The sequence below is a fragment of the Tamilnaduibacter salinus genome (assembly GCF_003096655.1).
GTDB lineage: Bacteria > Pseudomonadota > Gammaproteobacteria > Pseudomonadales > Oleiphilaceae > Tamilnaduibacter > Tamilnaduibacter salinus.
On the sequence record NZ_QEKQ01000001.1, the window covers coordinates 55,484 to 282,283 of the forward strand.

General features: G+C 62.3%; 210 protein-coding genes, 3 tRNA genes and 4 pseudogenes (1 of these 217 running past the window's edge). 136 read left to right on the forward strand and 81 right to left on the reverse strand.

The features are described from left to right. Both C8D92_RS00285 and C8D92_RS00290 read right to left on the reverse strand, forming a co-directional pair. A protein-coding gene (locus C8D92_RS00285) for a GGDEF domain-containing protein (protein WP_095610903.1) crosses the window boundary here: on the reverse strand, nt 1–718 show its 5' portion. Its footprint begins 281 nt before the window's first position; the window shows 718 of its 999 coding nt (coding positions 1–718); it begins with the start codon at nt 716–718; its stop codon lies off the left edge, out of view. Further along, nucleotides 711–1,718, reverse strand: coding sequence for a GGDEF domain-containing protein (locus C8D92_RS00290; RefSeq protein WP_095610902.1), 1,008 nt, complete (start codon nt 1,716–1,718; stop codon nt 711–713). Before C8D92_RS00290 ends, C8D92_RS00285 begins: the two co-directional genes overlap by 8 nt. A gap of 185 nt (nt 1,719–1,903) precedes the next feature. On the opposite strand from C8D92_RS00290, the gene C8D92_RS00295 reads away from it, so the two are divergent. From C8D92_RS00295 to lipB, 11 genes are all read left to right on the forward strand, one after another. Then, nucleotides 1,904–3,160 (forward strand): glutamate-5-semialdehyde dehydrogenase, encoded by a 1,257-nt coding sequence (locus C8D92_RS00295; protein WP_116918126.1) that lies wholly within the window; start codon nt 1,904–1,906, stop codon nt 3,158–3,160. Nucleotides 3,161–3,166: 6 nt separating this feature from the next. Continuing rightward, a complete protein-coding gene (nadD, locus tag C8D92_RS00300; protein WP_116918127.1) occupies nt 3,167–3,817 on the forward strand; it encodes a nicotinate-nucleotide adenylyltransferase in 651 nt (216 codons plus the stop codon). Between the two features lie 100 nt (nt 3,818–3,917). Then, nucleotides 3,918–4,268: a ribosome silencing factor gene (rsfS, locus tag C8D92_RS00305; protein ID WP_116918128.1), complete on the forward strand. Its 351-nt coding sequence runs from the start codon at nt 3,918–3,920 to the stop codon at nt 4,266–4,268. A gap of 2 nt (nt 4,269–4,270) precedes the next feature. Continuing rightward, entirely contained in the window at nt 4,271–4,741 is a 471-nt protein-coding gene (gene rlmH / locus C8D92_RS00310; RefSeq protein ID WP_095610898.1) for a 23S rRNA (pseudouridine(1915)-N(3))-methyltransferase RlmH, read from the forward strand. 11 nt (nt 4,742–4,752) lie between these two features. Beyond that, nucleotides 4,753–6,657, forward strand: a complete 1,905-nt coding sequence (mrdA, locus tag C8D92_RS00315) for a penicillin-binding protein 2 (protein ID WP_116918129.1) — start codon at nt 4,753–4,755, stop codon at nt 6,655–6,657. Beyond that, entirely contained in the window at nt 6,650–7,792 is a 1,143-nt protein-coding gene (gene rodA / locus C8D92_RS00320) for a rod shape-determining protein RodA (protein WP_116918130.1), read from the forward strand. Before mrdA ends, rodA begins: the two co-directional genes overlap by 8 nt. Nucleotides 7,793–7,890: 98 nt before the next feature. Continuing rightward, a complete protein-coding gene (mltB, locus tag C8D92_RS00325) occupies nt 7,891–8,880 on the forward strand; it encodes a lytic murein transglycosylase B (protein ID WP_116918131.1) in 990 nt (329 codons plus the stop codon). Further along, on the forward strand, nt 8,864–9,718 hold the full coding sequence (locus C8D92_RS00330; protein ID WP_116918132.1) for a septal ring lytic transglycosylase RlpA family protein: 855 nt from the start codon (nt 8,864–8,866) through the stop codon (nt 9,716–9,718). Before mltB ends, C8D92_RS00330 begins: the two co-directional genes overlap by 17 nt. 161 nt (nt 9,719–9,879) lie before the next feature. Next, nucleotides 9,880–11,004: a D-alanyl-D-alanine carboxypeptidase family protein gene (locus C8D92_RS00335; RefSeq protein ID WP_228151159.1), complete on the forward strand. Its 1,125-nt coding sequence runs from the start codon at nt 9,880–9,882 to the stop codon at nt 11,002–11,004. Nucleotides 11,005–11,013: 9 nt separating this feature from the next. Continuing rightward, a complete protein-coding gene (locus tag C8D92_RS00340) occupies nt 11,014–11,283 on the forward strand; it encodes an HP0495 family protein (protein WP_095610892.1) in 270 nt (89 codons plus the stop codon). Beyond that, nucleotides 11,283–11,939, forward strand: a complete 657-nt coding sequence (lipB, locus tag C8D92_RS00345) for a lipoyl(octanoyl) transferase LipB (RefSeq protein ID WP_095610891.1) — start codon at nt 11,283–11,285, stop codon at nt 11,937–11,939. The genes C8D92_RS00340 and lipB overlap by 1 nt, the downstream gene beginning before the upstream one ends. A 19-nt stretch (nt 11,940–11,958) precedes the next feature. Here lipB and C8D92_RS00350 read toward each other — a convergent pair whose 3' ends face one another. Further along, on the reverse strand, nt 11,959–13,056 hold the full coding sequence (locus tag C8D92_RS00350; protein WP_207775088.1) for a GGDEF domain-containing protein: 1,098 nt from the start codon (nt 13,054–13,056) through the stop codon (nt 11,959–11,961). 216 nt (nt 13,057–13,272) lie between these two features. Here C8D92_RS00350 and C8D92_RS00355 point away from each other — a divergent pair, with 216 nt between their 5' ends. Beyond that, a complete protein-coding gene (locus C8D92_RS00355; RefSeq protein WP_095610955.1) occupies nt 13,273–14,667 on the forward strand; it encodes an ABC1 kinase family protein in 1,395 nt (464 codons plus the stop codon). Nucleotides 14,668–14,781: 114 nt separating this feature from the next. Here the strand turns inward: C8D92_RS00355 and C8D92_RS00360 are convergent, their stop codons facing one another. After that, nucleotides 14,782–15,207, reverse strand: coding sequence for a YqaA family protein (locus tag C8D92_RS00360; RefSeq protein WP_116918134.1), 426 nt, complete (start codon nt 15,205–15,207; stop codon nt 14,782–14,784). 159 nt (nt 15,208–15,366) lie between these two features. Between C8D92_RS00360 and C8D92_RS00365 the strand changes: the two genes are divergently transcribed. After that, nucleotides 15,367–15,621 carry a GrxA family glutaredoxin gene (locus tag C8D92_RS00365; protein WP_095609833.1) on the forward strand — a complete coding sequence of 85 codons (255 nt, stop codon included), beginning with the start codon at nt 15,367–15,369 and terminating at the stop codon, nt 15,619–15,621. A 114-nt stretch (nt 15,622–15,735) separates the two neighbouring features. Here C8D92_RS00365 and C8D92_RS00370 read toward each other — a convergent pair whose 3' ends face one another. Continuing rightward, nucleotides 15,736–16,998: a 6-phosphofructokinase gene (locus C8D92_RS00370; protein WP_116918135.1), complete on the reverse strand. Its 1,263-nt coding sequence runs from the start codon at nt 16,996–16,998 to the stop codon at nt 15,736–15,738. Between the two features lie 186 nt (nt 16,999–17,184). Between C8D92_RS00370 and mpl the strand changes: the two genes are divergently transcribed. The 14 genes and pseudogenes from mpl (at nt 17,185) to alr (ending at nt 32,103) form a co-directional block, all read left to right on the forward strand. Further along, on the forward strand, nt 17,185–18,558 hold the full coding sequence (gene mpl, locus C8D92_RS00375; protein ID WP_116918136.1) for a UDP-N-acetylmuramate:L-alanyl-gamma-D-glutamyl-meso-diaminopimelate ligase: 1,374 nt from the start codon (nt 17,185–17,187) through the stop codon (nt 18,556–18,558). 31 nt (nt 18,559–18,589) lie between these two features. After that, on the forward strand, nt 18,590–19,207 hold the full coding sequence (locus tag C8D92_RS00380) for a flavin prenyltransferase UbiX (RefSeq protein WP_095609844.1): 618 nt from the start codon (nt 18,590–18,592) through the stop codon (nt 19,205–19,207). Next, nucleotides 19,204–19,965: an ATP-binding protein gene (locus tag C8D92_RS00385; RefSeq protein ID WP_116918137.1), complete on the forward strand. Its 762-nt coding sequence runs from the start codon at nt 19,204–19,206 to the stop codon at nt 19,963–19,965. The genes C8D92_RS00380 and C8D92_RS00385 overlap by 4 nt, the downstream gene beginning before the upstream one ends. Before the next feature lie 253 nt (nt 19,966–20,218). Then, entirely contained in the window at nt 20,219–21,358 is a 1,140-nt protein-coding gene (locus C8D92_RS00390) for an acyl-CoA dehydrogenase family protein (RefSeq protein WP_095609829.1), read from the forward strand. A 104-nt stretch (nt 21,359–21,462) separates the two neighbouring features. Then, a complete protein-coding gene (locus C8D92_RS00395; RefSeq protein ID WP_116918138.1) occupies nt 21,463–23,334 on the forward strand; it encodes a hypothetical protein in 1,872 nt (623 codons plus the stop codon). A 134-nt stretch (nt 23,335–23,468) separates the two neighbouring features. Beyond that, nucleotides 23,469–23,555: transfer RNA gene (locus tag C8D92_RS00400), tRNA-Leu, on the forward strand. Between the two features lie 167 nt (nt 23,556–23,722). Then, nucleotides 23,723–26,251, forward strand: a complete 2,529-nt coding sequence (rnr, locus tag C8D92_RS00405; protein ID WP_095609827.1) for a ribonuclease R — start codon at nt 23,723–23,725, stop codon at nt 26,249–26,251. A gap of 3 nt (nt 26,252–26,254) precedes the next feature. Beyond that, nucleotides 26,255–26,995 (forward strand): 23S rRNA (guanosine(2251)-2'-O)-methyltransferase RlmB, encoded by a 741-nt coding sequence (gene rlmB / locus C8D92_RS00410; RefSeq protein ID WP_116918139.1) that lies wholly within the window; start codon nt 26,255–26,257, stop codon nt 26,993–26,995. A 175-nt stretch (nt 26,996–27,170) separates the two neighbouring features. After that, nucleotides 27,171–27,506 (forward strand): annotated as a pseudogene (gene rpsF / locus C8D92_RS00415) (30S ribosomal protein S6); the annotation flags it as partial. A 66-nt stretch (nt 27,507–27,572) separates the two neighbouring features. Beyond that, nucleotides 27,573–27,803, forward strand: coding sequence for a 30S ribosomal protein S18 (rpsR, locus tag C8D92_RS00420; RefSeq protein ID WP_095609824.1), 231 nt, complete (start codon nt 27,573–27,575; stop codon nt 27,801–27,803). An 18-nt stretch (nt 27,804–27,821) separates the two neighbouring features. Further along, nucleotides 27,822–28,688, forward strand: coding sequence for a hypothetical protein (locus tag C8D92_RS00425; RefSeq protein WP_116918140.1), 867 nt, complete (start codon nt 27,822–27,824; stop codon nt 28,686–28,688). A gap of 20 nt (nt 28,689–28,708) precedes the next feature. Further along, nucleotides 28,709–29,155, forward strand: a complete 447-nt coding sequence (rplI, locus tag C8D92_RS00430; protein ID WP_095609822.1) for a 50S ribosomal protein L9 — start codon at nt 28,709–28,711, stop codon at nt 29,153–29,155. A gap of 260 nt (nt 29,156–29,415) precedes the next feature. Beyond that, entirely contained in the window at nt 29,416–30,813 is a 1,398-nt protein-coding gene (gene dnaB, locus C8D92_RS00435) for a replicative DNA helicase (RefSeq protein ID WP_095609821.1), read from the forward strand. A gap of 216 nt (nt 30,814–31,029) precedes the next feature. After that, nucleotides 31,030–32,103, forward strand: coding sequence for an alanine racemase (alr, locus tag C8D92_RS00440; RefSeq protein ID WP_116918141.1), 1,074 nt, complete (start codon nt 31,030–31,032; stop codon nt 32,101–32,103). Nucleotides 32,104–32,316: 213 nt separating this feature from the next. Here alr and C8D92_RS15970 read toward each other — a convergent pair whose 3' ends face one another. Continuing rightward, nucleotides 32,317–32,673 (reverse strand): hypothetical protein, encoded by a 357-nt coding sequence (locus C8D92_RS15970; RefSeq protein ID WP_095609819.1) that lies wholly within the window; start codon nt 32,671–32,673, stop codon nt 32,317–32,319. 225 nt (nt 32,674–32,898) lie between these two features. On the opposite strand from C8D92_RS15970, the gene C8D92_RS00450 reads away from it, so the two are divergent. After that, nucleotides 32,899–33,777, forward strand: coding sequence for a sugar nucleotide-binding protein (locus C8D92_RS00450; protein ID WP_116918142.1), 879 nt, complete (start codon nt 32,899–32,901; stop codon nt 33,775–33,777). A 145-nt stretch (nt 33,778–33,922) separates the two neighbouring features. Here C8D92_RS00450 and fabB read toward each other — a convergent pair whose 3' ends face one another. Both fabB and lipA read right to left on the reverse strand, forming a co-directional pair. Continuing rightward, nucleotides 33,923–35,140 (reverse strand): beta-ketoacyl-ACP synthase I, encoded by a 1,218-nt coding sequence (gene fabB, locus C8D92_RS00455; protein ID WP_116918143.1) that lies wholly within the window; start codon nt 35,138–35,140, stop codon nt 33,923–33,925. A gap of 121 nt (nt 35,141–35,261) precedes the next feature. Then, nucleotides 35,262–36,302, reverse strand: a complete 1,041-nt coding sequence (lipA, locus tag C8D92_RS00460; protein ID WP_116918144.1) for a lipoyl synthase — start codon at nt 36,300–36,302, stop codon at nt 35,262–35,264. Between the two features lie 233 nt (nt 36,303–36,535). Between lipA and C8D92_RS00465 the strand changes: the two genes are divergently transcribed. Then, nucleotides 36,536–39,106 (forward strand): GcvT family protein, encoded by a 2,571-nt coding sequence (locus C8D92_RS00465; RefSeq protein ID WP_116918145.1) that lies wholly within the window; start codon nt 36,536–36,538, stop codon nt 39,104–39,106. 213 nt (nt 39,107–39,319) lie between these two features. On the opposite strand, the gene C8D92_RS00470 is transcribed toward C8D92_RS00465, so the two are convergent. After that, a complete protein-coding gene (locus C8D92_RS00470; RefSeq protein ID WP_116918146.1) occupies nt 39,320–40,702 on the reverse strand; it encodes an L-serine ammonia-lyase in 1,383 nt (460 codons plus the stop codon). 444 nt (nt 40,703–41,146) lie between these two features. Here C8D92_RS00470 and gbdR point away from each other — a divergent pair, with 444 nt between their 5' ends. The 6 genes from gbdR to C8D92_RS00500 are packed head-to-tail and all read left to right on the forward strand — an operon-like array spanning nt 41,147 to nt 48,303. Next, on the forward strand, nt 41,147–42,277 hold the full coding sequence (gbdR, locus tag C8D92_RS00475) for a choline metabolism transcriptional regulator GbdR (protein WP_116918147.1): 1,131 nt from the start codon (nt 41,147–41,149) through the stop codon (nt 42,275–42,277). Between the two features lie 12 nt (nt 42,278–42,289). Then, on the forward strand, nt 42,290–42,787 hold the full coding sequence (locus C8D92_RS00480) for a formate dehydrogenase subunit gamma (RefSeq protein ID WP_116918148.1): 498 nt from the start codon (nt 42,290–42,292) through the stop codon (nt 42,785–42,787). Further along, nucleotides 42,784–44,370, forward strand: coding sequence for a formate dehydrogenase beta subunit (locus C8D92_RS00485; protein ID WP_116918149.1), 1,587 nt, complete (start codon nt 42,784–42,786; stop codon nt 44,368–44,370). The genes C8D92_RS00480 and C8D92_RS00485 overlap by 4 nt, the downstream gene beginning before the upstream one ends. 2 nt (nt 44,371–44,372) lie before the next feature. Further along, nucleotides 44,373–47,234, forward strand: a complete 2,862-nt coding sequence (gene fdhF / locus C8D92_RS00490; RefSeq protein ID WP_116918150.1) for a formate dehydrogenase subunit alpha — start codon at nt 44,373–44,375, stop codon at nt 47,232–47,234. Further along, nucleotides 47,234–48,067, forward strand: coding sequence for a formate dehydrogenase accessory sulfurtransferase FdhD (gene fdhD / locus C8D92_RS00495; protein WP_116918151.1), 834 nt, complete (start codon nt 47,234–47,236; stop codon nt 48,065–48,067). The genes fdhF and fdhD overlap by 1 nt, the downstream gene beginning before the upstream one ends. Next, nucleotides 48,064–48,303 carry a formate dehydrogenase subunit delta gene (locus C8D92_RS00500; RefSeq protein ID WP_207775090.1) on the forward strand — a complete coding sequence of 80 codons (240 nt, stop codon included), beginning with the start codon at nt 48,064–48,066 and terminating at the stop codon, nt 48,301–48,303. Before fdhD ends, C8D92_RS00500 begins: the two co-directional genes overlap by 4 nt. Before the next feature lie 20 nt (nt 48,304–48,323). On the opposite strand, the gene C8D92_RS00505 is transcribed toward C8D92_RS00500, so the two are convergent. The 3 genes from C8D92_RS00505 to C8D92_RS00515 are packed head-to-tail and all read right to left on the reverse strand — an operon-like array spanning nt 48,324 to nt 52,385. Next, complete coding sequence (locus C8D92_RS00505) at nt 48,324–50,054, reverse strand: formate--tetrahydrofolate ligase (protein WP_095609803.1); 1,731 nt, start codon at nt 50,052–50,054, stop codon at nt 48,324–48,326. 33 nt (nt 50,055–50,087) lie between these two features. Then, a complete protein-coding gene (locus C8D92_RS00510) occupies nt 50,088–51,002 on the reverse strand; it encodes a methylenetetrahydrofolate reductase (protein WP_116918152.1) in 915 nt (304 codons plus the stop codon). Between the two features lie 21 nt (nt 51,003–51,023). After that, nucleotides 51,024–52,385 (reverse strand): glycine cleavage T C-terminal barrel domain-containing protein, encoded by a 1,362-nt coding sequence (locus C8D92_RS00515; protein WP_095609801.1) that lies wholly within the window; start codon nt 52,383–52,385, stop codon nt 51,024–51,026. A 225-nt stretch (nt 52,386–52,610) separates the two neighbouring features. Between C8D92_RS00515 and C8D92_RS00520 the strand changes: the two genes are divergently transcribed. Genes C8D92_RS00520 through C8D92_RS00530 form a run of 3 tightly spaced genes read left to right on the forward strand, consistent with a single transcriptional unit; the run spans nt 52,611 to nt 57,344 of the window. Then, nucleotides 52,611–53,687 carry an efflux RND transporter periplasmic adaptor subunit gene (locus C8D92_RS00520; protein WP_165819211.1) on the forward strand — a complete coding sequence of 359 codons (1,077 nt, stop codon included), beginning with the start codon at nt 52,611–52,613 and terminating at the stop codon, nt 53,685–53,687. Next, a complete protein-coding gene (locus C8D92_RS00525) occupies nt 53,684–56,833 on the forward strand; it encodes an efflux RND transporter permease subunit (protein ID WP_116918154.1) in 3,150 nt (1,049 codons plus the stop codon). The genes C8D92_RS00520 and C8D92_RS00525 overlap by 4 nt, the downstream gene beginning before the upstream one ends. 52 nt (nt 56,834–56,885) lie before the next feature. Beyond that, complete coding sequence (locus C8D92_RS00530) at nt 56,886–57,344, forward strand: ATPase (protein WP_116918155.1); 459 nt, start codon at nt 56,886–56,888, stop codon at nt 57,342–57,344. A gap of 41 nt (nt 57,345–57,385) precedes the next feature. Here the strand turns inward: C8D92_RS00530 and C8D92_RS00535 are convergent, their stop codons facing one another. The 6 genes from C8D92_RS00535 to C8D92_RS00560 all read right to left on the reverse strand — a co-directional run bounded on the left by C8D92_RS00535 (nt 57,386) and on the right by C8D92_RS00560 (nt 63,448). Then, on the reverse strand, nt 57,386–57,919 hold the full coding sequence (locus C8D92_RS00535; protein WP_116918156.1) for a hypothetical protein: 534 nt from the start codon (nt 57,917–57,919) through the stop codon (nt 57,386–57,388). A gap of 184 nt (nt 57,920–58,103) precedes the next feature. Beyond that, nucleotides 58,104–59,111 carry a zinc-dependent alcohol dehydrogenase family protein gene (locus tag C8D92_RS00540; RefSeq protein ID WP_116918157.1) on the reverse strand — a complete coding sequence of 336 codons (1,008 nt, stop codon included), beginning with the start codon at nt 59,109–59,111 and terminating at the stop codon, nt 58,104–58,106. A gap of 70 nt (nt 59,112–59,181) precedes the next feature. Further along, nucleotides 59,182–60,285, reverse strand: coding sequence for a dihydrolipoamide acetyltransferase family protein (locus C8D92_RS00545; RefSeq protein ID WP_116918336.1), 1,104 nt, complete (start codon nt 60,283–60,285; stop codon nt 59,182–59,184). Between the two features lie 26 nt (nt 60,286–60,311). After that, entirely contained in the window at nt 60,312–61,319 is a 1,008-nt protein-coding gene (locus C8D92_RS00550; RefSeq protein ID WP_165819212.1) for an alpha-ketoacid dehydrogenase subunit beta, read from the reverse strand. After that, the gene (gene pdhA, locus C8D92_RS00555) at nt 61,312–62,391 is read right to left on the reverse strand and encodes a pyruvate dehydrogenase (acetyl-transferring) E1 component subunit alpha (protein WP_116918158.1); all 1,080 of its coding nucleotides are present in this window, start codon (nt 62,389–62,391) and stop codon (nt 61,312–61,314) included. Before pdhA ends, C8D92_RS00550 begins: the two co-directional genes overlap by 8 nt. A gap of 16 nt (nt 62,392–62,407) precedes the next feature. Then, nucleotides 62,408–63,448: a Glu/Leu/Phe/Val dehydrogenase family protein gene (locus C8D92_RS00560; protein ID WP_116918159.1), complete on the reverse strand. Its 1,041-nt coding sequence runs from the start codon at nt 63,446–63,448 to the stop codon at nt 62,408–62,410. A 236-nt stretch (nt 63,449–63,684) separates the two neighbouring features. Between C8D92_RS00560 and C8D92_RS00565 the strand changes: the two genes are divergently transcribed. The 3 genes from C8D92_RS00565 to C8D92_RS00575 are packed head-to-tail and all read left to right on the forward strand — an operon-like array spanning nt 63,685 to nt 66,850. Then, the gene (locus tag C8D92_RS00565) at nt 63,685–63,891 is read left to right on the forward strand and encodes a DUF1656 domain-containing protein (protein WP_116918160.1); all 207 of its coding nucleotides are present in this window, start codon (nt 63,685–63,687) and stop codon (nt 63,889–63,891) included. A 3-nt stretch (nt 63,892–63,894) separates the two neighbouring features. Continuing rightward, nucleotides 63,895–64,755, forward strand: a complete 861-nt coding sequence (locus C8D92_RS00570) for an efflux RND transporter periplasmic adaptor subunit (RefSeq protein ID WP_116918161.1) — start codon at nt 63,895–63,897, stop codon at nt 64,753–64,755. A gap of 7 nt (nt 64,756–64,762) precedes the next feature. After that, nucleotides 64,763–66,850 (forward strand): FUSC family protein, encoded by a 2,088-nt coding sequence (locus tag C8D92_RS00575; protein ID WP_116918162.1) that lies wholly within the window; start codon nt 64,763–64,765, stop codon nt 66,848–66,850. 36 nt (nt 66,851–66,886) lie between these two features. Here C8D92_RS00575 and C8D92_RS00580 read toward each other — a convergent pair whose 3' ends face one another. Together C8D92_RS00580 and C8D92_RS00585 are read right to left on the reverse strand one after the other, a co-directional pair. Then, nucleotides 66,887–67,309, reverse strand: coding sequence for a PACE efflux transporter (locus tag C8D92_RS00580; protein WP_095609791.1), 423 nt, complete (start codon nt 67,307–67,309; stop codon nt 66,887–66,889). A gap of 277 nt (nt 67,310–67,586) precedes the next feature. Further along, nucleotides 67,587–67,663: transfer RNA gene (locus C8D92_RS00585), tRNA-Met, on the reverse strand. A gap of 188 nt (nt 67,664–67,851) precedes the next feature. On the opposite strand from C8D92_RS00585, the gene fhuF reads away from it, so the two are divergent. Continuing rightward, nucleotides 67,852–68,598: a siderophore-iron reductase FhuF gene (fhuF, locus tag C8D92_RS00590; protein WP_243402315.1), complete on the forward strand. Its 747-nt coding sequence runs from the start codon at nt 67,852–67,854 to the stop codon at nt 68,596–68,598. 8 nt (nt 68,599–68,606) lie between these two features. Here fhuF and C8D92_RS00595 read toward each other — a convergent pair whose 3' ends face one another. The 9 genes from C8D92_RS00595 to C8D92_RS00635 all read right to left on the reverse strand — a co-directional run bounded on the left by C8D92_RS00595 (nt 68,607) and on the right by C8D92_RS00635 (nt 76,308). After that, complete coding sequence (locus C8D92_RS00595; RefSeq protein ID WP_116918164.1) at nt 68,607–69,323, reverse strand: 4'-phosphopantetheinyl transferase family protein; 717 nt, start codon at nt 69,321–69,323, stop codon at nt 68,607–68,609. 26 nt (nt 69,324–69,349) lie between these two features. Continuing rightward, on the reverse strand, nt 69,350–70,441 hold the full coding sequence (ychF, locus tag C8D92_RS00600) for a redox-regulated ATPase YchF (protein ID WP_116918165.1): 1,092 nt from the start codon (nt 70,439–70,441) through the stop codon (nt 69,350–69,352). Between the two features lie 75 nt (nt 70,442–70,516). Then, nucleotides 70,517–71,107, reverse strand: a complete 591-nt coding sequence (gene pth, locus C8D92_RS00605) for an aminoacyl-tRNA hydrolase (RefSeq protein ID WP_116918166.1) — start codon at nt 71,105–71,107, stop codon at nt 70,517–70,519. Between the two features lie 23 nt (nt 71,108–71,130). Then, entirely contained in the window at nt 71,131–71,796 is a 666-nt protein-coding gene (locus C8D92_RS00610) for a 50S ribosomal protein L25/general stress protein Ctc (RefSeq protein WP_116918167.1), read from the reverse strand. 156 nt (nt 71,797–71,952) lie between these two features. After that, a complete protein-coding gene (locus C8D92_RS00615) occupies nt 71,953–72,897 on the reverse strand; it encodes a ribose-phosphate pyrophosphokinase (protein ID WP_133243091.1) in 945 nt (314 codons plus the stop codon). A 52-nt stretch (nt 72,898–72,949) separates the two neighbouring features. After that, nucleotides 72,950–73,024, reverse strand: a tRNA-Gln gene (locus C8D92_RS00620). Between the two features lie 19 nt (nt 73,025–73,043). After that, nucleotides 73,044–73,901: a 4-(cytidine 5'-diphospho)-2-C-methyl-D-erythritol kinase gene (gene ispE, locus C8D92_RS00625; protein WP_116918168.1), complete on the reverse strand. Its 858-nt coding sequence runs from the start codon at nt 73,899–73,901 to the stop codon at nt 73,044–73,046. Then, on the reverse strand, nt 73,898–74,533 hold the full coding sequence (gene lolB / locus C8D92_RS00630; protein WP_116918169.1) for a lipoprotein insertase outer membrane protein LolB: 636 nt from the start codon (nt 74,531–74,533) through the stop codon (nt 73,898–73,900). The genes ispE and lolB overlap by 4 nt, the downstream gene beginning before the upstream one ends. A gap of 2 nt (nt 74,534–74,535) precedes the next feature. Beyond that, entirely contained in the window at nt 74,536–76,308 is a 1,773-nt protein-coding gene (locus tag C8D92_RS00635; RefSeq protein ID WP_116918170.1) for a tetratricopeptide repeat protein, read from the reverse strand. A gap of 174 nt (nt 76,309–76,482) precedes the next feature. Here C8D92_RS00635 and hemA point away from each other — a divergent pair, with 174 nt between their 5' ends. The 4 genes from hemA to C8D92_RS00655 are packed head-to-tail and all read left to right on the forward strand — an operon-like array spanning nt 76,483 to nt 80,533. Continuing rightward, nucleotides 76,483–77,847 (forward strand): glutamyl-tRNA reductase, encoded by a 1,365-nt coding sequence (gene hemA / locus C8D92_RS00640; protein ID WP_095609780.1) that lies wholly within the window; start codon nt 76,483–76,485, stop codon nt 77,845–77,847. Continuing rightward, nucleotides 77,844–78,929 (forward strand): peptide chain release factor 1, encoded by a 1,086-nt coding sequence (prfA, locus tag C8D92_RS00645; RefSeq protein WP_095609779.1) that lies wholly within the window; start codon nt 77,844–77,846, stop codon nt 78,927–78,929. The genes hemA and prfA overlap by 4 nt, the downstream gene beginning before the upstream one ends. Then, nucleotides 78,922–79,785 (forward strand): peptide chain release factor N(5)-glutamine methyltransferase, encoded by an 864-nt coding sequence (gene prmC / locus C8D92_RS00650; RefSeq protein ID WP_095609778.1) that lies wholly within the window; start codon nt 78,922–78,924, stop codon nt 79,783–79,785. Before prfA ends, prmC begins: the two co-directional genes overlap by 8 nt. Then, the gene (locus C8D92_RS00655) at nt 79,775–80,533 is read left to right on the forward strand and encodes a HesA/MoeB/ThiF family protein (RefSeq protein ID WP_116918171.1); all 759 of its coding nucleotides are present in this window, start codon (nt 79,775–79,777) and stop codon (nt 80,531–80,533) included. The genes prmC and C8D92_RS00655 overlap by 11 nt, the downstream gene beginning before the upstream one ends. Nucleotides 80,534–80,681: 148 nt before the next feature. On the opposite strand, the gene phrB is transcribed toward C8D92_RS00655, so the two are convergent. Further along, nucleotides 80,682–82,079 (reverse strand): deoxyribodipyrimidine photo-lyase, encoded by a 1,398-nt coding sequence (gene phrB, locus C8D92_RS00660; RefSeq protein WP_116918172.1) that lies wholly within the window; start codon nt 82,077–82,079, stop codon nt 80,682–80,684. 171 nt (nt 82,080–82,250) lie between these two features. Between phrB and C8D92_RS00665 the strand changes: the two genes are divergently transcribed. From C8D92_RS00665 to C8D92_RS00675, 3 genes are read left to right on the forward strand one after another with little or no spacing between them, the layout of a single operon-like run. Continuing rightward, the gene (locus C8D92_RS00665; protein WP_095609842.1) at nt 82,251–82,730 is read left to right on the forward strand and encodes an ATP-dependent zinc protease family protein; all 480 of its coding nucleotides are present in this window, start codon (nt 82,251–82,253) and stop codon (nt 82,728–82,730) included. Then, a complete protein-coding gene (gene rimK / locus C8D92_RS00670) occupies nt 82,727–83,632 on the forward strand; it encodes a 30S ribosomal protein S6--L-glutamate ligase (protein ID WP_095609775.1) in 906 nt (301 codons plus the stop codon). The genes C8D92_RS00665 and rimK overlap by 4 nt, the downstream gene beginning before the upstream one ends. 1 nt (nt 83,633) lies before the next feature. After that, nucleotides 83,634–84,698, forward strand: a complete 1,065-nt coding sequence (locus C8D92_RS00675; protein ID WP_095609774.1) for a succinylglutamate desuccinylase/aspartoacylase family protein — start codon at nt 83,634–83,636, stop codon at nt 84,696–84,698. A gap of 244 nt (nt 84,699–84,942) precedes the next feature. Here C8D92_RS00675 and C8D92_RS00680 read toward each other — a convergent pair whose 3' ends face one another. From C8D92_RS00680 to C8D92_RS00690, 3 genes are all read right to left on the reverse strand, one after another. Beyond that, complete coding sequence (locus C8D92_RS00680) at nt 84,943–86,298, reverse strand: PhoH family protein (protein WP_095609773.1); 1,356 nt, start codon at nt 86,296–86,298, stop codon at nt 84,943–84,945. Nucleotides 86,299–86,389: 91 nt separating this feature from the next. Next, the gene (locus C8D92_RS00685) at nt 86,390–86,878 is read right to left on the reverse strand and encodes a CBS domain-containing protein (RefSeq protein WP_095609772.1); all 489 of its coding nucleotides are present in this window, start codon (nt 86,876–86,878) and stop codon (nt 86,390–86,392) included. Between the two features lie 52 nt (nt 86,879–86,930). Then, a complete protein-coding gene (locus C8D92_RS00690) occupies nt 86,931–87,638 on the reverse strand; it encodes an START domain-containing protein (RefSeq protein ID WP_243402316.1) in 708 nt (235 codons plus the stop codon). Between the two features lie 134 nt (nt 87,639–87,772). On the opposite strand from C8D92_RS00690, the gene C8D92_RS00695 reads away from it, so the two are divergent. Then, entirely contained in the window at nt 87,773–88,768 is a 996-nt protein-coding gene (locus tag C8D92_RS00695; protein WP_116918174.1) for a DUF2804 domain-containing protein, read from the forward strand. 24 nt (nt 88,769–88,792) lie between these two features. On the opposite strand, the gene minE is transcribed toward C8D92_RS00695, so the two are convergent. The 3 genes from minE to minC are packed head-to-tail and all read right to left on the reverse strand — an operon-like array spanning nt 88,793 to nt 90,694. Further along, nucleotides 88,793–89,047 carry a cell division topological specificity factor MinE gene (gene minE, locus C8D92_RS00700; RefSeq protein WP_095609770.1) on the reverse strand — a complete coding sequence of 85 codons (255 nt, stop codon included), beginning with the start codon at nt 89,045–89,047 and terminating at the stop codon, nt 88,793–88,795. Between the two features lie 6 nt (nt 89,048–89,053). After that, entirely contained in the window at nt 89,054–89,863 is an 810-nt protein-coding gene (gene minD, locus C8D92_RS00705) for a septum site-determining protein MinD (RefSeq protein ID WP_116918175.1), read from the reverse strand. 57 nt (nt 89,864–89,920) lie between these two features. Then, on the reverse strand, nt 89,921–90,694 hold the full coding sequence (minC, locus tag C8D92_RS00710) for a septum site-determining protein MinC (RefSeq protein WP_116918176.1): 774 nt from the start codon (nt 90,692–90,694) through the stop codon (nt 89,921–89,923). 179 nt (nt 90,695–90,873) lie between these two features. On the opposite strand from minC, the gene dinB reads away from it, so the two are divergent. Further along, entirely contained in the window at nt 90,874–91,956 is a 1,083-nt protein-coding gene (dinB, locus tag C8D92_RS00715) for a DNA polymerase IV (RefSeq protein WP_116918177.1), read from the forward strand. Nucleotides 91,957–92,113: 157 nt separating this feature from the next. On the opposite strand, the gene C8D92_RS00720 is transcribed toward dinB, so the two are convergent. Next, nucleotides 92,114–92,662 carry a phosphatase PAP2 family protein gene (locus tag C8D92_RS00720; protein ID WP_116918178.1) on the reverse strand — a complete coding sequence of 183 codons (549 nt, stop codon included), beginning with the start codon at nt 92,660–92,662 and terminating at the stop codon, nt 92,114–92,116. Then, nucleotides 92,631–93,827 (reverse strand): glycosyltransferase family 4 protein, encoded by a 1,197-nt coding sequence (locus C8D92_RS00725; RefSeq protein WP_116918179.1) that lies wholly within the window; start codon nt 93,825–93,827, stop codon nt 92,631–92,633. The genes C8D92_RS00720 and C8D92_RS00725 overlap by 32 nt, the downstream gene beginning before the upstream one ends. 136 nt (nt 93,828–93,963) lie before the next feature. Between C8D92_RS00725 and C8D92_RS00730 the strand changes: the two genes are divergently transcribed. The 7 genes from C8D92_RS00730 (at nt 93,964) to glpK (ending at nt 102,642) form a co-directional block, all read left to right on the forward strand. Then, entirely contained in the window at nt 93,964–95,001 is a 1,038-nt protein-coding gene (locus C8D92_RS00730; protein WP_095609764.1) for an NADP(H)-dependent aldo-keto reductase, read from the forward strand. A 144-nt stretch (nt 95,002–95,145) separates the two neighbouring features. Further along, on the forward strand, nt 95,146–95,463 hold the full coding sequence (locus tag C8D92_RS00735; protein WP_116918180.1) for a hypothetical protein: 318 nt from the start codon (nt 95,146–95,148) through the stop codon (nt 95,461–95,463). 90 nt (nt 95,464–95,553) lie between these two features. Next, nucleotides 95,554–97,734: an acetyl-CoA hydrolase/transferase C-terminal domain-containing protein gene (locus tag C8D92_RS00740; protein ID WP_116918181.1), complete on the forward strand. Its 2,181-nt coding sequence runs from the start codon at nt 95,554–95,556 to the stop codon at nt 97,732–97,734. 18 nt (nt 97,735–97,752) lie between these two features. Continuing rightward, nucleotides 97,753–98,217 carry an FKBP-type peptidyl-prolyl cis-trans isomerase gene (locus C8D92_RS00745; protein WP_095609761.1) on the forward strand — a complete coding sequence of 155 codons (465 nt, stop codon included), beginning with the start codon at nt 97,753–97,755 and terminating at the stop codon, nt 98,215–98,217. A gap of 278 nt (nt 98,218–98,495) precedes the next feature. Next, nucleotides 98,496–99,236, forward strand: coding sequence for a response regulator (locus C8D92_RS00750; RefSeq protein ID WP_095609760.1), 741 nt, complete (start codon nt 98,496–98,498; stop codon nt 99,234–99,236). Between the two features lie 39 nt (nt 99,237–99,275). Beyond that, entirely contained in the window at nt 99,276–100,847 is a 1,572-nt protein-coding gene (locus C8D92_RS00755; RefSeq protein ID WP_095609759.1) for an ATP-binding protein, read from the forward strand. A gap of 313 nt (nt 100,848–101,160) precedes the next feature. Further along, entirely contained in the window at nt 101,161–102,642 is a 1,482-nt protein-coding gene (gene glpK, locus C8D92_RS00760) for a glycerol kinase GlpK (RefSeq protein WP_095609758.1), read from the forward strand. A 16-nt stretch (nt 102,643–102,658) separates the two neighbouring features. On the opposite strand, the gene C8D92_RS00765 is transcribed toward glpK, so the two are convergent. From C8D92_RS00765 to C8D92_RS00775, 3 genes are read right to left on the reverse strand one after another with little or no spacing between them, the layout of a single operon-like run. Beyond that, on the reverse strand, nt 102,659–103,744 hold the full coding sequence (locus C8D92_RS00765; RefSeq protein ID WP_095609757.1) for an ABC transporter ATP-binding protein: 1,086 nt from the start codon (nt 103,742–103,744) through the stop codon (nt 102,659–102,661). Continuing rightward, a complete protein-coding gene (argF, locus tag C8D92_RS00770) occupies nt 103,741–104,679 on the reverse strand; it encodes an ornithine carbamoyltransferase (protein ID WP_095609840.1) in 939 nt (312 codons plus the stop codon). The genes C8D92_RS00765 and argF overlap by 4 nt, the downstream gene beginning before the upstream one ends. Nucleotides 104,680–104,720: 41 nt before the next feature. Beyond that, complete coding sequence (locus C8D92_RS00775) at nt 104,721–105,920, reverse strand: aspartate aminotransferase family protein (RefSeq protein WP_095609756.1); 1,200 nt, start codon at nt 105,918–105,920, stop codon at nt 104,721–104,723. A 261-nt stretch (nt 105,921–106,181) separates the two neighbouring features. Here C8D92_RS00775 and grxD point away from each other — a divergent pair, with 261 nt between their 5' ends. After that, nucleotides 106,182–106,517, forward strand: a complete 336-nt coding sequence (gene grxD / locus C8D92_RS00780; RefSeq protein WP_095609755.1) for a Grx4 family monothiol glutaredoxin — start codon at nt 106,182–106,184, stop codon at nt 106,515–106,517. 60 nt (nt 106,518–106,577) lie between these two features. Here the strand turns inward: grxD and C8D92_RS00785 are convergent, their stop codons facing one another. The 4 genes from C8D92_RS00785 to C8D92_RS00800 form a co-directional block, all read right to left on the reverse strand. Next, a complete protein-coding gene (locus C8D92_RS00785) occupies nt 106,578–107,396 on the reverse strand; it encodes an energy transducer TonB (RefSeq protein WP_095609754.1) in 819 nt (272 codons plus the stop codon). 36 nt (nt 107,397–107,432) lie between these two features. Then, nucleotides 107,433–109,658, reverse strand: coding sequence for a DUF1631 domain-containing protein (locus C8D92_RS00790; RefSeq protein ID WP_095609753.1), 2,226 nt, complete (start codon nt 109,656–109,658; stop codon nt 107,433–107,435). A 451-nt stretch (nt 109,659–110,109) separates the two neighbouring features. Then, nucleotides 110,110–111,405, reverse strand: coding sequence for an HlyC/CorC family transporter (locus C8D92_RS00795; RefSeq protein WP_095609752.1), 1,296 nt, complete (start codon nt 111,403–111,405; stop codon nt 110,110–110,112). 70 nt (nt 111,406–111,475) lie between these two features. After that, nucleotides 111,476–112,279: a cytochrome C assembly family protein gene (locus C8D92_RS00800; RefSeq protein WP_095609751.1), complete on the reverse strand. Its 804-nt coding sequence runs from the start codon at nt 112,277–112,279 to the stop codon at nt 111,476–111,478. 153 nt (nt 112,280–112,432) lie between these two features. On the opposite strand from C8D92_RS00800, the gene ffh reads away from it, so the two are divergent. The 13 genes from ffh (at nt 112,433) to ung (ending at nt 125,949) form a co-directional block, all read left to right on the forward strand. Continuing rightward, nucleotides 112,433–113,833 (forward strand): signal recognition particle protein, encoded by a 1,401-nt coding sequence (gene ffh, locus C8D92_RS00805; protein ID WP_095609750.1) that lies wholly within the window; start codon nt 112,433–112,435, stop codon nt 113,831–113,833. Nucleotides 113,834–113,993: 160 nt separating this feature from the next. Next, nucleotides 113,994–114,236 carry a 30S ribosomal protein S16 gene (gene rpsP, locus C8D92_RS00810; protein WP_095609749.1) on the forward strand — a complete coding sequence of 81 codons (243 nt, stop codon included), beginning with the start codon at nt 113,994–113,996 and terminating at the stop codon, nt 114,234–114,236. A 38-nt stretch (nt 114,237–114,274) separates the two neighbouring features. Then, nucleotides 114,275–114,802, forward strand: coding sequence for a ribosome maturation factor RimM (gene rimM / locus C8D92_RS00815; RefSeq protein ID WP_095609748.1), 528 nt, complete (start codon nt 114,275–114,277; stop codon nt 114,800–114,802). A 2-nt stretch (nt 114,803–114,804) separates the two neighbouring features. Then, nucleotides 114,805–115,566 (forward strand): tRNA (guanosine(37)-N1)-methyltransferase TrmD, encoded by a 762-nt coding sequence (gene trmD / locus C8D92_RS00820; protein WP_095609747.1) that lies wholly within the window; start codon nt 114,805–114,807, stop codon nt 115,564–115,566. 25 nt (nt 115,567–115,591) lie between these two features. Beyond that, on the forward strand, nt 115,592–115,948 hold the full coding sequence (gene rplS, locus C8D92_RS00825) for a 50S ribosomal protein L19 (protein WP_095609746.1): 357 nt from the start codon (nt 115,592–115,594) through the stop codon (nt 115,946–115,948). 157 nt (nt 115,949–116,105) lie between these two features. Beyond that, nucleotides 116,106–117,017 (forward strand): site-specific tyrosine recombinase XerD, encoded by a 912-nt coding sequence (gene xerD, locus C8D92_RS00830; RefSeq protein WP_095609745.1) that lies wholly within the window; start codon nt 116,106–116,108, stop codon nt 117,015–117,017. Between the two features lie 97 nt (nt 117,018–117,114). Continuing rightward, the gene (locus tag C8D92_RS00835) at nt 117,115–117,849 is read left to right on the forward strand and encodes a DsbC family protein (RefSeq protein WP_095609839.1); all 735 of its coding nucleotides are present in this window, start codon (nt 117,115–117,117) and stop codon (nt 117,847–117,849) included. A gap of 109 nt (nt 117,850–117,958) precedes the next feature. Next, complete coding sequence (locus C8D92_RS00840) at nt 117,959–119,260, forward strand: homoserine dehydrogenase (RefSeq protein ID WP_095609744.1); 1,302 nt, start codon at nt 117,959–117,961, stop codon at nt 119,258–119,260. Nucleotides 119,261–119,288: 28 nt separating this feature from the next. Further along, on the forward strand, nt 119,289–120,692 hold the full coding sequence (thrC, locus tag C8D92_RS00845; protein WP_095609743.1) for a threonine synthase: 1,404 nt from the start codon (nt 119,289–119,291) through the stop codon (nt 120,690–120,692). Nucleotides 120,693–120,711: 19 nt separating this feature from the next. Then, complete coding sequence (gene recJ / locus C8D92_RS00850; RefSeq protein WP_095609742.1) at nt 120,712–122,448, forward strand: single-stranded-DNA-specific exonuclease RecJ; 1,737 nt, start codon at nt 120,712–120,714, stop codon at nt 122,446–122,448. Nucleotides 122,449–122,557: 109 nt separating this feature from the next. Beyond that, nucleotides 122,558–123,653, forward strand: a protein-coding gene (gene prfB, locus C8D92_RS00855) for a peptide chain release factor 2 (protein ID WP_116918182.1) whose coding sequence is annotated in 2 segments (ribosomal slippage) — nt 122,558–122,629 and nt 122,631–123,653 — 1,095 coding nt in all. Because the reading frame shifts where the segments join, the coding sequence is not laid out codon by codon here. 33 nt (nt 123,654–123,686) lie between these two features. Continuing rightward, the gene (gene lysS, locus C8D92_RS00860) at nt 123,687–125,198 is read left to right on the forward strand and encodes a lysine--tRNA ligase (RefSeq protein WP_095609740.1); all 1,512 of its coding nucleotides are present in this window, start codon (nt 123,687–123,689) and stop codon (nt 125,196–125,198) included. 4 nt (nt 125,199–125,202) lie between these two features. After that, a complete protein-coding gene (ung, locus tag C8D92_RS00865) occupies nt 125,203–125,949 on the forward strand; it encodes a uracil-DNA glycosylase (RefSeq protein ID WP_116918183.1) in 747 nt (248 codons plus the stop codon). Nucleotides 125,950–125,994: 45 nt separating this feature from the next. Here the strand turns inward: ung and C8D92_RS00870 are convergent, their stop codons facing one another. The 5 genes from C8D92_RS00870 to nadB all read right to left on the reverse strand — a co-directional run bounded on the left by C8D92_RS00870 (nt 125,995) and on the right by nadB (nt 130,271). After that, entirely contained in the window at nt 125,995–126,828 is an 834-nt protein-coding gene (locus tag C8D92_RS00870) for an HDOD domain-containing protein (RefSeq protein WP_116918184.1), read from the reverse strand. 113 nt (nt 126,829–126,941) lie between these two features. Beyond that, complete coding sequence (gene ygfZ / locus C8D92_RS00875; RefSeq protein WP_095609738.1) at nt 126,942–127,904, reverse strand: CAF17-like 4Fe-4S cluster assembly/insertion protein YgfZ; 963 nt, start codon at nt 127,902–127,904, stop codon at nt 126,942–126,944. Further along, nucleotides 127,901–128,398 (reverse strand): hypothetical protein, encoded by a 498-nt coding sequence (locus tag C8D92_RS00880; protein ID WP_095609737.1) that lies wholly within the window; start codon nt 128,396–128,398, stop codon nt 127,901–127,903. Before C8D92_RS00880 ends, ygfZ begins: the two co-directional genes overlap by 4 nt. Further along, entirely contained in the window at nt 128,382–128,636 is a 255-nt protein-coding gene (locus C8D92_RS00885; protein ID WP_095609736.1) for an FAD assembly factor SdhE, read from the reverse strand. The genes C8D92_RS00880 and C8D92_RS00885 overlap by 17 nt, the downstream gene beginning before the upstream one ends. Before the next feature lie 27 nt (nt 128,637–128,663). Next, nucleotides 128,664–130,271 carry an L-aspartate oxidase gene (nadB, locus tag C8D92_RS00890; RefSeq protein WP_095609735.1) on the reverse strand — a complete coding sequence of 536 codons (1,608 nt, stop codon included), beginning with the start codon at nt 130,269–130,271 and terminating at the stop codon, nt 128,664–128,666. 166 nt (nt 130,272–130,437) lie between these two features. On the opposite strand from nadB, the gene rpoE reads away from it, so the two are divergent. From rpoE to pdxJ, 12 genes are all read left to right on the forward strand, one after another. Beyond that, nucleotides 130,438–131,103 (forward strand): RNA polymerase sigma factor RpoE, encoded by a 666-nt coding sequence (gene rpoE / locus C8D92_RS00895; RefSeq protein WP_409456157.1) that lies wholly within the window; start codon nt 130,438–130,440, stop codon nt 131,101–131,103. Nucleotides 131,104–131,118: 15 nt separating this feature from the next. Continuing rightward, entirely contained in the window at nt 131,119–131,676 is a 558-nt protein-coding gene (locus tag C8D92_RS00900) for a sigma-E factor negative regulatory protein (protein ID WP_095609733.1), read from the forward strand. A gap of 21 nt (nt 131,677–131,697) precedes the next feature. Continuing rightward, nucleotides 131,698–132,693, forward strand: a complete 996-nt coding sequence (locus C8D92_RS00905) for a MucB/RseB C-terminal domain-containing protein (protein WP_158222323.1) — start codon at nt 131,698–131,700, stop codon at nt 132,691–132,693. Further along, nucleotides 132,690–133,151 (forward strand): SoxR reducing system RseC family protein, encoded by a 462-nt coding sequence (locus tag C8D92_RS00910; RefSeq protein ID WP_095609731.1) that lies wholly within the window; start codon nt 132,690–132,692, stop codon nt 133,149–133,151. Before C8D92_RS00905 ends, C8D92_RS00910 begins: the two co-directional genes overlap by 4 nt. Before the next feature lie 106 nt (nt 133,152–133,257). Continuing rightward, entirely contained in the window at nt 133,258–134,685 is a 1,428-nt protein-coding gene (locus C8D92_RS00915) for a DegQ family serine endoprotease (RefSeq protein WP_095609730.1), read from the forward strand. 208 nt (nt 134,686–134,893) lie between these two features. Next, nucleotides 134,894–136,696, forward strand: a complete 1,803-nt coding sequence (lepA, locus tag C8D92_RS00920) for a translation elongation factor 4 (protein WP_095609729.1) — start codon at nt 134,894–134,896, stop codon at nt 136,694–136,696. An 11-nt stretch (nt 136,697–136,707) separates the two neighbouring features. Beyond that, nucleotides 136,708–137,517, forward strand: coding sequence for a signal peptidase I (lepB, locus tag C8D92_RS00925; protein ID WP_095609728.1), 810 nt, complete (start codon nt 136,708–136,710; stop codon nt 137,515–137,517). A gap of 56 nt (nt 137,518–137,573) precedes the next feature. Continuing rightward, nucleotides 137,574–137,951: a DUF4845 domain-containing protein gene (locus C8D92_RS00930; RefSeq protein ID WP_095609727.1), complete on the forward strand. Its 378-nt coding sequence runs from the start codon at nt 137,574–137,576 to the stop codon at nt 137,949–137,951. Beyond that, nucleotides 137,951–138,640 (forward strand): ribonuclease III, encoded by a 690-nt coding sequence (rnc, locus tag C8D92_RS00935; protein ID WP_095609726.1) that lies wholly within the window; start codon nt 137,951–137,953, stop codon nt 138,638–138,640. Before C8D92_RS00930 ends, rnc begins: the two co-directional genes overlap by 1 nt. Further along, nucleotides 138,640–139,563, forward strand: coding sequence for a GTPase Era (era, locus tag C8D92_RS00940; protein WP_095609725.1), 924 nt, complete (start codon nt 138,640–138,642; stop codon nt 139,561–139,563). Before rnc ends, era begins: the two co-directional genes overlap by 1 nt. Then, complete coding sequence (gene recO / locus C8D92_RS00945) at nt 139,547–140,293, forward strand: DNA repair protein RecO (protein WP_095609724.1); 747 nt, start codon at nt 139,547–139,549, stop codon at nt 140,291–140,293. The genes era and recO overlap by 17 nt, the downstream gene beginning before the upstream one ends. Next, on the forward strand, nt 140,265–141,011 hold the full coding sequence (pdxJ, locus tag C8D92_RS00950) for a pyridoxine 5'-phosphate synthase (RefSeq protein WP_095609723.1): 747 nt from the start codon (nt 140,265–140,267) through the stop codon (nt 141,009–141,011). The genes recO and pdxJ overlap by 29 nt, the downstream gene beginning before the upstream one ends. Nucleotides 141,012–141,013: 2 nt before the next feature. Here pdxJ and C8D92_RS00955 read toward each other — a convergent pair whose 3' ends face one another. Further along, nucleotides 141,014–143,881, reverse strand: a complete 2,868-nt coding sequence (locus tag C8D92_RS00955) for an ATP-binding protein (protein ID WP_095609722.1) — start codon at nt 143,879–143,881, stop codon at nt 141,014–141,016. 264 nt (nt 143,882–144,145) lie between these two features. Between C8D92_RS00955 and cysM the strand changes: the two genes are divergently transcribed. The 5 genes from cysM to C8D92_RS00980 all read left to right on the forward strand — a co-directional run bounded on the left by cysM (nt 144,146) and on the right by C8D92_RS00980 (nt 150,086). Continuing rightward, nucleotides 144,146–145,039 (forward strand): cysteine synthase CysM, encoded by an 894-nt coding sequence (gene cysM / locus C8D92_RS00960; RefSeq protein ID WP_095609721.1) that lies wholly within the window; start codon nt 144,146–144,148, stop codon nt 145,037–145,039. Between the two features lie 44 nt (nt 145,040–145,083). Then, nucleotides 145,084–146,418 carry a 23S rRNA (uracil(1939)-C(5))-methyltransferase RlmD gene (gene rlmD, locus C8D92_RS00965; RefSeq protein ID WP_095609720.1) on the forward strand — a complete coding sequence of 445 codons (1,335 nt, stop codon included), beginning with the start codon at nt 145,084–145,086 and terminating at the stop codon, nt 146,416–146,418. A gap of 27 nt (nt 146,419–146,445) precedes the next feature. Continuing rightward, nucleotides 146,446–148,683 (forward strand): GTP diphosphokinase, encoded by a 2,238-nt coding sequence (relA, locus tag C8D92_RS00970; RefSeq protein ID WP_095609719.1) that lies wholly within the window; start codon nt 146,446–146,448, stop codon nt 148,681–148,683. Between the two features lie 2 nt (nt 148,684–148,685). Further along, nucleotides 148,686–149,549: a nucleoside triphosphate pyrophosphohydrolase gene (mazG, locus tag C8D92_RS00975; protein WP_095609718.1), complete on the forward strand. Its 864-nt coding sequence runs from the start codon at nt 148,686–148,688 to the stop codon at nt 149,547–149,549. 192 nt (nt 149,550–149,741) lie between these two features. Beyond that, on the forward strand, nt 149,742–150,086 hold the full coding sequence (locus tag C8D92_RS00980; protein WP_095609717.1) for a pilin assembly protein: 345 nt from the start codon (nt 149,742–149,744) through the stop codon (nt 150,084–150,086). A gap of 104 nt (nt 150,087–150,190) precedes the next feature. On the opposite strand, the gene C8D92_RS00985 is transcribed toward C8D92_RS00980, so the two are convergent. Further along, nucleotides 150,191–150,427, reverse strand: a complete 237-nt coding sequence (locus C8D92_RS00985; RefSeq protein WP_095609716.1) for a hypothetical protein — start codon at nt 150,425–150,427, stop codon at nt 150,191–150,193. Nucleotides 150,428–150,568: 141 nt separating this feature from the next. On the opposite strand from C8D92_RS00985, the gene ppc reads away from it, so the two are divergent. From ppc to C8D92_RS01015, 6 genes are all read left to right on the forward strand, one after another. Next, nucleotides 150,569–153,211: a phosphoenolpyruvate carboxylase gene (gene ppc, locus C8D92_RS00990; protein ID WP_095609715.1), complete on the forward strand. Its 2,643-nt coding sequence runs from the start codon at nt 150,569–150,571 to the stop codon at nt 153,209–153,211. A 15-nt stretch (nt 153,212–153,226) separates the two neighbouring features. Continuing rightward, nucleotides 153,227–154,603, forward strand: coding sequence for an HDOD domain-containing protein (locus tag C8D92_RS00995; RefSeq protein WP_116918186.1), 1,377 nt, complete (start codon nt 153,227–153,229; stop codon nt 154,601–154,603). Between the two features lie 124 nt (nt 154,604–154,727). After that, entirely contained in the window at nt 154,728–155,384 is a 657-nt protein-coding gene (adk, locus tag C8D92_RS01000; protein ID WP_095609713.1) for an adenylate kinase, read from the forward strand. A gap of 6 nt (nt 155,385–155,390) precedes the next feature. Further along, nucleotides 155,391–156,089 (forward strand): tRNA (adenosine(37)-N6)-threonylcarbamoyltransferase complex dimerization subunit type 1 TsaB, encoded by a 699-nt coding sequence (gene tsaB, locus C8D92_RS01005; protein ID WP_116918187.1) that lies wholly within the window; start codon nt 155,391–155,393, stop codon nt 156,087–156,089. A gap of 46 nt (nt 156,090–156,135) precedes the next feature. Then, nucleotides 156,136–156,576 (forward strand): UDP pyrophosphate phosphatase, encoded by a 441-nt coding sequence (locus C8D92_RS01010; protein WP_243402317.1) that lies wholly within the window; start codon nt 156,136–156,138, stop codon nt 156,574–156,576. After that, complete coding sequence (locus tag C8D92_RS01015) at nt 156,576–157,394, forward strand: class I SAM-dependent methyltransferase (RefSeq protein ID WP_116918188.1); 819 nt, start codon at nt 156,576–156,578, stop codon at nt 157,392–157,394. Before C8D92_RS01010 ends, C8D92_RS01015 begins: the two co-directional genes overlap by 1 nt. Before the next feature lie 9 nt (nt 157,395–157,403). Here C8D92_RS01015 and plsB read toward each other — a convergent pair whose 3' ends face one another. Then, nucleotides 157,404–159,869 carry a glycerol-3-phosphate 1-O-acyltransferase PlsB gene (gene plsB / locus C8D92_RS01020; RefSeq protein ID WP_116918189.1) on the reverse strand — a complete coding sequence of 822 codons (2,466 nt, stop codon included), beginning with the start codon at nt 159,867–159,869 and terminating at the stop codon, nt 157,404–157,406. Between the two features lie 215 nt (nt 159,870–160,084). On the opposite strand from plsB, the gene nudC reads away from it, so the two are divergent. Together nudC and murI are read left to right on the forward strand one after the other, a co-directional pair. Beyond that, nucleotides 160,085–160,876 (forward strand): NAD(+) diphosphatase, encoded by a 792-nt coding sequence (gene nudC / locus C8D92_RS01025; protein WP_116918190.1) that lies wholly within the window; start codon nt 160,085–160,087, stop codon nt 160,874–160,876. Next, complete coding sequence (murI, locus tag C8D92_RS01030; RefSeq protein ID WP_116918191.1) at nt 160,873–161,685, forward strand: glutamate racemase; 813 nt, start codon at nt 160,873–160,875, stop codon at nt 161,683–161,685. The genes nudC and murI overlap by 4 nt, the downstream gene beginning before the upstream one ends. A 5-nt stretch (nt 161,686–161,690) precedes the next feature. Here the strand turns inward: murI and C8D92_RS01035 are convergent, their stop codons facing one another. Further along, nucleotides 161,691–162,425: a class I SAM-dependent methyltransferase gene (locus tag C8D92_RS01035; RefSeq protein WP_095609706.1), complete on the reverse strand. Its 735-nt coding sequence runs from the start codon at nt 162,423–162,425 to the stop codon at nt 161,691–161,693. A 354-nt stretch (nt 162,426–162,779) separates the two neighbouring features. On the opposite strand from C8D92_RS01035, the gene C8D92_RS01040 reads away from it, so the two are divergent. Continuing rightward, nucleotides 162,780–163,604 (forward strand): type 2 periplasmic-binding domain-containing protein, encoded by an 825-nt coding sequence (locus tag C8D92_RS01040; RefSeq protein WP_116918192.1) that lies wholly within the window; start codon nt 162,780–162,782, stop codon nt 163,602–163,604. A gap of 14 nt (nt 163,605–163,618) precedes the next feature. Here the strand turns inward: C8D92_RS01040 and C8D92_RS01045 are convergent, their stop codons facing one another. Both C8D92_RS01045 and C8D92_RS01050 read right to left on the reverse strand, forming a co-directional pair. After that, on the reverse strand, nt 163,619–165,784 hold the full coding sequence (locus C8D92_RS01045; RefSeq protein ID WP_116918338.1) for a putative bifunctional diguanylate cyclase/phosphodiesterase: 2,166 nt from the start codon (nt 165,782–165,784) through the stop codon (nt 163,619–163,621). A gap of 107 nt (nt 165,785–165,891) precedes the next feature. After that, nucleotides 165,892–167,898 (reverse strand): HDOD domain-containing protein, encoded by a 2,007-nt coding sequence (locus C8D92_RS01050; protein WP_116918193.1) that lies wholly within the window; start codon nt 167,896–167,898, stop codon nt 165,892–165,894. Between the two features lie 178 nt (nt 167,899–168,076). Here C8D92_RS01050 and C8D92_RS01055 point away from each other — a divergent pair, with 178 nt between their 5' ends. From C8D92_RS01055 to C8D92_RS01075, 5 genes are all read left to right on the forward strand, one after another. Next, nucleotides 168,077–169,366 (forward strand): AAA family ATPase, encoded by a 1,290-nt coding sequence (locus tag C8D92_RS01055; RefSeq protein ID WP_116918194.1) that lies wholly within the window; start codon nt 168,077–168,079, stop codon nt 169,364–169,366. Between the two features lie 315 nt (nt 169,367–169,681). Then, complete coding sequence (locus C8D92_RS01060; RefSeq protein ID WP_243402318.1) at nt 169,682–171,220, forward strand: fatty acyl-CoA reductase; 1,539 nt, start codon at nt 169,682–169,684, stop codon at nt 171,218–171,220. 268 nt (nt 171,221–171,488) lie between these two features. Continuing rightward, nucleotides 171,489–173,435, forward strand: coding sequence for an acetate--CoA ligase (gene acs, locus C8D92_RS01065; protein ID WP_095609702.1), 1,947 nt, complete (start codon nt 171,489–171,491; stop codon nt 173,433–173,435). Between the two features lie 138 nt (nt 173,436–173,573). Next, nucleotides 173,574–174,239: a response regulator gene (locus tag C8D92_RS01070; protein ID WP_095609701.1), complete on the forward strand. Its 666-nt coding sequence runs from the start codon at nt 173,574–173,576 to the stop codon at nt 174,237–174,239. Nucleotides 174,240–174,868: 629 nt separating this feature from the next. Beyond that, complete coding sequence (locus tag C8D92_RS01075) at nt 174,869–175,960, forward strand: fatty acid desaturase family protein (RefSeq protein ID WP_095609700.1); 1,092 nt, start codon at nt 174,869–174,871, stop codon at nt 175,958–175,960. Between the two features lie 19 nt (nt 175,961–175,979). Here C8D92_RS01075 and C8D92_RS01080 read toward each other — a convergent pair whose 3' ends face one another. The 3 genes from C8D92_RS01080 to C8D92_RS01090 are packed head-to-tail and all read right to left on the reverse strand — an operon-like array spanning nt 175,980 to nt 178,036. Next, complete coding sequence (locus C8D92_RS01080) at nt 175,980–176,555, reverse strand: YceB family lipoprotein (RefSeq protein ID WP_228151082.1); 576 nt, start codon at nt 176,553–176,555, stop codon at nt 175,980–175,982. 14 nt (nt 176,556–176,569) lie between these two features. Next, nucleotides 176,570–176,755 (reverse strand): CPXCG motif-containing cysteine-rich protein, encoded by a 186-nt coding sequence (locus C8D92_RS01085; RefSeq protein ID WP_095609699.1) that lies wholly within the window; start codon nt 176,753–176,755, stop codon nt 176,570–176,572. Nucleotides 176,756–176,806: 51 nt separating this feature from the next. Then, nucleotides 176,807–178,036, reverse strand: coding sequence for a pyridoxal phosphate-dependent aminotransferase (locus C8D92_RS01090; protein WP_095609698.1), 1,230 nt, complete (start codon nt 178,034–178,036; stop codon nt 176,807–176,809). Between the two features lie 248 nt (nt 178,037–178,284). Between C8D92_RS01090 and C8D92_RS01095 the strand changes: the two genes are divergently transcribed. Next, complete coding sequence (locus C8D92_RS01095) at nt 178,285–179,268, forward strand: D-2-hydroxyacid dehydrogenase (RefSeq protein ID WP_116918195.1); 984 nt, start codon at nt 178,285–178,287, stop codon at nt 179,266–179,268. Between the two features lie 257 nt (nt 179,269–179,525). Here C8D92_RS01095 and C8D92_RS01100 read toward each other — a convergent pair whose 3' ends face one another. After that, a complete protein-coding gene (locus tag C8D92_RS01100) occupies nt 179,526–180,677 on the reverse strand; it encodes an isocitrate/isopropylmalate dehydrogenase family protein (protein WP_116918196.1) in 1,152 nt (383 codons plus the stop codon). A gap of 182 nt (nt 180,678–180,859) precedes the next feature. Here C8D92_RS01100 and C8D92_RS01105 point away from each other — a divergent pair, with 182 nt between their 5' ends. Both C8D92_RS01105 and C8D92_RS01110 read left to right on the forward strand, forming a co-directional pair. Beyond that, the gene (locus C8D92_RS01105; RefSeq protein WP_423837059.1) at nt 180,860–181,636 is read left to right on the forward strand and encodes an EAL domain-containing protein; all 777 of its coding nucleotides are present in this window, start codon (nt 180,860–180,862) and stop codon (nt 181,634–181,636) included. A 9-nt stretch (nt 181,637–181,645) separates the two neighbouring features. Next, a complete protein-coding gene (locus C8D92_RS01110; protein WP_095609696.1) occupies nt 181,646–182,002 on the forward strand; it encodes a hypothetical protein in 357 nt (118 codons plus the stop codon). A 214-nt stretch (nt 182,003–182,216) separates the two neighbouring features. On the opposite strand, the gene C8D92_RS01115 is transcribed toward C8D92_RS01110, so the two are convergent. Continuing rightward, nucleotides 182,217–183,116, reverse strand: coding sequence for a LysR family transcriptional regulator (locus C8D92_RS01115; RefSeq protein ID WP_095609834.1), 900 nt, complete (start codon nt 183,114–183,116; stop codon nt 182,217–182,219). A 110-nt stretch (nt 183,117–183,226) separates the two neighbouring features. Here C8D92_RS01115 and C8D92_RS01120 point away from each other — a divergent pair, with 110 nt between their 5' ends. Genes C8D92_RS01120 through C8D92_RS01140 form a run of 5 tightly spaced genes read left to right on the forward strand, consistent with a single transcriptional unit; the run spans nt 183,227 to nt 187,832 of the window. Beyond that, nucleotides 183,227–184,438, forward strand: a complete 1,212-nt coding sequence (locus C8D92_RS01120; RefSeq protein WP_095609695.1) for an acyl-CoA dehydrogenase family protein — start codon at nt 183,227–183,229, stop codon at nt 184,436–184,438. 16 nt (nt 184,439–184,454) lie between these two features. Next, a complete protein-coding gene (locus C8D92_RS01125; protein ID WP_095609694.1) occupies nt 184,455–185,273 on the forward strand; it encodes an SDR family oxidoreductase in 819 nt (272 codons plus the stop codon). Then, complete coding sequence (locus C8D92_RS01130; RefSeq protein ID WP_095609693.1) at nt 185,273–186,337, forward strand: phosphotransferase family protein; 1,065 nt, start codon at nt 185,273–185,275, stop codon at nt 186,335–186,337. The genes C8D92_RS01125 and C8D92_RS01130 overlap by 1 nt, the downstream gene beginning before the upstream one ends. After that, nucleotides 186,337–187,023 (forward strand): histidine phosphatase family protein, encoded by a 687-nt coding sequence (locus C8D92_RS01135; RefSeq protein ID WP_116918197.1) that lies wholly within the window; start codon nt 186,337–186,339, stop codon nt 187,021–187,023. Before C8D92_RS01130 ends, C8D92_RS01135 begins: the two co-directional genes overlap by 1 nt. 38 nt (nt 187,024–187,061) lie before the next feature. Next, nucleotides 187,062–187,832, forward strand: a complete 771-nt coding sequence (locus C8D92_RS01140; RefSeq protein WP_116918198.1) for an SDR family oxidoreductase — start codon at nt 187,062–187,064, stop codon at nt 187,830–187,832. Nucleotides 187,833–187,868: 36 nt separating this feature from the next. On the opposite strand, the gene dacB is transcribed toward C8D92_RS01140, so the two are convergent. Continuing rightward, nucleotides 187,869–189,353 carry a D-alanyl-D-alanine carboxypeptidase/D-alanyl-D-alanine endopeptidase gene (dacB, locus tag C8D92_RS01145; RefSeq protein WP_116918199.1) on the reverse strand — a complete coding sequence of 495 codons (1,485 nt, stop codon included), beginning with the start codon at nt 189,351–189,353 and terminating at the stop codon, nt 187,869–187,871. A gap of 251 nt (nt 189,354–189,604) precedes the next feature. Between dacB and C8D92_RS01150 the strand changes: the two genes are divergently transcribed. Then, nucleotides 189,605–190,375: a glutathione S-transferase N-terminal domain-containing protein gene (locus C8D92_RS01150; protein WP_116918200.1), complete on the forward strand. Its 771-nt coding sequence runs from the start codon at nt 189,605–189,607 to the stop codon at nt 190,373–190,375. 40 nt (nt 190,376–190,415) lie between these two features. Here C8D92_RS01150 and dkgB read toward each other — a convergent pair whose 3' ends face one another. After that, complete coding sequence (gene dkgB, locus C8D92_RS01155; RefSeq protein WP_116918201.1) at nt 190,416–191,225, reverse strand: 2,5-didehydrogluconate reductase DkgB; 810 nt, start codon at nt 191,223–191,225, stop codon at nt 190,416–190,418. Nucleotides 191,226–191,490: 265 nt separating this feature from the next. Between dkgB and C8D92_RS01160 the strand changes: the two genes are divergently transcribed. From C8D92_RS01160 to C8D92_RS01180, 5 genes are read left to right on the forward strand one after another with little or no spacing between them, the layout of a single operon-like run. Continuing rightward, nucleotides 191,491–192,483 carry a zinc-dependent alcohol dehydrogenase family protein gene (locus tag C8D92_RS01160; protein ID WP_116918202.1) on the forward strand — a complete coding sequence of 331 codons (993 nt, stop codon included), beginning with the start codon at nt 191,491–191,493 and terminating at the stop codon, nt 192,481–192,483. Between the two features lie 39 nt (nt 192,484–192,522). Beyond that, nucleotides 192,523–192,936, forward strand: a complete 414-nt coding sequence (locus C8D92_RS01165) for a GFA family protein (RefSeq protein WP_116918203.1) — start codon at nt 192,523–192,525, stop codon at nt 192,934–192,936. After that, nucleotides 192,936–193,610 (forward strand): ABC transporter ATP-binding protein, encoded by a 675-nt coding sequence (locus C8D92_RS01170; protein ID WP_116918204.1) that lies wholly within the window; start codon nt 192,936–192,938, stop codon nt 193,608–193,610. Before C8D92_RS01165 ends, C8D92_RS01170 begins: the two co-directional genes overlap by 1 nt. Further along, nucleotides 193,610–195,799: an ABC transporter permease gene (locus tag C8D92_RS01175; RefSeq protein WP_116918205.1), complete on the forward strand. Its 2,190-nt coding sequence runs from the start codon at nt 193,610–193,612 to the stop codon at nt 195,797–195,799. The genes C8D92_RS01170 and C8D92_RS01175 overlap by 1 nt, the downstream gene beginning before the upstream one ends. Next, the gene (locus C8D92_RS01180; RefSeq protein ID WP_116918206.1) at nt 195,796–196,884 is read left to right on the forward strand and encodes a lipocalin-like domain-containing protein; all 1,089 of its coding nucleotides are present in this window, start codon (nt 195,796–195,798) and stop codon (nt 196,882–196,884) included. The genes C8D92_RS01175 and C8D92_RS01180 overlap by 4 nt, the downstream gene beginning before the upstream one ends. Here C8D92_RS01180 and C8D92_RS01185 read toward each other — a convergent pair. Further along, nucleotides 196,866–197,981, reverse strand: coding sequence for a PQQ-dependent sugar dehydrogenase (locus tag C8D92_RS01185; RefSeq protein ID WP_116918207.1), 1,116 nt, complete (start codon nt 197,979–197,981; stop codon nt 196,866–196,868). The two genes, C8D92_RS01180 and C8D92_RS01185, sit on opposite strands and share 19 nt — an antisense overlap. Nucleotides 197,982–198,097: 116 nt before the next feature. Here C8D92_RS01185 and C8D92_RS01190 point away from each other — a divergent pair, with 116 nt between their 5' ends. After that, nucleotides 198,098–198,313, forward strand: a complete 216-nt coding sequence (locus C8D92_RS01190; RefSeq protein WP_095609681.1) for a dodecin — start codon at nt 198,098–198,100, stop codon at nt 198,311–198,313. Continuing rightward, a complete protein-coding gene (locus C8D92_RS01195) occupies nt 198,313–199,062 on the forward strand; it encodes a ZIP family metal transporter (protein WP_116918208.1) in 750 nt (249 codons plus the stop codon). The genes C8D92_RS01190 and C8D92_RS01195 overlap by 1 nt, the downstream gene beginning before the upstream one ends. A 2-nt stretch (nt 199,063–199,064) precedes the next feature. Here C8D92_RS01195 and C8D92_RS01200 read toward each other — a convergent pair whose 3' ends face one another. Together C8D92_RS01200 and C8D92_RS01205 are read right to left on the reverse strand one after the other, a co-directional pair. Then, nucleotides 199,065–200,858: an ABC transporter ATP-binding protein gene (locus tag C8D92_RS01200; RefSeq protein WP_116918209.1), complete on the reverse strand. Its 1,794-nt coding sequence runs from the start codon at nt 200,856–200,858 to the stop codon at nt 199,065–199,067. A gap of 235 nt (nt 200,859–201,093) precedes the next feature. Then, on the reverse strand, nt 201,094–201,534 hold the full coding sequence (locus C8D92_RS01205; RefSeq protein WP_095609678.1) for a YaiI/YqxD family protein: 441 nt from the start codon (nt 201,532–201,534) through the stop codon (nt 201,094–201,096). 167 nt (nt 201,535–201,701) lie between these two features. Here C8D92_RS01205 and C8D92_RS01210 point away from each other — a divergent pair, with 167 nt between their 5' ends. Beyond that, nucleotides 201,702–202,157 carry a copper chaperone PCu(A)C gene (locus C8D92_RS01210; RefSeq protein WP_158222322.1) on the forward strand — a complete coding sequence of 152 codons (456 nt, stop codon included), beginning with the start codon at nt 201,702–201,704 and terminating at the stop codon, nt 202,155–202,157. Then, a complete protein-coding gene (locus C8D92_RS01215) occupies nt 202,154–202,804 on the forward strand; it encodes a class I SAM-dependent methyltransferase (RefSeq protein ID WP_095609676.1) in 651 nt (216 codons plus the stop codon). Before C8D92_RS01210 ends, C8D92_RS01215 begins: the two co-directional genes overlap by 4 nt. 53 nt (nt 202,805–202,857) lie before the next feature. On the opposite strand, the gene C8D92_RS01220 is transcribed toward C8D92_RS01215, so the two are convergent. After that, on the reverse strand, nt 202,858–203,457 hold the full coding sequence (locus tag C8D92_RS01220; protein WP_095609675.1) for an FMN-dependent NADH-azoreductase: 600 nt from the start codon (nt 203,455–203,457) through the stop codon (nt 202,858–202,860). Nucleotides 203,458–203,599: 142 nt separating this feature from the next. Between C8D92_RS01220 and C8D92_RS01225 the strand changes: the two genes are divergently transcribed. Next, nucleotides 203,600–203,902 (forward strand): hypothetical protein, encoded by a 303-nt coding sequence (locus C8D92_RS01225; RefSeq protein WP_095609674.1) that lies wholly within the window; start codon nt 203,600–203,602, stop codon nt 203,900–203,902. Nucleotides 203,903–203,920: 18 nt separating this feature from the next. Here the strand turns inward: C8D92_RS01225 and C8D92_RS01230 are convergent, their stop codons facing one another. Beyond that, nucleotides 203,921–204,376 (reverse strand): YchJ family protein, encoded by a 456-nt coding sequence (locus C8D92_RS01230; protein ID WP_095609673.1) that lies wholly within the window; start codon nt 204,374–204,376, stop codon nt 203,921–203,923. A 121-nt stretch (nt 204,377–204,497) separates the two neighbouring features. On the opposite strand from C8D92_RS01230, the gene C8D92_RS01235 reads away from it, so the two are divergent. Both C8D92_RS01235 and C8D92_RS01240 read left to right on the forward strand, forming a co-directional pair. Next, a complete protein-coding gene (locus C8D92_RS01235) occupies nt 204,498–205,208 on the forward strand; it encodes a lysophospholipid acyltransferase family protein (protein WP_095609672.1) in 711 nt (236 codons plus the stop codon). Nucleotides 205,209–205,253: 45 nt separating this feature from the next. Next, the gene (locus C8D92_RS01240; RefSeq protein ID WP_116918210.1) at nt 205,254–205,730 is read left to right on the forward strand and encodes a nucleoside deaminase; all 477 of its coding nucleotides are present in this window, start codon (nt 205,254–205,256) and stop codon (nt 205,728–205,730) included. A 170-nt stretch (nt 205,731–205,900) separates the two neighbouring features. Here the strand turns inward: C8D92_RS01240 and C8D92_RS01245 are convergent, their stop codons facing one another. Continuing rightward, nucleotides 205,901–206,758, reverse strand: coding sequence for a metal-dependent hydrolase (locus C8D92_RS01245; RefSeq protein WP_095609668.1), 858 nt, complete (start codon nt 206,756–206,758; stop codon nt 205,901–205,903). 369 nt (nt 206,759–207,127) lie between these two features. On the opposite strand from C8D92_RS01245, the gene C8D92_RS01250 reads away from it, so the two are divergent. Continuing rightward, a complete protein-coding gene (locus C8D92_RS01250) occupies nt 207,128–207,841 on the forward strand; it encodes an SGNH/GDSL hydrolase family protein (RefSeq protein WP_116918211.1) in 714 nt (237 codons plus the stop codon). Nucleotides 207,842–207,941: 100 nt separating this feature from the next. Beyond that, nucleotides 207,942–208,979, forward strand: coding sequence for a sodium:calcium antiporter (locus C8D92_RS01255; RefSeq protein WP_116918212.1), 1,038 nt, complete (start codon nt 207,942–207,944; stop codon nt 208,977–208,979). On the opposite strand, the gene C8D92_RS01260 is transcribed toward C8D92_RS01255, so the two are convergent. After that, on the reverse strand, nt 208,976–209,887 hold the full coding sequence (locus C8D92_RS01260; protein ID WP_116918213.1) for a bile acid:sodium symporter family protein: 912 nt from the start codon (nt 209,885–209,887) through the stop codon (nt 208,976–208,978). The two genes, C8D92_RS01255 and C8D92_RS01260, sit on opposite strands and share 4 nt — an antisense overlap. A gap of 240 nt (nt 209,888–210,127) precedes the next feature. Here C8D92_RS01260 and C8D92_RS01265 point away from each other — a divergent pair, with 240 nt between their 5' ends. Continuing rightward, nucleotides 210,128–210,625, forward strand: a complete 498-nt coding sequence (locus C8D92_RS01265; RefSeq protein ID WP_158222383.1) for a PEP-CTERM sorting domain-containing protein — start codon at nt 210,128–210,130, stop codon at nt 210,623–210,625. A 257-nt stretch (nt 210,626–210,882) separates the two neighbouring features. Then, nucleotides 210,883–212,640: a monovalent cation:proton antiporter-2 (CPA2) family protein gene (locus tag C8D92_RS01270; RefSeq protein ID WP_116918214.1), complete on the forward strand. Its 1,758-nt coding sequence runs from the start codon at nt 210,883–210,885 to the stop codon at nt 212,638–212,640. Nucleotides 212,641–212,659: 19 nt separating this feature from the next. Here the strand turns inward: C8D92_RS01270 and C8D92_RS01275 are convergent, their stop codons facing one another. Together C8D92_RS01275 and C8D92_RS01280 are read right to left on the reverse strand one after the other, a co-directional pair. Further along, entirely contained in the window at nt 212,660–213,454 is a 795-nt protein-coding gene (locus C8D92_RS01275; RefSeq protein ID WP_095611748.1) for a hypothetical protein, read from the reverse strand. A gap of 125 nt (nt 213,455–213,579) precedes the next feature. Continuing rightward, nucleotides 213,580–214,116, reverse strand: coding sequence for a methyltransferase (locus C8D92_RS01280; RefSeq protein WP_095611747.1), 537 nt, complete (start codon nt 214,114–214,116; stop codon nt 213,580–213,582). Between the two features lie 137 nt (nt 214,117–214,253). Here C8D92_RS01280 and asd point away from each other — a divergent pair, with 137 nt between their 5' ends. Together asd and C8D92_RS01290 are read left to right on the forward strand one after the other, a co-directional pair. Further along, on the forward strand, nt 214,254–215,129 hold the full coding sequence (asd, locus tag C8D92_RS01285) for an archaetidylserine decarboxylase (RefSeq protein WP_228151253.1): 876 nt from the start codon (nt 214,254–214,256) through the stop codon (nt 215,127–215,129). Nucleotides 215,130–215,476: 347 nt separating this feature from the next. Next, a complete protein-coding gene (locus C8D92_RS01290) occupies nt 215,477–216,127 on the forward strand; it encodes a hypothetical protein (RefSeq protein ID WP_095611745.1) in 651 nt (216 codons plus the stop codon). A 14-nt stretch (nt 216,128–216,141) separates the two neighbouring features. Here the strand turns inward: C8D92_RS01290 and C8D92_RS01295 are convergent, their stop codons facing one another. Continuing rightward, nucleotides 216,142–217,854: an aminotransferase class III-fold pyridoxal phosphate-dependent enzyme gene (locus C8D92_RS01295; RefSeq protein WP_116918215.1), complete on the reverse strand. Its 1,713-nt coding sequence runs from the start codon at nt 217,852–217,854 to the stop codon at nt 216,142–216,144. Between the two features lie 151 nt (nt 217,855–218,005). Here C8D92_RS01295 and C8D92_RS01300 point away from each other — a divergent pair, with 151 nt between their 5' ends. Together C8D92_RS01300 and C8D92_RS01305 are read left to right on the forward strand one after the other, a co-directional pair. After that, a complete protein-coding gene (locus C8D92_RS01300) occupies nt 218,006–218,494 on the forward strand; it encodes a hypothetical protein (protein WP_095612229.1) in 489 nt (162 codons plus the stop codon). Further along, nucleotides 218,491–218,829, forward strand: coding sequence for a tRNA-binding protein (locus C8D92_RS01305; protein ID WP_095612228.1), 339 nt, complete (start codon nt 218,491–218,493; stop codon nt 218,827–218,829). Before C8D92_RS01300 ends, C8D92_RS01305 begins: the two co-directional genes overlap by 4 nt. A gap of 4 nt (nt 218,830–218,833) precedes the next feature. On the opposite strand, the gene C8D92_RS01310 is transcribed toward C8D92_RS01305, so the two are convergent. After that, entirely contained in the window at nt 218,834–219,274 is a 441-nt protein-coding gene (locus tag C8D92_RS01310; protein ID WP_095612227.1) for a DUF4124 domain-containing protein, read from the reverse strand. A 127-nt stretch (nt 219,275–219,401) separates the two neighbouring features. Here C8D92_RS01310 and C8D92_RS01315 point away from each other — a divergent pair, with 127 nt between their 5' ends. Then, on the forward strand, nt 219,402–219,890 hold the full coding sequence (locus C8D92_RS01315; protein WP_095612226.1) for a GNAT family N-acetyltransferase: 489 nt from the start codon (nt 219,402–219,404) through the stop codon (nt 219,888–219,890). Nucleotides 219,891–219,971: 81 nt separating this feature from the next. On the opposite strand, the gene C8D92_RS01320 is transcribed toward C8D92_RS01315, so the two are convergent. The 6 genes and pseudogenes from C8D92_RS01320 to C8D92_RS01345 all read right to left on the reverse strand — a co-directional run bounded on the left by C8D92_RS01320 (nt 219,972) and on the right by C8D92_RS01345 (nt 223,298). Further along, nucleotides 219,972–220,244 carry an antitoxin gene (locus tag C8D92_RS01320; protein ID WP_116918216.1) on the reverse strand — a complete coding sequence of 91 codons (273 nt, stop codon included), beginning with the start codon at nt 220,242–220,244 and terminating at the stop codon, nt 219,972–219,974. Further along, entirely contained in the window at nt 220,241–220,519 is a 279-nt protein-coding gene (locus tag C8D92_RS01325) for a BrnT family toxin (protein WP_095612050.1), read from the reverse strand. Before C8D92_RS01325 ends, C8D92_RS01320 begins: the two co-directional genes overlap by 4 nt. A gap of 220 nt (nt 220,520–220,739) precedes the next feature. Continuing rightward, the gene (locus tag C8D92_RS01330; protein ID WP_095612049.1) at nt 220,740–221,627 is read right to left on the reverse strand and encodes a chemotaxis protein; all 888 of its coding nucleotides are present in this window, start codon (nt 221,625–221,627) and stop codon (nt 220,740–220,742) included. A gap of 125 nt (nt 221,628–221,752) precedes the next feature. Next, nucleotides 221,753–221,916, reverse strand: a pseudogene (locus tag C8D92_RS01335) (polysaccharide biosynthesis protein); the annotation flags it as partial. Between the two features lie 77 nt (nt 221,917–221,993). Continuing rightward, nucleotides 221,994–222,212, reverse strand: coding sequence for a hypothetical protein (locus C8D92_RS15975; protein WP_095612048.1), 219 nt, complete (start codon nt 222,210–222,212; stop codon nt 221,994–221,996). 111 nt (nt 222,213–222,323) lie between these two features. Next, nucleotides 222,324–223,298 (reverse strand): UDP-glucose 4-epimerase family protein, encoded by a 975-nt coding sequence (locus C8D92_RS01345; RefSeq protein WP_095612047.1) that lies wholly within the window; start codon nt 223,296–223,298, stop codon nt 222,324–222,326. A gap of 127 nt (nt 223,299–223,425) precedes the next feature. Between C8D92_RS01345 and C8D92_RS15805 the strand changes: the two are divergent. After that, nucleotides 223,426–223,596: pseudogene (locus C8D92_RS15805) on the forward strand (helix-turn-helix domain-containing protein); the annotation flags it as partial. 72 nt (nt 223,597–223,668) lie between these two features. Here the strand turns inward: C8D92_RS15805 and C8D92_RS15995 are convergent. Further along, nucleotides 223,669–224,037, reverse strand: a pseudogene (locus C8D92_RS15995) (transposase); the annotation flags it as partial. Nucleotides 224,038–225,800: 1,763 nt separating this feature from the next. On the opposite strand from C8D92_RS15995, the gene C8D92_RS01355 reads away from it, so the two are divergent. Together C8D92_RS01355 and C8D92_RS15625 are read left to right on the forward strand one after the other, a co-directional pair. Beyond that, entirely contained in the window at nt 225,801–226,244 is a 444-nt protein-coding gene (locus tag C8D92_RS01355; protein WP_207775092.1) for a hypothetical protein, read from the forward strand. Nucleotides 226,245–226,288: 44 nt separating this feature from the next. Then, the gene (locus C8D92_RS15625; protein WP_095611930.1) at nt 226,289–226,501 is read left to right on the forward strand and encodes a ribonuclease HII; all 213 of its coding nucleotides are present in this window, start codon (nt 226,289–226,291) and stop codon (nt 226,499–226,501) included. Nucleotides 226,502–226,800 lie beyond the last annotated feature (299 nt).

Below are 226,800 nucleotides of genomic sequence, written 5' to 3' on the forward strand. Positions count from 1 at the left end.
CGCCGGCCCGGATGATGGAGAACAGGGATTCGGCGACATCGCGACGCAGGCGCTGACGCACGGTGGTGCCATGGAGGTTGCCGATCTCCGCCAGATGGTCGATCCGCAGGCGGATGACCGCCATTGGGTGGCCCGTGGCCCGGGACCGGCTCAGTTCTTTCTGGAGGGTTTCATCCAGAAAACGGGCATTGTGGGCACCGGTCAGTGAGTCAGTGATCGCGAGCGTCTCGGCCGACTGCACCATGTGGGTATGACGACCATTGAAGTAGGCCGCCAGAGCCACCAGTCCGGCACCGGCAAGGATCAGCATGACCGCGTCCGGTGTGGGCATGAGGATCAGTGCCCGCAGTGTGAGTGCCAGGAGCAGTGTTGCCGAGAGAATCAGCGCCTGCCAAAGCGGCAGGATCAGAAAATTCAGCAGGATCAGCGGGAACAGCCAGTGGCTGGTCTCCGGGTGGGGGCCGGCGAACTGCGCGATGCCCGTCACGAGAGTGAGGCCGGAAAGAATCGGCAGGTGCAGGCGGGCGGACAGTTGCTGTCGGCGGACCACAATGGTGTAGAGCATTCCGCAGGCAGCCAGTAGCGTGATAGCGGCGCCCAGATAAAACAGGCCGTAAAAGCCGTACCGCAGGTTCTGCAGGGCCAGGGCCGCCATGAACAGTGCGGTGAGCCCGTAGCCGAGCCCGTGTGTGGCGGTGCGGAGCTGGGCTTCAGTCATCGCCGGTCTCCGTCTGGTCGTCGACAGCGCCCGACCAGGCACTGAAGGACTGTGTGCGGTTGCCGCCCTGCTGCTGTGCCCGTCGCAGGGCCTGGTAGGCTGAGGCCTGCAGGCTTTCGGCGTCATCGCCGATGTTGAGCCCGGCGACACCGGCGCTGACCGTCGTGTTCACGCCGTGCGACTCGAGAAGCTCGCCCAGGCCCCGGCGCAGACTTTCGCCCTGGCGGGTTGCGCCGGCGGTGTTCATGCCCGGCAGAATGGCGAGAAATGCCATGTCATCCACCCGGTAGTAGCTGTCGAATGCCCGCAGCCGGGAATGGAGAAATCGTCCGACCCGGGGCAGGGCGGCGCGCAGGCTGGGGGCCGGTCGGCTCTGGGTGACCGGCCGATCCAGCCCGATCAGCAGGACGGCCAATTCGAGTCCTTCCCGGTCGCTGCGCTGGATTTCCTTGTGCAGGTCCGAGGACAGGTACTCCTGGCTGGCGGCCTGGGTCAGCTCGTCGGTGCGCCGCAGTGGCGCCAGTTGCCGGCGTTTGTAGTCGCTCATGAACAGGAAGACCAGAGAAAGCAGGATGGTCAGCAGAATGCCCACCAGCATCTGGTGACGACTGGCCCCCAATGACAGGTCAAAGCTCGCCATCAGGGACGCTGGCAGTAGCGCGGCAATCAGAACGCAGGCCCAGCGCAGTGGCCAGAGCAGGCTGATGACCAGCGGCAGGAGGTAGCTCCATTGCGCGGTGCCGCTCTGGTGAGTGAGAATCGCCGGCAGTATGGCCAGCAGGGCCAGTACGCTGATCAGTCGCAGCGGCCACTGGCGCACTTCCTGTTCCGGTCGTGACAGGCCGGTGAGCATCAGGATGCCCATGATGACGAACAGGAACGCGGTCAGTGCCGCCAGCGCCTGGCCCTGCCAGGCATTGATCGCCGCCGCAGCCAGCAGTGCGGCAACGGGAATCCACAGAACCGGTTCGGGGAGTGGCCGGTCAGCCCGGTTTGGCATGGGGTGTCTCCGTGACAGTCATCTCCGGCCCCGGCCACCCCGCCCGGGAGGGGCAGGCAGCGGTTGGGGCTGCGTTTGCGTCTGGCCCCGGTATAATACCTGCAACGACGGCGTCCTGAAATGCAGGCGCGCCCACCGGAGAGAATCCGTTACAGAACATTCAGTGACAACCACGGGACGCATTGATGGATATCACGCACTACATGGCCGACGTGGGCCGCCAGGCCCGTGAGGCCTCCCGGGCCATTGCCCGCTCTGAGACCGGCCGGCGCAATCGCGCGCTCGAGGCCACAGCCGAGGCCCTCAACCGGTCGCGCGCCGCTCTGGCGGATGCCAACCGGCAGGACCTGGAAGACGGCCGGGCCAACGGGCTGGATGAGGCCATGCTGGACCGGCTGGCCCTGACCGACGCCCGGATCGACGCGATGATTGCCGGTCTGCACCAGGTGGCGGAGCTGCCGGACCCGGTGGGCGGCATCACGGATCTGGCGTACCGTCCGTCCGGTATCCAGGTGGGGCGGATGCGGATGCCGCTGGGCGTGATCGGGATCATCTATGAGTCCCGGCCGAACGTGACCGTCGATGCGGCCAGTCTCTGTCTCAAATCGGGCAATGCCACCATTCTCAGAGGTGGATCGGAGGCGATGCGCTCCAATCAGGCCATCGCCGCCTGTCTGCGCGACGGGCTGGCCGAAGCCGGCCTGCCGGATACCGCCGTTCAGGTGATCGAGACCCGTGACCGCGCCGCCGTCGGCGAGCTGATCACCATGCCGGAGTTCGTCGATGTGATCGTTCCGCGCGGTGGCAAGGGGCTGATCGAGCGGATCAGTCAGAATGCGACCGTGCCGGTCATCAAACATCTGGATGGGGTTTGTCATGTCTACATCGACAGCCACGCCGATCCGGAAAAGGCGCTGGATGTGGCCGTCAACTCCAAAACGCAGCGCTACGGCACGTGTAACACGATGGAAACGCTGCTGGTGGATTCGGAAATCGCCGATGACATGCTGCCGTTGCTGGCGGATCGATTCGCCGCCCATGAGGTGGAACTGCGTGGCTGTGAGCGGACGCGGGCAATCCTGACAGGGATCAGCGCGGCCGAAGCGGGCGACTGGGATGAGGAGTACCTGGCGCCGGTCCTCGCGGTGCGGGTGGTGGACGGCCTGGATGAGGCCATGGCGCACATCGAGCGTCACAGTTCCCGGCACACCGAGTCGATCATCACGGAGAACCTGACCCGGGCCCGCCGTTTCCTGAAAGAGGTGGATTCCAGCTCGGTGATGGTCAATGCCTCAACGCGGTTCGCGGATGGTTCGGAATACGGTCTGGGCGCGGAGATCGGCATTTCCACCGACAAGCTTCACGCCCGTGGGCCCGTGGGGCTGGAGGGCCTGACGTCCCAGAAATACGTGGTGTTTGGCGATGGCCATGTCCGGGGCTGAGCGCTGATGCGCGTTATTGTTGGCGGCACCTTCGATCCGATTCACCACGGCCATTTACGGATGGCCATTGAGTTGCGCGAGCGTCTCGGGCTGGCGGATGTGTCGTTGGTGCCCTGTCATCTGCCACCGCATCGCGGCGAGCCGGGTGCCTCGGCGGACCAGCGCCTTGCCATGCTTAATGCCGCCATCCGGGATGAGCCCGGGCTGACAGTGGACCGGCGTGAGCTGGCACGGCACCGGCCGTCATACACGGTCGATACGCTGGCGTCGATCCGCTCCGAAATCGGCGACGATGAGCCGCTTGCGATGGTTACCGGCACCGATTCGTTCGCCGCCATCGATCGCTGGCACCAATGGCCGCGCCTGCTGGAACTGGCACACATCATCGTGGTGGAACGGCCGGGCCATGACATTCCTGCCGGGTCGGTCGCGGACCGGCTGCTGGCCGATCACCGGTCAGTCGGCGCCGACTTCCTGGAGCGGACTCCGTCGGGAGGCGTCTGGTCCGTCTCCCTGCCGCCCCTGAGTATTTCCGCGACGGATATCCGTCTCGCGCTCCGCGAAGGTCGGTCTGCCCGATACTGGCTGCCGGACGACGTACTGGCCCTGATTCAGGATCAACGACTGTACAGCCCTTCCTCCGATGGGGGGGAGTGATACAATTTGAGCAGGAGGTCGGTCGATGACCTCCGGGAGGGCAATCAGCCGCATTGCCTGACGATCAACGCGCGGTGAGCATCCGCACAACAGGGAATCTATGAACGCCGACACACTCAAAAACACCGTCCTGAACGCACTGGACGACCTGAAAGCCCGTGATGTGACCGTCATGGACGTCAGTGACCGTACCAGTGTCACCGATTACATGGTTCTCGCCTCCGGCACCTCCAACCGCCATGTCCGCTCTCTTGTCGATGAAGTGACCCGCCAGGCCAAGGCGGCCGGCGCCCGCACCGGCGGCGTTGAAGGGGGTGAGGTCAGTGACTGGCTGCTGGTGGACCTGGGCGATGTGGTGGTCCATGTCATGACGCCGACGACCCGGGAGTTCTACGATCTGGAGCGACTCTGGCGCGATGCCCCGACGCTTGGCGCCGCGGGCGGCGACTGAGGATGCGCCTGAAGCTGATCTGTGTGGGGCAGAAGATGCCCGGATGGGTCAATGAGGGCTATCGTGAATACGCCCGGCGTTTTCCGGCTGGCCTGGACCTGGTGCTGACCGAAGTGAACCTGCCGGGCCGGGGAAAGAACCCGGACATTGACCGGCTGGTTCGGCGCGAAGGGGAAGCCCAGTTGGCGGCTTTGTCCCCGTCCGATCATGTGATTGCTCTGGAGGTGGAGGGGCGCGCCTGGTCGACGCAAAAGCTCGCGAGTCGCCTGGAGGACTGGCAGATGGCCGGGCAGGACGTGGCATTCCTCGTCGGAGGGCCGGACGGCCTGGCGCCGGCGTGTCGGGAGCGTGCGGATCAGCTCTGGTCACTGTCGCCGCTGACCTTGCCACACCCGCTGGTCCGCGTGGTGGTCGCTGAGCAGCTCTACCGGGCCTGGGCAATCACCCGGAATCATCCATACCATCGAGCCTAGAGAGTCCAGCCATGGCCTGGGGCGAATTCAAGGACATTCACGCCGAACGCCGCTTGTTCCAGCGTCGCATCGCCATTGCGTTGGTCGTGGTGCTGGTCCTGTTCGGCGTGCTGGCCGCGCGGCTGTACTATCTCCAGGTCTTCCAGCACGATACCTTTACCACCCTGTCTGAGAAGAATCGGGTCCAGGTCCGGCCTGTTGCGCCGCCACGTGGACTGATCCATGACCGTAATGGGGTGCTTCTGGCCGAGAATCGGCCGGTGTTCCGGGTAACCTTGGTGCCCGAGAGAATCGACGACATGACAGAGACGCTGGAACGGCTTCGGGATGTCCTGTCTGTTACCGAAGACGATCTCCAGCGCTTTCGCGACCGGCTGCAGGAGTACCGCCGTCCGTTCTCTCCCGTACCGCTGTTGTACGATCTCAGCAAGGACGAGATGGCCCGCATGGCGGTCAACCGGCATGAATTCCCCGGTGTGGAAGTGGAAGCGGAGCTGGTGCGTTACTACCCCCACAGCCGCATTACCGCCCATGCGCTCGGGTATGTGGGACGGATCAATAAGGAAGAGATGCAGTCGGTGGACGCGGTGGACTATGCGGGGACCAACTACATCGGCAAGTCGGGTGTGGAGCAGTTTTACGAGGATCTGCTGCATGGCTCGGTGGGCTACGAGCACGTGGAGACCAATGCCCGTGGGCGCACACTGCGTGTTCTGGAGGAAGAACCGCCCGAGCCTGGGCGCGACCTGACCCTGAGCCTTGATATCCGTCTCCAGAAGAAGGCTTTTGAGCTGCTTGGTGACAATCGAGGCGCGGTGGTGGCGCTGGATCCGGACACGGGCGGCATTCTGGCGCTGGCCAGCAAGCCGGGGTTTGATGCCAATCAGTTTGTGACCGGGATTGGCGTCAAAGCGTACCGGTCGCTGAGCCAGTCGCCGGACAAGCCTCTGTTCAACCGGGCGCTGCGCGGGCAGTATCCACCGGGGTCGACCATCAAGCCGATGCTGGCCATCGCGGCTCTCGACAGCAACGCCACCACGCGTGAGAAAACCATCTGGGACCCCGGTTACTTCAAGCTCAAGGAAAGTGGGCGCCGTTACCGTGACTGGAAGCGAACCGGTCATGGCTGGACCGACCTCAACAGCGCCATTGCAGAGTCCTGCGATGTGTACTTCTACCAAATGGGCGTTGAGATGGGCGTGGACACGATGCATGACTACCTGGCCCGTTTTGGGCTGGGGGTCAACACGGCCCTTGATATTCCCGGTGCCCGGTCCGGACTGTTGCCATCAGCCGCCTGGAAGCGCGGTGCCCGGGGCGAGCCCTGGTATCCGGGAGACAATGTCAATATGAGCATCGGGCAGGGGTTTATGCTGGCCACGCCGTTGCAGTTGGCGACGGCCACGGCGGTGGTGGCCAATCGTGGGGAGTGGCAGGCGCCGCATATGCTGAGACAGGTTGAGGGCGAGGTCAGTGCGGCTTCGGCGCTGCCGGAGAGCGGGCAGCAGGACATTCAGCTGCGTGAGCGTCGGGACTGGCAGTATGTCGTGAAGGCCATGGAAGATGTGGTTCACGGCGAGAAGGGCACCGCACGCCGGGTCGGCCGGGGAGCGGCCTATCGTTTTGCGGGGAAGACTGGTACCGCCCAGGTGTTCAGCCTCGAAGAGGACGAGGAATACAACGAAGAGGAAATTCGTGAGCGGTTGCGGGATCATGCCCTGTTCGTTGGCTTCGCGCCAGTCGATGACCCCGACATTGCGCTTGCCGTGCTGGTGGAAAATGGCGGCAGTGGTAGTGCTGCGGCGGCTCCCATTGCCCGTTCCCTGTTTGACGCCTGGCTGATGGAACTGCCGCATGGTGATGCTGAGAAGGCGGTCGTCGCCGGCTCCGACACGGAGGTGGCCAGCGATGGCTGACCGGGACTTCATCCGCCAGATGCCGGAGCAGTCGCTGGGAGGGGAGCGGGGCCTACTCGGTGCGATTCATCTCGATCCCTGGTTGTTGCTGCTGCTCTCTGTCCTGCTCTGTGCTGGTCTGGTGGTGCTATACAGTGGTGCGGATCAGAATGTGGCCGTCGTCGAAGCTCAGGGCGTGCGCATCGGCATCGGTTTCCTGATCATGGTGCTGCTGGCGCAGCCCGATCCGGCTTTCTATCGGCGCTGGTCGCCGCTGGTCTATATTGCGGGTGTCATGGCCCTGATGGCGGTGCTCATCATGGGCGTGGGCGCCAAAGGGGCCCAGCGTTGGCTGGATCTACCCGGTCTGCCACGGTTCCAGCCTTCGGAATTCATGAAGCTGGCGGTGCCTGCCATGGCGGCCTGGTACCTGTCGCGCTTCTATCTCCCGCCAAGCCTCTCGCGTCTGATGGTTGCGGTGGTGCTGGTGTTGGTCCCGATGGTGTTGATCATTCGTCAGCCGGACCTGGGGACGGCATTGTTGGTGGGGGCGGCGGGCCTGGTGGTGGTTTTCTTTGCGGGCATCAGCTGGAAGCTTGTCGGGGCGTTCCTGGCACTGATCGGTGTCACCGCGCCGGCCCTCTGGTTCTTCGTGATGCGGGAGTATCAGAAGCAGCGGGTACTGACCCTGCTGAATCCGGAAAGCGACCCGCTGGGCTCGGGCTGGAACATCATTCAGTCCAAGACGGCCATCGGCTCCGGCGGACTGACGGGCAAAGGCTGGCTGTCAGGCACTCAGTCCCATCTTGACTTCCTGCCAGAGAGCCACACGGATTTTATCGTTGCCGTTCTCGCCGAGGAGTTCGGTTTCATCGGGGTTCTGGCTCTGCTGTTCCTGTATCTACTGATCATCGGCCGCTGTTTCTATATCGCCGTCTATGCCCAGGACTCGTTCAGCCGGCTGCTGGCGGGAGCGCTGACCATGACGTTTTTCGTCTACGTGTTCGTCAACATTGGTATGGTGAGCGGTATTCTGCCGATTGTCGGTGTTCCGTTACCGCTGGTGAGCTTTGGCGGCACGTCCATTGTGACCCTGATGGCCGGGTTCGGGGTTCTGATGTCGATTCACACACACCGACGAATGCTCGCCGCCTGAATTACCGTCTGTTCAGGTTCTGTCGCCCGGGTTGTCGGCGTGGTAGCCTTTTGCACCCAGGCCCTGTCGGGCCGTTTTCACCGGAGGAGCCGATCCTGATGCTGCGGTCCTGTTTCCTGTCTGTGATGCTCTTAATCGCGCTTTCCCTGCTGTCGGCTGGCACGACGGCGGACTACCGTCAGGATCCGGAGGCGAGGGCCATGGTGGACCGGCTGGTTGCTGAAGACGGCCTGGACCGCAATCAGCTCATGGATTGGCTGGGGCAGGCCCGACGACAGGAACAGGTTCTGTCGCTGATCCGCCGCCCCGCCGAGAAGACGCTGACCTGGGGCGAGTACCGGTCCATCTTTCTCACCGAGCGCCGGACCCGCCTCGGTCACCGTTTTCTCAATCAACACGAGCAGGCGTTTGCCCGGGCGGAAGACGTCTACGGGGTACCCCGTGCCATTGTGGCCGCCATCATTGGCGTTGAAACACGCTATGGCGACGTGATGGGCTCAATCCGGGTGCTGGATGCGCTCGCGACGCTCGCCTTTGATTATCCGCCCCGGTCGGACTTTTTCCGTGGCCAGCTGGCGGAGTATTTCCGGCTGGTTCACGAGCAGGATTTCGAGGTCACAGAGCCCACCGGCTCCTATGCCGGCGCCATGGGCTATGGGCAATTCATACCCGGCAGCTATCGTCATTACGCGCGGGATTTCGATGGCGATGGCGTCGTGGACCTGATGGGCAGTCCGGTTGACGCCATTGGCAGTGTCGCGCATTACATGGCCCGGCACGACTGGCAGCCCGGGCAGCCGGTGGCCGTGCCAGTCGATGAAGCGACTCCGTCACCCGCGCTTCTGACCGAGGGGCTGAAGCCCCGGCTGACACTGGCGGATTATCGCCGAGCCGGCATTGACGACGGCACCCCTCTGGCATCGGACACGCCAGCGCGGCTATTGGCTCTGACGGTGGGAGACCAGACGCGGTACTGGCTGACGTTCCCCAATTTCTACGCCATAACACGCTATAATCACAGCCATCTTTACGCGATGGCGGTTCTCGCGCTGTCCCGGACGCTTGAGACGGATGAAGGCAAAGGCTGATATGCGGGTTCTGGTGGTGTGGTTGTTGGTGGGGCTGGTGGCCGGATGTGCCTCGACGCCGGATTCCTCGTCCCGATATGATCTGGCTCAGGATCGCGGTCCATCCGGTAATCCGGATGTCAGCGAACTGGAGAACGCGGTGCCCCGCTATGAACCCCGGACGTCGGCCGGCAACAAGTCCCCCTACACGGTCTGGGGCGAGCAGTACACGGTCATGAGTGACGCCAGTGCCCGGAACTATGTCCAGCGTGGACGCGCGAGCTGGTACGGCGAGAAATTTCACGGTCACCGGACGTCCAACGGCGAAATCTTCGACATGTATGCCATGTCGGCGGCGCACAAGCGACTGCCACTGCCAAGCTTTGCCCGAGTGACGAACCTTGAAAACGGCCGTCAGGTGATTGTGCGGGTCAACGACCGAGGCCCTTTCCATGAGGGCCGGATCATCGATCTGTCCTGGGCGGCTGCCAGAAAACTCGGGTTCAGCGATCACGGCACGGCTCGGGTCGAGGTGGCCTCAGTCACGGTATCGCCGGATGGCCAGCGGTATGTTGCCGGATCAGACGGTGTATCGGAAGCTCCGGATGAGGACGGCACGCCGGCCAGCGCGCAAGCGCTGTTCGTTCAGGTGGCCTCCTTTACCCAGCCGGGTTCGGCACAGCGCCTGTCGCAACGCCTGCGTCAGGCCATTGGTGAGGCAGTCCGGGTGCGAACGGCGGGCCCCTGGCACCGGGTGCAGGTCGGGCCGTTTTCCGCCCGATCGGAAGCAGAGAGCCACCGGTGGCGCATCGAGCGTCAGGGCTTTGGACGCCCGATTGTCGTTACCGCGCCGAACTGAACGGCAATGGCACGGTCTGACCCGGGCTAGTGAGCATGTCACGATCTGTGTCCACAGAAAAACCATTGATAAACCACGGAATGAAACCAGCAATGACTCAAGTAATCCCTTATCGAATGGGCCGACACCTGTCGGTGTGCGTTGCACTACTCATTGGCCTGATGGTGAGCGTGGTCGGGGCGGCGAACGCTCAGGGCCAGCAGGCCCTGATTCCGTCGCCGCCGACAGTCTCGGCCAGTTCCTACATTCTCATGGACGCCCGCAGCGGTCGGGTGATCATCGAGGAGAACAGTGATGAGCATCTGCCGCCGGCGAGCTTGACCAAGATGATGACGGCCTACATCGTCGAGCGCGAGCTTGATGAGCAGCGCATTGCCATGTCGGATCAGGTGCCGATCAGCGTCAATGCCTGGAAGACCGGTGGTTCGCGGATGTTCGTCCAGGAAGGCACCGAGGTGTCCGTTGAGAAACTGCTCAAGGGCGTCATCATCCAGTCGGGTAACGATGCCAGTGTGGCATTGGCCGAGTTCATTGCCGGCAGTGAGGATGCTTTCGCCGATATCATGAACCAGCAGGCGCGCCAGTTGGGGATGGAAAACTCGCGTTTCCAGAACGCAACCGGACTGCCGGAGAGCGACCACTATTCGTCCGCCCGCGATCTGGCACTGCTGGCGCAGGCGATTATCGAGGATTACCCGGATAATTACCCCCTCTACGCGGAGAAGTACTTCACCTACAACGACATCCGTCAGCCTAACCGCAACAGCCTGTTGTGGCGTGACCCGTCGGTGGACGGGCTGAAAACCGGGCACACGGAAGCGGCGGGCTACTGTCTGGTGGCTTCGGCGGACCGTAAGGGCATGCGGCTGATTGCCGTGGTGATGGGGACGAGCAGTGAACAAGCCCGGGCGCAGGAGGTCCAGAAACTGCTCAATTATGGCTTCCGCTACTACGAGACCCACAAGGTTCTCAGCGCCGGCCAGTCTCTGGAGGAGAACCGGGTCTGGGGCGGTCAGGCCGATCAGGTCAGTCTTGGTGTCAGTGACGATGCCGTCGTTACCATCCCGCGGGACAGCAAAGAACAGCTCGAGTACATGATGGACATTGACACCGTGATCGAGGCGCCCGTGCAGGCCGGTGACGAACTCGGTGAGGTCCGGGTCACGCTCGATGGCGAGGTGATCGTTCGTGAGCCGGTTGTTGCGCTGCAGAGCGTTCCCGAAGGAGGTTTGTTCAAGCGTCTGTGGGATGCCATCAAACTCTTCTTCATTCAGCTGTTCAGCTAGGGAGCGGTCATGAGTCAGCAACAACCGCCCAAAATTGAGTTCCCGTGTGACTACACGATCAAGGTGGTCGGCGACGCCGCTCCGGACTTTCGCGAACTGGTGATCGCGGTCGTGGAGCGTCACGCACCGGGCATTAATGAGAAGGATGTGCATGAGCGAGACAGTCGCAACGGCCGGTTTGTCTCCGTCCGGTTGCGCATCCGGGCGACCGGCGAAGACCAGCTCAAGGCCCTGACCGAGGACCTCAAGGCCACTGGCCGCGTTCACATGGTGCTTTGATGGTTCGTGTCCGGGAGCTCGGTCAGCAGCCCTACCAGCCGGTCTGGGAGGCGATGAAGGCATTCACCGACCAGCGGGTGTCTGACACGCCTGATGAACTCTGGGCGCTGGAGCACCCGCCGGTATTCACCCAGGGGCAGGCCGGGCGTGCCGAGCACATTCTGGCGCCGGGAGATATCCCCGTTGTCCCGGTGGACCGGGGCGGACAGGTGACCTATCACGGGCCCGGCCAGTTGGTGGTTTACCTGATGGTGGATCTGAAACGCCGTCGGATGGGGGTGCGGGACCTGGTGTCGGGTATCGAATCCGCATTGGTGACGATGCTGGCCGGGTATGGCATCGCAGCGGCCCCCCGGTCGGATGCCCCGGGGGTGTACGTGGACGGCGCGAAGATCGCGTCTCTCGGGTTGCGGGTCCGCCGCGGGTGTTCGTTTCACGGCCTGGCACTGAACGTGGATATGGATCTGGAGCCGTTCAGTCGGATCAACCCCTGTGGCCTGGCCGGGCAGCCCATGTGCCGGATGACCGATTATCAACCGTCTGCAACCGTCGCGACCATCACGCCCGAGTTGCTGGACGCGCTGTCGACGTCGCTGGCACTGGGCGCATTGACCTTTGAAACAACCCTCCCGGCATCGCTCTCACCGACCGGATAGCTGCTACCCAGGTGCGCCCTCAGTCGGCGATGACTTCTACCGGGGTCCCGTGAACGCACACCTGGTTCCGCCCACCACTCTTGGCTTCGTACAGCGCATCGTCGGCCTCCTGCAGGAGCCGATCGATCGAGGCGCTGTTGCAGATTGTTGCGATGCCGGCGCTGACCGTCGTGCTGATGGGGCTACCGCTGTCGGACGGGACGGTCTGGGCTGCGATTGTCGAGCGAAGCCGTTCCGCCGTCTGGTAAGCCTGGGAGGCATCCGTTTCCGGCAGAATCACGAGGAACTCTTCTCCCCCCCAGCGGGAAACGGTATCGACCCGACGGCAGACAGTTTTCAGCTGGCTGGCCACCATGACAATCATCTTGTCGCCCACCTGATGACCGTAGGTATCGTTGATGCCCTTAAAGTGATCGATGTCCAGAAGAATGACGGAGAAAGAGCGGCTGTTACGCTGATAGCGCTCGTACTCATGTTCCAGTGCCCCAAGCCCCTCGCGACGATTCGCCAGATCGGTCATGGCGTCATGCTTGGCGGCGTACTCGTAGTCTCGGGCCAGCGAGAGCAGGCTTGCCTTGCTGCGGCGACGGCTGAGGTCCAGAAGAAAACAGCAGACCATTTCAAATCCCAGCACTGCGGTCATGGTAATGCCGAAGTAATTTCCGTAAGGCGCATTGAAAAGCTGGCTGCCAAGCGGCGAGAAAAGTAGCGTTACCCCCACAAGGCCCAGCAGGCAGGTGCCCACACCGACCTTGATGCTGCTGATATAGAACACAACCGGCGGATAGGCGAACAACCACAGGATTGCCGCCCCTTGCTCCAGGGCACCGAGGGCCAGATAGAAAAAAAGGAACGTGATAAGAGTGATGAACGTCCGGCGTTGCAGGGCCTGATGACGCCGGGCCCAATAGACGAAGCTGTTGGCGACCAGCAGAATCGCCACCACGATCAGCACCGTGACGTGAATGAAATCGCCCCGCTCACCCGCCCGCCAGGCAAAAAAGAACAGCAGGGGCAGGGCGGCAATGCTCAGGCCGTTAATCAGCGTTGGTACGGGAATTTCACCCCGGACGAGCTGCTCGGCCAGCGCGTGATCGTCTTCGTATGTTTCAGGCATTGTTTCTGGGATTGTTATTGTGGTCTTTGATGTCTCGCAATACTTGAGACAACTGACATTAATCTAGCCTGACTTCAGCCGGTTGTCTGTTTTTAATCGTAACTGTCACATCTTACATTGGCTCCATGGTCGGGGCTGTCATGGCAGGTCAGTGACCGGTCTGATCGGCCGGTCCCGTATAATGGACACTGGCATTCAACAATGGTTTCCGGATTCATGAGTACGAGTAAGACACGGAAAGCGGTTTCCCGCATCAAGACGGGGCGTTTCGAGCGCCAGCTCAGCCTGACACGGGCGGGCCTCTTCGCGGGGACGCGGATGGCGACACACATGGCGACCAACTGGTTCGGGGGGCGCGAGACGCGCGAGCAGCGCAGCCGCGACATGATGTCCAGCCAGGCACGCTTTCTGGTCGATGAGCTCGGCAAGCTCAAAGGCAGTGTTGTCAAGATCGGGCAGGTGATGGCGCTCTACGGCGAACACTTTCTCCCGGAAGAGGTGACGGAAGCCCTGCACACGCTTGAGGATCAGACCACCTGGCTGGAATGGTCGTCGATCCGCCGTGTGTTGCTCGAGGAGTTGGGCGCTCAGCGCCTGGCGGAGCTGGAAGTGGATGCCGAACCGATTGGTGCGGCGTCACTGGGGCAGGTGCATCGGGCGCGGCGCCGTTCGGACGGCCTGGAACTGGTGCTCAAGATCCAGTATCCAGGGGTTGCCGAGGCGGTGGACAGTGATCTGAATGCGGTTGCGCAGATCCTCAAGATGGCGCGTTTGGTGTCCATTGGCCCCGAGTTCAATGAGTGGCTCGAGGAAGTCCGTACCATGATGCACCGTGAGGTGGATTATGGGCTGGAAGGGCGGACCACAGAGCACTTCCGCCAGATGCTGCTGGATGATGATCGCTTCATCGTTCCGCGCGTGCTGCCTGAGTTCTCCACCTCTCATGTGATGGCCTCTACCTATGAGTCCGGCATTACGGTCGGATCCGACGAAGTGGCGAATCTTCCTGTGGAGCGCCGCAGCGCCCTGGGCAGGGCGGCCCTGGAGCTGTTCTTTCGGGAGTTGTTTGTCTGGGGTGAAATCCAGACCGATCCGAACTTTGGCAACTACCGTATTCGTGTTTCGCCGGACCCGGCTCGCGAACCGGACCGGATCGTTCTGCTCGACTTCGGCGCGGTTCAGGAATATCCCGACCGGTTCCTGAACCCCGTGCGCAAGATGATCGAAGCGTCCTACGAGCAGGACCGCGAACGCGTGATTGAGGGCGGAATCGCTCTGCATTTCATGAGCCGCGACTGGCCGGAGGATGTGCTCTATCGGTTCGCGGAGGTCTGCATGTCGGTTCTGGAACCGCTGGCGCCGCATAACTCGGACTGGCCCGATTACGCTGTGAACGAACAGGGGCAGTACCGCTGGAAACAGAGCGATCTGCCTTCAAGGGTGGCCCGCCAGGCCGCCCGTTCCGCGATCAGCCGGTATTTCCGCATTCCCCCGAAAGAGTTCGTCTTCCTCAACCGAAAGCTCATTGGCGTCTACACGCTGATCGCTGTGCTCAAGGCGGAGTTTAACGGCGAGGATCTGCTGCGAGCTTACTTGTACCCCGAGAAGTGAATGTCGCCACGGAAAAACACTGAAAACACGGAAAGCGGCCTTTGGCCGCGATGATTGAATGAAGTCTGACGGTTAACGACTTCCGCGTTTTCTGTGTCATTCCGTGGCAAAAAATCACTGAGGAACCGCCTGCACCGCCCACAACACCACCGCATACCGCACCCCCTTGCCGATCGTCACCAGCACGATGAAGTTCAGCCACGGCACGCGCATCAGCCCGCCAATCACCGTCAGTGCGTCGCCGCCAATCGGAAGCCAGCCCAGCAGCAGGGACCACTGACCGTAACGGTTGAAGCGGTCCTGCGCCTTCTGGAGCTGCTTCTCGGAAACCGGAAACCAGCGCCGGTCACGGAACCGTTCAATCTGACGGCCGATCCAGCCGTTCACCACGGAGCCGAGGGAGTTACCGGCGGTGGCGGACAGCCATAACCACCAGGGATTCAGGCCTTGCGCGACCAGGGCGCCCAGCAGAATCTCGGAATAGGCGGGAAGCAGTGTGGCGGCTGCAAAGGCCGTTGCAAAAAGGGTCAGGTAGCTCATGAAATGCCGTGATCCCGCGTGACGAATCGCTTGGTTCTATCAGGATGATTCACTGTATTGAGTTTCAATATGCAGTGGATTCTGGCACCATGCTGCCCGTTTTTTAATCAGTGTACGTGGTGTCGCTGACATACGTTGATCATCTCGAAGGAGGGTGGAATGGATCGCGTGACCATTTTCGGTCGTTCCAATTGCGGCTTTTGCCGTCGGGCGAAAGAGCTGTGTGAAATCAAAGAGCTGAACTTCCTGTACGTGGACATTGTCGAGGAGGGCATCAGCAAAGCCGACATGGCCAAGACCATCGGCCATGAGGTGGAAACCGTACCGCAGATTTTCGTCGGCAAGAAGCACATCGGTGGCTTCGACGAGTTCAACGCGTTCATGGAGGCGCGTGAGGCGGAAACTGCCGAGTAACGCTGGCGTTTTTAGGAAGGAAATGAAAGGCGTCCTTGCTTGGACGCTTTTTTTGTTGGCAAAAAGGTCGAGGCCAAGGCGCACCCGCCTCGGCCTCGTCAGGGACTGACGTCGTCAGACCTCGAAGGGCGTCTTGAGCTTCTTCTCGACCAACTGGTTGCTCAGGTGGGCAACACGTGGCAACCCGTTCTCGAACGGTGGGAAGCTCTCACCGGTGATCAGTGGCGCCATGTAGTCGCGGCAGTCCTGGGTGATGCCATAACCATCGTCACTGATGTAGTGGATCGGCATCTTCTTCTCCTGGTTGGCCACATCGCTCAATGCCGCCTCGCCGATGTGCCACTTGTAGGGATGGTTCTGCTCGCGAACGATGGTCGGCATGATGGCCTGCTCGCCCGCCAGCGCGAACTCGACGGCGCGCTTGCCCACTTCATAGGACTGCTCGACATCCATCGCCGAACCAATATGACGGGCGGCCCGTTGGAGATAATCCGCCACGGCCCAGTGGTTCTTGTGGCCGAGGGACTGGCGCACCATGTTGGCCAGCGTCGGCGCCACGCCACCAAGCTGGGTGTGGCCGAACGCGTCTTTTCCGCCGGCATCGGCGATGAACCGGCCATCCTCGTACTGGGCGCCTTCCGAGGCCACGACGACGCAATAGCCGTATTCCTTCACGCAGTGGTCGACCCGATCCAGGAAGGTTTGCCGCTCAAACGGCACTTCGGGGAAGATAATGATGTGCGGCGGCTCACCGGGTCCATTGCCGGCCATGCCGCTGGACGCGGCGATCCATCCGGCGTGACGTCCCATCACTTCCAGGATGAACACCTTGGTGGAGGAGTCACACATGGAGCGGATGTCCAGACTGGCCTCCAGCGTTGAGGTGGCGACGTATTTGGCCACCGAGCCAAAGCCCGGACAGTTGTCAGTGAAGGGGAGGTCGTTGTCGACCGTCTTCGGGACGCCGATGCAGGTGATGGGGTAACCCATGTGCTCGGCCATCTGTGAGACCTTGAACGCCGTATCCTGGGAGTCGCCGCCGCCGTTGTAGAAGAAGTAGCCGATGTCGTGGGCCTGGAAGACCTCGATCAGCCGTTCGTATTCACGGCGGTTTTCGCTGAAGTTCTTGAGTTTGTAGCGACAGGAACCGAAGGCACCGCCGGGGGTGTGCATCAGGGCGGCGATATCCTCATCGGTTTCCAGGCTGGTGTCGATCAGCTCTTCCCGCAGGGCGCCGGTAATGCCGTTGCGGCCGGCGAAGACCTTACCGATGGATTCGGGATGCTGTCGGGCGGTCTGGATGACCCCGCAGGCGCTGGCGTTGATGGTAGCGGTTACCCCGCCGGATTGGGCGTAGAACGCGTTCTTGACGGCCATTGAGTCGGGCGCCTCCTGGCTGTTGTGTTGCTTTGGCCAAAACTAGTCGTGCGCGGAATGATACGCGAATCCGAGCGCGTTTTCATGAGGCGTGTATCGTGGATGGTACGGTGTCCGCTTGACGGCTGAGGCCGATTGCAGGACGCTTCATCCTGTCCCGCCAACCATCAGGAATGACACGCCATTATGCACATCCACATCCTCGGTATCTGCGGCACGTTCATGGGCAGTCTGGCAGCCCTTGCCCGGGAAGGGGGGCATCACGTCACCGGGTCCGATGAAGGGGTCTATCCGCCGATGAGCACCCAGCTGGAGCAGCAGGGGATCGAGTTGATGGATGGCTTCTCTGAGAGCAACCTGAAGCCGGTGCCGGATCTGGTGCTGATCGGCAACGCCCTGTCCCGGGGGAATCCCGAAGTGGAAGCCGTGCTGAACCGGGGGCTGGACTATATGTCCGGACCGGAATGGCTCAGCCGGGAGGTGCTGCGTCATCGCTGGGTGCTGGCGGTTGCGGGGACCCACGGCAAGACCACCACCACATCCATGCTGCTCTGGATTCTGGATCAGGCGGGCTTTGATCCGGGGTATCTGGTTGGCGGTGTCCCCGGTGATTTTGACGTCTCCGCACGTCTGGGTAGTAGTGATTTCTTTGTAATCGAAGCGGACGAATACGACAGCGCCTTCTTTGATAAACGCTCCAAGTTCGTTCACTACCGTCCCAATACATTGATTCTGAACAATCTGGAGTTCGATCACGCCGATATTTTTGATTCGATCGTCGATATCGAGCGCCAGTGTCATCACCTGGTACGGACGGTGCCGTCCAATGGCCTGATCATCCGACCGGATCGGGATGGGCATCTGGACAGTGTGCTCAACCGCGGCTGCTGGACCAGTGTCCAGACCACATCGATCGGTGGCGAGGCCGCCTGGTCGAACTGGCGGGCCGAGCTGCTCCGTGATGATGGCAGCGTTTTCATGGTGATCCGGCACGACCAGCCAGTCGCCAAAGTCCATTGGCGCCATACCGGTCTGCATAATGTCCGCAATGCACTGGCGGCGATTGCCGCGGCCCGTCATGTGGGGGTGACGCCGGACCATGCGATCGCCGCGCTCAACCGGTTTGGTGGCGTCAAGCGCCGTATGGAGCTGTTGGCAGAGGTGCGGGGTGTCCGCGTCTACGATGACTTTGCCCATCACCCCACCGCCATCGCCACCACATTGGACGGGCTGCGCAAACAGGTGGGGGATGACCCGATCATCGCCGTCATTGAGCCGCGTTCGAACACCATGCAGCAGGGGGTTCATCAGGACGTGCTGTTGGACAGCGCCAGTGCCGCTGATCGGGTGCTCTGGGCCAACCTGTCGGACATGGCATGGTTGAGTGAGCGCATTCCGGAGAACGACTCCCGACATCAGCAGGGCCGGTCGGTGGAGACACTGATCGATGGGGTACTCTCCGCGTTGCCCGTGCCCTGCCACATCGTCATCATGAGTAATGGCGGTTTTCAGGGCATTCACGGCAAACTGATCAAGGAGCTGGAGCGCTATTTTGACTGATTCATCGTCCCGCCCGGTCGTCAACCTGGCGATGACGGGCGCCTCGGGCGCCCAATACGGTCTGCGGTTGCTGGTGTGCCTGGTGGCGGCCGGCTACCGCCTGAACGTCATGGTCAGCAAAGCGGCGCAGGTGGTCATCGCGACAGAGACCGATCTCCGCCTTCCCGGGACACCCGATGGGATGCAGTCCGCGTTGCGAGAATACAGCGGCGCATCAGCGGATCAGGTCGTTGTCTTCGGTCGGGAGGACTGGTTCGCGCCGCCGGCTTCCGGTTCCGGGTCCCGGGCACCACTGGTGATCTGCCCCTGCAGCACGGGGACGCTGTCGGCCCTGGCAAATGGCGCCAGTGACAACCTGATTGAGCGGGCCGGTGACGTGGCGCTCAAAGAGCGCCGTTCGCTGATTCTGGTTCCCCGCGAAGCTCCGTATTCCGAGGTGCATCTCACCAACATGCTGCAGCTCACTCGCATGGGCGCGACGATCATGCCGGCCAGCCCCGGGTTTTATCATCGGCCATCGTCCATCGACGATCTGGTGGATTTTGTGGTCGCCCGCCTGCTGGACCATCTGGGAGTGAATCAGTCGTTGATGCCTCGCTGGGGCGAGCAGCGACTGGCGAACCGGCAGCAACAGGAGGACCCGTCTTGAGTATTGACTGGCAGACCACCCGGGCGGCGATCTGGCGGCGCCACCGACAGGCCCTGCGGGCGGTTCATGAGATTGATCGGGTGCGGCTGTCCGATCTGCTGGAAATTGACCGCCAGAAGGCGGCGATCGTCACCAATACCGAGCATTTCCTGAAGGGCGAACCGGCCAATAACACGCTGCTCTGGGGCTCTCGGGGCACCGGCAAGTCGTCCCTCATCAAGGCATTGCTCAATGAGTACGCCGACCGTGGGTTGCGAGTCATTGAAGTGGACCGGGAGGACCTGCTGTTTCTGCCGGAGATCGTGGATGAGATCCGGGCGTTGCCATACCGGTTTATCATCTTTTCGGACGACCTGTCGTTCGGTCACGATGATGCGTCCTACAAGGCTCTGAAAAGCGTCATGGAAGGGTCGATCGAAAGCCCGCCGGAGAACGTGCGGGTGTATGCCACCTCCAACCGGCGTCACCTGATGCCGGAGTACATGAAAGACAATCAGGCGGCGCAGATGGTCGACGGCGAACTGCATCTGGGGGAGGCGATTGAGGAGCAGATCTCTCTGTCCGACCGGTTCGGACTCTGGCTGTCGTTCTACCCGTTTGATCAGAAGGAATACCTGCATCTGGTGGATGCGCTGTTCCCCGACGTGGAAGACCGGGAGTCCCTGCACCTGGCCGCGATCCGGTTTGCGACGGCAAAGGGCGGCCGCAGTGGCCGGGCGGCGCGTCACTTCTACAACACCTACTACGACCAGTTCTGACGTCTGTGGTCGGGGAGTGGCTGGGGGCTATTGTCTGCGCTGCATTTGATGGTCGTCCGTGACGCCAAATGCGACCGGGACATCCCTGTCCCTTCTCCGACAATAGCCCCCGGCCACTCCCCTCGTGCCATTGGCCGCCGCCCGAGTTAGTTCGTTTTCGCCACCCGGATTGAACGTTTACACCATTGAGCGGTATCGCGGGTCGTTCGACACTGACGTCACATCGTCAGTAACGCCCATAACGAGGTATTGAATGATTCCGCGCACACTCTTTGATTCGGACCTGGACGGCTTCCGCGACGCCGTCCGGAAGTTTCTCGAGAACGAAGCCGTTCCCCATCATCACCAGTGGGAGAAAGACGGTCAGGTCAGTCGTGAAATCTGGGAGAAAGCCGGTGAACTGGGCTTCCTGTGTCCGACCATTCCCGAGGAATACGGCGGTGTCGGCGCCGATTTCCGGTACAGCGCCGTGGTGATGGAAGAGATCGCCCGCGCCGCCACGACCGGTCTGGGCTGGGCGTTGCACTCGGACATTGTCGCGCCCTACATCCTGAACTACGGCACCGAAGAACAGAAAAAGCACTACCTGCCCAAGCTGGTCAGTGGCGAAATGATCGGGGCGATCGCCATGACCGAGCCGGGTGCCGGTTCGGACCTGCAGGGCGTCAAGACGACAGCCATCAAGGATGGCGATCATTACGTCCTGAATGGCTCCAAGACCTTCATCACCAACGGCCAGATGGCCGATCTGGTGATCGTGGTCGCCAAGACCGATCCGAAGGAGGGCGCCAAGGGCACCAGCCTGATGCTGGTCGAAAGTGCCTGGGACGGATTCGAGAAAGGCCAGAATCTGGAGAAGGTGGGTCTCAAGGCGCAGGACACCTCCGAGCTGTTCTTCCAGGACGTGAAAGTCCCTGCCGGCAACCTGCTGGGCAGCGGCGAAGGCCAGGGCTTCATGCAGCTGATGCAGGAATTGCCCGCTGAGCGTCTGCAGGTGGCCCTGACCGCCGTTGCGGCTGCCGAAGCGGCCTGGGAGTGGACCCGGGACTACGTCAAGGAGCGCAAGGCCTTCGGTAAGCCGGTCATGGGCTTCCAGAACACTCGCTTCAAGATGGCCGAGATGCAGTCGGACATTGCCGCCGGGCGTGCGTTCACTGACCGCTGTCTGGAACTGCATCTGGATCGCAAGCTGGACGTGCCGACGGCGGCGATGCTCAAGCAATGGACCACCGACCTGCAGTGTCGGATCATGGACGAGTGCGTGCAGCTCCACGGGGGTTATGGTTATATGTGGGAGTACCCGATTGCACGGGCCTGGGCGGATTCCCGCGTGCAGCGGATCTATGCCGGGACCAACGAGATCATGAAGGAGATCGTGGCCCGGGCCATCTGATCGGTTACGCACTTTTACAAATTGCCAATCGCGTCAAGGTACAGTGACGCGACATTCCCTAGAGTGGGCGCATCCCGAACCCGAGAAGAACAAGAGATGCGCCCATGACCCGCCTTTTCTGCCTTACCCTGATGGCTGCATTCGCTCTGGTCGGCTGCAATGAGCAGAACGGCGAGCGGCCGGTAGACGGTCGTGATACCGATGGCCTATACGAACCCGAGCCGCCCAGCGATTATCAGGGCCGTGTGATGGATGGCTATCTCCAGCAGGCCCGCGTCTGGCTGGACCTGGACGGTGACTCCCAGTATGACAGCGGCTCGGTTCAGGTCGTGATCGGTGGGCGTGCCGGCTGCGAGATCAGCACCCCGGCAGACCAGGCCGCGGAGGAATGCCTGGAAACCCTGTCGATGGGGGAGCCGACGGCGCTCACTGGCGAAGGCGGCCGGTTTACGCTGGACGTGACGGGGCTGGCGCTGCCGGACGATCAGGCCGCCGATCTCGATCCCAACAACTACCCGCTGGTGGCGGTGGCCATTCCCGGCCGCACGCTGGAAGAAACGGAGGCGGGGAATCAGATCATCAACCACGCCTTCCGGTTGACCTCGCCACCGGGTGAGCGCGTGGTGTCACCATTGACCACGCTGGTGGATGCCCGCCGAACGCTGGATCTCGATGCGCTGGATGTGACCGAGGGTGGCCTGGCCGTGGATCTGTCTGGGGTGAATCCGCTTGGGGACTACATCCAGCGGGGCGACGCGCGGGCACGTGCCTACGGCGAAGCGCTGACGCGTCTGCTTCAGATCCAGTTTCCGGATGACCGGGAGCAGGGGATTATCGACAACGGCGGTCGGTTGACCGACATCGACCGTGATGCCGATCGGGTGCTTCGGCTCGGTTACGTGTCTGCGGTGGCCGATGTGGTCGGGGCAGTGGATGCGGCGGCGCAGTCGGATGGCTATGGCAATGTCGACATCAGCGGCCTGGCATTGCCGACGCTCATTCCTGACCTCAATAACCCGCTCCTTTTGAAAGCGGTGGTGGTTGAAACGCCACCGGACAATCCAACGGCCACTGCCTCCGACCTGACAACGAGTTCCCGGGTACGCTTCCAGTATGACGCCGAGGGCGTACTCCAGGCGATTGAGGCGGACGGCTGTCTCAAACCGTCACTCTATGAAGTGGCCCGCCTCGCCCGGGTCAACGGCCGGGTCGCGGAACTGAATGTTCAGGGGTTCGAAGGATTCTTTCTGGCCTCGTCACCGGCGAGCACGTTCTACTCGGACGACGGTGACGTGGACGAACGGCTCACGTTCGACTGGACCAACGGCACCGCGGAGCTTCAGTCCACCACCAGCTGTCATGGCGGGCAGAATGGCTCCGAGCTGGGCGGCGCCGCCGAGCAGGTGCTGACCTGGACGATCAGCGGTGACACCGTGACGGTTCGGGACGGCGATCGGGAACTGGTTCAGACCGTCGGGCAGGGGATTGACCCGATGCTGGGGTATACCGATACCGATGGTACGTCCCAGTCGATTGATGGTGCGGTCAGTGGGTGCGGCATTAACGATGATGCAACTGGTGAGCCGGAGGTGATCAGTGGTACCCAGCCCTATACCTATGAGGCCGATGAAACGGGTGCCGGTGGAGATCTCCCGTCCGACGGCGCGCTCGATAGGCGGGATCTCTTGTGGGATCAGCGTTTTGGCCACCAACAGCTGCTGCGTCGGGTCTTCTTCGACACCAGCCGCTCCAGCGAGGATCTGCTGAAGTGGCAGTACCGTTATCGTACTCCGGCCGGTGACGACGAAGAGGAGGCGGGTGAACAGGCCAACCTGCTGGACGAAGCCCGGCTGAGTCTGACCGCTGGTACCCCGAACTGCGGCGGTACGCCGGGTACGCTGGACAGCGGTGGCATTTTTGCCAATCTGACGTACGAATACCACACGCTGGCCGAATCGCTTCTGAGCAGTCAGTAACCACATGACCCGGAAGGCCCAGTGGATTCAAAAAAGGGTTTGACAGCCCCGGATCGAGACATTAAAGTACGCGCCGTCGGTGAGGGAGAGCCCGCCGGCCACAATGAGTTAACCGGTTTGACCGGTCTGTCACTGCCGAGGTGGCGAAATTGGTAGACGCGCTAGCTTCAGGTGCTAGTGGGGGCAACCCCGTGGGAGTTCAAGTCTCCCCCTCGGCACCACTTCCCTTTCCTTCCGGAAGTGGTCACTATTCCTTCTTTCGATAGTGTAATCCCCGCGTTTTTAGCATCCCGTTAGTCGCGGCGTTATACTGCACCCCTATTCAAGCGCAGTCGCCCGATACGATTGATCCTTCCGGTCGGCTGCCGGCATCAGGACAGTTGTTTGCATGGCATCCAGAAAAACACGGACCAATGATCCCAACGCGGATCGAGAGGCCCAGAAATACGATAATCCCATCCAGAGCCGGGAATACATTCTCGAGCATCTGCGCCAGCGCGGTGCGCCGGCCACCCATCCCACCCTTTGTCAGGAACTTGGCCAGAACAGTGAGGAAGGCATTGAGGCCCTGCGCCGCCGCCTGATCGCCATGTGTCGCGACGGGCAGGCCATCTGCAATCGCCGCGGTGCCTACCTGCCCATCGAGGAAGCCGATCTGGTCACGGGGCGCGTTCAGGGACACCGCGATGGTTTCGGGTTCCTGGTGCCGGATGACAAGAAAGGCGACCTGTTCCTGAGTGCCCGTCAGATGAAGCGTGTGCTGCACGGGGACCGCGTGGCGGCCCGGGTAGACAGTGTGGACAAGCGTGGCCGCCGGGAAGGTGTGATCGTCGAGGTACTGGAGCACGGCACCACTCAGACCGTCGGGCGACTGTTCCGCGAGAGCGGTGTGTCATTCGTGGTCCCCGAGAATCCGCGCATCAATCAGGACATCCTGATCGCCGAAAGCGACTGCGGTAACGGGCGTAACGGTCAGTACGTGGTGGTTGAGCTGCTGCGTCAGCCGGGCCGGCGCTCCCAGCCGACCGGGCGTGTGGTTGAGGTGCTGGGCGAACACATGGCGCCAGGCATGGAAATCGAAGTGGCCATCCGCTCGCACGATATTCCGCACAGCTGGCCGGAGTCGGTAGGCGAGCAGGCCGCTGCCATTCCCGAGGAAGTGGATGAGTCGGACAAGCAGGATCGGGTGGACCTCCGTGACCTGCCGCTGGTCACCATTGATGGCGAAGACGCCCGTGACTTTGACGACGCGATTTACTGCGAACCGCGCAAGAATGGCGGCTTCCGTTTGCTGGTCGCCATTGCCGACGTATCCCATTATGTCCGGCCGGGGACGCCGCTGGATGAGGAAGCGGTCAATCGCGGCAATTCGGTGTACTTTCCCGACCACGTTGTGCCGATGCTGCCGGAGAAGCTCTCGAACGGCCTCTGTTCGCTGAATCCCGAGGTGGATCGGCTCTGCCTCGTCAGCGACATGACCATCAGCGCCAATGGTCGCATCAGTGGCTACCGGTTCTATCAGGCCGTCATGCATTCCCACGCGCGCCTGACCTACACCAAAGTGCACCAGATGCTGGACTATCCGGACAGCCCGGAAGGTCAGTCGCTGCGGGAGCGGTACGCCCACGTCGTGCCGCACGTTGAGCATCTGCATCAGCTGTACAAGGTTCTGCGTCAGGCCCGGACCGAGCGCGGGGCGATTGATTTTGAAACGACCGAAACGCGCATCGTGTTCAATGCCGATCGCAAGATCGACGACATCGTCCCGGTCACCCGAAACGACGCCCACAAGATTGTCGAAGAATGCATGCTGTGCGCGAACGTCGCTACGGCCCGTTTTCTCAAACGTCATGAGATTCCGGCGTTGTATCGCGTCCACGATGGCCCGGCGTCCGAGCGTCTGAGCAACCTCAAGCTGTTTCTCGGCGAACTGGGTCTGGAGCTGGGCGGGGGTGAAAAGCCGCAGTCCTCCGACTTCCAGGCGCTGTTGTCGAAGATCGGCGACCGCTCCGACGCCGGTGTGATCCAGACGGTCATGCTGCGCACGCTCAGTCAGGCGGTGTACAGCCCGGACGAGAGTGGCCACTTTGGCCTCGGTTTCGCGAGCTATGCGCACTTCACCTCACCAATCCGACGGTATCCGGACCTGATTGTCCATCGCGCCATCAAGTCCGTGATCCATGGTGGTCAGGGCGGGCAGGGTATGGTGCAGCGCGCGATCAAATCCGTGCGGCAGGGCAGCCGCGAGGGCAAGACGGTCATTCAGCCCAAGCGGCAGGATCCGGAGTTGGCGGCGTATCCCTATGACCATGGGCGAATGGTTCAACTGGGTGAGCATTGCTCCATGACGGAGCGCCGTGCCGATGAGGCGACCCGGGATGTGGAAGCCTGGCTGAAGTGCGAGTATCTGTCCGAGCATGTGGGCAACGAATACGACGGGGTGATCGCCGCCGTGGTGCCCTTCGGTTTCTTTGTCGAACTCAATGACATCTACATTGAGGGCCTGGTCCATGTGTCCACGCTCAGTGGCGACTTCTTCCAGCATGATTCAGTGCATCATCGGCTGGTGGGCGAGCGTACAGCGATCAGCTTCCGCCTGGGCGACAGCGTCCGGGTTCAGGTGGCGCGTGTCGGGCTGGAGGATCGCAAGATCGATCTGGAGCTGGTCAGTCGTCCGAAACGACGCAAGGCGGACCGGGCCGCTCTCGAGAAGGCGCCGGACCGCAGCGGTCCGGGTGGAAAGGGACAGGCCGGCAAGCCCGGAAAGAAGGGAGGCAAATCGGCCAACAAGGGCAAGGGCGGCGGTAAAGGCCAGGGCATGAGCCGTGGCGAGCTGGCCAAAGAGGCGGCCCGTGAAGCCAGTGCCAGTAAAGGGGGCGGCAGGAAGTCGCGTCGGGGCAAGTCCGGAAAGAGGTGATCGGTGTCGCAATCGTTTGTCTTTGGCTGGCACGCGGTGGACGCAATCACCCGTGAAGAGCCACAGCGACTGAAGAAGGTCTGGATACAGAAAGGGCGCCGCGACCGACGGGTTGGTGATGTGATCCGGCGACTGGACGATCTTGGCGTGTCCTGGGAGCAGGTCCATCGTCGGGAGCTGGATCAGCGGGTCAACGGCGTTCATCAGGGGGTCGTTGCGGCCGTCGCCGAGGCGCGGGCCTGGCAGGAAAACGACCTGATGGACCTGATCGAGCGGACGGAGGCGCCGCTGCTTCTGGTGCTTGATGGCGTCACCGACCCCCACAACCTTGGCGCTTGCCTTCGTACCGCAGAGGCTGCGGGCGTGCTGGCGCTCGTCGCGCCCAAGGACAAGTCAGCGCCGCTTAACGCGACGGCACGCAAGGTGTCCAGCGGGGCGGCTGAAACCCTGCCGCTGGTCAAGGTGACCAATCTGGCCCGTTGCCTGCGTCGGCTTCAGGATGCGGGGCTTTGGGTGATCGGCTCGGCCGGTGAGGCGGGCGCCACGCTCCATCAAGCGGATTTTCGCGGGGGTGTTGCGCTGGTCATGGGGGCCGAGGGCAAGGGGATGCGTCGCCTGACGCGCGAGCACTGCGATCAACTGATCCGTATTCCGATGGTGGGGGCCGTTGAGAGCCTGAACGTGTCGGTTGCCACCGGCGTCTGCCTGTTCGAGGCGGTTCGCCAGCGCGGTGAGGCGCCCTAGTGTCTCGTCGGTTTGCATTTACTCGCCTGGATGCCTAGAATACCGCTCCCCTTTTTGTCGGGGGCGTGCGTCGCTGTGTCCCAGCGTCGCCAAGAAACCGGTTATCAAACCAATCCCTGCTTCTTTCCGGGCGCGATGCCTGAGGGGGAAGCTGCTGAATCCATAGGGAGAGAACATGCGTCATTACGAAATCGTGTTCATGGTGCATCCCGATCAGAGCGAGCAGGTGCCCGCAATGATCGAGCGTTACACCAACACCATCACTGAAGATGGGGGCGCGGTGCACCGGCTCGAAGACTGGGGCCGTCGCCAGCTGGCCTATCCCATCAACAAGATCCATAAAGCGCACTACGTGCTGATGAATATCGAGTGCACGCAGAACGCGCTGGACGAGCTGACTCACAACTTCCGCTTCAACGACGCGATCATCCGTGATCTGGTCGTACGCCGGAACGGTGCGGACACAGAGCCGTCACCCATGAAAGCCACGGAAAACCGCGAAGAGAAGCGCCGCGCCTCCTGATCGGGGTCGCCGCTGTCGGTTTCCATTTGTTAACGGTTGTTGAGGAGTTCGAAAATGGCTCGTTTTTTCAGACGTCGTAAGTTCTGCCGCTTCACGGCAGAAGGTGTGACCGAGATCGATTACAAGGATCTGGACACGCTCAAGAGCTACATCACTGAAACGGGTAAGATCGTGCCCAGCCGGATCACCGGCACACGTGCCCGTTATCAGCGCCAGCTGGCTACCGCGATCAAGCGCGCCCGCTATCTGGCACTGCTGCCCTATACGGACAGCCACGACCACTAAACAGCGAGGCTCTCAGGCATGCTCGCACTGGCCCGCTTCGCCATGCGGGGCCCGTTGCAGGCCTCACTGGTAGCGGCAATCGCGACAGCGCTGCCGCTGCTGTTCTGGATCGGGGCGGCGGTTGTTGCCCTGGTTATACTGAGGCTTGGGGTCACCCAGGGGCTGAACATCGGTCTCTGGGCGCTGTTGCCCGCGCTGGGTTGGGGCTGGGTTGCCCAGGATCCAACCGCGGTGACGGTTCTGTTGCAGTCGGCCATCATGGCGATGGTGCTGCGTGCGAGCCGGACCTGGGAAGCGGCATTGGTGACCGGCAGCGGTCTGGCCATCCTGACTGGCCTGGCGCTGCCCGCGTTGTATCCCGAGCTGATTGGCCAACTGGCCAAGGCCGGCGTCGGATACATCGAACAGTACAACCCGGAGATGGCCACCGAGCTGGGCAATGAGCTCGACAGTCTGGTCCGGGAAGTCATGAACGCCAGTATGGCGGGCACCTATCTACTGGTGTCGGTTGGTGTGCTCATGCTGGCCCGGAGCTGGCAGGCCGGATTGTTCAATCCGGGGGGATTCCAGAAGGAGTTCCACGCCTTTCGGCTGAGTCGTCCGGTGGCCGGTCTGTGCGGTCTGGCGGTGCTGGGAGGCCCTTTTCTGGGGCTGGCGCCGTTGATGGTGAGCTGGGCGGGAGCCCTGCCGTTGATCATGGCCGGTCTTGGCCTGATTCACGGCATCGTCTCGCGCCGCCAGCTGGGCGTTCATTGGCTGGTGCTGTTCTACGTCCTGCTGGTGCTGCTGAGCCCGAGCCTGATGCTGTTGTTGCTGGTCATTGCGTTTGTGGATAGCTGGCTGGATTTCCGGAGGCGGATCAAGCCCCGGGAGCCGGCAGAATAAAGCATAAAGAGGTTAACGAGATGAACGTTATTCTGCTCGAGAAAGTGGCCAACCTGGGCTCGCTGGGCGACCAGGTGAAGGTCAAGGCGGGTTACGGCCGGAACTACCTGCTGCCCTTCGGCAAGGCCGTTCCTGCAACGAAGGAAAACATCAAGCAGTTCGAGGAACGTCGTGCGGAGCTTGAGCGTCGCGCCGCCGAAAAGCTGGCCGAGGCGGAAGCCCGTGCCGAGAAGCTGGCGGATGCGACGGTCACCATCGCCTCCAAGGCGGGTGACGAGGGCAAGCTGTTCGGCTCCATTGGCGTTCGTGACATTGCGGATGCCGTAACGGCTGACGGCAACCCCGTCGAGAAGAGCGAAGTGCAGATGCCGGAAGGTCCGCTGCGCGCCGTGGGTGAGTATGACATCCAGCTGGTGCTGCACACGGACGTTTCCGTGGACATCAAGGTGGCCGTGGTCGCGGCGTAACCACGCCACGTCCAGACAGGCCGGCCCGATGCATCGGGCCGCACGAAAGACATCCGCCGGCGAGAGCACGTATTGCAATGCCGGCATGTCTGAGTGCCCGGAAGGCCCGACGGGTGGTGAGCCCGCCGGGCCTTTTGCGTCATCGGGGACCGTGACTCACCGTCCCCTGCGGGCGCGTTCGATGCTTGTTTCGATACTGGCCCGCCAGTATCTTATGTCTCTCCCCCTGTCGTTATCCCTAATGTCGGAAGCGTATTCAGATGGTCAATCCGGTATCCAGTCAGGCGCAGGCGGACCTGCCCACCTCTCGCCTCAAGGTTCCCCCTCACTCGCTGGAAGCTGAGCAGGCGGTCCTTGGTGGCCTGATGCTTGATAACAGCAAGTGGGATTCGGTCGCCGAGGTGATTTCGGCACAGGATTTCTATCGTCAAGGGCACCGCCTGATTTTTGCGGCCGTCGAACGCTTGGCCGGTGAAGGCGAACCGCTCGATGTGGTTACGCTCAGCGAATTTCTGGACCGCTCCGGTGACCTTGAGGACGCGGGCGGCCTGACTTACCTGGCTGAGTTGGCCGAGAAAACGCCGGGGGCGTCCAATATTCGCGCCTATGCGGACATCGTGCAGGAGCGATCGCTGCTCCGGCAGCTGATTGAGGTGTCCGGCACCATCGCCGACTCGGCGTTTAATCCCGAGGGGCGGTCCAGCTCGGAGTTGCTGGACAAGGCGGAGCAGGACGTGTTCCGCATTGCCGAATCCCGGGCGCGGGAGGGCAGTGGCCCCAAGAAAATCCAGCCGGTGTTGACCGAAACCCTCAAACGGGTGGAAGAGCTGTTCGAGTCCGGTGACGCCATTACCGGGACCACCACAGGCTTTACCGACCTGGACAGCTGGACGTCCGGCCTTCAGCCGTCCGACCTGATCATCGTGGCGGGGCGCCCCTCCATGGGGAAGACCACGTTCGCCATGAACGTCGTCGAAAATGCCTTGCTGGCCTCGAAGAAACCGACGCTGGTCTTCAGCATGGAGATGCCGGCGGACGCTCTGGCCATGCGGATGCTGTCGTCGCTTGGCCGGATTGATCAGAGCCGTATCCGCAGCGGTCGGCTCGAAGAAGAGGACTGGCCGCGGCTTACCTCGGCGGTGGGGCTGCTCAAGGAGCAGCCTCTGTACATTGACGATACGCCAGCCCTGAGTCCCACGGAGATGCGGTCCCGGGCCCGTCGCATCGCACGGGAGAACGACGGGGAAATCGGCATGATCATGGTGGATTACCTCCAGCTCATGCGGGTGCCTGGCAACAGCGAGGGGCGTACGGCGGAGATTTCGGAAATCTCACGGGCGCTTAAGGGGCTGGCCAAAGAACTGAACTGCCCCGTGGTGGCCCTGTCGCAGCTCAACCGGAGTCTGGAGCAGCGCCCCAACAAGCGACCGGTGAACTCAGACCTGCGTGAGTCCGGTGCCATTGAGCAGGATGCGGACGTGATCATCTTCATATACCGGGACGAGGTCTATAACGAGGACAGCCCGGACAAAGGCGTTGCCGAGATCATCATCGGCAAGCAGCGGAACGGTCCTGTGGGGACGGTGCGGCTGGCGTTCCTTGGGCATTACACCAAGTTTGAGGACCTGGCCCACGGCCACTATGACGGTGAATACTGACGACTAGGAGTCTGCGCGGTAGAAATCGTGCCAGGCGAGATCGTCCCAATGCGAGGCCATTTTGACGGTCATTTGAGGCGCATAGTGGTTCTATGTAACGAAAATGAGCGCTCAAAAGGGACCGCAGTGGGGCGGTCGCAGCGGTGCGACTTTCTACCGCGCAGACTCCTAGTATCGATCGAGGGTATTGATGGGTCGCAAAGACGGAGAGTACTGATGGGGCGGCAAACCCGGGCGCGGATTGATCTGGCGGCATTGCGTTCGAACTATCGGCTGGCAGCCCGCCACGCCCAGCCCGCCCGCGCGATGGCCGTGATTAAGGCCGATGGGTATGGCCACGGCCTCGAGCGCGTGGCGCATGCGCTTGCCGGCGAGACGGAGCGCTTTGCCGTGGCCACGCTGGAAGAGGCGGAACGGCTTCGGGCAGCGGGGATCACCCAACCTGTGGTGCTCCTGGAGGGGGTCCACGAATGCGGTGATCTGTCCCGGTGTGCCAGGGCGGAGTTTGAGCCGGTGATTCATGAACACTGGCAACTCGATGGTCTACAGACGACCGGTTCCTGCCGCCTCTGGGTCAAGGTCAACACAGGCATGAATCGCCTGGGCTTCCGCGTGGAGGAGATCGCTGGTGTGCTGGAGCGGCTGGCCGCGCATGGCAGCCATACGGTGTTGGGGCTGATGACGCATTACGCCTGCGCCGATGATCCGGCCGACGGGATGACGGTACGCCAGCAACAGTCCTTGGCGGAGCTGCTGAACCGAGGTGGACTCTGGGGCAGCGCCGCCAATTCCGCGGCACACTTCCACTCCGACTTGCCTCCGTTTGACTGGACTCGTCCCGGGATCATGCTCTATGGCGCCACGCCAATGGTGGCCGGGAGTGCCGCGGATCTGGGGCTGACGCCGGTGATGACGCTTGAGTCACGGCTGATCGCCGTCCGAACCCTGCAGCCGGGGGAGACGGTTGGATACGGCGGTACCTGGACGGCCGAGCGGCCGACCCGCATGGGGGTGGTGAGCATCGGCTACGGCGATGGCTACCCGCGCCATGCGCCCAACGGGACACCGGCGGCCGTTAACGGCGTGCGCGTGCCGACGATCGGGCGCGTGTCGATGGACATGATGGCGCTGGATCTCAGTGCGGTACCGGACGCGGAAGCGGGCGACCCGGTGGAGCTGTGGGGCGCCCACGTGCCTGTCGACGAAGTGGCCGACTGGGCCGGCACCATTGGCTACGAATTGCTGACCGGCGTGACGGCGCGGGTACCGAGGTATTACGTCGATGAATGATGTGGTTTCGCCACTGAAAGACACAGAAAACACGGAAAAATAAAGATCAGCAATAGCAGCAGTGGGCTACGAATGCACTTCGCAGTCAGCATTCCACCTGCGTGCCCATCACCGGAAACGCCAGTTCTTGTCACTTGAGACTTGCCACTCCAGCGCCCGAAGGGCGTTTCCGTGCTTTCCGTGTTCTTCCGTGGCAAAGAAACAGAGCGGTGTTCAGCCTTCCTCCGCCTCGCAGATAATCTCCTCAATAAAGTCCAGGATTGCCGCCAGGCTCTTGTCATCGAGCTTCTTCAGGACCTTGTGGACCACCATCCGGCTGCCTTTCACCATACTGCTGATGCCGACGCGTGCCATGCCCATCATCATGCTGCTGGCGTTGAGGCGGCGTAGCGGCTCGAGGAAGAAGAAATCGAGGCCTTCTTCGGTCATTTCAATGATCAGGTTGTACAGCTTGTCGATTGCCTGCTTGTCGGCCTTGCCCCGGGACCGCAGTTCCTCAACGGTGTAGTAGGCCCGTTCCTTCAGCTCGTCGGGGATCGGTGCCACGATATGGCTTTGTTGTTTGAGCATCAGTATCCCTTTCTGTCCGGTGAGTCCAAAGCGCCGTATTGTAAACGCGATGTGGCGGTCCGCATTGGCTTTTCTTGGCAACGCCCCTGTCACAATGGTGACAAGAACGCTTCGAATTGAGTTGCGCCGGGGTTTGGTGGCATCCTCTTCTGAGAACCGGCGACGCTCTGGAAGGGCGAGGGCGCCGGGAATCGACAGGCCTCTGGAACGGAGCGACAGGCACGCGTGAATCTGCTGGTGGTACATGATTACAGTCCGCTGGGGCGGTTGTTACTGGAGCGCCTGCGCGGAACGCCCCTGCAGGTTCGGCCGCTGCTTGTCAGCCAGCCGGACGCTGTGGATCTTGAGGCGCTTGAAGACTGGATTCCTGACGACACCGACCTGATTGTCAACGCCCTCTGGCACACGGACCCGGAGGCGGCTGAGCAGGATCCGGAGCGGATTCGTCAGGAGGTCTTCAGTATCCCACTGGGCCTGGCCGAGCATGCCCGGACCCATGATATGGCGTTGCTTCAGCTGTCCACCAGCTACGTCTTCGACGGACGCAAGCAGAGCGCCTACATCACCTCCAACCCCGGGCAGCCGTTCTCCCAGCTTGGCAACTGGCAGTGGGAATGCGAGCAGGCGTTGCGCACGCTGCTGCCCCGGCACCTGATTCTGCGAACCGGCTGGAGTCTGACACGATTCCTGCGAATGATCCGGGAGACGGGCAGCGACAAGCTGGCCTTCTCCAGCCGTCATCGCGGGCAGCCACTGCCCGTGCACGATCTCGCCCGGGTACTGCGGGCTCTGGTCATGCAGATCGACTGCGGCGCCGAGGTATGGGGGACCTATCAGTACGCGGGGCAGGAAGAGGTCAGCCAGCACGAGCTGGCATTGACCATCAGCCGCACCATGCCGGAACTCAACCACCTGTCCATCGTTGACAAAGTGCCTGACTGGGCACGGCTCGAACCCGAGAACGCCACGCTGGGTTGCACGAAAATCCGTAACACCTTCGGCATCAAGCAGCGTTCCTGGCAGGACGCGATTCAGGAAGAGGATGCGTTATTGCAGAAGGAAGGACGGGCACGGAGTGCGGTGGAGACGGATTCGTCAGAGTGACATCACCATACGTTGCCGCGGAAACCGCTGAAAGACGCGGAACACAATAATGGCCACGGAATCCGCTGAATAACACGGACAATCGGTTCTAATGTCCGTGTTTTCTGTGTTCTTCCGTGGCCAAAACGGTCTTTTTCAGTGGCAATCAACCAGCGTACCGCTGAAACACCAACGAGGCATTGGTTCCGCCAAATCCGAAGCTGTTGGACATGACCCGCTTCAGGTGGGCCTGGTGGGCACTGGGGCCGACGATGGGCATGTCGTTGATCTCGGCATCGGTGGAATGGAAGTTGGCAGTGCCAGCGATGTACCCGTTCTGCATCATCAGCAGTGTGTAGATGGCTTCATGCACGCCCGCGGCCCCCAATGAGTGGCCCGACAGGGATTTGGTGGCCGAGATGGCAGGCAGGTGCTCGGTGAAGACATCCCGCATGGCACGCGCCTCGGAGACGTCGCCCACGGGTGTGCTGGTCGCGTGCGCGTTCACGTAGTCGAGGTGACCGTCGACCGTGGACAGGGCCTGCTTCATGCAGCGTGCGGCACCTTCACCGGAGGGGGCGACCATGTCGCCGTCGCCATCACTCGTGGCGCCATAACCGACGATTTCCGCGATGATCGGTGCGCCCCGGCGTTTCGCGTGTTCCAGCTCCTCCATGACCAGCATGCCGCCGCCGCCGGCAATGACGAAGCCGTCACGCCCGCTGTCGAACGGTCGGGAGGCGGCTTCCGGCGTCTCATTGCGTTTGGTGGACAGGGCGCCCATGGCGTCGAACAGCATGGTCAGGGTCCAGTCTTCCTCTTCGCCGCCGCCGGCGAAAACAATGTCCTGTCGTCCGGACTGGATGGTTTCCATGGCATGGCCGATACAGTGGGCACTGGTGGCGCAGGCCGACGCCATGGAGTAGTTGACGCCGCGAATACGGAATGGGGTGGCGAGGCAGGCCGACACCGTGCTGGTCATGATGCGAGGCACCATGTAGGGGCCGATGCGTTTGACGCCCCGCTCACGCATGATGTCGATCGCTTCGACCTGACTGGCGCAGGAGGCGCCGCCAGAACCGGCGATCAGCCCGGTACGGTCGCTGGAAACCAGCTCGTCCGGTAGTTGGGCCGACTCAATGGCCTGCTGCATTGAGAGATAGGCGTACATGGCGGACTGCCCCATGAAGCGCCGCGTCTTACGGTCGATGACATCGGTATCGACATCCACCGACCCGGACACCTGGCTGCGGAAGCCTTTTTCTTTGTAGATGTCGTTGAAGCGAATGCCGGAATGGCCGTTGCGGAGGCTGTTATTGACCGTGTCGATATCATTCCCGAGGCAGGAGACGATGCCCATGCCGGTGATGACCACCCGTTTCATAATCTTCTCCCATCATGGTAGCCGTCGACGCCCAGACGCCGATCCAGGCGGGACCGGGCGGGCGTCTTTGTTCATCTTTCCAGCAGTGTAGTTCGGCAGGCGCCGGGACGGGAATCGGACCTTAGTCCACGGCCTTGAGAGGAATCCGGTTGGTTGCGTCCGGCACGGCGGGCATGTCGAGCCCGAGGTTGTTCTGTTCGAACACCCGGTCAGCCCGGTAGCTGGAGCGGACCAGCGGGCCGGACGGTACTTCCATGAAGCCCTTTTCCAGCCCCAGCTCCCGATAGCGGTTGAATTCCTCCGGCGTCACATACCGCTCGACCGGCAGGTGGTTGGCGGTGGGCTGCAGGTATTGACCGAGAGTGACGATGTCCACTCCGATGGCACGCAGATCGTCCATGGTCTCGAGGATTTCGTCTTCGGTCTCTCCAAGGCCCAGCATGAGGCTGGTTTTGGTGATCACGTCCGGCCGGTGCTTTTTCGCGTGTGCCAGCACGGACAGGGTCTTGTCGTAGCCCGCGCGTGGGTCCCGCACCGGGTGAGTCAGCCGGCGGACCGTCTCGACGTTCTGGGCAAACACGTCCAGGCCGGAATCGACGACCCGCTCGACGTACTCGGGAACGGCGTCGAAATCCGGCGTCAGGGCCTCGACGGCCACCTGTGGCGTGCGTTCTTTGATGGCCCGGACACAGTCGGCATAGTGGCCGGCGCCGCCATCCTCCAGATCATCGCGGTCCACGGACGTGAGCACGATATAGCGCAACCCCATGACCTCGACGGAATGCGCCGTGTTAGCGGGCTCATCGGAATCCAGCCAGCCCTTCGGGTTGCCCGTGTCCACGGCGCAGAAACGGCACGCGCGGGTACAGACCGATCCCATCACCATGATGGTCGCGGTGCCGTTGTTCCAGCATTCGCCGATGTTGGGGCAGTGGGATTCCTCGCAGACCGTGCTCAGGCGGTGTTCCTGAACGTTGCGCTTGACGGCGTCATAGCGTTCGCCGCCCGGCATACGCGCCCGCAGCCAGGAGGGTTTGCGGGGCCGGGAGGACGTCGACTCGTCCTGCCGGGAGCGTTTGACGCCGTCCTTGATGGCGGAAAAGCCGAGTTCACTGCGGTACTTGGAGCCGCTGCTGATGCGTGCGCCCGCATCGTCTGTCATGGGTCACCTGCCTTCTCGGTGTGATATGGGTCAAGGTTAAAGAACGGCGGGGGCGCTTACAAGGCGATAAAAGTCGAAGAGGCTTCTTTAAGTAGTGCGTATGGGATGCCGCTTTTGGACGACTCGGTGTCGTATCCAACGAGGCAGTGATCCGCAAACCTCGCCACATTGTGAGGGAGAGGCGGGACACCGGGTCCCCATCGCAGTGAACGTTTCTGGCACAGGTGGCGGTTATGGCAAAACTACCGGACAGCGCGGATGTGGTCATCATCGGACAGGGTGGCATCGTGGGGGCCTCGGCGGCTCACCACCTGATTGAGCGGGGATGGGAGAACATTGTCGGTCTGGAAAAATCGGCGATTCCTTCCGACATCAGCTCCACATCCCACGCGTCGGATTTCGTCTTTAATACCTCCCACGACAAGCTCAACGTATTCACAACCACATACAGCAGGGACTTCTATGCGGCCCGTGGCAACTATGTCCGGAAGGGCGGCATGGAGGTGGCGCGGGTGGACGATGACGAGCGCATGGAGGAACTGATCCGCAAGGTGGGCTCCGGCAAGGCATTTGGCACCAACGCTCGCATCATCTCGCCGAAGGAGGCCAAGGAACTGTTCCCGCTGGTGGATGAGACGCAGATTCAGGGGGCCATGTGGGATCCGGATGCGGGACTGGTCGTGCCCCGGTCCCAGAAGGTGGCAGGCGATCTCGTCGAGGAGGCGGTGGCCACTGGCAAGCTGCAGGCCTTCGCGAACACACCGGCCACGCGGATTGATGTCCAGAACGGAAAGGTCCGCGGCGTCGAGACCGCCAAGGGCTATATCGCCACAGAGTATGTGGTGCTGTCCATGGGCATCTGGGGCCCACTGATGGCCAACACGGCGGGCTCACCGCTGCCGCTGATGCCGGTTGAACACCCGCTGCTGTTCTTCGGACCCTATGGTCCGCTGGAAGGCACCGGTGAACAGATCGTCTACCCGCTGTTCCGCGACCAGGGCAACTCGGCCTATGTGCGGGACACCGGCGACCCAACCACGACGGAAGGTGGCCGCATTGAGTGGGGGTATTACGAGCACGAGGACCCTCGGCTGGTGCCGCCCTGGGACATTGCCGAACCGGGCGAGGCGCGCCTGTCTCCGTCGATGCGGGATCTGAGCCTGGATCAGGTGATGAATGCCTATGAAAAGGCCATCGAAATGACACCGGTACTGGGCGAGCTGGGCTGGGAGGAAAAGCACTCCTTCAACGGTCTGCTGTCCGTGACCCCGGATGGCGGCACGCTGATGGGCGAATCCCCGGACGCGCGCAACCTGTGGTTCTGCGAAGCGGTGTGGGTGAAGGACGGCCCGGGCGCCGGCAAGGTGCTGGCCGACTGGATGACCGATGGCCATCCCGAGATGGACCCCCACAGCATCGACATTGCCCGGCACTATCCGGTGCAGAAAACCTCGAAGTACGTCTACGACCGCTGCTACGAAACGGCCAAGAAAATCTACACACCGGCTGTTCATCCCCGCGAGCCGTATATGACTGGACGTCGCATGCGGGTGAGCCCGTTCTACCTCCGTGAGGTGGAACTGGGTGGCTATTTCATGGAAGCAGCCGGCTGGGAGCGGGCCCACGGCTACCAGGTCAATGAGGAAACGCTACTCGCCCGGTACCGCGACCGCATTCCGGTGCGCGAAAACGAGTGGGACGGCCGGCACTTCTGGGAAGTCTCCAATGCCGAGCAGCTCGCCATGAGCGACGGTGTGGGCATGATCAACCTGTCCCACTTCGCGATCTTCGACATTGAAGGCGAGGATGCCGAAGGGCTGATGGAGTATCTGTCGGTTGCCAAAGTGGGCGGAACCACACCGGTGGGTAAGGGGGTCTACACCCACTTCCTCACTGAGCGGGGTGGTATCCATTCGGACCTGACCATCATCCGGACGGGTGAACAGGCCTGGCGCGCGATCTGCGGTGGCGATACCGGTTACCGGGACTACTGCTTCATCCGCCGGATGGCCGAGGACAAGGGGTTTGAGCGTATCCGAATCGATGATCGCACGGACCACATTGCCACGCTGGGGCTCTGGGGCCCGCAGGCGCGTGAGACGCTTGGCCGGTTAATGGATGACCCGGAAGTACTGTCCCGGGAGAACTTCCCCTTTGCCACGGCCAAGGACATCTGGGTTCAGGGCATTCCCATCTGGGCCTTCCGCATTTCCTATGTCGGCGAACAGGGCTGGGAACTGCACCTGCCATTCAGCTATGGCCTCAAACTCTGGGACCTGCTGTACGACGAGGGAGTGGTCCCAGTCGGCATCGAGACCTATGCCAACAGCCGCCGACTGGAGAACAGCCTGAGGTTGCAGAACGTCGATTTGGAAACCGAGTACAACCTCTACGAAGCCGGCCTGGCGCGACCCAAGGTCAAGGAAGCGGATTTCCACGGCAAGGCGGCCTATGTGGCGCAGCGCGGGCGTGACGAACAGCCCGCCTACCTCTGCACGATGACGCTCCGGGAGAACGTCGACAGCAAAGGCGTCGCCCGCTACCCGGTCGGTCAGTGGCCGATTCTGGACGCGCCAGACGGCGAGGTTCTGGTGGACAGTCTCGGCCGGCGTTCGTACAACACCAGCGTCGCCTACGGCCCCTCGGTTGGCGAAACCATTCTGCTGGGCTACATCCCGAAGGAATACGCGGAAGAGGGCCGCACGCTGACACTGGAGTACTACGGCGAACACTACCCGATCCGCATCGAAGCGGTGGGGTACCGGGCGCTGTTCGATCCCGACAATGAACGGGTGAAATCCTGAGTGAGCCGCGGAAAGACGCGGAAGAAAGAATAGGCCACGGAAACCACTGAAAAACACGGAAGAATAAAGAACAGGGATGTTGAAAGCGGTGTGGCAGTTCGTAGGCGTAGGCCCTCCTCATCACAGGGGGTGTGACTCGGAGTGGTCACATTTCCATTTTCTGTGTCCTTCCGTGGCAATTACTGATCGTTCTGTCCGCGGCGAATCCCATCGTCAGCATTCGATAATGTTCACCGCCAACCCCCCACGCGATGTCTCCTTGTACTTGTCCAGCATGTCCTTGCCGGTGTCGCGCATGGTTTTGAGGGCCTTGTCGAGGGAGACGTAGTGCTTGCCATCGCCGCGCATGGCCATGAGGGCAGCGTCGATGGCCTTGACTGACGCCATGGCGTTGCGCTCGATGCAGGGAATCTGGACCAGGCCGCCAACCGGGTCGCAGGTCATGCCCAGGTGGTGTTCCAGGCCGATTTCGGCGGCATTCTCCGCCTGCCGGGGGCTGCCTCCGGTGGCGGCGACCAGCCCGGCCGCGGCCATGGCGCAGGCCGACCCAACCTCACCCTGGCAGCCCACCTCGGCCCCTGATATGGAAGCGTTCTCCTTGAACAGAATACCGATGGCGCCAGCAGTGAGAAAGAAACGGACGATCCCGTCATCGTCCGCGCCCTGGCAGAAGTGGGCGTAGTAGTGGAGCACGGCGGGGATGATGCCCGCTGCGCCGTTGGTTGGCGCGGTCACGACGCGGCCACCGGCCGCGTTCTCTTCGTTCACCGCCAGGGCATAGAGGTTGACCCAGTCCAGGGCGCTCATTCCCGGGGCAATCAGGGCGACCTGCTGTTTTTCCTGCAGCGAGCGGTAGAGTGAGGCGGCGCGGCGCCGGACTTTCAGGCCTCCCGGAAGCTCCCCGTCATGTTGAATCCCGTTGTCGACGCATTCCTGCATTACCTGCCAGATCCTCAGAATCTCATCCCGAATGGCTGACTCCGGGCGCCAGGTCTGCTCGTTGGCCAGCATGAGTTCGTGGATATTGAGCTGGTGCTCTTCACAGGTGCTGAGCAGGGCATCCGCCGTATGGAACGGGTAAGGCAGGTCGGTATCGTCTTCGACGATCCGGTCCGCGCCGGTGGCGTTGTCGTCCACGACGAAACCGCCGCCGACGGAATAGTAGGTCCGCTCGCACAACAGGTTGCCGTCCTCGTCCCAGGCCGAGCAGGTCATGCCGTTGGGGTGGAACGGGAGGGTCCGGCGACGGTAGTAGGTGAGGTCCCGGCGTTCGTTGAAATGAACCGGGTGCCAGCCCCCCAGCGACAGCCGTCGGGTCTCGCGGACGGTTTCCAGTCGGTGTGCCATCTCCAACGGGTCGATGCCATCCGGACGGAACCCTTCCAGCCCCATGATGACGGCCGGCCCGGTGCCATGCCCCTTGCCGGTGGCACCCAGCGACCCGTATAGAGACACATGAACCCGCGCCGTGCGTTCCAGGTCGTCCTGGGTGTCGAGCCGGTCGGCAAAGCGGCAGGCCGCTTCCATCGGACCCACCGTATGCGAACTGGATGGTCCGATACCGATGCGAAACATGTCGAACAGACTGATGGCCATGAACCCACACTCCTTCCGGTCCGTGCCGGATGTCGGCAGGTATTATTCATACCGTCATTCTGAGCGCCTTTTGCGCGTCACACCCGCTCGCGGACGACATCCGGTGACTGATTTACGACAGGGGTGCCGTGCCGCCGCAAGGGCGGTTGAGGGGATGTCGCGTGTGGACCGTTGTGCTGTTCTGTTGTGTCGCTTCTGGATAACCCGGTTCGACATCAGCGTCATAGACTTGTCCCAAGACGCACGGTATTGAAGGGCCTGGCGAGGGTGTTAGGGCGCGGTTCATGCAGGGCATTACCGTGCCATTCATCGGCGACCTATTGTCACCGAAGGCCAATCGTGGTCAATTAATCACCAAGGGCCCCTTAAAGAAGTGGAGCGTGTGGGGCCCGATCGGGAATCCTTGGCAGATTCCGACACATTGCGTACCGGAGGGCGTGCGCCATGATCGAATCCATTAACGCTCCAACCTATCAGACCGGTGATCGGCCTTATCGGGTTGGCTTTCTGCTCATCGACAATTTCACGCTGGTGGCTCTGGCGACGGCGATCGAGCCGTTGCGGATGGCGAACCAGTTGATGGGGCGGGAACTCTACAACTGGCAGTTGCTGTCAGCAGACGGTCAGACGGCCCGTGCCAGTGACGGCATGACGGTCGTGCCGGACGCAGGCATCGACGACAGCGGGGAGTACGACCTCATCATTGTTGTCGGTGGTGTCAATGTCACCCAGAGCTTCTCCAGCCGTGAAGTCCAGTGGCTTCGGGGCCAGGCCCGTCGGAACGTGGTTCTGGGTGCCCTCTGCACCGGCGCCTACGTGCTGGCCAGTGCGGGTCTGCTGGATGGTTACGCCTGCAGTGCCCACTGGGAAAGTCTTGCGGCGCTGCGCGAGCGTTTCAGTCAGGTACGGTGCAACAATCGTCTGTACACCCTCGACCGCGACCGGCTGACCTGTACCGGCGGCAACGTGCCGATGCACATGATGCTCACCCTGTTGGCCCGTCGTCACGGCCAATCCCTCGCGAATGCCATTTCCGACATGTTCGTCTGCGATCGCCAGCGTGAGGACAGCGAGGAACAGCCGGTCCCGCTGCGCAAGCAGTTGGTTGCCGCCCAACCCAAGCTGGCGGAAGTGGCGCAACTGATGGAAGCGAACATCGAGGAACCGGTGGAGCTGCGCGAGCTGGCCGAACTGGCCGGTATTTCCCGGCGTCAGCTTGAGCGGCTGTTCCTCAAGCATCTGGGCTGTACGCCGTCCCGCTATTACCTGAAGCTGCGCCTGGACAGGGCCCGGCAACTGCTCAAACAGACGTCCTGCTCGATTGTGGATATTGCCTCCATGTGTGGGTTCGTCTCCGCGACCCACTTCAGTCGCTGCTATCGCAAATACATGGGCACGGCCCCCAAAGCGGCCCGGGCGGCGGTGTATACGATCCACCAAACCGACGAGGTCGAGCATCAGCCTCGCTCATCTGCCCGCGAGGCGTTACAGCGGGCTCAGGCGGAGCCCACCTACGGGGTGTTCACGGCACCATCGTCCACACAGGAATCGGTGGGCACTGGCGGACTGGTCTAGACGGAGGCGCTCATGACGGATCTGGAAGCCATTACCCGGCGAGCCATCGACGACTGGGTGGACGAGCCGGGAGCGTTGCTCCCGATCCTCCACGCCATTCAGGACCAACTCGGCTACATTCCACCATCGTCCGTTCCCCGGATTGCCCGGGCGCTCAACATGACCCGTGCCGATGTGCATGGGGTCATGAGTTTCTACCATGAGTTCCGCTCCGAACCCGCCGGTCGTCACGTGCTGCAGATCTGCGGCGCGGAAGCCTGCCAGGCTCGCGGATGCCGCGAACTGGAAGCCCATACGCAGCAGCGCCTGGGTGTCGGCTATCACCAGACCACGTTGGATGGGGACATCACGCTCGAACAGGTCTATTGTCTGGGGAACTGCGCGACCGGGCCGAGTGTCCGGCTTGACGACCGCATCATCGGCCGGGTGACGCCGCAGCGAATGGACCGTCTGCTGGATGGCATCGCCACGGTGCCCCTGACAATCCAGCCCGCCGGAGGTGAGGGATGACGACGGTGTACGTGCCCCGTGATACCACCGCGCTTGCCCTGGAGGCGGATGCGGTTGCTGAACGCCTGCAGACCGGGGCGGCGCACCGGGGGCAGCCGGTCGACCTGGTTCGCAACGGCTCCCGGGGGCTGTTCTGGCTGGAGCCGCTTGTGGAAGTCGACACGCCAGACGGGCGAATGGCCTACGGCCCTGTGACGCCCGATGATGTCCCAGGTCTGCTGGACGCCGGCATGCTTGGCGGGCAGCCGGATCATCCCCTCTGCCAGGGGCTGACCGAGTCCATTCCCTATCTTCGGGACCAGCAACGACTGACCTTCGCGCGAACCGGGGTGATTGATCCGGTTTCGCTGGAGGACTACCGGGCATCCGGCGGTTGGCAGGGCCTTGAAGCCGCTCTTGCGATGGCGCCGGAAGCAATTGTTGACGCCGTGACCGAATCCGGACTTCGGGGGCGGGGTGGGGCCGCGTTTCCCGCCGGCACCAAGTGGCGGACTGTGCTGGAGGCGGACCCTGAGCGGCCCGGCAGCCACTGGTCCGGCCAGAAGTTCATTGCCTGCAACGCCGATGAGGGCGATGCGGGCACCTTTGCCGACCGGATGCTCATGGAGGGGGACCCGTACTGCCTGATCGAGGGCATGGTGATCGCCGGTCTGGCGGTGGGGGCGACCCGCGGATTCATCTACCTGCGTTCCGAGTACCCAAATGCCGCCGGCATCCTGAACGAGGCGCTCCAACGCGCTGAATCGGCAGGGTATCTGGGGGAATCGGTCTGCGGTTCCGGTCGGGCGTTTCACCTGTCCGTGCGACTGGGTGCTGGTGCCTACATCTGCGGCGAAGAAACCTCGATGCTGGACAGCCTGGAAGGCAAACGTGGCATGGTCCGCGTGAAACCGCCGTTGCCGGCGCATCGGGGGCTGTTCGGCCAGCCGACGGTCATCAACAACGTGCTGACGCTGGCTTCCGTTCCCTTCATCCTGCGAGAAGGTGCCCGGTCCTATGCCGACTACGGCATGGGTCGCTCCAGGGGCACTCAGCCTTTCCAGCTCGCCGGCAATATAGCGCGAGGTGGGTTGGTGGAGCTGGCCTTTGGGGTCACGCTCCGGACGCTGCTGGAGGACTTCGGTGGCGGAACGGCGTCCGGTGCCCGGATGCGCGCTGTACAGGTGGGAGGGCCACTGGGCAGCTATCTGCCCGAATCCCACTGGGACGAGCCGATGGATTACGAGGGCTTTTCCGAAGTGGGCGGCATGATCGGGCACGGCGGCATCGTCGTGTTTGACGAGTCGGTCGATATGGCCGCTCAGGCGCGGTTCGCCATGCACTTCTGCGAGGACGAGTCCTGTGGCAAATGCACGCCCTGCCGGATCGGTGCGGTCCGGGGTGTGGAAGTGATCGACCGCATCATCGCCAATCAGGAGCGGGACACCAATCTCACCCTGCTGGACGATCTGTGCGAGACCATGGAGCAGGGGTCGCTCTGCGCTATGGGCGGGATGACCCCGAACCCGGTCCGCAGCGCCCTGCAACACTTTCCCGAGGACTTCCAGCGCCCGGCACCCACCGCGCACGCTGGGGGAGGCTAACCATGTTGGGCTATTTTGATCCCGCGACGGACGCCGGCACGCCGCCGGTTGAATCAACCGAGCAGGTCCGGCTTACGATTGACGGGCAGTCGGTGACGGTGCCCGAAGGCACTTCGGTCATGCGGGCGGCGGCGCTGGCGGGTATTTCTATTCCCAAGCTCTGCGCCACCGAATCGCTGGAGGCGTTTGGCTCCTGTCGGCTGTGCCTGGTGGCGATTGAGGGCAAGCGTGGTACCCCGGCTGCCTGCACAACGCCCGTGGCGGAGGGGATGACGGTCCGTACCGACACGGAACGGGTGCAGCGGCTGCGACGGCAGGTGATGGAACTGTACATGTCCGATCATCCGCCTGAGTACCTCTCCCGCTCCGACCGCAGTGATTGCGAGCTGCAGGACCGCGTGGCGCAGGTAGGGCTGGAAACCGTCCGCTATGGCTTTGAGGGCAGAAACCATCTGGATGCCGAGGTGGACGACTCCAACCCCTATTTCCAGTTCGACCCAGCCAAGTGCATCGTCTGCTCCCGGTGCGTGCGCGCCTGTGATGAAGTGCAGGGCACCTTCGCGCTGACCATCCAGGGGCGTGGTTTTGATTCCACGGTGGCGGCCAGCCAGGATGACGACTTCATCGATTCCGAATGCGTTTCCTGCGGCGCCTGCGTTCAGGCCTGCCCCACCGACGCGCTGCTGGAGAAGAGCATCATCGAGGAGGGGCTGCCGGATCACAGTGTGCGCACCACTTGTGCCTACTGCGGCGTGGGCTGCTCGTTCAAGGCGGAAATGAAGGGCGAGCGACTGATCCGGATGGTGCCGGATCAGGACGGCCACGCAAACCACGGTCACTCCTGCGTGAAAGGGCGTTTCGCGTTCGGGTATGCCACGCACCCGGACCGCCTGACGACGCCGATGATTCGCAACCACATCGACGAACCCTGGCGGGAAGTGGGCTGGGAAGAGGCCATCGACTTCGCCGCCCGGCGACTGAAGGCCATCCAGGCCGAACACGGTCGTGAGAGCATTGGGGGCATCACCTCCTCGCGCTGCACCAACGAGGAAACCTACCTGGTCCAGAAGCTGGTCCGGGCCGGCTTTGGCAACAACAACACGGACACCTGCGCGCGGGTCTGTCATTCGCCGACCGGCTATGGCCTCAAGATGACGCTGGGCGAATCCGCCGGCACCCAGACGTTCGATTCGGTGATGCATTCGGACGTGATTCTGGTGATCGGGGCGAACCCCACGGATGCCCATCCGGTGTTTGCCTCGCAGGTGCGCCGCCGCCTGCGCCAGGGCGCAACACTGATCGTGGCCGATCCGCGGGCGATCGACCTGCTGCACACGCCCCACGCCGATCCGGGGCTGCACCTGCCTCTGAAACCGGGCACCAACGTGGCGCTGATCAACGCCATGGCCCATGTCGTGGTCACCGAAGGGCTGGAAGACCAGGCCTTCATCGACCAGCGTTGCGATCCGGACGCCTTCCAGCGCTGGCGGCGGTTCATCAGCGAAGAACGGCATTCGCCGGAGGCGACGGAATCCGAGACCGGCGTCCCGGCGGATCGCCTGCGCGAAGCAGCACGGCTATTCGGAACCGCCGGTAACGCGTCGATTTACTACGGTCTGGGCGTGTCCGAGCACAGCCAGGGTTCCACCATGGTGATGGGCATCGCCAATCTGGCCATGGCCACCGGTAATATCGGTCGCGAAGGTGTGGGGGTGAACCCGCTGCGGGGCCAGAACAACGTCCAGGGCTCCTGCGACATGGGTTCCTTCCCCCACGAGCTGCCCGGCTATCAGCACGTTGGCCTCGAGGACGTACGCCACTCGTTCGAGCTGGACTGGGGCGTCACCATCGACGACGAGGCGGGGCTGCGCATTCCCAACATGCTGGATGCGGCCATCGACGGCGATTTCCGGGGCCTGTATGTCCAGGGCGAGGACATCGCCCAGTCCGATCCCAATACCCAGCATGTGGAGGCGGCGCTGCGCTCGCTGGATTGCCTGATTGTCCAGGACCTGTTCCTGAACGAAACCGCCAAGTTCGCCCATGTGCTGTTGCCGGGTTCATCCTTCTTGGAGAAGGACGGCACCTTCACCAACGCCGAGCGCCGCATCAACCGCGTGCGTCAGGCGATGACGCCACTGGCGGGCAAGGCGGACTGGGAGATCACCCAGGACCTGTCCAATGCGCTGGGCTATCCGATGCATTACAGCCATCCGTCCGAGATCATGGACGAGATTGCCCGGCTGACACCGACGTTCCGGGGCGTCAGTTTCGAGAAGATCGACCGGCTGGGCAGTATCCAGTGGCCCTGCAACGACGAACACCCCGAGGGCACGCCCATCATGCACGAGACCGACTTCCCGATCGGGCTGGGGCGTTTCGCGGTGACCGAGTACGTGCCCACCACCGAGCGTTCCAACAGCCGCTATCCACTGCTGCTGACCACCGGGCGCATTCTCAGCCAGTACAACGTTGGCGCCCAGACCCGGCGCACCCGCAACGACACCTGGCACGCCGAGGATGTGCTGGACCTGCACCCGCAGGACGCCGAGGACCGGGGCATCCGTGACGGTGATTGGGTGGGCATTACCAGCCGGACCGGCAGCACTGTCCTCCATGCCGTGGTCAGCGAGCGCATGCCGCCGGGCGTGGTCTATACCACCTTCCATCACCCGGTCAGCGGTGCGAACGTCATTACCACCGACAATTCCGACTGGGCGACCAACTGCCCGGAATACAAGGTGACGGCCGTGCAGGTGGAGAAAGTGCATCAGCCCTCCCGCTGGCAACAGCGCCATGAGGCGGATGATCGCCAGCAGAGGGCCTTCCTGACCGGGTCCCTCGCTGTGCCGGAAGATGAGTGATGGTTTGGCATGACCGTCATCAAGACGAATCACACCCGGGCTATCAGTCCGCCCGGGTGACGGTTCGCGAGCGCCACGATGATGGCTGGTCGGAGCGGACGGTGCCGGATTCGGTGTCCGAAGAAACGGCTGTGGCGCTGGTCTTTAACGGCATTTCCCATGCGGTCATGATGGCGACGCCGGCGGATCTGGCCGATTTCGCGCTGGGTTTCAGCCTGACCGAAGGGCTGATCACGGGACCGGAAGATCTGTTCGCGGTGGACGTGGACGATTACGGCGAGACTGGCATTGAGCTGCAGTGCCACATCCATGGTGCCTGCATGGACGCACTGAAACGACAGCGTCGCAGCCTCGCCGGTCGCACCGGCTGTGGACTCTGCGGTCGGGAAACCCTGGAAGCGGCCCTGCCGGCCCTGCCCGTGTCGGCGCCGGTCGCCGTGGCTGAGGCGGCCGTCGTTCAGCGGGCGCTGACCCACCTTGACCAGCACCAGCGCCTGCAACAGATGACCGGCACCATTCACGCCGCCTGCTGGTGCGATTCGCAGGGCGAGGTGCGGATGCTGCGGGAGGATGTCGGCCGACACAACGCACTCGACAAGCTGATCGGCGCGCTTGCGGCCCAGGATGTCGAGACGTCGGGGGGCTTTGCGCTGGTCTCCAGCCGCGGCAGCCACGAGATGGTGGCCAAAGCCGCCCAGGCCCACCTGGGCACACTGGTCACGATTTCCGGCGTCACGGCACTGGCCATCCGGCAAGCGAAGCAGACCGGGCTCAACCTGATCGGCTTTGCCCGGCGTGGCCGGCAGGTGGTCTATGCAGGAGGGGCATCATGAGCACGACCCAGCTCGATCACATGATCACCATGGTCAACCAGATCGTGGACAACTGCCCGGGTCAGGAGGACCGCGAGCAGGTCATCGCCACCGCCGAAACCCACCTTCACAAATTCTGGGCGCGCCCCATGAAGAGCGCGATCATCGCGCATCTCCACGAGGGCGGTGAGGGGCTGAGCGACACGGCTCAGGAAGTGATCCGGCGCCTGGAGGCCCGGCGCCAGAGAGCGGGGTAGGTTGAACTATTTGGGCTGGCTCACACCAGCCCGAACACCTGACCTTTCTCGTTCAGCCCCATGTCCAGCGCTGCTGGGTGCCTTGGCAGGCCGGGCATGGTCATGACGTCGCCGCAGACCACCACCACGAAGCCGGCGCCGGCGGCCAGTCGCACTTCCCGCACGGGCAGGGTATGGCCGGAGGGGGCACCGAGCTGCTTCGGATCGGCGGAGAAGCTGTACTGGGTCTTGGCGATGCACACCGGCAGGTGACCAAAGCCGAGTTGCTCGTACTCCTCGATCTGTCGACGTGCCTCGGTGGAAAACTCGACACCCGCAGCATCGTAGAGCCGGGTGGCAATGGTGTGGATCTTGTCCGACAGAGAATCCTCGTCCCGGTACAGGAACTGACACTCGGGCGTCCCGTCGTTGAGCTGGTCCTGCACCGCCTGGGCGAGATCGGTGGCGCCGGCGGAGCCATCGGCCCAGTGGCTGGAGACGACGGCCCGAGCGCCCCATTCGGCGGAAATGGCCTGAACGGCGGCGAGTTCCTCCTCGCTGTCGGTCGGAAAGCGATTGATGGACACCACCGGTGACAGGCCGAACTGGCGCAGGTTGCGGATGTGGCGTGCGAGGTTCTCCGCGCCGGCGCGTACCGCCTGCACGTCCGGGTTGCCGAGCTGGCTTTTGGCAACACCACCATGCATCTTCAACGCCCGTACGGTGCAGACCAGAACCACCGCATCTGGTTGCAGTCCGGTCTGGCGGCATTTGATATCGATGAACTTCTCGGCGCCCAGGTCCGCACCGAAACCGGCCTCGGTGACCACCACATCGTTCAGGCCCAGTGCGGCACGGGTCGCCATCACCGAGTTGCAGCCGTGGGCGATGTTGGCGAAGGGCCCGCCGTGGATGAACACCGGATTGTGCTCGAGGCTCTGTACCAGGTTGGGCTGCAAGGCGTCCTTGAGGAGGATGGTCATGGCGCCTTCGGCGCCGATGTCACCGACGGTGACGGGCGAACCGTCACGGCGGCGGCCGACGATGATGCGACTGAGACGGTCCCGGAGATCCGCCAGTCCGTCGGCAAGGCACAGGATGGCCATAAGCTCGGAGGCGACGGTGATGTCAAAGCCGGTCTCGCGCGGTGTCCCGTGAGCCGGACCACCCAGGCCGGTGATGGTGTGACGCAGTGACCGGTCGTTCAGGTCCAGAACCCGCCGCCAGGTGACTCGTCGCGGGTCCAGCCCGGATTCGCTGCCCCAGTGGATGTGATTGTCCAGTATCGACGCCAGCAGGTTGTGAGCCGAGGTAATGGCGTGGAAATCGCCGTTGAAGTGAAGGTTGATGTCCTCCATGGGAATCACCTGGGACCGACCGCCGCCAGCGGCACCCCCTTTCATACCGAAACACGGCCCCAGAGAGGGCTCGCGCAGGCAGACGGACGAGCGGATGCCGAGCTGGTTGAGCCCGTCGTTCAACCCGACGCTGGTGGTGGTCTTGCCTTCACCGGCCGGGGTTGGGCTGACGGCCGTCACCAACACCAGCTTGCCGTAGTGGGACGGATCGGGCAGCGTGTAATTGTCCATGTTCAGCTTGGCCTTGTAGTGGCCAAACGGAATCAGACTGTCGGCCGCCAACCCGAAGTGCTGTTGCGCCAATAGCAGAATCGATTGCGGCTGCACCGACCGGGCGATTTCAATATCGGGTGTGCCGGGCGGTGGCCAGCCTTCGGCGGTCGCTTCAACGGCAGAAACGTCGGGAGTTTGCATGCTCACGCGGTTATCTCCTCTGTCCGGGGCGTGTCACACGCCGGCCTGTGATGGTTGCTGGTTCAATTCGTTCGCCTCACTGCACAGTCCGTGAAGCCACTGGGCGGATCGCTCCAGCCCCCCAAACGGAAAGACGTGGATGCCCGCCAGCAACGAGTGCGGTTCGTCAATGACGTGCTGTGCAATCGACTGCATCAGCCCGTCCGGCGTCCAGGATGTGAGCAGCCGGGCGGCCGAGGGCCGGCGCTTCATCATCCGGGCCGAAACGCCCACACCGCAGCGCGCGGCGTAGGCAATCAGGGTGGTGAGTTTGGTCGGGCCGGCCAGACCGAAATAGACCGGCATTGGAGTCATGACCTCGCAGTGCTGCTCCAGCCACTCGAAGAAGGTATCTGAGTCGAACGCGAACTGCGTGACGACCCACATGTGGGTGCCGGTCTCGATGGCATAGTCCCGCTTGCGGGCCATGGCACTGGTGATCAGGTCGCTGCCTGCCACCGGGTGGCCATCCGGGTGTCCGGCGATGCCCACCTGATGGATACGGTGATCGGCGAGCAGGCCGGATTCGAGCACCCCGAGGGTGTCGTCGAAAGGCCCGGCCGGGGCGTCGTTGTCGCCCGCGATCAGCATGATCCGGTGGGTGCCAGTCTCGGTCAGCCCGGCCAGCCAGTCCCGAAGCTGGTCATGACTTTCCACGGCCCGGGCGGGCACGTGGGGTACGGGGTGCATGCCGTCGCCGATCAGTTTGCGACAGGCATCCACCGTGCGCTGGAAGTCCGCGCCGGGCAGGAAGGGCACATACACCGAAGTACCACCGGGCAACAGCCCGGCGACATCGTGGGTGTCCAGGATCTGGGATGGGGTGGCTTCAATGGAGGCCTCCCGGGCCAGATCCTGGAGGATCAGCCCCTGGTCCGTTCCCTGGGCCTGTTCATGAACCAGCTTCATGGTACGCCTCGCTTCCGACGGTCAGTCGGCGAAGTCGATGCCTTTGGCCCGAGCCCGCTCACGGGCGTTCGGGTTCACGGACGGACGGAAGGGCACGTTCACCACATCCGCGCTGACGTCGGTGCTGCCATCGGCGGCGGCGTACTCCGGCGGCAGGTGCACGGTCAGCGGCGTGCCGACCTCGCGGTACTCGAACGGGACATAGCCCAGCGCGATGTTGGTCTCCAGCTCAGGGGAGTACCAGGGTGAGGTCACGTAGCCGATCGGCTCGTCCTGACCCTCAGCGCTGATCAGCCAGAAGTCATTGGCGTAGTCCGTGACGGGGGAACCGCCAAAGCGCAGACCCACCATGATCTGGCGGAAGGGCGGATTGCCGGCATCCAGCTGTTCGCGGACCCGCTCCAGCGCCTGCTTGCCGATGTAGTCGGCCTCTTTGTTGCGCGGCACCTGATAGGCCAGGTTGCACTGGAACGGCAGCGTTTCCTGATCCACGTCCTGGCCCCAGGAGAGGATGCCCGCTGCAATGCGCCGGTGGTGGGCCGGGGCGATCACCCGCAGGTTGTGCTTCTCGCCGGCCTTGAGCACCGTGTACCAGAGATCCTCGGCGTGCAGGGTGGCGTCTTTCAGGTAGATCTCGTAGCCCTTCTCACCGGTGAAGCCGGTCTGGGACACAATCACATCATGCCCGGCCACCTGGCCGGCCATCAGGCCATAGTAGGGGATTTCGGCGGCTTCCTGGCCGAACAGATCCACCATCAGCGCCTCGGATTTCGGGCCCTGAATCTGGACAGGCGCCACATCGATTTCCGCGATGGTGACGTCATACCCCATACCCAGATTCACGCCCCGCATCCACAGCTCGAGATCACTGTCGGACAGGGAGAACCAGAACTCATCCTGTGCCACACGCAGCAGCACCGGGTCGTTGATAATGCCGCCTTCCTCATTGCAGAGGATCACGTACTTGCCGCGCATCGGCTTGATCTTGGTGGCGTCCCGGGTGATCACGTAGTTCACAAAGCGCTCGGCATCCGGCCCTTTCACCTGGATCTGGCGCTCGACGGCCACGTTCCAGAGGGTGACGTCATGGACCAGGGACTCGTACTCGACCATCGCGCCGCCGTCCTCCGGGCGCACGTAGCCGCGCGGGTGATACATGCGGTTGTAGACGGTGGCACGCCAGCAACCGGCTTCCACCGCCAGATGCCAGTAGGGGGACTTGCGCACGCGAGTGGAAATCAGCATCTCCACCGGTGTCGGCCCGGACTGACGCAGGTTGATGGGCACGCGCCGATCAGACTGATCGACACCCTGGGGATAGCGTGCGGCGCCGGCACGCTGTTGGGGATAGTCCATTAACGCCTTCTCAAGTTGAATCGCCATCGTCGTCGCCTCCTGATCGGATCGGATGTCACAGGGGTTTCCCTACTCGCTAATGTGGCGCGCTTTGGGGATGGCGGCTTAGTCCGGTACGACGAGGAACGGTCTAAAAGCGGCAGGGGGGCAAGTGGCGAGGGCCAGCCATGCAGTGGGATGAGTCCATTGCAGGCGGCCGGTCATTGGACGATGATGACGATGCGACGGCAGGCGGGCTCTGTGAGGGAAGAAATGAAGAACTGGATTTTGCGGTACCGAAGCTGGCTCGTGATCGGCGTGGTTCTGGGGTTGCTTCTGACCTGGATGGTAAGTGGGGAGTCAGTCGATCCTCCGGTCGAAGACCGCCCACCGAGTCGTGAGGTGGCTGTCGGGGTACGCATCAGCCAGGCTTCGACAGTAGCGCGTTCAGTGCAGGTGCAGGGGCAGATGATGCCCGAACAGCAGGTGCGTGTGCGCACCAAGACGACCGGTGAGGTGGTTGAAACGCCGGGAGTGGAAGGCCAGCCGGTTAAGGCCGGTGAGGTGATCGCGCGCCTGGATATGAATGACCGTCAGGCGCGCCTGCGCGAGGCCAGGGCCAACCTCCAGCGTGCCGAAAGTGACTATCGTGCAGCACAGCGTCTGGCCCAGCAGGGGTTTCAGGGGGCGTTGCAGGCTGAGCGCGCCCTGGCGGACCGGGAATCCGCCAGGGCGCGGGTTCGGTCCATCGAACTTGATATTGAGCACACCCGTATCGAAGCGCCGATCAGCGGCACACTGAACCGTCGCCTGGCAAGACAGGGAGATTACGTGACAGCCGGAGAGCCGGTTGCCGAGATCGTTCGGAACGATCCGCTCCGCGCGGAAATTGATATTCCCCAGCACCGGATTGGGGAGGTCAGCACTGGCATGGCAGCCAATGTCACCTTTGTTGATGGAACCGAACGGGCCGGTAAGGTGACCTATCTTTCGTCCGTGGCGGATCAGGACACCCGCACATTTCTGGCGCGGGTGGAGGTGCCGAATCAGGACGGCCGGTTACCGGCCGGTACCAGTGCGACAGTTTCGATTCCGGTGGAGACTGTATCCGCTCATGCCCTCTCTCCGGCACTTGTCTCCAGAAATGCCGATGGCCAGCTTGGCGTGAAAATCGCCGTTGATGGTGAGAAGGGAATGCAGGCGCAGTTCATAACGGTCACGCCGGTCAAGGCGACCGCCAATCAGATCTGGGTGGAAGGTCTGCCGGAGAAGGTGCGGTTGATCACTCTCGGACAGGGATTTGTCCGCCACGGTGATCCTGTTCGGATAACGGATGGTGTGACGCCGTGAATCGACTCATCGATGCGCTCTTCGACCGGTCTCGTAGTGTCCTGTTGGTCTTTCTGGGGCTGCTTCTGGCTGGTGGCCTTTCCTACTCCCTCATTCCGAAGGAAGCGGCGCCGGAGGTGGACGTGCCCGTTCTGTTCGTGACGGTCGTTCAACCGGGGATCGCCCCGAAGGATAGTGAGCGGTTGCTGGCTCGGCCGCTGGAAAGGGAGCTTTCCGGTGTGGAGGGCCTGGATAACCTCTCGGGTAGCGCGGGAGAGGGCTTTGCGTTGATTCGCCTGGATTTTCAGGCGGGTTTCGATGCGGATCGTGCCCGGTCGGATGTGCGGGAAAAGGTGGATCTGGCAACGCCGGATCTGCCGGAGGGGGCCCGGGAGCCTGAGGTCACCGAGGTTGATCTGTCCATGTTTCCGGTGCTGACAGCCGCATTGTCGGGCTCTGTACCGGAGCGCCAGCTGATCCGGCTGGCTCGGGATCTGCGGGATCGGATTGAGGCGTTGCCGGGTGTTCTTGAAGTCGAGATCGGCGGGTACCGCGATGAACTTCTGGAAGTGCTGGTTGACCCCCGCACGCTCGAAACCTACCGCCTGCCATACCCCGACCTGGTCCGTGCCATCCAGCGGAACAACCAGCTGGTGGCGGCAGGCAGCATGGACACAGGGGCCGGGAGGATGACCCTGAAAGTGCCCGGGCTGATCGAGTCGGCAGAGGATGTGCTGGCGCTCCCCGTTGTCTCCCGGGAGGGAACGGTGCTGACGTTTGGCGATATTGCCGAAGCACGTCGCACCTTTCAGGACCCGGAAGGATTTGCACGGGTCAATGGTCAGCCCGCTGTGTCACTGGAGATTCGCAAGCGCAGCGGGGCCAATATCATTGATACCGTTGCGGCGGCCCGCGAGGTGATCGAGGAGGCCGGTGGCCAATGGCCGGGCGGTGTGTCCGTGAGCTACCTCCAGGACAGTGCCAGGGATGTCCGCGACCTGCTTGGCGACCTGGAGAACAACGTCATTACAGCCGTGCTGCTGGTGATGCTCAGCGTCGTTGTTGTTCTGGGAGGGCGGTCGTCCTGGCTCGTCGGCCTGGCGATTCCCGGTGCCTTCTTCGGAGGGGTTCTGGTTCTCTACGCGCTGGGTATGACGCTCAATATCGTGGTGCTTTTCTCGTTGATTCTTGTGGTCGGCATGCTAGTGGATGGCGCGGTGGTGGTGATTGAGCAGGGCGACCGGTACCTGGCAGAAGGGGTGTCATCGGCCTATCGCGAAGCGGCTAAGCGTATGGCCTGGCCGATTATTGCCTCGGTTATGACAACGCTGGCGGTGTTCTTCCCGATGCTGTTCTGGCCGGGCATGGTGGGCGAGTTCATGGTGTCGCTGCCGTTGACGGTCATTATCACACTGCTGATGTCGCTGGCGATGGCCCTGGTCTTTATTCCCCTGCTGGCGTCTGTGGTGAGCGGACGGAGCGAGAACTCAAGCCGGCAAAACCAGGTCCGTCAGATTAAAGCGGCTGAATCGGGGCGCTTTGAGGCGCTCACCGGCGGTACCCGGGTCTATGTGAGCTGGTTGCGACGGGCGCTGGAACGACCGGGTCAGTTACTGGCGGCGGTGATGGTTCTGACGTTGGCGTTCTATGTGGCCTATGCGAAGCTCGGCCGTGGCATTGAGTTCTTCCCGCAGGTGGAGCCACGGTTTGCCCAAATACAGGTGCAGGCCCGGGGTGACCTGTCAGTCTGGGAAATCGATGCGCTGGTGCGCGGAGTCGAACAGCGCCTTTACGGCCATCCTCACATCAAAACCGTCTACGGACGGAGTATTGGCACGCAACAGCAGCGCCTGTCCCAGGCCTACGCAGAAGATGTGGTGGGCGTGATTCAGCTGGAGTTTGTGGACTGGGAACAGCGGCCGCCAGCCGAGTCGATTCTGGCGGGTCTGAGCGACCGGCTGAAGGACCTGCCCGGCGTTCGACTCCAGTTCCTGACACAGAGTGGCGGGCCATCCGCGGGTAAACCGGTGGTCTATGAGGTCTACGGTGAGCGTGAGGGGGCGTCGACTGCTGCCCTTGTGCAGGGGGTCGACCACATTCGTCAGGGCATGGCAGTGGTTGGCGGTTTTACCGACCTCGAGGATGACCGGCCGTTACCGGGTGTTGAGATTCAGCTCGAAGTCGATCACCGGGAAGCGGCGCGTTATGGGGCGGACATCAGCCTGCTGGGTAGCGCGGTTCAGATGCTGACCCGGGGGATGAAGCTGGGCGAGTACCGACCTGATGATGCCGAGCAGGAAGTGCCGATCCGTGTCCGATTCCCCTTCGATGAGCGTCACCTTTCCCAACTGGTGAACCTTCGGTTGCCGACCCCGGCCGGTCTGGTGCCGGTCCAGAATTTCGTGGACTTCGAGCCGGCGGACAATACCGGCATTATCCGCCGTGTGGACGGTCGTCGCACACTCACGCTCAAGGCGGACGTCGCCGCCGGCGTGCTGGTGGATCAACAGGTGGATGCTCTGACCCGGTGGCTGGATGAGCATTCGCTGCCGGAGGGATTGCAGCTCCGGTTGACCGGTCAGCAGGAGGATCAGGCGGAGGCAAGCCGTTTTCTGTCGATTGCCTTTGTTGTCGCCATTGTCCTGATGATGTTGATACTGGTCACGCAGTTCAATCGCTTCTTTCAGGCGTCACTGGTGTTGTCGGCCATCGTGTTCTCAACGGGCGGCGTGCTTCTGGCCCTGATTCTGAGGGGCGAAGCCTTTTCCGTCGTGATGAGTGGCATCGGAGTGATTGCGCTTGCCGGGGTCGTCGTCAACAACAACATTGTACTGATCGACACCTATAACCAGTACCGCCGTGATGGACTTTACCCGGCGGATGCGGCGCTCAGAGCAGGAGCGCAGCGGCTTCGGCCGGTGCTGCTGACGGTGGTGACCACCGTACTGGGCCTGACCCCGATGATATTCGCAGTGACGGTGGATTTCTTTGATCGCTCGGTGAGCGTTGGTGCACCGTCCACGCAGTACTGGATACAGCTTGCGACGGCGATTGCCGGTGGGCTCGTCCTCGCGACGGCGCTGACTTTATTCTTTACGCCCGCTATGCTCGCCTGGTGGGACCGACGTTGCGGTGAACGGGGCCGCGGTGCTGAAACCGACTCATGACGAGACACTAGAGAATGGTCCTGAGCCCGCCAATCCAGAAAGGAGAGCCAACATGGAGATCCGAACCTTTGGGGAGCTGATCGAGTGGAGCCGCAGCCTTCACCACTACCTGTCCGAGAGTCTCAGAGCCTCGTCGGAGAAGAACCAGAACGAGCGAGCGCGGGCGCTGTTGGACTACCTGGCCAGGCACGAGTCGCAACTTGACCAGATGGTGGCGGAGTTTGAGAAACAGAGTGATCCGGGGGCTCTGGGGACGCGGGTTTACGACTTTCTCTCGCACCATCCACTGCACAGTCATCGGACCTGCGACACCCATTATTCCGAGCTGGATTTCGAGGAAATCAGCCGGGAGGTTTTCGATTTTCACGATCAGGTAATTGCGATGTACCGGGTCCTGATCGGCCGGGCGGACATTCCCGAGGTCCGGGAGTTGCTGGAGTCGCTGCTTGCCATGGAAGAACACGAGGCAATGCGCCTGGCCAGTCAGATCGGGCGGATGAGGGATCTCTGAGTCGCCCAACCTCACAGGGCGTGAGGTTGGGTTTGTCCCGGTCAGATTATGCCTTCTTCATCCAGCAGGGTGTCGACCGCGCAATCGTGTGTGCCGGGAAAGTCCTCTTTCAGCTGCCGCAGGTAGGTCCTTGCCTGATCAAGGGATCCATTTTCCTTTTCCACCTCCGTCAGCGCGGTGTAATAGAGGGCCTGGGCACGCACAGTCCGGCTGTGCGTCTCATCGTGATAGATGGTTTTCAGGATGTGTTGCGCCTCGGCATAGCCATCCACGGTACCAGGACTGTTCTCAATGAAGCGATAGATGGTGTCGCTGATCTCATACTCGCTTGGATCACATTCCGCTTCGGCAAACTGGCTCTGATAGGTCTGATAGTCCCGGTGCAGCTGATCCCGGAATGCCATCCGCTTTTCATAGAGAATCCCTGCCGCGGTACCGGCTGTGGTATAGGCCGTTGTGGTGATGAGACCGCCAGCGCACCCCGTCAAAAGCAACACAAGCAGCCCGGCCGACAGCGTTGATATGAAAGATGGGATACGGCGACCGGTCGGGTGGGGAGCCAGGGGCTCGGTCATGGGGCAATCTCCTTATCGTTGACTGGGGATCTTGGCGGTGATGTTTGGGGCGGCAGTGCCGCACGACAATGTGACATGATGCGGTTCAATGATCCGTTAGCCGTATCACAGCACAGGTTGTGGTTGTGACGTGGCGGTTTGCTGCCCGGCGCCGCCAGGGTGCTTGAACCGCTCGGCCAGGCGGTCAGAGCGCCAGACAGATCTTCCCGAAGTGCCGGTTGGACTCCTCGTGCCGGAAGGCGTCAGCGATCTCTTCCAGCCCGAATGTGCGGTCGATGACCGGTTTCAGGCCGCTGGCATTGATGGCGCGGATCATCTCGATCTGATGGCGGCGGCTGCCCACCATTAGGCCCTGCAACCGGGCCTGCTTGCGCATGAACTTGGCGGTGGGCACATTGCCGCCGGTACCGGTCAACACGCCGATCAGCGAAATCAGCCCGCCAATGCGGATGGCGTCAATGGACTGGGTGAGCGTGCCCGGTCCGCCCACTTCGATGATCTGGTCCACTCCACGGCCATCGGTGAGCTTTTTCACCGTCCTGCCCCAGTCGGGATCGTCCTTGTAGTTGATGGTGTGCTCGGCGCCCAGGTTACGCAGTCGGGCCAGCTTCTCATCGGATGAGGACGTGGCGATCACGCGGGCGCCCATCAGGCGGGCGAATTGCAGCGCGAAAATGGAGACGCCGCCGGTGCCAAGAATCAGGATCGTGTCGCCGGCCTTGATGTGGTTGTCCACCACCAGCGCGCGCCAGGCGGTCAGACCCGCGGTGGTGAGCGTGGCGGCCTCGGTATGGCTGTATCCCTCGGGGGCGTGGGTGAACCAGTGGGCGGGGCGGACGACCTGTTCCCGGGCATAGCCGTCCACGCCGTCACCGGGCACGGCATCGAATGTGCCTTCTCGCGGCTCGCCTTCCTGCCAGGGTGGAAAGAATGTTGAAACGACGTGATCACCGACGGCGAATTCCTCAACGCCGTCGCCAACCGCATCAACGACGCCAGCGCCATCGGACATGGGAATGCGACCGTCCTCGCTTGGAATTACGCCGGTCACCACACTGTAGTCATGGAAGTTCAGGGAGCTGGCATGCACGCGGACGCGGATCTCGCCGGTGCCGGGCTCGCCCGGATCGGGGTGATCGCTGACCTGGAGAACATCGAGACCGCCGGGGCGGGGGACGGTGATCGCTTTCATCGTCGTGGCTCCTGTCGAGTGAGGCATGGTGACGCCATCATTGGAGGCGGAGCAACGGCGCGTCAAGCGATCATTCGGACAACGAGGCAAGCACCGCCCCCAGGAACCGGGCCGCCTGCCCACCATTCAGCGCCCGGTGATCGAACGTCAGCGAGAGGGGCATCTGCACATCCTCGAATACCTCCCCGTTGCGAAAGCCCGGCTGGGTGAAGCGCTTGCCGGCGCCGACGATGGCCACCTGGGGCGGCACCACCACGGGAGTGGCAAAGCGCCCGGCGAGGGTGCCGAAGTTGCTGAGGCTGAGGGTGGCGCCCTGGAGTTCTTTCGCCGGGATCTTTCGTGCTTCCACGTCCCGGCGCAGTCGATTGAGGCCGTCGCGCAGGTCGGCATCGTCCCGGTTGGCCACATCCCGCAGGACGGGGACAAAAAGACCGTCCGGTGTATCGACGGCGATGCCCAGATCCACCCTGTCCACGATCCGACGGCTCAGCTGCTCGCCGTTGAACCAGGCGTTGACCTGGGGCTCTGCCTGGCAGCCGGAGACGATAGCGCGAATCAATCGCAGCGTGATGTCGGTGCCGTCCGGCCAATGGGCGACGCTGACCTGATCGAACAGGCTCACCGGCACGACCTGTGCCCCGGCGCTGGCCATGGTTTTCGCCATGGTGCGGGCCACGCCCCGGAGTGGGGTACTGTCGCCGTGACTCTGTTTCAGGCTGGCGTGTTGCTGCACATCGTCCAGGGTGATGCTGCCGGCCGGACCACTGCCTTTGATCCGGTCCAGGTTGACCCCCAGGTGTCGGGCCAGGGCGCGGATGGCCGGGGTCGCGGCAACGCCCGGTTGTCCGTCGGTGACCGCGCCGACGACAAAGTCGTCGCGGTTGTCGTCCCCCTCCCGGCTTTCGAGGTTGCCGACCACGGTCTGACTGCCACTGCTCTCGTCCCCCTCGAAGGCCAGTAGTGGCTCGCCCACATGGACAATGTCCCCGGGCTGGACGAACAGCGTGGCGATGGTGCCGTCCTGTGGCGCGGGGATGTCGACGATGGCCTTGGCGGTCTCGACACTGAGCAGTGGGTCATCGACGTTGACGGTGTCGCCCTCCCGGATCTGCCACTCGACCACCTCGGCTTCCTGCAGGCCTTCGCCCAGATCGGGCAGGGTGAAGTACGGCATTGTCGGCTCCCGGTTGTTGTCCGTTTTCAGTACTCGAGCGTGCGCTTCGCCGCCGCCACGATCCGGTCCGTGCCCGGCATGCACTGCTGCTCCAGTGCGAAGTAGGGCATGGGGCAGTCGTAGCCGGTGACCCGTTCCACCGGCGCGCGCAGGTGGAGCAGGGCGTCGCTGGCCAGGGTGGCGGCGATCTCACCGCCGAAGCCGCCATGCCCCGGCGCTTCGTGGACGATCACGGCGCGGCCGGTTTTGGTGATGGTGGCGATGAGCGTTTCCCGGTCCAGCGGATTAAGGGTCGCCACATCGATCACCTCGGCGCTGATGCCGTCGTTCTTCAGTTCGTCGGCGGCCGCCAGTGTTTCGTGGATCATGGCGCCCCAACTGATCAGGCTGACATCGGTGCCGGCGCGCAGCGTGAAACAGCGGTCCAGTGGCAGTGGATCGCCGTGACGCGCCACCGGCAGGCGCTGCAGCCGGTAGATGCGTTTGGGTTCCAGGAACAGCACCGGGTCCGGGCAGTCGATGGCGGCTCGTAACAGGCCGTAGGTGCGGGCTGGCGAGGACGGAATCACCACCCGAAGCCCCGGAATCTGGGCAAACAGTGCTTCGGTACTCTCGCTGTGGTGTTCCGGCGCGTGGATGCCGCCACCAAACGGCGCCCGGATGACCAACGGGCAGCTCAGGCGACCCCGGGTGCGGTTGCGCATGCGTGCCGCGTGGCTGATGAGCTGTTCCAGGGTGGCGTAAATGAACCCCATGAACTGGATCTCGGCCACCGGTCTGAGGCCCTGGGTGGCCATGCCAACACTGAGTCCGGCGATGAGGTTTTCCGCCAGCGGCGTGTCCATGACCCGCCGAATTCCAAACGCCTCCTTCAGTCCCTCGGTCGCCCGGAACACGCCGCCGTTGGTGGCGATGTCCTCGCCCAGTACCACGACGTCCTCATCGGCGGCCATGGCATCGTGCAGGGCCTGATTGACCGCTTCCACCATGTTCATGGGGATGGCGGTGTCGGGCTGTTGATGGGTACTAAGCATGATGGCCTCCCGTGGTGCGTTGTTCGAGTTGGGCGCGTTGGGCCAGCAGGGCCGGTGGCAGATTGGCGTAGAGGTAATCGAGCATGTCCGTCGCGGGCGCGGGGGGTGTGGCCAGGTAGCTGTCGATGGCCTCATCCACCTGCCGCTGACAGTGTTCCAGCCAGGCCTTTTCCTGGTCCCCATCCCAGTGACCGGCCTCCACCAGCGCCTGACGCAGCCGGGCCACCGGCTCCCGCTGCCAGGCAGCATGCAGGTCGCTGGCCTTGCGATAGCGGCTGGCGTCATCCGCGGTGGTGTGGTCGCTGAGCCGATAGCTCATGGCCTCGATCAGGATGGCGCCCTTGCCGTGTCGGGCTCGGTCCAGCGCGTAGTCCAGTGCATCGAGCATGGCCGGCAGGTCGTTGCCGTCCACCTGGAAGCCTTCGATGCCGGCGGCTTCGGCTTTCTGGGCAATGGTCCGGCTTGCGGTCTGCAGACGCCGGGGCACGGAGATGGCCCACTGGTTGTTGTTGACCAGCACAATCAGTGGTAATTGCCAGACGCCGGCCACATTCAGGGTTTCGTGGAAGTCACCCCGTGAGGTCGCCCCATCGCCGCAGGTCACCAGTACGGCTGTGTGCTCGTGGCGCTGTTTGGCCTTCGTCGCGACGCCGGCGGCCTGGGTGAGCTGAGTCCCGATGGGGACGCAGTTGGGCAGGTCCCGCACGGCGGGCGCGTCTGCCGGGAAGTCATTACCGCGCTCGTCGCCGCCCCAGTACTGCAGGATCTGCTCCAGCCGGACGCCTCGCAGGTACTGGGTGGCCTGATCCCGGTAATAGGGAACGAAGTAGTCGTCCGGCTGCAGGGTCTGGCCGGCGGCCGTGGTCAGGGCTTCCGCGCCCAGGCAGGAGGCGTAGGTGCCCAGCTTGCCCGTTCGTTGCAGGTTCACCGCCTTCTTATCGAACTGGCGGATCAGCGCCATGGTGCGGTAGCCCTCGATCAGCCGTGCCCATCGGTCATCGCCGGGGCGGGCGTGCCACTGACCGTCGACGGCTAGGCGGGTATGGCACTCGTAGGGTGTTCTGGTGAACATGATGCCTCCCCCCGCCTCAGGCGGCCTGGTCGCTGGTGTGCTGCAGGCGCTCTTCGGCCAGATGGTCCGCCATCCGGGCCGGCGTCAGGCCGCGCTGCTGCGCCTCACGGAAAATCCGGGACAGCGTCTCCCCGATGCCCTGGACTTTGCGGCGAATCTGGTCCCGCGTCGCGCCATGGTGCCCCATGGCCACCTGGATCAGTCCGCCGGCATTCACGATGTAATCGGGGGCATAGAGAATGCCGTGGTCGTGCAGCAACTGGGCGTCCTGGTCCCGGCCGAGCTGATTGTTGGCCGAGCCCGCCACGATCCGGGTCCGCAGTCGTGGAATGGTGTTGGCGTTGAGCACGTTGCCCAGCGCGCAGGGGATGAAACCGTCGCAGGACGCGTCGTAGATGGCGTCGGCCGAAATCCAGTGCGCCCCCAGCTCGGATGCCAGGGACTGGCTGCGCTGAGTGTCCAGATCGGCCAAAGTGAGCGACGCGCCGGCGTCGGCCAGCCGTCTGGCCACATCAGCGCCCACGTGACCAAGCCCCTGTATCGCAAAGTGCAGTCCCCGGAAATTGGACCGCTTGAGCTGGTGCCGAACAGCGGCCTCCAGCGACGAGAGAACTCCCAGTGTCGTTAAGGGCGATGGGTCGAGGCCATCGCCGTGATGGCCCCAGACGTGGTCGGTGGTCATCGCCACCTGGTCCAGATCGTCCAGCTCGGTCCCGGAATCAATGGCGGTGATGTATCGTCCGCCCAGAGTGTCGACGAAGCGCCCGAATGCCTGATAGAGCGCGACGCGGTCGAATGGTCCGTCCGGCCTGAGGATCACCGATTTCGCGCCACCATGGGGCAGTCCGGACAGGGCAGCCTTGTAGCTCATGCCCCGGGCGAGTCGGGTGACGTCGGTGAGAGCGGCGTCTTCGTCGGGATAGTGCAGGCAGCGGCAACCGCCCACGGCGGGGCCACGGAGCGTGGAATGAATGGCAATGATTGCGCGTAGACCGGTCACCGGGTCCCGGTGAACGTGGAGCTCAGTGGCGCCGGTCTGCTCGAGGGTAGCGAACATGACAGCGACTCCTTACCGTCAGGACGGGGTGAGTCCCTCCGGTTGTTGGGTGGGCCGGATCACGGCCCTGTCTTTCTTACCATAGCGCGGCATGGCGGTATTCGCTTGGATGGATTTGTTCTGAGGCGGGTGCTGGTCATGACGCAATGTGCTGATGCCCCCATCGTCCAATGGTGTCGTGCTGAAAATCCGCTATCCTGCCCGGTATTCCGTTTCTTACGCTGTCCGGACACACCATGCTCCACGAACTGGGATTGGGAGGAATGCTGTTCAGCCCGCTGGTGGCGTTGATACCGCTGGCGTTCGGGTTGATGCTGGCCACCCGGCTGGCGCTGCACCGAATGAACTGGCGCCGCTTCATCTGGAAACCGGCCTGGTTCGATGTGGGGGTGTTCGTGTGCTATCTGGCGCTTGTCGTCCATCTGTTCGGGAATCAGGGCTGAGGCATGGGAAAGCTGTTGCGCATCGGAATCACGCTGTCGGTACTGGCGGTGGCCATCCTCGCCGGCACCTGGGTCTGGCATCACTACCTGTACTCGCCCTGGACCCGGGATGGCCGGATACAGGCCGATGTGGTCACCGTCACGCCGGATGTTTCGGGATGGGTGACCAACCTTGCCGTTACCCATCATGAGTCCGTCGATGAAGGCGACCTGCTGTTCACCGTCGACGACACCCGATACCAGGCAGCCCTGACAGAAGCCAGGGCCCAGTTGGCCCGTCAAAAAAGCGCCCTGGAGCTGGCCCGCCACCAGTACCAGCGTCGCAAGGCGTTGTCCGGTGAACGGGCGATCAGCGAGGAGGATCTGGAGACGTACCGCATCCAGATGCAGTCCGCAAAAGCCGACCATGATCTGGCCAAGGCCCGCCTGAAAGAGGCGCGGATTGATCTGGAGCGGACGCGGATACGGGCGCCGGCGGACGGCACCATCAGCAACCTCTCCTTGCGCGAAGGCAATTACGCAACCCGGGGGCAGCCGGCCCTGTCACTGATTCAGGATGGCTCGCTCTACGTGACCGGGTATTTTGAGGAGACCAAGATCCAGCGCATCCACCCCGGTCAGAAGGCCACCATGACGCTGATGGGCAGCGACCAGACGCTGACCGGCACGGTTACCGGCATCGCCCGGGGTATTGCCGATGCCAACACCCAGGGCAACGACCAGCTGCTGCCCGAGGTGCAGCAGGTGTTCAACTGGGTCCGGTTGGCTCAACGCATTCCGGTGGAGGTTGCCCTTGATCCGGTGCCTGATGAGCTGAACCTCAGTGCCGGGATGACGGTGTCCATCCGCCTGAAGGCGGAGTGAGGGCGTCATGACCCTCCACCCACTGCTGGCCCAGCTCCTGATGCCGGACCGGAGCGCCGTGATCTTCGCCCTGAAAGGGGTCATCGCCATGGCGCTGGCCGTGTGCACCGCGATGTTTCTCCAGTTGGACCGGCCCTATTGGGCGGTGGTGTCGGCCGTATTCCTGCAGATCCGGCCGGAGAGTGGGCTGGTGGTGGAAAAGGCCATCTGCCAGGTGCTGGGGTCGGTGGTGGGCGGTGGTGTCGGCATCCTGATTCTCGCCGTGCTGATGCCGTATCCCGTGCTGGCGCTTGCCTGCCTGGCGCTCTGGGTCGGGCTCAACTCGGCGGCCTCCTCCATGGTCCACAGCGTCAACTTCATCTACGCCTTTGCCATGGCGGGTGTCACGGCGGGGCTGGTCGTCCTGCTGGTTATGGCCGATGCGTCGACGACCAGCAGCGCGGCGGTGTTTGCCATCGCCAAGGCTCGCATCAGCGAGATAGCCATCGGCGCTCTGTGCGCCATGCTGGTCAGCCGGTTGCTGTGGCCGCGTCGCGTCAAGGACGGTCTGCGCCGCCATGCCCGCAGTGCCATCAACCGGACGATGGATTACCTCAGCCTGGAACTGGACCCGGCCAGCTCCCACGATCAGCGTCACGATCAGGCGGATCAGATCCTCGAGGTTCTGGTGGCGCTCAACGACGACTCCAGCGCCGTGGTGTATGAAGGCGCCGAGGGCCCGGGACGTAGTCGGGCGGCCAGCCTGCTGTGCAACAAGATTCTCTCGCTGCTGGCGGTGACGCAGATTATCGGGCGGTTCCATCGCTACCATTCCGAGCTGGTGTCACCGGCATTTGCCGAGCTGCTGGGGGACATGCGCCGCCACTTCCGGGAAATCGCCGAGGCGGACGGATTCGAGAACAGCTACAAGCGTGCGCAGTCACTGCGACGCGCCCTGCGCGAACGCCGGGCGACCATGAGCGACGAGTCGGCCATCGTGAGGCGTCTGACCCAGACATCGCTGGAACTGGTGTCGGATCTGGTGGTGGTGCTGCGGGCCTACAACGCCCTGGAGAACCGGGACCGCACGCTGCTGAAGACGCCACGACTGCGCACCCACCGGGACCCGCTCATTGGCCTCGTCAACGGCTTCCGGACGGTTGCCGTTTTCCTGATCGGCGCGGTCGTCTGGGTTCACACTGCCAGTCCGGCGGCAATCATGATGATGGTGATGCCGGTGGTCTTTTCGATCATGTTCGCCCGCCTGCCGTTCGCCGTGCTGACGGTGGCGCTGCGTCGGTTGCTGTCCGGGTTGTGCTTGGCCATTCCCGTGGCCCTGTTTTTCGGTTTGGGCCTCCTCTCGCGGGGCAGTCACGACATCGAGATGCTGCTTCTCATCCTGGCTGGCCCGTATTTTGTGGGTCTTCTGTTGCTGGCCGACCGGGCGACATTGCCGTACGGACTGGGGCTGTGCATTCCGTTCACGCTCATCGTCCAGCCCAGTAACCCGATGACCATCCAGGCCGATACGGCAGTCAGCACGGCACTGGGTCTGCTGGCCGGCATCAGCGTCCTGTACTGGGTCTTCAAGCTGGTGGGGCCGCCGGACCGGGAGGTGCTGCAACACCGGCTGCTGAAAGCCACCGCGCGGGATCTCGAAGACATCGACCACCATGAGCAGCCCGAGCACTGGTTCAACGGCCGGATGGGGGAACGCCTGCTGCGTCTCGCCAATTATGACCAGAGTTCCGGTGGGCGTGACCGGTCCATGACGGATCTCGGGTTCACCGGCCTGAACCTGGGGCATGTCTCCATTCGGCTGCGGCGGCGCATCCAGGCGCACCGGTCCCCGGCCGTCGATGCATTGCTTGAGCAGTGGCAGACCGTGCTGGCGGAAACCTACGAGATGAGTGCCCGGGGCCAGTACAACCCCGAATTCCGGGCGATCAGCGCCCGTTTGCTTAACGTCATCCAGGCGGCCGGGCTGGCTGAGACCGATGTCTCGACAATCGAAGGCCTGTTCGAGCGCGTGGCGCTCACTCTGGAACGGACGGCCCGAACCGTCGCGCCGGAACCCCCGGAAACGGCACGCCGGGGTGTCGCCGCAACCGGCTGAGACGACCTCGGGTATCGTCCACTCTCGTGCGTTGTGTCAGCGACTCCCCTGGACGTCTGGAAACATCGTGTCATATCCCCAGGTGAAGACAAACGCGTAGACGATATAGAACAGCATGAAGGCCACGTCCATCACGAGCGATTCCACCACACCGATGCCCAGCCAGACCATGACGACGGGAAGGAAAGCGAGGGCCAGTCCCAGCTCAAAACTGATGGCATGAACCACCCTCAGTGGCCAGGTTTTCTCCGTGGTGCCCCGCCAGTGCATCAGCCCGTGATCGAATGCCAGGTTGAAGAGATAGTTCCAGGCCGTCGCCATCAGTGAGCCGACCAAGCTCAGTCCGGCACTGTCGACCACGGTCAGGTCGAAAGTGAACACGGCAAGCGGGACCACCAGAACCAGGCCGATGATCTCAAAACTGATGGCCTGACGAATCCGATCGGACGTTGTACGCATGGGATGTCTCCGAAAAGGGGCGGGCCGTCCCGCAATGTCTTCCCGGTATGGGCGAGGTCGTCCCCGAAGTGATCACGCAAGTCAGATCGGCGTGATCAGAGAGGCGCTGGATGCGTCTCCCGAAACGGTCAATAAGGTACAAGGCGAGGGAAGCGGCGGACAAGTATGTAGTCAGCGAAGTATTTTGGGCGAAGCCTGCAGTAAGGTGTACTTCATGATGTCGCCGATCCGTTGCCCACAAAAAAGCCCGCTCGGGTGAGCGGGCTTTTCGCAATACTGGTAGCAAGGGGCGGAGTCGAACCGCCGACCCCGGCATTATGAGTGCCGTGCTCTAACCAGCTGAGCTACCTTGCCATCGTTTTTCAGGCGCTTTTGACGCCCCAAACGAGGCGCGTATTCTCGGGATTTTCGGGGGAGCTGTCAACCCTTGAGAGGAGGGGGCAACGCATAACGAATACGTCGCTCGGTTCGTGGTTATCCGTTGATCTCATGGCTGATCGAGAGTAACTTTCATTCGCGATTTCCATCCGACTGCGGGACCGATGATGCTGGACGATCTCAACGCCTTTTTCTCCGGGGACTACGCCCTGTTCCGCGACCGGATCGTCGGGCCGGAAGATGATCGTCCGGGGCTGCCCGCGCGGGCGCTTCTGACGGACGATGGCCTTGGCACGGTTCTGGAGCGCTTTGGCGCGACCCATCCCGGGGCGGACCGGCGCGGACTGGTCTCGCTCTGGTCCCGGTACTATTTCCTCTGGCTGACCGTACCGTCGGTGGTGGCCAATCTGGTGCTTCATCGTGAGCTGCCCGTGGCACTGGACGATCTGGATGTGATCCTCGGCGATGATGGACTGCCCTCTGCGTTCAGGGTGCCGGATGAGGGCCGGGTCTGGTCGGAGCCGCCCGAGCCGTTTGAGCGTTTCAGCGGGCTGCTGGCGGAGAACGTCGAGCCGTTGATCGACGGCCTATACCATCAGGTGAAGGTGTCCCGTCGTGTGCTCTGGAGCAATGCTGGCAACTACTTCGAGTGGCTGGTGTCGGCGATGGTCGACTATGGCGCTCCGGAGGCGGTGGTCGCACCGGCCCTCACGATTGTTGAGGCGCCTGAGCGACCGGATGGCACACCGAATCCAATGCACCACCCGGTTCAGTATGTGGAGCGCTCAGAAGGGCCGTCACCGCTGCGTCAGCGCCGCCAGTGCTGTATCCAGTATCGCGTGCCCGGATTCGGTCTGTGCGGGAACTGCCCGCTGATTGATCGGCCGCCGAAAGGCGTGACGGTGGGATAGGGTGTCGGTCAGGCCGGGACGGTGACCAGTGTCAGGCAGCGGTCGTGGCAGTCGGTGAGGTGGCCTTCCAGCGTTGATCCCTCCGGCCAGGACGGGCCGAGCGCGGTGCAGAGTCTCAGTGTGGTCTTATCACGGTTGGGGGTGTCCATTAGTTCCGCATCCTGGAAGTAGAACCGCTGGCCGGTGACCGGGTGGAGCGCCTTGAACAGACTTTCCTTGAAGGAAAAGACGGTCGTGACCAGCGCGCCGGGTGCCTGTTCCAGTCTGTTTCTGAAACGGGCCCGTTCGTCCGGGGTCAGCAGTCTGGGCGCCAGCCGGCGGGCCCGCTCATCGTCGATCATCGGTTCCAGGTCTATCCCCAGCCCCATCCAGTACTCGCTCAGACCGGCAACGGCCGTGGCCAGACCGTCCGTGTGTGAAATGGACCCCGTGAATCCGTCCGGCCAGGCGGGTGCGCCATCGCCCCGTTGATCGGGACAGGCGACCGGCCCGCCCAGGGTCGTCAGGGCCTCTCGGGCACACAGCCGTCCTGCCAGAAAATCGGTGCGTCGTTTGGGCTGCGCGTTCAGGATCGATGGCGGTTCGGGCAGCGCGGCCTGGGCGGGCGCATCAGGGTGGAAATGCTCAGGCGAGGTCTGGGTCTGGACGAAGGACAGGCCGGGGAGCCGCTGGCGGAAGGGCCAGCGGTCCTCGAATGCGCCGCAGCACTCGGGCAGGGTCGGCATGGGCGTCCTCCCGGCCGGTGATGTCCTCAGACGTTGAAGCGGAAGTGGATGACGTCGCCGTCCTGAACGATGTAATCCTTGCCTTCCAGGCGCCACTTGCCGGCTTCCTTGGCACCCTGTTCGCCATTGTGTTCGATGTAGTCGTCGTAGGCGATCACTTCGGCGCGAATGAAGCCTTTCTCGAAGTCCGTGTGGATCACACCGGCGGATTTCGGTGCACTGGCGCCGATGCGGGTGGTCCAGGCGCGGACTTCCTTCGGGCCGGCCGTGAAGTAGGTCTGCAGGCCGAGCAGGCTGTAGCCGGCGCGGATCACCCGATCGAGGCCCGGCTCTTCCATGCCCATCTCTTCGAGGAAGACGCTCTTTTCCTCGTCTTCCAGCTCGGCGATCTCGGCCTCAAGCTTGCTGCAGATCGGGACGACAATGGCGTTTTCCGCCTCGGCAATCTCGCGGGCCGCATCAAGATGTGGGTTGTTCTCAAAGCCGTCCTCGTCGACGTTGGCGATGTACATGGTCGGTTTGACCGTCAGCAGGCACAGCTCGCGGATCAGCGCCATCTGGTCGTCGTCCAGGTTCATGCTGCGCACCGGTTTGCCTTCATTGAGCACCGGCAACAACTGCTCGAACAGCTCGACCTGGGCTTTGGCGGTCTTGTCACCGCTCTTCGCGATGCGCTGGACCCGCTTGATGGCCTTTTCGACGGTGTCGAGATCGGCCAGCGCCAGTTCGGTGTTGATCACCTCAATGTCTGAGGCCGGGTCCACCTGGTTGGCCACGTGGATGACGTTGTCATCCTCGAAGCAGCGCACGACGTGGGCGATGGCGTCCGTCTCGCGGATGTTGGCCAGGAACTGGTTGCCCAGGCCTTCGCCCTTGGAGGCACCGGACACCAGCCCGGCGATGTCGACGAACTCCATGGTGGTGGGAATCGTCTTCTCGGGCTTCACGATGTCCGCCAGTTTATGGAGACGCGGGTCGGGCATGCCGACGACGCCCGCGTTCGGTTCGATGGTGCAGAACGGGAAGTTTTCGGCGCCGATGCCGGACTCGGTCAGAGCGTTGAACAGCGTGGATTTGCCCACGTTGGGCAGGCCGACGATGCCGCAGTTGAAACCCATGGGAGCCTCTGATGAACGGGAAATGGAAAAGGGCGGATTATACCGATCCTGCCTGTTGGGTGCGACCGGCGACCGTTAGGTGGACGGCTGGATCGTGTGCAGGTGGTTCTGTGCTTTGGGCAGATCGCCCTGAATGGCGTCGGGCAGCACCCTGAGAATGTCGCCTGCGATCTCGTCGAGATGCCTGGCGTCGCTCTTGGTCAGGCGGCTGAGCACGTAGCCGGTCACTTTTTTGGCATCGCCGGGATGACCGATGCCGACGCGCAGTCGCTGGAATTCTTTCGTGCCAAGATGGGCGATGATGTCCCGCAGACCGTTGTGGCCACCGTGACCGCCACCCTGTTTCAGACGCGCGGTTCCCGGAGGCAGGTCCAGCTCATCGTGAGCGACCAGAATCTGTTCAGGCGCAATCTTGAAAAAATCCGCGAGGGCTTTGACGGACTGTCCGCTGCGGTTCATGTAGGTGGTGGGGTTGAGCAGGTGCACGTCGCACCCCTGCCAGTGTATGCGGGCGTGATTGCCCAGAAACTTGCGTTCCGGGCGGAGCGGCTGGCCCGCTTCGCGGGCCAGCGCATCGACGATCAGGGCACCGGCGTTGTGACGGGTGTTGGCGTACTCCGGGCCTGGATTGCCGAGGCCCACCACCATCACGATTGACTGTCCCATGCGCCGGTGCTCCCTTGAGGGAATTACTCCTGGTCGCCGCCTTCGCCGCCACCTTGCTCTGCGCCGGCAGCGTCCTCTCCGTCACCGCCTTCGTCAGACTTGGCGCCTTTCGGCAGGTGGACGGAAACGACCGCCTGGTCATGATCTTCACCCTGCTGTAGGGCGGCGATCCGGACGCCTTTCGGCAGCTTCAGGTCGCTCATGTGCAGGACCTGGTCCATTTCCATCTCGGTCATGTCGACTTCGATGAACTCGGGTAGATCCTGCGGGAGGCAGATGACCTCCACCTCGTTCAGTTGATGCTGAACCGCGCCACCCTCGAGCTTCACGACTGGCGCCGTCTCTTCATTGATGAAGTGGATCGGCACGCTGACGTGGATCTCGTGGTCCTTGTCCACACGCAGGAAATCGGCGTGGGTCAGGAGCGGCTTGTAGGGATGGCGCTGCAGATCCTTCAGGATGACGCTTTCCTTTTTGCCATCCAGATCCAGCGTCAGGATGTGGGAGTAGAACGCTTCGTTCTCCAGGCCCTTCTTCAGGTCGTTGTGCCAGAGGGAAATTGAGACCGGCTCCTTGCCACCACCGTATACGATGGCCGGGATTTTACGCTCTTCGCGACGCAGGCGGCGGCTCGCACCTTTCCCCTGATCCTCGCGAAGGAATGCTTCCAATACAAATTCCTGTTCCATGACAGATTACCTCACTCATCACCGGACCGGCTCGCGACCAAGCTCCCTGACCGGTGGGTTCGTTGAATCCCGGTTTTCCGGGTGCTCAAACAAAACATGGAGCCGAACGGGTGGTCCGACTCCATGTCTGTTGTCTCGTTGGCGGATGGCGCCGTGTTATTCGAACATCGCGCTGATCGATTCCTCGTTGCTGACGCGCCGAATCGATTCGGCGAGCAGGCTCGCCATGCCGAGGGGGCGGATTCTATCACACTCACGCGCCTTGTCACCCAGCGGAATAGTGTCGCACACCACAAGTTCGTCAAGCTGGGAGGCGTTGATGTTCTCGACGGCGGGGCCGGAGAGCACGGGGTGGGTGATATAGGCCACCACGCGGGAGGCGCCGTGTTCCTTCAGGGCGTTGGCTGCCTTACAAAGGGTGCCGGCGGTATCGACGATGTCGTCCACCAGTATGCAGTTCTTGCCCTGAACGTCACCGATGATGTGCATCACCTGGGAGACGTTCGCCTTCGGGCGACGCTTGTCGATGATGGCCAGGTCGGCGTCGTCCAGTCGCTTGGCCACGGCCCGGGCACGGACCACGCCGCCAACGTCCGGAGACACCACCACGTGGTTGTCCAGGCGCTGTTTTTCGATGTCTTCGAGCATGACCGGTGTGGCATAGATGTTGTCGACCGGAATATCGAAGAAGCCCTGAATCTGATCCGCGTGCAGGTCGACGGTCAGGACCCGGTCAATGCCGATGCTGGTGATCATATCCGCCACGACCTTGGCGCTGATGGACACGCGGGTAGAGCGGACCCGGCGGTCCTGGCGGGCGTAACCGTAATAGGGCACCACCGCCGTGATCCGTGTGGCGGAAGCCCGGCGCAGGGCATCAGCCATCATGATCAGTTCCATGATGTTGTCGTTGGTTGGGTAGCAGGTCGGCTGCACGATGAACACGTCGTGACCACGAACGTTTTCGTTGATCTCGACCGTTGTCTCGCCATCGCTGAATTTGCCGCAGGTCGCCTCCCCAAGCGGGATCTGCAGTTTCTTGGAAATATCACGGGCGAGTTCCGGATGGGCATTTCCGGCGAAGATCATTAAGTTGGACACGGCGGAGTCCTTCTCGATGTCAGCGTTGATTTCGGAAGAATCGGAAGAAAGGTGGCTGGGGTGGCAGGATTCGAACCTGCGCGTGACGGGATCAAAACCCGTTGCCTTACCACTTGGCGACACCCCAGTATCTTGATCTTTCGGCATCACGTTCGCTCTGTCAGCTCAGTGTGCAGAGGTGAATGATTCACCCCCTTCGCGACGAACCCGTTGATGCCGGAGGGTCTGCATGCCCATATTTCACGGGCTCTGGATTCTGTGGGGAAACGCCCGAAAATGCAAGCCCCTGTTCCGGTTAATCTTGCAGGTCCGAATTGTGACAGCCAGTCCAGGCTATCTCCGACTTCCGGATACAGGTTTCGGACTGTTTCTTCACAGTCGTTCCGGAGCCCGGTGACGTCTCCCTCAAAAGCGGGCGCTATTCTGATCGGCGTACTGTTCCTTGTCAACCCTGGGTCGGTAAAAATCCGGGCCGTGCTGATCTCGCAATCCGGATGCAGCACCACGAACCAGTCCTCCGGCGGTTGAATGGGTTGGAGTCGTTCGCCGACGCCCTCTGCCCAGGCGGCAAAGCCACGGACGAAGACAGGGACATCGGCACCCAGCTGCAATCCCAGTTCTGCCAGTCTGTTCCCGTTCAGGCCCAGTTTCCAGAGGTGATTCAGGGCCACCAGTGTCGTCGCGGCATCGGAACTCCCGCCACCAATGCCTCCGCCCATTGGAAGCCGTTTGTCGAGAACGATGTGAACACCGGGAAGCGGCTGCCGCACCTCGTGACGAAGCAGCCGGGCGGCCCGGAGTATGAGGTTGTCCTCATCCGGGACGCCGGGGAGGCCGGGGCTCATGGTGTCGCTGCCGTGGTGGCTCCACTCAAAATGAAGCCAGTCGCTGTAGTCCAGGAACTGGAAGGCGGTCTGCAGTTCGTGGTAGCCGTCGGGCCGGCGTCCGGTGATATGGAGGCAGAGGTTCAGCTTGGCCGGTGCGGGCAGCGACAGGGTCGTCATGACTCGTTCCGTGACTGCCATCCGGTGATGACCAGTCGCAGGCGCTTCTCGCCCTTGAGTGCGGTGATCCGGGAGGGCAGGTGGGGCTGGCCGTCTACGAAAGGATGCCACGCGTCGTAGCGGATTTCCCAGCCGGCCTGGTTAAGAACTGCGAGTCGCCTGTCTTTATTGAATAGCAGACGGGCGTCCTCGCCGGGAACGGCGAGTCCGCGCACCCACCAGACCAGTGCGTTGACGGGGAACGTCCAGCCGGTTGCAGCCTCAATCAGCTGCTGAGGCTGGCTAGAACGATAGGTTTCTCCATCCGGCATGGTCAGTTCCAGAAAGCCGGGGATACCTTCCAGCTCGGTGCGCCCCATGCCGAGAAATGCTGAAGAGAGAACCAACTGATAATGCTCGCCACGCTGCCGCCACTGGTTGATGACGGCGGTTGCGCTGTCTTCGGGTTGCCTGACGGCCAGTTTGCCCTGGAGTTGCCAGTCGCTGAACCGGGTCAGTTGGCTGACCAGATCAGCGCGCTCGGCCGGAGGCTGATTGGTCAGTCCCGCCGGCAGCGGTTCCGTGGTGATGCTGGCGCAGCCAGGCAGAAGCAGGGTGGCGGCCAGAAACGATGTTAAAAAGCCAACTCGCACAGCTACAGATCCCGTTCCACGCCCAGCCGTTCCATGGTGTCCCGGATCATGGTGTCGTCCGGGTGCTCCTCCAGTGTGCGTCGCCAGATCACCCGGGCCTGTTCCTCTTCGCCGGTGACGTAGAGCGCTTCGCCATAGTGGGCGGCCACTTCCGGATCCGGGAAAGCCTCGTAGGCTTTACGCAGGTATTCGAGCGCTTTCTGGTGATTGCCAAGCCGGTAGTGGACCCAGCCGACGCTGTCGATAATCGCTGGATTTTCAGGATCCAGCGAGAGCGCTTTTTCGAGCAGACGGCGGGCTTCCTTCAGTCGCTCTGTTTCCACGGTCAGCAGATAGCCAAGGGCGTTGAGGGCGACGGCGTTCTCCGGGTTCTTGTCCAGAATCGAGCGCAGATCCCGCTCAGAGGCCTTGAACCGGTCGAGGCGGTCATAAAGCATGGCACGGGCATAGCGGATCTGGACGTTCTCGGGGTGCTTTTCAAGCGCGGCAGTCGCGGCGCCCAATGCCTCAGGGTAACGCTCGAGGTCCAACAGGGTGTTGATCTCGATCAGCCAGAGGCGTTCGTTGTTGTCCGGCATCTGTTGGCGTAGTTTGGCGAGGCGCTGCATGGCCTGATCCAGCTGCCCGGACTGGCCGCGCAGATACGTGGACTGGCTCAGCGCATCGAAGAACTGGCCGCCGCCCTGGACCTGGTCAAAATGGGCAATGGCTTCTTCCGTTTGCCCGGCGCTGCGCGCCAGTCGCCCCAGGTAGTAATGGGCTTCGTTGACGTGGTGCTCGTCATCCAGCAGTTGCTCGAGCTGCCGGCGAGCGACTTGATTGTGGCCGTTCTCTAGTGCCACCAGAGCGTGGGACAGCTTGAGCCCCGGCGTATCCGGGAAGCGCTCCACCAGGCTGGCGAACTGGTCCTCAGCCGCCTGGAGCTGGCCGTCGTCGATCAGGATGCGCCCATAGAGGGTGCCCAGCTTGCGGTTGTCCGGGAAGCGACGGGACTGATAGCGCAGGTGGTCCAGGGCCTCCTGTTGACGTCCCATCTTATAGAGCAGGTCGCCGCGGAGGATGAGGGCCGGCTGAAACGGCTTCTGACCGGATTCGTCCAGAAGCGGTTGAAGTTCTTTCAGCGCGCCTTCGTGATTGCCTTGAGCGCGTAGGACGAGCGCCGTCCCGTAGCGGATGTCACGGTTGTCCGGGTAACGATCCTCAAGCTCGCGATACAGGCCCAGCAGGCGTTCCTGTTCGGCGTCTGACAGGTTGCTGGACAGGGCGGCAAGCGTGTCGAAGTCCGCCTCCTTCCCCTGTTGGAGCAGCGTTTCCATGTGACTGAGGGCGGTTTCGAAGTCCTTTTGACGCACCTTCTGAATGGCGGCGACCCGATGGGCCTCCGCGCTGTCCGGCGCGACATCCAGCCAAAGCGCGATCAATTGATTCTGTGCATTGTCACCATTCAGGGAGCGGGCGATATCCAGGGCACGCTTGATGACGCCGATATCCCGGGATGACTTGGCCGCTTCCACGTAGTTAACCAGTGTGACGTCATAGCGCCCCCGTTGTGCCGCTACCTCTGCGGCCAGCAGGCTGTAGAGCGTTTCTTCGCTGAAATCCGCGTACTCCGGTTCCGGTGGCGGCTCCGACTGTTCCGTCCGGTCTGTCTGGGAAACCTCGGGGCGCGTTGTCGGAGCCTGCTTTTCCGGCTCGGCGGCGGGACCGCTCAGGGTCGAGCAGCCTGACAGGGTCAGCCCGAGCCCGATGGTGACAATGGCGATCAATCTCTGCATGCAGGTGGTTCCGGTCAAAGTGCTGAATCGGCGGAGTCCTATCATGGCACAACGCCATTCCCTTGCCCAACTGGGGCCGTCCGGGTGCGGGGTTTCACGGACCGGTGCGGGTAGCACCGGGGTCCCAGGGCCGCTAAAATGGAGGGCTACGCGTAGGATCTCCGCAGAGTTCGAATGGCACTACTGACGCTTGGTATCAATCACAGAACCGCACCGCTGGCATTGCGCGAGCGCGTTGCCTTCACGCCGGAACAGCTTCCGGTTGCGTTTGAAGGGCTCCGCAGCTTTGCCGAGGTGGATGAAGCGGCCATTCTGTCCACCTGTAACCGGACCGAGTTGTACCTCAGTGCGCCGCCGAGTCAGGCCCCGGCAGTGCTGGACTGGCTGGCAGATTACCACGGCATGGCAACATCGGACCTGGAAGACGCGTTCTACCAGCATCGGGATGAGGACACGGTCCGTCACCTAATGCGTGTGGCCTGTGGTCTGGATTCGATGGTCATGGGCGAGCCCCAGATTTTCGGTCAGCTCAAGGATGCCTATGCGACCGCACAGAAGCATGACGCGACAGGGCCGACCCTGTCCCGGCTTTTTGAGCACAGTTTCTCGGTGGCCAAGCGGGTGCGGACGGATACAAGCATCGGTGAGAACCCGGTCTCGGTTGCCTATGCGGCGGTCAGCATGGCGCGACACATCTTCCCGAACCTGCGCCGGAACCCGGCGTTGCTGATCGGGGCGGGGCGAACGGTGGATCTTCTGGCCCAACACCTGCGCCAGGCGGGAGCTCCGGAGCTGATCGTCGCCAACCGGACTCTGGAGCGAGCCGAGGAAGTGGCGGAGCGCCACGGTGGGCGCGGCATCCTGCTCTCCGACATCCCGGCGTACCTCCCCAGCGTCGACATTGTTATCGCGTCCACGGCCAGTCAGTTGCCGGTGCTGGGTAAGGGGGCCGTGGAGCGGGCCCTGAAAAGCCGTAAGCACCGGCCTTACTTCATGGTCGACCTGGCCGTGCCCCGTGACATTGAACCGGAAGTCTCGCAATTGGATGACGTTTACCTGTACACCGTCGATGACCTGCGTCAGGTCGTGGAAGAGAACGTCCGGTCCCGAAAGGGAGCGGCACAGGAAGCGGAGCGCCTGATTGAGGATGGCGCCGAGGAATTTCTCTACCAGCTTCGGGCGCTGGATGCCGTGGCGACCCTGAAGCAGTTCCGCCAGGAGGCCGAACAGCTCCGGGACCGGGAAGTGGCCAGAGCCATCAAGGCACTGCACAATGGCGGCGATCCGGAGACACTGCTGCGCAGTCTTGCGCGTGGCGTGACCAACAAGCTGCTGCATGAACCCACCGCGCAGGTGCGCCGGGCGACGGCGGACGGGCGTACCGAAGTCACCGATTGGCTGCGGGAACTATTCAGCCTTGAGGACCGGAGCGAAGAGCCGGCCGATCCCCCGGACGTCTCGACCGATCCCTCGCCAGGCAGCGCCGGGCAGGGAGCCAAACGTCCCTCGCATTCCCATGACAACGCAGGATCCGAATGAAAGCATCGATTGAGAACCGACTGGACAAACTGAGAGAGCGCTTCGAGGAAGTGAGTGGCCTGCTCAGCCAGCCGGAGATCATCAATGACCAGGCGCAGTTCCGCGCCCTCTCCAAGGAATTCGCTGAAATAGAACCCATCGTGCAGTGCTACGACCGCTACCGTGCTGTCTGTGCGGATATCGACGAAGCGCAGGAGCTGGTCCGCGACAGTGATGCGGACATGCGCGACATGGCGGAACAGGAACTGGCCGAAGCCGGCGAGCGACAGAGCGCGTTGGACGAAGAACTTCAGCGACTGATGATGCCCCGCGACCCGGACGATGGCAAAAGCGCGTTCCTGGAGATCCGTGCGGGCACCGGCGGTGATGAGGCCGCCCTGTTTGCCGGCGATCTTTTCCGGATGTACAGCCGTTACGGCGAGCAGCGGGGTTGGCGGATTGAGGTGTTGAGCGAAAGTCTTGGGGAGCAGGGTGGTTACAAGGAAATCATCAGCCGGGTCTCCGGTGACAACGTGTACGGTGAGTTGAAATTCGAGTCCGGCGCCCATCGCGTCCAGCGCGTCCCGGCGACCGAGTCCCAGGGCCGGATCCACACCTCCGCCTGTACCGTTGCCGTGCTGCCGGAGGCCGATGAAACGGATGCTATTGAAGTGGACAAGAACGACCTGCGCGTCGACACCTTCCGCGCCTCCGGTGCCGGCGGTCAGCATGTCAACACGACCGACTCGGCGATCCGGATTACCCACCTGCCCACCGGGATGGTCGTCGAGTGCCAGGAAGAGCGGTCCCAGCACAAGAACCGGGCCCGTGCGATGAGCCTGCTCCAGGCCCGGATTCAGGATGCCGAGCGTGAGCGTCAGCAGGCTTCGGAAGCGGCGGAGCGCCGCAGTCAGGTGGGCAGTGGCGACCGCTCCGAGCGCATCCGCACCTACAACTTTCCGCAGGGTCGTATCACCGATCACCGGATCAACCTGACGCTTTACAAACTGGATGAAGTCATCAGTGGTGACCTGTCGCCCGTCATCGGTCCACTGCAACAGGAGCGCCAGGCCGAATTGCTGGCCAGCATGGGCGATGAGTAACCGGCCCCGGACCATTGAGTTGGCGTTGTCCCAGGCGGTGGCCTGTATCGCCAGTGAGTCTCCCCGGGTTGATGCCGAGCGGCTTCTGGAGCACGTGATCGACCGTGGTCCCACCTGGTTCCGGACCTGGCCCGACAAGGTGCTGACCGATGACGAGGATACCCGTTTCCAATCCCTCGTCGAACGTCGCGCCGCTGGCGAACCGGTTGCCCACCTGACGGGAAGTCAGGGGTTCTGGAGTCTGGATCTGGCCGTGTCGACTGACACGCTGATCCCCCGTCCCGACACGGAAACCCTGATCGAAGTGGCTCTGACACTGCCGCTGCCGGCGAACGCTCAGGTCCTGGATCTGGGGACGGGCACCGGGGCGATTGCCCTGGCGCTTGCTTCGGAACGAGGCGACTGGCAGGTCACGGCCTGTGACAGCCACCGGGGGGCCGTTGATCTGGCGCAACGCAACGCTCAGGCCTGCGGACTCGGCGTCTCCGTCCAGTTCAGCGACTGGTTCCATCATCTGCCGGTGCAACCTTTCGACCTGATCGTGAGCAACCCGCCCTACATCCGTTCCGGCGATCCTCATCTGGCGCAGGGCGATGTCCGCTGGGAGCCGGTTTCGGCGCTGGTGAGTGGCGAGGACGGTCTCGATGCCATCCGCCATATTCTCCGGGAAGCGCCCGACTGGCTCGGTCCGAGTGGCTGGTTGGCCCTGGAGCATGGCTACGATCAGGGGCAGGCCGTTCGGGCTCTGTTCCGCGAGCGTGGGTTTGCGGATGTGGCGACACACCGTGATTATGGCGACCAGGAGCGGGTCACACGGGGCTGCTGGAGGGTGATGGAGTCAGGCTATGCTGAGTGACGACGAACTGATGCGCTACAGTCGGCAGCTGCTGCTGCCGGGATTCGAGATTGATGGGCAACAGGCGCTCAGAGCGAGCCGTGTTCTGGTGGTCGGTTGTGGAGGCCTCGGGTGCCCGGCGGCGCTCTATCTGGCCGGCGCCGGTGTTGGAACCTTGGTACTGGCGGACGATGATCAGGTGGAACTGGCCAATCTGCAACGTCAGATCGCCTTTACGGACACCGATCGTGACCGGCCCAAGGCGCAAGCGCTGGCCGAACGCCTGACGGCCCTGAATCCCGGGATCGACGCCCGGCCGCTCACCGGGCGGCTGTCCGGCGAGGTGCTGGATGAGGCGGTGGCCGACAGCACGCTGGTTCTGGACTGCACCGACAACTTTGACACCCGCTTCGCCATCAATCGTGCCTGTGTCCGGGCTGGTGTGCCGCTGGTTTCCGGCGCGGCCGTTCGGGGCGAGGGGCAGGTATCGGTCTTTCAGAGGCACCGGCCAGAGTCGCCCTGTTACCAGTGCCTGTACCCGGACGGTGGCGGGGAAGACCTGCGCTGTTCCGAATCCGGTGTCATCGGCCCCCTCGTTGGGATGATTGGTGCCTGCCAGGCCATGGAAGCCATCAAGGTTTTGGCCGGGCTCGGCCAGAGCCTGACCGGTCGCCTGTTGCTGCTCGATGCCTGGCGGATGGAGTGGCGCGAGATGAAACTGGGGCCCGACCCCGAATGTCCCGTTTGTGGCGCTGTTGAGCAGCAGTGACTATCGCCGACATTTCAGGGCACACATTTATGCCAATGTAGCCGGTCCCAGCTACTTGTTTGAAAACAGGTGTCGGTCGCCCTGCGGGCGACGCCGAAGTCGGAGACATCGGCTACATGGGGGGATCGTTCGCCTTAGTGAGTTCCTCTCAATCCTTCTTCAATGCCTGAAAAGCTTCAATCGCTGCCTTGCGGCTTGTTTTAAGGTCCACTACGGGTGCCGGATAGCGCACCGGGCGGCCGTCGCCGGGCTGATGAATGCGTTTGCTGTCCATATCTCTCAGTTCCGGGACCCAGTAGCGAATGAACGTGCCATCCGGGTCGAACCGCTGGCTCTGGGTGACCGGATTGAACACCCGGAAGTAGGGCGCGGCATCGGTGCCGGTGGAGGCACTCCACTGCCAGCCGCCATTGTTGGAGGGCAGATAGCCGTCCGCCAGGTTCTGCATGAACCAGGCCTCGCCTTCGCGCCAGTCGATGAACAGATTCTTGGTCAGGAACATGGCCGTCACCATCCGCAGCCGATTGTGCATCCAGCCGGTTTCCCGGAGTTGTCGCATGGCCGCGTCAACGATCGGGATGCCCGTCTTGCCGGCCTTCCAGGCCTCGAAGAGCGGGCCCGCTGGATGCCAGGAGAGCGCTTCGGTGTCCGGTTTGAACGCCTGATGCCGGCTGACCCTGGGAAAGTGGTAGAGGATATGGATATAGAAGTCACGCCAGGCGATCTCGTTGATCCAGGTCTGGATGCCTTCCGAACCGGGGCGGTCCATCATGGCAGTCCGTGCGGCCTGCAGACACTGACGCCCCGAGAGAATACCGCTGGCGAGATAGGGCGACAGCAGGCTGGTCGCCGGTTTCGCGGGGAAGTCGCGCTCCTCTTTATAGCGGTCACCGCCATCCTTCAGGAACCCTGTCAACGCACGATGGGCGGCCTCTTCACCGGTATCGACCAGCGGCGGCACGTCGCGGGCGAAGTCCTCCGGCACCGCCGGAATGGCCGCAGGCGACACGGGCTCGCCCACCGGCCCCGGGGCTGGTAGTGGCTGGCAGTCATTCTGCTCGGTCCAGGCGCGCCAGCGTTTCGAAAACGGGGTGAAAACGGTATATGGGTCGCCCTGCTGGGTCTTGACTGACCCCACGGGCGCCACGGTCTGGTCACGGTACTTCAGTACCGTGACGCCGTGCTCAGCCAGTTGGTCCCGGGTTGCCCGGTCCCGTCGGCGCTCGTTCACGGCATATTCTTCATTGAAATGCACTCGTGAAACCCCGTGCTGGCGGCACAGCTCGCCTAGCGCCTCAACGCTGTTACTGAACGTGTGGACGGTGCGGATGTCCATCGGGATGCCCCGCTCCGCCAGGGCCGACGTCAGGGTTGCCAGGTGCCGGTGGATCAACTGGACACGGGCGGGGGACCAGTCATGGGCCTGCCACTGGTCTGGCGTTATAAAGAAGCATGCCCGGACCGGCCCGCCATCGTGGCAGGCGGCCGTGAGCGCCGGATTGTCCGCGACGCGGAGATCGTTTCGAAACCAGACGAGTGACGTCATGAACCCTGCCTTTTGGCTCTCTGATGAGTAGGTGGTGTAACGACGATATGGTACCGGTCACCAGGAGGATTGTTCGCGGAAAACAGGACATTGGATTATATTGGGGCGGACATTCGGGAAAATCCGGTGGTTTCGGCTTTTCCCAAAGGCCGCACAGAACGGGATGACAGCATGACGGTAACAGATTCGGACCAACGGGACGACGATGGTCTGGTACGACTTGGCTGGCGTGAATGGGTCGGGCTGCCGGATCTCGGCATCCGCCGGATCAAGGCAAAAGTGGATACGGGGGCCCGCACCTCCTGCCTCCACACCTTTGAGATGGAGACGTACGACCGGGGCGGCGAGCGCCGGGTCCGATTCCGCGTTCATCCCGAGCAGTACGATCTTGAGACGGTTATCGAATGCGATGCAAAGGTTCTGGATGAGCGGATGGTGACCGACTCCGGCGGGCATCAGGAAGAGCGCCTTGTCATTGAAACCACGGTGTTGGTCAGTGATCATCGGTGGCCTATTGAAATGACCCTGACCAATCGTGATTCCATGCGGTTTCGCATGCTGCTGGGACGAACCGCCCTGAAAGGTCGCGGGTTCGTTCACCCCGAGTATTCATTTCTGGCCGGAGAACCGGTGAGCGGGAGTTCACTATGAAAATTGCTGTGCTGTCACGTAACAAGTCGCTGTACTCCACTCGGCGACTGGTGGAGGAATGTCTGAACCGCGGTCACGAGGCCCGGGTGATTGACTGCCTGCACTGCTATATGAACATCACCTCGGCCAAGCCGGAGATCCACTACCGGGAAGAAGTGCTGGACGGCTACGACGTCGTGATCCCGCGGATCGGCGCCTCGGTCACCTTCTACGGCTCAGCGGTGCTGCGCCAGTTTGAGATGATGGGGGTGTTCCCGGTCAACGAATCGGTGGCCATCAGCCGGTCCCGCGACAAGCTGCGCTCGCTCCAGCTACTGGCCCGCAAGGGTGTGGGCATGCCGGTGACCGGTTTTGCCAACAAGCCGGACGATGTGCCGGAGCTCATCAAGATGGTGGGCGGTTCGCCCGTAGTGATCAAGCTGCTGCAGGGTACCCAGGGTATCGGCGTCGTGCTGGCGGAGACCAGGAAGGCGGCCGAAAGTGTGATTGAGGCGTTCATGGGGCTCAAGGCGGACATCCTCGTTCAGGAGTATGTGAAAGAAGCCGGTGGCGCCGACATCCGCTGTTTTGTCATCGGAGACAAAGTGATCGCGGCGATGAAGCGTCAGGCGGTCGAAGGGGAATTCCGCTCCAATCTGCACCGCGGAGGCAGCGCTTCGCTGGTCCGTATTACCCCGGAGGAGCGCCGTACCGCGGTGCAGGCGGCTAAGGCCATGGGGCTGAACATCGCCGGCGTGGACCTGCTGCGTTCCGGTCGGGGGCCGCTGGTCATGGAAGTGAATTCCTCTCCCGGTCTGCAGGGCATTGAAACCGCCACCGGGAAGAACGTGGCCGGCATGATCATCAACTGGACGGAGAAAAACCAGAAGCCCTGGAAGACCCGCACCAAGGGGAGAGGCTGAGATGGCGCGGGCACCGTTTCGAATTGCGGGAGAGGAGATTCCCGCCGGCACCCGAAAGACGGTGGAGGTCCCGGTCGCCAAGCTCTATACCCACACGCCGCTGCACATTCCCGTGGAGGTGGTACACGGTCGTCGTTCGGGCCCGGTGCTGTTGGTGTGCGCGGCCATTCACGGGGACGAGATCAACGGCGTCGAGGTGATTCGCCGGGTCCTGCGTTACGGCGCCTTGCGTCACCTTCGGGGCACACTGATCGCGGTGCCGATTGTCAATGTGTTCGGGTTTGTTCAGAAAACCCGCTATCTTCCGGACCGGCGCGACCTGAACCGGTGCTTTCCAGGGTCGGAAACCGGCTCTCTGGGTGGGCGTATCGCCTATCTGTTCCGCACCGAAATCATGCAGAAGGTCACGCACGTCATTGATCTGCACACCGGGGCGATCCACCGTTTCAACCTCCCACAGATTCGTGCCGAGCTGGACAACCAGGCCTCACTGGAGCTGGCCGAAGCCTTCGGTGCGCCGGTCATCCTCAACTCGGGTCTGAGGGAAGGATCGTTGCGGGAACTGGGTGACTCACTGGGCGTCCCGGTCATTACGTTCGAAGGGGGCGAGGCACTGAGGTTCGATGATGTCGTGATTTCCTCCGGGGTTCATGGCGTCGTCCGGGTGATGCGCAAGCTCCAGATGCTGCCCCGCAAGGCGTCCCGCATCAAGGTGACCAATCGCTCGGAGACGGCCCGGAACTCCGTCTGGGTTCGCGCCGAAATCGACGGCATCATGCGTCCGTCGGTCAGGCTGGGGCAGCGGGTGCGCAAGGGCCAGAAGCTGGCCATCATCGCTGACCCGTTTGGCGCCACCGAGTCCCCGGTCAAATCCACCGTCACCGGCATCGTGATCGGCATGAACAACCTGCCGCTGGTGAACGAAGGCGATGCCATCTACCACATTGCCCGTTTCGACGAACTGGACGAGGCCGAGAAAACCCTCGACGATTTCCGCTCGTCCATGGACACGGAGAACAACGACCCGGTACAGCCGGACCAGCCGTGGGATGAGAATCGGGATTGAGAGAGTGAGCCACGGAAGAACACGGAAATCACGGAAGGCGCGTCCCTTCGGACGCTAGAAACAGGAAAGTCGCAAGTGACAAGTTACAAGTGCTTTTGTTGTGGGCGATCACCCGGCGGGTGAAATGCGACCTTTGACAGGCGCTTGCCCGACGCATTTTTATGTTTGATTTGCAACGTGTTGCTTTAAGCTTGCCACTCTCTTTGTCCGTGCTTTCTGTGTTCTTCCGTGGCGAACGCCGTCTTTAAAGATTCGCCTCCGCAAACTCCGCCAGCACCGACCTCGGCACACCCTGCAGATGAATATGCCCGCCGTGGCGGAAGCCTCGGAAGCGTTCGGTCATGTAAGTGAGGCCGGAACTGAGGCCGCTCAGGTACGGGGTATCGATCTGGGCGAGGTTGCCCAGGCAGATGACTTTGGAGCCGTTGCCTGCCCGCGTGATGATGGTTTTGAGCTGGTGTGGCGTCAGGTTCTGCGATTCATCAATGATGATCAGACTGTGCTGGAAGCTGCGACCGCGGATGTAGTTCAGGGATTTGAAGTACAGCGGCACTTTGCTGAGGATGTAGTCCACGCTGGCGGACATGTTCTCATCGTCTTCGTGCAATGCTTCCAGGTTGTCGACGATGGCGCCGAGCCAGGGTTCCATCTTCTCCGCCTCAGTGCCGGGCAGGAAGCCGATGTCGGCATCCAGGGCCTGGGTTGAGCGGGTCGCGATGATGCGCTTGTACTGGCGGCTCGCCACGGTCAGCTCAATGCAGGCGGCCAGTGCGAGAATCGTCTTGCCGGAGCCGGCCGAGCCGGTCAGGTTCACCAGATGCACCTCCGGATCCATCAGCAGGTCCAGCGCCATCGCCTGGTAGATATCCCGGGGTTGCAGCCCCCAGACTTCCCGCTCGGTGATACCGGCCTGGGACAGGTCCTCAAGAACGATGCGCTCGCGATCACTCTGGGTGACGCGACCGATAAAGCCCTGCTCGTCCACCACAAACTCGTTGACCGTGAGGTTTTCCAGACCCGCCTCGCGCCTCAGCACGTGTTCGGTCACCCCGTCCCGCTGGGCGGTCTCCACCTTTGGAATACGGTCCCAGAAAGAGCCCTCGAACTCCTGATAGCCCTGCGGGAGCAGATCGATGTCATCAATGAGCTGGTCGTTGTGGTAATCCTGTGCCTCCACGCCAAAGCCCCGCGCCTTGAGGCGCATGTTGATGTCCTTGCTGACCAGAATCAGGTCACGGTCCGGGCTCCGGCTCTGGAGGGCGGCCAGGGTGTTGATGATCTTGTTGTCGTTGAGATGCTCGGGCAGCACGTGAGTGCTGCTGTGCTCTGTGCTCATCAGGATCGAGAGCGTCCCGAGCGGCTCAGCTTTCTCCGCCCGGACGATCGGCACCCCCTTTTCGATGTCGTGGGGGCTCGCGTCCCCCAGCAGACGATCGATGTTCCGGATGGCCTGGCGGCAATCGGCGGCAACGGTCTGTTTTCCGGATTTGAGGCTGTCGAGTTCCTCGAGGACCGTCATCGGGATGATGACATCGTGTTCCTCAAAGTTGAGAAGGGCGTTGGGATCGTGGATCAGGACGTTGGTGTCGAGGACATACATGATTTTCCGCGAGTGCGGTGCTGAGGCCATAGTGCTGGCATCCTCCCGGTGGACAGGAATGGCGGCGTCGCGGCAGTGGCGGGGTGGTCCGCTACTGGGCGCAGCGCCTCGTCAGGTCATTGTCGGAAATCAGCTTGAGCATGTCGTACGTGGTGATAATACCAGTCACCTCGCCATCCCGTGTGACAAAAATACGGTGCAGGTGTTCTTCCATCATCTGCGCGGCAATGTCCCGGACTGGCGTGTCTTCCGTTACCGACAGAACGATGGGCGTCATGATGTCCCGGACTTCGACCGGCAGACGGCTCATCTCCTCGAAAATGAACATCCTCAGCCGGCGCGCTTCCTGCTGTTCCTCCGGAGTCAGGCGGGCTTCGGAGTCGGACGCCTCAGAGGCATTCCAACGGAATTCCGCCACGTCCTTGAGCGTGGCGATACCGACAATGCGACCTTCGTCATCACAGACCGGGCTGCCGGTAATCTCGTTGTCGGTGAGAAAGCGGGTGAAACGGTCCATGGTCCAGGACTGGGGAACGGCCTTGACGCTTGGCGTCATGATCTCGCGTGCGAGAACGGTCATGGGTGTGTTCCTGTGTTTGCTCGCTGGTCTGATTCTCAGGTTAGACGTCCGATCAACTGGCGTCATCCCCCGAGTCATCGGGACGTTTTACCACATTCGTGAGTTTGCCGTTATGAAAAACCAGCCGGTGACCGGCATAGCGCGGTTCGTGGACGACATCCCGCAAAGCCTTGACGGACTGGAAGGGAATGTCCACGAGCAGGCTGTTCACCAGCCAGCTGGGAATCGAGCCGTTGGGCTCGGTGTGCTGTACCCAGGTCATTCGGGTCTGCCCGTTTCCGACCGGCGTAAAGCGGTAGAGTGTGTCCGACTTGGTGACCCGGACCATGCCGTCCTGTTTCGGATGGTGCCCCTTCACGGCGCTCATCCGCACTTCTACCGTGCCGCTGCCCGGCTCGCCCCGGGTCAATACATGCAGCACGTAATCCCGATCGGATACGGGCCAGGGCATATCGTTCACCGAGTACGCAAAGCGATCCCGGAAGGTGCCGCTCAGATTGCGGGCCGCCGTGCAGTTGTGTACCCACTTCATGCAGGATTGGGGGTGAGCCATTACCGCCATGACCCGGGAGACGGGGACATCGAACGTCGTGGAGGCCCGGAAGGCCTGGAAGTCCGATCCCGGCAGATCGGCGGTTTCAACCACGATGCCGTCGCTGTCCTGTTGAACGGCCCAGTCCGCGTCCTTCGGGGGCAGGGCCGGGCCGGCCAGGGCCAGGCCGGGCATGAGCAGGGTGAGAAGACACACGATGAATCTCAAGGCGTCATCCTTTCTTCCTTGGGTGACTGGCGATAGCATGCCCGGAACTGTCACGGGCCGTTTGGCTCCGGAGTCTATCATGTTGATAACGACCGGACTGTTACTCAGCCGGCAATCTCGCGAAAGGGACGCACATGAAGCTGATTGATGAACGGGGCCAGCCCCGACTGGGGCGACTGGTTGCGCCAGTCGATGAGCTGAATTATCGGGACTATGACCTGCGTACGCCAATGGATCGACCCCGCAGTCGACTCGCCCGGCGCTGGCGCTTCAATCAGTTCCAGTTCGTCAGCGCGATGGGGCCGGACTGGTTGTTGGGGCTGGCGATTGTTGATCTGAAGTTGGTCAGCACGGCCTTCTGCTACACCTTCGACTTCCGGTCAGGCGAGTTGAGCGAGCGCAGCTGGATGCGGCCGCTACCCGGAGGCACCCGGTCGGATCCCTTTCCGGAATCGGGGACGACCGCCTTCCGTCGGGGCGACTCAACACTGACCATCCAGGGTCAGGGGACCGCTCGTGAGGTCAGGGTGGACGCGCCGGACCTGGCCCTGGATCTGCGCCTGATGGCGGACGAGGCACCACTGCGTGTCTGCAGCCAGGCGGGCTACACCGGTTGGGTCTATACCCGTAAATCGGCGGGTCTGCCCGTGTCGGGCCGTTTGCGGTGGGGTGGCCGCGAGCGGGTTCTGGATGCCACCATGCGGGGGAGCATCGACTGGAGTGCGGGTTTCATGCGCCGTGAAACCGCCTGGAACTGGGCCTGTCTGGCCGGCGAAACGGCGGATGGCCAGTCGCTGGGGCTGAATCTGGCGGCCGGGGTGAATGAGACGGGCGTTACGGAAAATGCCCTTTGGCTTGGAGGTCGGTGCCTTCCGCTCGGGGCGGCGATCTTTCGCTTCCGCCGGTATGACACCAGTGCGCCCTGGCGGATAACAACGGACGACGGCCGGGTCGACCTGGTTTTCGAGCCGGCGGGTGTTCGCAGGGAGAGGTTGAACCTGGGGCTGCTGGCGTCCAATTTTCGTCAGTTTCCGGGGACGTTCCGGGGGACGGTGCCTGATGAACAGGGGCGGGTCCTGTCCATCATCGATCAGCGCGGGCTCATGGAAGACCATTTCGCCCGCTGGTGACGGAATGGCCGGATGACCCGCCCGTCAGTGTTCCGGCAGAGTCACGTTCAGTTCCAGCACGGAGCACTCATCGTTACGGTCCAGCTCCACCTGCACCTGATCGTCCTCGATTTCCACGTATTTGCGGATAACGGCCACCAGTTCCTGCTGCAGTTTGGGCAGATAGTCCGGTTGCTCGCGCTGGCCGCGTTCGTGGGCGACGATGATCTGCAGTCGCTCCTTGGCGACACTGGCGGACGTGTTCTTCTTACGGCTCTTGAAATAGTCGAAAAAACTCATGCCGCCTTACCCCCCGAAAACGCGTGCCAGGAATCCCTTCTTGTCCGCCTTGAGGAAACGGAATTCGCGCTCCTCACCCTCCAGGCGGGCCACCGCATCGTCGTATGCCTGTCCGGCATCGCTCTCGTCCTCCAGAATGACCGGCAGCCCCTGGTTCGAGGCGTTCAGGACAATCTGGGACTCGGGAATCACGCCGAGCAGCGGAATCGCGAGAATGTCCGACACATCCTCGACGGACAGCATCTCGCCACGCTCGACCCGATCGGGGTTATAGCGGGTCAGCAGCAGGTACTCCTCGACCGGGTCCAGCCCCTTCTCGGCGCGCCGCGACTTGCTCTGCAGAATGCCCAGAATACGGTCGGAATCCCGCACCGAGGAGACTTCCGGGTTGGTGGTCACGACGGCGGCATCCGCAAAGTAGAGTGCCATCAGGGCGCCGTGCTCGATGCCGGCCGGCGAGTCGCAGACGATGTAATCGAACGTCTCGGACAGTTCGTTCAGGACTTTCTCAACGCCTTCAAACGTCAGCGCTTCCTTTTCGCGCGTCTGGGACGCCGGCAGGATGTAGAGGGAGTTGACACGTTTATCCCGAATCAGCGCCTGGTTCAGCGTCGCTTCGCCCTGGATCACGTTGACGAAGTCGTACACGACCCGGCGTTCGCAGTTCATGATCAGGTCGAGATTGCGCAGGCCCACATCAAAGTCGATGACCACGGTCTTGTGGCCGCGGCGGGCCAGCCCGGTACTGATGGAGGCGCTGGTGGTGGTTTTGCCAACGCCGCCTTTGCCTGAGGTTACGGTGATGATCTTAGCCAAGGTTGCAGTCCTGTTTGCTGTGGTTCTGGTTGCGGCCCGGTCTGCGGGCCTTTGCGACTACGCGAGTGGTGATACCGCCAGTACGTTTTCTTTGAGTTGTATCTGTGCTGGCGCCTTCCAGCCTTTCTCCTGAAGATCTTCGGAGATTTTATAGTGCCCGGCGATGGAGACAAGCTCCGCTTCCAGAGACTGGCAGAATACCCGGGCGGTGTGCCGTCCGTGAACCCCTGCCAGCGCCCGGCCGCGAAGGGGGCCGTAGACGTGGATGTTGCCGGCGGCCAGTACCTCGGCACCGGCCTGGACCGGCGCCAGAATGATCAGGTCGCCATCCGGTGCGTAGATCTGCTGGCCGGAACGCACAGGCTGGGTGATCAGCCGGGATTCGGCCGGTACGGTCTGTTCCTGTTCCACCGGACGGGCCGCTTCGGCGGTCGGTTCCGGTGAGGGGGTGTCCTGCGAGGCCGTTTCCTGGTCCGGTCCGGCCGGACTTTCCGGGCGTGAGGATGCAGGCAACAACGCCAGTGAGGCGTTGCGCGCCAGTCGCTGCTGATCCTCGTCGCCTCCACGGACGGCAACCACGTGCATGCTGTGACGGCGGCAGATGCCGATCAGTTGGAAAAAATCCAGCTCACTGGACGGTCCCTTGTACCGTGACAGGTCCACGACGAGCGGGATGTCCCGGAAAAATCCCGGCGCCTGGCGGATTTTGTCGCGGAGGGTTTCCTCGAATGCCTCCACCTCGAAGTAGCGCAGTTCGAGGGCGGTCAGGGGTACATTGGCGCCCTTGAGCTGAAAGCAGGGCATCGTCTGCAGGGCATCCGCGTCCGGCATGTACGGTGGTCTCCAATGATTGGTTCCTGGAACCCGGGGCGACCCGGTTCGCGCGATGGTAGCACGTAACCGGGCCCTGTCGTGGATTACCATGTGTTCGGAATTGGTCGATGAGGCCCTGAGTCATCAACCGCCGCCCTGTGCTAGCATGGTGCTGTATCGATATACAGGTAAGTGGCATGAGGACGAGTGAGGACAGCGGTCGTCCCCGCAAGATTATCCACCTCGACTGCGACTGTTTTTACGCAGCCGTGGAAATGCGTGACGATCCGACCCTGCGCCAGGTGCCGCTGGCCGTCGGCGGTGCGGGCGGTCGGGGCGTGGTCACCACCTGCAATTATCTGGCGCGGGAATATGGCATCCGCTCAGCCATGCCGGGTAGTGAGGCGCGGCGCCGCTGCCCAAATCTGGTGACGGTGCCCACCGACATGCCGCGGTACAAAGCCGTTTCGAAGCAGGTGATGACCCTCTTCCGGGAGCTGACTGACCGGCTGGAACCGCTGTCGCTGGACGAGGCCTTTCTGGATGTCACCGATGTGACGGATCACCACGGCAGCGCGACGCTGATGGCCGAATACCTGCGCGAACGGGTACGCCGGGAGATCGGGATCACGGTGTCGGCCGGCGTGGCGCCCAACAAATTCCTTGCCAAGGTGGCCAGCGACTGGAACAAGCCGGATGGGCTGCATGTGGTCACGCCGGACGATGTGCCGGCTTTTGTGCAGGCGCTGTCCGTGGATCGGCTGTTCGGTGTCGGGCCGGTCACGGCACGCCGACTGAAAGAAATGAACGTGAGTACCTGTGGCGATCTCCAGGCCGTGGCGCCTGATCGCCTCGTGGCCGCCTTTGGTAAACAGGGGATTCGGCTCCATGAGATGGCGTATGGGCGCGATGATCGGCCGGTGGTGGTGACCCGTCAGGCGAAGTCCGTCAGCGTCGAGCGTACCTTTGACCGGGACCTGCCGGATTATCCGGCGTGTGAGTCGATGCTGGCGACACTGGCGGAGGATCTGCGAAACAGACTTGCCCGGCGCCCCCGGGAACGCCCCATCCACAAACTCTTCATCAAGATTCGCTACAGTGATTTTTCCACCCACACGCTGGAACGGGTCCGGCCCGACGTGCAGGCCCCGGAGGGCGATGATTTTCGGCCACTTCTGGACGCCATCTACCCGGACGACGCCCGGCCCGTCAGATTGCTGGGCCTTGGTGTGCGGTTCCGCGAAGACCACGCGCCGCGTCAGCAGTTGAGTCTGTTTTGATGAGCCACGGAAAAACACAGAAAAACACGGAAGAAACACCCGGGGTCATTCACGGACCTCCGGCAGCGGGGTGGCCTGCCGCATCGTGAGCGCCTCCGAGGCGCTCTTTCGTGTCTTTCCGTGTTTTTCTGTGGCGACTTATCCTTTTCGGCTGACGTCACGCCAGACCGGCCAGGGTCACGGCTGATAACCCCAGAATCACCCCCAGCAACGCGCCGGCCAGTACATCGGTCGGATAGTGCAGCCCCAGAATGACCCGCGAAGCGGCGACGCACAGCGCGAAGGGCAGCACGGTCAGACCCACCATTGGTAGCGTCATCAGCAGGATGGTTGTGAAGCCAGTGGCGTGCAGTGTGTGGCCGCTGGGGAAGCTGTAGCGATCGAGTGGCGGTGTGCCGCAGTGAATGACCGGATTGTTGATGAATGGTCTTTCGCGTACCAGATGCTGCTTGAGGAAGCGATAGCCCAGTGTCCCGGTCAATCCGGCGAAGGCCATGACCAGGGCGATCGGGCCCCCGTGCGCGGGGCTGATGATCGGAAGTGCCAGGATCAGCAGGTACCAGGCGATGCCGTCACCAAGGCGGCTGACAACCCGGAAAAACGGCAGCACGAACCGGAAGCGCAGTGTCCGGTTCATCTGCTGGCACAGCGTCTGCTCGAGCTGGTCGGCGCGATCAAACAGGTGGAACACTTTGTCGGCGGGCATGTCCGATCTCCTCCTGGGGTGTCTCCAGTATCAAGCGCTCGAACCGGGCGATGAGGTTCGGCCAGTCGAGCTCCAGTGCGTCCTGACGGGCCCGTTCCCGAACATGCCTGCGGAACGCCGGTTGGTCCGTGAGCCGCAGTGCCGCGTTGACGAAGCCGTCGTCGTCACCAACGGGGACGGTCATGCCATTGGTCTGTGGGTGGATCAGTTCACCGGCGGCGCCGTCCTGAAAGGCCACGACGGCGAGGGAGCTGGCCATTGCCTCGGTAACGACGTTGCCAAACGTTTCGGTCTGGCTCGGGAACAGAAACAGATCGCCGGAGGCGTAATGGCGGGCCAGATCCTCGCCCCGGCGCATGCCACAGAAGATGTAGTCGGGGTGTTTTTCCTCAAGGCTGCGTCGCATGGGGCCGTCGCCCACCAGAATGAACCGCGCTGAGGGGTGGAGCCGTCGAAGCCGTTCAAAGCAACTGGCGGCGAGGTTGATGTTTTTCTCAGCGGCAATCCGCCCGACATACAGCACGGCGATTTCGTGGTCGGCCAGCCCCCACTCGGCCCGGAGGCTGGCGTCTCGGAAGGCCGGCGAGAAACGTTGGCAATCGACACCGCGACTCCAGATCCGGGCGTTGTGAATGCCCATCTGCTCCAGGGCCTGGCGGGTCCGTCTGGTTGGCACCAGCGTGCGCTGGGTGCGGTTGTGGAACCAGCGCATGTAGGCGGTGATTGCCCGCTCCAGAAACGCGACGCCGTAGTGACGGGTGTACTGGTGAAAGTTGGTGTGGAAACCGGAGCAGACCGGAATCGACAGTGCCCGGGCCGCTCGCACGGCAGCGAGTCCGAGAGGCCCTTCCGTTGCGACATAGATAGCGGTGGGGCGTTGGCGGCGCCACAGCCGCCGCAGTCGCCGCCAGGACGTCATGCCAAAGCGCAGCTCCGGATAGCCGGGTAGGGGGAGCCCGGTCACGATCGTCGTTTCGCCTCTGGCCACGACCGTTCCCTGATCGGTATCTTGGGGTTCGCTGCGTTGCCGGGGCCGAACGACCGATACGCGGTGACCCCGGTCGCCGAGCCCCTCACAGAGGCGTCCCAGGGTGTGGGACACCCCGTTGATTTCCGGCGGGAAGGTTTCCGTCACGATGACGATGTGTGTCGACGTTGCTGGCACAGTAGGGTCCCCGTAGAGCTGACCGGTGACTGGTTATTCTGTGGCCAGTCTGTCGCCCGCCTGTGACACTCGGGCGACGAGAGAGTGACATTTTCATGACTGCTCACCCTGTGTGGGCGATCCGTTGGAGGACGATATGCGCAAGCGCGAACTGGGCCGGACGGGACTGGACGTCAGCGCCCTGTGTCTGGGGACCATGACCTGGGGCGAACAGAACACGGAAGCCGACGCCTTTGAGCAACTCGACTGCGCCATGGAGCAGGGCATCAATTTCATTGATGCGGCGGAGATGTATCCGGTTCCGCCGCGTGCCGAGACGCAGGGGGAGACGGAACGGTATCTGGGTAACTGGCTCGCCCGGCGTGGGCGCCGGGACGATCTGGTGATCGCCTCCAAGGTGACGGGGCCGGGGAATGGATTGAAGTACCTTCGGGGTGGTCCGCGCCTGAATCGCCAGCACATCCGGGAGGCTGCCGAGGCCAGCCTGACCCGCCTGCAGACGGATTATCTGGACCTGTACCAGGTTCACTGGCCTGAGCGCCCGGCGAACTATTTCGGGAAGCTGGGTTACCAACCGATCGAGCGCAGTGACATCACGCCCATCGAGGACACCCTGGCGGCGCTCGCCGAGCTGGTTGAGGAAGGCAAGGTGCGCCATATCGGCATCTCCAACGAGACGCCCTGGGGCACCATGGAGTACCTGCGCCTTTCCGAGAAGCATGGCTGGCCACGCATTGCCAGTATCCAGAATCCCTACAATCTGCTGAACCGGTCCTTCGAGGCGGGGCTGGCGGAAATCGCGCATCGCGAGCAGGTCGGGTTGCTGGCGTACTCGCCCCTGGCATTTGGCATGCTGAGCGGCAAGTACGTCGGCGGGCGCAAGCCGGAGGGCGCACGGTTGACGCGGTTTGAGCGTTTCGCCCGATACACCACGGAACAGGGCTACGCCGCGACGGAGGCCTATGCGGAGCTGGCGCAGGAAGCCGGCCTGTCTCTGGCGCAGATGGCTCTGAGCTATATCAACAGCCGCCCGTTCCTGACCAGCAACATCATTGGGGCGACGACCCTCGGGCAGCTCCGGGAGAACATCGGCACCATGGACCTGACACTGCCGGACGATCTGCTGGAGCGTATCGAGGCGGTTCACCGGCAGTACACGTACCCCTGTCCCTGAAAGGCTGTGGATAACGGTTTATTGACGTTTCTTAACATTGGGTAACGTCAAAGAGCCGTCAAATGACGAACGGTTCACGTCCTGTCTGCTCGTGATTGGATAAGATTTCACCATCGTTAACAATCACTCAGACGGGGCGACCCGATGATACTGCGACTGTTCCTCATCATGCTGCTGGTCAACACCGCCGCCTTTGCCGTCAAGGCGAAGGCGGAGGAGCCGATCTCGTTGCAGGAACTCGAGGAGACCAGCGTGGAAAGGCTTCAGAACGCGATGGCCGGAGACTTTTCGCCCACAGGCCGGGACGATGCCCTCACAGAGATCGGTTCCCGGCTGCTCTCCTGGCAGTTCTCGGAGGATGTGACGGAGGGTCGGCGCTACGCGTCAGACTCCATGGAGGCCAAGCACGGTGTCGCGTTGATTGAAGAGGGTGCCTGCCTCAACCTGAAGTGGCAGTTCTGATCGCACGGATGTCTCCCCATTACCCCACAGCCCGTCCCTGTGGCGTACAATCCCTCCCTGACTGTTTTGAACGGAACGGGAGTCCGTCGTATGTCGGAGCGTCCAGAGCGATTGTTGGATACCGAGGCCTGTGTGGATGCCGTCATCGCCCGGGTCGGCCGCCAGATCACGCTGGGGCTGCCATTGGGGCTGGGCAAGCCGGTCCATCTGGTAAATGCCCTCTACCAGCGTGCCTGCCGCGACCCGTCGCTGGAGCTGCATATCGTCACCGCCCTGTCCACTCTCGTTCCGGCCGGCGGTGTCTCGTTGGAGAAGCGCTTTCTGGGCCCGTTCACCGAACGCGTGTATGACGGGGTTCCGGAACTGGCCTACGCTCGCGATGCCCGCGGCAAGCAGTTGCCCCGCAATGTCCGGGTGTCGGAGTTTTTCTTTCAGGCCGGCTCCCAGCTCAATAACCCGGATCAGCAGCAACACTATATCTGTACCAACTACACTCATGCGGTACGGGATCTGCTCGCCATGGGCGTCAATGTGGTCGGTCAGATGGTGGCGCCTCATCCTGACGACGATGACGTCCTCAGCCTTAGCTGCAACCCGGACCTGAGCCTCGATCTGGCGCCGGTGTTGCGTGAACGGGCGGACGCCGGGGCGCCGGTCATGCTGGTCGGCGAGACCAACCGCAATCTGCCCTATCTGGGGAATGATGCCCGGGTGGCGTCTGATCTGTTCGATCTGCTTTACGACCGGCCCTCGGATGATTACCCGCTGTTTCCAGTCCCGGAGCAGCCGATCAGCGCCGCGGATCACCTCATTGGTTTCTATGCCAGTGCTCTGATTCAGGACGGCGGGACGCTGCAGGTGGGTATCGGGTCGCTGGGGTCGGCGCTGGTCTACAGCACCGTTCTTCGTCACACCCAGAATGCCGCCTGGCGGGCGGTGTTCAATAAGCTCGATGTGGCAGGACGTTTTCCGGTGGTGACCGAGTGGGGCGGTACGGAGCCGTTCCGGGAGGGGCTCTACGGCTGTAGTGAGATGCTGGTCGACGGGTTTCTGGAGCTGATAGACGCCGGCATCCTGACGCGGGAGGTGTACCCGCATACCCGGCTGCAGACGCTGCTGAACGAGGGGCGGCTGGATCGAACCGTGTCGCTGGCAACGCTCGATACCCTGCGGGAAGCCGAGCTTATCCACTCGCCATTGCGTGCCCGGGATGTCCAGTGGCTTCAGCAGTACGGCGTACTTCGGGATGATCTGGTCTTTCGGGGCGGCCGACTCAGCGTCGGGGATCATACTCTCAGCCCGGATCTGGATGACGACACGGCTCGCGCCCGGTTCGAGCAGGTGGCGCTGGGCACCCGCCTGAAGGGCGGAACGGTGCTCCACGGCGGGTTCTACATTGGTCCGGAGCGATTCTATGAGCGGCTGCGGTCATTATCCGATGAACAAGCCCGGCGCCTGTGCATGACCAGCATCGGGTTCATCAACCATCTCTATGATCACCGGTTTGGCAACCAGGCATTGAAGACCGCCCAGCGCCGGGAGGGCCGGTTCGTCAATTCCGCCATGATGGCCACCCTTGATGGCGCGGTGGTGTCTGATGGGCTTGAGGACGGCCGGGTCGTCAGCGGCGTGGGCGGTCAGTACAATTTCGTCGCGATGGCGCAGGAGCTCCCCAGGGCCCGTTCGATTCTGGCGCTGCGCAGCACCCGTGTGTCGGGTGGCGACACCGTTTCGAACATTGTGTTCTCTTACGGACACTGCACCATACCGCGCCACCTGCGTGACATCGTCATCACCGAGTATGGCATCGCGGACCTGCGTGGTCGGCCAGACTCCGAAGTGTATCTGGAGATGATCCGCATTGCCGACGCGCGTTTCCAGCCGGAACTGCTCCGGCAGGCCCAGAAGGCGGGCAAGGTTCCGCGCTCGTTCCGCCTGCCGGAGGCGTGGCAGCGGAATACACCGGAACGGGTCCGGGAAGCGGTCGCCATCGCCGGAGCGGACCGGTTCCCGGCGTTCCCGTTCGGGTGTGCCTTCACGGACGAGGAGCGCCAGCTGATGACCGCGCTGAGTCACCTGAAATCCGTCACAGGTACGCGCCGGCAACGCATGAAAACGCTCTGGCGGGCGTTGCGCGAGGCGCCGTTCGAGGACGGCGAACGCCCGCTGCTGGAGCGAATGGGGTTGCATGAGCCGGAACGGTTCCGGGACCGCATCGACCAGCGGCTGCTGGTGCACGCACTGCGACGCGTGACATCAAACCAAGCCTGATTGAGAGGACTGCATATCGTGTCAGAGGATGCTGTTTACACCGTTCACTACCGTCTCAAGAACCGCAATGGGGAGGTCGTGGATACGTCCGAGGGCGCCGACCCGCTGGTGTTCCTGCAGGGGGCCGGCAACGTTGTCCGCGGGCTGGAGGAAGCCGTGAAGGGACGTGGCGTCGGCGATTGCCTGGAGGTCACCATTCCGCCGGAGATGGCGTACGGCGAGCGTGACCCCAAGCTGGTGCGCAAGGTGCCCCGGTCCGCGTTTGGCGGTGTGGACAATCTCAAACCGGGCATGACCTTCCAGACCAACAGTGGCGACGAGGCACAGGTGGTCCAGGTGGTGAGTATTGACGGCAACATCGTATCGGTGGACGCCAATCACCCTCTGGCCGGCTTCACGCTCTATTTTGATCTCGAGATTGTCGGAAAGCGCCCGGCCACGGACGCGGAAAAGGCGGCCGGTGAGCCCGCGCAGTCACAGTGATTCGGTCGGCCTGCTCTGAGTCGTCCGGGCGGGCCGATGTGATCACTTGTTACGTCCATGCCTTTCCATGTATTTTTCTGAACAGCATGTATAATTGCTGTTACAGGGTGTTGCGGCTACGTTTAGGGTGGCGCTTCTGAACAGGTGCCTGATGGGCAGGTGGCTGTTCAGAGGTTCCGAGGTCCCCAGCCCTGTGTGCTGACCGGCGCCTTACGTAGGCGCCTTTTGGTATCCAGACAACGGTCAGTCCGACCAAAGAACCGGAATAAGACACTAAGATGGACGGCGTAGAACAGACAAGTGAGGGATGGCATGTGCTGATCGTCGAAGACGATGAGCGCCTCGCCAATCTGACGCGGGATTATCTGGAAAGCAATGGCCTGCAGGTCGCTGTTGAGGAGAACGGCACTCAGGCGGTGGAACGCATCCGTCAGGAGAAGCCGGATGTTGTGGTTCTGGACCTGATGCTGCCGGGGGAAGACGGCCTGTCCGTCTGTCGTCGGGTCCGCCCGTTCTATAACGGCCCCATTCTCATGCTGACCGCCCGCACAGATGACATGGATCAGGTTGTCGGTCTCGAAATGGGGGCGGACGACTATGTCAGCAAGCCGGTTCGTCCGCGCGTTCTGCTGGCGCGCATTCGCGCGTTGTTGCGCCGAACGGGGGACAGTGTCGGCTCGGAGTCCGCCGACGGCGGTGATGGCGAAGACCCGGTTCGGCTGACTTTCAATGACCTGGTGGTGGATCGCTCGATGCGCGAAGCCTGGCTGAACGATGAAGGCATTGACCTGACCAGTGCCGAGTTCGACCTGCTTTGGCTGCTGGCCTCCCGGGCCGGCCAGGTGTTGAGTCGGGAGGAGATCTTCACGGCGCTCCGGGGTATTGAATATGACGGGCAGGACCGTTCTATTGATGTGCGGGTGTCCCGTATCCGGCCGAAGATCGGTGACGACCCGGTTCATCCCCGCCGGATCAAGACCGTTCGGAGCAAGGGGTATCTGTTCGTCAGGGACGCCTGATATGCCCTTGTGTCTGCCGACGAGCGGCCGGGACCGACTATGCCCCTGAGACCGTTCCTCAATCTGTTCGCCCGCCTGTTGCTCGTGGCGCTGCTGATGCTGGCGCTCTGTGCGGGGCTCTATGCCGGCATCAATGAGATTCGTCGGCTGCAATGGCAGGAGCAGCTTGCTGCGCCGGTTCTGAGCTGGCTGGCGCAAGCCCCCCACCCCCTTCGCTATCATGACGGAATCACCGAGACTTACGACATCCGCCTGCAGTCCATGACGCGACTGCCGGATGCCAGTGTCGTCCGAGAGCGGCTGGCCTATGGTCAGGTTGTGATCGACCATGATGCGCTGGGTGTCCGGGTCCGCAAGGCCGTTTCCGGTGATCGGTTGCTGGTGGCGAGCTTCCGCGATCTCTACGGTGCCGTGTCGGATATGACGGGCCGGCTGGCGGTTCGCGAGCTGAGCCGAGTGCCGCTTCCCGAGCGCCGGGACGCTATGCGTCGTCTCGGCGCGCGGCTGCATGTTCTGATCGACCCCCTCACCCCGGGGGGCGAGTTGCCGGCCGGCAGAGTGCTTGACCGGTTGGAGACGCGGGGCATGGCCATGATTCAGTCCGACGCCAGCGATGCGGCGACCGTGTATGCCCGCCTGTCGGACGGCTCGATCATCCATATGCGCATGCCACCTCCTTTTGACCCCTGGGCCTGGCCTGTCGTGCTGACCCTGCTGCTCGTCGCGACGGCGCTGGGCGCTATCTTCCTGTATTGGTTGTTGCGTCATCTGGACCAGAACCTGCGTTCGGTCGAGTCGGTCGCCGTCCGGATTGCCCGGGGTGAAATGGAGGCGCGCGTTGAGGCGGGGCAGGGCACGCTCATTCGTCGGCTTGCCAACGCCTTCAATGGCATGGCCGAACACATTCAGAGGCTGGTGTCCGTGCAACGGGAGATGATTCATGCGGTCTCTCACGAGTTGCGCACGCCCGTCGCCCGGATCCGTTTCGGTGTCCAGATGCTGGAAGACTGCCCCGATGATGCATCGTTCCGGAAGCAGTTGGGCGGCATCGATCGGGATATCCAGGAGCTGGACGAGTTGATCGACGAGATTCTTACCTACGCCCGGCTCGAGCAGGGCGGACCGGTCATGGCGTTCCAGAAAACGGACATTCCGGCCCTGATTGATCAGGTGATGGAGGAACAGCAACAGCTCTTTGCGGACCATCTGTTTGAGACGGACTGCGATGACGCCTCCCGGGCAAATGCCATGGCCGATGCCGAACCACGCTATATTCACCGTGCCGTCCAGAACCTGGTGGGGAATGCGGCCCGCTACGCCCGCAGCCGAATTCGTGTCCGTTGCCGGATTGACGGGGAAACCTGCCGGATTGACGTGGAGGACGATGGTCCGGGGATTCCCGAGTCTGACTGGGAAAAGGTCTTTACCGCCTTTGCCCGGCTGGACGACAGCCGCACGCGGGAATCCGGGGGCTACGGGCTGGGTCTGTCGATTGTCCGGCGCATCCTGTACTGGCACGGCGGCCAGGCATTTGTCGGCCGCAGCGATGACCTCGGTGGCGCGGCGTTCACGCTGGTGCTGCCCCGGCAGCAGAAAGGGCCTGAGGGGTGACCCATTCCCGCCTGGGAAACCTGTTGTTACATGATGAGACACAGAGCCAACAGACACGATACGCCGTGATCGGCACCATTGAGGGCGTAAGGGATGACTTACTTGAGGTTGTAGTTCTTACGAACTTTCCTTGTTTCATTCGTCATTTGAAGGGCCGGTTTTTCCGGTCCTTTTTTTTGTCCGACTCCTGCCTCCAGCCTCTGTCGGGCGCCCTCCGGTATCGAATTGCCTGACTGATCCGTCACGCCCGGGTCTTCCTGTCAGTGCTAGACTGTGGCTCCGACATTCGCAATAAAAACAGCACGGGTCGCCCATGTCTGATTATCTGCTCGCCATTGATCAGGGAACTACCAGCTCCCGGGCCATTCTCTTCCAACGTGACAGTACGATCGTCGCCATTGCCCAACAGGAGTTCCAGCAGTTCTTTCCGAAAGATGGCTGGGTCGAGCATGATGCGGGTGAAATCTGGCGCAGCACATTGCAGGTATGCCGGGACGTACTGGACAAAGCAGGGCTGGCCGCCTCTGATGTCGTCGGTGTCGGCATTACCAATCAGCGTGAAACCACCATCCTCTGGGATCGTGAAACAGGCGAGCCCATTCACCGGGCGGTGGTCTGGCAGGATCGCCGAACCGCGCCGGTCTGCGCCCAGCTCAAGCGGGACGGCTACGAGAGCCGGGTCGTCGAGAAAACCGGTCTGCTGGTGGACCCGTACTTCTCCGCCACCAAAATTGCCTGGATACTGGATCATGTGCCTGACGCCCGAAAGCGGGCAGAGGCCGGCGAGCTGGCATTCGGAACGGTCGACAGCTGGTTGCTCTGGAACCTCACCGGTGGCCGGGTCCACGCGACCGACGCGACCAACGCATCCCGGACGGCGCTGTTCAACATCCACAGTCAGTCCTGGGATGACGACATGCTGGATCTGTTCCGGGTGCCGTCAGCGGTTCTACCCGACGTGCTGGATTCGGCCGACGATTTCGGCCGTCTCGACCCGGATCTTCTGGGAGCACCATTGCCGGTGGCTGGTGTGGCGGGTGATCAGCAGGCGGCCCTGGTCGGGCAGGCCTGTTTTGCCGATGGCGAGGCGAAGAGCACCTACGGCACCGGTTGTTTCCTGATGGTGAATACCGGGACCACGGCGGTCCGATCGGAAAACCGGCTGTTAACCACTGTCGCCTATCGCCTGAGCGGTGAAACGTATTATGCCATTGAGGGCAGTATTTTTGTGGCCGGTGCGGCGATGCAATGGCTCCGGGATGGACTCGGGCTGATCCGCAACGCCGGGGAGTCACTGGAGCTGGCCCGTCAGGTGGGCGTCGACAATGCCGTCTACCTGGTACCGGCTTTTACCGGACTGGGCGCGCCCCACTGGGACCCCAACGCACGCGGCGCCATTATGGGGCTGACGCGGGACACGGGCATTGCCGAGGTGGTTACGGCGGGGCTGCAGTCCGTGTGCTACCAGACCAAGGACCTGATCCGGGCCATACAGAACGACGGCGCCCGGCTACGGGAGCTGCGCGTGGATGGCGGCATGGTGGTCAACGACTGGTTGATGCAGTTCCTGGCGGACATCCTGAATGTCCGGGTAGACCGGCCCCGCATTACCGAAACCACGGCTCTGGGGGCGGCGTTTCTGGCGGGGCTTCAGCTCGGCGTCTATTCCGGAACGGACGACATCGCCAGGCTTTGGGCCCGGGAGCGGCGTTTTGATCCAGTCATGAAGCCGGCCCTGCGGGAATCTCTGTATGCGGGGTGGCTGGACGCGGTTGAGCGAGTCCGGAACCACTGAGGCGCCCTGACGGGCATCAGACCGGCACATCCGGTCCCGGCGCTCGCCGGAAGGCAATAAGGTGGTCGGCCTCGACGCGTACAGGGACCCGTTCGCCGGGCTGGAAATCCAGATGGGAGCGGAACAGGGCCTCAAACTCCGTGTCCGGTGACAGTCGGAAACGGTAGAGCGTGGAGGTGCCCGCAAAGGTCTTTTCGACCACGCGTGGCATCAGATCCGATTCCGGGTCGTGCACGATGTCATCGGGGCGGATCAGGACGTCCACCAGCGTCCCGGCGGGCCAGTGGTCCGCACGGCTTCCCCGGATGCGGCCAAGCTCCGAGTCGATTCCCTCCGGTCCGGCGACCGTCCCCGGAATGAACCCTCCCTGACCAACAAAGCCGGCGACAAACCGGTTGGCCGGCTCGTGATACAGGTTGTAGGGCACATCCCATTGCTGGATCTGCCCGTCGTAGAGCACCGCCACCTCATCACACATGGCGAATGCCTCCTGCTGGTCATGGGTAACCAGCAACGCGCTCATGCCAAGGGATTTGAGAATATCCCGGACGTCCAGACTGAGACGACGTCGTAGATCGGCATCGAGACTGGAAAACGGCTCGTCGAGCAGGAGTAATGTGGGTTCGGGCGCCAGGGCGCGGGCGAGGGCGACACGTTGCTGCTGACCGCCGGACAGCTCATGGGGGAACTGGTCGGCCAGATCCTGAAGGTGCACGAGGTTCAGCAGCTCCATGACCTTCTCCCGTCGCTCCCGGCGTGAGAGTCCTTTCAGGCCGAAGGCGACGTTATCGGCGACACTCAGGTGCGGGAACAGGGCGTAGTCCTGAAACACCATGCCGATCCGGCGGTGCTCCGGCGGGACCGAGCGCACGGGGTCACTGATGACCTGATTGCGAAGGCGGATCTGGCCGTCCTGGAGCGGCAGGAAGCCGGCCAGGGCCCGTAGGATCGTGCTTTTGCCGCAACCGCTGGGGCCAAGCAGGCAACCAATGTCGCCATCGCCCAACGAAAACCCGGCGCCCCGTACCACCGGCGTGCCGTTGTAGCCGCACCAGAGGTTGTCCACCTCCAGAAGCCAGTCCCGGCGGGCCAGATCCGTCATGCAGCCGGCCCCCAATCATTGAGGATCAGGCATTCCAGGAGCGCCTTCTGGGCATGCAGCCGGTTCTCGGCTTCATCCCAGACCACCGACGCTGGATGATCGAGCATGTCTTCGGAGACCTCTTCCCCGCGGTGTGCCGGCAGGCAGTGCATGAACAGAGCATCCGGGGCGGCCTTCGCCATCAGGTCCGGGTTGATCTGGTAGGGCGCAAATGTCCGGGCCCGTTCCGCCTGCTCTTCCTCCTGACCCATGGAGGCCCAGACGTCGGTGACCAGCAGATGGGCGCCCTGAGCCGCTGAGGCGGGATCCCGGAGGATCGTGACGCGGTCTTGCTGGCCCTTGAGTACGGCCGCAGGCGGTTCATAGCCTTCCGGGCAGGCGATGTTGAGGTGAAAATCGAACTGCCGGGCCGCGTTGACGTAGGAGGCGCACATATTATTTCCGTCGCCGATCCAAGCCACGGTTGCCCCCTGGATGGACCCACGGTGCTCGCGAAACGTCTGCATGTCGGCCAGCAACTGGCAGGGGTGGAAGTCGTCTGTCAGCGCATTAATCACCGGGCGTGCTGAAACGCTGGCAAATCGCTCGGCGGTCTCGTGACCAAAGGTGCGGATCATGACCGCGTCCGCCATGCTGGAGATCACCCTGGCGGAATCCTCCACCGGCTCGCCGCGCCCGAGCTGGGTGTCCCGGGGCGAGAGAAACAGGGCGGAGCCCCCCAGTTGTGCCATGCCGGCCTCGAACGACACCCGGGTGCGGGTGGAGGATTTCTCAAATATCATCGCCAGAACGCGGTTTTTCAGCGTATCCCGGACTTCACCCGAGTGCCAGCTACGCTTGAGAAGCAGGGCACGGTCAAGCAGGTGTGACAGTTCCTCTGGCGAGAGGTCAAACAACGTCAGAAAGTGTCTTGGAGAAACGTCTCGGGGAGACATGGCCATGTCATTCCGTTCTCGAATCAGTGGGTTTCGGGGTGTCAGGGACGGGGCGTCTGCCGGTCGTCGGCGGCATAGAGCTTGATGACGCGAGTCAGTTGGTCGACCAGCAGGTCGGCCTCCTCATCACTCAGGGTCAGTGGCGGTAACAGGCGGATCACCCGTTCGGCCACGACATTCAGTAGCAGTCCCTGGGTCTTCGCCAGGGGAACCAGCTCGGCGCAGGGCGCGCTGAGTTCGATGCCGATCATCAGTCCCATGCCGCGAATTTCGCGGATGTAGTCTACCCCCTGGAAAATGCGCTGGAGCCGATCCCGAATGCGTTCACCGAGCTGCCGGGCCCGTTCCGCCAGATCTTCATCGCGGATCGTCTCAATGACGGCGTTGGCTGCGGCACAGGCGAGTGCTCCGCCACCGAAAGTGGACCCGTGATGACCCGGCTGGAATGTCTGTGCCGCCACGCCCCGGGCCAGGCAGGCCCCGATGGGGACGCCGTTGCCGAGCCCCTTGGCGGTCGTGACCACATCCGGCAGGACACCGTAAGACTGGTAGGCGAAGTAGGCGCCGGTGCGACCGTTGCCGGTCTGGACTTCGTCGAGCATCATCAGCCAGCCGTGGTGGTCGCAGATTTCGCGAATCCCCTGAAGCCAGGCGGGGTCGGCAATGTTGACGCCGCCTTCGCCCTGCACCGGTTCCAGCATCACGGCGACGATGCTGTGGTTGGATCGGGCAATCGCGCTGATGGCGTCCAGATCGTTGAACGGCGCCCGAACGAATCCGCTGACAAGCGGCTCGAATCCGGCCTGTACGCGACGGTTGCCGGTCGCGGTCAATGTCGCCAGTGTCCGGCCATGAAAGGAGCGGTCCATGACCAGAATCGACGGCGAGTGGACGCCTCTCTGGTGGCCGTAGAGACGGGCCAGCTTGATTGCGGCTTCGTTGGCCTCCGAGCCCGAGTTCGCGAAGAATACGCCATCCATCCCGGATACGCCACAGAGCCGGTGGGCCAGCTTCTGCTGTTGGGTGGCGTGAAACAGGTTGGAGCAGTGGACGAGCCGGCCGGCCTGTTCGCTGATTGCTTCAGCGACGGCCGGATGGGCGTGCCCCAGCCCGCAGACGGCAATGCCCGAAAAGGTGTCGAAATACCGGTTGCCATCAACATCGTAGAGCCAGGGTCCGCGACCGTGTTCGAATACGATGGGAAGCCGGCCATACGTGTTGAGAAATGGCTGTTCGGCCATATTGTCTCCGTAGGGCATGAAGCGGGGATCAGATGCTGGAAACGCGAAAAAAGCAAACGATCATGGTATCCGTAAACCCCGGCATTGACAACGCACGGCTATCGGATCGTTGGCGTTGTTCGTCAGTCCTGCGCCGGACGTGTACAATCTGTGGCATTGGAACGGTGCCCCTGCGTTGGTCCCGGGTCAACGACTGCCGATCGCCGTCACTGAACGGCGGCGTCCGGTCCGGCACCCATCTTTTCGATGAGAGGTAACGGTATGGATATTAACGAGAGCATCAAGAGCCAGCTCCAGGAAAATCCGATCATTCTCTACATGAAGGGCACGCCGCAGGCGCCCCAGTGTGGTTTTTCCGCCAAGACGGTCCAGGCGCTGATGGGCTGTGGCGAGCGGTTCGCCTACGTGAACATTCTGGATAACCAGGAACTGCGTGAGGCGCTGAAAGTCTACTCAAACTGGCCGACCTATCCCCAGCTGTACATCAATGGCGAGCTCGTTGGCGGCTGCGACATCGTTCTGGAGATGTCCGAGAGCGGCGAGCTTTCCGAGATGGTCAAGGCGGCGTCGGCCAGTCAGGAAGAAGCCGGCAACTGATCCGGTCGGCCCGGAACCGCACCAACCCCGCCGCAGCGTCGCGTCGGGGTTTTTTTGTATCTACGGGCTCCGTGGCGTGGGCCGGAAACTGAGTGTCAGGTCGAACTCCCGGTGACCGGCGTGCGAGTCGGGGATCGGGGGGTAGGGATTGGCGCTGAGTGCTGCCCGATAGGCAATCCGATCGAGATTGACGTTGCCGGATGACGACGCCACCTCGGCCTGGGTCATGACGCCGTTGGGAAGCAGGCGCAGCGTCAGCCGAACCGTTCGGGGGCCTTCCAGATCCCGTAGATTGCGAATGCCCTGCTGATCGATGGCCCGGCCGACGGCCTGCCAGAGTTTCGCGATATAGGGGTCGGTCTGCTCCGGGGTGTCAGTGAGCTGAGTCTGGTCTGGCCGCCGCCCCTGGTCCGCGGTGGCTGACGCAGCGTTTTTCGAGGCGCTCGTCTCATTGCTGGGACGGGACGAGAACTGTGGTGCTGCGGCGGACATGTTGTCAGTCGCCCGAGCCGGTGCTTTGTCGCCCGCATCCGGTTCGGGCGACGGGTCCTGGCGTTGATCCCGCTCCCGGGGTGTTGCGTCAGGCGTCGACCGGGGGGCAGTCCCCCTGTCAGTTGCCGGGCGGGAAGTGGCTGGTGCGTCGGCGCTGGACGACGCGCGCTGTTGCGCGCTGGGCCGGGAAGCCGTTGAGGTTTCCGGCCTGGCAACCTGTGAGGGCATCGCCAGGGTCAGTCTCAACGTATGGGGTGTCTCTGGGTCCGGGCGGTTGGGGAGGACGATCAGTGCCGCCAGCAACGTGTGACACAGCAGCGCAATGGACAGCGCCAGAAACAGTCGGATGGACAGGGGCTGCTCTGCGTTATAGCCGTTCAGTGCCATGGCGCTCCCGGAGGCGGTGTAGGCCAGAACGGTACGTTATCCCGCGCTGCGTCGCAAGCTGCCCATGACGGCGTCCATGGCCCGATCGATCAGGGCGCCCTGCTCCAGAATGGTCAGTCGTCCCTGGCGCAGCTCGTGGGCGAGATCGGTTCGGGTTTTTTCGATCACCTTCAGCCCCATGCGATTGACGAATACCAGGCATTCGGCTTCATCGATGATGGCGGAGAGCTTGCAGCGGAATCGCGTGCCATTCACGAGACTGAACTCAACCCAGTTGCCGACCGCGATTTCATCGATCTGCCCCAGATACTCGGCAACCGCCGCTTCCTCAAGTTCCTGCTGGCGTTCGATGGCCGTCGGCTCGGCCGTGTCGTCGGTGTCTTCCCCAGATGCCTCTGTCGGAGTGTCTGCAGCGGGCTCGCGGGCCTCTGCCTGGGCATGGTTCCGGAATGCCTCGGTCAGCTCATGTTTGAGCGAGGCCATCATGTCGTCCAGGCGTGTGGCGTTGTAGGAGACTTCTTCGAGACCTGCTCGCAGGGTCTTGAGGAGTCCCGGCACGACACGGACCCACTGGTCCCGTTCTTCGTCGTCCAGATGAGGGTGCAGACACCAGATCAGGTCGTCCACAACACGGACAGACTGATTCCAGCGGTGCTCCACATCATCGCGGAGATACGCCAGGAACATGACGCGGCTCCAGCCGTTCATCAGAATGCTGTGAACCGTGTCCGGGATGGTCTGATCGGACAGTTTCCGTTGCAGCAGGTCGTCAACCGTTTCCTGGGCCTTCTGGGACTTGATGCGGCCCCGTTCGGATTCCCGGGTTCGCTGCTCGACCAGGGCCGCCTTGCGGTTCTCTCTCGCCAGGAATTGCTCGAACTCCTCGCCAAGCTGCTCGAACAGCCCGATGTCGCCGTCGAATTCTTCCAGAATCCGGGCCACGATGGCGTGGATCTGCTCGTAGAGTTTGTCCCGGGTTTTCTCATCGCTGTCGCTCCAGCCAATGCCCGCGCGGGCAAGGGCATTCAGGAGCTTGCGTGCCGGATGTGTCGCCCGGCTGAAGAAGGTACGGTCTTTGATGACCACCTTGAGAATGGGAATCTGAAGCCGGCTGATGAGGACCTGAATAGGGGGCGACAGGTTGTAGTCGTCGAGAATAAATTCGAACAACATGGAGACCAGGTTGATCAGGTCCTCGTCGGTCTCTTCCAGCGCTGCCGGTTTACCATCGCTCGTCTGTTGCTGCTCCAGCAGGCTTTCGACCGCCCGTCGCAGGTCAACGACAACCGGTTCTCCCTGACTCAGGTTGCCTGATGGCGGGGGGGTCTGCGGTTGGGGCAGCGCATTGATGAGCTGATTCAGTTCCTGACTGCCAATAACGTGGAAGCTGTCATCGCTCTGGTGAGCCGATCCCCAGTGTTGTCTCTGACCGGCCAGCAGTGATCGTATCTGGTCAAAGAACGCCTCGTCGGCCGCCCCTTCGGCTGCCGTTCTGGTGTGCGAGTCCGATTCTGTTTGTGTCGTTGCGTCCGCCGGCGATTTTGGCGCCTCTTCCGACTGTTCCGCCTGACGGGCGTGATAGCGGAAGTTCGGGATGATGCCCGCCTGGATCAGGATGCGGTTGGCCTCATCAAGCAGCATGCCGAGATTGGACACCACGTAGCGGTCAAACTGCTTGAGAACGATCAGGCGCTCCCGGATCTGGATTTCCAGCGCCTGTGCGGTTTCCACGAACGCACCACAAAGGTGTTCGGGCGCCATCGGGTTCACCGGTGCCTCTTCCGAGGCCTGTGGATAGATGGCCGTAAAGCGTGTCTGTAGTTGAAGCAGCGGCCCCTGGAAATAGGCGCGCGACTTGCTGATCATAGCGTTAAGGGCAACCTGTTCCTCAAGCTCATCATTTTCGACCAGCGACAGTGTGTCTGAACTCGGGTTGCTGCTGACGGGCGTCTCGGGGGTTCGGCTGCCGGGCGGATCGGAAAACAGACGGCTGACCGATTCCTTGAACGCCTTCTCGACGCCACGACGCTTGATTCGAATTTCACGCATCGCCTCGAAATAACGGTTCTGCTCGTTGTTGCTGCGGGCGTTGTTGGCCAGCTCGAACAGCGAATCGTCAACCGCATCAAACGCGCCCTGAAGCAGGTCACCAAGGCCCGCCACAACGGTTTCGCGGATACGCGAGATTTCACCAGGCAGGTTGGCCGGGCCGCCTCCCTGGCGATGTTCGTGAATATAATGAATGCCGGACTGCCTCGTCATGGCCGACTCCTTTTGACACCCCCCAAGAACCTCCCTGATCGCGGCGCCAATGCCTGGGAGGATCCCTAGCCGGACAACAACCGGCCTTTACGGCCACCGCGATGGGTGACGATCATGGCGCGTTGCATCCTGCAACCCGCTCCGCACCGGATCGGTCATGATTTGATCATATTCCCACGGTCAATGAAATGCCATGACGCGTTCCCGGTATTAACAATCTTTTACTGGGCCGGTTTGATCAGTCGACGAAGGGAAGCCGCACGCCCGTCATTGGAACACACACCACAGGTTGTTGTTGTCTTTTTGGCTGGCCCGCAGCCTGCCATCATAGGGGTAGTGTTGAACCCAGCGCCATCCCGGTCAAGAGGCTCTTTAAACTATGATGGTCCGAGAAGGCCATTTTTTATTCGTATTTCGTTTAAGGAATTGATCAGCACTTCATTAAAAAAGACTATTCAACGCCCACTCGCCGGGGCTGGCTTGCGATCATGGTCGGGGACGGGTGGACGCAGGCGGCTTTCACGACATTGTCCTTGATCTGGAGCACCTCGATTCGAACACCCTGAACGAGCAGGCAGACGTTCGTTTCCGGGATGATTTCCAGCGTCTCGGTAATCAGGCCGTTGAGGGTCTTGGGGCCTTCGGTCGGCAGAGTCCAGCCCAGCGCCTTGTTGATGGTCCGGATGTGCGCAGAGCCATCGATGATATAGGTGCCATCGTCCTGAGGGATAATGTCCGGGCTGGTCGCCGCGTAGTCGGTGGTGAAATCTCCGACGATCTCCTCAAGGATGTCCTCCAGCGTGGCGATACCCAATACATCCCCATACTCGTCCACGACAATGCCGATCCGGCGGCGGGCCTTCTGGAAATTGATGAGCTGGGTGTGCAGGGGCGTGCTTTCCGGGATGAAGTAGGGCTCCCGGCAAAGCTGCATCAGCATCGCCTTGTTGATGCTCTCCTGGTGAACGATCCGGGTCAGGTTGCGCAGGTGCAGAATGCCCTGAATGTTGTTGATATCACCCTTGAAGACCGGCAGGCGGGTGTGCTGGCTGGCCTTGACCTGTCGGAGGATGGTGTCGATGTCGTCCTCCAGGTCCAGGCCCACCACCTCGTTACGCGGGACCATGATGTCGTTCACGGTCACCTTCTCCAGGTCGAGGATGCTGACCAGCATGTCCTTGTGCCGGCGTGGGATCAGCGAGCCGGCCTCATTGACTAGCGTGCGCAGCTCTTCCCGGCTGAGGTGTTCCGAGCTGGCATCCTGGGCGGACACACGAAGCAGTCTCAGAATCAGTGTCGTAAACAGGTTGACGAGCCAGACCACCGGGTAGAGCGCCTTGAGCAGAGGGCGCAGCACATAGGCGGCCGGAAACGCGATCCGTTCGGGAAACAGTGCGGCCAGCGTTTTCGGCGTCACCTCGGCGAAGATCAGGATGACGACGGTCAGCAGTACCGTAGCGATGGCAATGCCCGCATCGCCGTAGAGCCGGATGGCTATCACCGTGGCGATGGCCGACGCCAGGATGTTGATAAAGTTGTTGCCGATCAGGATGACGCCGATCAACTGATCGGTCCGCTGCAGCAGTCGATCGGCCAGGCGCGCACCCCGGTGACCGGTTTTGGCCATGTGCTTCAGCCGATACCGGTTGAGGCTCATCATGCCGGTTTCTGAGCTGGAGAAGAACGCCGACAGGACGATCAGAACAGCCAGCAGGGTAAATAACGCCGGGAGCGGTGCCTCGTTCAAGCGGAAGGATCCTTCTGTTGCATGCAGTGGGGGTCAAGCTAGGGAGGCGGTCACGGGCTGTCAAGCCAGGTCAGAGCGGACGCTGGAAGACCAGCTCCAGCACGAACTTGCTGCCAAAATACGCCAGCATCAGCAGAACGCAGCCGCTCAGCGTCCACCGGCTGGCCGTGATGCCCCGCCAGCCCTGAGTGTAGTGGCCAATCAGCAGTGCCGTGAAAACGCCCCAGGACAGGAGCGAGAACAGCGTCTTATGCGCCAGGTCCTGAGCGAAGAGATCGTCGACGAACAGCGCGCCGGTGACAATGGCGAGAGTCAGTACCACCACGCCAGCCCAGAGCAGCTCGAAAAGCAGGGACTCCATCGTCATCAGCGGCGGCAGGTTGCGAACCAGCAGGCTGTTGTAGTTGTGCTTGAGTTGTCGGTTCTGTAGGTGAACGAGAAGCGCTTGCGCGGCTGACAGCGTGAACAGGCTGTAAGCGGTGATGGACAGTGCGACGTGGGATAGCATGCCCCAGTTGTGCCCGACGTAATGGGGCGGCGCGTGAAAGACCAGCGTCAACAGAACCGACAGCGCGGCCAGAGGGTACACCACCAGAAAGAGGATCTGGGTCGGTTTCAGGGCGCTGACCACGAGCGCCAGCAGGAGTACCAGCCAGGAAATCAGCAGCGATGCGTGAAAAAAACTGAGGTTGATGGCCGAGGGCTCGATCAGCGCTTCCCAGATCAGGGCCCCGTGACTGACGAGCCCCAGCAGGCCAATCAGCGTGTTGAGGCTGGTCACGGATTGCAGCCGCCCCCGGAAGAACAGGGTCTGAAGGACCGTGCCCAGGCTATAGAGGAAGAGGGTTGTGACCGCCAGAATGAGGGTGCCCATGAGGTCGGTGTGCTGTCCTTGGTGGTGGTTCCGGTTCGTGTCGGGCCGTCAGTCTGGTTATAATGTGCGGATTGTGCAATAGAATCAAACCACGCGATGTCGCCCGGCGCTCACCTGGCCGGGTCCCCTCGTGGCGGAGGATAGCGGATCACCATGTTTGAGAATCTGACCGACCGGCTGTCTGGCAGCCTACGCAAGATTTCCGGTCAGGCGCGCCTGACCGATGAGAACATCAAGAAGACGCTCCGAGAGGTCCGGAAGGCGTTGCTGGAGGCGGACGTGGCGCTGCCTGTGGTTAAGGCCTTTATCGAGAGTGTGCGCAAGCGGGCCGTTGGCCAGGAGGTTCGTCGGAGCCTGAGTCCGGGCCAGGTCTTCATCAAGATCGTTCAGAGTGAGCTGGAACGGGTGATGGGCGAGGCCAATGAGGAGCTGAACCTGTCAACCCGGCCGCCGGCGGTGGTCATGATGGCCGGTCTCCAGGGTGCCGGTAAGACGACAACCGTGGCCAAGCTGGCCCGCCACCTTCAGGAACGACGCAAGAAGTCGGTGATGGTGGTCAGCGCGGACGTGTACCGTCCGGCGGCTATCCAGCAGCTCGAGACGCTGGCCGGCGAAGTGGAAGCGACGTTCTACCCCAGTACGACCAAGCAGGATCCGGTGGACATCGCCAACGGCGCAATCGATGAGGCCCGAAAGCGGCATATCGATGTCGTGCTGCTCGACACGGCCGGTCGACTGCACGTCGATGAAAATATGATGGACGAAATCGGCCGGCTGCAGAAAGCGGTCAAGCCGGTTGAGACGCTGTTCGTGGTAGACGCCATGACCGGTCAGGATGCCGCCAACACCGCCAAGGCATTCCACGACGCGCTTGAACTGACCGGCGTGGTGCTCACCAAGACGGACGGTGACGCCCGCGGTGGTGCAGCGCTGTCGGTGCGGCACATCACGGGCAAGCCCATCAAGTTCATGGGTGTGGGCGAAAAGAATGACGCCCTGGAGGCGTTCCACCCGGACCGGGTTGCCTCCCGCATCCTGGGGATGGGCGATGTCCTGTCCCTGATCGAGGATGCCGAGCAGAAGATCGACCAGGACAAGGCCCAGAAGCTCTCCAAGAAAATGAAGAAAGGGAAGAGCTTCGATCTGGAGGACTTCCGGGATCAGCTGCAGCAGATGAAGAACATGGGCGGCATGGCTGGGCTGATGGACAAGCTCCCCGGTATGGGGCAGATGGCAGAAGCCGCCCAGCAGCAGGTCAACGACAAGAGCATGGGGCGCATGGAAGCGATGATCAGCTCGATGACCCCCAAGGAGCGTCGCCGCCCGGAGCTGATCAATAACGCCCGCAAGCGACGCATTGCAACGGGGTCGGGCACCCAGATTCAGGATGTGAACCGTCTTCTCAAGCAGCACAAGCAGATGCAGAAGATGATGAAGAAGATGGGTAAGAAAGGCGGCATGAAGAACATGATGCGTGGCATGGAAGGCATGATGTCGCAGGGCGGTGGCGGTATGCCGCCCGGTGGCGGCGGTCCTCCATTTGGTCGTATGTAAAACCCGCAAGGTCTGGATAACCGTGCACACAGCGGTTTTCAAGGGCGCGGATTTAGCATAGAATAGCGCCCCTTTCGAGTATGGGGCTCCGTGCGTGACGGTTGATCCGGCGCACGACGAAGTACGAAAGTTCGCTCAACAGAACAGGATATTGGTCGAAATGGTAACTATCCGTTTGGCTCGTGGTGGCTCCAAGAAGCGCCCGTTCTATCGCCTGACAGTCACAGACAGCCGTAACGCACGCGACGGCCGTTTCATTGAGCAGGTTGGCTTTTTCAACCCGGTCGCGCGTGGCCACGAAGAGCGGCTGCGGGTTGATCAGGAGCGCATTCAGTACTGGACCGAGCGTGGTGCTCAGCCGAGCGCTCGCGTTGCGGAACTGCTGAAGGAAGCGTCTCGCTGAAACCAGCCTGTGGTTTGGCAGGCTGGCCGGGGTAATTGATGTCAGGCACGTCGCAGGAAACAGTGGTTGGCCGCATTACCTCGGTGTTTGGGGTTCGTGGTTGGGTCAAGGTCTACTCCTACACGGACCCGATGGACAATATACTGACGTATCGTCATTGGCGGCTCTCCGGGCAGGGTCAGTCGATGGAAGTCCGGGTTGCGGAAGGGCGTCGTCATGGCCCCGGCATTATCGTCCGGCTGGATGGTGTGTCGGATCGGGACGAGGCCCGCCAGTACTGTGACAAGGACATCCGCATTCCTGTGGATGAGCTGCCGGAGCTCGGCGATGGCGAGTACTACTGGCACCAGCTTGTGGAGTTGGACGTCCGTACGGTGGACAGTGTTCTTCTCGGGCGCGTGGTCCGGCTGATGGAAACCGGTGCCAACGATGTGCTTGTGATTCGACCCAACAAGGGGTCGCTGGACTCCCGGGAGCGACTGATTCCCTGGAATCCGGATGAGGTGATCCGAAGCGTCGATCTGGAGAACGGAGAGCTGATCGTCGACTGGGATCCGGAGTTCTAGGCGTGTGGATCGGTGCGGTTTCCCTGTTTCCGGACATGTTCGAGGCCGTGACCGGGTACGGAGTCACTGGTCGGGCGATCCGAGAGGGCCTTGTCCGGTTCCAGTGCTGGAACCCCCGGGATTTCACTCACGACCGTCATCGGACGGTGGATGAGCGCCCATACGGTGGTGGCCCGGGCATGCTGATGAAAATCCAGCCGCTTCGAGACGCCATTCATGCGGCTCGCGAGGCGGCGGAAGGTCCGGCGAAAGTGGTGTATCTCTCGCCGCAGGGCCGTCCTCTGGATCAGTCTGCGGTTGACAGGCTGGTAACGTCCGAACGGTTGATTCTGGTGTCCGGGCGTTACGAAGGCGTGGATGAGCGGCTCATCCAGTCGGAGGTGGATGAAGAAATCTCGTTGGGTGATTTCGTTCTCTCCGGCGGTGAGCTGGCGGCGATGGCTGTCATGGATGCGGTAATTCGCCGTGTACCGGGGGCGTTGGGGCATTCGCAATCGGCTGAGGAAGACTCCTTTGCGGCCGGACTGCTCGACTGCCCTCACTACACGCGTCCGGAAGTCTACGAAGGGCAGTCGGTTCCGCCGGTGTTACTGGGCGGTAATCACGAGGAAATCCGGCGGTGGCGGCTGAAAGAGTCGCTTCGGCGAACGTTGGAACGTCGGTCAGACCTGCTTCAGAAGCGGTTCCTGACAGACGAAGAAAGCGTATTACTGGACCAGGTGACGGGCGAACGGGGCGGCGACACCGGGTCATCGAAGCATTGAACGATGGGTATCAGGAGTAAGTGAGATGAGCGGCAAGAACAGTATCATCAGTGAACTGGAAGCGGAGCAGATGGCCGGTGAGATTCCGGAGTTTGGTCCGGGCGACACCGTGACGGTCAACGTCCGTGTCACGGAAGGCAACCGTGAGCGCCTGCAGGCATTCGAAGGGGTTGTCATTGGCAAGCGGAACCGCGGGCTGAACTCCTCGTTCACCGTGCGCAAGGTGTCCTACGGCATTGGCGTGGAGCGGACCTTCCAGAGCTACAGTAAGCTGATCGACAGCATCAAGGTGAAGCGCCGGGGCGATGTTCGCCAGGCCAAGCTTTACTACCTGCGCGATCTGTCCGGCAAGGCAGCCCGCATCAAGGAAAAGCTCAATTAAGAGTGCCTTGGGGCCATGTGCCCGGCGCGATTGGAACCCGATGACTCAGGTGCCTCTCGCGCTGTCGATTGATCAGTTGGTAAGTTGATAGGGCAGCCCGAGTGGCTGCCCTTTCTGCGTCTGGTCGGCAGACGATGCAACAGGAGAGCCAGAATCGATGCCCAGGGCCCGGGAGCTGGACGAAGAGTTGATTCAGCGGTTTGTGGACGCACTCTGGCTTGAGGCTGGGCTGGGTGAGAAAACGCGCTCGGCCTACGCCAGTGATCTGCGGTCCCTGTCCGCGTGGTTGGCGGACCGTCCGGGGAGTCCGGCGCTTCGGGATGTCCGCCGGGCGGACCTGCTGGCATGGATTTCCGGCGGTATGGCCTCGGGTGTTCAGTCTTCAACGGCGGCGCGCCGTCTCTCGGGACTCCGGCGCTTTTACCGGTTTCTGCTCCGTGAACGCCTGATTGCCGAAGACCCCACCCTCCAGATCGACAGCCCCCGCCAGCCCCGCAGGTTGCCGGACACCCTGTCGGAATCGGATGTGGAAGACCTGATGGCCGAGCCGGACCCGGCGGAGCCGATCGAGCTGCGCGACCGGGCGATGCTGGAGGTGTTGTATGGCTGTGGCCTGCGCGTTTCGGAGCTCGTCGGCCTTGAGGTCAGTCAGCTCAATCTACGCCAGGGCGTTGTCCGCGTCCGGGGCAAGGGAGACCGCGAGCGGCTGATCCCGCTTGGCGAGGAGGCGGTTGACTGGCTTGCGCAGTATTTCCGGGAGGCGCGTCCGGCCCTCCTGAAAGGTTTGGCCTCAGACGCCGTGTTTCCCGGACGCCGGGGCCGGTCAATGACTCGCCAGACGTTCTGGCATCGCCTGCGCCACTACGCCACGCGCGCGGGCATTCGCAAGAAACTCTCGCCGCACACCCTGCGCCATGCGTTTGCGACGCACCTGTTGAACCACGGGGCGGACCTACGGGTGGTGCAGATGCTGCTGGGTCACGCCGATCTGTCCACGACCCAGATCTATACCCATGTCGCCCAACAGCGTTTACGGTCGCTGCACGAAACGCACCACCCGCGAGGGTAGGCGTGCGTTGCGGGCGGGCTGGCGCCGGGAACCATCAATGGGTAGGGTGGTCCCAGCACGACAATCCATCACGAAACCATCAGTGAGTCAGACCATCATGCACGCAAGACTGATCCCGACCCTCCTGCTGATCGCCACCCTGTTGATACCGGCGGTGTCGATGGCGGATGACGATCCCAAAAAGCAGGTTCGTGAGCGGCTGTCACAGGCCATTCCCGGCCTGACTATTCAGGGCGTTCGCGAATCGGACGTTCCCGGCCTTTATGAAGTGGTGACCCAGGGGCAGGAAACGCTGTACGCCACGCCGGATGGTCGTCACTTCGTGGTGGGAAAACTCTATCGGCTCGACGAAAACGGATTGACCAACCTGACCGAAAAGGGGTTGTCGAAGAAACGGGCGCGACTGCTGTCCCAGGTGGACGACGCGCGGATGATTTCGTTTGCCCCGGATGGGCCGGTCAAGGCAACCGTCAATGTTTTCACGGATATTGATTGTCCCTACTGCCGTAAGCTTCACCAGGAAGTGCCCAGGCTCAATGAACAGGGGGTGCGGGTGAACTATCTGGCGTATCCGCGTTCGGGGCCGGGAACGCCGTCCTTCCGTAAGTATGTTTCGGTCTGGTGCTCGGAGGACCGTCAGACCGCGATGGATCAGGCCAAGGCGGGTCAATCCGTGCCATCGGCCCAGTGTGATAACCCGGTTCAGGCGCAGTTCCGGCTCGGCGGCCAGGTTGGGGTGACAGGCACTCCCGCCATTATCCTGGAGGACGGTCGGATGATTCGCGGCTATGTGCCGGCTGAGCGCTTGTTGCAGGCGCTTGAGAGCAGTTGATGGCGGCCCGTGACGGCCGTCGATTTAATTTGGTGTTGAATCTGTATAATGGGGCGGCTCGGGCGAGAGCCGCCCGAGCCGAATTCATGGGAAAAACAGGGGTGACAGATTGAAAGAGGTCAACGTCGGAATCTGCGGACTGGGAACCGTTGGTGGAGGCACCTTCAACGTACTGACGCGCAATGCCGAACGCATTGCCGGTCGGGCGGGCTGCCGGATCCGGATTGGCCGGGTCGCAACCCGCACACCCCGGGACGACATTGATCTGGGTGACACCCCGTTTTCCACCGACATTGCCGACGTCGTGAACGACCCGTCCATCGACATCGTGGTGGAGCTGATCGGTGGCTACGACACCGCCTATGAGCTGGTGATGTCCGCGATCCGCAACGGCAAGCACGTTGTCACCGCCAACAAGGCGCTCATTGCGATGTATGGCAACGAGCTCTTCGAAGCGGCCGACCGCCATGGTGTCAATGTCGCCTATGAGGCCGGCGTTGCGGGTGGTATCCCCGTGATCAAGGCGATTCGCGAAGGACTGTCGGCCAACCGGATCGACTGGATGGCGGGCATCATCAATGGCACGGGCAACTACATCCTGACCGAAATGCGGGCCGGCCGGGCGTTTGACGAGGTGCTGAAAGAGGCGCAGGCACTGGGTTACGCCGAGGCGGATCCGACCTTCGATGTGGAAGGCACTGACGCCGCCCACAAGCTGACGATCATGGCGTCGGCCGGATTTGGTGTGCCGCTGCAGTTCGAGAAGGCGTACACCGAGGGCATTGCCGACGTGACGCCCTATGATATCGCTCACGCCGAGGCGCTGGGCTACCGCATCAAGCATCTGGGCATTGCCCGTCGCCGCGACAACGGCATCGAATTGCGCGTCCACCCGACGCTGGTTCCCAAGAGCCACCTGATCGCCCAGGTCGATGGTGTTCTCAATGCGGTGCTGGTGGATGGCGACGCGGTGGGTCAGACGATGTATTACGGCCCCGGTGCTGGCGACGAAGCAACAGCGTCTGCGGTCATCGCCGACATCGTTGATGTGGCCCGTTCCGTTGCCGCGCAGAGCCAGCAGCGTGTGCCGTATCTCGGGTTTGAGCCGGACGCGATGGAGTCGCTGGACGTACTGCCGATGGAAGACATCCAGTCCGCGTACTATCTGCGCATCCACGCGCTCGACCGGCCGGGGGTTCTGGCCAGTGTGGCGTCCATTCTCAGCGAGCATGGCATCAACATTGAGTCGATCATGCAGAAAGAGTCCGAGCTGGAGGATGGCCGCATCCCGGTGATCATTCTGACCCACACCGTTCAGGAGCGTCAGATCAACCGCGCCATCGAGGATCTGGAGTCCCTGGCCGACGTTCAGGGGCATGTCATCCGCATCCGGGCGGAAAACTTCAGTTAAGACCGGCCGCCAGCAACAGGAAACGATCGTGCGATACATCAGTACCCGTGGCGATGCGCCTGCGCTCGCCTTTGAAGACGTTCTGCTTACCGGTCTCGCCAGCGACGGTGGTCTCTATGTTCCGGAAACGTTGCCGCGTTTCACCCTGGAGGAGATGCGCAGCTGGCGTGGGCTGCCTTACCACGAGCTTGCTTATCGCGTGATGCTGCCGTTTGTTGAAGACAGCATTGCGGCCGATGACTTCCATGCCATGGTCCGGGAGACATACGAGGCCTTTGCCCATCAGGCGGTGGCACCACTGGTCCAACTGGACACCAACGAGTGGGTAATGGAACTCTTCCGGGGGCCGACGCTCGCGTTCAAGGACTTCGCACTGCAACTGTTGGGCCGATTGCTCGACCACGTGCTCGAGAAGCGGCAGCAGCACATGGTCATCATGGGAGCCACCTCCGGCGACACCGGGTCGGCGGCCATTGAGGGGTGCCGGCGCTGCGAGCATGTGGACATCTTCATCCTGCACCCCCATGAACGGGTCTCGGAAGTGCAGCGCCGCCAGATGACGACGGTCACTGGCGACAACATCCATAACCTGGCGGTTCGCGGGAACTTCGACGACTGCCAGAAGATGGTGAAGACCAGCTTTGCCGACCAGTCGTTCCTGGGCGACAAAACGCAGCTGGTGGCGGTGAACTCGATCAACTGGGCGCGGATCATGGCCCAGATTGTCTACTATTTCCATGCCTCACTGGCGCTGGGCGGTCCTGACCGCAGCCTGTCGTTCTCGGTGCCGACCGGCAATTTCGGTGACATTTTCGCCGGCTATCTGGCTCGCCAGATGGGATTGCCCATCAACCAGCTGGTGGTGGCCACGAACCGCAACGACATCCTGCACCGGTTCATCAGCCGGAATCGCTACGAGAAGCAGCCGTTGGAGCCGACGCTGTCCCCGAGTATGGACATCATGGTCTCGAGCAACTTCGAGCGGCTGCTGTTTGACCTGCATGGCCGGGACGGTCACGCGGTCCGCTCCCTGCTTGAGCGGGCGCAGTCTGAGGCGGTCGCGATTGAGGATTACCGCTGGCAGTCGGCCCGCGAGCTGTTTGACAGCGCGGCGCTGGACGACGAGGCAACCTGCCGGATCATCAGCGACGTCTATGGCGCGAACGAGTATCTGCTGGACCCGCACACGGCCATCGGTGTCGGCGCCGCCCGAGAATGCCGTCGTGATCCGTCCGTTCCCATGGTGACGCTGGGAACCGCGCATCCCGCCAAGTTCCCGGACGCGGTCGAGCAGGCCGGTGTGGGCGTCGAGCCGACACTGCCGAAGCACCTGGCGGACCTGTTCGAGCGGGAAGAGCGTTACACCGTTCTGGACAACGACCTGACGGATGTCCAGAACTTCATGGCCCGTCACTGGAAATACGCCTCCTGATCCACCGTCTGCGATCCGTATGACACCACGACGCATCGTCCGACGTCCCGTGCCGGCCTCGCCCCCGCAATGGGGCGAGTCGCTCCCGCCGCTGGTGCGCCGGCTGTATGCCGCCCGCGGTGTCGAATCCGAGCAGGAGCTGGAATACACCCTGCGCCGGCTGGCCTCGCCGTTTGACCTGCGTGGCATCGACTGGGCCGTTGCGGTCATTGATGAGGCCATCGAGAACCAGCAGCGCATCCTGGTCGTGGGTGATTTCGATGCGGATGGCGCCACCAGCACCGCCGTGGCCATGCTGGGACTTCAGGCGCTGGGCGCCAACGATCTCGACTTCCGCGTTCCAAGCCGTTTCTCCGACGGCTATGGGCTGACGCCGGGCATCCTCGATCGACTTGAGGCCGAGGGCGCGCTGCCGGATTTGATGATCACCGTCGATAACGGCATAGCCGCGGTCGATGGGGTTCAGGCGGCCCGGGACCGGGGCATCCGGGTGGTCGTGACCGATCATCACCTGCCCGGTGATCGCCTGCCGCCGGCCGATGCCATCGTGAACCCGAATCAGCCGGACTGCCCCTTCCTGAGCAAGCATGCGGCTGGTGTCGGGGTGATGTTCTACGTGCTGACCGCGCTGCGCCGCTATCGCCGGGATGAGGGGCGGCTGCGTAATGAGCCCAATCTGGGGCATCTGCTGGATCTGGTTGCTTTGGGGACGGTGGCGGACGTCGTGCCACTGGACCACAACAACCGGATCTTCGTCGAGCAGGGCCTGCGGCGGATTCGCCAGGGCCAGGCCCGGCCGGGCGTGATGGCATTACTGGAAGTGGCGGGTCGGGACCCGGCGCGCATTACGTCCTCGGACCTGGGATTTGCGGTAGGGCCCCGGCTGAATGCGGCCGGCCGCCTGGACGACATGAGCATTGGCATTGCCTGCCTGCTGGCGGACAGTCCTGACGAGGCCCGGCGGCTGGCGTCCGAGCTGGACACCATGAACCGGGAACGCCGGACCATTGAGACCGGTATGAAAGAGCAGGCCCAGGCGATTCTCTCGACGCTGTCACTGGACGAGGCCGGCCTGCCACATGGCCTCGCCCTGTATGATGCCGACTGGCATCAGGGTGTGATCGGCATCCTCGCCGCCCGCATCCGCGAACAGACCCATCGGCCCGTGGTGGCGTTTGCCCCGGGCGAGGAGGAGGGTCTGCTCAAGGGCTCGGCGCGGTCCATTCCCGGTCTGCACATTCGCGATGTGTTGGCGGGGGTGGATGCCCGGTCGCCGGGGCTGCTCCACAAGTTTGGCGGGCACGCGATGGCGGCCGGTATGTCGCTGGATGCCAATGCGTTTGAGGACTTCCAGCAGGTGTTCGATGCGGTGGTCCGCGAGACGGTCACCGATGACGCCCTGGAGCCGACCATTATCACCGATGGCCCGCTGGCGGGCAGCGATCTGACGCTGGACACGGCCCTGACGCTTCGGCAATCCGGACCCTGGGGGCAGCACTTCCCCGAGCCCTCGTTTGATGGCGAATTCGAGGTGCTGCATCAGCGCATCGTCGGTGAGCGGCACCTGAAACTGTTGCTGCGCCTGCCCGGCCATGAGGAGCCGGTGGACGGGATTGCGTTCAATACCGGTGCCGAGGTGCCCGACTACACCCGCAGCGGCGCGCGGGTGGTCTACAAGCCGGACGCCAATACGTTCCGGGGCCGGACCCGCCTGCAGTTGCTCGTTGATTACATTGAGCCCATCACCGGCGGCTGAATTCGGCGCCAATCTTCGCTAAAATGCGCGCTTTTCCGGTGTGACAGCACCGCACTCATTTTATTCCGGGCCTGGCCCGGTCATTTCGCAATCTGGGAATGGATCAATCATGGAAATCAATCCGGTTCTGAGCACGATCAGCGACCTCAGGGAGCGCACGGACGCGCTCAGGGGGTATCTTTGACTACGATCAGCGCAGTGAGCGACTGGTCGAAGTCGAACGTGAACTGGAACAGCCCAGCGTCTGGGACAACCCGGAGCGGGCGCAGAACCTGAACAAGGAGCGCGCCAGCCTGCAGTTCGTGGTCAGCACGCTGGATCGGCTGAGCCAGGGGCTTTCGGACTCGGAAGACCTGATCACTATGGCCGCCGAGGAAGAAGACGAGCAGACGGCTGACGACATCCAGGCCGAACTGGCCGAGCTGGAAGGCGAGCTGCAGAAGCTGGAGTTCCGGCGCATGTTCTCCGGTGAGATGGACGAGAACAACGCCTACATGGACATCCAGGCCGGCTCCGGCGGCACCGAGGCCCAGGACTGGGCCAACATGCTGCTGAGGATGTACCTGCGATGGGCCGAAAAGCGGGGCTTCAAGGCCGAGATCGTCGAGCTTCAGGAAGGCGATGTGGCCGGCATCAAGAGCGCCACGGTCCATGTTCAGGGCGAGTACGCCTATGGCTGGCTGCGGACCGAGAGCGGCGTCCACCGGCTGGTGCGCAAGTCGCCGTTTGATTCCGGCAATCGGCGCCACACATCATTCGCCTCGGTGTTTCTGTCGCCGGAGGTGGACGACAGTTTCGAGATCGAAATCGATCCCTCGGATCTGCGTGTGGACGTCTATCGCGCCTCTGGCGCCGGTGGTCAGCACGTCAACCGGACTGAGTCGGCCGTGCGGCTGACGCACCATCCCACGGGTGTCGTGGTGGCCTGTCAGGCTGGTCGCAGTCAGCACCAGAACAAGGACCAGGCAATGCGCCAGCTCAAGGCGAAGCTGTTTGAGCTTGAGATGCAGAAGCGTAATGCCGAGAAACAGCGCCAGGAAGAGGCCAAGTCCGACATCGGCTGGGGCAGCCAGATCCGGTCCTACGTGCTGGACGATGGCCGCATCAAGGACCTGCGCACCAAGATCGAGAACAACAGCCCCGACAAGGTGCTGGATGGTGATCTGGATGCCTTCATCGAAGCCAGCCTGAAAATGGCGCTCTAAACCGAACCGACACAGACAGTGAGTGAGACACCCATGACCGATCAGCCATCGGACCACGCCCAACAGGACGACAACCGCCTGATCGCCGAGCGCCGGGCCAAGCTGGCGGAGATGCGGGAGCAGGGCAATGCCTTTCCCAACGACTTCCGTCCGGATCGTACGGCGGCTTCGCTGCAGGCGGAGTTTGGCGATCACGACAAGGAAACCCTGGAGAGCATGGGGCTGGAAGTGGCCGTTGCCGGCCGCATGATGCTGGACCGAAAGGCCTTCAAGGTCATCCAGGATCAGACCGGCCGTATTCAGGTCTACGCGCCCAAGGCGGTCCAGAAAGACACCAAGGACTGGGATCTGGGCGATGTCATCGGCGTGCGTGGCACCCTGTCAAAGTCCGGCAAGGGCGACCTGTATGTGGTCATGGACGAGTACGTCATGCTCACCAAGTCGCTACGGCCGCTGCCCGAGAAGCACAAGGGCCTGACCGATACCGAGCAGCGCTACCGGCAGCGGTACGTCGACCTGATGGTTAACCGCGAGTCCCGGGAGGTGTTCAAGGCCCGCTCGCGGATTATCACGGGTATCCGCCGTTTCTTCACCGACCGGGACTTCATGGAGGTGGAAACCCCCATGCTCCAGACCATTCCCGGTGGTGCGACGGCCCGGCCGTTCGTGACCCATCACAATGCGCTCGATATCGACATGTACCTGCGCATCGCCCCGGAACTGTACCTCAAGCGTCTGGTGGTCGGCGGCTTTGAGCGGGTCTTCGAGATCAACCGCAATTTCCGGAACGAAGGGCTGTCCACGCGCCATAATCCGGAATTCACGATGCTGGAGTTCTATCAGGCCTACGCGGATTACAACGACCTGATGGACCACACCGAGGCCATGCTGCGCCAGCTCACCCAGGAGGTGCTGGGGACCACCACGGTGACCAATACCGTGACGGCCGAGGACGGCACGGAGGAGACCATTGAGTACGACTTCGGCAAACCGTTTGAACGCCTGACGGTGGTGGAAGCGATTCTCCGCCACAACCCGGACGTCACCGAGGCACAGATCCAGGACGAGGCCCAGGCGCGGGCGCTGGCCGAAAAGCTCGGCGTATCGGTCAAGGATGGTTGGGGGCTGGGCAAGATACAGATCGAAATCTTCGAGGAAACGGCCGAGCATCAACTGACGCAGCCGACCTTCATCACCGATTACCCGACCGAGGTCTCGCCACTGGCCCGTCGCCGGGACAGCAATCCGTTCGTCACCGAGCGGTTCGAGTTCTTTGTGGGTGGTCGTGAAATTGCCAATGGCTTCTCGGAGCTGAACGACGCCGAGGACCAGGCCGAACGCTTCCGCGAGCAGGTGGCCGAGAAGGACGCCGGCGACGACGAGGCCATGTTCTACGACGAGGACTACATCACCGCTCTGGAATACGGCCTGCCGCCAACGGCGGGTGAAGGCATTGGCATCGACCGGCTTGCCATGCTGCTGACCGATTCTCCGTCCATCCGCGATGTCATCCTGTTTCCGGCGATGCGACCCGAGAAAGGATAACGTCATGACGGCACCAGTGGACGGGCTGTTCGAGCAGCTGAAACCGGACACCGGCTGGCGTGACCGGCTGGCGGAGGCATTCCGTCAGCCGTACATGGCCGATCTGGCAGCCTTCCTGGCGCAGGAGGAGCAGGCCGGCAAAGTACTGTTCCCGCCCAGCCACCTCTGCTTCAACGCCCTCAATTCGGTGCCGTTCGACGATGTGTCAGTCGTGATTCTGGGGCAGGATCCGTATCACGGTCCGGGCCAGGCCCATGGGCTGTGTTTCAGCGTCCGGCCCAACGTCAAGGTGCCGCCGTCGCTGGTGAACATCTTCAAGGAAATCCAGTCCGAGCTGGGGATCGCACCACCGGACCACGGCTGCCTGCAACCCTGGGCGGAGCAGGGCGTGTTGCTGCTCAACAGCGTGCTGACGGTGGTTCAGGGGCAGGCCGGCGCCCACCAGGGCCGGGGTTGGGAAACGCTGACCGATCGCGTTGTGAGCTGCCTCAGCGAACAGCGTGAGAATATTGTCTTCCTGCTCTGGGGCAGCTACGCGCAGAAGAAAGGCCGGATCATCAACCGGGACCGGCATCTGGTTCTGGAAGCACCACACCCCTCGCCGCTGAGCGCCCACCGGGGATTCTTCGGGTGCAATCATTTTCGGCAGGCCAACGAGTGGCTGGCCTCACGCGGCCGCCCGACGGTGGACTGGTCACTGCCGGATCAGCAGGCGCTGATCGAGCGATACCGCGCCAGTAGGACCCAGTGAGCGCCATAGGCGCAGCGCCGCCGGCCCGACGGCACTGCAAAGGGCCTACTGAAGCAGCGCCATCGCCGCTTCCATCTCGGCGTTGAGGTCCTCTTCGTCGCTCGTATCCCGGTCCGGATCCAGGCCCAGACGCTCGAATGCCTTCACCGTGTGCCAGTCCACCTCGGCATGGGCGTGCTCCGAGTCCACCACATGCTGCAGGTGAGCGACGGTGACCACGTCCGCCAGATCCGCCTTCGGCACCTCCCGGGTGAAGTTCGTGTAGTCGAGCGGCACACGCTGGATGTCTTCCGGGAAGTCCCAGCTTTCGAGAATCTTGGCACCAATCCTCGGGTGTAGGTCATCGATCACCTTGTCCAGCATGATGTTGCTGATTTGCACCTCCTTGTCCTCCACGTAACGGAGAACCGGAAGGACGCCGATCAGGTGCACCAGTCCGGCAAGCGTCGCCTGATCCGGCTGGAGGTTGGTGTAGTGATGGGCCAGCACGTACGCAATGCCGGCAATTTCGGTGCTGGACTGCCAAGTCTCGCGCAGGCGCTTGTCCACCATGTCCGACGTGGCCTGAAACATCTGTTCCATGGCCAGTCCCATGGCCAGGTTGCTGGTGTAGTCCATGCCCAGACGGCTGACCGCCATATTGATGTTCTCGATCTGGCGAGAACCGCGGAAAAGCGGACTGTTGCAGACACGAATGATTCGCGCTGACAGCGCGGTATCCCGTGAGACCACCTCTACCAGATCCGGAATGGCGGCGTCTTCGGACTCCGCAATTTCCCGCACCTGCAGTGCGGCCTCGGGCAGCGTGGGCAGCACGAGTTTGTCTTTCTCAATGGCCTCCGTCAGATCCTGACGGATGGTATCGGCGATGTTTGTCATGGGTTGAGGAATCCGTGTCGTCGATTGATGTCAGTCAGCGAATTAACCAGACGAGACACTAGTTATAGCAGATGGTGGAGCGAATGCGTGTGACAGTCCGTATCCAGTGCTCGTCACGCCGCCTTGGGGTCGTGCTCCGGTACCGTGTAGGCCATGGGTCGGCGGGCAAGCACGGTGTCCGTGTCCCCCAGAGTCCAGTTATCCGGTTGCTGGAGAGCGCTGTGTTTGATGACGGCGAGTACCTCGATCGTGTCGTCATCGAACCCGACGCTGTTGACCACCTCGCCGACCGGCTTATTCCCAGCCTTGATGGCGGTGCCCGTCGCGGGCGGTTGTGCGGCCGTACTTGAGGCGAGCCGGAACACGCTCTTCTTCTGCTGGCCAAGATAGTGCATCCGGGCGATGACTTCCTGGCCGGTATAGCAGCCCTTTCGGAAGTGAATGCCTTCAAGGTGCTGCCAGTTAAGGACCTGGGGTACGTACTGGCTGACCGAGCCCGGTGTGAGGTGCGCGACGCCAGCGGCAATCTCGGCGGCGGCCCAGTCCGCGGGCGTGGCCGTGGCGGCGCCCTCGAATGGCGCATGGCCTTCGGGCGACCAGAACTCGTAGCGGGGTGTCCCGTCGGCATCCTCCACACGCAGGAGCTTGCCACCGGGCAGAGTGACGGCATCCCCGGCTGAGGTCAGGGTCCTGGCCTGATCCGAGACGGCCAGGGCGGTTTCCTCGCCCCAGAGCCCGAAGACGCGCGCCTCGTCAGGCGCCGCCATGTCCGTCCCACGGAAGAGCATCAGGAACTTGCTGAGCTGAGTGGTGGCTTCCTCAGCCACGGCCGCTGGCATGGTGAGCAGGTAGTCGCCCTCATATTCTGAAAGCATCATCAGACCATACGCCCGCCCCTTGGGCGTGCAGACGGCGCCCCGGCGGGATTGCCCGGGGGTAATCTCGTCCATGCTCTGGGTTAACTGCCCATGCAGGAATCGGTAAGGGTCCTTGCCGGAGACGCGATACAACCGCTGATCGGGCAATTCGGCCCAGGCCTGTCGGGGGCGTTCAGTGCGGGCGCGGGAGTCGCTCATATCGGTCGGCCCTCCTTTTGGTCGGGTAGATTGTCGTCGGGTGGTGAAAGATGGAGTACCACGCGCAACCGGCGGAATGCAGTACCGTCAACATTTCGGATGCAGCCGGCATGCACCAGCACAACGGTGCGGTACTGAAGACGGTCATTGAGAGATATGGTGTCGACAGGTCGGAGTTTCAACAGGGCCCAGCGCGAAAACAGACGGCTGCTGTCGTCCACGCGGGCATTCCAGGATCGGCCGTCGCTCTGTTCCACCGTCAGAGCACCGGATTGCCAGATCAGCCTTCGAACGGAGCGTCCGGTGCTTAACAGCGCCTGGTCCCGGTGGCGGAGCCACAGCAGCCCGGTGGCGAGGCCCAGGGCCGGCCAGAAAGCCGGCGTCACAAGCAGTGCGGCGGCCACGAGACCGGTCAGCAGTGGCAGCCATCCGAGCAACAGGAACGGGCCCAGCGTGGCGCAGGGAAACCGGGTCAGCTCAATCCGGCTGAACACGGTTGAGAATCAGGCTCACGATGCGATGAAGGTCCGGGTCTTCAGGCGTTTCGCGCTGCATGAACCACTGGTACATCTGGTTGTCTTCGCAGTTGATCAGCTTGTGGTATCGGGCCTGATCGTCGGCCGGAAGGTCCCGGTAGACCTCCTCAAGGAACGGAATCAGCAACAGGTCCAGTTCCAGCATGCCGCGGCGGCTGTGCCAGTAGAGTCGCTTGTACTCGACGTCATTTTCCATGGAAGGCCTCGTCGTGGAGTCCCGGCCTCAGGGGGCCTTGGGACGGAATGTCGTGGGCGTCAGGATGGTGTCCCTGCTTTCGTTCTGCAGCCCCGGGTGATCCAGGGTGTAGTGCAGTCCGCGGCTTTCCCGGCGCTGCATCGCCGAGCAGATGATCAGGTCTGCCACCGTGACCAGATTCCGCAGCTCGAGCAGGTCGTTTGACACACGATAGTTGCTGTAGAACTCGCCGATTTCACCTGCCAGCAGATCGACCCGGTGCTTGGCCCGCTGCAGCCGTTTGGTGGTGCGGACAATGCCGACATAGTCCCACATGAAGTGACGCAGCTCGTCCCAGTTGTGGGCGATCACCACGTCCTCGTCCGAGTCACGCACCTGGGATTCGTCCCAGGCCGGAGCCTCTGGCGGCGCCGGGATGTCGGCGGCGGAATTGGCGATGTCTTCGGCGGCAGCCCGGCCATACACCAGGCACTCCAGCAGTGAGTTGCTGGCCATTCGGTTGGCGCCGTGCAGGCCCGTGAACGCCGCTTCGCCCACCACGTAGAGCTGGTTGACGTCGCTGCGGGCATGCAGATCAGTCATCACGCCACCGCAGGTGTAGTGTGCGGCCGGCACTACGGGAATCGGCTCCCGGGTCATGTCGATACCGAAATGCAGGCATCGCTCGTAAATGGTCGGGAAGTGGTCCCGGATGAAGTCGGCATCCCGGTGGCTGATGTCGAGATACAGATGGTCCGCACCCAGACGCTTCATTTCATGGTCGATGGCGCGTGCCACGATGTCCCGCGGCGCCAGCTCGGCCCGGGAATCGAACCGGTCCATGAACCGGGACCCGTCCGGTAGCTTGAGCTGCCCGCCCTCGCCCCGTAACGCCTCGGTGATCAGGAACGACTTGGCGTGGGGGTGATAAAGGCACGTGGGGTGGAACTGGTTGAACTCCAGATTCGCGGTCCGGCAGCCCGCTCGCCAAGCCATCGCGATGCCGTCCCCGGAGGCGCCGTCCGGGTTGCTGGTGTAACGATAGGCCTTGCTGGCGCCGCCGGTGGCAATGACCACGAAACGGGCCCGGAACAGTTCGACGTGGTTGTCCTCCAGGTTGAGGACGTACGCGCCCACGCAACGGTTGCCGGGCAGCGACAGCTTGCGGTTGGTGATCAGGTCCACCGCCACCCGTTGTTCCAGGATGTCGATGTTGGGGCGCCGCCGGGCCTGGTCACTCAGGGAGTAGGAAACGGCCTGCCCGGTGGCATCCGCCGAATGCAGGATGCGCCGGTGGCTGTGGCCTCCTTCCCGCGTCAGGTGGTAGTTGTCCCCGGGCGCGTCACGGGTGAAGTCAACACCATTGTCGATCAGCCACTCAATGCTTTCCCGGCCATGCTCCACCGTGAACCGCACGGCGTCCTCGTGGCACAGGCCACCTCCGGCGGCCAGGGTGTCGCGGATGTGGTTTTCCACCGAGTCGCTGTCGTCCATCACCGCCGCAATCCCGCCCTGGGCCCACAGGGTGGCGCCGCTGGAAAGACGGTCCTTGCTGATGACCGCGACCGACAGGTGGGCGGGCAGGTTCAGGGCCACTGTCAGGCCGGCGGCGCCGCTGCCAATGATCAGGACATCGTGCTCATGGTTCTGTGGCATCAGAGATGGTTACCGGGCCATAATGTGGCCGCTATTGAACTAAACTTTGCCGGGACTGTCTATTGGCCCAACGCCCCTCAAGGCGCTCATCCGGTTCTTTGACCGGGCGATGGCTCTGGGGGATTCCGAACCGCTTTTCCGGACCGGGACAGTCTCTATGCCGATCATGCCAAATGCCGCGCCGTCTGCCGAAACGGTGCACCGTGAGTCAGGAACGCCCATGGCACCGGAACAGACCGAGACGCCGACCACCGGGACCGATCCCGGCACCGACCAGCAACTGGTCCGGCGTGCCCGTCGGGGTGACCGGCAGGCGTTTGACTGGCTGGTGCTGCGGTACCAGTCCCGGGTGGCGGCCATCATCAGCCGCTACACGGCCGATTCCCAGGACATTCTGGATCTTACCCAGGAGGCGTTTGTCAAAGCGTACCGGGCGATTGAGCGTTTCCGTGGGGACAGCGCGTTCTACACCTGGCTCTACCGGATCGCCGTCAACACCGCCAAGAACCATCTTGAGGCCCGCGGGCGTCGACCGCGGGGCAGCCTCGATGTGGACGACGCCGAGCGGGTGGACGGCGGCGACTGGGTGCGTGATCTGGAGACGCCGGACCGTCTGCTGCAGCGTGAACAGGTGTATGAGGCCATGCAGCGCGTGATCAGCGGGTTGCCGGAAGAGCTCCGGTCGGCCCTGTTGCTGCGTGAGCATGACGGACTGAGTTATGAAGACATTGCCGGTATCCTCGACTGCCCGATCGGGACCGTCCGGTCCCGGATATTCCGGGCACGCGATGCGATTGACCGGGAAATTGCCCCATTGATGCGGGGGGACTGAGAGATGAGAGACACGATGGATGATCGACTCAGAGAAACCCTGTCGGCCATGATGGATGATGAGGCGGATGAGCTGGCCGTCCATCGATTGCTGTCATCCGCACAGTCGGAAGAGGCTCAGGAGCGCTGGCGTCGATGGCACCAGCAGCGTGAAATCCTGCGTCACGGTCGGTCTGACTTCTCATCGGTCGACGTCCGTGCGGGCGTGAACGCCGCCCTCGATGGTCAGGCAGCGCCTGATGACGCCGGCGGTGACCGGAATGTAGTCGGCGCGGGAGAATCGACACGACCGACCGGCGTCTGGCCCTGGGTCGCCTCCCTGGCGGTTGCCGTTGTCATTGGTTTCGGTGCCGGCTTTACCTGGACGTCCCCATCGGCGCTTGGCGGCGCCACGACCGCCACGGCTGCTTCGACCGTTGAGAACACGGTACCTTCCGTCACTCTGGAGGATCTGGAGGACGAGCAGCGGGCCCAGCTCAACCGCTACCTGCTGGAGCATGCACGCAACGGGGATGCGCTGGGTCAGGGCGCTTTCGGGTATGCCCGTGTCGCCAGCGTGTCAGCGGGTCGGTAAATGACAGCCGGAGCCGGGCGCATGAGTGACTGGTGGCGAGTCGGCATTGGGTCTCGATGGGTGCTGGCGCTGGGCATAACGCTCATGGCCGGCTCGGCTGGTGCCCGAGAAGCCGGTGACTGGCTGCGCCAGATGGGGCAGGCCCTGCGTGAGACGAACTATCAGGGCGTGCTGGTATACAGCCGGGGTGACGACGTCAGCTCGCTGCGTATCGCGCACCGGTATCGACATGGTGAAATCCGCGAGCGCCTCGTTCTGCAGGACGGTCAGAAAGCGGAGATTCGACGCCGCAATGGTCGGGTCGTCTGCGATTTTCCGGTGGATGGGCGCATTCACCTGGATGCCCTGCTGCCTTCCGTGCCGTTCCGTTCGGTGGATGACGATCATGTGTCCCGGATTCAGCGTTGGTACCAAACCAGTCTCGACGGCCAGGCGCGGATTGCCGGCCATGAATCGGTCGTGCTGGGCCTGACCCCAAAGGACCAGCACCGGCTGGGCTACCGGCTCTGGCTGGAGAAGCAGTCCGGGCTGCTGGTCAAAAGCCAGGTTCTGTCCACCAGCGGCGAGGCCCTGGAACGGTTCCAGTTCACCATGCTGGAACTGACGGACGACTTGCCGGATGCGTTGTTTGAGTCGGACCGACGGGATGACGTTCGCCGTGGGCCGCCCCCGCGCAACGACCGGCTCCCTGAGCCGGGGTTGAAGGGCGCCTGGCGACTGGGCTGGCATCCGGACGGGTTCCGGCCGGCCCGGGTGCCACACGGGGCGCCCGGGGAGGTAGCGGCGTTTACCGACGGACTGGCCTCGTTTTCCGTGTTCATTCGACAGAAACCCGCGGTGGAAATGCCGCTGGGGGCATCCCGGGTTGGCGCCACAACCATCTTCATGCGTCGCCTCGAGCATGATGGGGAGCGCCACCTGATCACGGTCGTCGGGGAGATTCCACCGGAAACGGCCATGAAAGTCGCCCGGTCGGTCACCTTTGGTGAGGCTCCGGACATCGCAGGCCGGCCATGATCGAAGAGAGCGGCACCGTCATAGCCCGAGTGGGCGATCAGGTCTGGGTCCGCACCATCCGCCGCAGCACCTGTGGCCAGTGTCAGGCCCGCCACGGTTGTGGTCAGGGCGCTCTGGCGTCTCTCTCGGACGGTCGCGCGAACCAGCTTCAGATGGTGAATGCCATCGATGCGAATGTGGGTGATACGGTGGTGGTGGGGATTGGCGAGCGCCAGTTATTGATGGCATCCGCACTGGTGTACGGCGTACCCATGCTGGGGTTGCTGCTGGGCGCGTTGGTGGGTGGCTGGCTTGGGCCGGGGCAGGACCTGTCGACCCTGCTTGGTGGCGGTCTGGGCGCGGGTGTCTCGTTTGCGGGGGTGCGCTGGCTGAGCGCACGCCGCTTGGCGCCGGCTCTGTCGCCGGTATTGCTGCGCGCCGGCGACGGTACGCAACGGATACCGCTTAATAATCATTAACTTGAAAAAACGTCATCCGTACACAAAATGGATAGAGCGCCCCGGCGCGGTCCGGTGATTGCGCCGACGGGGCCGGTGCTATTTTCTCAGTTGATTGGAGAGGGGCATGTACGAACGTTTACTGCGGTCCGGGCCAGTACTGCTGGTCCTGATGTTGCTGGCATCCCTGTCGGTTCAGGCAGCGGAGCTCCCGGATTTCACCAAGCTGGTGGACGAGAACTCGTCGGCCGTGGTCAACATCAGTACCACCCAGAAACAGGGTGGTGCGCGCCAGAGTCCGTTCACTGACCGGCAGCTGGAACAACTCCCCGATTTCTTCCGGCGGTTTTTTGAAGGGCCCAACGGTCCGCCTGGCGGGGGCAATGGCCACGGTGGGCAGACGCCTCTCAGCTCAATGGGGTCAGGATTCATCGTCTCCCATGACGGCTATGTCCTGACCAACAACCACGTCGTCGAGAATGCGGACGAAATCATTGTCCGCCTCAGTGACCGTCGTGAAATGAAGGCGAAGGTGGTGGGCACCGACCCGCGTTCCGATCTGGCCGTTCTCAAGGTGGATGGCGAAGATCTCCCGGTGGTCGAGCTGGGTGATTCCGGCCAGCTCCAGCAGGGGCAGTGGGTCTTTGCAATCGGTTCGCCCTTCGGATTTGATTACACGGTTACTGCGGGCATTGTCAGCGCCATTGGTCGCTCACTGCCGTCCGAAAACTATGTCCCCTACATCCAGAGCGACGTGGCCATTAATCCGGGCAATTCCGGTGGGCCGCTGTTCAACATGGATGGCGAGGTCATCGGCATCAACTCCCAGATCTACACCCGCTCCGGCGGTTTCATGGGGGTGTCGTTCGCGATTCCGATCAATGTCGCCATGAACGTTTTCGAACAGATCCGGGACCAGGGCTATGTCTCGCGCGGCTGGCTCGGTGTCCTGATCCAGGAAGTGAACCGCGATCTGGCCGAGTCCTTCGGGCTCAAGCGGCCCCGGGGTGCCCTGGTGGCCGAAGTGGTGCCGGATTCGCCGGCTGAAGCCGCCGGCCTGCAACCCGGAGACATCATCCTGTCCTACAACGGCGAGTCCATCAGCCTCTCTTCCGACCTGCCGCCGATGGTGGGGCGGACGCCGGTGGATGAGGATGCTGAGTTGACGGTCCTGCGCAATGGCCGCAAGAAAACGCTGGACGTCACGATCGGCGAACTGCCGGACGAAACCCAGCAGGCTCAGCGCCAGAATGGCGGCGGCGAGCCGGGGCAGGGCGCCGGTCCGCTCGGGCTGACCGTGGAACCGCTCACCGAGCAGCAGCGGCGCAAGCTGAACGTTGAGGGCGGCGTGCTGGTGCGGGATGTCGGCGCCGGCCCGGCCCGAAATGCCGGTATCCGCCGGGGGGATGTCATCCGCAAGCTCAACAACGAGACCGTGGCGTCGGTTGACGACTTCCGCCGTATTGCCGCGGATCTGCCCGAAGGGCGCGCCGTGCCCGTGCTGGTGGTCCGCCAGGGACAGCCGACCTTCCTGGTGATTCGTACCGGCGGTTAGGGAACCCCTGAAAAACCAAAGGCCAATCAAACCCGCGGCGGTCACGTCGCGGGTTTTCGCGTTCCGGACGGTCCATCATGGCAATGGGATCGGTTAACCGGTAAAATCCAGTGCCCGCCGTTGTGTTCGGTCCCGGAGCCCGTGAGGAACCGGCCCGGGAGCCTGGAGCGGCGCCATCCATCTTTTCCTGAGCAGGTAACCGAATTACGTGACTGAGCTGAGCCACATTCGTAACTTCTCGATCATCGCCCACATTGACCATGGGAAATCCACGCTGGCCGACCGGTTTATCCAGCTCTGCGGCGGGCTGACCGACCGCGAGATGGCCGAGCAGGTTCTGGATTCCATGGATCTGGAGCGTGAGCGGGGCATCACGATCAAGGCGCAGAGTGTGACCCTGCGGTACAAGGCCCGTGATGGCGAAGAGTACAAGCTGAACCTGATCGACACGCCGGGCCACGTGGACTTCTCCTACGAGGTCTCCCGCTCGCTGTTTGCCTGTGAGGGGGCGCTGCTGGTCGTGGATGCGGGGCAGGGCGTGGAAGCCCAGTCCGTGGCGAACTGCTACACGGCCATTGATCAGGGTCTGGAAGTGGTGCCGGTTCTCAACAAGATGGACCTGCCGCAGGCCGAACCGGACCGGGTGTCCCAGGAGATTGAGGACGTCATCGGCATCGAGGCGACCGAAGCGGTCCGTTGCAGTGCCAAGAACGGGGAAGGCGTCGAGGACGTGCTGGAGGAACTGATCCGGCTCGTGCCACCGCCCCAGGGCGACACGGAGGGGCCGCTGCAGGCGCTGATCATCGACTCCTGGTTTGATAACTACCTGGGTGTGGTCTCGCTGGTGCGCATCCGCCAGGGCACGCTCAAGCAGGGCGACAAGATCCTGATCAAATCCACCGGCCGCCCCTGGACGGCGGAGAAGGTGGGGATCTTCACGCCCAAGCCGACCGAGACCGGCGAGCTGGGCACCGGCGAGGTGGGTTTCATCATCGCCGGGATCAAGGACATCCACGGGGCGCCGGTGGGCGATACCATCACCTATCAGAAGACGCCGGACACGGAAATGGTGCCGGGCTTCAAGAACGTCCAGCCGCAGGTCTATGCCGGTCTGTTCCCGGTGTCGTCGGAGGATTACGAGGCGTTCCGGGACGCACTCGACAAGCTCACATTGAACGACGCCTCGCTGTTCTTCGAGCCGGAGAACTCAGACGCACTGGGCTTTGGCTTCCGTTGCGGTTTCCTGGGCATGCTGCACATGGAGATCGTCCAGGAGCGTCTCGAGCGCGAATACGGCATCGACCTCATCACGACCGCGCCCACGGTGATCTATGAAGTGGTGACCACCGACGGCGAGCTTCAGGAAGTGTCCAATCCCTCCTATCTGCCGGAGACGGCCAGCGTTGAGGAAATGCGCGAGCCGATTGTGGAGGCCAGCATCCTCGTGCCGCAGGAATACATTGGCAACGTCATCGCGCTGTGTGAGGAGCGCCGGGGCGTTCAGACCAACATGACGTTCCTGTCCACTCAGGTGCAGCTGACCTACGAACTGCCGATGGCCGAAGTGGTGCTCGATTTCTTCGACCGGGTCAAGTCAGCCAGCCGGGGCTTTGCGTCGCTGGATTACCACTTCAAACGCTTCCAGGCGTCGAACCTGGTCAAGCTGGATGTGCTGATCAATGGCGAGCGGGTTGATGCGCTGGCCCTGATTGTTCACCGGGACCAGGCGGAGTATCGCGGTCGGGCCGTCATCGAAAAGATGAAGGAACTGATCCCCCGGCAGATGTTCGACATCGCCATCCAGGCGGCCATTGGCAATCATGTGATTGCCCGCTCCACGGTCAAGGCCCTGCGCAAGAACGTGACGGCCAAGTGCTACGGCGGTGACGTCAGCCGGAAGAAGAAGCTGCTCCAGAAGCAGAAGGAAGGCAAGAAACGCATGAAGTCTCTGGGCAAGGTGGATGTGCCTCAGGAAGCCTTCCTTGCCGTACTCAGAGTGGACGATAAATAAGGCCCCGTCGGATGGATATCAATTTCCCCCTGATCCTGGTCACGCTGACCTTTGCCACCGGTTTTATCTGGCTGGGGGATCGGCTGTTTTTCAAGGCGCGGCGTGAGGCGGCGCTCGGTACGGGCGAAACGGCAGCCACAGGCGTGTCGGAGACCGGCAAAGAGGAAGGCGACGAGCGCCGGGAGCCTTATCTGGTGGACCTGAGCCGGTCGTTCTTTCCGGTGTTGGCCATTGTGCTGGTGCTGCGTTCGTTCCTGGTGGAGCCATTCCAGATTCCCTCGGGCTCCATGCGACCGACGCTGGAAGTCGGGGACTTCATCCTGGTGAACAAGTTCGCCTACGGCCTCCGGTTGCCGGTCCTTCGCAACGAGGTTGTGGATCTGGGCGACCCGGAGCGCGGGGACATCATGGTCTTCCGCTACCCGAAGGATGGCGAAACCAACTATATTAAGCGTGTCATCGGACTGCCGGGTGATCGCATCCGCTACCGGAATCACGACCTGTTCATCAACGGCGAGAAGGTGGCGACCGATTTCGTGGCGACGCTGCCGCCGTTTGAGCTGAAGCACGAAATGCTGGGGAATGTCCGGCACGACATAATGGTCTCAATCCGGGAGACCGGCCGGCAGGGGAATGGGGCCTGGACGATCCCCGAAGGCGAGTATTTCGTCATGGGCGACAACCGCGACAACAGTAATGACAGCCGATTCTGGGGAACCGTTCCGGACCGGCTTGTAGTGGGCAAGGCGTTTGCCATCTGGATGCACTGGGAGTCGCTGTTCAGCCTGCCGGAATTCAATCGGGTTGGACTGATTGAGTGAACAACGGTCTGTTTGAATCGATGATATCCGTTCGAAACCACTAAATGAGAGTGCCAATGCAGAAGACACCACACACACAACGCGGAGCCTCGGTTTTTGGAATGCTGGTCGGGTTGCTCCTGCTGGGCATCCTGGTCACGTTTGCCGTGAAGCTGGGGCCCATCTATCTCGATGACATCACCATTCAGGAAGCCATCGAGAGCCTTGAGAAAGCGGACGACCTGGAGAATCTGCCGCCGTCGGAAATCCGCCGTATGCTCCAGAAGCGCATGAGCGTGAACAACATCGAGAACATCAAGGCGGACGATGTGGATATCGAACGTGACAATGGTGTTCTGGTCGTGTCGGTGGACTATGAGGAGCGTGCCGGCCTGTTCCGTAATGTGGATGTGGTGGCAACGTTCAGTCACCGCTACGAACTGACGGGGCGTTGATGGTGAAGGACGACGACCTGGACCGGTTGGCGACGCGCCTCGGCTATCGCTTCGGGGACCGGGAGCTGCTGCGTCTGGCGCTCACTCATCGCAGTCACGGCAATGACAACAACGAGCGACTGGAATTCCTGGGGGACTCCATCGTGAACATGGTGATTGCCGAGCATCTCTACCACCAGTTCCCCCGCGCCCGGGAAGGGCAGCTCAGCCGCCTGCGCGCCCGGATGGTCAAGGGTGTGACGCTGGCCGAAATCGGTCGCGAATTCCGGCTCGGGGATACCCTGCGCATGGGGTCCGGCGAGCTCAAGAGTGGCGGCTTCCGGCGTGACTCGATTCTCGCCGATGCGGTGGAATCGGTGATTGGTGCCATTTATCTGGACAGCGATTTCCACACCTGCCGCGAGCGGGTGTTGGACTGGTTCAGCGATCGTCTGGAAGACCTGGACATCCAGGACACCCAGAAGGACCCCAAAACCCGGTTGCAGGAATACCTGCAATCCCGACAGTTCCCGTTGCCGCGCTATGAGGTGATCTCCGTCGAGGGCGAAGCCCACGATCAGACCTTTTATGTCGAATGTGCGCTGCCGTCGCTGGACCGGACGACCACCGGTGCGGGTGGCAGCCGTCGCATGGCCGAGCAGAAAGCCGCCCGTAACGCCCTGCGCTCGCTGGGCGTGGAGACCCCGTAATGATGGACCCCACACAGCCGGACAACCCGGACAGCCGCTGCGGTTTCGTTGCCATCGTCGGGCGTCCGAACGTTGGCAAGTCGACGCTGCTGAACCACTTGCTGGGCCAGAAGCTCAGCATTACCTCGCGCAAACCGCAGACCACTCGCCATCAGGTGCTGGGCATCCAGACCCGTGGTGACACCCAGACCGTGTATGTCGACACGCCGGGCATGCATGAGGACGAGCCCAGGGCCCTGAACCGGTACATGAACCGGGCCGCCTCCTCCGCGCTCAAGGACGTGGACGTGGTCGTGTTCGTTGTGGATCAGACGCACTGGAACACCGCCGATGAGCAGGTTCTCGAGAAGCTCACACATGTGAAGGCACCGGTGCTGCTGGTGATCAACAAGGTCGACCGGATGGACAATCCGGATCAGTTGCTGCCACACATCGAGATGCTGTCGAAGAAACGGGACTTCGACGAGGTGATTCCGCTGTCCGCACTCCGGGAGAAAAATATGGAACCGCTTGAGACGGCGGTCGAGAAGCGTCTGCCTCAAAGCGTTCACCTGTTTCCGGACGACCAGCTCACCGACCGGCCCATGCGTTTTCTGGCGGCGGAAATCGTCCGCGAGAAGATCACCCGGCAACTGGGCGCGGAGCTGCCATACTCGGTGGCGGTCGAGATTGAGGAGTTCCGCGAGGAGAAGCGCACGGTGCATATTTCCGCGCTGATCATCGTGGAACGGCCGGGTCAGAAGAAGATCATCATTGGTGATGGCGGTGACCGTATCCGCCGTATCGGAGAGGAAGCCCGCCACGACCTGGAACGGCTGCTGGAGCAGAAGGTGATGCTGCGGCTCTGGGTGAAGGTGAAGCGGGGCTGGTCCGACAGCGATCGCGCACTCAAAAGTCTCGGAATGCATGACCGGCAAGGTTGAACAGGAACCCGGTTACGTCCTGCATCGACGGGCCTGGCGTGAAACCAGCCTGATTGTCGACCTCTTTACCCTCAATCACGGCCGCATGAGCGTCGTGGCGCGGGGCGCCAACCGCCCGAAAAGCTCGTGGAAAGCGCAGCTTCAGCCTTTCCAGCCCCTGCTGCTGGATTGGCAGGGTCGGTCCGAGATGAAGACGCTCACCGCGGTGGAAGGGCGGCCGGGCCCGGTGTTTGAGCGCACCGAACGGCTTTACTGTGGTTTTTACCTGAATGAGCTGATCCAGCGTTTGCTGCCGCCGCACGACCCTGCCGAGACGCTGTTCGCCCAGTACATCGAGTCCCTGGATGCGCTGGCGCGGGCGTCCGACGACGAACCCGTGCTGCGCCGGTTCGAGCAGGCGCTGGTGGCGGCGCTGGGATGGGGGTTCGAGTGGGATCGTGTGACCGATACCGATTCGGTCGTCGACCCTGATGGGAACTACTATTATGACCCGGAGCAGGGCATTCTGGCGCAACCGGGCGAGGGCAGTCTGTTGCAGGGGCTGCGTGGCGATGTGCTGAAACAACTGGCTGACGGGCAGTTTGAGACGCCCGAAGCCCGCCGTCTGGCCAAGCGGGTCATGCGGGTTCTGATCGATCACCTGCTGCAGGGGCGGCCCCTGCACAGTCGCAATCTGTTCACGAGTTGGCGAGGAGGCGCGAATGACGCGCAGGGTACGACTGGGGATTAACGTGGACCATGTCGCCACATTGCGGCAGTCCCGTGGAACCCGCTATCCCGATCCGGTGCAGGCGGCGATGCTTGCCGAGGAAGCCGGTGCGGATGGGATCACGGTGCACCCCCGTGAGGATCGACGCCACATTCAGGATCGGGATGTCCTGTTGCTCAAGGACATGCTGACCGTTCCGCTGAACCTGGAAATGGCGGTGACTGAGGACATGGTGACGTTTGCCGAGCGTGTCCGGCCAAGTTGGGCGTGTTTCGTGCCGGAGAAGCGTGAGGAACTGACGACCGAAGGCGGGCTGGACGTGCTGGGGGCCGAGTTGTCGATCGCTCAGGCCTGCCAGCGGCTGGCGAATGTCGGTACCCGCGTGTCGCTGTTTATCGATCCGGTAGGGGAGCAGATCAGTGCAGCACTGCGCTGCCGGGCTGCCGCTGTCGAGCTTCACACCGGCCATTATGCAGAGGCCGCATCGCACGAAGACGAAGAGTCGGCTTACGAACGGATTGCCAATGCCGCCGCCTTCGCGCACTCCCAGGGGCTGATCGTCAACGCCGGCCATGGTCTGCACTACCACAACACCGAACGTATTGCGGCGTTGCCGGCCATGAACGAGCTCAACATCGGCCACGCGATCATCGCCCGGGCCGTTTTCACCGGCCTGCGTGATGCGGTGATCGACATGCGCCGGGTGTTGGATGACGCCGTGTTGTACGGTCGTCGCTGACGTCAGGCGTTCCCCGCCTGACGCTCGGAAAGCAGCTGCTCCCAGTCGGTTTCTTCCGCCCAGGTTTGCAGCCGGTCCATGGCGGCCAGCAGCGATTCGGTCAGTGTCTGCTGGTCATCCGTTCCGCGCTTGATGGCCGTTTCCAGCTTCTCGGTGATCTGGCGCAGCTCCGGCACGCCGCAGTACCGGGTGCCGCCATGCAGTTTGTGGACTCGTTCCAGCAGCGCGTCGGTCTGCCCCGCCCGGGCCATCTCCTCGATGACGGGCCGGTCGGTCATCACCTGATCCAGCAGCATACTGAACAGCTCCCGGGCGAGGTCCACCTTGCCTGCCGCGAGCCGGATGCTTTCCTCCGGGTCCATGCTCGGCAAATCGCGGGAGCGGCTGGAAGGTCGTAATTGTCTCTGCGTGTCCGTCAGGGAGCGGGTTGAGCGTCGCCGGGGGGGATCATCCGGTTGATAGCCCGTGAAGCGGGTCAGTGTGTCCCGGATCTGCTGGCCGCTGACGGGCTTGGACAGGTAACCGTCGAAGTGGCGCCGGAGCAGGCGTTCGCGTTCTTCCGCCAGAGCATGGGCGGTGAGGGCGATGACGGGCGTATGTCGACGCCCCTGTTCCTGGCGGCGTAACCGGGCTGTGGTCTCCGGCCCATCAATGCCAGGCATCTGCACGTCCATGAACACGAGGTCGAACGACTCTTCCTGAAGCCGGTTGAGGGCGTCGAAGCCATTCGCGGCCCCTTCGGCCCGGACCCCCGCATCTTCCAGAAGTGTGAGGACCAGTTTGCGGTTGGCATCGTTGTCGTCGACCGCCAGCACTGCCATGTCACCGGGTGCCCGGGGAGCCGGTCGCAGTGCCTCTTCTTCGGCCGCCGCTGTTTCGTCCCGGCGATCATGGCCATGGATGAGGAAGAACAGGTCGTTGTAGAAGGCGTCGCGACAGACCGGTTTTGTCAGATGGGCACTGGCCAGATCGGTGACTTCGGTCTCTTCGTTCTCAAGCGTGGGGGTGAGCAGCAGGGTGCGGCAGTCGTGCTCCACCTCCAGCTGGCGGAACAGATCCCGGTACTGTTCGGAGGGCAGCAGGTGGCGTGTCATCCCGACAATGGCGACAGCATAGCCGTGTCCCTGTTGTTGGGCCTGATTCACCTTCTGGAGCATATCGGTCGGGGACTCGGCCCGGTCCACGCTCACATCCCAGCCGGTCAGCAGGTGCTGGACAGCCAGTCCGGTGGTGGCCTGTTGTTCGAGGTAGATGATCCGCTCCCCACGCAGGGCGTCCCGGGGTGGGGTTGGGCTGGTGTCATGAGCCACTTCCGTCGGCAGGGTGAACCAGAAGGTGGAGCCGTTACCCAGCTCGCTCTCCAGACCGATCTCACCGCCCATTTCCTCCACCAGGCGTTTGGAGATCACCAGTCCGAGGCCGGTGCCGCCATGCTGCCGGGCCGTGGAGGCATCCGCCTGGCTGAAGGCATTGAACAGCGTCTGCTGCTGGGAGCGGGACAGGCCCACGCCCGTGTCCGACACGGCGAAGCGCAGGGTCAGCCGATGGCTTTCCTCGCTCTCCGCCTCCAGGCTGATGCGCAGGACCACCTCACCCGTCTGCGTGAACTTGATGGCGTTGTTGACCAGGTTGGTGATGACCTGTTTGACGCGCAGGGGGTCGCCCAGCACTGTGTCCGGCACATCGCTGTAGATCAGTGGCACCAGATCAAGGTGTTTGGCATGGGCCGCCGGCGCGAGCATCACCATGACGTCCTCAATGGTGTCCCGCAGCCCCATGGGCACATGGTCGAGGATCAGCTTGCCCGCCTCGATCTTTGAGAAGTCCAGAATGTCGTTGATGATCGTCAGCAGAATCTGTGAGGACTTGCGGATGGTGCTCAGATGATCGCGCTGCTGGCGGGACTGGGGCGATTTCAGCAGCAGCTCGGTGAACCCGATGATACCATTGAGCGGTGTCCGGATCTCGTGGGACATGTTGGCCAGGAACTCGGACTTGATGCGGCTGGCTTCCAGCGCTTCCTTTCGGGCCAGATCCAGCTCGATGTTCTGGATTTCAATGGTCTCCAGTGTCTCACGCAGGTCCTCGGTGGCCTGGTCCACGTTCTGCTGCATTTCCTCCTGGGCACGGTTCAGTTCCGCCGCCATCGCATTGAGGCCCGATTCCAGCTGTTCGAATTCGGGGCCGGCGTGGGTGTGCACCCGTGTGTCCAGCCGACCCTCGCGCAGCCGCGCGACTGCGCTGTTAAGCTCGAACATTGGGTCCGTCACGCTGCGGCTCATGCGCAGGGCGATCAGCACGTTGAGAGCGATGCCCCCGAGAATCATCAGCAGACTCATCAGCAGCGCCCGATAGCGTTCCCGGTCGGTGCGTATGTGCGACATCTCCACGGCCACCCAGCCCACCGGTTCACGGGCACTGGGTGGTGCCTCGCCTGACTCCATGTCGAACATGCTGTCCAGCATCAGCTCCTGAAGGCGGACCGGCATGATGAAGACCGAGCTGTCCTCGGCGGTGAGGGTCGTCATGCCGTCCTTACGGAGATCACCCTGGGTGCGGTCGATGCTGAGCCGTGGGCCGTTGTGCAGCAGTTGCCGGCCCTGATCGTTGTAGAAGGTGATGGAGCGGACGTCGCGCTCCTCGAGCAGGGCGTTCGCCAGACTGCCCAGCAGGTTCCGGTTGCCGGTGAACATGCCGTATTCCGAGGCCGAGGCGAGTTGACGTACCAGCGACTGGCCACGGTCCCGGAGCAGGTTCTCGATGTTGCCGACCCAGCTCTGGGTGAAGAAACTGCCCAGGATCAGTGTCGTCAGCAGCGTGGGAACCAGTGTGACGACCAAAACTTTTTTTCGGATGCCCCAGCGCCGCACTCGTGTCGACTCCCTCAGTGGTCCGCTTCCCGGCCGGTGAGCGCTTCCCGCCGGTGTGTCCATGCCGATCCCCGTCCGGCGACGAACGGGGCCTTCCCTGTCATAATGGGGATGGTTACGGACCTGGTCAGGCCCCGGCTGTTTCGTGATTGGGATACGCCGCACAAGCGCGTATCATGCAGTCGAAAAGTGTATCACAGCCCATTTTTCCGTCCTGTGAACAGGGTGGACGTTGCGGGCGTGGTTGTCAGGAGAATCATCACCATGCACTTCCCGACCATCGAAGACTACATCGGCCAGACGCCGCTCGTGCGGCTTCAGCGGCTGCCCGGTGAGACCAGTAACACCATTCTGGTCAAGCTGGAGGGGAACAACCCGGCCGGGTCGGTGAAGGATCGGCCGGCCATCAGCATGATTCAGGAGGCCGAGCGTCGAGGGGAGATCACGCCGGGCGACACCCTGATTGAAGCCACCAGCGGGAACACCGGTATTGCGCTGGCCATGGCAGCCGCCATCAAGGGCTACCGGATGGTGTTGATCATGCCCGAGCACATGAGCGAGGAACGCCGGGCCTCCATGCGCGCCTATGGTGCGGAAATCGTGACTGTCACCAGGGACGACGGCATGGAGGGCGCCCGGGATCTGGCGCAGAGGATGGCGGCTGACGGCGAGGGCCGGATTCTCGACCAGTTCGCCAATCCGGACAACCCGCTGGCCCACTACCGCACCACCGGCCCCGAGCTGTGGGAGCAGACAGCGGGCCGGCTGACGCACTTCGTCAGCTCCATGGGGACCACCGGCACCATCATGGGTGCATCCCAGTACTTCAAGGAACGCAATCCAGATATTCAGATCGTGGGTCTCCAGCCGTCCGACGGGTCTGCGATCCCCGGTATCCGGCGCTGGCCGGAGCCTTACCTGCCCAGAATTTTCGACGCCTCACGTGTCGATACCATCCTCGATGTGGACCAGCGGGAAGCCGAAGACACCATGCGGGCCCTGGCCCGGGAGGAAGGCATCTTCTGTGGCGTGTCTTCGGGTGGTTCGGTGTCAGCGGCACTGCGTTTGTCGCAGGAGGTTGAGAATGCCGTGATCGTCGCCATCATCTGTGACCGGGGTGACCGGTATCTGTCCACGGGCGTGTTTTCCGCCGACTGAGTCGCGGTCACGAACATTCTGCCGACCCCGGAGACCGCAAGCCGATGAGCCGACGTCGCCGCAAAAAAGCTGTTCCGCGCGAACCCATACCGTGTGAGATTGAATCCCTCAGTCACGACGGGCGGGGTATTGCCCATCAGGAGGGCAAGACCCAGTTTGTTGATGGGGCGTTGCCGGGGGAGTCCGTCATGGCCCAGTACATCACCAGCCGGCGCCGCTTCGATGAGCTGAGGGCGACGGAGATTGTTCAGGCCGGTGACGAGCGGGTGACGCCGCCCTGTGATTTCGCCGACCTCTGTGGTGGATGCAGCCTGCAGCACATGGATCCGGAGGCACAGATTCGCTTCAAGGAGCAGACGCTGGCTGAGCAGTTTGCCCACTTTGGGGGCATCGAGCCGGAGGAGTGGGTGGCGCCGATGCGCTCCCCGGGGCTGGGCTATCGCCGGAAAGCGCGGCTCGGCGTGCGGTTCGTCCCCAAGCGCGACTCAGTTCTGGTGGGCTTTCGGGAAAAACGCAACAGCTTCCTGACGGATATTGACCACTGCTCGGTTCTGGATCCACGGATCGGCGATCGCATCACCGCACTTCGTGACGTCCTGTACGGGATGGACGCCTATAATCGCATTGCCCAGATTGAGGTGGCCTGCGGTGACGAGTCGGCGGCACTGGTTTTCCGCAATCTGGACCCGCTTTCTGAGGCCGACCAGCAACAGCTGGTAACGTTCGGTCAGCACCACGATCTGCACATCTATCTCCAGCCCAAGGGACCGGACACCGTCTACCGGCTCTGGCCGGAAGCGGGGGATGAGCGCCTGAACTACCGGCTGCCGGAGCACGATCTGGACATGGTCTTCCATCCCATGGATTTCACCCAGGTGAACGCCGACATCAATGAACGAATGATCGATCAGGCACTGGACTGGTTGGCGCCGGAACCGGATGATCGGGTGCTGGACCTGTTCTGTGGTCTGGGTAATTTCAGCCTGCCACTGGCCCGCTGTGCCGGGGACGTGGTTGGCGTTGAGGGCGGCGAGGCCATGGTCGTCCGCGGTCGGGAAAATGCGGAACGAAACGGCCTGGAGAATGTCCGTTTCCATGCGGCCGACCTGCAGGCGGATTTCACGGCGGCGCCCTGGGCCCGGGAAGGGTTCGACCGGGTGTTGATTGATCCGCCGCGTTCAGGAGCCCAGGCGGTGTGTGAACACCTTGCGAATTTCGGCGCCAGACGCGTCGTCTATGTGTCCTGCAACCCCAGCACACTGGCCCGGGATGCGGGGGTTCTGGTGGCGAAAGGGTACCGACTGAAGCGCGCCGGCGTGATGGATATGTTCCCTCACACAACGCATGTCGAGTCGATGGCGTTGTTCGAGCGCGACTAGACCGGTGGAAGGCAGACGGATTCACCCATGGTAAAAGTTCGGGAAGACTACGCCGTCACGGCCGACGGCCATGTGGACATCGAGGGCTGGGTGAAAGCGATCCAGTCCCGTACCCAGCTCGACGATGTGGATGAGCTGCGCCGGGCCTGCCGCCTGAGCGCCGAGATCGACCTGAAAGCCTTCCGGGAAGACCGCCAATGGGCGCCCGGGGCCAGCAGTTTCCGCACCGGTGTCGAAATGGCACAGGTGCTGGCCGAGCTGCACATGGACCAGTCGTCGCTGATTGCGGCGGTCCTTTATCGGGCGGTCCGGGAAGAGCGCATCCCGCTGGAGACGATCCGTAAGGAATTCGGGGACGAGGTGGCACGTCTGATCGATGGCGTCCAGCAGATGGCTGCCATTTCCTCGATTCACCATCCGCTCAAAGGCAATGTCCTGGGGCAGACTCAGGGGCAGCTCGACAACGTCCGCAAGATGCTGGTCACCATGATCGACGATGTCCGCGTCGCTCTGATCAAGCTGGCGGAACGGACCAGTGCCATCCGGGCCGTCAAGGACGCGCCGTCCGAGAAGCGGATGCGGGTGGCCCGGGAGGTGTTCGACATCTATGCCCCGCTGGCGCACCGCCTCGGCATTGGCCACATCAAGTGGGAGCTGGAGGATCTGTCTTTTCGCTACCTCCACGGCTCGGCCTACAAGAAGATTGCCAAGCTGCTCGATGAGAAGCGGCTGGACCGGGACGAGTACATCCGCCGCGTGCAGGACTCTCTGAAGGGCGAGCTGGAGGCATCCGGTATCCAGGCCGACATCTCGGGGCGCGCCAAGCACATCTACAGCATCTGGCGAAAAATGCGCCGTAAGGGCATCGACTTTTCGCAGATCTACGACGTCCGTGCCTTCCGTATTCTGGTGCCCGGTGTGCGCGACTGCTACGCCGCGCTGGGGATTGTTCACAGCCTGTGGCGCCATATTCCCCATGAGTTCGACGACTACATCGCCAGCCCCAAGGAAAACGGCTACCAGTCGCTGCATACGGCCGTGATCGGACCGGAAGGCAAGGTGATGGAAGTCCAGATCCGCACCCATGAGATGCACGAGGAAGCGGAATTGGGCGTTTGTGCCCACTGGCTCTACAAGGGCATGGACAAGAGCAACCGGTCGAGCAGCTATGACGCCAAGATCAACTGGCTGCGCCAGGTGCTGGACTGGCAGGAGGATCTGGGGGACCTGTCCGGGCTGGTGGATCAGCTCAAGAACGATGTGGCCCCGGATCGGGTCTACGTCTTCACCCCGGAAGGTCACGTTGTCGATATGCCGCAGGGCGCCACGCCGGTGGACTTTGCCTACCGCGTGCACACCGAAGTGGGGCATTCGTGTCGCGGGGCGAAGGTGAATGGCCGGATCGTGCCGCTGACCTATCCGCTCAAGACCGGCGATCAGGTGTTCATTCTGACGTCCAACAACCAGGCGCCGAGTCGTGACTGGCTGAATCCGAGTCTGGGCTATATCCAGACGTCCCGGGCGCGTGCCAAGGTTACCCACTGGTTCAAGGAGCAGAACCGGGACGACAACATTGCCGATGGCCGGGCCATTCTCGACGACGAATTCACCCGGCTCTCAATCGACGATGTGCCGCTCGACCGCCTGGCACAGCGGGTCAACTACAAGACAGCCGACGACATGTTCGCCGCCATCGGCGCCGGTGACCTGCGCCCGACGCATGTGGCCAACATGGCCCAGGAACTGGTCGAACCCCGCAGCCGGCAGCTCGATCTGCGCCTGAGCGCCAAGGCGGAGCGCTACGGCACGGACTCGGACATCCGGATTGAGGGCGTTGGCAATCTCAAGACGCAGGTGGCCAAGTGCTGCAAGCCGTTGCCCGGTGATCCGATTGTCGGTTGGATCACGGTGGGGCGGGGGGTCACCGTGCACCGCCAGGACTGCATGACGTTCCTCCACCAGCGGGATCATGAGCCCAACCGGGTTATTGAAGTGAGCTGGGGCGGTCATCCTGAGGCCGTCTATCCCGTGGATGTGGAGATCGAGGCGTACGACCGCTCCGGGCTTCTGCGGGATATCACGACCGTGCTGGCCTCCTCCCGCAGCAATGTTCTGGCGCTCAATACCCGGACCAACCCGGATGACCACACGGCCACCATGACGGTGACCATGGAAATCCGCAGTCTTGAACAGCTGGCCCGGCTGTTGGCGCAGATCCGTAATCTGCCCAACGTACTGGATGTGCGTCGCAAACGGAGTCACTGACCATGTCGGAAGACCGCTACACCATCGACGACCTCAAAACACTCATGGCCCGGCTGCGTGATCCGCAGACCGGTTGTCCCTGGGACCTGAAACAGACCTACCGCAGCATTGTCCCTCATACGCTGGAAGAAGCTCACGAAGTCGCCGATGCCATCGAGCAGTCGGACTTTCCCAACCTCCGTGAGGAGCTGGGCGACCTGCTGTTCCAGGTCATTTTCTACAGTCGGCTGGGGGAGGAGGACGGTCACTTCCGGTTTGATGACATCGTCGATGGCCTGGTGCGCAAATTGGTGCGTCGCCACCCCCATGTGTTCCCCGATGGCACACTCGAGAGCCAGGTGGATCCGGACAACCGGCCCTCGGAAGCGTTCATTAAGGCCAGCTGGGAGCGCATCAAGGCCGAAGAGCGTGCTGCCAAACCCGAGCCAGACGAGCGTCCGTCCAGTCGGCTCGATGGCATTGCCGCCGCACTGCCGGCCATGGCCCGTGCGGAGAAATTGCAGCGTCGGGCCGCCCGCCATGGCTTCGACTGGCCGGACATCAACCCCGTCTTCGACAAGCTTCAGGAAGAGATCGCCGAGCTTCGCGAGGCCTGGGAAGACCCGCAACGTGACGCGGAGGATCGCGATGCTCTGGAGGATGAGCTGGGGGATCTCATGTTCGTCTGCGTCAACCTGGCCCGCTTCCTGCAGGTAAACCCCGACCAGGCGCTGCGACGGACCAACCGCAAGTTTGAGGCGCGTTTCCGCGAGATTGAACGCCGCCTCGAAGCCGAAGGCCATGCGGTGGACGGCCAGAGCCTGGAGGACCTGGATGCCGTCTGGGAGTCCGTGAAGGGGGCTGAAAAGGTTACGGAAAATACGTAGCGCGTTCCCGCCCTGTTTTGGGGCGGCCTAAGTACAATCCGTAACCAATCCCACCTTACGAGCCCGCGCGGCTGGGCTACACTGGCCATAGATGGTTCACGAAACCGACACATCGTTGTGTTTCGTGAGGCCGGCGGCCCGTGATCCGGGCCATTCGGTGTATTGGTCGCATCGACCGAACGGGGGTTGGTAATGAAGATCAGGGATCTGGTGAAGTACTGGGATAAACACGCTCAGGGCCGCATGTCGCATGATCGGTATGAGGCGTCACTGTCTGACGCCCATCGCGACGAACTGGCTCGGCTGGCGGAGCTTTACCCGAGAAAGTCCTCGCAGGATCTGCTGCGGGATCTGGTCTCTGCGGCGCTGGACGACCTGGAAACCAGCTTTCCCTATGTGGAAGGCAGCCGGGTTGTGGCGTTTGATGAAGACGGGTTCGAGATCTACGAGGATGCCGGGCTGACACCCCGGTTCGTGACCCTGAGTCAGAAGCACATTCGCCGGATCAAGGAGCGTCAGCTCGAGTCTGTCGCCTGACAGACCCGCGACGAGCTGACCGTTTCCATCCCGCTCGATCCCGGCCCTTCAGGGTCGGGGCGTGCGCCCCTCTCTCCCTGAACGCCCGGCCGTCCGCATACGGGTCAGGACTTCTTGACCGACTCCAGCTTGCTCTTGAGCGGCGTCTCATTCGCCAGATCGTCCAGGGCAGCGGCGATCATGTCGTTCAGGATGTCCGCCTCTGACCGGTCCGGATACAGTTCCGACAGCGCCGCAATGCGCGCCGCATCCTCCATGGGCAGCTGCAGGTCGTAGTGATGGGGGCGTTCCTCATCCTGCTTGCTCGATTCCCAGTGCTTGGGCAGTTCAGTGACTCTCATTGACGACTCCTTTTGTGGATCTCCAGTCATTATAGGGCAGGTTTCGCCTCTCGCTACAGGCCGTTCCGGCACCATGACCTTCTGTAGTATGGTTTAGAGAACTGACCAGCCACGAAAAGCATCGGAGACAAGGACCGATCCATGACGGAGCTTCATCCGGATCTCAGAGACAATGTCCGGCTACTCGGCGAATTGCTTGGTGACAGTATTCGCCAGCACCCGGGCCAGGCCTGTTACGACCGCATCGAACAGATCCGCGCGGCCGCCAAGGCGGACCGCCGCCAGGAAAGCGGTTCCGGCCAGCGGCTGGAAGAACTGCTCAGCCAACTTGGTGATGACGAAATCCTGCCCGTCACCCGGGCCTTCAGCCAGTTTCTCAATCTGGCCAACATCGCAGAGCAGTACCACAGCATTCGCCGCAAGCGGGGTCACCATGCTGACCTGATGGTGGAATCCCTCGGTGACATGTTCCATCGCCTGCTGGACCAGAATGTGTCGCCGGAGGAGCTGCACCGCCGCGTGACCGAGCTGAGTGTGGAGTTTGTTCTCACCGCACACCCGACCGAGGTGACGCGCCGGACGCTGATCCTCAAATACGACGAAATATCGGAGTGTCTTGCGGACTTGGATCACGAGGATCTGCTGCCAACCGAACGGGACGAGATCATCGCACGCCTGCGCCAGCTGGTGACCGAGGCCTGGCACACGGATGAAATCCGCTACCACCGGCCCACCGCGGTGGACGAGGCGAAGTGGGGATTTGCCGTCATTGAGAACAGTCTCTGGCAGGCGTTGCCCCGCTTCCTGCGCAGTCTGGACCAGTCGCTGCGTGAGACAACCGGCGAGGGGCTGCCCCTCGATGCGGCCCCCATTCGCATTGCCTCCTGGATGGGCGGTGACCGGGACGGCAACCCGAACGTCACCCATGAAGTCACCCGCGAGGTATTCTGGCTTGGTCGCTGGATGGCGGCCGACCTGTTCCTGCGCGACATCCGCAAGCTGAGGGCGGAGCTGTCCATGTGGGAGGCAACCGACGCCCTCAAAACCGAGGCCGGCCACGCCCGCGAGCCCTACCGTGCCATTCTGGGGCGCCTCAGGGACCGCCTGATCCGTACGCGGGACTGGGCGGAGGCCTGCGTCAACGGTGACGAAGCCGATGCCAGCGACATCCTGTTCGAGAATCAGGACCTGATCCAGCCCCTGCAACTGTGCTATGACTCACTGGTGGCCTGCGGCCTGGGGTCCATTGCCGATGGATTGCTGCTGGATACCCTGCGTCGTGCCCACAGTTTTGGCCTGCCCCTGCTCAAACTCGACATCCGTCAGGAGGCGAGCCGCCACGCTGAGGTGATCCGCGACATCGTCGACTGGCTGGGGCTGGGTGACTACGAGCAATGGTCCGAGGAGGAACGCCAGGCATTCCTGGTGGAAGAACTCCGCGGACGCCGACCGCTGATTCCGCGACACTGGACGCCGTCCGACGATGTTCGGGAGGTGCTCGACACCTGTGCCATCGTCGCGCAACAGACGCCCGAGGCGCTGGGGTCCTATGTCATCTCCATGGCCAGCCAGCCTTCTGATGTGCTCAGCGTGATCCTGCTGCTCAGGGAGTCCGGCATGGCCAACCCCATGCGGGTGGTGCCGCTGTTCGAGACTCTGGATGACCTGCGGATGGCGCCGAACACCATGCGCGCGCTTTACTCGGTGGATTGGTACCGAGAGTACTGCGAGGGCCGCCAGGAAGTGATGATCGGGTACTCGGACTCGGCGAAGGACGCCGGGCAGATGATGGCGGCCTGGGCCCAGTATCAGGCTCAGGAGCAGCTGGCCGAGGTGGCGCGGGAATTCGACGTGCATCTGACACTGTTCCATGGTCGTGGTGGTACCGTCGGCCGGGGCGGGGGGCCGGCCAACCGGGCGATCCTTTCGCAGCCGCCCGGCACGGTCAACGGCAGTTTCCGTATTACCGAACAGGGCGAGATGATCCGGTTCAAATTCGGTCTGCCGCGACTGGCCGAGCAGAGCCTGACGCTGTACGCGACGGCCGTGCTGGAGGCAACGCTGTCACCACCCCCGGCACCGGAGCCCCAGTGGCGGGAGATGATGGACTGGCTGACCGAGCGCTCCCTCAAGGGCTACCGGGACGTCGTGCGCGAACACCCGGATTTTGTGACCTACTTTCGTGAGGCGACGCCAGAACAGGCCCTTGGCAAGCTGGCTCTGGGAAGCCGGCCGGCCAAGCGCAAGCCCACCGGTGGCGTCGAGAGCCTGCGTGCCATACCGTGGATTTTTGCCTGGACACAGATGCGCCTGATGCTGCCGAGCTGGCTGGGCAGCGATGTGGCCCTGAATGCGGCGGCGGAAGAAGGGCATGAGCCGTTGCTGCGGGACATGATGGCGCGTTGGCCGTTCTTCAAAACGTACATGGACATGCTGGAAATGGTCATGGCCAAGTCCGACCTGAGAATTGCCAACTACTATGAGAAGACTTTGGTCGAGGAGCCTCTGCAACCTCTCGGACAGGAATTGAGGGAGCGTCTCCGACAGTGCATCGATCGGGTGAAGGCGCTCAAGAACGAGGACGAACTGCTGGCCAGTGAGCCCGTATTCGCGCACTCGCTGCGTATCCGTAATCCCTACACGGATCCGTTGCACTATCTGCAGGCGGAATTGCTGCGTCGCGACCGGGAAGGCGAGGGCCGGGGGGCCGTGCCGGAACGGGTCGAGCGTGCGTTGAAAGTCACCATGGCGGGGATCGCCGCCGGTATGCGGAATACCGGCTGACAGGAGTGGATGTGCATGGCGATCGCTGAACGGCTGAAACAGTTTCTGGAACGTCGTGGACTGCGACCGGATTTCATGCGGCACGACCCCTCGGAGAGTCTGGAGGCGGCGGTGGTGTCGGCCGGCGTTGATCCCCGGGAGGTGCTTCAGGCCACTCTACTGATCGACGCAACCGGCGCCCTGATGGCCGTCCACGGTTTTCGCTCGGTGGTGGACATGGGCGCCGTTTCGCGTCTGACCAGTCGGTCATTTCGCATGTTGCCATCCCGCCAGGCGGACCGTCTGTTCCCGGATTGCAGCAGTGGCTGTCATCCGCCGGTGGGCAGCGCCTGGGGACTGCCGGTGGTTGTCGATCAGCGGGTCTGGTCCATGGACACCGTGATTCTGTCCTCGGGACGGGATAATTGCCTTCTGCGTCTGGACGGAGAGGACCTTGGTCTGATCCTTGAGGAAGCCCGGACAGGGCGCATCGCTCTTCAGGACGACGCGGCCGATATTGAGCCGGACGGGGCAGGCGAAATCACCCTGGACGAGGTGGCCGAGCGCCTCCAGAAACTCTACCGGTTGCCGCCGATGCCCGCGCTGGCGCTGCGCATTCTGCGTTTGACACGGGATCCGGAAGCCTCAGCAAACGATCTGTCGAACCTGATCGAGTACGACCCGAGCCTGACGGCCCAGATTATGCGGTATGCCCGCTCGGCCCTGTTCCAGTATCCCGGGGAAGTCCACTCGGTGCAGGAGGCGGTGACCCGTGTGCTGGGCTTCGATCGCGTGGCGCATATGGCGATGGGCATTGCGTCGGCGCGGGCATTCGATGTGCCCCGGGACGGCATGTTGGGGATGGATGCCTTCTGGCGTCACTCCATTTACTGCGCATTCCTTTGCCAGCAGATGGCCCGCCGCCTAAACCTTGATCGCGGACTCGCTTACCTCTGTGGTCTGCTTCATAACTTTGGATTGCTGCTCACCGGGCACCTGTTCCCGGACCAGTTCGATCAGCTCAACCGGCTCAGGGAAAGCAACCCGGAGCAGAGTATGCGGGCGCTGGAGGAACGGGTCTTCGGTGTTGGCGACGACGTGCTTGGCGTCGGTCATGGGGCAATCGGCGGCATTCTCCACCGCCTTTGGCAGCTGCCGGATGCGGTCGTGAAAGCCGCCGGTGTCCACCAGCAGCCCGACTATGAGGGGGATTACGCCGATTACGTGCGCATGGTCCAGCTGGCGAATGAATGGCTTAAAGAGAAGGGCATCGGTGACGAATTCAATGTCGTGGACTGGCAACCGGTTGCGGACCGGCTGGGCCTGGACGCCACCGATGCGGAACGGCTTCTGGAAGAAACCGGGGCCGTAGCCGAGGAGCTGGATGCACTGGCCCGGCAGCTCGCAGCCTGAGGGAAGGTCCGCTTGAAGGCGACTGCCTGCCGTGGGTCGACGTTGGTCCCCTTTCTACTGTGGGCGGGACTTCGTATAATGCCCGGTCGCTTCGGATTTTCACACTTTAAATGGGACGGTTTTTATGAGAGTGATTCTTTTGGGCGCACCGGGGGCCGGCAAGGGAACCCAGGCTCAGTTCATCACTGAAAAATATGACATTCCCCAGATTTCCACGGGCGATATGCTGCGGGCGGCCGTCAAGAACGAAACCCCGCTTGGCCTGCAGGTCAAGGAAATCATGGCGGAGGGTGGCCTGGTGCCGGATGAGACGATTATCGCTCTCATCAAGGACCGGATTCAGGAATCCGACTGCCGCAATGGCTTCCTGCTGGATGGTTTCCCGCGCACCATCCCACAGGCGGAAGCCCTGAAAACCGAAGACATCCGCATTGACTATGTGGTGGAAATCGCGGTCGATGACGAAGAGATCGTGACGCGCCTGTCGGGGCGCCGGGTTCATGAACCCAGTGGTCGGACGTATCACATCAAGTACGACCCGCCGAAGGAAGAGGGCAAGGACAATGAAACCGGCGAACCGCTGGTGCAGCGCCCGGACGACTCCGAAGAAACCGTTCGTAATCGCCTGAATGTCTATCATGAGCAGACCGCACCGCTGGTGGATTTCTACCAGAAATGGGCGAAAGAAGCCCCGGCGGACGCGCCAGACTACGTCCGCGTTGAAGGTGTGGGTAGCATGGACGAGATTCGTGACCAGATCCTGAGCCGCCTCGACGGCTGAAGGCCCATGAACCTTTTGGCGGTTGATACCACCGCGGACGCATGCTCGGCGGCCATCCTGATGCAGGATGGCCGCATTCACGAGCGCTGCATCGTCGAGCCGCGTGGCCATACCCGGCATCTGTTGCCGATGGCTCGTGAACTGACTCATGCAACGGGCCTGTCGCTGAGCGATATGGACGCACTGGCGTTCGGGCGGGGACCGGGGTCGTTTACCGGCCTGCGGATTGCCACCGGTGTTGTGCAGGGGCTGGCCTGGGGACTGTCGCTCCCGGTCGTTCCAGTGTCGTCGTTGGCCACAGTTGCCGCCGGAGCCATCCGGCAGCACGGGTTGTCGGACGGAAGTGGTATTGCCGTTGCCTTCGACGCCCGGATGGGCGAGGTCTACTGGGGCTGTTTCGTGCAACGCGATGGTCTGCCGGAACCGGTATCGCAAGAGTGTGTGGTCGCGCCGGAGTCGGTCACACTCCCTGCTGGAGATGGCCGTCCCTGGTTTGGCGCGGGGTCGGGCTGGCGGTTGTCCGATCAATTTCCCGCCAGCGTTTCACAGACTATGGAAGCCTGTTACCCGGACAGGATTCCTCATGCCGCCGACATCGCCCGCCTCGCGTTGGGGCCGGCCGAGTCCGGACAGGGCGTTCCAGCTGAGGAAGCCATTCCGGTGTACATTCGCGATGAGGTGGCCTGGAAAAAATCGGGGTCGTGATTGGGTCGGGCGCTGTGCAGAGAGGGTTTGCCAGTGCTAGACTTTCGTGGTTGGTTTTCTGAACAGCGCCCGATTGGACGATGCGGGGGCGCCCGATGCCCGGGCGGTTCCCAGGGGTTATGCGAAGCCGAGTCTGAACATGATTGGTGGTGTCGGCAACAACAACGGGGTGGGGTTGCTCCAGCCGGAACGCCCCATCCAGCGGGATACCTCCCAAAATACCCGCCCGACCGGTGATCGCAACGAATCCGGCCGGAATACACGGGCTATTGTCGACGGGGAAGTCCAGACCAACCGTATTGATCCCGAGCGTCTGGAGCGACGCGTCCAGGCCCGTCAGGCGGCCGAGGATGCCCGTCTTGAGCGGTTTCGTGCCGATGATCTTCCCCTGTCCACCAGCCGGGCGCTGGATGCCTTTTCCGGCGTGGCGAGCCAGCGCGACGATGGTGAGAGTGATCAGCTCACCGGCATCGATATCCGCGTCTGATGATCACCTCCGGCGGCCCCTCACTGGCCATTGCGGCGCTGGATGACGCCGGTCTGGCCCGCGCTCGCGACGTGTCTTCAGCCCTGTCATTGCCGCTTTTGCATGAACCCGCCATTCCCAGGCATGAGACCGATTACGCGCTTCTGCTGCTGGTCACGGATCAGGGGCTGGGGTTGCAGGTGACGGGGCGGAAGGCGCCGGGCCCGGTCCGTTGCGAGTTCGTCCGGGGTAAGGCCGGCTATCGCCGGGATCATGGGGGCGGCACCGGGCAGCTGGTGGCCAAAGCCGTCGGCCTGAAGAAAACCCGCCGCACACTGCATGTACTGGATGCCACCGCGGGACTGGGGGAAGACGCCTATGTGCTGGCCGGGTTGGGTTGCCGCCTGACCCTCATGGAGCGGTCCCCGATCGTTCGCGCTCTGCTGGAGGACGGGCTGGGAAGGGCCGCGGAGGACCCCGGTGCCGGGCCGGTCGTGGCGCGCATGACGGTTCGGCCAGGGGATAGCATTCGCTGGCTTGAGGAGCAGCATGAGCCGGTTGCGGACGTGATCTATCTGGACCCGATGTTCCCTGAGACCGGCAAGGCCGCGAAAGCGAAGAAAGAGATGGCGCTGTTCCGCGAACTGGTCGGGAATGACGATGATGCCCCCGCGCTGCTGGCGGCCGCGCTTGACGTCGCCCGCTACCGCGTCGTCGTCAAGCGCCCGCGACTGGCCCCGCCCATCGACGGCCCGGTTCCCGATCTGCAACTGACTGGCAAAAGCAGTCGTTTCGACGTCTATACCCACCAGAAGCTGCCGGAGGGGCCTGCCGAATGACCCCGCCGGTCAGGCCTGGAGCATCGTGACTTCCCGGATGGCCTGGCGCATCTCCGCATTCAGGACCAGCCGTGCGTCTTCCGCGACGCTGTCGAGGGCCTTGGTGTAACACAGCAGGCCGTCGCTGTTCTTCGTCAGGATGCGGTTGCGGCACAGGTTGGCGATGAAGTTGCGAAACAGCGTCTTGTCGAAAAATTCCGGGGCGCTGAGACCGAACAGCACCGACATGCGTTCGGCCATCAGCGTGCTCTGCTTTTCCAGCTCTTCGGCTGTGATGCGCCCGGAGCCGTGTTTGCGCAGAATCGCGATGGCGATGTGATACCGCTCCAGTGTCTGAATGACGCACTGCGACAGGGCGTGCAGGTGCATGGCCTCGTCACTGCCGTCCGTTGGACGCGCCACCCGGTCGCCGTCGCTCAGTAGCAGGCCATGCCGGACCAGCACATCAATCCATTGGTCCACCACCGGCTCGACCTGGTCAATGGGGTAGCGCAGGAACAGTTCTGAGCGAATGTAGGGGTAGATTGACCGGGCCAGGAACAACACTTTTTCCCGTGGCAGGCTGTTGTAGTTCTCGAACAGGCAGGCGACCAGTGCCGGCAGTGCGAACAGGTGCTGTGTGTTGTTGCGGTAGTACGTCATCAGAACGGCGTTGCTGCCTTCCAGCGTGATAACGTCCCCCAGCGCCTGCCGGTAACGGGAAACCAGTCCCATCTCCTCACCGTACTGAAGCCAGTCGTGACCATCGCCATCCGGGAAGGTGACGTGGTCGGAGTATGGGAAGGTCTGGATCAGGTCCCGGAACTGGTTCATCAGACGGACCAGCAGCGTCTCGTCCATGGCAAGCCGGGGTGCGGACAGCAGGACGGTAGCCAGCATGGTAATCGGATTCACCGCCACCGCACTGTTGATGTGAGTCACGACCCGATCGGCGAGGGTGTCCACCGCGCCTGTCAGCCATTGCGGACGATAGTCGGCGTCATAGGCCTCCTCGCGCCAGTCGGGGTGGACCTCGTCCAGCACGGTGGCGAGGTGGATCGGTTCGCCGAAATTGACCGAGACCTGACCGAACGAACGGGACAGTTTCCGGGCCGTGCGTGCCAGCGAGAAGATGCTTTCCTTCTGCTTTTTGCCACCACGCAGTTCGCCCAGGTAGCTCCGGCCTTCCATCACTTTCTCATAACCGATGTAGACCGGCACAAACACGATGGGCTTGCGATGGTCCCGCAGGAAGCTGCGGACGGTCATCGCCAGCATACCGGGTCTTGGCGGCATCATCCGGCCCGTCCGGCTGCGGCCGCCTTCCACGAAATACTCCACCGAATAGCCCCGGGAGAACATGACGTGCATGTACTCATTGAAGACGGCGGCGTACAGCGGGTTATCCTTGAAGCTGCGGCGCATGAAGAACGCCCCCCCGCGGCGCAGGATCGGGCCCACGATCGGCATGTTGAGGTTGATGCCGGCCGCGATGTGCGGAGGCATGACGCCATTGCGGTACAGCACGTAGGACAGCAGAAGGTAGTCGATGTGGGAGCGGTGGCAGGGGACGTAGACCACCGCGTTGTCCCTGGCCACGTCCTGGGGAACCTGGATATTGTTGACGCGCAGACCGTCATAGATCCGGTTCCAGAGCCAGGAGAGAACGACCTCCAGAAAACGGATGGTGACGATCGACATCGCGGAGGCAATTTCATCAGCGTACTTGAACGCCTTCGCCCGCACCTTGTCCGGTCTCTGACCCGTGTCACGGGCTGTCTTCCGGATGGCGTCCTTCACGGCCGTCGTCCGGACCAGCGATGACACCAGCGTGCGACGATGGGACAGGTCCGGCCCCAGTACCGCCTGTCGGACGCGACGGAAGTGCGTTCGCAGGATACGGGCGACCTTTCGGATGGCGCGTGGCTCGTTGTCCCGGTATTCCTCGACCACCTGCTGGAGTGACAGCGGGGGGTTGAACTGCACGTAGGTGTTGCGTCCGTGGATGAGAATCAGCAGAAACTTCTGGAGCCGCCCGGCAACGGACCAGGTATCGGAGAGCAGGATCTTGAGCAGGGACTTCTCCTTGTCCGGAGAGCGGCCCCAGAAAAGCGTTACCGGAACCAGCTGAACGTCCAGGGTCGGGTCTTCCACGGCCAGGTCGGTGACCTGACGGACGCGATCAGTCAGTACCGGGGCACGGCGGCGACGGAAGAGTCCGCCGAGACGCTCGTACAGGAAGAAAAACGAACGCCGGGGGCCTTTGTGCACCGGCAGCGGTGCCTGGGACGAGGGGAGGCCGGCCCGGAGCACCTCCTGTTCCAGGACCAGACGGCTGGATAGTGAGCGATGCTGGAGGACATAGCAAACCGGCTTGTCCGGATCGAGGCCCAGCTCCTCGCGATCCGCACCGATGACATCGGTCCGGACCCAGAGAAACAGAATTTTCCGGATCAGGGTGAGAAACAGGCCGGTTAATCCCGGAAACAGTCGCATTTTGGCTCCAGCTCCAGTCCATCAGGGGGGACCAAGTTTACTTGGTCGACGGCGCCCCGGAAAGCGCGGGCTGGTGTCCGGCCAGGTCAATCTGTTGACCGGCTGAGCCAATGAGAGCCTCGATCGCCGCAAGGCGTCACAGAGGCCCGTTCCCGCACCGATTGGCGAATGTGGTAGCTTTTACCGTCAGTGAGATGGATGCCGAAGGAGGGATCATGGTTCGATGGGTGCCGGAGTGGCAGGCGGGGCCGCCCCAAGCCGGGGATGGTGTGCTGATCTGCCATGGCCGCTCAGTGTTGCCGGCATCCGGAGGCTGGATTCACGACTGGTCGCCCGCACTGACAGAGGACGGGAACGAGCCGGTGGCGTTGGGGATGCTGGACGGTCGCCGTCTCTATGCGGTTCGCGCCCCGGACGATGACCCCCGGGAAGTCCCCCTGCGGGACGCCCTGATGAGCAGCGATGATCCGATGATCGCGGTATTGGGGACCGCCTGTCAGATCATGCGCTGGCAGGAGGACCACCGTTTCTGCGGACGCTGTGGCCGGGCGACGGAGCATCACGGCCAGGAGCGGGCCCGCTGGTGTGCGCATTGCCGGCTTCCGTTCTACCCCCGGCTGGCTCCGTGTGTCATCGCGTTGATTCGTGATGGCGATCATCTGTTTCTGGCGCGATCCAGCCGCCACGCCCATGGGTTTTTCAGTCTGATTGCCGGCTTTATCGAACCTGGCGAGAGTGCTGAGGAGGCCGTTGCCCGGGAAGTCCGGGAGGAAACTGGCTTCCAGGTCCGTAACGTGCGCTATCACACCTCCCAGCCCTGGCCCTTTCCCCACAATCTGATGCTGGGTTTTTACGCCGATTACCACGGCGGAGAAATGCGGTTACAGGCGGATGAGTTGGCGGAAGGGGGGTGGTTCGCGCCGGATGAGCTTCCGCCCGTGCCGCCACTCACGACCATTGCCGGGCGGCTGATCCGCGATGCTCTCAGTGGAGAAACATCGGTATGAGCGCTCGGGTGCTGGTGTTTGATTCCGGGCTGGGCGGGCTGACGGTGGCGGGTTGTATCCAGCGCGAGATGCCGGGTGTGGTTCTGTCCTACCTTGCCGATACCGCCGGCTTCCCGTACGGCGACCGGTCGGCTGGCGACGTCATGACGCGTTGCATCGGGCGGATCAGCGAGGGTGTGAAGGAAACGGGAGCGGATCTGGTCGTGATTGCCTGTAACACGGCCAGTACGCTGGTGCTGCCCCGGTTGCGTGAGCGGTTGACCGTGCCGGTGGTCGGCGTGGTGCCTGCGATCAAGCCGGCCGCCGCTGTCAGCGAGAATCGCCGGATTGGCATCCTGGCCACACCGGCAACGGTCCGGCGACCCTATACGGACCGATTGATTGATAATTTCGCGCCGGATTGTCACGTCGTGCGTCTGGGGTTGTCGGATATGGTGCGCTGGGCCGAAGACAGTGTCCCGGGGGCGGCGCCCGATCGCTCGACCCTGCGCCGGGCACTGGCGCCGCTGATTGAGGCGGAGGTGGATACGGTGGTGCTGGGCTGCACCCATTACCCGCTGCTCGCCGGAAGCCTCTCGGAGGCGTTGCCCGAAGTCCGTCACTGGGTCGATTCGGGAGATGCCATTGCCCGTCGGGTCCGGTTTCTTCTCGACGGTGAGGGGCTGTTGGGTGAGGCGCTGGTCAGTGGCCCGCCCGCGCCATTGGGGCTTTGCTTTACCGGCCCCGTGCCCGAAGGACTACCCTGCTTGCTGGAGCGGGTGGGCCTGGCCGCCGGGTCGCTTCTTTCGGACGAACCCGGCTGCGGCTGACACGTTCAGGCCCCGTCCATGGCCAGTCGGTCGCTGGTGCGTTCGGCGTTGCCGGCCTGTTCCTGTGTGGGGGGCGTTCCGGGGCGACTGGCGCGCTTGCGACCGAGGATGGAGCTGTAGCAGTTGACGTTCAGCAGCTTGAAATGGCGCATTTCGACGATATCGAGCCCCAACTCCCTCATATAGCGCGGGTAGTTGTAGATGCTGTGCCACGGGTTGTTCGCCAGAACCCAGAAAATGGAAGCGGCGGCGTACCAGTAGAACTGTTTGAAGGCCCGAAGAAAGACATTGCCCGTGGGGTAGCAGAAGTCCCCGACCACGACGTCGCCATCGGTCCGGGCGAGCTTCACCAGATGCTCCAGAACCTCCAGCATGGTTGATTCGTCAAAGACATTCAGGAAGAAGTTGGCCACCACCATGTCATACCCGCCGGGTTCGCCCACAGCGAGAATGTCGTCATGGACCTGCCGGATCGACAGGTGGGGGGCTTCTTTTTCCTGCAGATGACCAAACTGCTTCAGCATGGTCTCTGAGATGTCCACGACGGTCACGTCCGCCCCCAGCTCGGCGGCGTGAATAGCATCACGGCCATGGCCGACGCCGGCGAAGAGAACGCGTGTGCCCGGCTGGATACGACTGCTGTCGAGCATGGCGTTCTTGCAGCGGTGGATGTTTCGACCGCTGTAGATCGCGCTGAGAAAGTCGTAGAGCGGACCGATGTACTTGTATTTATCCTGCATGATGCCGTCCGACCGTCCGAATTCGTGAGCCCTTTGTGACCGGTTGCGCCTGCTCATGAGCCGAAACCGGAACGTGGGATGTGTCGGTGTTGACGTTAGAGGAGAGCGGACGTCCGTTTTGTGGTCTGCCCCGCATTTTGGATACATGCCGTTACCCAACGACATGCTTTGCAAACATCGTCAAGAAATGAAAACGGAATGTTGGACAATCCTATAAGGTGCCGTTTTGGGCGCTCGGGTCGTCACCGTCGCTCTTTTGACGTATCTTTGACCAAGACCTGACGTCTTCCCCGGGGCACGTCCTGGCGGGTGGACGTGGGGCGGTATCCGCCCGATTGGCATACGGAGATCGCGATGACCATTGCCAGTGACCATCACTCAGGCCTTCAGCAGCATCGGAGCAGGCGTGGCGCCCTGTTGGCGGCTATCATACTGAGCTTTCTTGCGTCACCGGCAATCGCGAGCGACTCGGATCGCACCGTCAATTACCTTGTCATTGATAGCAAGGCGGCTCCCTTCCAGATTGTTCAGGGCGGCAAGAGCCATGGCGGCATCGTCAGTGATCTGGTTGACGCCATTTTCGAACCGTCCTCCTATGGCGTTAAGCATCGGGTTCTTCCGGTTAACCGACTCAAACAGATGGCGCGTGAGCGTCAGGTGAGGCACTGGGTCACCTATGACGCGACCCAGTGGGCCACCTTTGAGGACGTGGGAACGATGATTCACGAGCCGTTGTTTTCAACGCATCATGTCCTGCTGACCTGTGCGCCCACGATTCCAGACCGGATTTCTGATGTGGAAGCGCTTGACGGCAGGCGCCTCGTGACGCTCCGCCATTTCGAGTATCCGCCCATTGAGGCTGCGTCGCAGAAGGGGCGCCTCAAACAGGTGGCGATTGACCGTTACGAAGCGGGCATCCGGTTGGTGGAACTGCAGCGCGTGGATGGCTTCGTCGAAATGAAAAGCCGGCTGCAGTATCACATGACGTTTCGTGACCGGCCGCCCGCCGACTGCCTGCGCTGGATTGACCTGGACGAGGTGATTCCCGATTTCGACATCTACCTGGCGGTGGATGCGGACTGGCCCCCGGATTTTCGGGATTATGTGGCTCAGCGTATCCGGGAGCTGCGCGATCAGGGTCGTATCCGCGACATTCGCTCCAGTTATCTCACCGAGTAGCGCTGAGGCGTCACTCAGATGGCAGTTGGCACTGGCCTCCTGCCGAACAGGCGCCGCTCGATTTCCGCCGCTGGCGTAGCGGCGCCATAGTAGAACCCCTGAATCTGCTGGCACCCCAGGTTGCGCAGATAGGCCAGTTGCAGGTCTGTCTCAACCCCTTCGGCTACGATATCCAGCTCCAGGCCATGGGCCATCGCGACGATGGCGTTGACGATGCACGCGCCTTCCTCGCCGCGACGGATGCCGTGCACGAACGACTGATCCACCTTGAGTGTGTGGATAGGGAGTCGATGCAGGTAATTCAGGGAAGAATAGCCGGTCCCGAAGTCATCGATCGCAATCCGGACACCGTGACCGGCCAGCTTGCGCAGCTTGCGACTGATCTGCTCCAGATCGGTCATGATGACGTTCTCGGTGATCTCGATTTCCAGATTTTCGGGCGGAAATCCGGTTTCGGTCAGGCATTCCATCAGGTTATCGACGAACCGGGGGTGATCGACCTGGATCGGGGAGAGGTTGACGGCGAGGCGCAGATCGTCCCGGCCCTCGCGGATCCAACGGCCGACGTGACGGCACGCCAGTTCCACGACCTTTTCGCTCAGGTCGGCGATCAGCCGGGTTTCTTCGGCCAGTGGCAGAAAATCGCGGGGATAGAGCAGCCCTCGTTCCGGGTGCTGCCAGCGCACCAGTGCCTCGACGCCGACGATGTCGCCACTGCTACCGGACACCTGAGGCTGGAAGTGCACTCGCAACTCATCCCGGACCAGCGCCTGCCGCAGGTCCCTTTCCAGGCTGAGGCGATGCGCGGAATCCACGCTCATGGTGTCTGAGAAGAAGCGGTAGCCATCCTTGCCACTGGCCTTGACATGGTACATCGCGATGTCTGCGGCCTGGATCAGCTCGTCGATGCTGTTACCGGATTCGGGAAACAGGGCGATGCCAATGCTGACGCCGACAAACACTTCGTGCTCACCAAGCTGGAATGGGGCCTTCAGGGCATCGATCAGCTTGCGGGCAATGCGGCGGGCGTCCTCCCGACTCTCGATGTCGGGCAGCAGCAATGTGAACTCGTCTCCGCCGAACCGGGAGAGCGTATCGCCGCCTCGAAGGCAGCCTCCCAGGCGTTGTGTGACGGACTGAAGCAGTCGGTCCCCCATGCCGTGACCGAGCGAATCGTTGATGACCTTGAAACGGTCCAGATCCAGAAACATCACCGCCAGTTTCTGGTCCTTGCGCTCGGCCTGCGTCATGGCGAGCATCAGTCGATCCTGGAATAGGGCGCGGTTTGGCAGGCGCGTCAGCAGATCGTGATAGGCCTGGAAGTTGATGAAGGCCTCGGCCTCCTTGCGATCCGTGACGTCCCGGGCACTGCCGTAGATGGTTGCGTCCCGGGTGTTACCGGCAACACCATCGCTGGGTAGCATGTTGACGGGGTTGTCGCCGATGGGAAATGCGGTAATTTCGAAGTGACGGTTGGGCTTTCGGCTACCCCGTGTTTTGAGTCGCAGCTCAAAGGTGCGGGGGTTGTCGGCCGAGATGTCCGGGTCTTCCAGCGCCTGGAGACCCCGGCGGATATCCTGCTCATCGATCAGGTGCCGGAAATGACGACCTACCAGCTCTGATGGCGCGTAGCCCAGTAACGACTCGATCTTGTCATTGACGAAGCAGAGCCGGCCCTCATTGTCCAGCATGAACACGATGTCCGGCGATGTGTTGACGATGTATCGATGCAGCTCTTCAGAGCGCTGCAGCTGCGCCTGTACGGCCTCGTGAGCTTCTTCCAGAGCGCGTTTCTGCAGGACGTTGTTGACGGTGGTTAATAGCTCGTCGGGATCGTAGGGCTTACGGAGATAATCCTGGGCACCCCGCCTCAGGGCCCGGCTGACCGACGTGAACGAGGCCTCACCACTGATGACGATCACCGGTACGTCGATGCGGTGCTGCTCAAGGAATGCCATGACGTCATGGCCATCCACCTCCGGCATGCGGAGGTCCAGAAGCACCAGGTCGAACGGCTCGGCCCGGAGCCGGTTGCAGGCGTCGCGCCCTCCGAGAGCCTGTTCGGGGGCGAAATGCTGTTCTGTCAGCAGATCGCACAGACTCTTAAGAAGCCTCGGTTCGTCATCCACAATGAGGATGCGGGCGTTTTTTATTGACGGCGTGTCGGTCTGGTCGTTCATATTTTGCCCGTGGATGTCGGATACATCGTTCATTCCGGCATTCCCTGCCCCGGACACACCCATCGGGAAAATCCGTTCCCGGATGGGAGCCCGCCAGCGCAATTCGCTCACTGGTCCTTGCCAGCTGCCGGGAGGAGAATCCGGAAACTGGTTCCGCCTGCCCCCGTCTTGCAGCTGATGATGCCCTCCATGTCATCAACAATCTGTTTCACGATGCTTAAACCGAGGCCACTATGCCCCGCACCCTTGGTCGATGCAACCGGCTGAAACAGCGTCTGCCGGATCGAATCAGGCAGTCCCCGGCCTGAATCGGAAATGGTCAGTTCGACCCACTGCTTGGTCCCCTGCCAGACCGGTGCATCGGTCTGAAGGGTGATGCGCCCCCCCTCCGGCATGGCCTCCACCGCATTCCGGACCAGGTTGGTCACAACCTGACGGAGAGCGCCCCGTCGGGCCCGGACCAGTCCGGATGCCGATGTGCGCTCCATCGCCGACTCGATGTCGGCCGACCGGAACAGGGATTCCCTGAACAGCGCCTCCATCGTTTCCAGCTCGTCATTGAGATCCGTGATCGGATCATCGCCCGGCGTCTCGTCGAGGCTGGTGATTTCCACTTCCCGGAGCTGTTCGAGCAGGTGTGCCGCCCGATCAAGCTCTTCGCGGACGATGGTGAGGTCGTTGTCCATCGTCTCGGTGTCGGAATCCGGGTTGGCCAGGCGGCGCTGGAGCTGACTGACGTACTGGCGGACGATCGTCAGTGGGTTGCTGATTTCGTGGACCTGACGCCGCACGGCCAGCTGGCGTGACGCCTGGTCCAGCAGGTGCTGACTGTCCGGAGCCGGCGCAGGCTCGGTCAGTCGTCGATGAACGTGGCGACCAAACAGCGTCAGCAGTTCGCGATACCGTTCGGCGCTCGCCCGGGCCTGGAGTCCGATGACGTAGACGCCGCCGGTGCCCTCGGCCGTGACGACCGGTCGTGTCATCAGGGTAGGGGTACCCAGCAGCGACATGAGCTGGCGGTCCAGCACAGTGGCCTTGTCACTGTCGGCATCACCCACCAGCATATCCCCGGTTTCAACCGCCCGTGTGACCAGACTCTGCGGTGCGTCCAGGGGAATGGTCATAGCCGGAGCGCCACCGACGGTTGCCTCTCGGAGGGTCAGTTCCCGGTCCGCAATGGTCAGTAAGGAGGCTGGCCGCCCCGTCAGCATGGTGAGGTGTCGCAGTCCATCGAGCATCACATCGTCAAACGGCAGGTCATTTGGCATATCCTGCATGACGCGCTCGATCATGGCGGTGCTGACCACCTCGCGGAACAGCCGGTCCCGGGCAGGGCGGTCATCGCCCGACCCGCTCAGGTCGATGTTCAGGCTGTCCGCAAGAGACTGAACATCCTGCTCAATGCCCGTGCAGATCTCCCGGGTCAGGGCGCTGGTCAGGCCAAACAGCAGGTGCGCCGCATCAAGTCCTCCGGAATCGGCCAGGGCGAGCCGTGTGGAAAGATGAACCAGTTTGACCAGGTGTCCGGCGTCCCGGATGGAATCCGGGGATTCCTGTTGATACCGGACGGCATCCTCAACGTGCCTGTCGAACCCCCAATGGTGGCAGAGAGCCGCACCGAGTTCGCTGGCCGGGTATTCGGCGACGGGATGATCGGCGGGACTGCTCATGAGGACGAGTTCGCCGGCGTTGTGCAACAGCCCGACCATGTAGGCTTCTTCGGTCGAGGGGTAACGTGTCAGGCGCGCGAGAGCCCGGGCAATCAGCGCCGTGGTCAACGAGTGACGCCAGAAATCGCGCAGCTGTTGCCAGTGCTCGGGTTCAAGTCGCACCAGTAGCTGGCGCAGTGAGGCGGTAATGATCAGTGACTCGATTTGCCGGATGCCCAGGCGCAGCATGGCCTGCTCGATGGTTTTGACCGGGTTGGCCTGGCGATAGAGTGCCGAGTTGGCGAGCGCCAGCATCCGCCCGCACAGCGCCGTGTCGGTATCGATGATCCGGGCGATATCCCGGAATGACGCATCGGAGTGGCATGCCTCCAGCGCCCGCAGTGCGATCTGCGGCAGACTCGGCAGGTCCGTATCGGGCGGTATGTTGATCGGGGCTGGGGGCATAGGTCAACTTGGAATAACGCCTGTCTTTAGTATGGACAGATAGTAGACAAACAATCGCCGTTCGCAAAGGGTTTGATGATTTTTCCGCCGCCGGCACCGTGTACAATGAACGGTTATCACAATAACAGAATGTAAACGGGACCCCGCGTCCCGACCGGGGGGATGACAGAAACCAGTCATGTCGGATTCTCAAAACGCAGTCAGACATCAGCCGCGTATTCTGGCGGTGACCGGGGGAAAGGGGGGCGTCGGAAAAACGTCCGTCGCCCTCAATATGGCCCTGATCCTCTCGCGACAGGGGCATCGGGTGCTTCTGCTGGATGGTGATACGGATCTGGCCAACGTCACCATTATGCTGGGGCAGTACCCCAGCCGGACGCTGGAGCAGGTCCTCAACAATGAATGCACCCTGGAGGAGGCCATCTTCCGGGCGCCCTGGGGGCTTGATGTGCTGCCAGGGGCCTCGGGGGTGGAGCGGTGCATGTCGATCGCGCCCTCGGACCGGCTCTCGCTGATGCGCCGGCTGGCGGGTCTGGAGCAGCAGTACGACTATATCCTGATCGACACGGCGGCCGGGTTGCGGGCCGGTGTGCTCCACATGATTGCCAGTGCCGCGTTGGCGTGTGTGGTCGTCACGCCGGACCCCACATCGCTGACCGATGCGTTCAGCCTGTTGAAAGTGCTCAAGCGCCGGGGCTACAAGCGTACCCCAAGCATCCTCATCAATATGGCCCGCGGGCCCAAGCATGCCCAGTCGATTTTCCAGCGGTTCTACGCGGCGCTCCAGCGCCATCTGGACATGACACCCCATTATCTCGGGGCGGTCTGGCAGGATGAGAGTGTCCGGCGTGCCGTGTCCCGCCAGCAGCCGGTCGTACTGATGCCGGATGCCGAGCCTGCCTGTCGGCAGTTCCGCGTGCTTGTGGACATGCTGAAAGTCCGCTTTGACCAGTTGGAGCCCCGGCGCAGTGGTTTTGCCGCGTACTGGAATCGCGTGGCAGAGAAACAGTCCGGGCGATCCCGCCCGGTTGAAAAGCCGACGGCGCCCGTCAGTGCGGACGATCGCTGGCGTCAGTGGAGCATCGAGCTGGAAGCGCTGTTGGCCGATCCAGCCACCACTGAATTGCAGCGGTATGAGGCGTTGGTCAGTTGTCTCGAACAGCTGGGCCGGCATATGGACGGTGAGACCATCGAGGCGATTCAGACGGGGCTGGCGGCGATGTCCTGGGAGCAACTCTCTCCGGCGCTTCGCACCCACCTGGCCAGCCACCTCCGGCAGTTGGCGGATCAGGTGGACCCACCGCCAGCGGCGCCCGAGCCGGCGTCGACTGACACAACCGGCCAACCCCAGCCCCGTTACGACGAACAGCGTTTCGGACAACAGCAGGCGCTGATTCAGGCGCTGCGGGAGAAGCCAGCGGACGTCTCGCTGGACCGCCTGCTGGCGATGCTGACGGACGCATCCTGAGCCGCCTCCGGGTGGCTCTGTCGTCAAACGCCCGTCGACAGCCAACACTGAAACTTTGGAACAGGTCACCAATTTGTCATTTTGTGCCCTGTAAGGTGGCACGAAAGAACAACAATGGTGCCGGCTGTCCCGGTAGCGGTCCGATCCGGGTGGCGTGAGGTCTGCTTTTCCCGCTGGATGCGGGTGAGTGGCAGAGTTCATGCAAAGCAAGGAACAGGTGCGCTTGAAACACGGTCTGCCGTGGATGGCATGCCCCGATCCGGGGCGGTTTTCAAGGGCTCCGCAACGTCACCATGTTTAGGGAGGAGCGTCATCGTGTCTGAGGAACATCCCAACAGTGCGTCTCATTCCAGGGTGTTGAACGCGCTCAGCGGTAAACAGGTCCTGATCACCGGAACGACCGGTTTTCTGGGCAAGGTCGTTCTGGAAAAACTGATCCGATCGGTGCCGGACATTGGTGGCATCCATCTGCTGATCCGGGGTAATCGCCACTACCCCGAAGCGCGCGAGCGGTTTCTGGAGGAGATCGCCGCCTCATCCGTTTTTGAGCGTCTTCGCAGTGAAGAGCCGGACCGCTTCGAGGCGTTCATCGACACTCGTCTGCACTGTGTGACCGGCGAAATCACCGAGCCGCTTTTCGGCCTGGCGTCCCACGAATTCGATGCGCTCGCCGCACAGCTCGATGCGGTCATCAACTCGGCAGCCAGCGTCAACTTCCGTGAGGAGCTGGACAAGGCGCTGGCGATCAACACCGACTGCCTTGGCAATATCTGCGAACTGTCCCGCCGGGGCGGCAATCTGCCGGTCATTCAGGTCTCCACCTGCTACGTCAACGGCATGAATGCCGGCGATGCGAAGGAGGCGCTGGTCAATCCAGCCCGGTCGGGTATGGTGCAGAGAGAGGACGGCACCTGGGACGTGGATGAAGTCAGGCACGTCCTGAATGACAAGATCGCCGAGCTGCGGCACTGCTATTCGGGGAATGTGCTGGCAGAGAAACTGGTGGATCTGGGCATCCGGGAAGCCAATCGCTATGGCTGGAGTGACACCTACACCTTCACCAAGTGGATGGGAGAGCAGGTGTTGATGCAGGCCCTCCACAGGGCGCCCCTGACGATTGTGCGGCCGGCGATCATAGAGAGTGCGCTGGCCGAGCCGTCACCGGGCTGGATTGAGGGTGTGAAGGTTGCGGACGCGGTCATCCTGGCCTACGCCCGGGAGAAGGTGTCGCTGTTCCCGGGGCGCCGGGCCGGTATTATCGATGTGATCCCGGCCGATCTGGTCGGCAACAGCATCATCCTGTCACTCGCCGAGGCGGTGTCGTCCCCCGCCGAGCAACGCATCTACCAGTGCTGCAGCGGTGCCACCAATCCCCTGCGCCTGGGTGAGATGATCGACCATGTCATGACCGAGGCCCGTGAGAACCATGCCGCCTACGACCGGCTGTTCCACCGTCAGCCAACCAAGCCGTTCATTGCCGTTGGCCGCCGGCTGTTTGACCGGGTCATGGGCGGTGTGCGGCTGCCGCTCAGCCTGCTGGACCGGGTTCTGAAACTTGCCGGAAGCGAGACAGAGCTCAAGGCGCTCCGGAATGTGCGCACCACCATGGAGCTGGCCACGATCTTTGGCTTCTACACCGCACCGGACTACGTCTTTCACAATGATCGCCTGCTTGAGCTGGCGGACCGGATGGGCAGTCGTGACCAGACGCTCTTCCCCGTAGACGCCCGCCTGATCGACTGGCCGACCTACCTCCGGAAAATTCATCTTGCCGGACTCAATCGCTTTGCACTGAGCCACCGCCGGCTGCCGCGGCCGACACAGCGCCGCAAGCAGAACCAGCGAGCCGCTTGACGGTCGCCGCCCGGAGGCATCCTCCGGGCGGGCCCCTTGAGGAACCCGGCAACTGGACTATGCTGGTAGTAGCCGGGCCCGATGTGGCGCGCCCCCGCGTATCCGAGACGCCTGACGGAACCCCGCCCGGGTTCCCAGGGGAAGTGCTCAGCACTTCCCTTAGTACGTTCGTCTAATTCAATTGCCTGGCACCGGCGTGTTGAACTGACCCTCAACAATAATGCGGGGCGCTTGGACGACCCCAATTCGCAGCAATCAGGGGAGCACAATGACACAACAACAGGTGTATCCGGTTAACGAGACGTTCAAGAAACGAGCGCTGATCGACCGTGCCCAATATGACGCCATGTACGCGGAATCGATTCGCGATCCCGACGCGTTCTGGGGGAAGCACGGCAAGCGTCTGGACTGGATGAAACCCTACACGAAGGTCAAGAACACGACGTACGACTACGACAACCTGTCGATCAAGTGGTACGAAGATGGTGAGCTGAATGCGGCGGCCAACTGTCTGGACCGGCATCTGGAAAAGCGCGGCGACAAGACCGCACTGATTTTTGAAGGCGACGAGCCGTCGGTATCCCGCCACGTTTCCTACCGTGAACTGCACGAAGAAGTCAGTAAGTTTGCCAATGTCCTCAAGTCGCTTGGGGTGAACAAGGGCGACGTGGTGACCATCTACATGCCGATGATCGTCGAGACCGCAGTGGCGATGCTCGCCTGCGCGAGAATCGGCGCCATCCACTCCGTGGTGTTTGGTGGCTTCTCTCCGGAAGCCCTCGGGGCCCGGATCGAGAACGGCAAGTCCCGCTTTGTGATCACCGCGGACGAGGGGGTTCGCGGTGGTCGCAAAATTCCGCTCAAGGCCAATGTCGACAAGTCCCTTGAGGGAAGCAATGTCCCGGCTGTCGACAGCGTGGTGGTCGTGACGCGGACCCATGCCGACATTGATTGGAAGGATGGGCGCGACGTTCGTTATGAAGAGCTGATGAAAGACGCGTCCAGTGACTGTCCGCCGGAGCCGATGAACGCTGAAGACCCGCTGTTCATGCTCTATACGTCTGGTTCTACCGGGACGCCTAAGGGGGTGCTCCACACTACCGGCGGTTACCTGGTCTACACGTCCATGACTCATGAGTACGTGTTCGACTATCAGGAAAACGATGTGTACTGGTGCACGGCGGATTTTGGCTGGATCACCGGCCACAGCTATATCCTGTACGGACCGCTGGTGAACGGCGCCACTACAGTGATCTTTGAAGGGGTGCCGAATTATCCGGATGCCTCCCGCTTTGGTCAGGTGGTCGACAAGCACAGGATCAATGTCCTCTATACCGCGCCGACGGCTGTTCGGGCGCTGATGGCGCAGGGTGATGACTGCATGGCGGGGACCACCCGGGACAGTCTCCACATCCTGGGCACTGTCGGTGAACCCATCAACCCCGAAGCGTGGGAGTGGTATCACCGCGTGATTGGCAACTCCAATTGCCCGATCGTGGATACCTGGTGGCAGACCGAGACCGGGGGCATTCTGATTACCCCGCTGCCCGGCGCAACGGACCTCAAGCCCGGTTCGGCGACGCTGCCATTCTTTGGCATCCAGCCGGCGGTGGTTGATAGTGATGGCAACGTGCTGGAAGGCAAGACCGAGGGGAACCTGGTGATCCTCGATAGCTGGCCTGGCCAGATGCGGACCATCTTCGGTGATCACGAACGGTTCAAGCAGACGTACTTCAGCACCTACAAAGGGACCTACTTCACGGGCGATGGCGTTCGTCGGGATGAAGACGGGTACTACTGGATTACCGGCCGGGTTGACGACGTCCTGAACGTGTCCGGTCACCGTCTGGGTACGGCCGAGGTGGAAAGCGCGCTGGTGTCGCATGACAAGGTGGCCGAAGCAGCCGTGGTCGGCTACCCCCACGAGATCAAGGGGCAGGGCATCTATGTCTATGTCACGCTGGTCGGCGGTGCGGAGCCGACGGAGGAGCTGAGGCAGGAACTGGTCCAGACGGTCCGTCAGGAAATCGGTCCGCTGGCCTCGCCGGACGTCATCCAGTGGGCCCCGGGTCTGCCGAAGACCCGGTCCGGCAAGATCATGCGGCGTATCCTGCGCAAAATCGCGGCAAATGAGCACGATCAGCTTGGCGACACCTCCACACTCGCCGATCCGGGGGTTGTCGACGAGTTGATCGAGCACCGCGCCTTTCAGTAGAGCGTCGAAGAGACCGGTCGTGTCAGGGCGCCGTGTCATCGACGGGTTCTGGGTGCGCCGGTCGCCCTGAAACGCGGCCAGCGGGTGCCTCCGGGCATGCCGCTGGCTTTTACGTTCGAGACGAGTTAAACAGGAGTCATGGTGCAACAGATCATCATCGCCGACGACCATCCACTATTTCGTGCCGCGCTTCGCCAGGCGGTGTCCCAGGCACTGCCGGATGCTGACATGATTGAAGTGGAGAGCATCAAGACGCTTCAGGAATCGGTCGAGGAGCACCCCGATGCGGATCTGGTCCTGCTGGACCTGAACATGCCGGGCGCCCACGGATTTTCCGGGCTGGTGTTCATGCGAGGCCAGTATCCGGGCCTGCCGGTGGTGGTGGTGTCGGGCTCCGAAGAGCTTCAGGTCGTCCGCCGCTCCATTGATTACGGCGCGTCCGGGTTCATCCCAAAATCCGCCTCGCTGCCGACCATCACCGAGGCGATTCAGGACGTGCTGGAAGGTGAAATCTGGCTACCGGATGGCGTGGCCGAAAAAGTCGAGCGCATGCAGGCTGACGTGACCGACTTCTCCGACAAACTGGCGTCGCTGACGCCTCAGCAGTTCCGGGTGCTCGGTATGCTGTCAGAGGGCATGCTCAACAAGCAGATTGCGTTTGATCTGGAGGTGTCTGAGGCCACCGTCAAGGCGCACATCACTGCCGTGTTCCGCAAGCTGGGCGTCCGCAACCGGACCCAGGCCGTGATCGCCATCCAGCAGATGGAAATCGACCCCTCCGACACGTCGCTGTCCGGGACCTGATAGCGGACGGGTGTTCGCTGTTATGAGAATTCTTCGCCGACGACTGATTAATGTTGCCGAACATTTAGAGGGTGTTGTAAATGGCGTCGCCCAGCGGTCACTCCGTTGTCTGATCGGGATCGGCTGGTGGTCATTGCCGGAGGAGCGACAGGGATGTCGCGGTCGCATTTGGCGTCAGGGACGACCATCAAATGCAGCGTAGGCAATGATTACCAGCCGGTCCCAGGCACCTTCGTCGAGAGCCGAAACCGGTCGCCCTGGCGGGCGACTCCGAAGTCGGAGACATCGGCTACATGTTCAACGATAGCCTTTTGCTGCACCCTCTTTATGTTCGGAGCGGCCGGCAGGCCGCCGAGCGATGTTTTCCAACCGATTGCTGTCAGGGAGCCTAACGGCTCCTCCGAACATAGATGTTCGGCTACATCAGAGGCTCAACACACGGGCGCTTCCGTGATTTCCGTGTGCTTCCGTGGCCGTTCCCCCGCTGTTGTCCGTTTTCTCTCCTGATCGCCTCCCAACCAACTGACGACATTTTCATCAAATCGTGAAGGTGATGTATTGCATCAGCCGGGCGGGCCCTGTATTGTTAATTCAGCTTACACATGTACTCTTAAAGTGGAGTGATCAAAATGAATGCAGCGGTCCACCCTGAAGAATACGGGGCGGCGACTTTCGGCGAGCAGGACGAGCGTGAGCTCAGAAAGCGCCTGAAGGCCGAACTGCCAGAAGACACCTTTCAGGCCCGCAGCTGGCGCGCCATCTGGTTCCTGCCTTTGCAGCTGCTGATCTGGGGCGGTATTGCCACGATTCTGTTTGCGGGGCTGCCCTGGTACGCCAATCTGGGACTGGCCCTGGTTGTCGGCCACTCCATTGGCTCACAGGGGTTTCTGGCGCACGAAGTACTTCACGGCGCGCTGGGCATGAGCCGGCGGGTTCAGAACGTCTTTGGCTGGCTCGGTTTCGGGCCCATGCTGGTGACGCCGGAGTTCTGGCGGAAGTGGCACAACAGCGTGCATCACGCGCATACCAATCAGGGTGATGAAGACCCGGACAGCTTTGGCACCATGCGCCGTTACAAGGCCGACCCGAAGCAGAAGCGGTTCGTGAAACTCGCACCCGGTGGCCGTACCTGGTACAGCTACCTGTTCCTGACCTACTCGTTCACGTTCCACGCCCAGCTGGTGCTGTGGATCCAGGCGAAGAAACGCAAGCACTTCAAGGGCTTCAATCGTCGTAAGGCGATCGCTCAGGTGCTGGTGATTGCGGGGCTGTACGCGGCGTTGGCCATTTATTCCGGACCGTTGGCGCTGTTCACGGTGGTGATTCCGTTCATGGTGGCGAACGCAATGGTACAGGGGTACATCCTGACCAACCACTTTCTGCGGCCACAGACGGAGACCAATAATCCGCTGGACAACTCAATGAGCGTGAAGACGCTGCCGATTCTTGACCGGCTGCATTTCCGCTTCAGCCATCATGTGGAGCATCATTTCTTCCCGAAGATGCCGTCCAACAAGATGCCGCGGGTCCGGTCCTGGCTGCAGGAGAACTATCCAGAGCGGTACGTGTGCCCAAGTCACTGGGAAGCGGTCCGGTTGCTCTATAGCACGCCTCGGGTCTACAAGACAGCGACCACGCTGGTGGACCCGAACGACCCGGACAAGACGTTTGATCTGCTGCCGCTTCAGCGGAAGATGAGCGCCGCGTCCGAAGCGGCCTGAAACCACAACGGGGAGCCGGTTACGGCTCCCCGTTCCCCATCACGAATTCCAGCCGGCCCGGCGCCACGCGGACGTCACTGGGTACCATGCCCAGCAATCGCTCCCCCAGGTTTGTGTCGTCCAGCCTGTAGACCGGTACAGTCTCCAGCCATTGCGCGACGAATGACATCATCGTGTCGGAGACCGGCGCGATGTCCCCATTGAAAAAGGCTGACTGGATATCGCTCTTGAGCAGTTTCAGATCCCGGATGTAGACAGCCCGTTCGCTGCTATCGTAATAGGGCGCGCCCTCCACCTCCAGCGCAATGTCGACCGGCAGTCGCGCCACGAAAGCATCCACGCTGACCTGCCCGGCGATGTCCAGTATGGCGACATTCCGCCCGTCCGGGCCCAGGGTGATGTCGGCGGAGGTCAGTGAGGCGTTGAGTGGTGAGTTGGCGCCCGCCTGGTGTTCGTCAAACCGGTTTACGGCATCGTGGAGGTAGCCTTCCAGTGTGCTTTCGGAGACGGAGTAGGGGGAGAAGCTGGCGCAACCGCTGACGATGGCCAGAGTGGCCGTCAGCGAAAGCGCTCGGAGCAGGGTCATTGGGGTCATCGGGACGTCCTTTTTCAGTCGTTTTCCGCGCTGGCGTGTACCTGTGGCACGCCGTCCTGATCAAAGTGAACATCAATGATCATTGGCTGGCAACAGACCTGGCAGTCTTCGACGTACGATTGCTCGGGCACGGAGGGATCGACGCTGGTCTCAAGCCATTCCCAGCAGTAGGGACACTGGATGCGGGCGGGTTCAAGCATGCGGTTATGATGGACCGGGGAGTGGACCCCGGTCCAGTCATCGGATGATCGTTAGAAGTTCTGTTTTGCCATCCAGGGGATGATGCGGTCGAATGCTTCTTCGAGTTTTTCGCAGGGGGCTGCGAAACTCAGCCGCATCGCGTTGGTCGTGGTCTCGCCGAAGGCATCGCCTGGTACCACGCACACACCGGTCTCCTTGAGCATGCGAAGTGCCAGGTCGTTACCATCCACGTGCGGCGGCAGCTCCGGGAAGGTGAAGAAGGCGCCTCCCGGCTGGTAGCCGGTCAGGTGTGGCGTCTGATTCACCAGCTCGACGATTTTGTCACGACGCTCCTGATAGATCTTCACCATGTCCCGTGTTGGCTGCTGGTCGCCGGTCAGGGCAGCAACGCCCGCGAATTGCGACGGCGTGTTGGCCACCGATGTCGTGAACATGTGATAGCGTCGCAGTGACTTGATGGTCGCCTGGCTCGAGATCACCCAGCCCACACGCAGCCCCGCCATGCTGTAGGTCTTGGAGAAGCTGCTGATGCACATGATGTTGTCCAGGTCGACGCTGCACTTCAGAACGCTGGCGTATTCCTGGTCGTCGAAGATCAGGTGGTCATAGACCTCGTCACTGAAGACCTGGATGCCCCGGAAGGCACACTCTTCCAGTATCGTTTCGATGGTGCTGCGCGGATACACCGCCCCAGTGGGGTTGTTCGGTGAGTTGAGCACCACCGCGAACGTGCGTGAGCCCATGGCCCGGATCACTTCGTCCGGGTCGAGCTGGTGATTGTTCTCGATCCGCGTCGGAATGAACTTCACCTCGCCGCCGTTCATGCGGATCAGCGGCGCATAGATCAGGAATGACGGATCGGTCACGATAAACTGGCGTCCCGGCGCGGCGGTTGCCGACAGAGCCAGGTACATTGCCTCGGTGGCACCGGACGTGATCAGGATGTTGTCCCGGGTCAGCTTCCGGTCGTAGCGCTTGCTGTAGTAATCGCGCAGCGCGACCAGAAGTTCCGGAAGACCCGCGTCCATGGTATAGCCAGTCTGGCCGGCGTGAAGCGCATCCACATAGGCATCGATGATGTGCTTGGGCGTCGGTAGATCCGGTTGGCCGATCGACAGGTGGATCACGTCCTTCATCGACGCTGCCATATTCACCATGCGACGGATGCCCGGAATGGGGATCGCCTGCATCGCCGGATGCCAGCGGGCCTTGGTCTTACGGTACTTCACCTTGCGCGGCGCCGATTTACCGGCCTGGTTGAGCTTTTCAGCGTCGGCCATGATCGTCTCCTGCTCACGAAACGAAATCGAGATGATTGAAACTTTCCGCAAAGTTTCCTGACTGTGTCGGTGACCCTGTCGCGCTCGGCCCAAAACGGGTTTTCGCCACCGACATCTTAGGGCAGATTAGTTTCTCTCCAGTGGGGGGGCAAGGAGTGGATATCCCCTACATGGGTCGAGTTGACCAATGCGTGGGCAGGCGACAGACTCCAGAGTAGGTTTATCAATCGTTAGCACTCGGAGGCTCTATGACGCAGGACAATGGCAAGCCGGTCGTCACCGTTCTGACCGCACCCGGGGAGCCGGAACCGCCGGGCGTGGACGCGGTCCGCGAGCAGGCCGAAGTGCGGTTCGCCTCCGACGAGAAAACGCTGCGCGAGACCCTGCCGGGCACCCAGGTCATGATGGTGACCGATTTCCGCACCGAGGCCCTTGCTGCTGCTTGGCCGGAGGCTGATCAACTGGAATGGATCCATGCCACGAGTGCCGGTGTGGATGCGCTCATGTTTCCTGAGCTGATCGACGGCCCGGTCACCGTCACCAACGCCCAGGGCATTTTCGACCGCACCATTGCGGAGTATGTCCTCTGCACCATCCTGATGTACTGCAAGGACTTTCCCGGTTCCATTCGCTATCAGACAAAGCACCAGTGGCAGCACCGGGATACGGAGCGTGCCCAGGGCCGCCGCGTGCTGATTGTGGGGGCGGGGTCCATCGGACGCCAGATCGCCCGGCTGACCAGTGCTATCGGAATGGAAGCCCACGGCGTGGCCCGCCGGGCCCGTGATGAGGACCCGGATTTCGAAGCGGTCCACAGTAATGACGAGCTGATGGATCAACTCGGATTGGCAGACTTCGTCGTCGTGGCAGCACCACTGACACCGGCAACGGAAGGGCTGTTCGATCGCAAGGCGTTCCAGGCCATGCGCTCCGACGCGCGCTTTATCAATATTGGCCGTGGCCCGATCGTCAAAACGGACGACCTGGTGGATGCCCTACGGGCCGGCGACATTGCCGGTGCCGGGCTGGACGTCTTCGAGGAAGAGCCACTGCCGGAGGCCCACCCGCTCTGGGACATGGAGAATGTCCTCATTACCGCCCACATGGCCGGCGACTTCATCGGCTGGCGCAAGGCACTGACCGAACAGTTCCTCGACAACTTCCAGCGCTGGAAGCAGGGCGACGACCTGTTCAATCTGGTGGATAAGAAGCTGGGTTACGCGGCGAAGTGATGACGGTGTGGCCACGGAAGAACACGGAAAGCACGGAAGCGCCCTTCGGGCGCAAATAAAGACAAGTGGCAAGTCAAAAGTGACAAGTGAAAAGAAAAACGAGCCATGCCCCCCATCGCGAACGGCAGGGCTGGCGATGAAATGGCCCCGCTGTCTGCCCGACAAAGCGACCAAGCACTTGCCACTTTTTCAGCGCCCAAAGGGCGCTTTTCCGTGTTCTTCCGTGGCTAAATAATCTGCGTTTTCCGTGGAGCCTGCTATTCAAGCCGCCCCAGCACCGAATCTCCAATCGTTTTCGTGTCCCGACGCTCGCCGCCATGGTCCGCCAGGTCGCTGGCGACGGCGTCATAGAGTGCATCCCCTGCCTGTAGCAAGGCCCTATCCTCACGCCCCAGCCACTGGAGCATACGCGCCGTGGTGAACAGCATGGCGGTAGGGTCGGCCAGGCCCTCACCCGCGATGTCCGGTGCGCTGCCATGGGTCGGTTCGAACATGGAGGGCAGATCCGGGTTGTCTGGGTTCAGGTTGCAGGACGGTGCGACACCCATACCGCCGGAGAGGACCGCCGCTAGGTCTGTCAGGATGTCGCCCTGAAGGTTGCTGGCCACCACCACGTCGAATGCCCAGGGGGCCTGTACGAACTTCATGCAGGCCGCATCCACCAGCTCGTGATGGGTTGCGACGTCCGGGTATTCCTTCGCAATGGTCTCGAATGCCTCGGTGTACATGTCGCCCCAGTACCGCAGTGCGTTGCGTTTGGTAACGATGCAGACCTGGCTCTCGCAGGTTCGGCCATCGAGTGTCTCAAACGTTCGGGTGTGTCCTTCCTCGGCGCGCCGGCGGGCGCGCAGCCGGGCCTGCTCGAAGCCGTACCGGATGATGCGCTCCGTGGCGCGACGGGTGAACACCTCCATCTGGGTGGCCACCTCGTCCTGTGAGCCCGGCCGCAGACGACCGCCCTGGCCAACGTATTCGCCTTCGCTGTTTTCCCGGATGACCAGCATGTCGATGTCCTTCGCCCGGTCGTCCGCCAGGTACTGGCGAGCACCGGGGAGCAGCCGGGCGGGACGTTCGCAGACCCACTGGTCGAACCCTTTGCGCATCTGCAGAAGCGGCGCCAGAGAAATGCTGTCCGGGAGCAGGTGCCGGTTCGGATTGCTGGTTGGGCCGGGGTCGCCCAGCGCACCGAGCAGTATCGCGTCGAATGCCCGCAGCCGGTCGAGCGCATCGTCGGGCATGACCTCGCCATGCTGCTCATGCCAGCGGTGGGAAGGCCAGTCAAAGGTTTCCCAGTCGAGCGCCAGTTGCCGGCGTTCCCTGAGTGCCTCAAGACACCGCACGGCTTCACCGATCACTTCCGGTCCGATGCCGTCGCCCGGGGTAATGGCAATGCGCTGGCGCGTGGTCATTCGCTGACTCCTGTCTCTGTTGGTGGCTGGTATTGACGACACGCGGATCGGGTGTCTTAGCGACATTGTAGTGGTCAATGACGTCCATGCCACCATCGGTTGTCCTTGGTCGTATTCGATGTTGCCGCTATAGTACTGGGAACAAACCGTGTGAACGGCATCGACGGTCGGATTAGCTCTTCTTGGGGGAACGTGTGAGTCAGCCACCTCTGCTTTTTGACGAATCTCACTGTGAGGAGTGCGCCTGTGGCAAGGGCCTGGATTTTCAGTTCAGCTTTGCGTTCCAACCGATTATTGATGCGACGACCCGGAGTGTTTTCGCCTACGAGGCGCTGGTTCGCGGACCAGGTGGGGAGGGCGCACTGTCTGTGCTGGACAAAGTGACCGATGAAAATCTGTATGCGTTTGATCAGGTTTGTCGGGTCAAAGCGGTCAAGCTGGCCTCTCGGTTGAATATGAGCGCTTATCTGAGCATCAATTTCATGCCCAACGCCGTCTACCAGGCGGAGTACTGCATTCGTACCACGCTTGCCGCGGCCAGAACTTATCACTTTGACACAAACAAGATCATCTTCGAAGTGACTGAAGGGGAAAGCCTGACCGATCTTGACCACTTGGTTTCGATCATTGATGCCTACCGTGAAATGGGGTTCCTGGTCGCGTTGGATGATTTTGGTGCCGGAATGTCGCGATTTAATCTGTTGATGGCCAGCCCGCCCCATCTCCTCAAGCTTGATATGGGATTGATTCGTGATGTGGATCACCAGGCCAATAAGCAGGCAGTGGTGATCGGCATTATTGAGACAATAAGCCGCCTCGGCGGCCGCATCATCGCTGAAGGCGTTGAGACCGAAGCCGAGTATGCCTGGTTGCGGGAGCACGGGGTTGAACTGTTCCAGGGCTTGCTGTTTGCCCGTCCCGGATTTGAAACCCTCCCCGAACCCTGGTTCCCGGAATAAGAGGCATCCATGGCCTATCGGCTGGTCGTTCTTGTCTTTGCCATTCTGCTTGTCGTCGCCCTGTTCGGGCTGATCTGGTGGCTCTGCCGCCTGTTTCTGAGTCATCATGGCGAAGTTAAGAACCTGAATGAAAAGACCCAGGTGCTGGCAACCTGGACCTTCGCCGGCGTCGCCGTCGGACTGGTGTTTGTGGTGTTAGGCGCCTTTGTGCTCGGCCCGTGGGCGTTCTACCGCACCGTTGCCTCGCACGATGTCGCGGTGGATGACGCCGCCGCCGTGCTCTGGGGTTTCGGCATCGTCCTCGCCAGTCTGGTGATTTCGGCGGGTGGGTTGCTGATTCTGTTTAATGCCGTAGGGGCGCTGTAGATTGGCCACGGAAAACACGGAACGACACGGAAAAATGCCGTAGGTTGGGCTGACGCAGGAAGCCCAACGTAAAGCGTCGGTTGGCTGTCTGGTTTGTTGGGCTTCCTGCGTCAGCCCAACCCACTCGTCCGTTTTCTATCTGCGCCCGCAGGGCGCTTTCCGCGTCCTTCCGTGTTTTTCCGCGGCAAATCGATCTTTCTGTGGCAAACGTCGATCACTGCTCCGCCACACCATGCAACTGCTCCCGGAACCACAGCAGCGCCGGCTCCTGCTCGTAGGCCCGGTGCCAGTAGAGGTGCACGTTGATCGCGGGCATCTCGGTCGGCATGGGAAGCATCTTGACGTTGGCCTGCTCGGTGATGATCCGTGCGTAGGTTTCCGGCATGGTCACCAGAAGGTCGGTGGTCTCGGCCACCCGGCAGGCGGCAAAGTAGTGCTGGCATCGTAGGGCGATCCGGCGGTGAACGCCGAGTCGGGATAACTCGAAATCCTCCACGCCCGGCCCCTCCGTTCGGGAGGACACCAGCACATGGCGGGCCTCAAGATAGTCGTCCAGTGTCAGCCCGGCCTCCACGGCCGGATGGTGGCGACCTGCGATCACCACCAGACGGTCCCGGCGCAGCAGTTCGTGAGAGGTCTGATTGCTCACCGGCAGCAACACATCAACCGCGAAATCCAACTTACCCGAGGCGAGGGCGGTTTCCATGTCCCGCCGGGCGAGACGCTGACTGACCACGTCGATTTCCGGGTAATCCGTCAGGTTGCGCATCAGGGGCGGCAGAAACGTGGACTCCAGAACGTCGCGAAGGCCGAGTGCAAAGGTTTTGCGCTGGGTGCGCGGATCAAACGCGTGAAACTGATTGACGGCCGTCTGGATCTGGGTCAGCCCGGGGCGCATGGATTCGGCAAAGCGCCGGGCCAGGGGCGTCGGCACCATCCGGTTCCCCTGGCGGGTGAACAGAGGATCGTCGAAGTGATCACGCAGCCGCGACAGCGAATGGCTGACGGCGGGCTGCGTCAGGTGCAACGCCTGGGCCGCTCGGGTGAGGCTGCCCTCCCGGTAAATGGTGTCAAAGACGTGCAGCAGGTTCAGGTCAAGACGGTTCAGTGCCACGGCGTTGTCCATAAGCGGAATTGATTTCGCCTGATTAGAATAATTCAGTCGCCTCATGCGGAAAAGGGGCGGTAGGGTGGTTGCCATCATTCATCAGGGGAGACAGGGCGATGGACTTCAACCTCTCGGATAACGGCCAGGCCTATCTGGATCGTGTCAAACAGTTCATGCGGGATGAGATCTTTCCGGTTGAGGACCAGGTCAAGCAGGAAATGGCGGCACTGGATGACCCCTGGGTCGAGCTGCCCGTCATCCGGGAACTGAAACAGAAGGCGAAATCCCAGGGCCTCTGGAACCTGTTTCTGCCGGACAACGAGCACGGCTGCGGTCTGCTCAATTCGGACTATGCGCTGATCGCCGAGGAAATGGGTCGTAGTTTCATTGCGCCGCCGATCTTCAACTGCAACGCGCCGGATACGGGCAACATGGAAGTGCTGTTGTATTACGGGTCGGAGGCGCAGAAGCAGCAATGGCTGACGCCGCTGCTCAACGGCGAGATCCGCTCCGCCTTCTGCATGACCGAGCCCGATGTCGCCTCCTCGGATGCCACCAACATGGCGGCGACGGCCGAAGTGGACGGCGATGAGGTGGTCCTGAACGGGCGCAAGTGGTGGAGCACCGGTATCGGTCACCCGGACTGCAAGGTGATTATTTTCATGGGCCTGACCGACCCGGAGGCCCACAAGCACCAGCGCCATTCCATGGTTGTAGTGCCGAGGGACGCGCCGGGGGTGACGGTGGAGCGGATGCTGCCGGTCTTCGGTTCCTATGACGAGCCGTACGGCCATGGTGTCGTGCGCTTTGACAACGTCCGGCTGCCGAAGAGTGCCATCATCAAGGGTCCGGGGCGCGGGTTCGAGATTGCCCAGGGCCGATTGGGGCCCGGCCGGGTTCATCACTGCATGCGTGCGATCGGCGCCGCCGAACGGACCCTGTCGCTGATGATTGATCGGGCCACCAGCCGGGAAGCGTTCGGGCGCCCCATCGCTAAACTGGGCGGGAATCCGGACATCATTGCCAACGCCCGGATGTCGATCGAGCAGGCGCGCCTGCTGACGCTCAAATGCGCCTGGCTGCTGGATACCAGGGGCATTATGGGGGCGCTCAGCGAAGTCGCCATGATCAAGGCGGTCGTGCCGCAGATGCTGCAGACGATTGTGGACAATGCGATCCAGATCCATGGCGGCGGTGGCGTCAGCGACGACGATTTCCCGCTCACCGAACTCTACGCCTATGCCCGCGTGCTGCGACTGGCCGATGGCCCGGACGAAGTCCACCGTGCCACCGTCGCGAAACTGGAACTCAAGAAACACTCCCGATAACACGGCAGATACAACTATGAGCAAGCGAGTATTCATAACCGGCGGTGCCAGTGGTCTCGGACGGGCCGTCGCCCTGTGCTATGCCCGCAGTGGCGCGAAGGTGTGTATCGGTGACATCAGCGCCGATCAGGGTGAGGAAGTGGCGCGGGAACTGACCGACGCCGGCGGCGAGGGCCGTTTTGTGGCCTGTGACGTACGCCGTATCGGGGATCTGGAGGCGGCAAAGGACGACATGGTGTCGGCCTGGGGCGGTGTGGATGTGGTCATCAACAACGCCGGTGTGGCCTCCGCGGGCAGTATCGAGGACACGACCATTGCCGACTGGGACTGGATTCTCGACATCAACGTCATGGGCGTGGTGCGCGGCTGCAAGGTGTTCACGCCGCTGTTCAAGGAGCAGGGGCAGGGCGCCTTCGTCAATGTGGCTTCCATGGCTGGCTTGATGCTGGCGCCGCTGATGGGCAGCTACAATGTCTCCAAGGCGGGTGTGATTGCCCTGTCGGAAACCCTGAGCCAGGAGCTTCGGGACTTTGGGGTCAGCGTCACCTGCGTCTGTCCGGCGTTTTTCCAGACCAATCTGACCGATTCGATGCGGTCGGGCATCCCGGGCATTCAACAGAACGTCAACAAGCTGATGAAAAAGTCCGACATCACCGCGGAGGACGTTGCCAATGCGGTCGTCCGTGCCGAAGAGAAAGGCGAATTCTGGGTGCTGCCCCACGCCAAGGAGCGTCGGATGTGGGTGCTCAAGCGGCATGCACCCAAGGCCTTTGACTGGCTGATGCACCAGGAAACCAAGCGCTGGATGAAGAAATTCGGGACAGGAGGCGCCTGATGACACAGATCGACGAGGCGGTCGCGATTCGCGATGGTGAGGAGCTGGACGTCGCGCGCGTCGACCAGTTCATGAAAGAGGCCATTCCGGGGTTAGAGGGCGAGCCCAGCATCCGGCAGTACCCGGGGGGCGCGTCGAACCTGACCTATCAGATTGACTACGGCGAGCGCTCTTTTGTGCTGCGCCGCCCGCCGTTCGGGCACATCGCCAAGTCCGCCCACGACATGCTTCGCGAAGCGCGGGTCATGAAGGCACTGAAACCGGTGTTCCCGTACGTGCCGGAAATCATTGCCATCTGTGACGATCACGATGTGCTCGGCTGCGATTTCTACGTGATGGAGCGCATGCGCGGCATCATCCTGCGTCAGGATTTCCCCGAGGGCTTTCATCTCAGTGAAGGCGACACCCGCAAGCTGTGCCTCAATGTCATCGATAAGCTGGTGGACCTGCACCGGGTGGATGTCCAGGCCGCGGGGCTGGGTCACCTGGGCAAGGGGCCGGGCTATGTCCAGCGCCAGATCGGTGGCTGGAGCAACCGCTTCCGAAAGGCGCGCACCGACGATGTGGGCGATTTTGAGCCGGTGATGGCGTGGCTGAACGACAAGATGCCCGAGGACATCACCCAATGCCTGATCCACAACGACTTCCGGTTCGACAACGTGGTCCTGAACCCGGACAACCCGTTTGAGGTCACCGGTGTGCTGGACTGGGAGATGGCCACGATTGGCGATCCGCTGATGGATCTGGGCAACAGCCTGGCCTACTGGATTCAGGCCGACGATGAGCAACCGTTCCAGATCCTCCGGCGCCAGCCGACGCACCAGCCGGGGATGCTGACCCGGGATGAGGTGGTCGAGTACTACATGGAGCGTTCCGGCTACCATGCCGACCGGTTCGACTTCTACGAGATCTACGGCCTGTTCCGCCTGGCGGCGATCATCCAGCAGATCTACTACCGCTTCTACCATGGCCAGACCACGGACAAACGCTTCGCCATGTTCGGCCAAGCCGCCAACTACCTGCAGAAGCGCTGCCTGCGACTGATCGGGGAGAGCGATCTGTAATGGCGCGGTTGCACCTGATCCGCCATGGCCAGGCCAGTTTCGGCAAGGCCGACTACGATCAGCTCTCCGAGCGCGGGTACACCCAGTCCCGCGTTCTTGGTGAGTGGCTGCAGGACAAGCACGTGCCGACCGCGCTCTATCGGGGCGCGATGAAGCGCCACCGGCAGACGTTGGAGGCAATGTCGGCCGGTTTCGGGCACCCGTTGCCGGCGGCGACCACCCTGGAGGGCTTCAATGAGTTCGATCATCGGGCGGTCATTGAAGCCTTGCGCCCTGAGTGGGCGGAGCAGGGGGTGATGGCATCGGAGCTGGCCCAACACCCCAAACCGGCCCGGGCGTTCCAGAAGGTTTTCTCGGACGCCGTCCAGCGCTGGATTTCCGGTGAGTACGACGACGATTACCCGGAGACGTGGAATCGCTTCCGGGAACGCGTGCTGACGGCCCTGAGCGCCGCGATGGCGGACACGGACGGGGACCTCTGGGTCGTGACCTCCGGGGGGCCGATCAGCGTGGTCATGCAGTCATTGCTGGGTCTGGACGATCACCGGGCGCTGTCCCTGAACGACGTCATCGCCAACACCAGCGTGACGCAACTGCTGTTCTCCGGAAATCGCCGGAGCCTGGCCGTCTTCAACAACTATGCCCATCTCGAACAGGCGTCGCCCGAGCTGATCACATACCGCTGACGCTGTTCCCACCATCGACAGACACAGGAGAGATCACCATGAGTCGCACCGATTTTTTTGACCTTACCGGCCAGGTTGCCCTGGTGACCGGCGCCAGCCGGGGTATTGGCGAGAGTGTTGCCCGTACCCTCGCCGCCTACGGCGCCCATGTCATCGTCAGCAGCCGTAAGATCGACGGCTGTGAGGCGGTTGCCAGCAGTATCCGGGAAGACGGCGGCAGTGCCGAGGCCGTCGCCTGCCACATCGGCGATATGGAGCAGATTGAGAGCCTCTGGGATCACATCCAGAAGACCCATGGCAAGCTGGGTATTCTGGTGAACAATGCCGCCGCCAACCCCTACTTCGGACCTGTGGAAGACACCGATCTGAGCGCTTTCCAGAAAACGGTGGACGTGAACATCCGTGGCTACTTCTTCATGTGTGCCCGCGGTGCCCAGTTGATGAAGCAGCATGGTGGTGGGTCGATCGTGAATGTGGCCTCGGTGAACGGCGTCAATCCCGGCCACTTCCAGGGGATCTATTCGATCACCAAATCCGCGGTGATCGGCATGACCAAGTCCTTTGCCATGGAGCTTGGCCAGCAGAATATTCGCGTCAACGCGCTGCTGCCGGGGCTGACGGACACCAAGTTCGCCAGCGCCCTGACCACCAACGAGTCGATCAAGAAGCAGGCAATGGCGCACATTCCCATGAAGCGTGTGGCCGAGCCGGATGAGATGGCCGGTGCTGTTCTGTATCTGGTGTCCGGCGCCTCCAGCTACACGACCGGTGCGTGCCTGAACGCTGACGGCGGGTATCTCACGGTCTGATGGCTGTGCCGTCTGGCCGGGAGGCCAGACGGCGTCTCATTCCGCCCGTGAGAGCGTTGTGGCACTGGGCGGCTTGTGGTAGAGCGAGTAGAGTACCTTGTCCAGAAGCGCCTGACCGTTCCAGGCCGGGGCGTGGTTTACCATGCCGATCACCGCCCAGGTGGTATTGTTTTCGTCGCGGGTGAACCCGGCAATCGAGCGCACGTTACGCAGATAGCCGGTCTTGATCCGCCCCTTGCCTTTCAGGGCCGTGTCCCGCAAACGCTGAGCCATGGTCCCGTCCGTCGCGATCAGCGGCATGGACGCAATCAGGTCGGCACCAAACGGACTATGCCAGGCGGCCTCCAGAATGCGAGCGCCCTGTCGTGCTGAGATGCGGCTTTCCCTTGATAGGCCCGCACCGTTGTCGATCACGACTCCCCGTGTGTCGATGTCTCTGGATGCTAACCACTCATGCACCACCCGAATGCCGGCCTCCCGGTCATCGTCGTCTTCCGGTTGCCGGTGCGCGGCCCCGATCACCAGCAACAACTGGCGTGCCATGACGTTGTTGCTCCACTTGTTGATGTCGCGAACCATCGAAACCAGGTCTTTCGAGCGGGTCGTCATGACCAGACGCGCGTCTTCGGGCGTTTTTCCGGTCCGGCTGATGCCCGTGAAACGGCCCCCCAGATCCTTCCATATCGAGCGGATGAGCGCAGCGGTGTAATGTTCCGGGGCGAGCAGGGACTGGTAGCTCGTGGTCCGGCAGCCCTTCGGCAGTTCGCCCTCAACGGTCACCGTGACGGTGTTGTCGGCGTTGAAATCCGTGGTCCAGTCGAAGTGGTGGCGGGCAGGGCAGGGGCCGTCCCCGGTGGCGGTCACCTGGTTGTTGATCCGAACCGCATCCACCGATGGGCTGGACCAGGCATGCGTCCCACGCTCGTCGGCCCGCACCTGGAAGTGGAAGAGGTTGAAATTGGTCAGATAGGGCGATGGCTGGACCAGAAACGGCGCGTATGGGTTGTCGCCTTTGTCATCAAATGCGGGCAGTCCGTCGGGCAGCTGGAACACCTGACCGTCGAGCACCAGATCCCCGTTGATCGTGCGGATGCCCATCCCGTGCAGCTCCCGCATGACGGACCAGAGCCGTTCCTGACCGAGGCGGGGATCGCCGGAGAGCGTGACGTAGAGGTTGCCGTGAAGGGCATTGCCGACCATGCGCCCATCGGTAAGAAAGCGTGTCTCCCAGTGATGGGCGGGGCCCAGCGTCTCCAGCGCGGCGAAGGTCGTGATCAGCTTCATGATGGAGCCCGGGGACATGGATTGGTCCGCGTTGATGAACTGCGACAGGCCGGGACCATTCATCGGAACGGCGGCAATGCTCACCGCTTCCTTTGTCTCGACGGCATTCAGGGTGGCGTCGAGGATCCTCGCTTTCCAGGGGGTGTCGCTCGTCGGGTTGCCAGCCAAAGCGGGGGCGGGCACCAACATCAGGCACAACAGGGTGATCAGTGCTTGTTTGAAAACACTCGCGTGCATTGACGGGCTCTCCGGGAGACATCTCACGTTCCATGTACTGTTGTTAAGATAGCCCAGCTTGATGCGCCGTGCCTATGACAGATTTGTATACACAACGTGAATGATCGTCCTTAACCTGGCAGTCTGCCAGCACTTTGTGACAGTGCGTTGACGGTCTGACGGGGCGGCATCTCAGCCAACGTGGCCCGGTCCGGCCTGTGTTTCAATAGCGGCGTGTTAATGCCAGTACCAGTAGAGGAAAGAGACGACACATGGCGGACAATCTCACACACAACCTGACGGTGCTTGGCTCCGTGACAACGTCGACCCTGACCGCGTGGCGCGGCTGCATGGTCGTCAAACGGGCCCGGCAGCCGGAAAAGCCGCTGGTCCTCTATGACATGGAGGCCTGCCCCTACTGCCGACGTGTCCGGGAAGTGCTCACCGCGCTGCACCTGGACGCCGATATCCGGCCCTGCCCGAAAGGGGGCCGGCGTTTTCGTCCGGAGGCCGAGGCCCGGGGCGGCAAGCAACTGTTCCCGCTGCTGGTGGACGAGAACACTGGCGCGGTGCTGTACGAGTCCGCGGCCATCGTTGACTACCTTTTCAGCACCTATGGTGGGCGCTCCGTACCGGGTTACTATAAGCCCCTTTACAACACGCCGGTGCTGGGCAACATGGCCTCAGCGGCGAGCGCACTCCGGGGGCTGTCCTCGAAGCCCTCAAACGCACCGGCGCAACCTCTGCATCTGTGGAGCTTCGAGGGCAGCCCTTACTCCCGGCTGGTTCGGGAGCGCCTCTGCGAGCTGGAAATTCCGTACCGGGTCCACAACCTCGGAAAAGAGCACTGGTCAGAGATCGGTCCGGCCAAGCGCCGCCTTAAATCCGGGCCTTACCAGCCCAAAGCGGGCGGCAAGCGGGATGCCTTCTTTCAGGAACACGGGGATGTCATGGTGCCGTATCTTGAAGACCCGAACACCGGCGAGGCGATGTTCGAGTCGGCGGATATCCTGGACTACCTGGACCGACAGTACGCGGTCTAGTGTCTCGTCTGGTTAACTCGCCGGCCTGCCCGGACACGACTCAGTCCCAGGCCGGCGCGAAATCCGGACTGGCGATCCGCTCGTTCCGGTTGAGCTTGTCGATGGCGTCGATCTCGTCCACGGAGAGCTCAATCCGGAGCGCATCCAGGTTCGATTTCTGGTGCTCGGGCCGGGTGGACGATGGAATCGGCACCACGCCCTGCTGGGCGACCCAGGCGATGGCGATCTGGGCCGGTGAGGCATTGTGCCGCCGGCCGATGTCGATCAGCGTCTCGTCGTCCATGACACGCCCGACCGCCAGCGGCATGTAGCCCGTGACCCGGATGCCCTGTTGCTGGCAATGGCGGATCACCGCCTTGTTGCTCAGGAAAGGATGCACTTCCACCTGATTGGTGAGCAGTGGCGTGTCGCCCAGAATGACCCGGGCGTTGTCCAACTGCGCATTGGTGAAGTTGGATACGCCGACAAACCGGGTCAGCCCCTCCTTCTGCGCGTCCCGGAGCGCACCCAGATACTCCGCCATCGGCACCTCGTCGCCGGGTGATGGCCAGTGAATCAGCGTCAGATCGAGGTGATCGGTCTTCAGTCGCTCGAGACTGTCCTGCAGGCTGCCGATCAGATCGCTGGCCCGCAGGCGGTCGTGCCAGACCTTGGTGGTGACCCAGACGTCCCGGCGCGGGATACCGCTGGCGGTGATGCCGTCACCCACTTCGGCTTCGTTGGCGTAGAACTGGGCGGTGTCGATGTGGCGGTAACCCAGAGAGAGGGCGCTGCGCACGGCTTCCCGGCAGAGGTCGCCGGTCAGCCGGAAGGTCCCCATTCCAATATCGGGCATGGTTTCGAGTGACATAGTGCCTCCTGAACAATCGTCCCGGCCGGATGCTCGGGCCAGGGCGGGGATGGTCGTCAGAGGTCGCTGGCGACCCCTTCATTGTACGATGGAATTCCACGCGCCGTTCTGTAAATGAACCGATCCGGTTTTCGGGCGCGGGGCGGAATTCGCCGTTTGATTGTCATTTTCGACACTGTTGGGCGTTGGCCAATCCATTCTATGCTATTGGCCAAATAGACAGCGTTCAGTAGAGAGCGCGCTGAACGGGACAGGGAGACTCAAGATGCGACAGGCACGATACGAAAAACGCGGTCCGGTTCCCCAGGAGGTGATCGAGTGCGTCGAGTCGCCGACGCCGGAGCCGACAACCGGGCAAGCACTGGTGGCAGTCGAAGCGGCGCCGATCAACCCCAGTGATGTGCTGACGCTCACCGGCGACTACGGCATGCTGCCGTCGCTGCCGGCCATTGGCGGGAATGAAGGGGTCGGCCGTGTCGTGCGCCGCGGTCCGGAGACCGAGGGGCCTGAGGAAGGGCAACTGGTGCTGATTCCCGTGGGCATCGGCACCTGGTCGTCTCACGTCGTGGCGGATGTCCGCAAGCTGATTCCTCTGCCGGACCAGGCGGACCCGAAGCAGCTGGCGATGATGACCATCAACCCGCCGACCGCCTCGTTGCTGCTCAGCGAGTTCGTCGATCTGAAAGAAGGCGACTGGGTGATCCAGAACGCTGCCAATTCCGGTGTGGGCGGGTATCTGGTGCAGCTTGCCCGCCTGAAGGGATACCGGACCATCAATGTTGTGCGCCGGGAATCCGCTGTCGAAGGCGTCAAGGCCCAGGGTGCGGATGTGGTCCTGGTGGATGGTGATGACCTGCACAAGCGCGTCCGCGAGGCCACCGGCGGTGAGCCCGTCCGGCTGGCGATTGATGCAGTGGGTGGCGCGGCCACGGACCGTATCGCCAGTTGCCTGGCCGAGGGCGGCACCCTCGTCAATTACGGCATGATGAGCGGAGAGCCGTGTCAGGTCTCGCCGGCCAACATCGTTTTTCGCGACGTGACCGTGAAAGGCTTCTGGCTGGCCAAGTGGTTTGAACGCGCCAGCCCGGACGCCCAGAAGACTGTGTTCGGGCAGCTCACCAAGCTGATTGCCACCGGCCAGCTTCAGGCGCGGATCGCAGCGGAGTATGATGTCTCCCAAATCAAGGAGGCGGTGGCCGCCGCGGCAGCGGGCGAGCGAGACGGCAAGGTGCTGGTCGTCCCGAGCCACGACGAGTAGCGATACGGGCCGCCGCCGGGAACCATTGGGAGACGATGCATGATGACCGGCCAATGCCTGTGCGGCGGCGTCGCCTTTGAGGTATCGGCACGACCGGGCCCCGTGGCCCTGTGCCATTGCAGTCAGTGCCGGCGGGCCAGCGGCAGCGCCTTCATGGCGACCTGTCCGGTCCAGTCGGCTTACTTTTCCTACCAGCGGGGTGAATCCCTCGTCAGGGAATTCGCGTCCAGCCCCGGCAAATACCGGGCATTCTGCTCTGAGTGCGGCAGCCCCCTGTACAGCCGGACCGATGCCATACCCGGCATTCTGCGCCTGCGTGTCGGCGCCCTCGATCATCCGTTTGGCCAGCCCCCGGCGTACCATGTGTTCACGGGCTCCATGGCGGACTGGGACGGGATTACCGACGATCTCCCCCAGTATGAGAAGCTGGAGCGCACCAACGATCCCCACTGATGGGTAACGATGTGAGCGAACGACTCAGCGTCCGGGGACTGTGCAAGGCCTATCGCTCCGGTGATGACCGGGTCACGATTCTGAATGATTTTGATCTGTCGCTCTCGGATGGCGAGGCGGTCGCGCTGACCGGACGGTCCGGCTCAGGCAAGAGCACGCTGATCCACCTGCTGTGCGGTCTGGCGGTTCCCGACGGCGGTCGTATCCGTTTGTTCGGCGAGGCGATGCCCGCGACGGCGGACGACGAGCTCTGGGCAACCCAGCGTCGACAGCGTGTGGCCACCGTGTTTCAGGACACCAACCTGCTGCCGACGCTGACGGTGTCCGAGAATATTCGCTTTCGGGCCTCGCTGGCAGACCGGCCCGCGCCGGACGTGGCCGGCTGGCTCCGGGCGCTCGGACTTCAGGGTCTGGCGGATCGATACCCGGATCAGGTGTCGGGGGGTCAGCGTCAGCGGGCGGCCATTGCCGTGGCGTTTGCGATGCGGCCGGAACTGTTGCTGGCGGACGAGCCCACCGGCAGTCTGGATCGTCACACCGCCAGCGCGGTAGCCGATGAGCTGTTCCGCTTCCAGCGCGACACCGGCTGCCCCATGCTACTCGCCACCCATGATCAGGCGCTGGCCGAGCGCTGTGAGCGGATCGTGCCGCTGACCAGCGAGGGAGACGTGTGATGGGGCCGGCGGGCGCCCTGTTCAGCCATTACCGACGTCATCCACTCCAGTTGGTCTCGCTGGCTCTGATCATCATGCTGGCGACGGCCCTCTGGGCCAGTGTCTGGACGCTGACCGACCAGGCCCGGGACAGCCTCGAACGCAGCGAGGCTGCCCTGGCGGCCCGGTTCGAGATTGCCCGGCAGGATGGGGCCACCGTGACCGTCCGGGATTTTGCCCGGCTCCGTCGGGCCGGCACCTGCGTGACGCCCTGGCTGATCGTGGAACCGGGCGATGGCGGCGCCCGGCGCATCGGCGTCGATCCGCTCACGTTGAATTGCCTGGACGGCCATCCGGCGTCCGAAGGCAGCGGCACGCTCGACGGCGATCCGTTCCTCGATCTGTCCGGAGCCGCGCGGCTGCCGGGCGATCATCGTCTGCACCTGCTGGCGCCGGAGCGGGCCGATGTCCCTGACGGGTACCGCGTCCAGCCGTTCGCGGGCGCACCGGCAACCGGCGAACTGGGTGACAGTTTCCTGCTCAACCTCAATGCCCTGAGTGCACTGACCCTGCTGATTGCGGCGCTGCTGATCCGCAGTGTCTACAGCCTCAGCCTCAGTCAGCGCCGGGCAAGTCTGGAACTACTGCATCGTCAGGGCCTGACACGGCGCCGTCTCGCCATGCTGATGGCAAGCGAGATGGTCGTGATCAGTCTGTTGGCGGCATTGCCGGGGTTGGTGATTGGTCACGGGCTGGCCTCGGTGGCGTCGGACGGCTTTGGCCAGGCGATGGCGAGTCTGTTTGATGCGTCTCTGACGTCCGGGCGCTCGCTCAGCGGCTCGCTCCTCTCGCTCGGCGTGATTCTGCTTGTGGTGCTGTGGTGTGTGGCCGATCACTGGTTACCGGCGCGCCGATCCGCCATACGTCGCCACCCCGTCGCCATTGGTTCCCTGGTCATGATCGCGGGCGGCACGGGCGTGCTGGCCGCGGACGCGCTCTGGGAACTGTTTCTGGCCATTGCCCTCGGGTTTGTGGGCGTCGGATTGCTGACCCCGCCGATTCTGGCCGCATGGTGCCACCGCCGGCGAGCGACGGCCCCGGGCTGGCTGGCCCACTGGCGTCGTCGGGAGCTGTCTGCGCTCCTGAGGGACCTGGCCTTGCCGGTGGTGGCGTTGCAGTTCGCGCTGGCCACGGTCATCGCGGTGCAGGCATTGGTCGCCACGTTTGAAAGCACCTTCCAGGCCTGGCTGGATCAACGCCTCCAGGGCGACGTCTACATCGAACGCCCGTCCGGCATGCCGCATGCCGACATGGCGGCATGGCTGGACGGTAGCTCGCTGGTTGCCCACTGGCACAGGGTCCGTCGGGATCAGGCCCGTCTGGAAGGCGTGGGCCCGGCTGTTGATCGTCTGGTTCTGGACCCAGCATCGCCGCTGCTCCAGAGCTGGCAATTCCTTCGGTCTGAACGGCACCCCTGGGCCGCGCTGGGTCAGGGCGGTGTCATGGTCAATGAGCAACTGGCCCGTCGTCAGAACCTGGCGCTGGGTGACACGGTGACCGTGCGCTGGGGGGAGGCGTTTCGGAGTGGCCCACTGGTCGCGGTCTACGCGGACTACGGGCGGCCGGCGGGCGAGGTTCTGCTGCCCTCATCGGCGGCGCCGCAGGACTGGCGGCCGTCATTCGTCCGCTATGCGGTGCGGCTGACGGAGACAGTGCCCATCGCGGAACTCAGCGACTCGTTTCCCCGGGCGGGCGAGGCGCGCTTCACCGACAACAACACCATCCACCAGCTGGCGACCGGTGTTTTTGACCAGACATTTTTCCTGACCCGGGCAATCAGCGTCCTGACCCTGGCTCTGTCGGCTCTCTCCCTGTTGCTGATGGGGACCGTGGTCTTTCGCACTCGCGCACGGTATCTGTCGCTGTTGCGGGTGTGGGGGCTGAGTCGCCAGGCGCTGCGCCGACAGGTCCGTCGGCTGGGGCTGACCCTGACCGGGCTGGTCGCAGCAGCGTCGCTCCTGCCTGGCATTGCGCTGACCTGGGTGCTGGTCAGTCGCATCAATCCGCTTGCGTTCGGCTGGTCGCTGCCCATGGCGGTGTATCCGCTGTTCTGGCTGGAGTTGGGGCTGATCTGCCTGGTGATCGGGTGGGGCATCGGGACCTGGATGGGACGCCAGACGACCCTGGAAGACGTGGGAGGCCTGTCATGAGTCGCTGGTTGATTGTGGTCGTGGCGCTGGCCGTCGTGACGGCCTGCGGTTCATCCGGGTCGGAGGGTGGTTTTGCGGCGCTGGACGCGTCCGACCGGTCGTCTTTCCGGCAGCCGTCACCGGGAGACGGGATCAGGCTCCCGGCGGATCTTGGTGCTCACCCCGCGTACCGGATCGAATGGTGGTATCTGACCGCGAATCTGGAGGTAGCGGACGGCACGCCGCTCGGCCTGCAGTGGACCCAGTTCCGCCGGGGGCTGAGCCCGCTCCGGTCGGGAGCGATGCGCGCGGCGCCGGACACATGGCCTCTGGATTCGGTCTGGATGGCCCACGCGGCGGTGTCTTTCAATGGGCAGCATCGCTTCCGGGAGCGTTTCGCCCGTGGTGGTATCGGCCAGGCCGATGCCCGGGCCGCGCCATTGGCGGTCTGGCTGGACGACTGGTCACTGATGGCACGGGATGACGCTGCCGGCTGGCGGCTCACGATCGACAACGCCGACTGGTCCGCCCGCTTGACCCTGACACCGCAACGGGCGCCGGTTCGGCACGGAGATCGGGGCTTCAGTGCCAAGTCCACCGATGGCACCGGCTCCATGTACTTCAGCTATGTGGATCTGGCCATTTCGGGGCAGGTCCGCATCGACGGCGAGTCCCACGCGGTCCATGGCACGGGCTGGTTTGACCGCGAATGGAGCAGTCAGTTTCTGCGTTCCGATCAGCGCGGTTGGGACTGGATGGGGCTCCAGCTTGATAACGGCGCCCGACTCATGGCCTTCCGGCTTCGGGAAGAGGGTGGGGCGTTCCGGTCCGGGACCTGGATCGGGCCGGACGACGAGCGCCGGGCCCTGAAGGGTGATGCCATCGCGCTCGAGGTACTGGAAAGCCGGGACAGTGCCCGCGGTGAGGTGCCGGTGACATGGCGCGTCCGGGTGCCGTCCGAAGATGTCGACCTGACCGTCACGGCACCGGCGGGTTCCTACTGGAACACCGGGCTCTACCCGTACTGGGAGAGCCCGGTCACGGTCTCCGGTAGTCATCGGGGCCGTGGCTATCTCGAACTGACCGGCTACGGTTCGTCCGACTGAGCCGGCGTGATCCGAAGCACCCGGCCGTTGCTGGAGTCGGTCAGTACCCAGAGTGCCTCATCCGGGCCCTGGCGCACCGCCCGAATGCGGTGATTCAGGTCGCTGAGCAGGTCTTCTTCCTCAATCACAGCACCGTCTCTGATCCGCAGCCGCACGACCTTCTGGAACTTGAGCGCGCCCACGAACAGGTCGCCTTGCCAGTTGGGGAAGCGGTCGCCGTCGTAAAACGTCATCCCGGATGGCGCGATGGACGGGTCCCAGAAATGCAGCGGCTGCGCCATGCCCTCCTTGTGGGTCTTGTCGGAAATGGGCAGGCCGCTGTAGCCGATGCCGTGGGTGATGACGGGCCAGCCGTAGTTGGTGCCGGCCCGGATGATATTGACCTCATCCCCGCCACGCGGGCCATGCTCGTGCGTCCAGATGACGCCCGTTTCCGGGTGACGGGTCATGCCCTGGATGTTGCGGTTGCCCACCGTGTAGAAGGTATCGTTGACGTCCGAGTCATCCAGAGGCGGGTTGTTCGGTGCGGGCTCGCCTGCCATGGTGATGCGATGCACGCCGCCGGCGTCATCACCGAGGTCCTGGGCCCGTTCCATCTCACCCCGGTCACCCACCGCGATGTACAGGTTCTCCTGTGCGTCGAACGCCATTCGTCCGGCGAAATGGCGGCTGGTGTTGGAGCGGGGTAGTGCCGTGAAAATCGGTGTGACGTCGGTCAGTGCGCCGCTCTCGTAGCGTGCCTTGGTCACGCGGGTCGTCATGCCGTCCCAGGTCTCGTGGGCATAGCTCAGCACGATCTGGCGGTTGTTCTGGAAGTCCGGGTGCAGCTCGATGTCCAGCAGGCCGCCCTGACCGGCAACGGCCACCTCCGGGACGCCGCTGACCGGATCGTCCAGAAGTCTGCCGTCACGCAGGATACGGAGCTGGCCGGCCCGCTCGGTAATCAGGGTGTCACCGTTTGGCAGGAAGGTCATGGCCCAGGGGTGGTCCAGCCCTGAGGCGATCGTTTCGACACGGTAGTCGTGGTGTCTGGATGAATACGTGTCCGCCAGGGAGATCAGCGGGAAAAGCAGGAAAATCAGTATCAGGGCTCGCATGAGGACATCCTTTTCCGGCAGAAAACGGGTTGAACTCACTGTGCCATACTCTGATGGTGAACCGATGGATTCGTTCCTGCCAGACATTGAACGCCCGGTATGAGAAGGAGAACCGCATGTCCGATCATCACGTCTATAAGAAAGTGGAAGTGGTGGGGTCGTCCCGCACCAGCATTGAAGACGCGATCAATAACGCTGTTTCCGAGTGCGGCAAGAGCATTCACAACATGGAATGGTTTGAGGTCCAGGAGACGCGGGGGCACATCGAGAACGGGCAGGTGGGCCACTATCAGGTAGTGCTCAAAATCGGATTCCGGATCGAGAACAGTTGATGGACAGTGTCTGGCCCGTTGTCCTGATGGCAACGCTGGCCGGGGCCGCGATCCCGGCCGGTGCTTTTCTGGGGCGCTTGCAGCCGCTGTTCCAGCGATGGCTGGATACCGAGTTCCGGCACAGCGTGATTGCCTTCGGTGGTGGTGCGCTGTTGGCCGCGGTGTCATTGGTATTGGTGCCGAAGGGGATGGAATCGCTGTCGGTCGGGTGGATCGTCGTCGGCATGCTCGGCGGTGGCATCGCGTTCGGCATGCTGGATGCGGTTCTTTCCCGGCTGAAAGGCTCCGTCTCCCAACTGGTTGCGATGCTCGCGGATTTCATTCCCGAGGCGCTGGCTCTCGGCGCGCTGTTTGCGGCCAATGGCAACGGCGCCTATGTGCTCGCGCTGCTGATTGCGCTGCAGAACCTGCCGGAGGGGTTCAATGCGTTCCGGGAGTTGACTGCCAGCGATGAGCCGGCGCGTGAACACCGGGGCCGGACCGCCCAGGATATGGCGGACCGCCCGGTGCTTCTGTGGTTTCTGTTACTGGTGCCTCTTGGTCCGCTGGCGGGGCTGGCGGGCCATTTCTGGCTGGTGGATCAGGCGGCGACGCTGGGCTTCATTATGATGTTTGCCAGCGGTGGCATCCTGTATCTGGTGTTTCAGGACATCGCCCCGCAGGCGCGCCTCGAAAGGCACTGGGCACCGTCGCTTGGCGCGGTGGCCGGCTTCCTGCTGGGCGTACTGGGGCACCTGGCCGTGGGGTGATGTCAGAGATCATCCCCGGTCTGAACCCGCCACTGGGCGGCATAGGCCCCGCTCTGCCGGATCAGGTCCTGATGGCGTCCCCGCTCGGTGATCCGTCCTTTTTCAACCACCACAATGTCGTCGGCGTTGACGATCGTTGAGAGCCGGTGCGCGATCATGATCACCGTGCGTTCATGACCGATATGCTCCAATGAGCGCTGGATCGCCGCCTCGGTCTCGTTGTCCACGGCGCTGGTGGCCTCATCCAGAACCAGAATGGGCGGGTCCTTGAGCAGGGCCCGGGCCAGGGACAGGCGTTGACGCTGACCGCCGGACAGGCGCACGCCGCGTTCGCCGACGGCGGTGTCCAGTCCGTCCGGCAACGCCGAGATGAAGTCCCAGGCTTCGGCCGTGCGCGCGGCCTGCTCAATGGCCGAGCTATCGGCGTCCGGCCGACCGTAGGCGATGTTCTCACGGATCGACCCTTCAAACAGATACACATCCTGACTGACCAGACCGATGGCCTGACGCAGTGACCGCAACGTGACCGACTGGATCGGATGACCGTCGATGCGGATCTCGCCCTGTTCCGGGTCGTAGAAGCGCAGCAGGAGCTTGACGAGCGTGGACTTGCCGGAGCCGGTGGCGCCCACCAGGGCCAGCGTGTTGCCGGCCGGGACGGACAGGCTGACGCCATCGACCCCATCGCCGCTGCTGGCGTAGTGGAACGCCACGTTATCGAACGCCACTGCGCCTTTGACCGGTTCGGGCAGAGCGGTGGTGGCTTCGTCCCGGACCCGGATCGGCACGGCGAGCAGGTCCAGAATGCGACGGGTACTGGCCATGGCCCGCTCGAACAGATCAATCACTTCGGCCATGCCCGTCAGCGGCCACAGTAGCCGCTGTGTCAGGAAAACCAGCACGCCGTAGGCCCCCACGTTCAGATCGCCCTGAATGGCCTGAAGACCGCCGATGGTGAAGGTGGCCAGAAAGCCGGCCAGGATCGCCATGCGAATGATGGGGATGAACGCCGAGCTGACGCGGATGGCGCGGCGGTTCGCTGTCACGTACGCCTCGCTGCTGGCCCGCAGCCGTTCCGCCTCGCGGTTTTCGGCCGTGAAGCTCTTGATCGTGGCAATACCGCCGAGATTATTCGCCAGCCGGCTGGAGAGATCCCCGACTTTTTCCCGGACGTCCGCATACAGGGGACCGGCTTTCTTCTGGAAGTAGAAGGCGCCCCAGATGATCAGCGGAATGGGCGTGAAGGCCAGCACTGCAATCAACGGCGACAGAACGAAGAAGACTGCACCGACCGCCACCACGGAGACGGCGACCTGGATCATGGCGTTGGCACCGCCATCCAGGAAACGCTCAAGCTGGTTGATGTCGTCGTTCATCGTGGCGACGAGCTGCCCGGAGGAACGGGATTCGAAGAACGCCATATCCAATCTCTGTACGTGCTCATAGGCGTCCTGACGCAGATCGGCCTGCAGCCGCTGGGCCAGATTACGCCAGAGGATCTGGAACAGGTACTCGAAGATCGACTCGCCAGCCCAGATGAAGAACGTCAGGCCGCCGAGAATCAGGATCTGTTCCTGTGCGGAGTCGAAACCGAGCGAGGCGACGAAGCTCTCCTCCTGATTGACCACCACATCGATGGCGATGCCGATCAGGATCTCCGGCGCGATGTCGAACAGCTTGTTAATGATCGAACAGGCCGTGGCCGCGATGATCTGGCGGCGATAACCACGGGCATAACGAAGCAGACGACCCAGTGCGGCAAAACTGCCGGTGGCCGGGCTGGCGGATGTGGACATGGGGTTCTCCGGCGTGGCGGTCAGGGCGGTGGAAACCACCACCCTGCAAAAGGCGCAAGGTTAGCGAATGAACGCCTCAGGCGAAAGGGATCAGGCGTTCCCGGAGGGCGCACCGCTGACGCCTCTGGACCTGCGTTGCCAACCTTTGATGTGGAACCACCACACCGGCGGGCTGGCGCCTTGGCCAGAGGCGTCAGCGGTACGCAGTCGATCAACGAATTAACCAGACGGGACACTATCGCTGGAGCCATCGGTCCAGTTGATCCGCAAAGGCCTTTCGGTCTGTCTGCGAGAAAGGGGGTGGCCCGCCCGTAACCTGACCTGCGCCCCGCAGTTCTTCCATCATGTCGCGCATGGCCAGTCGCTGGCGGATGTTTTCCCGGGTAAAGGCTTCGCCTCTGGGGTTCAGCACAAACGCGCCTTTTTCGATGGCTTCGGATGCCAGTGGAATGTCCTGTGTGACCACCAGATCGCCATGGTTCATGCGGTCAACGATGTCGTCGTCGGCCTTGTCGAAGCCCTGGGGCACCTGACGGGTCGTGATCCAGCGGGACGGCGGCACCGGGATCGGCTGGTTGGCGACAAAGGTGGTCTCGACACCGCGCCGGGTGGCGGCACGGCAGAGAATATCGCGGATGGGGCCGGGGCAGGCGTCGGCATCAACCCAGATCGGCATAGTCAGGCTCCGTCATCAATAAGCCGGTTCAGGATACCCGGAAACGGACCATTCGGCAGCCCTGACTCCCTCTATCCAGGAACGTGAATCGTAGCCTACCGTTGATTGCCAACGGCAATCGGGCAACACTGTGGATGTACCGATGTTGCTCCAATGAGGAATTGCCCATGCGACAAGCCGGCCTGGTCCTGAGCCTCCTGATGTTAGCCACCTCTGCCTTGGCACATGAGTACCAAAGCGGTGATATCACGATCGGACACCCCTGGTCCCGCGCCACACCGCCGGGCGTGGACAAGGGCGTGGGCTACCTCACCCTGACCAACGAGGGACAGGAGCCGATCACCGTCACCGGTGCCGCCAGTCCCCGTGCCAACAGCGTGGGTATCCACGAAACACGCATGGAGGAGGGCATGATGACCATGGCACCGGTGAGCAATGGTCTGACTGTCGCGCCCGGCCAGACGGTCGAGTTCAAGCCCAAAAGCTATCACCTGATGCTGATGGGGCTGGATCAGCCGCTGGAAGAGGGCGAGCGGGTGCCGGTGACACTGGTGTTTGACGGGGCGCCGTCCCGTCAGGTCGAGCTTCACGTCGAAGGGGCGGGTGGCGCGCACCCGGAATGAGCCATCGGAGGCTAACCCGCTGTACGGTCTGCGATGGCCCGGTCCGTCCGTTCCAGACGGTGCGCGGGATCGACTACTGGCGCTGCGGCCACTGTGAGGCGACGATCATGGACCCGGCCCACTGGCCCACACTGTCGGACGAGCAGGCCGTTTACGACCTGCACGAGAATGACGTCCGCGATCCGGGCTATCGCCGCTTTCTGTCCAAGCTGGTGGATCCGCTGCTCGAACAGATCCCGCCGGGCTCCGATGTGCTCGATTTCGGGTGCGGTCCGGGGCCGGCGCTGGCTGCCATGCTCTCCGAGGCGGGCATGCGGGTGGCGGGCTACGATCCGATCTATGCCCCCGACCCGGCGTTACTTGATCGCCGCTGGCCGGTGATCACGGCCACGGAAGTGATTGAGCACCTTCACGATCCCGGGGCGACATTCCAGCAGCTTGATGCCTGTCTCGAACCCGGTGGCTGGCTCGCTGTCATGACTTGCTTCCAGACCGACGACGAGCGGTTCGCCAACTGGCACTATCGCCGTGACCCGACGCACGTCGTGTTCTATCGCGAACACACGCTGGCCACCGTAGCGGCCCGGCACGGCTGGTCGCTGACGGTGCCCCGCAAGGACGTTGCCCTGTTTCAAAAGCACGCATAAAAAAGCCGGAGAGGGACTCTCCGGCAAGCGGGGGGTGTGAGGTCAGGGGCGGCTCAGGCCAGGTCGTCGATGGCCTGGTGCGCGGACTCAATGGCCGCGTTTGCCGCGTCATCGCCCATCGCCAAACCTTCCGCGCGGACGATCCGCACGTCCTCGATACCCAGGAACTTCAGGAAGTGCTCAACGTACGGGGCCTGGAAGTCCGCCGGCGTGTCGGCGTACTGGCCGCCACTGGTGATGAAGACGGTGGCCTTCTTGTTGGCGAGCAGGCCAACCGGGCCCTTCTCCGTGTACTTGAAGGTCGTGCCGGCACGGGCGACGTGGTCGAACCAGGCCTTCAGTGTGGAGGCCACGTTGAAGTTGTACGTGGGCGCGGCAATGACCACTTCGTCCGCTTCCTGAATTTCGGCGATCAGCGTATCGGCAATCGCAGCGGCGTCTGCCTGTTCTGATGAACGCTCGCCGGGATCGGTGAGTGCCGCCTTGAACCGTGTGCCGGTGAGGTGCGTCACTGGTTCGGCCGCTAGATCGCGACGCACCAGATTGATGCCGGCATCCGCTTCACGGCGCTTTGACACATAGCGGTCGGCCAGTTGTGAGGACTGGCCATTGTCACCGAATACGCTGTTGTTGAGCTGCAGAATCGTCGTCATGGATCGTCTCCTTCTCGTCCCTTGAATCTGGTGCTATTCAATACCGAAACGATCCATCAGAAAATCAAAAAAAATCGGCGGTCTTGATCGAATCCAGTGATCGGGTTCGGCACAGGCGCACGATCACCTACAGTGTTTGGGTATGACGCCACGAATTAAAAAGAACTATCTGCGCCTCGCGATTGCCACCGTTTACCTGATCGGAATGATGCTGATCTACGGATCAGACCAGAAGGTGGTCTGGTGGTTCTGGATGTGGCCGCTGTTTATCGCCTTCGTGATGTACAGCGTCATTATCTGGTCGGGGCGCTGCCCGACCTGCAAGGCGGATTTTGCGTTGGAAAGCGGCGAGCGGGGCTTTGCCATGACCACCATGACCTGTCGTTTCTGTGGTGCACAGTGTCAGCGACTCAATGGTGGTGCCGGAGGAGGAGGCGGCCCCTGAGCCGCGCAATCTCCGCCTTCAGGCGCAACAGGCTTTGTATTTGCGGCCACTTCCGCACGGGCATGCGTCATTGCGCCCCGGCTTGAGGGAGCCTTCACTGGTCTCGCCGCTCACATAGAACCAGCAGCCGTTCTCCCGGATAAAATCGGACCGTTCCTCAAGATACCCAAAGCCCTTGCCGGTCCGGTAAATGGCCCGGAAGTGAACCTGCCCCCGGTCGCCATCTTCACCACTGTCGAGAATCTGCAGGGCCGCCCAGTCCGGACTGTCGTCCAGCGACAGTGTTGGGGGGCAGGTGCTGTCATGCCAGGTATTGAGCAGGTAGTCCTTATCCCGGACCACGAACGCGCTGTACCGGGATCGCATCAATGTTTCCGGTGTCGGAGCGAGGTTGCCCAGGTGATAGGGCTGGCAGCATTCGGCGTAGGGTGCCCCGCTGCCACAGGGGCACTGGTCTGGTGTTGTGGTGCTCATAGACGCCAGTTTAACAGTCGCATGTCGGTTTTCGCTTACAAACGCTCACCGGATCGGCCATTCCCTATTTGAGCGAACGCGTGTACGCTAAGTTAAAATGAATCGTTAATGAGTCTTTGATATGCGGTCTTTCCTGGCCTGGGTCTACTCCGCCATTGGTTCCCTGATCGGGTTCTGTCTGTGCCTGGTCCGTCCATTCAATCCGGACAACAACCGGATCAACGCCCGTATGCTTGCGTCCGGTGGTCAGCGACTGCTGAACATGCAGGTGGACGTCGAAGGCAGGGAGTACCTGGCCGATGACACCCCGCGCATCGTGATCGCCAATCACCAACACAATGAAGACCTGTTCGTGATGGGCAACCTGCTGCCGCCCCGGACCGTGACCGTGGGTAAGTCCAGCCTGCGCTGGCTGCCGTTCTTCGGCCAGATGTTCTGGCTCGGCGGCAATGTATTGGTCAACCGTCGCAAGGGCAGCAAAGCGGTCGCCGTCATCAATGCCACGGCCGAGGCGATGCGCCGGGATGGCAAATCCGTCTGGATTTTCCCGGAAGGCACCCGCAGTCATGGCAAGGGACTGCGCGCCTTCCGCAAGGGCGCCTTTCATGCGGCGGTCGCGGCTGGCGTGCCGATCACCATGGTGTGTGTGAGCGAGTATCAGGGCGCGACCGGGCATGGTCGTGGCGAGCCGCCGGTGCGCGTGCGGGTTCTGCCGCCCGTGGACACGGCCGGTATGACCGCCGACGATGTGCCGTCGCTGCTGGACGCCTGCCATGCCCGGATGAAGCAGACCATTGATGACCTGACCCATCGGTTGCCATCCCCCGCCTGACCACGTCTATACTCCGTCCTGAATCGACTGGACGGAGTCGACGCCATGCCCATTAGCGAGACGGACCACATCCACCTGCGGCGCTGTGTGGCGCTGGCACGTCAGGCACTGGAATCCGGCGACGAACCGTTTGGGTCCGTGCTCGTGGCATCCAGCGGCGAGGTGCTGTTCGAGGATCACAACCACGTGGCGGGTGGCGATCATACCCAGCACCCGGAGTTCGCCATTGCGCGCTGGGCCGCCCGGAATCTCTCGCCGGAAGAGCGTCGCCGTGCCACCGTCTACACCTCGGGGGAACACTGCCCCATGTGCGCCGCCGCTCACGCCTGGGTGGGTCTGGGTCGTATCGTCTACGCCAGTTCCTCCGAACAGCTTGGGCGGTGGTTGGCTGAGATGGACGTGCCACCGCCGCCGGTCAATCCGCTGCCGATTACCGATATTGCGCCGAATGTGCCCGTGGAGGGACCGGTGTCCGAGCTGGCCGAGGAGGTCAGGTCGCTGCATCGGCGTCTGCATGGTTAATCCCGCGAGTTCATTGACTGGCTGACTGAGCCCTGGAGGCGGTGTCCAGAAGGCGGCTCCGAAACCATTGATGCGCCGGATCCCGGTCCAGAACTTCCGGCCAGATCATGTAGATGGGGATGGGCGGCACCGGGGCCGCTCCCGCTTCTGGCAGCGGCCCCGTCAGCCGATCAATAGCCCGGTAGCCATCGACGCTTTGCCTTTTCAATCATGTCCCGGGGGTTGTGGTTCCAGGGGTGAAAACGGGGGCTGTAAAACCGCAGGTAGGACGGAATCATCCGACGGAAGACGCCCGGGCGCCCCCACATGTAGTCGACGGCCCGTGCCCACGACTTGAGGTTGCCAAGCTGGCCGTCGGCCTTCATCAGCTGGATCACATGGAGACTGGTGAAGACCGGGAAGATGACGCTGACGAACATCATCTCGCTGATGCGGGTCCATTCGCTGCCGCCGATGGCCTTGTAGACGTCAAAGGCCACGGCCTTGTGCTCGGATTCCTCAATGGCGTGCCACGCCCAGACCGGCGCGATCCGGGGGTCCATCTCTTCGAGGGCTTCGTCATACTTCAACAGAAAGTCTTCGGCCATCATGGCTGTAAAGTGCTCAACGGCGACGGTGTGCGCCAACTGACGCTCCGGTGACAGGTTCGACCGCATCCAGTCCATGAAGCCCTGAATTTCTCTCTCCAGCCGGGCCAGGCCGATGCCGCGCTGGTCCAGAAACTCATTGAATTCCTTGTGTTCCTTCGAGTGGTGCGCCTCCTGACCGATGAACGCCCGCACCGCTTTTTTCAGCTCCGGGTCAGTGATCCGATCCTGGAAGTGGCGCACCGAATCGATGAAGAACTTCTCGCCGGGCGGGAAGCTGGAGGACAGGGCGGCCAGCAGGAGCGTCTTGACCGGATCGTTGTCCCACCAGTACTTGGGCAGATCGGCCGGAAAATCAAACTCCGGATGCCGGACTTCTGGCAGCGGCGCCTGACTGGACGGATGGGCCTCGGTGTTGGCTTTTGCGGTGGCGCTGGTCATCGGGTGCCTCCTGAGCGAGCTCGGTGGATGACGCTTTTATTATTCGATTATTGTCAAACTATCACAGCGTTGCCGAAGTGGGTGCACTCCCCGAGGTCGCAGGAACAGAATGGCCTGAAAAGAGAATCGGAAAGGATCGTTCTTTCCGCAATGACCCGCCAAGGCTCAACACGGCCACCAGAGAGACCGAAATGCTCAACGGGATAGTGATGGCAACGGGCATTGTGATCGGGGACGACCACGGTCGGAAACGCGCGACAGGCCCGCGAGTGAGTCCGTGAGCGGTCGTTCGCGGCAATGCGAGCACTGGTAAGCTGTTGCGCTATCCGGGGCCGTAAAGACGATCATCAGACTGTTACGGAAACGCTTATGGGATATTGGTTCACCGTCGCATTGCTCTCACCCTTTCTGCTGGTGCAGGCCCGTCATGTTCGCCGGGTGACGCCGCGCCTGCCGGAACCGGAGGGGGTCCGGACGGGCATTGAGGGGGCTGGTCCGCCGTGCCGGTTGCTGATTATGGGCGATTCGGCGGCGGCGGGCGTCGGGGCGGCCAGTCAGGCGAGCGCGCTGTCCGGCCAGCTCGTCGGTGCGCTTTCCGGGCAGTACCGCGTCGAATGGCGCCTGCATGCCACGACCGGCCATACCATTGCCGACCTTCTGAGTCGGGTGTCGGATCTGCCGGAGGCGCCCTTTGATGCCGTCCTCGTCTCCATCGGAGTGAATGACGTCACGGGCGGTACCCGCCTTCGCCAGTGGCGCGAGCGACTGGACTCCCTGTGCCAGACACTGAGCCTCCGGTTCGGTGCCCCTGACATCATCCTCACGAGCGTGCCGCCCATGGAGGCATTTCCGGCACTGCCGCGACCGTTGCGTGGATTGCTGGGACGGCGCGCGCGGGCGCTCAATCGCGTGATGGAAGTGGTTGCGGAGAACCGGCAGGCGTGTCATTTCCTGGCACCGGCGTTTCCCCTGATGCCGGAGTACATCGCCGCAGACGGGTTCCACCCCAGCCCGGTCGCGTACCGGCTCTGGGCAGAACAGGTGGCCCGTCGGCTGCTGAACCGGGTTCAAACGACGCCTTGATGAGTCATTTGGTTCCTGACACGTAGTGGATTTACCGGACAGGGGCATTCGCCGTACGCTGGACAGCGTTCACGTATCGGCCTGCATCAGGAGAACCCCCTTGGAGATCACCAACCCGGAGAGCTGGACCCTGCTTCACGGGGTCATTGTCTTCGCCATCTGCGCCCTCACGATTGCCGTGGTGGGCACACGAATCACGCGGGTGGTGGATCAACTGGCCGACCGGACCGGTATTGGTGAAGCGGCCGCCGGGGCGGTTCTGCTCGGTGGGGCGACGTCGCTGGGCGGGTCCGTCCTGTCGGTGACGGCGGCCCTTCATGGCCATGCCGAGCTGGCGATCAGCAACGCCGTGGGTGGGATTGCGGTCCAGACCTTCTTCCTGTCGATGGCGGACATCGTCTACCGGCGTGCCAACCTGGAGCATGCCGCCGCGTCCGTACCAAACCTGATGCAGAATGCGCTGCTGATCTCCCTGTTGGCCCTGATTCTGCTGACCCCCTACCTGCCGGATGTCACCATCTGGGGCATCCATCCGGTCACCCCGCTTCTGTTTGGTTTCTATATCTATGGCCTTCGGTTGGTCCAGAGCGCCTCGGAAAAACCCATGTGGCGACCGTCGCAGACGCGTGAGACCCGGCAGGACACGCCCGAGGACACGAGCCGTATGCCCGCCCTCCAACGCCTCTGGGGGGAATTTCTCGGGTTGGCCGTGATATTGGGCATTGCCGGCTGGGCTCTGGAACCGGCGGCGACTACGATTGCCACGCAGGCTAATCTGGGTCAGACCGTGGTGGGCGTGATGCTGACTGCCGTCAGCACCTCGATTCCGGAGCTGGTGACCTCAATTGCGGCGGTTCGGCGCGGCGCGCTGACCCTGGCCGTGGGCGGCATTATTGGCGGCAACGCCTTCGACACCCTCTTCATGGCGGCCTCTGATCTGGGCTATCGGGAAGGCTCGATCTATCACGCCATCCCCGATGACTCGACGTTCTGGCTGGCGCTGACACTGGTCATGTCCGGCATCCTGATGATGGGGATGATCCGCCGTGAACGCCACGGTATCGGCAAGATCGGTGCCGAAAGCGTGGCGATCATCGCGCTTTACGGACTCGGCGTGGTGATCCTGTTTGCCGGTTAGTGGCCGGGCTCCGAATTTGTTGTGTCCGGCGTCGGTCTGGGTTTGGTGTCCGGAAGAATCCGGCGGCCGATTATGACCAGAACGAACCCGAACAGGAACATCAACACGCCGTAGATGGCGGACGGAATCGACATCTCGCTCGATTTCAGCAGCGTCAATGTCACCATCAGGCCGATGGTGCCGTTCTTGATACCCAGCTCCACGGCGACGGCCAGCGATTCCCGTGGTGAAAGCCCGGAGAAGCGACTGACTGCCAGGCCCATGGCAATTCCGCCGAGATTAAGAAACGCGGTCGACGGCCCGGCAGACCCGAGCAGGCTGAAAAGGCGGTCCCACTGGGAAACGACCAGCCCCACCACGATCGCAGCGAGCACAACCCCACCAAAGATACTGACAACCCCTTCGGCTTTCTGCGCCGCCTCTGCCTTGAATGACCGGAAGATCATGCCCAGCGTCACCGGGATCAGAACCAGTACCACCAGCATCGCGATGGTCCGTCCCACGGGCAGGGCAATACTGGCGGATTCGTCCATATAGTGCTGCAGCGCCATGTTGGTGAACAGCGGCAGGCTCAGGATCGTCACGAGACTCGCAATGACTGTCAGGACGATGGACAGCGCGACGTTCCCCTTGGACAGCATGACAAACAGGTTGGAGGTCGTCCCACCCGGACACGCCGCAATGATAACCAGACCAACGGCAATGGCGGGTGTCGGCCCCATCAGGGCGATGATCAGCACGGCCAGCAGGGGCATACCAACGATCTGCGCAATGGAGCCGACGATGATCCCTCGGGGATAGATCGCCAGTTGGCGGAAATCGCGGACGGTCAGTGTCATGCCGATACCGACCATGATGATGAACAGGGAAATCGGCAGACCAATGTCGATCAGGGGGCTTGATTCCACGGAAACGCCTCTTTGTTATTCGTGTGATTGGCCTACAGCTTAGCGCGTTGATGCCGTTTTGCTGTATCAACCTGTAACTATATGAGTTCTCGATGTTTTTGTGTCGATATATTTTACGGTTCTGCCGGGGAGCCCGGTAATGGCCATAAAAATAGCAATAGAAACAGAGCTATACGTGATGGCATGATCTTTGTAAGAAATCAGGCCGAGGATGAACAAGTTGTCACATGGAGACGTTGTATGAAGTCTGTTCTGGTTTTTACGCTGACCGCCCTGTTCGCGATGTCAGCACACGCTGTTCCCGTCACGATTGACCCGGATACGGGGGCGTCCGGTTTTTTTGATTTCGACGGCACGATCGGAAGTACCCAGACCAACCCGGCGGATGGCTGGGCCATTTCGGTCGACAGTGATTCGCTGATCGATATCAGTGTCACGGATTGCTGTGTTGCCGGCGATGCCTTCGCCCTGATGATGGATGGCGCCGTCACGCCCTGGGATGACGTTGACCTGACGGGAAGCAACAATTTCGTGGGACAGGTCGACGATCTGTTTTTGTCGGCGGGAACCCATGCCTTCGACTTCCAGGTGACGGAGAGCTGTTGCACTGCTGGCAGTGCAGACTATTCCTTTTCAGAAGTCACCGAAGCGACCGCCACCGTTCCCGAGCCTGGCGCCATGGCGCTGCTGGTTCTCGGCCTGGTCGGCCTGACTCTGTACCGGTATCGGCGCACTTGAAACCGTCGCCTTCCGCGTTCGATCAAGCCCCGGCCCATCCGGGGCTTTTTTATGGCTGACCGACTGCGTGCCTCCGACGGTTCTGGGCAAGGTGTCAGTCCGCAGGCCGGGTTGCTCCCCCTCAAGGGCTTAGTCAGTCCGCGAATGAACCAGACGAGACACCCGAACCGTCAGCTGATTTGACACCCCGAATTCCGGCATACTGGGCCGGTTTTCGTTCATCCCTATATTGATTCGCTGTGTCATAAGGAGTGACTGTGGACGGGTTCTTCTCTCAGGCGCTGGTGTTGCTGGGTGCGGCGCTGATTCTCCTGCCCATTTTCCAGCGGCTGGGATTCGGCAGCATTCTCGGGTATCTGGTGGCCGGTATTATCGTGGGACCGCTGGGCCTGGGGCTGGTAATGGGAGGCGATCAGGTGCTGCATTTCGCCGAGCTTGGCGTTGTGCTGATGCTGTTCCTGGTCGGTCTGGAACTGGAGCCGGCACAGCTCTGGGCGCAGCGCCATCGTCTGGTGGGCCTCGGTGCCAGTCAGGTCGGGCTGAGTACCGTCCTGTTGTCCCTGGCGTTCTGGTTGCTGGGTTTTCCGGTGAATCAGAGCCTGGCGATTGGTGCCACACTGGCCCTGTCCTCAACCGCCTTCGTCGTGCAGATGCTGGTGGAAACCAACCAGTTGGGTACGCCCCAGGGCCGGTCGGGCTTTGCCATCCTACTGTTCCAGGATCTGGCGGTGATTCCCATCCTGCTGCTATTGCCGGTTCTGGCCGGCGGCCAGAGCGACGGGGAAAGTCCCCAACTGCTGGCCGGACTGGCGGCGCTGGTGGCCATGGTGCTGGCAGGGCGTTATGCCCTCAATCCCTGGCTGGGCTGGCTGGCCAAACTTCGTAATCGCGAGGTCATGACCGCCAGTGCCCTGATGGTGGTGCTCGGTGCGGCGGCCCTGATGGAACACCTGGGGCTGTCCATGGGGCTGGGGGCGTTCGTCGCTGGCGTGCTGCTGGCGAACTCACCCTACCGCGAGCAGTTGGAGACCGATATCCAGCCGTTCAAGGGGCTGCTGCTCGGGCTGTTCTTCCTGGCCATTGGCATGACCATGGATTTGGGGCTGCTGGTCGAGTCACCCGGAACGATTGTGCTTTATCTGGTTCTCCTGCTGGCCATCAAGGCCGCGGTATTGATGGCGATTGCACAGGTGCGATCCGTTTCCTGGCGCAGCACCGTGCGGTTCGGGATTCTGTTGAGTCAGGGCGGTGAGTTTGCCTTCGTACTGCTGACCCAGGCCCGGGCGCTGGATCTGGTCGGTTCCGACCTGGCGGGGCAACTGAACCTGGTTGTCGCCCTGTCGATGGCGTCGACGCCGTTGCTGCTTCGGCTGACGACCGCCCTGTCGCCGGAAGAGCAGGGCGGGGATGCCCGGGATGCGGAGCATGATTCGATCCCGTCCGGTCACCCGCAGGTGGTGATCGCCGGGCTGGGTCGATTTGGTCAGATCACCGCACGGATTCTGGTGGGGCGGCAGATTCCGTTCACGGCCCTGGATGCGGACCCTGATGAGATTGCGCTGCTGCGCCGGTACGGAAACGAGGTCTATTTCGGGGACGTCACCCGGCTCGACCTGCTTCGCAACGCCGGTCTGGAGCACGCCCGGGTGCTGGTGCTGTCGGTCGATGATGTGGATGACTCGCTGAAAGCGGTGGATCTGGTGAAGCAGCATTTTCCCCAGGTCACCATCGTGGCCCGCGCCCGGGACCGCCATCATGCCTACGCGTTACGGGAGCGGGGTATTGAGCTGGTGGTCCGGGAGACCTTTGAGTCTGCCCTGAAGAGTGCGCGTCTGACCTTGATGCAACTGGGCCTGCCCGAGTCCACCGCGATCGACCTGGTCCGTAGCTTCCGGGAACTGGACGAGCGCATGCTCGACGAACAGTTCCAGCATCGTGGGGATCAGGCCAAGCTGGTTGAGGCGAACCTGCGGGGCCGGGCGGAACTGGCCTCGCTGCTGTCGGACAAAAACTGAGGTGAGTCGGCGCGGGACACTAGGGCTGGCCAATAAAGAAGGTGGCCACCTCGCGATCGTCCGGGCGCTGGGCCACCATCACCAGTGCCTGCTCCTGATCGTCGACATAGCCCCAGCCCTCAAAGCCCTGGCCGGCATGAGCGTCGGGGCAGTCGTTGGTGCTGGCCGGCTCGTAGGTAAAGGCGATGTCGAACAGGTTGCTGTTCGGCCGGGCGGCGATGGTGCCGCTCAGGGTGCATCCCAGGGCATCAATACCGCTCAGTGTGCCATCGGCTTCAACGATGACGGCCGCCGCTTCCTCCCGGGCCCGTGAGATCGTGTCACCGGTATACTCGCCGGCCACATCCGACAGCGACACGGACTGGTCGAACTGGTCGTCGTAGTCGGTGGTGAAGCGGACGAAGTCGGCATCCTCGGTGTCGTAATTCACCTCGCCCATCAGGGCCTGCCCGCTGGTATAGGCGCCGCCCAGGTCATAGGAGAGAACCGCCCCGTCGAGGTTGAAGTCGATGTCATCGCTGGACTCGAGATCGCTGTTGGTGGCGCTCAGCCGGCCGATGAACGCACCTTCGATGCCGCCGGTGAAGGTATCCCCGGCGTCCGCGCTGTAGAGGAAGAAATAGTCACCGTTCTCCAGAACGGCACCGACCACGTCCTCGCCATTGTTGGTCAGGCCCTTGTACAGGCCGGCGGCGGTGGGGCCGCCCGTGTAGTCCGGTTCCGCCAGTCCATCGCCACCCGCATCCGGGCCCGGGCCGTCCAGACAGCCCGTGAGTGTCAGCAGCAGTCCTGCCCCTACCAGCGTCCTGATCATGATGCGTTCTATCCCTCGTCCGTTGGCCCTGAAGCGGGCGTGATCAGCCGACATCCTATCGCACTGGAGAGCCGCCGGATTTGAACGAGTGGCCATTTTCGCAAAGAGCTGCTTCAGAGCCGTCCTCACGGCTCATGGTAGGCGCCCCAGGCATAGTAGAGCGTCTGCAGCAAGGGCAGATAGAGCCAGTCGTCGTGCGGGTAGCGCATGACCAGGAAAAAGCCCCAGATGGATACCAGCGTGCCGAGATACTGCGGGTGTTTGAACAGCGAGAACGGGAAACCGTGCACCCACGGGATGGTGTGCCCGAGCTGAGCGCCGTAGAACACGCCGACCCGACCCAGCCGGTGGAAGACACTGGCGTTGAGCACCAGCCCGAAGGTGATCATGGCACCGCCGAGCAGCAGAATGGCGAGCGGCGCGGTGGGCAGCGGGAACAGCGTGTCCCCAAACACCATGCACCAGCCCCAGAACACGCCGAGCTGAATGATCTTGAAGCCATAGAACAGCGTGTTCAGGGCGTTGACGGGCCCGCCAAGTGCCGATAGCGGGCGTCGGTGACACACCCGCTCCCAGGTGTCGGGGTGGTGGGAAACGAAGTAGTAGGTCAGGCGCTCGACGCTCAAAAGCACGGCGCACAGCATCAGGCCGGCTGCCAGCATTCCGGGGGTCCCTGTTTCTGAATGATGTCAGGGATTATTCCCACCGAATGTTTCCGCTTTTTGACGGCGTCACGCCACCGTCATCTCCGCCTGCCACCATCCGCCACCATAAGAGCACGCTGTCAGGAGTATGCCGATTGATCCCCGCCCGCCCCCTTCATCGACTGAGCCGTTCCGAGCGACTCAATTTCCTGCTCACCAACCGTATTCCGAGGCGCTGGGCCACGCTGTTCATGGGCCGTTTCAGCAGGGTGCGCCAGCCGGTCGTCCGTGCGGTGTCGATGCGGCTCTGGCAGGCCTTCGCCGGCAACCTGCACCTGGAAGAAGCCCGAAAGACCCGTTTTGAGAGCATGCACGACTGCTTCATCCGGGAACTCAAACCCGGCATGCGGCCGGTCGATCCCGACCCGCAGGCAATGGTCAGTCCCTGCGATGCCATCGTTGGCGCGTCGGGGACGGTCCGTGGGGGGGAGGTCATCCAGGCCAAGGGCTATCCCTACGAACTGGCCGAACTGCTCGGCGACCAGGCCTTGGCGGATTCGTATCGTGATGGCACCTTCGTGACGCTGCGCATCACGGCTAGCATGTACCACCGGTTCCACGCGCCGGACGATCTGAGGCTGAACTCGGTCCGCTATCACTCGGGCGACACCTGGAACGTCAATCCCGTCGCGCTGAAACGCGTCGAGCGGCTGTTCTGCCGGAACGAGCGGGCCGTGCTGGAGATGACGCACGAGCCATCGGGCGCGCGGTTCCTGATGGTGCCGGTAGCGGCGATTCTCGTGGCGAGCATCCGCTTGCACGCCCTGCACGACACTCTGGATCTGCGCTATCGCGGTCCCGTCTTCCAGCGGTGCGACGCGCGCTATGCACGAGGGGAGGAGATGGGCTACTTCCAGCAGGGCTCGACCATTCTGATGTTCACCGGGCCGGAGTATCGCGTTCACCCGGACCGCCACGACGGCGAGCGCATCCGGGTCGGGCAGCCGTTACTGGCCCGTCGTAACCACTGAAAAGGGCTCGTCGCAGAGCATTGTGAAACCGCAGGAAAGGCGGCCGGTTCCAATGTTGAACGGTGTTGCACCTGTAGCCGATGTCTCCGACTTCGGAGTCGCTCGCGAGAGCGACCGATGTTTGCCGGTAACCGCCGACCGGTCGTCCGGAATCAGGCAGCCCTGAGGGCTGCTCCGAAGTCGGAGACATCGGCTACAGGTCCCAGCGTCCCGTTTTCACCCTAACCCGTGATGAACCCTTTTCAGAGGCTCCCTGACATTGGGGCGTCATCTGGCTGTTATCAAACCATCACAACAAAGCAACAACAATGGACGGGTTGAAAACAGCAGAGATGAGACCCGTCCCTATGATGAACGTATTTCAGGAATTACAGGAGCAGCGGTGGGACGATCACCGCTACTACCATCAGAGCCGCATCAATCAGTCGCTTCACCTGCTCAGCGCCTTCAGCTTTCTGACGGCCTACGCCTACCTGACCATCAACCCGGTGGTGTCCGCGTTGATGGGGTGGGGCCTGGCCATGGTGTCGCGCCAAATCGGTCATTTCTTTTTCGAGCCCAAGGACTACGACAAGGTCAACCGCGTCACCCATGAACACAAAGAAGACATCAAGGTTGGGTACAACCTCAAGCGCAAGGTGGTGCTGCTGTCGATCTGGGCGCTGACGCCGGTGGTGCTGTGGTTCCAGCCGGCGATGTTCGGGCTGATGGAGCCGTTCAGCGGCTGGTCCGGCTACCTCTACAGCCTGTCCGTCCTGTGGATTGGTCTGGGCGGCGCGGCGCTGGTGTTCCGCACTGTGCAGCTGTTCTTCATTCGCGATGTGTCGACCGGGCTGGTGTGGTTCCTCAAGATCCTCACCGACCCCTTCCACGACATCAAGATGTATTACCGTTCACCGTTCTACCTGATGCGGGGGCAACTGATCGATCCCATGACGGAAGTCAGCGAGCGCGCCGCCACGACCATGGAGGACGAAGAGCGCGTCCGGTCTGTCTGATCATCGGGCCGGCATCACCCACGTGATGCCGGCTCCTGCCGTGCAGGTACCGGCACCGGCCCTTCGCTTTCCCGCCATCCCAGTGCCCGCACCGCCATTTCCCGCAGAATGCGACGTTTGATGCCCTTGTTCGTGGTGCCCGGCGCGGACCACCACCAGCCGTCGTGCTCCATTGCCTCGGCGGCCGCCACAAAACGCGTGATGACCGCCTGCATGTCTTCCTCCGTGAAGTTGTGGCTGAAGATCAACCGGCCCGTGCCGGTCCAGGACAGCAACAGCCCCTCGGCTCGCAGGTAATACTGGAACATCCAGTTGTAGCGGCTTGGTCGCGTGTAAAGCACGCTCCAGATGGATACGAGATTCACCACGCGGACCGGCAGCTCGCGCTCCGCCAATGCGGCGTTCAGGCGCTCGGCCCACTCGTACCACTGGCGACGCAGGGCCGGGTACCCTTCGCGGATGTCCGGTGCCTCGATGCGCTCAAGAAACACGTTCATACAGCCCATCACATGCGGGTGGGAGTTAAAGGTGCCGCGGGCGAAGCAGACATCGGTCGGGCGGTCCTCCCGGTAGCGTTTCATCAGGTCCTGCCGGCCGGTCAGCACGCCCACTGGCAGGCCGCCGCCCAGTGTCTTGCCGTAGGTGACCATGTCGGCCCGCACGCCGAAGTATTCCTGGGCGCCGCCCCAGGCCAGCCGGAAGCCGGAAAAGATCTCGTCGAAGATCAGCACAATGCCGCGCTCGGTGCACACCTCGCGCAGCGTATGCAGCCACTGCCGATAGGGCTCGGGGTCGAAGTGGCAGTGGCGGTCACTGGCGGCGAGCGTCGCATCCCCTGGTGCGCCGCCGTTGGGATGCAGCGCCTGGAAGGGGCTCACCAGCACGCAGGCAATGTCGTCCCGGGTGCGCAGCACGGTCAGTGTGTCCTCGTCCATATCCTTGAGGGTGTACACATCGTCCACCTGCCGCTGGGTCCCAATGCCCGGCTGAACGCCGTCCCACCAACCGTGGTAGGCACCGCAGAAACGCACCAGATGAGAGCGGCGGGTGTGGTACCGGGCCAGCCGGGCCGCCTGCATGACCGCCTCGGTGCCGGACATGTGGAACGACACCTCGTCCTGCCCCGAGAGCGCCCGGATGCGCTGCACGTTGTCGGCCACCAGCGGATGATAGGTGCCAAGAACCGGCCCGAGGGCCTCGACGCGGCGGAACCCCTCGGCCATGCAGTCCTTGTAGAAGTCGTACCCGAAGACATTGACGCCATAGGAGCCGGAGAGATCGTAATGCCAGTGGCCGTCCAGATCCTGGATCTGAACACCGGACGACGCCTCCGCCACCATGCCCTGCGGCAGATGCTCGCGCACCTGGCGGCGGAACTGGAACGGCACCCGATAGCGGTTCACGAACCCGACGTCGGACAGCCCTTTTTCCAGAGACTGGGTGACCGCCCGGGATCGGGGAGACCGGTCGCGGAACAGCATGGCCAGACGCAGAAAGGCGCCCCGGCGCCGGCTGGCCACCTCCGGCGGCGCGCCATCGCAGTCAAAGAACCCATCGCCGGTGAACTCGTAGAACGGCACAAGCCGCGCCACGCGCCGCGCCATCTTCGAATGGCCCTGAAGCGACGGGTGCTTGGCGCGGGACAGCCGCAGCCGGATCTGAGCGCGGCGGGCGAGAATGAGTACGGCCGCCAGCGCAAGGAGGGTAATCACCACGGTTGATGCCATATCGGCCTCCCTTGAACATGGTTGTGACCGTTCAGCGTGCGCGAGGAATGTGAGAACCGTATGACAGGATCGTCAGGTTCGGAGCATGGAAATCGCCGCTGTGCCATGCGATGCTGAGCGCGGTTTCTGAACACGATGGGAGGTATCCACGATGAACAATGCCTGGCACCGAGTGGCCGTTGCCGCGCTGCTGAGCGGGTCGCTGATGGCCGGCCCTGTGATGGCGGAGAAGGGCGCGGAACCGCCTCCCAGCATGGAGGACCTGCAGCAGGACATTCTGTCCCTGACGGAAAAGCTTCAGGACTTCGGTGCGGAGAAACACCAGGAGGCACTGGCGCAGCTCAAAAAGACGTTGGATGAACTGGACGGGCGCATCGCTGAACTGGAGAAGCAGCTCCAGAACAACTGGGACGCCATGAGCGACCAGGCCCGCGAAGACGCCCAACAGGGCCTCGACGAGCTGCGAGACCGGCGAGCGACGCTGAGCCGCTGGTACGAACGCCTGCAGGGTGACTCCGCCGAGGCCTGGAACAACATCCAGAAAGACGTTGAAGACGCCTATAAGGCCTTCTCCGAAGCCTGGGAAGAGCGCCGTCAGGCCCCGTCCAATGACTCGTCAAACCGGCAGCAGAGCATCTGATGACGATTGACTGGTCCGACTTCGAGAAAGTTGAGATGCGCGTCGGTACCGTGATCGCGGTGGAGGACTTCCCCGAGGCGCGCAAACCCGCCTACCGCCTGCGCGTCGACTTCGGCCCCGAGGTGGGCGTGCGCCAGTCCAGCGCCCAGGTTACCGATCTTTATGAGCGCGACCAGCTTGTGGGCAAACAGGTGGTCGCCGTGGTCAACTTTCCGCCCAAACAGATCGGCCCGATGATGTCCGAGTGCCTGGTCACCGGGTTTCACCGGGAGGACGGCAGCGTCGTCCTCACCACGCCGGATGCAGAGGTGCCCAACGGGGCCCGTCTCGCCTGACCGCTTAACCGCACTCCTTCTCATACCGCGCCCGGTTGCGCTCACGCAGCGCCTGGGCCTTTTCCTCGCTGAGGTATTCCCGCTCACCGTTCTCCGTGATCCGGTAGAACCGTGACACGCTCTTCTGGTGCTTGATGTAACCGCTCAGCTTCTTGCACCGCTTCGCCTGCTTGGCCGCTTCCGCCTCGGCCTGGCGTCGCTCCTCACGTTCGGCTTCGCGCGCCTCGCGACGCTCCTCCAGAAACTGGTTTAGCTTTTCCTGCCGATCCCGGTCGGTGCCCACGGGCTCTGCTGTGTTGATCGAGACGCTTTTGGATGACTGGGATTGGGGCGGGCGGTCACCAAAGTGGGTCCGGCCGTTTTCATCGGTCCATTGGTATACCTCGGCTGCGGCGAGGGTGGGGAACAGGCACAGAGTCAGTGCCAGAATCGTTTCCTTACGCATAATCGACTTCCTGATTCACAACTGGCGGATACAGTGTAGCGGATACCACCACAGAAAATCGTGTCATTGTCGTGCTTTCCCGCTTGTGTATGCTTTTCGCACGACGTATCGAGTAAAGGAAAACACTGTGTCCGACTATCACATCCGAAAGGCCACCGATGCCGACGTGGCCACCATCCTGCGGTTCATCCGCGAGCTGGCGATCTATGAAGAAGCCGAGCACGAGGTGGAGGCCACGGAAGCCTCGCTGGCCGACTCCCTGTTCGGGCCGGATTCCGTCACCCACGCCGTGCTCTGCGAGAAGGGTGGGAAGCCGGTCGGTTTCGCCGTCTACTTCTTCAACTACTCCACCTGGAAAGCCCGCCACGGCCTGTTCCTGGAAGACCTATTCGTCACACCATCGGAGCGCGGCGGCGGTGCCGGCAAACAACTGCTGCAATACCTCGCCAGCGTGGCGGTCGAACGCGGCTGCGCCCGGTTCGAATGGAACGTACTGGACTGGAACGAACCCGCCATTCGCTTCTACGAATCCCTCGGCGCTCGCCCGCAGAGCGAATGGGTCGGGTACCGGATGACGGGCAAGGCGCTTGAGGATCTGGCGGCAGGCGGCCGCTGAAATGTCGCCGATGTCTCCGACTTCGGAGCCGCCCGCAGGGCGGCCGGTCTGCGCCCCCATCCTAGGTGCATGCCAGGTCGGCTACGTGTCCTCGTGCAACCGTCCTTCGACGTACTTGTGGAGGATGCTGGCAACCAGCGTCTGATAGGGAATGCCTTCGACCAGCGCTTTTTTCTGTAGCCCGCGAAGGTCCTTGGAAGACAGCCTGATGTTGATGCGGGCATCCTTTCTGAACATGGCTTCGGCGTACTGCTGATGCCGTTCTTTACGACCCTCAACGTCGGGGGCCCGCTGCAACTCGCCGGCATCGAACGCGTCCAGAATGTCCTGCTCTTCTTTGTCCAGCCTGTTCATTTCGGACCTCCCAAATAGGTCTTGGTCGCCTTCCGGCTCGGAATGATCGTTTTCAGAAAAACGTCATCCTCGGATTCGACGAAGGGCACGAGATAGGCGTATCCCTCTATCTCAACCACATGAAGTCGTTGGCCAGGATACCGCTCCTGATTCGGATGCTCGAATGTATCCAGAATTCCCCCTATCGAGATGCACAACACCACATCCTCGAACGAGATGTCCCTTTCTTTTTGGAGAAGCCTGTTCTTCTCCGGGTTCCATGTCATCGGCTTCATGAGTGGATTTTAGCACGTTGTGTGCTTTTTGTGCTCAGGCTTTGACGGAGTGCGTAGTGGGCGGGCGAACGGAGTAGGGAGGCGCAGTGACATGTAGCCGATGTCTCCGACTTCGGAGTCGCCCGCAGGGCGACCGGTCCGCGTCTTCATCCAGGGGGCGCTACGGCTCTTCGTGCAACCGCCCTTCGACGTCCTTGTGGAGGATGCGGGCAACCTGTGCCTAAGCCGACTCGCCAGCGCCCCGCAGAATGGCCGCCAGCAACTCGTCCGCATCGAACTTGGTCAGGGCCTCATCAGCACCCACCTGATTGGCGTATTCGAGGCTCATCTGGCTGTTCAGCGACGTGTGGAGAATAATATAGGGCTGTTTCAGGGGCTGGTTGTCCCGCACATTGAACGTGAGTTCGTAGCCGTCCAGCCCCGGCATTTCGATGTCGCTGACCAGAATGTCCACCGAGTGACCAAGCTCATCATCCCGGACCAGCATCTGCATGGCTTCGGAGCCGTTTGTGGCGGCCTGATAACGCACATCCAGCTGGTCCAACGCATCGCAGATCTGTTTCCGGGCGACCCGGGAGTCATCCACCAGCAGGATGTTCAGTGCCCGTAGCGCCTCTTTTTGGGGATACGTCAGCTCGATCACCTGGGGTGCCAAAGACTCGGGGTATACCCTGGCCAGTAGCAGTTCAACATCAATCAACTGAACGATCTCACCGTCCAGATCCAGAAGGCCGGTCACGAAGGCATGCTCGCCGAGCCCCCTGGGCGGTGGCATGACCTGTTTCCAGTCGGCCTCAATGATCTTCCGAACACCTCGCACCAGAAAGCCCACTTCCTGACGCTGCACGTCGGCAATGATGATCGAGCCCCGCTCTCGTTCCTCCGGCGACAGGGGAGGCTGGCCGACGGCAGCGGCCATATCGATGACAGGCACTGCCGAGCCCCGAAACGTCGACGTCCCGATCACCGAAGGGTGGCTATGGGGCAGTCTGTTCAAGGGCGAAAACGGCAGTATTTCACGGATCTTGAGGGTGCCGAGTGCAAACAACCGAGTGCTCGAGAGATGGAACAGAAGCAGCTTCTGGATTTGTTGATCATGGATCGACATAAGACGGGCCGCTCAACCTGTTCTGCACAATCAGAGTGACGATGTTCAACCAAGTTTGTCGTACGGGCCCGATGAGGACAAGGGAAGAGGGGAGCTTGTTCACCGCTGGGGGCAGCAGGTCACGTCAGCCCCATCGGGTATATCATTTTCCGCGCAAGATTAGCGATTCGGACGGGTTCCCCCATATCCAGAACAAAGACTTCTCCGTCTTCGCCAATACTGCCCGCCTGCAGCGCCAACTGACTGGCCTCTGGAATGGTCACAAATAGCGGATGATATCCGGGTGCGTCCTCACCCGCCATAAGCCGACGCAGCAACGTCCATGTTGCATCGACGATGAACACCCCCATCACGGATGAGCCATCCTCAGAACAATTCCGGCTGATGCCAACCCGCGATCAGTGCCAGGCCAGCCAGAATCAGCCCTATAAAACCGCTTCCAGTGTCGCCCACGAAGATTGTCGCAGAAGGAAAGTTCCAGACCAGAAACCTCAGGCCCGTCATCGCCAGCACTCCTGAGAGTATAGCCAACGGGCCCGCTCCGCTCATTAACAGAAGGAAGCTTCCGCCCAGCCACAACTCCATAAACGCTTCAGCCGGGAGTAAATCATCAGCGTATAGCGTCGGAGCAACCCGGTGCCTCCCAGGTTTCGACGAACAGTAATGCAAGCTCGCCCGGGTGGTATGGGAGGTTCATCATGAAGAGCCAGTCCCGTCCCGATTCTCCTGAACAACCGCCTTCAGCGCATCGTCAACGGAAACCGGTGGCGTCCAATCCAGCAGTTCCTGGGTCTTCGTCATATCAACCTGAAGCGACCCCGTTAGCCTTTTCATCGCTCCCCTTTTGCCAGCCAGTGCGGCCATCCATCGCAGCACACCGACTGGAAAAGGAAACAATCTCCCCCTTTGTCCATACGTCGAGGCAAGTCGCCGTAATAGGTCTGGCGTCGAAAGATCCTCTCCATCGCTGACCAGAAAGGTCTGATTGGCCGCTGCCGGGTGGTCCACGCAAGTCACCAGCAGATCCACTAGGTTGTCGATTGCCACAAAGCTTCGGCGGTTGTCTACGGACGCCAACGGTAAAGGCAAGCCCTTTTTCACCCAACTCAACAGAGCGCGAAAATTCCCCTTCACACCCGGGCCATACACCAGGACAGGCCGAATAATGACAATCTCCATGCCGGTTTCACGCCCCAGGGCTTTCAAGGCTTCTTCCGCTTCCATCTTGGACTGGCCGTAAGCGTCTTCCGGGGCAGGGACATCATCCGCGTGGAATGGAGAATCTGGCAGGGTCTGTTCGCCGTTGACTTTGATGCTGCTGACATAGACAAATCGTTGCACACCGGCTTCAACGCCAATTTTTGCCAGCTCCAGGGTTCTTTCAACATTAACTTGATAATACTCGGCAAAGGCATCGCTAGCCGCGTCCTTCAGAACATGAGCTAGTCCTGCGAGATGAATGATCACATTAGCATCCGCCAGCAGCCCCAACTCTTCCTGCAGCGAATCCCATTGGACACAATGATTCGAGTTTTCACCAGAATTTCGACCGGACCGACTCACCTCTATCACATTGTCGCGACTCCAATGCCGCGACATGACGTCCAGTAGACGTCGGCCAATAAAACCGCTGCCGCCTGTGAGGATGACGTTCTTAACGGGATGCTCCACAGTTGGAAAACTTCTCCAAGACCAATATTTCTGTAAAATCGGGACAGTTTACTAGTGGGTAAGAACGTAAGCGAGCATCATTTATGATTGAGCTGTCGTTCGCCAAGCTTATCGGATATCTACACGCATGCGCCACGATGACGGTCGTAAACTTGATCACAAAACATTAGAAGCCATTCGCGTTCGCGCCGTTCAACGAGTCATTGTTGGCGAGAGCCCGGAAGTCGTCATCAAAGCGCTTGGCATGAGCCGGGCCCGAATCTACGAATGGCTGGCTGCTTATCGAGAAGGCGGCTTTGACGCACTGAAGGCCAAACAGATTTCCGGCCGTCCCAGGAAACTGAGCGGCGCTCAGATCCGGGAGCTTGCCAGAAGACCGCGTGGATTGCGCATCCAGTACGGCCGAGCTGGGCGTGGCGGCGCGGCCCTCTCGCTCGCGCCACTGTTCTCGCAGACGATCATGCATCGCCTCAAACTTGCCCGCCTTGCTCCACCGGCGGAAGGACTTATACACGTTATCCCAGTGCGGAAACTCCTTGGGAAGCATACGCCAGGAGCAGCTCGTTCGAACGACATAACAGCAGGCATCGACAATCGCTCTGCGACTGTGAGTGGGAGGCAGGCCCTGGCCGCCCGGCTTCTCGAACAGATCCGCCACCAATTCCCCTTCGACATCCGTCAGGCAGCTCGGATAAAGCTGCTCGGGGGCTTGGCTGCGGCGAGCCTCAGTGTAGCCGTAACGCTGCGTCTTCGGTCTTTCGGCGGGCTTGACCAAGGCGTGCTCGCGCTTCACGCCCGCCTCGCGCAATGAGCGACGAACGGTCGCCGGATGAACCGTACGGCCCAGGCGCTCACTTACCAGTGCGGTAATTTCATCCAGCGTCGCGAGCGGGTTCGAAGCAACAATCTCGAGCAAAAGCTCGTGTTTGTCTGGCCCCAAGAGCTTGGGACGGCCTGTCTTCGACACTCTGTCAGCGTTGTGATTTGGTCAATCAGTTGAAGCCAGCATCACACAATGTTTTGTTTACACCCTTTGAGTTCGATGGCAAAACGGGACCTCGCTCTCTGTCGACTTTGCGCCAATTGTACAAGATCGCGGTGCTGATGCCTTCCTAGCTGGCCAGTTTGGCCATCGTCAGGCTACGAGGTGGTACCGTCTTCTGGAGAACGGCTTCCTTACGTTCCGGTGAATAATGGGGCATGGTTGTCCTCCGAAATGTTCAGGCGACAACGACGCTGACAGATAGGGCGATATCTATTCGAGGTTAGGGCCAACCTGCCAGTGGGATACCGGCGCCGCGCAGGCGACTCTAATGGCTGCAAGTGGGAAGGTGCAGGCGCTTGAGGGAAAGCCGCCGAAATATAGTAAGGAAGACGTCTTGACTCCCTCCTTCATTGCCTCGGGCGATTGGTTTCAACGACTTAACTTACTGAGCTGTCTTGCGCGACAGAAAATTGGCGAAAAACTGCGCCAAAAACGCAACGCTTTTAACGTTATTTGACATCATGCCTGGCTAACATACCATCGTCGATTTTTTAAATTCGGAGCTGCTATGTTCTCGTCGATCAGCTGGTTGGTAAAAGCCTCACTCATAACTGTCTTCGGTTTTTTGCTTGCTGCATGCGGTGGCGGAGGAGGCGATTCGTCGGGTGCCGCGCCAGTAGAGGCCAAATCTGAACCTACAAACACTGGTGCCCTGGTTTGGGTAGAGGGCTCAGCGGTCAAAGGTGCTATCAACAACGGGTTGGTTACCGTCTACCGTTCTGTGGGCGGGAACACTTGGCAGCAGGTTGGTGATAGTGTCCGTACAGACAGCAGCGGGCGATTTCGCGTCGGTGTCCCGATGGATCTCTCTGATCAACCTCTAAAGGTGGTGTTGAGCTCAGACAGTGCCACCCAAATGCGTTGCGACGTGCGGCCGTCATGTAGGACACCCGGGGGGGGAGCGGTCATCTTTGGAGAGTCATTTTGGCCCGGGAATGACCTTTCCATGACCACTGTGGTTGATCCATCCGAGGGCTCTGGGGCTGAGGCTGTGCTGACTCCTATCGGTACACTTGCTCACCGCTTGTCCCTGAAAAATGGCGACTCAGGAGTGACTGGCTATCGTTCCGCTCTGAGGACTATGGAAGCGGAATTCGGTTTATCGGAGGGTGTTCTGAGCCGCTCCCAGATAGACCTGGCCTCTCCGGCGGCCTTACTTGCTGATGCTGAACGGATCCAGTCGTCATTGGTGAATGCAGGGTTTCTGGCACTTGCGGAAGATGAAAGGTGGGGTTCTCTTGCAAAGGTGATCAATGATTTTGAGCTGGTCATTGGTCGCAATGGGTCGCTGCCTGCGCTGTCAGGTGATCAGCTTGCTCCCAGCGCAGAGCTGGTGTTACTGGCCGCTACTGAGCAAGCGTTCATTCATAGCGACTCGAATGTCGCGTCTGACGAGGAGGCGAGCCAGCTGAGTCAGGCGTTGGCTTCTATTGATACTTCTTTGCTGAACATTGGTCATGTCGCTGATGAAAATGAGCCGGTATCGAAGGAGCCCGAGCCTGCACCAGAGCCCGAGCCTGCACCAGAGCCTGAGCCTGCACCAGAGCCCGAGCCGGCACCAGAGCCTGAGCCGGCACCAGAGCCTGAGCCGGCACCAGAGCCCGAGCCGGCACCAGAGCCCGAGCCGGCACCAGAGCCCGAGCCTGCACCAGAGCCTGAGCCTGCACCAGAGCCTGAGCCTGCACCAGAGCCCGAGCCTGCACCAGAGCCTGAGCCTGCACCAGAGCCTGAGCCTGAGCCTGCACCAGAGCCTGAGCCTGAGCCTGCACCAGAGCCTGAGCCTGCGCCAGAGCCCGAGCCTGAGCCTGCACCAGAGCCTGAGCCTGCGCCAGAGCCCGAGCCTGCACCAGAGCCCGAGCCTGCACCAGAGCCCGAACCCGTCACTGGTTCAGCAACACTGAGCTGGCAGGCGCCGCTGACCCGGGAAAATGGTGAGTCTCTTGCCATGGGAGAGATCGATCAGTATGTGGTCCGATACGGATTAGAGGAAAACGCACAGGATATGTCGGAGGAAGTTGTCATCGAAGACGGTCAGGTAATGAAGTATGAGATTTCTGGTCTTGTAGAGGGAACCTGGCACTTCGCCATTCGGACTGTGGACGTCAATGGTCTTGAGAGTTCTTGGTCAGGAGTGGTGAGTAAAACGATTACCCGTTAAGGAAATCCCAAGTCTACAATTTGTCACGTCTTTGTTCTTGCGGGGATTTTAACTGAAACATAATCTGCCTCGGTGTGCAGTTGATAACGACACATGCTGATTATGTCCAGTTAGTTTCCCCGCTCTTTTTTAAGCGTGATGATTGTCTTGACCTTTACCGGCTGTCGTGATTCAGATGTCTACTGTATCGGGTGCTTGCCATCCAAAAGTAAACGCTGGCCGCAAGTATGATGCCTTCGTCAATCGCAGTCCTGTTTTATGCAGTGGCTGCCTGTCCCGTCCTTCTCCCACTCTGCTAC

What these genes read in the sequence shown, in the direction of transcription:
- dinB (WP_116918177.1), top strand. Translation starts at nt 90,874, where the DNA reads ATGAGGACGAGTGAGGACAGCGGTCGTCCCCGCAAGATTATCCACCTC.
- fdhF (WP_116918150.1), top strand. Translation starts at nt 44,373, where the DNA reads ATGTTGGGCTATTTTGATCCCGCGACGGACGCCGGCACGCCGCCGGTT.
- grxD (WP_095609755.1), top strand. Translation starts at nt 106,182, where the DNA reads ATGGATATTAACGAGAGCATCAAGAGCCAGCTCCAGGAAAATCCGATC.
- fabB (WP_116918143.1), bottom strand. Translation starts at nt 35,140, where the DNA reads ATGAAACGGGTGGTCATCACCGGCATGGGCATCGTCTCCTGCCTCGGG.
- C8D92_RS01160 (WP_116918202.1), top strand. Translation starts at nt 191,491, where the DNA reads ATGCGACAGGCACGATACGAAAAACGCGGTCCGGTTCCCCAGGAGGTG.
- rnc (WP_095609726.1), top strand. Translation starts at nt 137,951, where the DNA reads ATGGTGAAGGACGACGACCTGGACCGGTTGGCGACGCGCCTCGGCTAT.
- C8D92_RS01330 (WP_095612049.1), bottom strand. Translation starts at nt 221,627, where the DNA reads ATGTCGATCCATGATCAACAAATCCAGAAGCTGCTTCTGTTCCATCTC.
- C8D92_RS00995 (WP_116918186.1), top strand. Translation starts at nt 153,227, where the DNA reads ATGGCGATCGCTGAACGGCTGAAACAGTTTCTGGAACGTCGTGGACTG.
- ygfZ (WP_095609738.1), bottom strand. Translation starts at nt 127,904, where the DNA reads ATGAGCGACTCCCGCGCCCGCACTGAACGCCCCCGACAGGCCTGGGCC.
- mpl (WP_116918136.1), top strand. Translation starts at nt 17,185, where the DNA reads ATGCACATCCACATCCTCGGTATCTGCGGCACGTTCATGGGCAGTCTG.
- rplI (WP_095609822.1), top strand. Translation starts at nt 28,709, where the DNA reads ATGAACGTTATTCTGCTCGAGAAAGTGGCCAACCTGGGCTCGCTGGGC.
- C8D92_RS00985 (WP_095609716.1), bottom strand. Translation starts at nt 150,427, where the DNA reads ATGAGAGTCACTGAACTGCCCAAGCACTGGGAATCGAGCAAGCAGGAT.
- mltB (WP_116918131.1), top strand. Translation starts at nt 7,891, where the DNA reads ATGCTGCGGTCCTGTTTCCTGTCTGTGATGCTCTTAATCGCGCTTTCC.
- C8D92_RS01120 (WP_095609695.1), top strand. Translation starts at nt 183,227, where the DNA reads ATGGACTTCAACCTCTCGGATAACGGCCAGGCCTATCTGGATCGTGTC.
- C8D92_RS15625 (WP_095611930.1), top strand. Translation starts at nt 226,289, where the DNA reads ATGGGAGAGATCGATCAGTATGTGGTCCGATACGGATTAGAGGAAAAC.
- cysM (WP_095609721.1), top strand. Translation starts at nt 144,146, where the DNA reads ATGCACTTCCCGACCATCGAAGACTACATCGGCCAGACGCCGCTCGTG.
- recJ (WP_095609742.1), top strand. Translation starts at nt 120,712, where the DNA reads ATGACACCACGACGCATCGTCCGACGTCCCGTGCCGGCCTCGCCCCCG.
- C8D92_RS01220 (WP_095609675.1), bottom strand. Translation starts at nt 203,457, where the DNA reads ATGACGACGATTCTGCAGCTCAACAACAGCGTATTCGGTGACAATGGC.
- C8D92_RS00695 (WP_116918174.1), top strand. Translation starts at nt 87,773, where the DNA reads ATGAAGCTGATTGATGAACGGGGCCAGCCCCGACTGGGGCGACTGGTT.
- C8D92_RS00425 (WP_116918140.1), top strand. Translation starts at nt 27,822, where the DNA reads ATGCTCGCACTGGCCCGCTTCGCCATGCGGGGCCCGTTGCAGGCCTCA.
- gbdR (WP_116918147.1), top strand. Translation starts at nt 41,147, where the DNA reads ATGATCGAATCCATTAACGCTCCAACCTATCAGACCGGTGATCGGCCT.
- C8D92_RS01205 (WP_095609678.1), bottom strand. Translation starts at nt 201,534, where the DNA reads ATGCCGATCTGGGTTGATGCCGACGCCTGCCCCGGCCCCATCCGCGAT.
- fhuF (WP_243402315.1), top strand. Translation starts at nt 67,852, where the DNA reads ATGATGCTGGACGATCTCAACGCCTTTTTCTCCGGGGACTACGCCCTG.
- C8D92_RS00485 (WP_116918149.1), top strand. Translation starts at nt 42,784, where the DNA reads ATGACGACGGTGTACGTGCCCCGTGATACCACCGCGCTTGCCCTGGAG.
- C8D92_RS00510 (WP_116918152.1), bottom strand. Translation starts at nt 51,002, where the DNA reads ATGAAGCTGGTTCATGAACAGGCCCAGGGAACGGACCAGGGGCTGATC.
- C8D92_RS00740 (WP_116918181.1), top strand. Translation starts at nt 95,554, where the DNA reads ATGTCGGAGCGTCCAGAGCGATTGTTGGATACCGAGGCCTGTGTGGAT.
- relA (WP_095609719.1), top strand. Translation starts at nt 146,446, where the DNA reads ATGGTAAAAGTTCGGGAAGACTACGCCGTCACGGCCGACGGCCATGTG.
- pth (WP_116918166.1), bottom strand. Translation starts at nt 71,107, where the DNA reads ATGGGACAGTCAATCGTGATGGTGGTGGGCCTCGGCAATCCAGGCCCG.
- C8D92_RS00580 (WP_095609791.1), bottom strand. Translation starts at nt 67,309, where the DNA reads ATGCGTACAACGTCCGATCGGATTCGTCAGGCCATCAGTTTTGAGATC.
- rplS (WP_095609746.1), top strand. Translation starts at nt 115,592, where the DNA reads ATGAGCGGCAAGAACAGTATCATCAGTGAACTGGAAGCGGAGCAGATG.
- alr (WP_116918141.1), top strand. Translation starts at nt 31,030, where the DNA reads ATGGGGCGGCAAACCCGGGCGCGGATTGATCTGGCGGCATTGCGTTCG.
- phrB (WP_116918172.1), bottom strand. Translation starts at nt 82,079, where the DNA reads ATGACGTCACTCGTCTGGTTTCGAAACGATCTCCGCGTCGCGGACAAT.
- C8D92_RS01035 (WP_095609706.1), bottom strand. Translation starts at nt 162,425, where the DNA reads ATGCAGGATAAATACAAGTACATCGGTCCGCTCTACGACTTTCTCAGC.
- ychF (WP_116918165.1), bottom strand. Translation starts at nt 70,441, where the DNA reads ATGGGTTTCAACTGCGGCATCGTCGGCCTGCCCAACGTGGGCAAATCC.
- C8D92_RS00910 (WP_095609731.1), top strand. Translation starts at nt 132,690, where the DNA reads ATGATCGAAGAGAGCGGCACCGTCATAGCCCGAGTGGGCGATCAGGTC.
- C8D92_RS00515 (WP_095609801.1), bottom strand. Translation starts at nt 52,385, where the DNA reads ATGGCGATTCAACTTGAGAAGGCGTTAATGGACTATCCCCAACAGCGT.
- rpsR (WP_095609824.1), top strand. Translation starts at nt 27,573, where the DNA reads ATGGCTCGTTTTTTCAGACGTCGTAAGTTCTGCCGCTTCACGGCAGAA.
- C8D92_RS01190 (WP_095609681.1), top strand. Translation starts at nt 198,098, where the DNA reads ATGTCCGATCATCACGTCTATAAGAAAGTGGAAGTGGTGGGGTCGTCC.
- C8D92_RS15970 (WP_095609819.1), bottom strand. Translation starts at nt 32,673, where the DNA reads ATGCTCAAACAACAAAGCCATATCGTGGCACCGATCCCCGACGAGCTG.
- C8D92_RS00290 (WP_095610902.1), bottom strand. Translation starts at nt 1,718, where the DNA reads ATGCCAAACCGGGCTGACCGGCCACTCCCCGAACCGGTTCTGTGGATT.
- xerD (WP_095609745.1), top strand. Translation starts at nt 116,106, where the DNA reads ATGCCCAGGGCCCGGGAGCTGGACGAAGAGTTGATTCAGCGGTTTGTG.
- glpK (WP_095609758.1), top strand. Translation starts at nt 101,161, where the DNA reads ATGTCTGATTATCTGCTCGCCATTGATCAGGGAACTACCAGCTCCCGG.
- C8D92_RS00505 (WP_095609803.1), bottom strand. Translation starts at nt 50,054, where the DNA reads ATGCAAACTCCCGACGTTTCTGCCGTTGAAGCGACCGCCGAAGGCTGG.
- adk (WP_095609713.1), top strand. Translation starts at nt 154,728, where the DNA reads ATGAGAGTGATTCTTTTGGGCGCACCGGGGGCCGGCAAGGGAACCCAG.
- C8D92_RS00655 (WP_116918171.1), top strand. Translation starts at nt 79,775, where the DNA reads ATGCTGAGTGACGACGAACTGATGCGCTACAGTCGGCAGCTGCTGCTG.
- C8D92_RS01235 (WP_095609672.1), top strand. Translation starts at nt 204,498, where the DNA reads ATGCGGTCTTTCCTGGCCTGGGTCTACTCCGCCATTGGTTCCCTGATC.
- C8D92_RS01150 (WP_116918200.1), top strand. Translation starts at nt 189,605, where the DNA reads ATGGCGGACAATCTCACACACAACCTGACGGTGCTTGGCTCCGTGACA.
- C8D92_RS01240 (WP_116918210.1), top strand. Translation starts at nt 205,254, where the DNA reads ATGCCCATTAGCGAGACGGACCACATCCACCTGCGGCGCTGTGTGGCG.
- C8D92_RS01165 (WP_116918203.1), top strand. Translation starts at nt 192,523, where the DNA reads ATGATGACCGGCCAATGCCTGTGCGGCGGCGTCGCCTTTGAGGTATCG.
- C8D92_RS00350 (WP_207775088.1), bottom strand. Translation starts at nt 13,056, where the DNA reads ATGCCTGAAACATACGAAGACGATCACGCGCTGGCCGAGCAGCTCGTC.
- C8D92_RS01265 (WP_158222383.1), top strand. Translation starts at nt 210,128, where the DNA reads ATGAAGTCTGTTCTGGTTTTTACGCTGACCGCCCTGTTCGCGATGTCA.
- C8D92_RS00730 (WP_095609764.1), top strand. Translation starts at nt 93,964, where the DNA reads ATGCGCAAGCGCGAACTGGGCCGGACGGGACTGGACGTCAGCGCCCTG.
- C8D92_RS15975 (WP_095612048.1), bottom strand. Translation starts at nt 222,212, where the DNA reads ATGGAGTTGTGGCTGGGCGGAAGCTTCCTTCTGTTAATGAGCGGAGCG.
- fdhD (WP_116918151.1), top strand. Translation starts at nt 47,234, where the DNA reads ATGGTTTGGCATGACCGTCATCAAGACGAATCACACCCGGGCTATCAG.
- C8D92_RS01310 (WP_095612227.1), bottom strand. Translation starts at nt 219,274, where the DNA reads ATGCGTAAGGAAACGATTCTGGCACTGACTCTGTGCCTGTTCCCCACC.
- C8D92_RS01090 (WP_095609698.1), bottom strand. Translation starts at nt 178,036, where the DNA reads ATGGCCGACGCTGAAAAGCTCAACCAGGCCGGTAAATCGGCGCCGCGC.
- C8D92_RS01085 (WP_095609699.1), bottom strand. Translation starts at nt 176,755, where the DNA reads ATGCTTGAACCCGCCCGCATCCAGTGTCCCTACTGCTGGGAATGGCTT.
- C8D92_RS00575 (WP_116918162.1), top strand. Translation starts at nt 64,763, where the DNA reads ATGACCCTCCACCCACTGCTGGCCCAGCTCCTGATGCCGGACCGGAGC.
- rimM (WP_095609748.1), top strand. Translation starts at nt 114,275, where the DNA reads ATGTCAGGCACGTCGCAGGAAACAGTGGTTGGCCGCATTACCTCGGTG.
- C8D92_RS00835 (WP_095609839.1), top strand. Translation starts at nt 117,115, where the DNA reads ATGCACGCAAGACTGATCCCGACCCTCCTGCTGATCGCCACCCTGTTG.
- C8D92_RS00530 (WP_116918155.1), top strand. Translation starts at nt 56,886, where the DNA reads ATGGAGATCCGAACCTTTGGGGAGCTGATCGAGTGGAGCCGCAGCCTT.
- rimK (WP_095609775.1), top strand. Translation starts at nt 82,727, where the DNA reads ATGAAAATTGCTGTGCTGTCACGTAACAAGTCGCTGTACTCCACTCGG.
- lysS (WP_095609740.1), top strand. Translation starts at nt 123,687, where the DNA reads ATGACCGATCAGCCATCGGACCACGCCCAACAGGACGACAACCGCCTG.
- dacB (WP_116918199.1), bottom strand. Translation starts at nt 189,353, where the DNA reads ATGCACGCGAGTGTTTTCAAACAAGCACTGATCACCCTGTTGTGCCTG.
- C8D92_RS01320 (WP_116918216.1), bottom strand. Translation starts at nt 220,244, where the DNA reads ATGAACAGGCTGGACAAAGAAGAGCAGGACATTCTGGACGCGTTCGAT.
- plsB (WP_116918189.1), bottom strand. Translation starts at nt 159,869, where the DNA reads ATGCGACTGTTTCCGGGATTAACCGGCCTGTTTCTCACCCTGATCCGG.
- nadB (WP_095609735.1), bottom strand. Translation starts at nt 130,271, where the DNA reads ATGCCACAGAACCATGAGCACGATGTCCTGATCATTGGCAGCGGCGCC.
- C8D92_RS01355 (WP_207775092.1), top strand. Translation starts at nt 225,801, where the DNA reads ATGTCGCTGATGAAAATGAGCCGGTATCGAAGGAGCCCGAGCCTGCAC.
- C8D92_RS01195 (WP_116918208.1), top strand. Translation starts at nt 198,313, where the DNA reads ATGGACAGTGTCTGGCCCGTTGTCCTGATGGCAACGCTGGCCGGGGCC.
- C8D92_RS01275 (WP_095611748.1), bottom strand. Translation starts at nt 213,454, where the DNA reads ATGATCAGGACGCTGGTAGGGGCAGGACTGCTGCTGACACTCACGGGC.
- C8D92_RS00520 (WP_165819211.1), top strand. Translation starts at nt 52,611, where the DNA reads ATGAAGAACTGGATTTTGCGGTACCGAAGCTGGCTCGTGATCGGCGTG.
- C8D92_RS01130 (WP_095609693.1), top strand. Translation starts at nt 185,273, where the DNA reads ATGACACAGATCGACGAGGCGGTCGCGATTCGCGATGGTGAGGAGCTG.
- pdhA (WP_116918158.1), bottom strand. Translation starts at nt 62,391, where the DNA reads ATGTTCACCAGAACACCCTACGAGTGCCATACCCGCCTAGCCGTCGAC.
- C8D92_RS01215 (WP_095609676.1), top strand. Translation starts at nt 202,154, where the DNA reads ATGAGCCATCGGAGGCTAACCCGCTGTACGGTCTGCGATGGCCCGGTC.
- C8D92_RS00395 (WP_116918138.1), top strand. Translation starts at nt 21,463, where the DNA reads ATGACCCGCCTTTTCTGCCTTACCCTGATGGCTGCATTCGCTCTGGTC.
- C8D92_RS00790 (WP_095609753.1), bottom strand. Translation starts at nt 109,658, where the DNA reads ATGACGAGGCAGTCCGGCATTCATTATATTCACGAACATCGCCAGGGA.
- mrdA (WP_116918129.1), top strand. Translation starts at nt 4,753, where the DNA reads ATGGCCTGGGGCGAATTCAAGGACATTCACGCCGAACGCCGCTTGTTC.
- ispE (WP_116918168.1), bottom strand. Translation starts at nt 73,901, where the DNA reads ATGACGACCCTGTCGCTGCCCGCACCGGCCAAGCTGAACCTCTGCCTC.
- C8D92_RS00340 (WP_095610892.1), top strand. Translation starts at nt 11,014, where the DNA reads ATGAGTCAGCAACAACCGCCCAAAATTGAGTTCCCGTGTGACTACACG.
- minC (WP_116918176.1), bottom strand. Translation starts at nt 90,694, where the DNA reads ATGCCGGACGCGGATGCCCTGCAGACGATGCCCTGCTTTCAGCTCAAG.
- recO (WP_095609724.1), top strand. Translation starts at nt 139,547, where the DNA reads ATGACCGGCAAGGTTGAACAGGAACCCGGTTACGTCCTGCATCGACGG.
- C8D92_RS01290 (WP_095611745.1), top strand. Translation starts at nt 215,477, where the DNA reads ATGATGAACGTATTTCAGGAATTACAGGAGCAGCGGTGGGACGATCAC.
- ffh (WP_095609750.1), top strand. Translation starts at nt 112,433, where the DNA reads ATGTTTGAGAATCTGACCGACCGGCTGTCTGGCAGCCTACGCAAGATT.
- C8D92_RS01175 (WP_116918205.1), top strand. Translation starts at nt 193,610, where the DNA reads ATGGGGCCGGCGGGCGCCCTGTTCAGCCATTACCGACGTCATCCACTC.
- nudC (WP_116918190.1), top strand. Translation starts at nt 160,085, where the DNA reads ATGGTTCGATGGGTGCCGGAGTGGCAGGCGGGGCCGCCCCAAGCCGGG.
- minE (WP_095609770.1), bottom strand. Translation starts at nt 89,047, where the DNA reads ATGAGTTTTTTCGACTATTTCAAGAGCCGTAAGAAGAACACGTCCGCC.
- C8D92_RS01015 (WP_116918188.1), top strand. Translation starts at nt 156,576, where the DNA reads ATGATCACCTCCGGCGGCCCCTCACTGGCCATTGCGGCGCTGGATGAC.
- C8D92_RS01245 (WP_095609668.1), bottom strand. Translation starts at nt 206,758, where the DNA reads ATGACCAGCGCCACCGCAAAAGCCAACACCGAGGCCCATCCGTCCAGT.
- C8D92_RS00900 (WP_095609733.1), top strand. Translation starts at nt 131,119, where the DNA reads ATGGATGATCGACTCAGAGAAACCCTGTCGGCCATGATGGATGATGAG.
- C8D92_RS00570 (WP_116918161.1), top strand. Translation starts at nt 63,895, where the DNA reads ATGGGAAAGCTGTTGCGCATCGGAATCACGCTGTCGGTACTGGCGGTG.
- rlmD (WP_095609720.1), top strand. Translation starts at nt 145,084, where the DNA reads ATGAGCCGACGTCGCCGCAAAAAAGCTGTTCCGCGCGAACCCATACCG.
- argF (WP_095609840.1), bottom strand. Translation starts at nt 104,679, where the DNA reads ATGTCTCCCCGAGACGTTTCTCCAAGACACTTTCTGACGTTGTTTGAC.
- C8D92_RS01230 (WP_095609673.1), bottom strand. Translation starts at nt 204,376, where the DNA reads ATGAGCACCACAACACCAGACCAGTGCCCCTGTGGCAGCGGGGCACCC.
- C8D92_RS00540 (WP_116918157.1), bottom strand. Translation starts at nt 59,111, where the DNA reads ATGAAAGCGATCACCGTCCCCCGCCCCGGCGGTCTCGATGTTCTCCAG.
- era (WP_095609725.1), top strand. Translation starts at nt 138,640, where the DNA reads ATGATGGACCCCACACAGCCGGACAACCCGGACAGCCGCTGCGGTTTC.
- nadD (WP_116918127.1), top strand. Translation starts at nt 3,167, where the DNA reads ATGCGCGTTATTGTTGGCGGCACCTTCGATCCGATTCACCACGGCCAT.
- C8D92_RS00800 (WP_095609751.1), bottom strand. Translation starts at nt 112,279, where the DNA reads ATGGGCACCCTCATTCTGGCGGTCACAACCCTCTTCCTCTATAGCCTG.
- C8D92_RS01040 (WP_116918192.1), top strand. Translation starts at nt 162,780, where the DNA reads ATGACCATTGCCAGTGACCATCACTCAGGCCTTCAGCAGCATCGGAGC.
- C8D92_RS01140 (WP_116918198.1), top strand. Translation starts at nt 187,062, where the DNA reads ATGAGTCGCACCGATTTTTTTGACCTTACCGGCCAGGTTGCCCTGGTG.
- C8D92_RS00500 (WP_207775090.1), top strand. Translation starts at nt 48,064, where the DNA reads ATGAGCACGACCCAGCTCGATCACATGATCACCATGGTCAACCAGATC.
- C8D92_RS01250 (WP_116918211.1), top strand. Translation starts at nt 207,128, where the DNA reads ATGGGATATTGGTTCACCGTCGCATTGCTCTCACCCTTTCTGCTGGTG.
- C8D92_RS01325 (WP_095612050.1), bottom strand. Translation starts at nt 220,519, where the DNA reads ATGAAGCCGATGACATGGAACCCGGAGAAGAACAGGCTTCTCCAAAAA.
- C8D92_RS00915 (WP_095609730.1), top strand. Translation starts at nt 133,258, where the DNA reads ATGTACGAACGTTTACTGCGGTCCGGGCCAGTACTGCTGGTCCTGATG.
- C8D92_RS01300 (WP_095612229.1), top strand. Translation starts at nt 218,006, where the DNA reads ATGAACAATGCCTGGCACCGAGTGGCCGTTGCCGCGCTGCTGAGCGGG.
- C8D92_RS00685 (WP_095609772.1), bottom strand. Translation starts at nt 86,878, where the DNA reads ATGACCGTTCTCGCACGCGAGATCATGACGCCAAGCGTCAAGGCCGTT.
- rlmH (WP_095610898.1), top strand. Translation starts at nt 4,271, where the DNA reads ATGCGCCTGAAGCTGATCTGTGTGGGGCAGAAGATGCCCGGATGGGTC.
- C8D92_RS00750 (WP_095609760.1), top strand. Translation starts at nt 98,496, where the DNA reads ATGGACGGCGTAGAACAGACAAGTGAGGGATGGCATGTGCTGATCGTC.
- C8D92_RS00390 (WP_095609829.1), top strand. Translation starts at nt 20,219, where the DNA reads ATGATTCCGCGCACACTCTTTGATTCGGACCTGGACGGCTTCCGCGAC.
- C8D92_RS00470 (WP_116918146.1), bottom strand. Translation starts at nt 40,702, where the DNA reads ATGGCCATCAGTCTGTTCGACATGTTTCGCATCGGTATCGGACCATCC.
- C8D92_RS01295 (WP_116918215.1), bottom strand. Translation starts at nt 217,854, where the DNA reads ATGGCATCAACCGTGGTGATTACCCTCCTTGCGCTGGCGGCCGTACTC.
- C8D92_RS00870 (WP_116918184.1), bottom strand. Translation starts at nt 126,828, where the DNA reads ATGACAAACATCGCCGATACCATCCGTCAGGATCTGACGGAGGCCATT.
- C8D92_RS00735 (WP_116918180.1), top strand. Translation starts at nt 95,146, where the DNA reads ATGATACTGCGACTGTTCCTCATCATGCTGCTGGTCAACACCGCCGCC.
- C8D92_RS00335 (WP_228151159.1), top strand. Translation starts at nt 9,880, where the DNA reads ATGGTGAGCGTGGTCGGGGCGGCGAACGCTCAGGGCCAGCAGGCCCTG.
- prmC (WP_095609778.1), top strand. Translation starts at nt 78,922, where the DNA reads ATGAGTAACCGGCCCCGGACCATTGAGTTGGCGTTGTCCCAGGCGGTG.
- C8D92_RS00885 (WP_095609736.1), bottom strand. Translation starts at nt 128,636, where the DNA reads ATGGAAAATGACGTCGAGTACAAGCGACTCTACTGGCACAGCCGCCGC.
- C8D92_RS00330 (WP_116918132.1), top strand. Translation starts at nt 8,864, where the DNA reads ATGAAGGCAAAGGCTGATATGCGGGTTCTGGTGGTGTGGTTGTTGGTG.
- C8D92_RS01280 (WP_095611747.1), bottom strand. Translation starts at nt 214,116, where the DNA reads ATGCTGGCAGCCGGCCTGATGCTGTGCGCCGTGCTTTTGAGCGTCGAG.
- C8D92_RS01170 (WP_116918204.1), top strand. Translation starts at nt 192,936, where the DNA reads ATGGGTAACGATGTGAGCGAACGACTCAGCGTCCGGGGACTGTGCAAG.
- C8D92_RS00980 (WP_095609717.1), top strand. Translation starts at nt 149,742, where the DNA reads ATGAAGATCAGGGATCTGGTGAAGTACTGGGATAAACACGCTCAGGGC.
- C8D92_RS00465 (WP_116918145.1), top strand. Translation starts at nt 36,536, where the DNA reads ATGGCAAAACTACCGGACAGCGCGGATGTGGTCATCATCGGACAGGGT.
- lipB (WP_095610891.1), top strand. Translation starts at nt 11,283, where the DNA reads ATGGTTCGTGTCCGGGAGCTCGGTCAGCAGCCCTACCAGCCGGTCTGG.
- C8D92_RS01055 (WP_116918194.1), top strand. Translation starts at nt 168,077, where the DNA reads ATGTCGGATTCTCAAAACGCAGTCAGACATCAGCCGCGTATTCTGGCG.
- dkgB (WP_116918201.1), bottom strand. Translation starts at nt 191,225, where the DNA reads ATGTCACTCGAAACCATGCCCGATATTGGAATGGGGACCTTCCGGCTG.
- mazG (WP_095609718.1), top strand. Translation starts at nt 148,686, where the DNA reads ATGTCGGAAGACCGCTACACCATCGACGACCTCAAAACACTCATGGCC.
- C8D92_RS00635 (WP_116918170.1), bottom strand. Translation starts at nt 76,308, where the DNA reads ATGCAGAGATTGATCGCCATTGTCACCATCGGGCTCGGGCTGACCCTG.
- rodA (WP_116918130.1), top strand. Translation starts at nt 6,650, where the DNA reads ATGGCTGACCGGGACTTCATCCGCCAGATGCCGGAGCAGTCGCTGGGA.
- C8D92_RS00785 (WP_095609754.1), bottom strand. Translation starts at nt 107,396, where the DNA reads ATGGCACTGAACGGCTATAACGCAGAGCAGCCCCTGTCCATCCGACTG.
- C8D92_RS00905 (WP_158222323.1), top strand. Translation starts at nt 131,698, where the DNA reads ATGAGTGACTGGTGGCGAGTCGGCATTGGGTCTCGATGGGTGCTGGCG.
- C8D92_RS00680 (WP_095609773.1), bottom strand. Translation starts at nt 86,298, where the DNA reads ATGTATGTCCTCGACACCAACGTCCTGATCCACGATCCCAACGCCCTT.
- acs (WP_095609702.1), top strand. Translation starts at nt 171,489, where the DNA reads ATGACACAACAACAGGTGTATCCGGTTAACGAGACGTTCAAGAAACGA.
- rpoE (WP_409456157.1), top strand. Translation starts at nt 130,438, where the DNA reads ATGCCAAATGCCGCGCCGTCTGCCGAAACGGTGCACCGTGAGTCAGGA.
- C8D92_RS01135 (WP_116918197.1), top strand. Translation starts at nt 186,337, where the DNA reads ATGGCGCGGTTGCACCTGATCCGCCATGGCCAGGCCAGTTTCGGCAAG.
- C8D92_RS00545 (WP_116918336.1), bottom strand. Translation starts at nt 60,285, where the DNA reads ATGCCGTACTTCACCCTGCCCGATCTGGGCGAAGGCCTGCAGGAAGCC.
- C8D92_RS00380 (WP_095609844.1), top strand. Translation starts at nt 18,590, where the DNA reads ATGACGGGCGCCTCGGGCGCCCAATACGGTCTGCGGTTGCTGGTGTGC.
- C8D92_RS01200 (WP_116918209.1), bottom strand. Translation starts at nt 200,858, where the DNA reads ATGTCCACATCCGCCAGCCCGGCCACCGGCAGTTTTGCCGCACTGGGT.
- C8D92_RS01095 (WP_116918195.1), top strand. Translation starts at nt 178,285, where the DNA reads ATGACGCAGGACAATGGCAAGCCGGTCGTCACCGTTCTGACCGCACCC.
- prfA (WP_095609779.1), top strand. Translation starts at nt 77,844, where the DNA reads ATGAAAGCATCGATTGAGAACCGACTGGACAAACTGAGAGAGCGCTTC.
- C8D92_RS00930 (WP_095609727.1), top strand. Translation starts at nt 137,574, where the DNA reads ATGCAGAAGACACCACACACACAACGCGGAGCCTCGGTTTTTGGAATG.
- C8D92_RS00550 (WP_165819212.1), bottom strand. Translation starts at nt 61,319, where the DNA reads ATGCTTAGTACCCATCAACAGCCCGACACCGCCATCCCCATGAACATG.
- C8D92_RS01180 (WP_116918206.1), top strand. Translation starts at nt 195,796, where the DNA reads ATGAGTCGCTGGTTGATTGTGGTCGTGGCGCTGGCCGTCGTGACGGCC.
- rnr (WP_095609827.1), top strand. Translation starts at nt 23,723, where the DNA reads ATGGCATCCAGAAAAACACGGACCAATGATCCCAACGCGGATCGAGAG.
- C8D92_RS00720 (WP_116918178.1), bottom strand. Translation starts at nt 92,662, where the DNA reads ATGCCCGCCGACAAAGTGTTCCACCTGTTTGATCGCGCCGACCAGCTC.
- C8D92_RS00355 (WP_095610955.1), top strand. Translation starts at nt 13,273, where the DNA reads ATGAGTACGAGTAAGACACGGAAAGCGGTTTCCCGCATCAAGACGGGG.
- lipA (WP_116918144.1), bottom strand. Translation starts at nt 36,302, where the DNA reads ATGACAGACGATGCGGGCGCACGCATCAGCAGCGGCTCCAAGTACCGC.
- C8D92_RS00665 (WP_095609842.1), top strand. Translation starts at nt 82,251, where the DNA reads ATGACGGTAACAGATTCGGACCAACGGGACGACGATGGTCTGGTACGA.
- C8D92_RS01225 (WP_095609674.1), top strand. Translation starts at nt 203,600, where the DNA reads ATGACGCCACGAATTAAAAAGAACTATCTGCGCCTCGCGATTGCCACC.
- C8D92_RS01045 (WP_116918338.1), bottom strand. Translation starts at nt 165,784, where the DNA reads ATGAACGACCAGACCGACACGCCGTCAATAAAAAACGCCCGCATCCTC.
- pdxJ (WP_095609723.1), top strand. Translation starts at nt 140,265, where the DNA reads ATGACGCGCAGGGTACGACTGGGGATTAACGTGGACCATGTCGCCACA.
- rsfS (WP_116918128.1), top strand. Translation starts at nt 3,918, where the DNA reads ATGAACGCCGACACACTCAAAAACACCGTCCTGAACGCACTGGACGAC.
- hemA (WP_095609780.1), top strand. Translation starts at nt 76,483, where the DNA reads ATGGCACTACTGACGCTTGGTATCAATCACAGAACCGCACCGCTGGCA.
- C8D92_RS00365 (WP_095609833.1), top strand. Translation starts at nt 15,367, where the DNA reads ATGGATCGCGTGACCATTTTCGGTCGTTCCAATTGCGGCTTTTGCCGT.
- C8D92_RS00595 (WP_116918164.1), bottom strand. Translation starts at nt 69,323, where the DNA reads ATGCCGACCCTGCCCGAGTGCTGCGGCGCATTCGAGGACCGCTGGCCC.
- murI (WP_116918191.1), top strand. Translation starts at nt 160,873, where the DNA reads ATGAGCGCTCGGGTGCTGGTGTTTGATTCCGGGCTGGGCGGGCTGACG.
- C8D92_RS01110 (WP_095609696.1), top strand. Translation starts at nt 181,646, where the DNA reads ATGGCCTATCGGCTGGTCGTTCTTGTCTTTGCCATTCTGCTTGTCGTC.
- lepB (WP_095609728.1), top strand. Translation starts at nt 136,708, where the DNA reads ATGGATATCAATTTCCCCCTGATCCTGGTCACGCTGACCTTTGCCACC.
- C8D92_RS00560 (WP_116918159.1), bottom strand. Translation starts at nt 63,448, where the DNA reads ATGTTCGCTACCCTCGAGCAGACCGGCGCCACTGAGCTCCACGTTCAC.
- tsaB (WP_116918187.1), top strand. Translation starts at nt 155,391, where the DNA reads ATGAACCTTTTGGCGGTTGATACCACCGCGGACGCATGCTCGGCGGCC.
- C8D92_RS00535 (WP_116918156.1), bottom strand. Translation starts at nt 57,919, where the DNA reads ATGACCGAGCCCCTGGCTCCCCACCCGACCGGTCGCCGTATCCCATCT.
- C8D92_RS00360 (WP_116918134.1), bottom strand. Translation starts at nt 15,207, where the DNA reads ATGAGCTACCTGACCCTTTTTGCAACGGCCTTTGCAGCCGCCACACTG.
- C8D92_RS00480 (WP_116918148.1), top strand. Translation starts at nt 42,290, where the DNA reads ATGACGGATCTGGAAGCCATTACCCGGCGAGCCATCGACGACTGGGTG.
- C8D92_RS00370 (WP_116918135.1), bottom strand. Translation starts at nt 16,998, where the DNA reads ATGGCCGTCAAGAACGCGTTCTACGCCCAATCCGGCGGGGTAACCGCT.
- C8D92_RS01070 (WP_095609701.1), top strand. Translation starts at nt 173,574, where the DNA reads ATGGTGCAACAGATCATCATCGCCGACGACCATCCACTATTTCGTGCC.
- dnaB (WP_095609821.1), top strand. Translation starts at nt 29,416, where the DNA reads ATGGTCAATCCGGTATCCAGTCAGGCGCAGGCGGACCTGCCCACCTCT.
- C8D92_RS00765 (WP_095609757.1), bottom strand. Translation starts at nt 103,744, where the DNA reads ATGACGGATCTGGCCCGCCGGGACTGGCTTCTGGAGGTGGACAACCTC.
- C8D92_RS01185 (WP_116918207.1), bottom strand. Translation starts at nt 197,981, where the DNA reads ATGCGAGCCCTGATACTGATTTTCCTGCTTTTCCCGCTGATCTCCCTG.
- C8D92_RS00755 (WP_095609759.1), top strand. Translation starts at nt 99,276, where the DNA reads ATGCCCCTGAGACCGTTCCTCAATCTGTTCGCCCGCCTGTTGCTCGTG.
- C8D92_RS00565 (WP_116918160.1), top strand. Translation starts at nt 63,685, where the DNA reads ATGCTCCACGAACTGGGATTGGGAGGAATGCTGTTCAGCCCGCTGGTG.
- C8D92_RS00675 (WP_095609774.1), top strand. Translation starts at nt 83,634, where the DNA reads ATGGCGCGGGCACCGTTTCGAATTGCGGGAGAGGAGATTCCCGCCGGC.
- C8D92_RS01075 (WP_095609700.1), top strand. Translation starts at nt 174,869, where the DNA reads ATGAATGCAGCGGTCCACCCTGAAGAATACGGGGCGGCGACTTTCGGC.
- C8D92_RS01100 (WP_116918196.1), bottom strand. Translation starts at nt 180,677, where the DNA reads ATGACCACGCGCCAGCGCATTGCCATTACCCCGGGCGACGGCATCGGA.
- C8D92_RS01080 (WP_228151082.1), bottom strand. Translation starts at nt 176,555, where the DNA reads ATGACCCCAATGACCCTGCTCCGAGCGCTTTCGCTGACGGCCACTCTG.
- ppc (WP_095609715.1), top strand. Translation starts at nt 150,569, where the DNA reads ATGACGGAGCTTCATCCGGATCTCAGAGACAATGTCCGGCTACTCGGC.
- ung (WP_116918183.1), top strand. Translation starts at nt 125,203, where the DNA reads ATGACGGCACCAGTGGACGGGCTGTTCGAGCAGCTGAAACCGGACACC.
- C8D92_RS00610 (WP_116918167.1), bottom strand. Translation starts at nt 71,796, where the DNA reads ATGGAACAGGAATTTGTATTGGAAGCATTCCTTCGCGAGGATCAGGGG.
- C8D92_RS00775 (WP_095609756.1), bottom strand. Translation starts at nt 105,920, where the DNA reads ATGGCCGAACAGCCATTTCTCAACACGTATGGCCGGCTTCCCATCGTA.
- C8D92_RS00295 (WP_116918126.1), top strand. Translation starts at nt 1,904, where the DNA reads ATGGATATCACGCACTACATGGCCGACGTGGGCCGCCAGGCCCGTGAG.
- C8D92_RS01210 (WP_158222322.1), top strand. Translation starts at nt 201,702, where the DNA reads ATGCGACAAGCCGGCCTGGTCCTGAGCCTCCTGATGTTAGCCACCTCT.
- C8D92_RS01125 (WP_095609694.1), top strand. Translation starts at nt 184,455, where the DNA reads ATGAGCAAGCGAGTATTCATAACCGGCGGTGCCAGTGGTCTCGGACGG.
- rpsP (WP_095609749.1), top strand. Translation starts at nt 113,994, where the DNA reads ATGGTAACTATCCGTTTGGCTCGTGGTGGCTCCAAGAAGCGCCCGTTC.
- C8D92_RS01050 (WP_116918193.1), bottom strand. Translation starts at nt 167,898, where the DNA reads ATGCCCCCAGCCCCGATCAACATACCGCCCGATACGGACCTGCCGAGT.